We start from the raw sequence: 225,173 nt of genomic DNA, 5'->3' as shown, positions 1-225,173 counted from the left end.
TCATCATCGCGGTGATCGTCATCGGCCCCAAGGACCTGCCGCGCGCGCTTTACAAGGTGGGGCAGATCGTCGGGAAGGCGCAGGGCATGGCACGCCATTTCCGCACCGGCATCGACGCGATGGTTCGCGAAGTCGAACTGGAGGAGCTGGAAAAGAAATGGGCCGCGCAGAACAAGCGGATCATGGAAGAGCATCCACCCGAAACCGCCGGGGAGCCGGAGGCGCTGCCTGCGCCAGGCGCTGAAACGGCCGCTGGGGACGTGCCGCCTTTCGTGGCCGAATCGGCGCCGGTCAGCGATGTGCCGCCTTCTCCCGCGCAGGTCCAGCCTGCGGCCGACGGCCCGCCCTATGTCGCGCAGGAGCCGGCCGCAGCCCATTCACACAAGGGCGATGCCGCCGCATGAAGGATATTGACGACAGCAAGGCGCCACTGCTCGACCATCTCATCGAGTTGCGTGGACGGCTGCTCAAATGCGTCTATGCGCTGTTCATCACCGGCGCGATCTGCTTCTATTTTTCCGAGCAGTTGTTCGCGATCCTGGTCCATCCGCTGAAGGAAGCCTTTGGCGACGGGAGTGGTCGGCTGGTCTATACCAAGCTTTACGAAGCCTTTTTCGTGCAGGTGAAGATCGCGGTTTTCGGCGCTTTCTGCCTGTCCTTCCCGATCATCGCGAACCAGCTCTGGGCCTTCGTCGCGCCGGGCCTGTATGCGAAGGAAAAGAAGGCGCTGCTGCCCTTCATCATCGCCACGCCCTTCCTGTTCGCCATGGGAGCGAGCCTCGCCTATTTCGTGGTGATGCCGACCGCCTTCCATTTCTTCCTGGAATTTCAGGGAAACAGCAGCGGCTTGCAGGTGGAGGCGTTGCCGAGTGCCGACGCCTATCTGGGGCTGGTGATGCAATTCATCCTGGCTTTCGGGATCAGCTTCCTGATGCCGGTACTGCTGATGCTGCTCAATCGCGCCGGCTTTGTGAGCCGGGCGCAATTGATCGGCCTGCGCCGCTATATGATCGTTGCCGCCTTCATTCTGGCGGCGGTGCTGACCCCGCCCGATGTGGTGTCGCAGCTCATGCTCGCGATTCCGCTGCTGGCGCTGTATGAAATCACGATCATCGCCATATGGTTCACCGATCGGAAGCAGGCCAAGGAACTGGCCGCGACGGAGGCGGCCGACGCTGCGGGCTAAAGCGAAAAAAGCTCGCCGGGGAAGGCGAGCTTTTTCTTCGGGCGCAATCAGTTGGCGGCGTTTTCGACCGCCTGGCCTGCGCTTTGCACGTCCTTGCCGGCGCCTTCCACCGTGTTGCAGGCCGCCACCATCAGCGAACCGGTCAGCAACAGCGTGGCTAGAATCTTCCTGGTCATCATCGTCTCCTTTTTCAGAGCCTTTGTCTTCAACGCCTCAACCGGACTTTCGCCGGTGACCAGGGAACAACCCACCGCCCGGAAAAGCGTTCCGAAACCGAAAATATCTGTGATTTCCGTGGGATAGGCGAAAAAATTCTGAGCCCGGAACGCGTCGGGGGGGGGGAGATGCGTTCCGGGCTCATGTTTTTTTGGATAGCAAGAGCGGGGGGCAAAAGATTTGCTATCCACTGTGCAGAACTATCGGTGTGAGGATAAGGTTCCGCTGCTTCCGAAAAATGGCCGGATTTTTATATCTTTATTTTTCAGCATCTTGAATGGTAATTGCGGCGTTAACTGTAAAATATTCCGTCGATCCGCAAAAAAAAGGCGCCTTCAGATCAGCGGACGTCCGCTGTTGCGATATTCGGGCCGGATCGTCGACTGAGGAAGAGCGGTTTCCGCAGCAGGAAACGGAGAAGCGCTTGCCGCGACGGATGCGGGCGTTTCCGGGCGAAGCGAGGCGGGCAGCCCGATCGCCGGGTCGAATGGCGTGGACTTGATCGGCCAGGCCGTACGGGAGGGCCCCGATAGGGTTTCCCGCCCCGAATAGGAGATACGGAACGCGGCGGCTGTACCGGCGATACCGGGCGGGCGATAGAAGATATGCGCGCCGATCACAGCGACGGGACGCATCGCCGCAGCCCAATCCGGACGGACCGCAAGCGTGTGATAGTAGGTGGCAAGGCCGACAGGCTTGTAGACGAGGCCGGAAAGGGCCTGGGCGGCAATGTGGCGCGTGCGCGCCCAGTCCTGGGCGCTGGCCATGCGCGCCATGGAGCCGTCGCAACTGAAGGTGAATTGGCAGCGATAATCAGTACGTTCCGACCCCTGATAGACGACGCCGCACACGCTTTTCGGACAGGCGGGGTGGCGCGCGCGGTTCAGCACCACCTGCGCCACGGCGCGCTGGCCATCTTCCGGCTCGCTTCCAGCCTCATAATAGATGGCCGAGGTCAGGCAATTGAGCGCTCGATAGCTGTCCAGCGCGGTCAGGCCGTGAAATGCGGTGGCGGGGGCCGCCTGCACGGTTTCGAGGCCCAGCACATGCTCGCTGTCGAGCGAGACTGCGCCGGGAACGGAATCAAAAGCGCCCTGCGCGAAGAAGAAGGCCGATCCGGGAAAATTCTCGCCCGCTTGTTCGGCGGGATCGTCCTGGGTTTCCGACGCGGCGAGCAGGTCGAGCGGCGCAGCGGTGATCAGGCGAGGCGCGGCAAGCGCAACCAGCGCCAGCGCTGCGACCGCGCCATGCCTTGCCCATTTTCCGCCGCTCGCCAACTGACCATTTCTCCAAGAGAATCGATGCCTTGGCATTGACCATAAGGGAAAAGCTTAGCCATTTCCTCTCGCGATTCCGGCCTGTTCCGATCTGGGACGAAGGGTGGTGGAAAGGTTAAGGATATAGGAGACAAACGGGACTTTCGCGCGCGCATCATTCCCTTGCTTGGCAAGGCCGCCTTTGGTCCGCTATGCGGAAGCCATGCTGGTTCAGAAAGATAGCCTCGCCCTGATTGGCAACACGCCGATGGTGCGCCTCACCGGTCCCTCGCAAGAGACGGGCTGTGATATCTACGCGAAATGCGAATTCGCCAATCCCGGCGCCTCCGTGAAGGATCGCGCGGCGCTGTTCATCGTCAACGATGCCGAGGAAAAGGGGCAGCTCAAGCCCGGCGGCACCATTGTCGAAGGGACGGCGGGCAATACCGGCATCGGCCTGGCGCTGGTCGCCAATGCCAAGGGGTACAAGTCGATCATCGTCATGCCCGAGACGCAGAGCCGGGAGAAGATGGATACGCTTCGCGCTCTGGGTGCGGAACTGGTGACGGTGCCGGCGGCGCCCTATTCCAATCCCGGCCATTTCGTGCACACCTCGCGGCGGCTGGCGGAGGAGACAGAGGGCGCGATCTGGGCCAACCAGTTCGACAATATCGCCAACCGCAAGGCGCATATCATCGGCACCGCCGAGGAAATCTGGACCCAGATGGACGGGCAGATCGACGGTTTCACCTGCGCGGCGGGGACCGGCGGAACGATCGCCGGCGTCGGGCTGGGCCTGAAGGCGCATGACGAGAATGTCATCATTGCGCTCAGCGATCCCCATGGCGCGGCGCTTTACAATTATTATGCCCATGGCGAGTTGAAGGCGGAAGGGTCTTCGGTGGCCGAGGGCATTGGACAAGGCCGCATCACCGCCAATCTGGAGGGTGCGCCGATCGATACCCAGTTCCGCATTTCCGATGAGGAAGGGCTGCTGTGGGTCAGGCGTCTGCTGGCCGAGGAAGGGCTATGCCTGGGCCTGTCGTCGGGCATCAATGTCGCGGGCGCGGTGGCGCTGGCGAAGCAGCTTGGGCCGGGCAAGCGGATCGTCACGATTTTGTGCGATACGGGTTTCCGTTATCTTTCAACGCTCTATAATCGCGAATGGCTGGAATCGAAGGGCTTGACTGTCTTCCCCTGGCTCGCGCACACTCGGTGATCGCCGATACGGGTCTCGGCAGTAAAAGAAAAAGAGCGCTTCATGGCTGAAACACCCCGCCAACAGGAAGGGTTGCAGCGTGTCCAGATCGGCCTCACCGGGCTGGCGGGCGTGGTGTTGCTCGTGGGTCTGGCGAATATCGTGATCGACAAGGCGCGGATCGATGATCCAGCCGTGCCGCCGCCGACCGTGCCGACATTGGACGTGAATGCCGTGGCGCCCAAGGAGCCGCTGGCGGAACTGGGTGTGCAGCCCGCGCCGGAACAGGCACCGATCGTGCCGGATTTGCAACCGGACCCGAATCTCAAGAAACCCATGGATCGCGAGCTTCCGCCGGCTTCGCGCTGAACGGTCGGGACAGGCTTTGGGGGCAGCGCTTCGGACATTGGTGATGCTCTGGCTGCCGGGCGTGCTGGTGCTGCTTGGCGGACTGCCGGGGTTGCTGGCGACCGGACAGGTCGATCCGCGCGGATGGATGCTGACGGCTTTGCTGCTGGCGCCGGTTGCGGCCTGGTTGGTGGTGCGCCGGGGGGTGGGCGCGGCCTTTTGGGCGAGCGCGGGTGCGACTGGGATGATATTGTGTTGCGCCTTTCTGGCGACATGGCGAGTGCCTGCGGTCGAGCCGGTACTGTGGTTTCTGAGCGTGGCGTTACTCGCGACCCTGGCGGGGTTTGGGTTGGCCCACCGTCATATTCCGGCTTTCGCAGGAGCGCGGCGGGCCATGGGGATAGGGTGCGCCCTGCTCGCACTCGCGGCTTGGTGGTTTGCCAAGGAGCCGCCCTTGAAACCCTTCCCCGGAAAACGGCCGGAACTGGCCGTTATCACTGGTCTTCCGTTGTTCTGGCGCGAAGGCGAAAAGGGATTGGCGGCCAAGGCCGATGCTCCGATCATCACTATTCTGCGCCAGCGTTTCGAGGTGGAGCCGGTCGATAGTCCGCTGGGTTTGGGCAAAGCAAAGCGGTTGCTGCTTGCCCAACCGCGTGCCTTTTCGATGAATGAGCTGGTCGCGCTTCATGGTTGGATCAGCGGGGGCGGGACGGCATTGATCCTTGCCGATCCGCAATTGCGCTGGCCGCTCGTACTGCCTTTGGGGGATCGGCGCCGGCCTCCCTCCGTGACCCTGTTGTCCGCCATGATAGAGGTGTTGGGGGTGAAACTGCTTCCCGACGCGGACGCAGGGGAGGTGCGTCACTTTCTGGGCGATGGGCGGATGCTGACCCTCTACGCCGCTTCAGTTCTCGGGAAAGCCTCTCCCGATTGCCGCATCATAGAGGGCAGGCGGGTGGCGCGCTGTGTGGTGGGAAGGGGAAGCGCGACCATCGTCGCTGATGCCGACCTCATCGACGACCGCCTGTGGCTCGCCGATCCCAGCGCGCCGCTCGACCCCGCGCAATGGACCGCCGACACACCGCAATTCGTCGCGCAGCTGTTGGGCCAGCCGCTACCCGAAGGACGGCGCTGGGTGCGCACGGGAGATGCCCTGGTCGGAGCGGTGCGCTGGGCGGTTCTGGTCGGGTTTTTCTGGGCGGCGTTGGGAACGGTGCTGTTCGGGCCATGGAATGGGGCTCGTTTCAGCCTTGCGCGACCACGTCTGGCCCGGCAAGAACCCGAAAAGGGAGATTAAATACCAGAACAAAACAGGATTTCCCGGTTTCTCCCAAAATATCCCTTTTCTTGAACCCTGTGGCTTGGTATTCAATGGCCATAGGGGTTTGTCAGGCTTTGCTAGTCCTGTTGCCCGGGTCGCGATGGCGTATCCGGACGGCGACGGCCTGCGCCCGCGAACCAAAGGGGCAGCAGTCCAAAAGTGTCGGAAGTCATTCTCTTTACGGGCAACGCGTTCAGCGTCGCGGACGGCAAAGGCCGGTTCGTGCTGCCCCTGGAGATGCGCCGGCAGGTCAAGCTCTCCAGCGGCAATGAAACCAAGCTGTTTCTCTCGGTCCATGGCGGCAACCCCTGCGCCACGGGTTTTGGAGAATCGCACCGCCGCTATCTGTTCGAGGAGGTCGAGGAACTGGCCCGCGAAGCGCGCGCTGCTGGCCGCGACTATAATGCCGACCTGGAACTGGAACGTCGCCTCGGAACCATCGAGGAGGTGAATTTCGACGAGGGCGGCCGTTTCGCCATGCATCCCGATATCAAGGATGAATATGGCATAACCGATGCCGTCTTCTTCTACGGCGTGGGTCGCTACATCCAGATCTGGAGGCCCGAAACGCTGGTCGACTCTAAGGATCGGCCCGAACTGATCCGCAACAAGGTCCGCCGCTGGCTGGACCAGCGCGACTCGGGAGGGGGTAAGTGAGCGCCTCTTCCGATCATGATCGCCACATTCCGGTGCTCATCGACGAAGTGCTCGACGCCCTCGCCATCAACCCCGGCGAGGTCCATGTCGACGGCACGTTCGGTGCGGGCGGCTATAGCAGCGCGATGGCGGCCAAGGGCGCGAAGGTCTTTGCCTTCGACCGCGATCCCGATGCGATCCGGGAAGGGCAGGCGCTGGCCGACGCCAATGGCATCATTCTGATCGCGGGCGAATTTTCGCGAATGGAAGCCTTGCTGGCGGAGCGTGGCGTGACCTCGGTTGCGGGTGTGACGCTGGACATCGGCGTGTCCTCGATGCAGCTCGACCGGCCGGAGCGGGGCTTTTCCTTCCAGTCGGACGGCCCGCTCGACATGACGATGAGCCAGAGCGGAATGAATGCCGCCGATTTCCTCAACACTGCCGCCGAGCAGGAAATCGCCGACGTCCTCTACCTCTATGGCGAGGAGCCGCGCTCGCGCCGGGTGGCGAAGGCCATCGTCGAGGCGCGTCCGCTGGAGCGTACGGCGCAGTTGGCGAGCATCGTGCGCCGGGCGTTGGGCCACAAACCGCATGACAAGAAGGACCCGGCCACCCGGACATTCCAGGCGATCCGCATCCATGTGAACCGCGAGCTGGAGGAACTGGAGCGCGGGCTGGAGGCCGCTGAGGCCATTTTGGAGGAAGGCGGCCGTCTGGCAGTCGTGACCTTCCACAGCCTTGAGGACCGCATCGTCAAGCAGTTCCTGCGCAAGCGGAGCGGCGGGGAAGGAGGCGGCTCGCGCCATCTGCCGGAAAAGAAGGCGGGCGATGCGCCCACTTTCGAAAAGCCCGCCAAGGCGGTGCGGCCCGGAGAGGCGGAACTGTCCCGCAACCCCCGGGCCCGATCCGCCACGCTACGCAGCGCCATCCGTACTTCCGCCCCAGTTTCTCCCCGGAGTGTCCGTCCATGATCGCGGTCAAGAGATTGCAGAGCCTGATCTGGATCCTGCTCGTCGCACTGGGGGCGCTGGGGGCCTATATGGTGTCGCTGAAGGTCGCGACCGAGCGCAACGAACTGATGAAGGTGCGCGTGCAGATCGCACGGGCAAAGGCCGATATCCGCTATCTGGAGACCGAGTTCAGCGCCCGCGCCAACATGCGCCAGTTGGAGCGCTGGAATCAGGACGATTTCATGTATGCGACGCCGACCGCCCAACAATATCTGGCGGGCGAGCGCGCTCTGGCGCATCTGGACGGCGTGCAGCCCAATGGTCCGGACTATGTCGCGCCGCCGGTGATGGTGGCGATGGTGCAGACGCCCGCCGACCTGCCCTCGGCCCCCCAGGCTGTCCCGGCCAGCCCGGCCGCGACGCAGATTCGCAGCGACATCGCCGTGATCCGCGAGGCCCATGCGGCGGATAATGTCGACAAGATCGCCAAGGCCGTGCCGGTCAGGACGCCCAAGGAAAAGGCGAAGGACGACGCCGATACCTCGAAGCCCAATCCTGTCGCCCGCCGCGCGGAGCGGATGGCAATGCTGGACGCCAAGTTGCTGGATGACAGCACCATGGGCGATCTGACGGCGCAGGCGAAGCGCGAGCGCCGCAAGGGGGATCGTTGAAATGGCGACGATCATCGTCCAGCCGGGAGGAGCGAGAGCGGGCAAGCAGCGCGTCGACCTGACCGCGATCGCGCATAATCGGCTGATGTTGCTGCTGATCCTGTTCATGCTGATCACCGGCGTGGTGATCCTGCGTCTGACCTGGGTCGGGATTTTTGCGGGCGGCGGGCGTGGCGGCGACGTCATGGCGGGTCTGCCCGCGCGCGCCGATATCGTCGACCGCAACGGCGTGCCTTTGGCGCGGACCATGGACGCCTATTCCATCGCCGTGCGGCCTTCCAAGCTGATCAGCGATCCTTCCGACCTTGCCCGCAAGCTGCACGAAATCTTTCCCGATGAGCCGGAAGCGGCTTTCCTCAAGAAGCTGACCGGCAAGGGCTGGGCCTATCTGCGCCGCCGCGCGCTGCCCGAGGAAGTCGCGGCGGTGAACGCGCTGGGCGAGATCGGCATCGAATTTCCGCGCGAGAAGGAAAGGCTCTACCCGCAGCGCACCCTGGCGGCGCATATTCTGGGCTTTGCGCCCAATGCCGACGGCAAGGGCGGCATGGGGGTCGAAGCCGCGTTCAACGACCGCCTGACCAATCCGGCCCTGCGCGGACAACCCTTCGCCATGTCGATCGACAGCCGGGTGCAGGGCGCGCTGGAAAGCGAGCTTTATGCGCAGTTGGTGCAGACCAGGGCCAAGGGCGCGGGCGGCGTGATCCTGGACGTGAATAGCGGCGAAGTGATCGCCATGGCCTCGATTCCCGTCTTCGATCCCAACAAGCTGCAAAATTATGCGGGCAAGACGTGCAGCGAATCGCCGCTCTGCAACCATATGGTGCAGGCGCGCTATGAGCTCGGTTCTGCCTTCAAGCCACTGTCGATCGGCGCGGCGATGGATCGGGGGGTCGTGACCTCCATGTCCAAGACCTATGATGCGACGGCGCCGCTCGCCATTGCCGGTTTCCGGATCAAGGACGACCATCCGCTCGGCCGCTGGATCAACGTGCCGGAGATATTGGTGCACAGCTCCAACATCGGCACGGCGCGCATCGCTGACCAGATGGGCGCGGAGCCTTTGCAGCATCTTTTCCGGGAGTTGCACTTCGACCAGCGCGCGCCGATCGAACTGAACGAACGCGCCGGGACGCTCTGGCCTGCCAATTGGGGGCGCATCACCACGCTCACCGTTTCCTATGGCCATGGCATCGCCGTAACGCCTTTGCATCTCGCTTCGGCTTATGCGGCGCTCGTGAATGGCGGCCTGTGGCGACCCGCTACGCTGCGCAAATTGCGGGCCGATGAGGTGCCGGAGGGACGCCGTGTCTTCTCCGCCGCGACCAGCGCGCGGATGCGGCAACTGTTGCGCATGATCGTCGCGGCGGGTACAGGACGCAGCGCCGACGCCAAGGGATACCGGGTGGGCGGCAAGACGGGTTCGGCCGAAAAACCACAAGAGGGCCGGTATAACAAGACTTCGCTGGTGACGACTTTCGCTTCTGCCTTCCCAATGGACAATCCGCGCTATGTGGTCCTCGTCACCATGGACGAGGCGACGGGCCAATATGGCCTGCGCACGGCTGCATGGACCGCAGCGCCTGTCGTGAAACGGGTGGTGGAGCGCACCGGGCCGATGCTGGGGGTGCTGCCCGACGAGCGGCGCGATGTCGATATTTCCGACCTCATGCCGTTGCTGCACGGCGACAAGGAGAAAGAATAGGATGCGCTTCGGGTCGCTTGTCGAGGGGCTGGATGCAAAGCCCGACACGCAGGCATCGCTAGATGTGCCGGTGTCGGGCTTTGCGATCGATAACCGGAAGGTTGCGCCGGGCACCGTGTTCGGGGCCTTCCAGGGCATGCGGGTGAATGGCGAGGATTATATTCCCGCCGCCGTGCAGGCCGGGGCCGTGGCGGTCGTCGCTCGGCCGGAGGTGAGGGTCGAGGGCGCGATCCATATCGCGTCCGACAATCCGCGCCGGCTCTTTGCGCAGTTGGCGGCGCGTTATTTTGCGCCCTTCCCCGATGTGACCGTTGCCGTCACCGGGACCAACGGCAAGACATCCACGGTGGAACTGGCGCGCCAGCTTTGGCGGATGCTGGGGCATCATTCGGCCTCGATCGGTACGCTGGGCGTCACCACCTCGGTCGATCAGGTGTCGACGGGGCTGACCACGCCGGACATCGTGACCTTTCTGTCCAACATGGCGGGTCTCAAGCGCGAGGGCATCACCCATGCCGCGTTCGAGGCGTCGAGCCACGGTCTGGCGCAGTATCGCACCGAAGGCCTGCCGGTGTCGGCTGCGGCCTTCACCAACCTGTCGCGCGATCATCTCGATTATCATGGCGACATGGACAGCTATTTCGAGGCCAAGATGCGGCTGTTCGACGAGGTGGTCGCTCCGCAAGGCGCGGCGGTCGTCTGGGCCGATGACGCATGGTCGGGCAAGGTACTCCAGCGGGCTACGAAGCGGGGGCTTCGTGTGCTGAGCGTCGGGGTGCAGGGGCAGGCATTGCGCCTTGCCAACCGCACCCCGACCCAGTTGGGCCAGACGTTGGAGGTCGAGGTTGAGGGCAAGTCCTACAAGGTCAACCTGCCGCTGATCGGTGCCTATCAGGCTGCCAATGCGCTGACCGCCGCCGGCCTGGTGATCGCAGGCGGCGAGGATGTCGCCAGGGTGTTGGAACTGCTCGGCCGGGTGCAACCGGTGCGCGGGCGCCTGGAACGGGCGGTGATCACCCGCGCGGGCGCTCCGGTCTATGTCGACTATGCGCATACGCCCGATGGTCTTCGTGCCGCGATCGATGCGCTGCGGCCGCATACGCGTGGGCGCCTGATCGCGCTGTTCGGCGCGGGCGGGGATCGCGATGCGGGCAAGCGCCCGCAAATGGGCAAGGTTGCCGCCGAGCTGGCCGACCATGTGATCGTGACCGACGATAATCCGCGTTCGGAAGAGCCTTCCTCCATCCGCGCGGCCGTCATGGCGGGCGCGCCGGGGGCGGAGGAAATCGGCGGGCGTCGCGCCGCCATTGCCGCCGCCATTGCGCAGGCGGGGGCGGATGATATCGTGCTGCTCGCGGGCAAGGGGCATGAGCAGGGGCAGATCATAGGCGACCGTGTGCTGCCTTTCGACGATGTGACCGTGGCGCGGGAATGTGCCGGATGAGCGCGCTTTGGACCTCTGAGGAGATCGCGCAGGCAACAGGGGGCGTCGCATCGGCGCCCTTCGCCGTTTCTGGCGTGGCGTTCGACAGCCGGGAGGTGACGGACGGCGACTTGTTCGTCGCGATGAAGGGGGAGGCGACGGACGGCCATCGCTTCGTCGACAAGGCCTTCGGCCAGGGTGCGGCGGGCGCTATCGTCAGTGAGCCGATCGCCCAGCCCCATATATTGGTGCAGGACAGCGCGCAGGCGCTGGAGGCGATGGGTCGGGCCTCGCGGGCACGGATGCAGGGCAAGGTGGTCGGTGTCACCGGCTCTGTCGGCAAGACCGGCACCAAGGAAGCGCTGTTCCTTGCGCTGGACCGGATTTGTCCCGGCGAGGTGCATCGATCGGTCAAGAGTTACAACAATCACGTCGGTGTGCCGCTCAGTCTGTCGCGCATGCCGCGTGATGCGGCCTATGGCGTGTTCGAAATGGGCATGAACCATGCTGGCGAACTGGCCGCGCTGACCCGGCAGGTCCGGCCGCATGTCGCCATCGTCACCGCCATCGCACCCGCCCATATCGAATTCTTCGGCACCGAGGAGAAGATAGCGCAGGCCAAGGCGGAGATTTTCGAAGGCCTGGAACCCGGTGGCACGGCGATCATCCCTTATGACAGCCCGCATGTCGCGACGCTCTACACCAAGGCCGAGCAGCATGCGGCGCGTATCCTGACCTTCGGCTTCGATCCGGCTGCCGATGTCCGCGCCCGCGACATGGTTCCGGCTGAGGGTGGCGGCACGCTGGTCACGGCGACGCTACCGGGCGTGGAACTGTGCTTCACCGTCGGCGCGCCGGGCGAGCATTGGGTATCCAACGCGCTGGCGGTACTGGCGGCGGTGGAGGTGCTGGGTGGCGATCTGGCGGCGGCTGGTCTTGCATTGGCGGAGATGCCGGGGCTGCCCGGCCGTGGCGAGCGGCGCATAGTGCCGGTCCAGGGCGGTGAGGCGCTGCTGATCGATGAAAGCTATAATGCCAATCCGCTGAGCATGGCGGCCACGCTCAAGCAATTGGGCCAGGAACAGGCCAAGCGCCGCGTCGCCGTGCTGGGGGGGATGCGCGAACTGGGCGACCGCAGCCGGGAATTGCATGCCGGGCTGGTCGAGCCGCTGACGGCGGGAGCAGTGGATTATGCCATCCTCGTGGGCGATGAAATGCAGCCTCTGGCGGAAACGCTGAAAGGCGTGATGGCCTTCGACCATGTGCCGGATACGGCTAAGGCGACCCATCTCTTGCAAAGTGAAATACGCGCGGGCGACGCGATATTGGTGAAAGGCTCGAACAGTATCGGCCTGTCGCGTCTGGTCGCCGCGCTACAGGAAGCGAAGAACTGATGCTCTACTGGCTTGCCCAGACCATGGATTTCGCGGGTGTGTTCAACCTCATTCGCTATTTGAGCTTTCGCGCCGGCGCCGCGATCGCGACCGCGCTGATCATCGGCCTTGTCATAGGCCCGCGTTTCATCGGCTGGCTGCGGGTGCGGCAGGGCAAGGGGCAGCCGATCCGTGACGACGGCCCCCAGACGCACCTCGCCAAGCGCGGCACGCCGACGATGGGCGGACTGATGATCCTGACTTCGGTCATGTCGTCCGTGTTGCTGTGGATGGACCTGTCATCCATCTATGTCTGGGCCTGTCTGTTCGTGACCTTGGGCTTTGGCGCGATCGGCTTCCTGGACGATTATGACAAGGTAACGAAGGCCAGTCACAAGGGGCTTTCGGGCAAGATGCGCCTTGCCTTCGAATTCCTGATCGCGGGTTTCGCGGCGTGGTTGATCGTCAACCAGCATGGCAATACCGCGCTCTACCTGCCCTTCTACAATGGGCCCGCCATCGAACTGGGGCCGTTCTACTTCCTCTTCGCTGCCTTCGTGATCGTGGCGTTCGGCAACGCGGTGAACCTGACCGATGGGCTGGACGGCCTCGCCACCATGCCGGTCATCATCGCCTGCATGGCGTTCATGGCGATCGTCTATCTGGTCGGGCGTGCGGACTTCGCCCATTATCTGGGCATTCCGCATGTACCGGGGGCAGGCAATCTCACCATCCTGTGCGGCGCGATCATCGGCGCGGGCCTCGCGTTCCTCTGGTTCAACGCGCCGCCCGCCGCCGTGTTCATGGGCGATACCGGAAGCCTCGCATTGGGCGGCACCATCGGCGTGATCGCCGTCACTGCGCATCATGAGATCGTGCTGGGCGTGATCGGCGGGCTGTTCGTGGTCGAGGCCATGTCGGTCATCATCCAGGTCTTCTTCTACAAGCGCACCGGTAAGCGCGTATTCAAGATGGCGCCGATCCATCATCATTTCGAGCAACTGGGTTGGGCTGAGCCGACCGTGGTGATCCGTTTCTGGATCATTTCCTTCGTGCTGGCGCTGGCCGGTCTTGCCACGCTGAAGCTGCGGTGAGCGCCATGGGGATCGTTTCGGACGTCTTTGCGGGCAAGAAATATGCGGTGCTGGGGCTGGCGCGGTCGGGGCTGGCGACGGTCGATTGCCTTGCGGCGAGCGGCGCTGAGGTTGTCGCCTGGGATGGCCGCGAAGAAGCCCGCGCCGTCGTCGCGGGCAAGGCGGAACTGGCCGATCCGGCAGAAATCGACCTGCGTGGCTTCGACGGTGTGGTCGTGTCGCCCGGTGTGCCGCTCAACAAGCATCCGATTGCCATGCATGCGAAGCTGGCGGGCGTGCCGGTCATCGGCGACATAGAGCTGTTCGCGCTCGCGCGGCCGGCGCTGCCCCAGCATCGGGTGGTCGGCATCACCGGCACCAACGGCAAGTCGACCACCACCGCGCTGGTCCATCATATCATCGAGACGGCGGGTATTCCGACCCGGATGGGCGGTAATATCGGCTTGCCGATCCTTGGGCAGGACCCGCTGCCTGAAGGCGGCATCTATGTGCTGGAACTGTCCAGCTATCAGATCGACCTGACCCAGAGCCTCGATTGCGACGTGGCGGTGCTGCTCAACATCACGCCGGACCATCTCGACCGCTATAATGGCTTTGAAGGCTATGTCGCGTCCAAGGCGCGGTTGTTCGCGATGCAGTCGGCGGATCATGTCGCGGTGATCGCGACGGAGGATGATCCAAGCCGCTCCATCGCCGCACACCCCGGCGCGCGGCGGGTGGAGGTGAAGGCCGCCGACATCGATCCTGCCGCACAGGCGGGCTGGCCAGCGCTGCAAGGGCCGCATAATGCCCAGAATGCGGCCGTCGCCATCGCCGTTGCCCGCGCCCTTGGCATCGACGAGGCGGTGATCGAGAGCGCGTTGCAAAGCTATGCCAGCCTGCCGCACCGGATGCAGCGGGTGCGGGAATTGCACGGCGTCCTCTATGTCAACGACAGCAAGGCGACCAACGCTGCCTCGACCGCGCCGGCGCTTGCCGCCTATCCGCCGGTCGATGGCCGCAAGCGGCTGCACTGGATCGTCGGCGGCCTTGCCAAGACGGACAATCTGGACGAGTGCGTGCCCTGGTTCGGCAATGTCGCACAGGCCTATACCATCGGTGAAGCGGGGCCTATGTTCGCTGAACTGTTGCGTCCCTCTATGGCGGTGGATGACTCAGAGATGCTATCGGCCGCCGTTCGCCGCGCGGCGCGGGTGGCCCAGCCGGGGGACGTGGTGCTGTTGTCGCCCGCCTGTGCGAGTTTCGATCAGTTCCGTGACTTCGAGGCGAGGGGTGATGCCTTCGCCGCCGCCGTCGCTGCACTGGAATAGAGGGGCAAGCTGCATGTTCAGGGCTGGTGAACTGGTCAAGGAGTTCAGGAACCGCACCGTCCCGCGTGAGCGCACGGCGCTGGCCATCTGGTTCTGGGAAATCGACCGCGTGTTGCTGTCGCTGATCGTCGCGCTGATGGCGATCGGGTTGGTCGCCGTCGCGGCAGCCTCGCCGGTCGCGGCGATCGACCGTTCCACCAGCACGGTTTCGGTAACGCCGCTCATCTATTTCTACCGCCAACTCATGTGGGTGTTCATCGGTCTGCCGATCATGCTGGTGATCTCCATGCTGCCGCGGACCCAGGCGCGTCGGCTGGCGGTCGGGCTCTGCATCTTTTTTGCGATCGCGCTGTTGCTGGTGCCGGTGCTGGGATCGGTGGTGAACGGGGCGAAGCGCTGGATCGACCTGCCGGGCTTCCGCTTCCAGCCCTCCGAGTTCCTGAAGCCCGTCTATGTCGTCACCATGGCCTGGCTGCTTTCCCTGCGCGGCAAGGACATGACGCTGCCGGTGATCCCCTTTACCGGCGCAACCACGGCGCTGATCGCCGCGATCCTCATGAAGCAGCCGGACTTCGGCCAGACCGTGATCTTCCTCGCCTGCTGGGGTGGTCTGCTGCTGCTGTCGGGCGTGTCGATGAAGGCTATCGGCGGTCTTGCCGGCGCCGGGCTGGGTGGGTTGGTGCTGATGTACATGTTCTACGAGAATGGACGTCAGCGGATCAACGACTTCCTGGGTATCGGTGTGGCGCAGGATATGGGGCCGGACCAGACCGAACTGGCCTTCCGCACCATCACCCATGGCGGTTTCCTGGGTGTCGGGCCGGGCGGCGGGCAGGCCAAATTCCGGCTGCCCGAGGCGCATACCGACTATATTTTCTCCGTGATCGGGGAGGAGTTCGGCCTGCTTGCCTGTATCGGCATTGCTTGCGTCTATCTGGCCATCGTGGTGCGCGTGTTTCTGCGGATGCTGGATGAGGACGATAATTTCACCATCCTCGCAGCAGCAGGCCTCACCACCCAATTCGGCTTGCAGGCGATCATCAATATGGGCGTCAATGCCCAGATATTTCCTTCCAAGGGCATGACGCTGCCCTTTATCAGCTATGGCGGCTCCTCTATGCTGGCGCTTTGTATCGGCGTCGGCCTGCTGCTCGCGTTCACGCGGCGCAATCCCTTCATGGGTCGGCACACGGTCGTCAAATGGAGTGGTCGATGAGCATTTCCCGACACTTCGTCCTCGCCGCAGGCGGGACGGGTGGTCATATGATTCCAGCGCACGCCGTTGCGGAAGAGTTGATGCTGCGCGGGCACCATGTCGCGCTGGTAACGGACGAGCGCGGTGCGAAGATTCCCGGCATTTTCGATAAGGCGCCGGGAAGCCGGGCGCAGGTCCATGTCATGCCTGCCGGGCGGATGACCAAGAATCCGAAGAGTTGGCCGGGGGCGTTGCAATCGATTCTGGCCGGCCGGGCGATGGCGCGGCGCTTGAACGAGACGTTCCGTCCGACCGCCGTGGTCGGCTTTGGCGGTTATCCGGCCATGCCGGCGCTGCTTGGCGCGCTGGCCGACGGCATTCCGACCGCGATCCATGAGCAGAATGCCGTGCTGGGCCGGGTGAACCGCTATCTGGCGGGACGGGTTGATGCGATCGCGACGGCCTATCCCGACGTGCAGCGGCTCAAGGATCGCTATGCCGACAAGGTCCATCTGATCGGCAATCCGGTGCGCGACGAAGTGAAGCAGCTTCGCGAGGAGGAATTCCCCGCGCTGACCGACGAGAGCGTGTTTCGCGTGCTGGTGATCGGCGGCAGCCAGGGCGCGACCATCCTGTCGAGCGTGGTGCCCGATGGCCTCGGCATGTTGCCGCTCAGCCTGCGCCGCCGCTTGCAGGTGACGCAGCAATGCCGCGCCGAGGATATCGAGCGGGTACGCAAGCTCTATGCCGATCTTGAGATTCCGGCCGATCTGGCGACCTATTTCAACGATGTTCCGGAAAAGCTGGGCTGGTCGCATCTGGTGATTGCGCGAGCGGGGGCTTCGACGCTGGCGGAACTGACCTGCGCTGGCCGTCCGGCGATCCTGATCCCGCTGCCGAGCGCCATGGACGACCATCAGACCGCCAACGCCCGCGAGATGACCGAGGCGGGCGGAGCGCGGACGATACCGCAGGCGCGCTTCACCGCGGTCGAACTCGCCAAGCAGATGCAGAAAATGGCGCTGGAACCCGGCGCGCTTCAGAACGCTGCCAGGCGCGCCCGCGCCTGCGGCCGCCCCGACGCGGCGCGCGACATGGCCGATCTGCTGGAAAGCATCGGCTCCGCGCCGATCATGAACGATCCGCTCAAGGTCGGCCCGACGCCGACCAGCCTCAATCTCCAGGGAGTTCCCGCATGAAGGGTGTCGGCACCGACATCGGCACGATCCATTTCATCGGCATTGGCGGCATCGGCATGTCCGGCATCGCCGAAGTGATGCATAATCTGGGTTACAAGGTTCAAGGGTCCGACGTGGCGGAAGGCTATGTCGTCGAAGGGCTGCGCAAGAAGGGCATAGCGGTGATGATCGGCCACAAGGCCGAGAATCTGGGCGACGCGGCCGTGGTCGTGACCTCCACCGCGATCAAGAAGGGCAATCCGGAAGTCGATCTGGCGCTGGAAAAGCGCGTGCCCGTCATCCGCCGCGCCGAAATGCTGGCGGAACTGATGCGCCTCAAATCCACCGTCGCGGTCGCGGGCACGCATGGCAAGACCACGACCACTTCCATGGTTGCTGCGCTTCTGGACGCGGGCGGGGTCGATCCGACCGTGATCAATGGTGGTATCATCAACAGCTACGGCTCCAACGCCCGCCTCGGCAAGAGCGACTGGATGGTGGTCGAAGCCGACGAGAGCGACGGCAGCTTCCTGCGGCTGGACGGTACGCTGGCGGTCGTGACCAATATCGATCCCGAGCATCTCGACCATTATGGCAGCTTCGACAAGGTGAAGGACGCCTTTGTCGAGTTCGTCGAGAATGTGCCTTTCTACGGCGCCGCGATGCTCTGCCTCGACCATCCGGAGGTTCAGGCCATCCTGCCCCGCGTGCAGGACCGGCGTATCGTCACCTATGGTTTCTCGGCGCAAGCCGATATTCGGGGCGAGAATGTGCAACCGGTTCCCGGCGGCAACCGCTTCGACGTGCAGATCCGCGAACGTGACGGCTCCGCCCGCCGCATCGAGGGCATCGAAATGCCGATGCCGGGCCGCCACAATGTGCTGAACGCCATGGCGGCGATCGGCGTGGCGCTGCAAATGGGCATCGACGACGCGACCATCCAGACCGGCTTCGCCAAGTTCGGCGGGGTGAAGCGCCGCTTCACCAAGGTCGGGGAAATCGCCGTTGGCGGCGGCACCGCGACCGTCATCGACGACTATGGCCACCATCCGGTCGAGATCAAGGCCGTGCTTGCCGCTGCCCGCGAAGGTGCGAAAGGCCGGGTCATCGCCGTGGTCCAGCCGCACCGTTTCACGCGTCTGCGCGACCTGATGGACGAGTTCCAGCAGGCCTTCAACGATGCCGATCTCGTCTATGCGGCGCCGGTCTATCCGGCGGGCGAGCAGCCGATCGAGGGTGTGGACAGCGCCGAGCTCGTCGCCGGTCTCAAGCGTCGCGGCCATCGCCACGCTGCGACCATCGAGAGCGCGGACGATCTTGCGCGCGCGATTGCCGCCGATGTGCAGGCCGATGACATGATCATCTGCCTGGGCGCGGGCGACATCACCAAATGGGCGGCGGGGCTGGCTCCGGCGGTCGCGGCGAAAGAGGCGGTCTGATGTTTGAGTTGTTCAATGTCGGCCTCGAAATGCAGAAGCGGATGATCGACATCCAGATGCAGGGCGTCGAGGTCGCGCAGCAGATGGTCGACGCGGCCCAGCGCAATGTCGATGCCGGGCTCGCCGCCCATGATGCGGGTGAGGCTGGCATGAAGGCGATGAAGGGCTGGATGCGGCTTTGGGGGATGCGCGATTGACGCTGGCGGCGAACTCCCTCCCTCCGGTTCGCGGCTCGCTCAAGGCGGATGCGCCGCTTGGTCCCCTTGTCTGGTTCAAGGCGGGGGGCCGCGCGCAATGGCTGTTCGAGCCGAAGGATGCCGAAGACCTTTCCGATTTTCTGCGCCTGTGCGATCCGGCGATCCCGGTGATGGCGCTGGGGCTGGGGTCCAACCTGATCGTCCGCGATGGCGGCGTTCCGGGTGTAGTCGTGCGCCTTGGCAAGCCCTTCGCCAGGGTGGAGCAGGTGGACGCGACGTCGCTGCGTTGCGGGGGAGGGGCTTCGGGTATCCTCGTTTCCTCGACGGCGCGGGATGCCGGGATCGCCGGACTGGAGTTCCTGCGTTCGATCCCCGGCACGGTCGGCGGTTTCGTGCGGATGAATGGTGGCGCCTATGGACGCGAGACCTGCGATATTCTCGTGGAGTGCGAAGTGGTGCTGCGTTCGGGTGAGAGGGTAACGCTGCCGCTCGACGCGCTGGGCTACACCTATCGCCACAGCATGCTGCCCGAAGGCGCCGTGGTGGTGAGCGCGGTCTTCCGGGGCGTTCCGGGCGAACCGGCCGCGATCCAGGCGGAGATGGACCGCATCGCCGCCGCGCGCGAGGAAAGCCAGCCGCTGCGCAGCAAGACCGGAGGGTCGACCTTCAAGAATCCGGAAGGGCACAAGGCTTGGGCCCTTGTGGATCAGGCCGGATGCCGCGGCCTGCAACTGGGCGGGGCGCAGGTCTCTGAGAAGCACACCAATTTCCTCCTCAACCTCGGCGATGCGACCAGCGCGGACATTGAGGCTTTGGGCGAGGAGGTCCGCCGCCGCGTCAGGGAAAAGAGCGGCGTTGAACTGGAATGGGAAATTCAGCGTGTCGGCCTGTTTGCCGACGACGCCAATCAGGAAAATCTAGTGAGGTTGTCGAAATGAGCCGTGGTCCCTGGCATGTTGCTGTCCTGATGGGCGGCTGGTCGGCCGAGCGGCCCGTTTCGCTGTCGAGCGGCGAAGGCGTCGCCAAGGCACTGGAATCGCGCGGGCACAAGGTCACGCGGATCGACATGGACCGCGATGTCGCTGCGCGTCTTGCCGAAGCCAAGGCCGATGTCGTGTTCAACGCCCTCCATGGCGTCCCCGGCGAGGATGGCACGGTGCAGGGCATGATGGACCTTATGGGGCTCACCTACACCCATTCGGGCCTTGCCACCTCGGTCATCGCCATCGACAAGCAGCTTACCAAGCAGGCACTGGTGCCGCACGGCATCCCCATGCCCGGCGGGCATATCGTGAGCAGCGAGAGCCTGTTCGAAGCCGATCCCTTGCCGCGCCCCTATGTGGTGAAGCCGGTCAATGAGGGCAGTTCGGTCGGTGTCGCCATCGTGACACAGGACGGCAATTATGGCTCACCCATCGGCCGCGATGTCGAGGGGCCGTGGCTGCATTTCGATGAACTGCTCGCCGAACCCTATATTCGCGGCCGGGAACTGACGACGGCCGTGCTGGGCGATGAAGCGCTGCTGGTGACCGAATTGCGGCCCAAGAGCGGCTTCTATGATTTCGACGCCAAATATACCGACGGCATGACCGAGCATGTCTGTCCGGCGGAGATTCCCGAAGAGATTGGGCAGGCTTGCAAGGCGATCGCGTTGCGTGCCCATCAGTTGCTGGGCTGCAAAGGGGCCTCGCGGTCGGATTTCCGCTGGGACGACAATCAGGGGGTCGAGGGCCTGTTTCTGCTGGAGGTCAACACCCAGCCGGGCATGACGCCCTTGAGCCTTGTGCCCGAACAGGCGGCGAAGCTGGGCATTGACTATGCGGAACTGGTGGAGCGTATAGTCGAGGACGCACTGCAAGGTGCAAGGGGGGCGAAACATGGCTGAAGCACGCATCCGGCGTGGCGGAACGGCGCGGTTGACGCGCACGACCGGCGCGCGCGGTCGCAGTGGGGCAAGGGGCCGTACGGCCAAGCGGCGGAGCTGGGTGGACGGCCTGCTCGATCTGCTGCCCTTCAGCGAAGAGACGCTGCAACGTGTGGCGAGTTGGACGATCGTCGGCATCGTGCTGGCGGGCGTGGTCGGCATCGCCATGGTGATGGGCGTTCCCGCCATGGCCGGACAGAAGGCGTCGGAACTTGCCGCCAAGGCCGGTTTCGAGGTCGAAAAGGTCGAAGTGCGCGGCGTCGAGCGAATGGACGAACTGCCCATCTACAATATTGCCCTGGGTCAGGTGAGCCGCTCCATGTTGGCGCTCGATCTGCCCAAGGTACGTGGCGACATGCTGAAACTGGGCTGGGTCAAGGATGCGCGCATTTCCCGCCGCCTGCCCGACACGCTGGTGGTCGATATCGTGGAGCGCGATCCGGTGGCGGTTTGGCAGCATGACGGCCAGCTCCACCTGATCGACGTGCAGGGTGTGGTGCTGCAATCGGTGTCGGCGGGTGCGATGCCCGACCTGCCGCTGGTGGTGGGGCCGAACGCCAATCTCCAGACCGCGGGCCTCAACAAGCTTATGGAGAATGCGCCTGCGCTGAAGCCGATGCTGGCCGGCGCGACCTGGGTCGGGAACCGACGCTGGGATTTGCGCTTCCAGTCGGGCGAGACGCTGTCGCTGCCAGAGGGTGACAAGCCCTCCGCGACCGCGCTTGTCAATTTCGCGCGCATGGACGGGGTGAACCGTCTGCTCGGACGAGGCATCGTCAAATTCGACATGCGTGACCCGGACCGTTTCGTGCTGCGTCTGCCGCAAGGCCAGGCGACCGGCGCATCGGATGATAAGCCCGCTGCGAGCGCGGAAGCGCCCGCAAAGGGTGAGGAAGGTTAAGCTTCATGGCCCAGCCCAAGGTCGACAAGCTCGTCACCGCGATCGATATCGGATCGTGGAAGGTGTCGGCGCTGATCGCGGGGCGCACCGAAAATGGCGAGTTGGCGATCCTGGGCACCGGCCAGCGCGAGAGCAGGGGCGTGCGGCGCGGTTTCATCGCCGACATGGAGCGCACCGAACTCGCGGTGCGGGAAACGGTCGAGCAGGCCGAACGGGTCGCCGGCACCAATATAGAGGACGTCTGGGTCAGCTTTTCGGGCGGCAGCCTGGTCAGTGACGTCGTCACGGTCGAGCGCGACATGGGCGGCTATCGCGTCGAACAGGCGGATATCGACGATCTGCTCACCACGGGGCAGCAGGGGATCGATCCCGACGGCCGGGTGGTGCTGCATGCCCAGCCGACCTGTTTCACCATCAACGGCCGGGTGCCGGTCAAAAAGCCGCTGGGGATGCATGCCGACCTGCTGGGCGTCGACATCCATGTGGTGCTGGCCGACGGGGCTCCGCTGGCCAATCTCGACCTGTGCGTGCGGGGCGCCTATCTCAACGTCAATTCGATCGTCGCCTCGCCGATCGCAACCGGGCTCGCCTGCCTGTCGGAAGAGGAGCGGGACCTGGGCGTCGCGCTCGTCGAACTGGGTGCGGGCGTCACCAATGTCTCGCTTTATGCCGGCGGAATGCTGGTGGGCCTGCACAGCATTCCCATCGGCGCCTCGGACATTACCGACGACATCGCCTCCGCCTTCGGCATTCGCCGCAGCCAGGCGGAGCGGATCAAATGCTTTTACGGTTCCGCGATGCAGAACCGCCGCGATTTCCGCGACATGATCGAAATCGCCACGCCCCATGGCGATGTCGCCATTCCCGGGCAAAGCGCAGGGCCCAATGCCGATGGCGGCAAGATCACCCGTGCCGCGCTGGTGGCGGTGATCTGCGAACGGCTGAACCAGATCATGGTCGAGGTCAATGCGGCGCTGGCGGGCATGGGCTTCAACACGCCGACCGGACGGCAGGTCGTGCTGACCGGCGGCGGTGCGGAAATGAAGGGCATTGCGGATTATGCGCAGGGGGCCCTGGGACGTGCCGTGCGCATCGGTCGGCCGCGTGGCCTTGCCGCACTGCCCGAGGCGCACAGTGGTCCGGCCTTTGCGACACTCGCCGGTCTTGCGCTTTACGGCGCTTCGAACCCGGTTGATCTTAGAACGATAGCACCCGCTCCTCAGACGGTTCATCGTATCGGCGCGCCTGCATGGTGGCAGAGAATGGTGAAGGCGATGAAGACGAACTATTGAAATAAACGTCGATAGACGAAATTACCTGGTGAAATACGCCATCATCTGTTGCATTAACCTTCGATGACAGTTTCGCTCACGACATCGAAGCTGGAGGGAGCTAGAATTTATGAGCATTGAAATCAGCCCACCGCATGTGGACGAATTGAAGCCACGCATCGCGGTGATCGGCGTCGGCGGCGCGGGCGGCAACGCCATCGCGAACATGATCGCCGCCTCGGTCGAGGGCGTGGATTTCATCGTCGCCAATACCGATGCGCAGGCACTGAACGCCTCGCCCGCGGAACGGCGCATCCAGCTTGGCCCGCAGATCACCGAGGGTTTGGGCGCCGGTTCGCGTCCCGAAATCGGCAAGGCCGCCGCTGAGGAGACCATCGCGTCCGTCGAGCAGGCGCTGGACGGCGCGCATATGTGCTTCATCGCGGCGGGCATGGGCGGCGGCACCGGCACCGGCGCGGCGCCCGTCATCGCCAAGGCGGCGCGCGATCGGGGCATATTGACGGTCGGTGTCGTGACCAAACCCTTCACCTTCGAGGGCAATCGCCGCATGAAGTCGGCGGAGAGCGGCATCGAGGAACTGCAGAAGCATGTCGATACCCTCATCGTCATCCCGAACCAGAATCTCTTCCTGATCGCCAACCCCAACACCACCTTCAAGGAAGCCTTCCAGATGGCGGACGAGGTGTTGCAGCAGGGCGTTCGCGGCATCACCGACCTGATGGTCATGCCGGGTCTCATCAACCTCGACTTCGCCGACGTCCGCTCCGTCATGGGCGAGATGGGCAAGGCGATGATGGGCACCGGCGAAGCGGAAGGCGACGGCCGCGCATTGCAAGCCGCGGAAAAGGCGATCGCCAATCCGCTGCTCGACGGCGTGTCGATGCGCGGCGCGAAGGGCGTGATCGTCTCCATCGTCGGCGGCGACGACATGCGCCTGATGGAAGTGGACGAGGCCGCCAACCATATCCGTGAACTGGTCGATCCGGATGCGAACATCATCTGGGGTTCGGCCTTCAACGACGGTCTCAACGGCAAGATCCGCGTGTCGGTGGTCGCCACCGGCATCGACAGCGATGCGTCGGGTGCCGCGGCGCCGCTGACCCAGCCGTTCAGCTTCACCAGCCGTCCGGCGGTTGCCGTGCCCAGTGCGGCCGCGCCCAAGCCCGCACCCGTTGCCGCGCCCGCGCCTGCCCCGGTCGCTGCGCCGGAGCCGGAGCCCGAAACGCTGGAACTGGACGTGCCGGCCGCGCCTGCGCCTGCGCCGCTGACTCCACCGACCGCGGAACAGCCCAAGTCCGCGCCGCTGGCGCCGCCGCGTCCGGCCGCCGTCTTCTCGGACGAGGACCCGTCGCAGGACGAACTGCTGTTGGGTGCAGAGGAAGCCGAAGCCAAGCCTGCCCCAGCGCCTGCGCCGCAGGGCGCGCCGCGCGTTGCCACGGGGGGCACGCTGTTCGAGCGCATGGCAGGTCTGACCCGCGGTGCGGACAAGGGCGCTGCCGCCAGTGACGATGGTGCTTCGGCTCCGGACATCCCGCGTTTCCTGAATCGTCAGAGCAACCAGTAATCGGGCGCGGGTTTTTCCCGGCCCCGTCAGAACAAGCGCGCCATCGGTTGCCATGGGCAACCGGGCGCGCTTTTTCTTTAGACATATTCCCTTGTCCCGCCTCCTTCCGCTAAAGGGCTCCCTGTGAGACGTTATGACATATGGATTCTCGGCGGGCTGCTTTTAGCGGGCACCATGCCAGCGCAACCCATTCTGGCACAGCCCGCCCAGGTGCAGGCGATCCGCCCCTCCAGCGCTGAAAATCTCAACAATAATCTGGCGCGCCTGGCATCCAATCCGCGTGACGTGACGGCGTTGATCGGTGCGGGGGAAGCGGCGCTCGACATGGACGATGCGCGGGCGGCCGCAGGGTTTTTCGCCCGTGCCGACATGCTCGCGCCCAGCAATGGGAAGGTGAAGGCGGGCCTTGGCCGGGTCATGCTGAAGAACCAGAATCCGGCCGAGGCGCTGCGCCTTTTCGATCAGGCGACGCGGCTGGGCTATCCCGAGGCGACGCTGCTGTCGGATCGCGGCCTCGCCAGGGACATGACCGGCGACCAAGCGGGCGCGCAGCGGGATTATCACGCGGCGCTCCAGCGGACGCCCGATGATGTGGAACTCACCCATCGCTATGCCGCCTCGCTGGGCATATCGGGGCAGGTGGACGCCGCGGAACGGGTGCTGAAGCCGCTCCTTTACAAGAGTGATCGGGCTGCCTGGCGTTATCGTGCCTTCATCCTAGCGATGAACAACCGCCAGGCCGATGCGAAGAAGATCGCCGAGCAGACCATGCCGTCGCAGCTCGCCACCGCGATTCTGCCCTATATGCAGAAAATGCCCTATCTGACCGCCGCCCAGAAAGCGGCGGCGGTGCATTTCGGTCATTTTCCGGCCAATGTCGGCACCAGCATCGCCGCGATTACGCCGACGCCGCCCGCTTTCGCATCGGTGGCGCCGAGCGTCAGGCCACCGGTTGCCGAGACGCCGCAGCCGGTCAAGCCGGCGAAGCAGGATCGTCGTTCGCGCCGCAACGGTACGGATGGCACCACCCTTGCCCAGGCGAATGTGGTCGCTCGTCCGGTTCCGGCGCAATCTCCCGCGCCGGTTCAGATCGCTCCCCGGCCGGTCCAGCAGGCTGGAACTACCGCGCAGAATGTGCAGGGGCCGCCTGCGCCCGGTTTCGAATCCGTTCCGGCTCAACCCCCCGCAACCGCCACCCCATCGGGCAGCCAGCTCAATGCGATCACGCTGGCGCAGGCATCAGCGCCGCGCACCCCGGCGCCGCAACCGCAGGGCGTGCCACCGGCCCAGACGCCCGTTGCCACACCGTCTGCCGTCGTCGAAGCCGCGCCTGCCGCTGCGGCTCCGCAGCCACAGATCGACCCGGCCGTCACCCGATCGCTGGCCGATATCATCCATGCCATCGACGTGCCGGAATCAGAGCGCCAGTCGAGCGTTGTCGCGGTCGACCTGACCGAAATCGCGCAGATGCAGGCCGCGCGCCGGGCCGCGCGCGAAGTTGCGGCCGCGGCGGCAGCGGACAAGGCAAAGAAGGCGGCCGCCGCCAAGGCCAAGGCTGAAGCTGATGCCAAGGCGAAGCAACTGGCCGAGGAAAAGAAGAAGGCCGCCGAGGAAAAGGCGCGCCTGGCCGCCAATCCCTCGCGCAACTGGCTTCAGGTCGGTACGGGGGCGAACAAGGGCGCGTTGGCCTTCACCATGAAGGGGCTGCGCAAGAAATATGATTCGCTCGAACCCCAGGACGCCTGGGTCGCGGGCTGGGGCCGGACCAACCGTCTGCTGGTTGGGCCGTTCGCCAGCTTCACCCGGGCCAAGGCGCTGGAGGACAAGCTGAAAGCGGCGGGTGCGGATGTGTTCGCCTGGAAAAGCGATGCCGGAGAGGTGGTCGAACGGCTTCCGGCCAAGTAGGGCGACTTCCATGACGCTGCTTGCTTCCTATGCCTCGCATCCCGACCGGAGCCGGGGCCGCCTCCACGCCGAGCCGGGCGGCGAGATGCGGGGACCGCGCGACCTGTTCCAGCGTGATCGGGACCGCATCATCCATTCCATCGCTTTCCGCCGCCTGCGGCACAAGACGCAGGTGTTCGTGTCGCCCGACGGCGATCATTTCCGCGTCCGCCTGACCCACAGCCTGGAGGTGGCGCAGATCGGCCGAACGACCGCGCGGACGCTGGGGCTGAACGAAGACCTCACCGAAGCGCTCTGCCTGGCCCATGATATCGGCCATCCCCCCTTCGGCCATGCGGGGGAGGATGCGCTGGAAGCGGCGCTGGACTCCCATGGCGGCTTCGATCACAACGCGCATACGCTGCGTACGCTGATGCTGCTGGAAAGTCCCTATCCGCTGTTCCGGGGCCTGAATTTGAGTTGGGAGATGCTGGAGGGGCTGGCCAAGCATAATGGCCCCGTCACCAGGCCCGGCTGGGCGATGGGGGAGGTGGACGCGCTGTTCCCGCTCGACCTGTCCAGCCATGCTTCCCTGGAGGCGCAACTGGCCGCGATCGCCGATGACATCGCCTATGACAATCACGATATCGATGACGGGTTGCGGGCAGGGCTGTTGACCCTGGACCAGCTTCTGTCCGTGCCGCTGGTCAAGACCTGCTGGGAGCGTGTGCGTGCCCGCTATCCCGACATAGCCGAGGACCGGCTGCTGCGTGAACTGGTGCGCGAGCAGATCGGCGTCATGGCGAACGACCTGATCGCCGCTACGCGCGCCAACATCGCTGATTCCGGCGTGGAGACGGTGGAGGATGTTCGCCGGGCCGGGCGCACCCTCGTCGCCTTCTCGCCCGAACTTGCGGCGCAGGAGCGCGAACTCAAGCGTTTCATGTATGCAACGCTCTACCATCATCCCTCGCAACTCGCCGCGGCCGACCGGGCGCGGGTGATCGTAACCGACCTTTTCCGCGCCTATCAGGCCGACCCGATGCTGATGCCGGTGGAATGGCGCGCCGATTGCCTGTCGTCCGAACCGCAGCGCAGCCGCCATATCGGCGACTTCATCGCCGGGATGACGGACCGCTATGCTGAGAAATGTCATGCCGAAATCTTCGGCAGGCTGGAGATGGCCTGAAACGGCGCCGGCCCGAAGATTGCCCGATTGACGCGCGAGCGCGTTTGACGCAATGCGAGAAGGTCTCCGGCGTCGAGGATTCGACTCCGGACTTGATGCGGGAGAGCATGGGAAGCCTTTCAGGCCACCCCGTCGCCGAAGGAGCAACCGCCCCGGAATCTCTCAGGCCAAAGGACCGCATCATGGGCAGGCACTCTGGAAAGCGGACGGTTTGATCGCCGTCCCACCGAAGGGGTAAGCCATCCGGTCGATTGGCCGGTGGTCAAAGCTCTCAGGTTCCGTGACAGAGGGGGTGGCAGACGCGGCGAGTCCGATTCCGGACTCAGGCGTGTGTCGCCAGTAACCCGCACGGAAAGGCCACCCCATGTCAGGCAATGACGACATCGCCCATATCGAAGAAGAATTGCCGTTGCAGGACCTGCCGCTCGACGCCTGGCATCGGGCGAAAGGCGCGCGGATGGTCGGCTTTGCGGGCTATCATATGCCGATTCAATATGAAGGCATCATGGCCGAGCATGGCTGGACCCGTGAACATGCCGGGCTGTTCGACGTCAGCCATATGGGGCAGCTCACCTTCTCCGGCGAAGGCGTGGACGAGGCGCTGGAGCATCTGCTGCCGAGCGATATCAAGGGGCTGAAGCCTTTCCGCCAGCGCTATTCGATGCTGCTGGACGAAGAGGGCGGCATTCTCGACGACCTGATGGTCTCGCGTATTGGCGGCGATGCCTTTGACGGCGCGGACATCTACATGGTCGTCAACGGCGCGACGAAATATGACGATATCGGCTGGATGATCGAGCATCTGCCCGACGAAGTCGTGATGAATCATATGGACGAGCAAGCATTGCTTGCGCTCCAGGGGCCTGAGGCGGGCGAGGCTTTGGCGACGCTTATTCCCGAAACCGCCGCCCTTGTCTTCATGCAGTCCGGCCCGTTCGTCTGGCGCGGCGTGCCGTTGTGGATCAGCCGTTCAGGCTATACCGGCGAGGACGGCTTTGAAATCAGCGTTCCGGCTGGAGATGTGGTGTTGCTGGCGGACGCGCTCTGCGCATTGCCGCAGGTGAAGCCCATCGGCCTTGGCGCGCGGGACTCGTTGCGTCTGGAGGCAGGCCTGCCGCTTTACGGCCATGATCTGACGCCCGCCGTCAGCACCATCGGCGCCGACCTTGGCTTCGCGATCCAGAAGCGCCGCCGCGAGGAAGGCGGTTTCATCGGCCATGCCCGCGTGATGAAGGAACTGGCAGACGGGCCGGGTTCCAGGCGCGTGGGCCTGAAGATCGAAGGGCGTTTGCCGGCCCGCGAAGGCGCGGCCATCTATGCCGGCGATGTGCTGGTGGGCGAGGTCACTTCGGGCGGTTTCGCGCCGACCGTGGGCGCGCCGATCGCCATGGGCTGGGTCAGCCTGCCGCATGCCGGGCTGGATGAGGCGCTGGAGATCGAGGTACGCGGCAAACGCATCGCTGCCACCGTTGCGCCGATGCCGTTCGTGCCGCACCGTTACCGCCGCAAGGCGTAATTTTTCTTTTGTTTTTTGTTGGTCGTGATTTTCAAGCAAATCACTCCGAGGGGAGAACAACCATGAGCCGTTATTTCACCGACGAACATGAATGGATCGATGTCGAGGGCGAAATCGCCACCGTCGGCATCACCGACTATGCGCAGGAGCAGTTGGGCGACATCGTGTTCGTCGAACTGCCCGCCGAGGGCACCAGCTTCGAAAAGGGCGACGACGCCGCCGTCGTCGAGTCGGTCAAGGCCGCTTCGGACGTCTACGCGCCGATCTCGGGCGAAGTCGTCGAAACCAACAGCGCGCTGGAGGACGAACCCGCGCTGGTGAACAGCGACGCTGAGGAAGATGGCTGGTTCTTCAAGCTGCGCATCGCCGATGCGAGCGAACTGGAAGGCCTGATGAACGAAGCCGCCTACAAGAAGTTCGTGGCTTCGCTTTGATTTGATCACCGCCATCTCCGGTCGTCCGGGGATGGCGCCGCAGGAAAATATCATGCGCTACCTACCCCTTACCGACACCGACCGGCAGGAGATGCTGTCCGTCATCGGCGCGACCTCCATCGACGACCTGTTCGTGGATGTTCCCGCTGAGGCCCGGCTTTCTGACAAAATTGCTGGCCTGCCCGATCATGTCAGCGAGCTGGCGGTCGAGCGCCATATGGCGGCGCTGGCGCGGAAAAATCTGTCGGCGGGGGAGGCGCCCTTCTTCCTCGGCGCAGGCGCCTATCGGCATCATGTGCCCGCCAGCGTCGATCACCTGATCCAGCGCGGCGAGTTTCTGACCGCCTATACGCCTTATCAGCCGGAAATCGCGCAGGGCACGTTGCAGGTGCTGTTTGAATTCCAGACCCAGGTCGCGCGACTGCTGGGCTGCGACGTGGCCAACGCGTCCATGTATGACGGTTCGACCGCCTGCTGGGAAGCGATCGGCATGGCCCGCCGCATCACCAGGCGGGGCAAGGCGATCCTGTCGTCGGGCCTGCATCCCCATTATGTCTCGGTCGCCAACACCATGGCGAAATTCACCGGCGACGCACTGGTGCATCAGGCGCCGACGCTGGACGCGGCGACCGATATCGACGCGCTGATCGCGGGGATCGACCAGGATACGAGCTGTGTCGTCGTCCAATATCCCGACATTCTCGGCCGCATCGACGACCTGACGCCGCTGGCCGAGGCCGCCCATGCGGCAGGCGCGCTGCTGGTCGCCGTGGTGACGGAGCCTGTCGCCTTGGGCGCGATCAAGGCGCCGGGCCATATGGGCGCGGACATCGTTGTCGGCGAAGGCCAGTCGATCGGCGTCGGCCTCCAGTTCGGTGGCCCTTATCTCGGCCTCTTCGGCTGCAAGCAGAAATATGTCCGCCAGATGCCGGGGCGGCTTTGCGGTGAAACGGTGGACGCCGCGGGCAAGCGGGGCTTCGTCCTGACGCTCTCGACCCGCGAGCAGCATATCCGCCGCGAAAAGGCGACGTCGAACATATGCACCAATTCCGGCCTCTGCGCGCTGGCGTTCAGCATCCACATGACGTTGCTGGGTGAGAAGGGGCTGCGCGAACTGGCGGGCCTCAACCATGCGCTTGCCTGTCAGGCCGCCGACCGTCTGGCGCAGGTTCCGGGCGTGAAGTTGCTCAACGACAGCTTCTTCAACGAATTCACGCTGGTGCTGTCGAAGGACGCCCGCGACGTTGTGCGCAACCTTGCCGACAAGGGCGTGCTGGGCGGCGTATCGCTGGGCCGTCTGTTCCCGGACGCGCCGGAGATCGGCCACGGTCTGGTCGTCGCCGTCACCGAAACCGTGACGAGCGAGGACATCGAGGCCTTTGCCAAGGCGCTTGAGGAGGAACTGGCATGACCATGCTGAAGGAAGGCCGCCCCACCGCGCCGCAAGCTGTAGCTGAAGCCGGCACGGCCACCGCCACGGGCAACCGCGCGCTGATGCTGGAGGAAGCCCTGATCTTCGAGATCGGCTCGACCGCCACCACCGGCGTCGATTTCGCGGAAGCGCCGAAGGTCGCCAGCCGCCTTGGCAACCTTGTCCGCACCGATGCCATCGGCCTGCCCGGCCTGTCGGAGCAGGAGACGGTGCGCCATTATACCCGCCTCAGCCGCCAGAATTACGCCATCGACCTGGGGCTGTTTCCGCTCGGCTCCTGCACGATGAAGCATAATCCGCGCCTGAACGAGAAGGTGGCGCGGATGCCCGGCTTCGCGGACCTTCACCCGCTTGCGCCGCAATCGACGGTGCAGGGCGCGCTGGCGGTGATCCATGAACTGGCGCAATGGCTGGTGACGCTGACCGGCATGCATTCGGTCGCGATGAGCCCCAAGGCGGGCGCGCATGGCGAGCTGTGCGGCCTGCTGGCGATCCGCGCCGCGCTGGAAGCGCGCGGCGACGCCCGTAGTGTCATCCTCGTCCCGGAGAGCGCCCATGGCACCAACCCGGCCACCGCCGCCTTCTGTGGTTACAAGGTGGAGGATATTCCGGCGACCCCGGATGGCCGGGTTGACCTCGAAGCGCTCAAGGCCCGCCTTGGCGCTGATGTGGCGGCGGTGATGATCACCAACCCCAACACCTGCGGCCTGTTCGAGCGCGACATGAAGACGATCTCCGACGCGGTGCATGCCGCCGGGGCCTTCGTCTATTGCGACGGTGCGAACTTCAACGCCATCGTCGGGCGGGTCCGTCCCGGCGACCTGGGCGTCGACGCGATGCACATCAACCTGCACAAGACCTTCTCGACGCCCCATGGCGGCGGTGGTCCCGGTTCGGGGCCGGTGGTGCTGTCCGAAGCGCTCGCTCCCTTCGCGCCTCTGCCCTTCGTCGAACGCCGGGGCGACGCCTTCGTGCTGGTCGAGGAGGAAACGGCGGAGGAGCATCACGGCCAGACCTTCGGTCGCATGGTCGCCTTCCACGGTCAGATGGGAATGTTCACCCGCGCGCTGACCTATATCCTTAGCCACGGTGCGGACGGTCTGCGTCAGGTCGCGAGCGACGCGGTGCTGAACGCCAATTACATCCTGCGCAGCCTGGACGATGTGCTCGACGCGCCGTTCGGCGGCAGCGGTCCGTGCATGCATGAGGCGCTGTTCAGCGACAAGGGGCTCGCCGAGGGCTTCACCACGCTCGACATCGCCAAGGGGCTGATCGACGAAGGCTTCCACCCGATGACCATGTATTTCCCGCTGGTCGTCCATGGAGCGATGCTGGTCGAACCGACCGAAACGGAAAGCAAGGCCGCGCTCGACCAGTTCATCATGGCGCTGCGGAACCTCGCCGAACGTGCCAAGGCGGGGGATGAAGCGCTCAAGGGCGCTCCCTATTTCGCCCCACGCCGCCGCCTGGACGAGACGCTTGCCGCGCGCAAGCCGGTCCTGACCTGGACCGAACCGGCACTGGCGCAGGCCGCCGAATGACGGACCGGCCGGAACCGTGGGAACCCGGTTCCGGCCCCGTTGGCGGGAATAAGCGTTTCGCTCCCGCGACGCTGCGCAATCGTGATGCCATTCTTGCCGTGTTACGGGAGGCGCTGCCGCCCTCCGGACTCGTGCTGGAGGTAGCGAGCGGCAGCGGCGAACATGCGATCCATTTCGCTGCCGCGCTGCATGCGCTCGACTGGCAGCCGAGCGATCCCGATCCGGCGGCACTGGCCTCCATCGAGGCATGGCGTGCCGAAGCCGGCCTAGCCAATGTCCGGTCGCCGATCAGACTCGATGCGGAGGCCGATTGGCCGATGGACAGGGCCGACGCGATCCTGTGCATCAACATGGTCCACATCAGCCCCTGGACAGCGACGCTCGGCTTGTTGAGGGGCGCGGGCAGAGTGCTGCCGCCGGGCGGTTTGCTCTACCTCTACGGTCCTTATCTCCAGGCGGACGTCGAAACCGCGCGGAGTAATTTGGCCTTCGATGCTTCGCTCAGAGCTCGCGATCCGCGCTGGGGCATCCGCGCGATTGAGGATGTGATCGCGGCTGCACAGGTACAAGACCTCGCCTTCGACGGGCTGGTCGAAATGCCTGCGAATAATTTGTCACTGCTATTCCGTCGGACCTGACACGCCGAACCTGCTCAACCTAGTGCGCTGTCCTTGTGCAGTAGGGCAAGGAGGACGGGCAATGCCCGGCGCCCCGCTTCTGTCAGGCGGAAGCCCCGGCTGCCCGGCAGGGGAGCGCCGCCTTGGCTCGGTTCCATCCATCCGTGCTCGGCAAAGCAGGACCAGAGGCGATCATTGGGGCTGTCCGCGCTGGTGCTGCCGACACTGTCTTCGCGGTCCAGCATCATCGGCAGGATAGACCGATCGCCAGGTGAAGCCTGCTGATAAAGGAGTGGAATGCGGTCATCCTTAGCTAGAACGGCGGCTGTTTGATTATAGATCGTCATTGGCCGGTCTCGATATAGTGCATCACCCTGCGTAGCACCCTGGCGGGAATGTCGACTTGGTCGATATACGCGGCACGCAGCGTAGCAGGGAGTGGGGTCGTCTCCTCGGCAAAGCGGCTGAGGCCGATCTCATCGCTCTGGAACAGCGGATCGACCGGCCCAAAATGCGCGATTCGATGGCCATCTACCAGGGTCGCCGCGACATTATCACCGGCCAAATACCATTGAGCAGCGATGATAACGCCGCGTGGTCCGGCAAGTTGTGCCAGCTTGGGGAGCAACAGCACAGGATGGCTGGGAGCTGGCAGGATCGCAACCTTGTCCTGGGGCAGTGCCAGATAGCCGTCGATCTCATTGGCGATCGTAATGCCGGTGACAAAGGGGCAGGAGCGCCCATCGATCCGTTTTTCCGGCGGGCGCTGGCCCGCTCGGACAGGGCCTCGTTCGAGTACGATAGCATTTCCTTTGCGAAGGCGGCAAAACCAGGCAGACCGCGCTGTTCGAGGAAGGAGACACGACCCGCGATCATGTCCAGCGAATCCTCAGGATATCCGCGTCGGCGCGCCATGGCCGTGCAATATTGCGCCATGTCTTTCATTGAAAGGTCGATACGCTCCCGATCCGGTGGAGATAGAGGCGGAGTGCCGGGTGATTTGCGGCCGAAAATCTTTCGCATCATGGGCGTGCAGCTTATCCATCGTCTCCTAATAAGCGGCTAAGATCACGATTGGACGCGGATTTCCCGCGGAACGGAAATGGTCTAGGTCCTCCGGTCATGCCGAACCAACTCATCTCCCTCGTCACCGCCGAACTTTGCGCACCGGCCGATCCGCGCGCCGCGGCGATGGCGGGGGCGCTGGCCGCCCAATATCCCGACGCCTCGCGCGCGGTGCTGTTCTACGGCTCCTGTCTGCGGGAAAAGAATCTCGATGGCCTGATGCTGGATTTCTATCTGATCGTGTCGGACTATCGCGCCGCCTATGGCAAGCGCTGGCTGGCGGCCGCCAACCGGCTGATCCCGCCCAATGTCTTCCCCTTCGAGCATAACGGTCTGATCGCCAAATATGCGGTTCTGTCGGAGGCGGATTTTGCGCGGCTCAACGGCCCTGCTGCCGACAATGTGTCGGTCTGGGCGCGTTTCGCTCAACCGGCGCGACTGCTCTGGGCGGCGGACGACCTCGCGCGCCAGCGCGCGATCGGCGCCGTTGCCAACGCGGCGCCGACCTTGCTGTCGCTCGCCCGGCCTCTCGCGCATGCGCAGGATGCTCTGACGCTCTGGAAGACGGGTTTCACGCTGACCTACGGCGCCGAATTGCGCGCGGAAAGGAAGGGGCGTTCGCTCTCCATCGTCGAGGCCGATCCGGACCGTTATCGCCGTTTCGGACAGGCGGCGCTGGCGCAGGGCCTGCCGCCATCACCCATACCGGAGGAAGCTGCCAGCCGCTGGCGCCGCTTGCAACGGCGCGGCAAGTGGTTGTCGGTCATTCGTCTCGCCAAGGCGAGCTTCACCTATGCGGGCGGCATCGATTATCTGGCGTGGAAGATCAACCGCCACGCCGGTACGCAGATCGAGATCAGGCCCTGGCAGCGGCGCTGGCCGCTGCTCGGTGCGCTCACTCTGCTGCCGCGGCTGTTCCGGGGTGGTGCGATCCGCTGAGTGCATGGGACAGCGCATGGGAAAGGCCCATCAGCGTGTAGGGCTTGCGCAGCACCTCATGTCCCGCGAAATCAGCGCTTCCGGTGGTGTCGCCCGCATATCCGGTCACGAACAGCACCGGCACATGGGCATAGGCGGCGGGCAGCGTGCGGATCATTTCCGGCCCGGTCATGTCGGGCATCAGCACGTCGCTCATGATGAGGCCAATGTCCCTGTGGCTCGTCAGCAGCTTGGCCGCCTTTGACGGATGGTCGCAGGCGACGGGCAGATGTCCCAGTTCCGCCAGCGCCGCTATGGTCTGGTTGAGCACGCGGGGATCGTCTTCCACCACCAATATGCGCGTCGGCGGTTGTAGCACGGGCTCCCGCTCCGGCGCATGGGCACCGGCCGGTTCCTCGCCCTCCGCGCTGATATGGCGGGGCAGGTAGATGTGGACGCTGGTGCCCTTGCCGACCTCCGACTCGATCCGGATCTCGCCCTCGCACTGATGGACGAAGCCGAAAATCTGGCTGAGGCCAAGACCAGTGCCCTTGCCGACCGGCTTGGTCGTGAAGAAAGGCTCAAACACCCGTGACAGCACGTCCGGTGTCATGCCGCAGCCATTGTCGCTGACGGTGAGCGTTACATAGTCGCCCCCAACGCACTCACCGATCTCGTTCGCTGCGAGATGCGCCTGGCCGGTCCGGATTACCAGCTGGCCGCGCCCTTCCATCGCGTCGCGGGCATTGACGCAGAGGTTAAGGATCGCATTTTCCATCTGATGCTGGTCGACGAAGATGCGCCATCCCTTCGCCTGATTGTCGAAGGCCATGGTGATCTGGTCGCCGATCGATCGGTCGATCAGTTCGCTGATGCCCGACACCAGCCCATCGGGATCGACCGCGCTGGGCAGCAGCGGTTCGGAGCGGGCGAAGGCCAACAGGCGGCGGGTCAGCGCGGCGGCGCGATTGGCGCCCTCCATCGCATTGTCGAGATGACGGCTCGCCTCCTGCGGTTTCAGGCGCAGCTTGCGCTTGGCCAGTTCCAGCCCGCCGACGACGACCGCCAGCATATTGTTGAAGTCATGCGCGATGCCCCCGGTAAGTTGGCCGACAGCATCCATCTTCTGCATCTGGCGCAGATTTTCCTCGGCCGCAGCGCGCTCTGCGGTTTCCTTCTTGAGCCGTTCATAGGCGTCCGACAGTTCCACCGTCCGCGCCGCCACCGCCGCTTCCATCCTGTCGGCGCGCTCGCCCTCCGTGTCCGCCTGCCGCCGGGCGTTGCGCCGTTCCGAATAGGCGGCATTGGCCAGCCAAAGGGCGAACAGCACGCAGACCAGCAGCACCAGCCCGAACAGCTGCGACGTCTTGCCCACCCATTCGGTGCGGTCGCCGGCCAGCGAAACCGCTTGGCTGCGTTCCTGCAACCGGGCGTTTTCCGCCTCGATCACGCGGTCGAGCAGCATGGTGATCTGGCGCAGATCCTCCGATTTTCCCGCTTGGTGGAATTTGGCCAGCGCCGTCATCTTCTGGTCGTAGGTGGTGCGCAGCCCGATTTCGCTCAATGTCTTGCCGCGCTGGTCGAAGGCGACCTGCAGGGCCTGGACGTTGTGCCGCTGCCAACCCGCCTCGCGCGTGGCGTAGCTCATCGCCTTGAGCTGGCTGGCGGCGGTGCGCCACTGGTCCTGGAACAGGCGCCCGGTATCGGGGTCGAGGCTGATGACATAGCGGGCCAGCGTCACCTCGGCCCGCGCGGTCTTCGCTTCGAATGCGCGGGCGAGGGCGATGATCTCATAGCTGCGGCGCTGCTCATCCAGCGCCTGCTGGTGATCGCGCGACGCATTGCTGGCGCTGTAGAGCAACGTTCCCAGCGACCCGATCAGCAACACCACAAGCACCAGCGGCAGAAAGCGGCGCGCCGCCGCTCGCCATCCGGTAGCCTGCTCATCCATGAAAAAGCCGTCCGCCATCGATAGTTACACTAGACGAACAGCTTTACGCGAGAAATGCCATAGGTGAAAGGTTCCGATTTCGCGTGGGCTTCCGTCGCGATAATCGACCGTCTGGCCGAGCTGCTGCGCTGAAGACGCGATCAGCAGATCGCGCCTGTCGCCTTCCCCGCCGCTTCGAACATGGTGATGATCTGTTCGACCTGCTCATCGCTGTGTTCCGCGCAGAGCGAGCAGCGCAGCAGGAAGGTGCCCGCTGGCGTTGCGGGGGGGCGCGCCATGTTGACGTAGAGGCCGAGTTCCAGCAGCGCCTGCCACATCGCCACTGCCTGGGCCTGGTCGGTCAGGATGACGGCAATGATCGCGGATTGCGGCGTTTCGGTGCCCAGCTTGAAGCCGAGATCGGTGAGGCCCTTGTGCAGCCGCTGGCTGTTCTTCCATAGATGGGCGCGCTTCTCTCCCGCATGCATCAGTTTGCGGATCGAAGTCGCAGCGGTGGCGACGACGCTGGGCGGCAGCGAGGCGGTGAAGACATAAGGACGGCAGACAAGGCGCAGGACCTCGAACTTCGGGTGGTTGGACACGCAGAAGCCGCCCACCGTGCCGACCGATTTGGAGAAGGTCCCGACGATGAAATCGACCTCCTTTTCGACGCCCTGCTCTTCATAGACGCCCCGGCCATTGGGACCGAAAAAGCCCATGCCATGGGCCTCGTCGACCAGGATCATGCAATTGGGATGCTTACGCACGGCGGCCACCATATCCGGCAGCGGCGCGACATCGCCCAGCATCGAATAGACGCCCTCCAGCACCACCAGCTTCAGCGCGTCGGCGGGCAGGCGGCCAAGGCGCTTGTCCAGATCCTCCACGCTATTGTGGCGGAAGCGGACGATCTCCGCGTCGCCCAGGAAGCAGCCGTCATAGATGGAGGCGTGGCTGTCTGCATCCAGAACCACATAGTCGCCCTTGCCCGCCAAGGTGGAGATCATGCCCAGATTGGCCTGATAGCCGGTCGAGAAGACCATGGCGCTTGATGTACCGTAGAAATCCTTGAGCGCTTCCTCGACTTCCTTATGGCCCTGATAGGTGCCATTCAGCACACGGCTGCCGGTGGTGCCCGCGCCGAAATCGTCCAGTGCCTTCTTGCCTGCTGCGACCACCTCCGGATCGAAGGTCATGCCCATATAATTATAGGTGCCGAGCAGGATCGTGTCCTTGCCCTTGATGACCGCCTGGGTCGGGGACTTCACCTCATCCATCACGATCGCGAAGGGATCGCGCACACCAGTCGCCAGCAGCGCTTCGCGCTCGGCGATCAGGGAATCGAATTTGGAGAAAAGGTCGCGGTTATTGCTGGTCATATATGGTCCCAATAGCCGTTCATCCGGGCAAGGCCGGACGCTACGCGAATAGGTTGACGCTGTCGCCAGCGCCGGAGATCGGCACGGGCGGTTCAGCCCTTCAGCTTCGCCACGGCATCCACGAGCTGGCCGATCGTTTCGATCTCTGCCTGCATGTTCATGGTGATGATGATGTCGAATTCGTCCTCGATCGCCGCGACGAAATCCATCACGGTCAGGCTGTCCCACTCCAGATCGCCCGCGAAGGTGGTGGCCTCGGTCAGTTCCACGCCCTTTTTGTTGAAGGGGTCGATCTGGCTCAAAACGCTGTCGAAAATTAGCTGGCGATCCGTCATTATCCGTGGTGCTTTCCGTGAAAGAGCGGCTTTTGCCCTCAAGCGTCGTTCTTTGGCAAGGGAATAAGGCGGCAATCGGGCATGAGTGTCGCGAAAAAGGGGAGGGGAAAAGATGATGGAGGCGATCAGCGCTCCGGTGCCCAATGCGATCCACCTGCTCCGCACGGCGGTGCAGACCAATATGCAACTCAGCCAGATGGCCGATCAGAAGGCGAATATGTTGATCGGCGCGTCGATGGTGATCTTCACCCTGTGCGTCGCGCAGTTGCGGGCGGGGGCGCTGGTCTGGCCGGTGGCGGTGCTGGCGGTAGGGGTGTTCCTGGCCGCGACCTGCGCGATCCTGGCGGTTCTGCCCAGTGTCGGTCCATCCCGTGTCGGCCCGTCGCGCGGCGGCGTGGGAGAGCACGACAATCTGCTGTTCTTCGGTGTCTTTACCAACCTGAGCGAGACGGAGTTCAGCGATCGGATGATGCTGCTGGTATCGGATGACGAGGCGCTTTGCCGCGCGATGCTACGCGACATGTATCAGAATGGGCAGGTGCTCCAGCGGCGAAAATATCGCTGGCTGGGCTATGCCTACCGGCTGTTCCTGACCGGCGTGGTGACGAGCTTCGCGACGCTGGTCGTGGATGTGGCGCTGGGGTAGCGTTAGAAATCCGCCGGTTAGCGGAAATTGTCGGCGTAGGCCTGAATCTTCAGCGTCTTGGGCGCGGTTGCGATCACGCTGTACGCAATCCCCTCCCGCTCCGCATAGGCACGCGCGGCCTCCTCCGACGAGAAAGTCAGCTTGATCTGCTGCTTCATGTCGCCCGAACCCGCCCAGCCGGTCAGCGGATCGGGTCGCTTCGCTTCTGCGGGCACATATTCCAGCACCCATTTATGGGTCAGCGCCTTGCCGGATTGCAGGGCGTTCTTCTGGATCTGATAGATGCGCGCGCTCATCGCGATAGAGACTCCTGAGGGAATTTGGTGCTGCGTTGCACCAGCGGGCGCGCGGAAGTCAAGGCTTGCCCTTGGCATTCCTTGTTCGCCGGGATTTCCGAGCCGCAAAATAGTCTATTTTACTTGAAATCCCTCTCGGCGCGTTTCGTGCGCAAAGTGGCGCTGGCCGCCGCCGGATCGTCGGGCCAGGGATGCCTCGGATAGCGCCCCCGCATCTCCTTGGCCACCGCGCTCCAACTCCCCGACCAGAAGCCGGGCAGGTCGCGCGTTGTCTGGATCGGGCGGCCGGCGGGCGAGGTGAGGGAGAGGACCAGCGGAATGCGCCGGCTTCCCACCACCGGATGTTCGCTGAGGCCGAACAGCGCCTGCACACGCAGTTCGACGCGCGGCCCGCCTTCGGCGGCATAGTCGATTTCATGGCTACTGCCGGCGGGTGAACGGAAATCGGGCGGTGCGAGCCGGTCGATCTGCTGCTTGCCGTCCCAGCCGATCAGCCCTTCCAGCACCCCGGAAAGCTGTGACCGGTCGATGTCGGAGAGGCGGCGCCTGCCTTGCAGCAGCGGCGGCAGCCATTCGTCTAGCGTCTCCATCAGCGCGGCGTCGGACAGGGCCGTCACCCCGGCGAATTCCGCGCGCATCCTGAGTGATCGCGCCGCGTCCGACCAGGGGAGCAGGTCCAGTCCGCCCTGCCGTATCCCTTCGGTCAGGGCGGCCGCCACCGCATCCGGATCGGGCCGGTCGTCGGAGCCGGAGGAGAGCCTTACCGCACCCAGGCGACGTTCGCGCAGTGCCTCGATCCCGCCATTGGCGGCACGGAAGCGGACGGTTCGGTGCTCGGAGATGCGGGCGCCGAACAGGGCGACGACCTCCGCCTCGCTGATCGGCGCGGCGGACAGGATGCGGGCACCGGCGGCGGTGCCCTGGACCTCCCCGACCGCAAGCCATGTCTCCCGTGCCAGCGGGCTGAGCGGATCGAGCCGGAAACCGCGCCCGCCGACGCTGGCCCAGTCCGCACCATCGGCCGAACGGCGCTTGGACAGGCGATCGGGGAAGGCGATGGCGAGGCAAATCCCCGTCGCATGGTCGGTGGCCGTTGCAGGAGAACCCGCCTTGACCAGCCTCGACCACCGTCTGGCTAGGCCCCGCGCTGCATCGGCACGCTTCCCGCTTTCCCGTCGCCAGCGTATCCGCCGTTGCGACAGGTCGGTGTCCTGCCCGCCAATGCCGCGCTCGCCCAGCAGCATGGCGACTTCCGCCGCGGCTTGCGCCAACCCCATTTCGCCGGCCCCCACCAGCATATGGCCGATGCGCGGCTCCAGCGGCAGGCTCGCCAGCGCCCTGCCATGCGCGGTGATCCGCCCGTCCGCATCCAGCGCCTCCAGCACCGTCAGTCTTTTGCGCGCCTCCGCCACCGCAGCGGCCGGTGGCGGGTCCAGCCATCGCAGGTCTGCCGGATCATTCACCCCCCAGAGCGCGCAGTCGAGGATCAGGCTGGAAAGATCGCTCTCCAACATCTCCGGCGGGTCGAAGGGTGGCATCCCCGCCGTTGCCGCCGCGCCCCACAGGCGATAGGCGACGCCAGGCCGCTGGCGCGCAGCACGACCTGCCCGCTGCGTCGCCGCTGCCTGGCTCGCCCGCTCGGTCACCAGGCGGGTCACGCCCGCTGCCCGGTCGTAGCGTGGCCGCCGGGCCAGCCCGCTGTCGACCACGATCCGCACGCCGTCGATGGTCAGGCTGGTTTCCGCGATGGAAGTGGCAAGGATGACTTTCCGCCGTCCCTCCCGCGAAGGCCGGATTGCCGCCCGCTGCGCCGCCGGGTCGAGCGATCCGTGCAGCTTGTGCACCTCCACGGCCGCGTCCTCCAGTCGCTCGGCGGTTCGCTCGATCTCCGCCACGCCGGGTAGAAAGGCGAGCAGATCGCCCTCGGCCTCCTCGCCCAGCGCCCGGCGGATGGTCGCGGCCATCTCATCTTCGATCCGCTTTTCCGCCGCGCGCCCGACATGGCGCAGTTCCAGCGGCTGGATGCGGCCCTCGCTCTCCACGACCGGAGCGCCGTCCAACAGTGCGGCAAAGCGCGCGCCGTCCAGCGTAGCCGACATGGGTATGATGCGCAGGTCCGGCCGCAGCGCGCCTTGGGCATCAAGGGCCAGGGCCAAGCCGAAATCGCTGTCCAGGCTGCGCTCATGCACTTCGTCGAAGAGGACAGCGGACACGCCCGAAAGCTCGGGATCATCCTGAATCCGCCGGACGAAAATGCCTTCCGTCAGTACTAGCAGCCTTGTGGCCCCGGATGCCTTTGTGTCCATCCGCGTCGCATAGCCGACCGTGCCGCCGACATCCTCGCCCATCAGTTCGGCGATCCGTTCCGCCGCTGCCCGCGCCGCCAGCCGCCGGGGGGAGAGCAACAGGATCTGGCCCGTGCACCAGGGCTCGTGCAGCAGGGCAGGGGCCACGACGGTCGTTTTGCCCGCGCCCGGCGGCGCGACCAGCACCGCATTGCTCCTTTCGCGCAAGGCGGCGAGAAGGTCGGGCAGTACGGCGTGGATCGGCAGAGGGATGGGCAGAGCGGTCATTGCTGTCCCTCTCGCGCCATTCCCGGCCGAGCGCAAGGATCAGCCGAACAGCAACGCGTGAATCGGGTTTTTGGGGTCCAGCAGCATCTTGGCCGTCAGCGTCAGCGACAGGATGATCAGCAGCGGACGGATCAACCGGCTGCCGAAGCGCATCGCGAGGCGCGATCCGATCTGCCCGCCGGTGATGCTGCCCACCGCCATCGCGAGGCCGACGATCCAGATCACATGCCCGCCCGCGATCATGGTGAGCAGTCCGGCGAGGTTGCTGGCGAAATTCGCCGCCTTGGTCTGCGCCGTGGCGCGCACGAGGCCGAGGCCGCCGAGCGCGACGAAGATGGTGGTGTAGAAGGCGCCCGCGCCTGGTCCGAAAAAGCCGTCGTAAAAGCCGATGATGCCGACCAGCAGGCTGAGGACGACGATACCGACACGCTGGTGCCGGTCCATTTCACTGATCCGGGGCGAAAAGGTGAAATAGGCCGCGAGTGCGATCAGCAATGCGGGCATCAGGCCCGCCAATATCGAAGGGTCGACCCGCTGCAACAGCCAGGCGCCACCGATCGAGCCGCTGAAGGCGGCGACCACCGGCCATTTATAGGTCTTGAGGTCCATATGTCCGGCGCGCGCATAGGCGATGCAGGCGCCGAATGTCCCGAGCGCGGATTGCAGCTTGTTGGTCGCGACCGCGGGCACGGGCGGAATACCGGCGGCGAGCAGGGCAGGCAATGCGATCAAGCCGCCACCGCCCGCCATCGCATCGATACATCCCGCCATCAGCGCGGCGGCCATCAGGAAGGCGATGGTTTCAGGGGAAGGGATCATGCGGTGCAGGGCAAGTCGGATTTTGCCTTTTCAAACGATCCCGCCCGCAAAACCCTCAATAGGCCCGTGCAATGGCGAATTCGACCGCTTCTGTGAGCGCCGCTTTCGCCTTGCCATTGTCGAACATGCCCAGCGCATCGATCGCGCGCTGGCCATAGTGGCGGGCGCGGGCGAGGGTGTCGGCGATCGCACCCGTCCTGCGCAGCAGGCCTGTGGCATGGGTGAGGTCCTCGTCGCTGACCCGGTTGCCTGCGATCGCGGCCTTCCAGAAGGCACGATCCTCCTCCGAGCCCCGCGCATAGGCGAGGATCACGGGCAGCGTCACCTTGCCATCGCGGAAATCGTCGCCGGCGTCCTTGCCCATGGTCGCGCCGTCCGATTCATAGTCGATGGCGTCGTCGATGAGCTGGAAGGCGATGCCGAGGTTGCGGCCGTAGACGTCGAGCGCCTGCTCCTCCGTCTCGTTGCGGTCGGCGACCACGGCGGAAATGCGGCAGGCGGCGGCGAACAGGGCTGCCGTCTTCGCGCCGATGATGTCGAGATATTGTTCCTCGCTGGTATCGATCTTGCGCTGCGCGGTGAGCTGGTTGACCTCGCCCTCCGCGATCACGGCCGAGGCGTTGGAAAGGATCTTCAGCACCTTCAACGACTCCGCCTCGACCATCAGCTCGAAGGAGCGGGAGAAGAGGAAATCGCCCACGAGAACGCTGGCGCTGTTGCCCCAGATGATATTGGCGGTCTTGCGGCCTCGGCGCAGCCCCGATCCGTCGACCACATCGTCATGCAGCAGCGTGGCGGTGTGGATGAATTCGACCGCGGCGGCCAGCTTGTAGTGGCGCGACCCGGCATAGCCGACCAGATCGGCGCAGGCGAGGGTCAGCATCGGCCGCATCCGCTTGCCGCCGCCCGCGATCAGGTGGCCGGCCAGTTCGGGGATCAGCGGAATGCGCGACTGCATCCGGTCCAGAATGACCGCATTCACCTGGTTCATCCCCTCGGCGACCAGCGCCATCATGGGGGTGAGCGAAGGCGCGCTGCTGGCGCGGCCGATGGGGTGGACATTGCCGGTGGCGGATGCTGTCATGACAAGCGCCATGTGGCGGGCCCAAATGCTAAAGGCAAGCGGGAATAGCTTGCGCGAATGCCCGGAAATGGCAAAAAGCGCGCGAATTGACCGGAGGACCAGAGTGGACGAGACTTTGAAGCGCTATCGCGAGAGTATCGACAATATCGACGCGGCGCTCGTCTTCATGCTGGCCGAGCGGTTCAAGATCACCCAGGCCGTGGGGGAGCATAAGGCGACCCATGACCTGCCGCCCGCCGATCCGGGGCGCGAGGAGCGGCAGATCGCGCGCCTGCGTCAATTGGCCACCGACGCCAATCTGGACCCTGACTTCACCGAGAAATTCCTGCGCTTCATCATCGACGAGGTGATCCGCCATCATGAGCGTCTGCGCGAGGGCTGAGCGTCAGGCCGGTTCGGCAATTTCCTGATGGGGTGAGGGCCGGGTCGACCGCCCCAGCATCACCCCGCCCAGAGCCAGTGCGAAGCCGACAAGCTGGACCGGCCCCAGTCTCTCCCCGAACAGCAGCCAGGCTTCCGTGGCGGCGAGTGGCGGGACCAGCAGCAGCAGCATCGACATGCGCGTCGGTCCCTGGTGCCGCACCAGCCAGACCAGCAGCGATAGTCCCGCGACCGACAGCCCCAGAACGGCCCAACCGAGGCCGATCCAAAGGACGGGGTTCCCGTCCCAGCGATAATCGCCGACGATCAATGTCGCCGTCAGCGCCACCAGCGCGCCGCCCGCATTCTGCACCGCGCCGGAAATCGCGATGCCATCGCCCGCAATCGCGCCGCGCTGGATCAGCGTTCCTGCCGCCATGCCCAGCACCGCGGCAATCCCGGCCAGCGCGGGCCAGATGGTGATCGATCCGATGCCGGATCGCTCGATTGCCGGAAACAGTACGCAGCCGACGCCGATGATCGCGATCGCCAGGCCTCCCCAGGCGCGGCCCGGCAGCCGGTCGTCCAGAAAGGCGACGCTCGCCACCGCCACCATCAGCGGCTGAAGTGCGCCCAGCAGCGCCATGATCCCGGCGGGCATGCCATTGTTCACCGCCCACCAGCTCAGCGTCAGGTAGAAACCGTGCAGCATCGCGCCCGCTGCCAGATGCAGTCCCAACCGCCGCCCACGGGGCAAGGCCTGTCGTGCGTAGACTGCCGCGCCGAAGAGCAGCAGCGTCGTCAGGGTCAGCCGTATCGCCAGGATCAGCTCGGGCGCGGCATGCGGCACCAGAGCACGCGCGACGATGAAGCCGGTGGACCAGATCAGAACGAAGAGGGCGGAGGCCAGGGCGACAATCATGCCCGCGCCCATGGCCTATCGGCAACGGCCTGTCGAGTTTCGAGCAGGTCTGGCGCGGATGTGCCGCGGTGCGCCGCTTGCGGATATGCCATGCCCGTCACCCATCCCAAGCGGCGGGTGTCAGTCCTACAACCATCCCTTCGCGCGATAGGCCTCCGCCGTGGCTTTCAGCCCTTCCTCGGTCGGCACCTTGGGCACCCACAGCTTCTTGGGCGGCTGCTTGCGCTTCTTCACCACCCAGTCCGGATGGCAGAAATAGCTCACCCGATCGAGGGTCAGCTTGGCCTTCTTCCCGCGCACGATCCGGTCCAGCCGCGCGCCCATGCCCAGTGCCCAGGCCGGCGTTGCGAAGGTCCGCACCGGCCGCCCGACCGCGCGCCCGATCGCCTGCGCGAAATCGAGATGATCCCAGCCGCTCGGCGTACCGTCGTCCACCTCATAGACATGGGTCAGGCTCCTCATGTCCTTCTCGACCGCGAGCGTCAGGAACAGCCGCGCCAGATCGCTCACCTCGATCACCGAGAGCCGTCCGCCCGGCGGCATCAGCATGATGCCGCGCCTGGCCATGCGGAACAGTTCCAGCATCTCCCGGTCGCCTGGGCCGTAAATGGCGGGCGGCCGGATGATGGTCCAGTCGAGCCCGCTGGCCTTCACATGGCGTTCGGCCAGTTCCTTCGACCAGCCATAGTCCGACAGCTCCGGTTCCCGCGCCGAGAGTGAGGAGACATGGATCAGCCGTTTGACCCCACGCTGTCGCATGGCGTCGACCACGGCCATGGTGCCGCGCGCATTACCGGTCTCGAACCCCTCGCGGTCCGATGCGTTCACCACGCCCGCGATATGGATCACCACATCGGCGTCGCGCACCAGCGTGTTGAGTGCCGCCCGGTCCTCCAGCGCGCCTGGCACCCATTTGAGGTGCGCGCGCGGCGGTTGCGCCCGGCGGGTGATGGCGGAGACATGATGTCCCGCCGCCAAGGCCTGATTCAATGTCTCGGCGCCGACGAAACCCGTCGCGCCCGTCATGGCGATGCGCAGGGACATGGATCAGACCATCGCCATATGGTCGCGATGGACCAGCACGGAACGGGGGAGGTGCCCCAGCAAGGCGGCGATATCCTCGCTGCGCTTGCCCGCGATCCGCGCCGCTTCCTCGCTGTCATATTCGATCAGGCCGCGCGCGATCACCCGTCCGTCTTCCGCCAATATGTCGACCACATCGCCGCGCGCGAAAATCCCCTCGATCCGCGCCACGCCAGCAGGCAGCAGGCTGTTGCCGCGCCCCAATGCCGCCTCGGCCCCGGCATCGACGACAATGCGCCCGCGCACGGTCAGCCGCCCGGCGAGCCAGCCCTTGCGCGCGCCCTTGGCCTGCGCGGCGAGGAAGATCGAACCTTTGCCACCGTTCGCCCAGTGCGACAGCGGCGAATCCACTTTGCCGGAGATGATCGCCAGATGCGCGCCAGCCCCCGTGGCGATGCGCGCCGCCTCGATCTTGGAGGTCATGCCCCCCGATCCCATGCCGGAGGCGGAGCCGCCGTCCGCCATCCCGGCAATGCGCGCGTCGATGCGCTCGATTGTCTCTATCAGCATGGCGTCCGCATCGACATGTGGATTGGCGCTGTAAAGCCCGTCGACGTCCGACAGCAGCACAACTGCGTCAGCCCGTGCCGCCTGTCCGATACGCGCCGCCAGCCGGTCGTTGTCGCCGAAGCGGATCTCCGCCGTGGCGACGCTGTCATTCTCATTCACCACCGGCACGACGTCGAGCGCCATCAACCGCTCCAGCGTCGCGGAGGCGTTGAGATAGCGCCGCCGGTTCTCCAGATCGTCCAGCGTCACCAGCATCTGCGCGGCGGTGATGCCCTTTTCGTGCAGCAGGCTGGCCCAGCATTGCGACAGCGCGATCTGGCCCGTCGCGGCGGCGGCCTGCGCGTCCTCCAGCGAACCGCGTCCGCCCTTGGGCAGCTTCAATCGCCGTGCGCCCAGAGCGATCGCGCCGGAAGATACGATGATGATCTGCTGCCCCGCCTGTTTGCGGGCCGCGACGTCGGCCACCAGCGTGCGCAGCCAGGCCTCACGCACCTGCCCCTGCGGGTCGACCAGCAGCGCAGACCCGATCTTGATGACCAGGCGGCGGATTTGAGACGGCGGGAAACCGGAGAGGGAAGGGGTCATCGAGCTTGTCCTCCCCTCCCGTTCAGGGAGGGGTTGGGGGAGGGGGCGGGCGAAGCGGGTCTGGGGTGCCGGTTCAGAGCGGCGACCACGGCCCGCCGCCTTCCTCGCCCGCCTCATCCTCCTCATCTTCGACGGGCTGGTCGAGCAGCGGCAATACCGCGTCGAGCAAAGCCGGTACGCCCTCGCCCGTCGCGCCGGAGATGATGAACACATCCTCCACGCCAGCTTCTTCCCGAAGCTGTCCGGCAATGTCGTCCATCAGTTCCTGCCCCAGCAGGTCGCCCTTGTTGAGCGCCACGATCTGCGGTTTTTCGTCCAGCCCGCCGCCATAGGCCGCCAGCTCGTCCTGCACGATGCGGAACTGTTCGACCGGATCGTCGCCGGTCGCGTCGATCAGATGCAGCAGCACTCGGCAGCGTTCGATATGCCCCAGGAAACGGTCGCCGATCCCTGCGCCCTCGGCCGCGCCCTCGATCAGGCCCGGAATATCCGCCAACACGAATTCCCGGTCGCGATGCAGCACCACGCCAAGCTGCGGCTTGGTGGTGGTGAAAGCATAAGCGCCGACCTTCGCCTTGGTGTTCGTGACCTGGTTGATGAGGGTCGACTTGCCCGCATTGGGCATGCCGACCAAGCCGACATCGGCCAGCAGTTTCAGCCGCAGCCACACCCACATTTCCTGCCCCGGCCAGCCCGTGCCATGCTGGCGCGGGGCGCGGTTGGTGCTCGTCTTGTAGGACAGGTTGCCGCGCCCGCCGTCGCCGCCGCGCAGGAACACCATGCGCTGCCCGACCTCGGTGAAGTCGGCGAGCAGTTCCTGCTCATACTCCATGGCGCCGTCCTCATCCTCGGTCCCGTCAATGGGCGTGGGGTCGGACAGGATCTGCGTGCCCACCGGCACCTTGATGACGAGGTCCTCGCCACCTGCGCCATAGCGGTTCTTGCCCATGCCGGGCATGCCGCGCTGCGCCTTGAAATGCTGGGTGTAGCGGAAGTCGATCAGGGTGTTCAGCCCCGCCACCGCCTCGAATATGATGTCCCCGCCCTTGCCGCCATTGCCGCCGTCCGGGCCGCCATATTCGACATATTTTTCGCGCCGGAAACTGACCGCGCCGGGACCGCCCCAGCCGGACTTGATGTAAATCTTCGCTTGATCCAGAAAATGCATCGCGCGCCCATAGCGCTTTATGCGGTGGAATTAAACCGTGTGCGCCGCAAAAGCCGCTGCTTCTTCCACCAGCGCCGAAACCAGCCGCTGTGTGGCGATGTCCCGCGCCTTTTCGCGCGCCAATCCCAGCGCCGCCGCCATCGGTCCACCCACCTGCGAATCGCCCAGCGCCAGCAACACCAGCATCAGTGTATTTTCCCGGATCAGCTCGCCCAAATGAGGGGAGAGCGCGGTCGCGGCGAGCTTGTCCACCAGCCTGTGGATCGCGTCCACCACCGGATCGAGCGCATCCTCATTGCCCGATGCCAGCATCCAGCTTGCCAGTGCCCCCGCTCCGTCGCGGTCGAAGGCGTCGAAGGTCATGTCGACGATCCGGCGCGGTTCCACCTCGCCGCGCCGCGCCGCATCCACAGCGTCCCCGATCGTCGCCGTGATCGTTTCGCCCAGATGAGCGGCCAGCGCCTTCTGCAATCCCGCCGCCGACCCGAAATGGTGCAGCAGATTGGCATGGGTCCGCTCGATCCGCGCCGCCACGGCCTTCAGCGTCACCGCCTGCGGCCCCGCCTCGATCAGCAGCAGCCGCGCGGCTTCGAGCGCGACGAGGCGACTTTCATCCGGGCGGAGGCGTGTGCGCCTTATTGACATTGATGTAAGTAACTCTTTATTGACCCCGCTGTCAGTAAACGATGCAGGAAGAGCCTGCAATGACGAGTCCGAAATGACGACGCTGCGATGACGACACCGGCCGATCTTGCCATCGTTCCCCGCGACCGCCGCTTCACGCGCGGCGGGCCGGTCGCGCGCCATTGGCTGAACGGCGATCCGGTGGCGACCGCCTTCTTCAACGCGCTCTCGGTCACCTTTCCGCGTGGCGAAGCCTATTTTATCGAGAGCGTGCGAGCCTTTCGCGACGATGTGCCCGATCGGCTGGCGGGGGAGATCGCGGCCTTCATCAGGCAGGAGGTCGTTCATACCCGCGAGCATCTGGCCTTCAACCGGCATGTGACCGATCAGGGTTACGACGTGACCCTGTTGGAAGCGGACGTGATCAAGGTGCTGGACCTCGCCAGGCAGCGTACCCCGATCGTCAGCCTTGCCGCGACCATGGCGCTGGAGCATTTCACCGCCCTTCTGGCCCATGAACTGCTGAGCGATCCGCAATATCTGGCGGGTGCCGATCCCGAAGCGGCGGCGCTTTGGCGCTGGCATGCGGTCGAGGAAATCGAGCATAAGGGCGTCGCCCATGACACCTGGGTCCATGCCACGCGCGGCTGGCATCCGTTCAGGCGCTGGTGGTTGAGATCGCTCATGATGCTGATCGTCACCCGCCATTTCGTGCACCATCGGGCGCGCGGGATGATGATATTGCTGCGGCAGGACGGCATTACCGGCGTCCGCGCCTGGGGTGGGCTGCTGCGCTATGCGTTGGTCCGGCCGGGGATATTGCGGCGGGTGGTGCTGCCCTGGCTGGCTTATTTCCTGCCTGGTTTCCACCCGTGGAATGTTGACGACCGTGCGCTGATCGACCAGGCCGACAGCGATTATGCGGATGCACGACTAGCTTCGATGGCTTGACCGGCCAATAAGCGCGGGGCCATAGCTTCGCCATGGCCGATGCCCCGGTTCTTGAAACGGATCGTCTGATCCTGCGCCCGCATCGGGTGGAGGATTTTCCTGCCTGCCGCCTGCTATGGGGAGATCCCGCCGTTGTCCGTCATATCGGCGGCCAGGTGCAGGACGCACAGGCCGTCTGGTTTCGCATGCTACGCTATGCGGGCATGTGGTCGCTGCTGGGCTATGGCATGTGGGCGCTGGAGCATCGGACCACCGGCGCCTTCCTCGGTGAAGCGGGCTTGTTGAGCAGCGCCCGCGGCCTTCCCGAGTTGGAGGGAGTGCCCGAGGCCGGCTGGGTTCTCGCACCGGCGGCATGGGGCGGGGGCTTTGCGGTCGAGGCGATGCAGGCCGTGCTGCATTGGGCGGATCATCATCTCGGCAGCCCTGTTGTCCGCTGCATCATCGAACCGGACAACGCTTCGTCCGTCGCGGTGGCGGGGAAGCTAGGCTTCACATATCTGGCCGAGCGGGTGCTGGGAACGCACCCGATCCGGCTGTTCGAACGCGCCAGAGGCATTTGAGCGGGGAGGCGCCCGTACCGCCTCTCCCGCATGGATCGATCAGGCGGCCAGGGCGGGTCGCGAATCCCCGTAAAGATCCATCGAGGAGTCGGTCACCATGCGCGCGGCCTCTCCTTCTTCGAAGACCAGGCAATCCGCCACGCTGCCCCGGCCAAGGCTGAAGCGTTTTTCGGTCCGTCCGGTGTAGCGGAAGCCGATCTTGCGCAAGACATTGCCGGATGCGGGATTGTCCGCGAAATGGACGGCATGCACATGGCGCACGCCGGACGCCCGCGCCATGTGCATGACGGCCTGGGCCGCTTCCGTCGCAAAACCCAATCCCCAATAGGGACGGGCGATCCAATAGCCCAGTTCGGCCATGCCATCCTTCGCCAGATGGATGCCGCAGCCGCCCACGAGGCGGGGCGCGCCCTTGGTACGGGTGAAGGCGAGCAGGCTGGGCAGGCGCGGGTCCTGTGGCTGAGCGAGAAAGATCTCTGCATCGGTCTGGCTGTACTCGGCCGGCGCATGGGTCAGATTGCGCAGAACGGCGGCGTCGCCGATCGCTTCGGCAAGGGCAGGTGCATCTTCCATCCAGCCGGGCCGCAGCAACAGACGGGGGGTACGGGCGAACATCGACAGTCTCCTGATCTCCGGCGCGCCAATGGCCGCAAAAGGTTACGGCTTGACGACTATATTCTCTGGCTGGGCCCCGTCCGCACGACGCGTGAAACGGGTCCGGGTTCCAGCGATTTGAGGGAAATAGGGGGAAGACGCCGACGAACGGAAAAAGGGGCGCTCCCGGATGGGGCGCCCCTTGTTTCCCTCTAGCTCTGGCGGTTGACCTAAGAGTCTTTCCACCAGGAGGATCGCCCCGATTGCGAGGGACGATCCGTCATCGATCGTCCGTTATTCGGCTGCTTCGGCCATGGCGTCGACCGACACATATTTGCGGCCGAGCTTGCCGGTGTGGAATACCACGCGGCCTTCACCCAGCGCGAACAGCGTGTGGTCCTTGCCCATGCCGACATTGCGGCCCGGATAGACGCGCGTGCCGCGCTGACGAATGATGATGTTGCCGCCGATCACTTCCTGACCGCCGAACTTCTTCACGCCAAGGCGCTTCGATTCCGAATCGCGACCGTTGCGCGACGAACCGCCAGCTTTCTTATGTGCCATGACTCAAACTCCTAGAATGTGCTGCGGCTCAGGCGATCGACACGATCTTGAGGATCGTGTGATTCTGGCGATGGCCATTGCGGCGACGGTAGTTGTGCCGGCGGCGCTTCTTGAAAACGATGACCTTCTCGCCCTTCGCCTGCGCGACGATTTCAGCGGCAACGGTCAGCTTGGCTGCGTCCTTCACGTCGCTGCCTTCACCGGCGAACAGGACGTCGTCCAGGGTCACCTTGTCACCGGCCTCACCGGCCAGCTTCTCGACGACGATCTTGTCTCCGGCGGCGACGCGATACTGCTTGCCGCCCGTGCGCACGACTGCGAACATGGCTCTTCTCTTCTCGTTCAAATCTGCTTTACGCAGATCGTCGAGGGACTATGCCCTGTTGGACCCGCGCGGGAATGTGGCCCGCTACTGGAATGACTCGCTTCTGTCAACCGGCAAGAGCATTTTCAGATTGGCGGCAAAGCCGTCATTCGGTTCGAAAATGCGACCATCATCCGACCCGCTTTCAGGGCTGGTTTTTGGCCCTGATCGTTCCTATCTTCGATTGCGGAAGGGATATTATCACGCATGAGGCCGGTGCCATACAGGAATGAAGCGACGCAGGGCAGCCTGCTCTTCATCCTGTCGCTGTGGCTTTCGCTCGGCGTCGCCTTGTTGAGTGCCCTGGCGCCTTTGGGGCCTCCTTCCAGCCTATGGGCCGGCTCCGCGTTCAATCCGGCGACCACCAGTGTCGTGTTGAAGGCGCGCGCTCACGCCAATCCGACCGTCGTGGGAGCGGCGGAGCCGGATGGCGTTGGGCGGGCGCCTCTATTGGCGCCCGCCGCGATCTGGATGCTGCCGGTCATGGCGTTGCTGCCGGGGCTCGTGTCGGCGTTGCTCGCCCTTCGATTCCCTGCTCCGTTCCTGTCCTTCCCGTCTTTCCATCTGTTTTCCCGTCCGCGTGCCCGTGCGCCGCCTGCCTTTTCCTGACGCATTGCCTTCAGGCGGTCTTGTCGGGACCGTCACCAAGGAAAAAGGAATTTCCTCATGACCCGCAGAAGATCGCGACGCGGCAAGGACGGATCGTCCCGGCGCCGCCCGCCCTGGTGGTTCATGCCCGCCGTCATGGCAGGACTGGGCGCGGCCGGCGCGCTGCTGTCGGCGGCCGTGCTGGCTGTCGCTGAATGAAAATATGATAAGCTGCCGGTGGTGCACATACCCCACCGGCGGCCAGGGAAAGACACTCCATGCCCCATCACACGCCCCTGATCGGAACGATCGTCGCGGGCCTTGTCGTTGCCTTCATCATGGGCGCCATCGCCCATCGCCTGAAATTGTCACCGCTTGTCGGCTATCTGGTTGCCGGCATCATCGTCGGCCCTTTCACGCCCGGATTCGTCGCCAATGCCGGACTGGCCAATGAACTGGCGGAGATCGGCGTCATATTGCTGATGTTCGGCGTCGGCCTGCATTTCTCCTTGCGCGACCTGCTGTCCGTCAAGAATATCGCCGTGCCCGGCGCCATCGGTCAGATCGCGGTCGCGACGCTGATGGGCATGGGGCTGGCGCATTATATGGGCTGGCCACTGATGGGAGGGCTGGTCTTCGGCCTCGCACTCTCGGTCGCAAGCACGGTCGTGCTGCTGCGCGCGCTGCAAGGCGCAAACCTTGTGGAAACCCGGCGGGGAAGAATCGCGGTCGGCTGGCTGATCGTCGAGGATCTGGTGATGGTCCTTGCGCTGGTGCTGCTGCCCGCATTGGCCGGCGTGATGAACAATGCCGATGCATCGGGCGGCGCGGCGGCCTTGCTCGCGCCGTTGTTCAGCACCATGTTGAAGGTCGCGGGCTTTGTCGCACTGATGTTGGTGGTCGGGCGCCGGGTCATCCCCTGGGCGCTGCACTGGGTCGTCCATAGCGGCTCGCGCGAGCTGTTCCGCCTTGCCGTGCTGGCCATTGCGTTGGGCGTGGCCTTCGGCGCCGCGGTGGCGTTCGACGTGTCCTTCGCGTTGGGCGCCTTCTTTGCCGGGATGATCCTGGGGGAAACGCCGCTCAGCCGCCGGGCTACGGAGGAAACGCTGCCGCTGCGGGATGCCTTCGCTGTGCTCTTCTTCGTTTCCGTCGGCATGCTGTTCAATCCGTCGGTGCTGGTCGAACAGCCGCTTCCCCTGCTCGCCACGGTGGCGATCATCATCGTCGGCAAGTCGATCGCGGCCTTCGCCATCGTCCGCGCCTTTGGGCATCCCGGCGACACTGCGCTGACCATCGCCGCTAGCCTGGCACAAATCGGCGAGTTTTCCTTCATCCTTGCTTCATTGGGTACGGGACTGGGCGTCCTGCCTGCCGAGGCGCGCGACCTCATCCTGGCGGGGGCGATCGTGTCGATCCTTCTCAATCCGCTGATCTTCTCTGTTATCGTGCGTGGCAACAAGCGGGAAGAGGAAGCGGAAAAGGCGCCCGAACAGCCGCGCATGGGCCATGTCATCCTTGTCGGCTATGGTCGGGTGGGCAAGCTGATCGGCGAGCGCCTGACGGAACGCAAGGTGCATTTCGTGGTGATGGAGGCCGATTCCGACCGCGCCGAGGAAGCCGAGGAGGCGGGCCTGTCGGTTGTGCGCGGCAGCGCATTGGAGGACCGCCATTTGCTCGCCGCCGGTATTTGTGAAGCCCGCCGCATGCTGATCGCCGTGCCGGAGGGGTTCGAAGGCGGCGCCATTCATGAACATGCGCGCCATCTGAACCCCAACCTTCAGGTCATCGCCCGCGCCCATTCGGACGCGGAGGTCGTGCATCTGGAAGGGCTGGGCGTGCCCCATGTCGTCATGGGCGAACGGGAGCTGGCTGCTAAGATGCTGACCCTTTGCGGGGCGGGGTAGAGTGATTGCGAGTGGAATCGAACGTTCCACGGCTCGGAAATCACGGCAAACAAAGGAAATCAGAGCATGTACCGATTCAATCCAATCGGAACATGCTCTGCTTCGGAGGAAGGGCCGCTCCGTTGAAGAGCGGCCCTCCTGATATTATCGGGCCTTGCGCGGTCCGCCCCGCTTGGGGCCGCCCTTGAACGGGCGCGGGCTGTGCGCGGGTGGGCGGGGGCCGCGATCGCCGTTGGGTCGTCCCTTGCCGCGCGGGCCTTCGCGGCGATTTTCGCGGGCGGCTTCGCGTGGCGTGCCTTCGACCTGTTCGAAGGCGATGTCGGCGCCCTCGTCATTGGCCTCGCCGGTCCGCTTCACCGATCCGATGAAGCGCGATACGATGGCGCTGGGGATTTCGAACAAAGTCTCATTGGCGGCGATGCGGATCGCGCCGATGTCCTGCCGCGACACATGGCCGCGACGGCAGATCAGCGGGAGTATCCAGCGCGGATCGGCGTTCTGACGGCGGCCGATGTCCATGCGGAACCAGACCGTGTCCTCGAAGCCGGGACGCGGTCCATCGCGGCGTTGCGGCGCCTCACTGGCGTCCAGCAGTTCCTCGGGCGCGGGGAGGGCGGAGCGGGCGCTCTTCACCAGCATCGCGGCGATTTCCTTGGCGGACTTTGCCTCCAGTAGCTCCGCGCCCAATGCCCAGTCCTGCTCGTCCAGTTCGGCGCGCTCCATCAGTTTCTCGCGCAGGCGCGCATTGTCCTGCTGCTGGATCGCTTCCTTGCTCGGCGGGGTGCCCCATTCGACGGGAATCTTCGCCCCGCGCAGCATGGATTCGACCCGGCGGCGGCGGGGATAGGGGACGATCAGCACGGCCGTACCCTTCTTGCCCGCGCGCCCGGTACGGCCCGATCGATGTTGCATGGTTTCGGCGTCGCGCGGCAGTTCGACATGGACGACCAGGCTGAGATTGGGGAGGTCGATGCCGCGCGCGGCGACGTCGGTGGCGACACAGACCCGTGCCCGGCGGTCGCGCAGCGCTTGCAGGGCGTGGTTGCGCTCATTCTGGCTATGCTCGCCCGACAGCGCCACCGCCGCGAAGCCGCGTTCGGTGAGGCTGGCATGCAGGTGGCGGACATTGTCGCGGGTTGCGCAGAAGAGGATCGCCGTTTCCGCCTCATGATAGCGCAGCAGGTTGACCACGGCGTTTTCGATGTCGGCAGGGGCGACCGTCACCGCCTGATAGCTGATGTCGCCATGGCCGCGCTCGTCGCTGACGGTCGAGATGCGCAGCGCGTCCTTCTGATAGCGCTTGGCAAGCGACACGATGGGCTTGGGCATGGTCGCGGAGAACAGCAGGGTGCGGCGTTCTTCGGGCGCGCCATCCAGAATCTCCTCCAGATCCTCGCGGAATCCCATGTCGAGCATTTCGTCGGCTTCATCCAGCACCACGGTCCTGAGCCCGGAGAGGTCGAGCGCGCCGCGTTCCAGATGGTCGCGCAGGCGGCCGGGCGTGCCGACGACGATATGCGCGCCGTGGGAAAGCGCCCGGCGTTCCTTGGCGGCGTCCATGCCGCCGACGCAGGTGGCGATGCGGGCGCGGGCTTCGCCATAGAGCCATTCCAGTTCACGGGCGACTTGCAGCGCCAGTTCGCGGGTCGGTGCGATGGCGAGGGCGAGCGGCAGGCCGGGGGCGGGGAGGCGGTTGCCCTCGCCGAGCAATTCCTTCGCCATGGCGAGGCCGAAGGCGACGGTCTTGCCCGATCCGGTCTGGGCCGAGACGATCAGGTCGCGCCCTTCGGCGTCCGGTTGGGTGACTTCGGCCTGGACGGGGGTCAGGCTTTCATAGCCTTTTCGCGTCAGCGCGTCGGAGAGGAGGGTGGGGAGATGTTCGAAAGACATTATATTTTCCATCGGTGAAGCGACCCGCCATTCCCGACGGATACATGATGACCTGTCGCTCTCCGGAGGCGTGCCGGAGCCGGGGCGCAAGGTCACGCGCCCCGAAGTTCACACCGTTGCAGGGGTATCCCCAAGGCGACGGCGACCTTCCCCATGCGAGGGGAGATTGTTCCAAATAAGAAGGCCGCCTTCCCCCGCAAAGAGGGAAGGCGGCCCCTTTTATTGCTTGCCGCTAAGGGTCAGACCGAAGCGACTTCCGCGACGTCGACCTTCACGCCCGGGCCCATCGAGGACGACAGGGCGATCTTGCGGACATATTTGCCCTTCGAACCCGACGGCTTCGCCTTGACGATCGCGTCTACGAACGCGTCGAAATTCTTGCGCAGATCGGCGGCCGAGAAGCTCGCCTTGCCGAGACCGGCGTGGATGATGCCAGCCTTTTCGACGCGGAATTCGATCTGGCCGCCCTTGGCGGCCTTCACGGCTTCAGCGACGTTCGGGGTGACGGTGCCCAGCTTCGGGTTCGGCATCAGGCCCTTGGGACCCAGAACCTTGCCCAGACGGCCGACCAGACCCATCATGTCGGGGGTGGCGATCACGCGCTGGAAGTCGATATTGCCGGCCTGGATCGATTCCAGCAGGTCTTCAGCGCCCACCACGTCGGCGCCAGCGGCGGTCGCGGCTTCAGCCTTGTCGCCACGGGCGAACACGGCGACGCGGACGTCCTTGCCGGTGCCGGCGGGCAGGGTGACGACGCCACGGACCATCTGGTCGGCGTGACGCGGATCGACGCCCAGGTTGATCGCGATCTCGACGCTTTCGTCGAACTTGGCGGTCGCGTGGGTCTTGATCAGGCCCAGCGCCTCATCGACGCCGTGCAGCTTGTCCTTGTCAACGGCAGCGGCCAGGACCTTGGCCTTCTTCGTCAGCTTTGCCATGGTCTTAGCCCTCCACCACTTCGAGGCCCATCGCGCGAGCGGAGCCTTCGATGATCTTCGTCGCCGCGTCGATGTCGTTCGCGTTCAGGTCAACCATCTTGGCCTGGGCGATCTCGGCGAGCTGGGCGCGGGTGATCTTGCCGGCGACGACCTTGCCCGGTTCCTTGGAACCCGACTTCAGGTTGACGGCCTTCTTGATCAGGTAGGTGGCGGGCGGCTGCTTCGTGACGAAGCTGAACGAACGGTCCGCATAGACGGTGATGATGGTCGGCAGCGGGGTGCCCTTTTCCATCTTTTCCGTCGAGGCGTTGAACGCCTTGCAGAATTCCATGATGTTCACACCGCGCTGACCCAGCGCCGGACCGATCGGCGGCGAGGGGTTGGCGGCTCCAGCGGGCACCTGGAGCTTGATATAGCCCGTAATCTTCTTGGCCATTTTCACTCACTCTGTTGCTGGACGTGTCCGAAGACGCGCCCGGTTCAAGTTTAGCGGTATTGACGGCGGACTTAAAATCCGCCTCCCGCACTAGCTCCCCTGAACGTCATCCCAGCGGAAGCTGGGATTTCAGGCCGCAAGGGAACGGCCTGAGGCACGAGATCCCAGCTTCCGCTGGGATGACGTGAAAATTACTTCGACAGTTCGACCTGTTCGAAGTCCAGTTCGACCGGCGTGGCGCGGCCGAAGATCGACACGGACACCTTGACCCGGTTCTTTTCGAAATCCAGTTCCTCGACCGTGCCGTTGAAGCTGGCGAAGGGGCCGTCCAGCACCTTGACGCTGTCGCCGATCTCGTAATCGACGCTGACCTTGTGCTTGGGCGCGGCCTCGGCTTCCTTCTGGGCGCCGAAATAGCGGGCGGCGTCCGCCTCGCTGATCGCCTGCGGCTTGCCGGAGCTGCCCAGGAAACCCGTCACCTTGGGCGTGTTCTTGACCAGGTGGTAGATGTCGTCGTTCATCGCCAGCTTGGCGAGGACGTAGCCCGGCATGAACTTGCGTTCGACCTGCACCTTCTTGCCGCGCTTCACCTCGGTCACGGTCTCGGTGGGGACTTCCACCTGCTCGACCAGTTGGGAGAGGCCCATGCGCTCGGCTTCGGACAGGATCGATTCCTTGACCTTGTTCTCGAAGCCCGAATAGGCGTGGATGATGTACCAGCGCGCCATGTTACCGTCTCAAACTCCCGATCTTAGCGATTTACTTGAAAATCGCGGCAATCAATAAACCAAGCGATTTACTGGGAAATCGCGGCAATCAAAAAAACTCGGCCTGTCAGGCCTGCCCCGCCGCGATGCTCAGCAACCACTGAACGACCGCGCCGAAGAAGGTGTCGATGCCGAAGAAGAACAGGCCCAGCAGCGAGGTCATGATGACGACCATCACGCCGGTCATGATCGTTTCGCGGCCGGTGGGCCACACGATCTTCTTCGCCTCGGTCTGCACCTGATTGACGAATTCGCCCGGAGAAACCTTCGCCATCGCCTGTACCAAATCCTTCGAACAAACACCAAAGCGCGAAGCAACAGTCCGCCCTCCCGATCCCGCCCTGTCTGGCGTCCGGGGGTGCGGCCGCGCTTCGCGACCCATATTTCTTCAAGCGCACTTAGCCGCGAAACCCTGTGAATACAAGGCTTCGCGGCCAGTTCGCTTGGCAGGAGTGGAGGGACTCGAACCCCCGGCATTCGGTTTTGGAGACCGACGCTCTACCAGCTGAGCTACACTCCTGCACTGGCCGGAGCCAGCGAAGGAGGGCGCTTTAGCGTGGGCCGCCGGGTAGGGCAAGGGGGGAAATCAGAGGAGAACGCCGCCCTTCATGATCCGGCGCGCGCGGCCCTGCACCGGGACGCGATTGAACGGCGTGTTTCCGGCCTGCGCCGCCATTTTCGTCGAATCGACGATCCACGGCATGTCGGGATCGATGAAGATGAGGTCGGCCGCCGATCCCGGCGCGAAGCTGCCCCCATCGACACCGAGAATCTTCGCCGGATTGGTGCTGAGCAGGGTCATCAGGCGATTGAGGGACACATGCCCCTCCCGCACCAGATTGAGGGAGAGGGCGAGCAGCGTTTCCGCGCCGGCCATGCCGGGGGCCGCGTCGGCGAAGGGAAGGCGCTTGTCCTCCGGCCCCCGCGGGTCATGGCTGGACGTGATGACGTCGACCGTGCCGTCCGTGACTGCCGCGATCGACGCCTTGCGGTCATCCTCCGACCGCAGGGGCGGGGAGAGGCGGGCGAAGGTGCGGAAATCGGTCACCGCCTGATCGTTGAGGAAGAGATAGGCGGGGCTGATGCCGCATGTGACCCTCAACCCTTCGGCCTTGGCGGCGCGGATCAGGTCGAAGCCCGCCCCGGTCGTCACCAGCCGGACGTGGATCGCCGCGCCGGTCACGCGGGCGAGCATGATGTCGCGCGCGATCGCCATAGCCTCGGCGCAGGCGGGGGCATGCGGCAGGCCAAGGCGCGTCGCCGTTTCGCCGCTGGTCGCGACGGCCTTGCCCGCGAGGCCGCCATCCTCGGCATGGGTGATGACGGTGAGGCCGAGGCCGGAGGCGTAGGAGAGCACCCGCAGCATGACGCCCGAGTCCGCGATCCATTGGCGCCCGGTGCCGACGGCCTTGGCGCCTGCTGCCTGCATCATGCCGATTTCGGCCAGTTCGGCGCCCTTGAGGCCCCGCGTCGCGGCGGCGATGGGGTGGACCCAGAAATCCGGTTTTCCGGCGCGGGTGGCCTGGCGGATGAGGCCTGCGTCGTCCAGCGGGGAGGATTGGTCCGGCATCAGCGCGGCGCGGGTGATGCCGCCGAAGTGGAAGGCGGGCTTGTCGGTCGCGAAGACGCCGAGGTCGATGAGGCCGGGCGCGACCACCAGTCCGGCGGCGTCGATCGTTTCGGCGTCCCGGGGTATGGCGACATCGCCCGAGGCGACGATGCGATCATCCTCGATCAGGACGACGCCGGTGGCGAGGTCCTTGCCCGCCGGGTCGGCCAGCTTGCCGTTGACGATGGCGAGTCCGCTCATGCCCATCCCTCCATGCCACGCGCTCTTCTGGTCAGCACGTCCAGGCAGGCCATGCGAATGGCGACTCCCATTTCCACCTGCTCCGTGATCGCGGAGCGTTCGGGATGGTCGGCCACCACGCTTGAAATCTCGACGCCGCGGTTCATGGGGCCAGGATGCATCACCAGCGCATCGGGCTTGGCGATGGCGAGCCGTTCCGGGGTCAGCCCGTACAGCATGTGATATTCGCGCGCCGAGGGGATGAAGGCCCCATCCATCCGCTCATTCTGGAGCCGCAGCATCATCACCACGTCGGTGCCGTCCAGCCCCTCATCCATGCGATGATAGGGTGTGGCGCCCAGCATCTCCACCTCGGGCGGCATCAGCGTCGGCGGCGCCACCGCCCGCACCTGCGCGCCCAGCGCGGCGAGGCAGAGCATGTTGGAGCGCGCCACCCGGCTGTGCAGCACGTCGCCGCAGATCGCCACGATCAGCCCCTCGAACCCGCCCTTGCGCCGCCTTATGGTCAGCGCGTCCAGCAAGGCCTGCGTCGGATGCTGGTGCCAGCCATCGCCCGCGTTCAGTACTGGACAGTCGACCTTGTCCGCGATCAGTGCCACCGCGCCCGAGCTTGCATGGCGGATGACGATGACATCGGCGGCCATGGCGTTGAGCGTCATGGCGGTGTCGATCAGCGTCTCGCCCTTCTTCACGCTGGACGTGGCCGCCGCCATGTTGACCACGTCCGCGCCCAGCCGCTTGCCTGCGATCTCGAAGGATAGCAGCGTGCGCGTGCTGTTCTCGAAAAAGGCGTTGATCTGGGTCATGCCCGCCAGCCGGTCGTCATGCTTGCGCGCGCCGCCCCGGTTGCTCCTCGCCCAATGTTCCGCCTCATCGAGGAGGAAGCGGATTTCCCAGGGCTTGAGGTCGGCGATGGACAGCAGATGCCGATGCGGAAACAACGCCCGGCCGGTCAGGTCAGGCTGGGCGGATGGAACGGAGATATCGGGCATGAACCGACGCTTTAGGCGAGGGTGGGGAAGAGGGCAAGCCGGCAAGGCCAGATCGAAAGACCGGTTCAGGCGCGTCCGAGCCACCGCCCCAGCAGCGCGCCGTCCCGCATCACCTCCCGCGCGGCATTATGGCCCGGCGCGCCGGTCACGCCGCCGCCCGGATGGGTGCCCGCGCCGCACATGTAGAGGCCCTTCACCGGGCCGCGATAGGCGCCATGGCCCAGCACCGGGCGGGCCGACCAGAGCTGGTCCAGCGTCATATTGCCATGCATGATGTCGCCGCCGACCAGCCCGAACTTGCGCTCCAGGTCCAGCGGGGAGAGGATGTCGCGCGCGATCACCGACCGGGCGAAGCCGGGCGCATAGGCGTCGACCGTCGCGATGATATGGTCCGCCGCCGCCTCGCGCTCGTCATCCCAGCTTCGGCCATCGGGCAGGACCGGTGCGAACTGCTGGCAGAAGAGGCTGGCCACATGGGCGCCCGCGGGCGCCAGGCTTTCGTCCACGGTCGAGGGGATCAGCATCTCGACGATCGGCTCGCGCGACCAGCCCTCGCGCTTCGCGTCCATGAAGGCGCGGTCCATATAGGCCAGCGTCGGCGCGATGATGATCCCCGACTGATGATGTTCGCCCACGCCGGGCAGGCAGCTGAAGTCCGGCAGCGCGGAGAGCGCCACATTCATGCGGAAGGTGCCCGAAGCCGTCTTGAACCCCCGGATGCGTTTCAGGAAATCCTGCGGCAGGTCGCTCGGGCGCATCAGCCGCTCATAGAGGAGTTTGGGGCCGACATTGGCGATGACGCTTTTGGCCATCACCTCCTCGCCATTCTCCAGCCTGACGCCGACGGCCCGGGACCCGTCGACCAGCACGCTGGCGACGGCGGCTTCCAGGCTGATCTCCACGCCCAGGGCCCGCACCACCCGCGCCATGATCTGGGTGATCGTGCCCATGCCGCCGACGCTATGGCCCCAGAGGCCCTTCTTCCCGTTCACCTCGCCGAAGACATGGTGCAGCAGCACATAGGCGCTGCCCTGCGCATCGGGCGAGGCATAGTTGCCGACCACTGCATCGAAGCCGAAGGCCGCCTTCACCGCCTCGCTTTCGAACCAGCCGTCCAGGAAGGCGCGGGCCGATTTGGTGAACAGTTCCAGCACATCGCGCTGCTGTTCCAGCATCAGTATGCCGATGCGGCGACCCTGCCGGAGCGCGGCCATGACCATCGCCAGTCCGTCCCCGGCATTGGGCGGTGCCTTCAGCGTCATGTCGCGCAGCAGTTCCGCGACGATCTCCAGCGCGTCATAATAAGCGGGGAGGGCGGCGGCGTCCTTCGCGCTGAACTTCGCGAATTCCGCCTGCGTCCGTTCGATCCCGCCGCCCAGCTTCAGATAGCGCCCGTCAGGCTGGGGCAGGAAATTGCTGATCGGCCGCTCGATCACGCGATAGCCGTGATCGGCCAGCCGCATGTCGCGGATCACCTTGGGATGGAGCAGGCTGACGGTATAGCTGGCCACCGAATTGCGGAACCCGGGATGGAATTCCTCGGTCACGGCGGCGCCGCCGACGACCGCGCGCCGCTCCAGGATGCGGACCTTGTAGCCCGCCCGCGCCAGATAAAAGGCGCAGACCAGGCCGTTATGACCGCCACCGATGATGACCGCGTCATAGCGTTTGGTCATGCGGCGCGGCTCCATCCCGCCGCCGGTTGCCCGCGCAGCCGGGCCTGTCGGGATGTGCGTCGATGGAGGGAGCGCGCGTCCTTCATCTTCCGCCGCCTTTCAGCGATCGCATAGGGGACCTCACGCGCCGGCGGTTGCGCGGGGGGAGCGGCGATCGCGTGAATGCCGCCTGGGAGGAGATATATGTCGAAGCGGTATAGGGGCACAGCTTCGGATAGGTCCAAAGCCGCTGCGGCTCATCCCCCAAATGCGGTATGGGCGGCGGGAAATGCACGGACCGGACGGATCGATGGGTGCTTGTTTCCACAAGCCCGCCGCCGCCGTCCGTCTGCGGTCCCATCCCAGGATCATGCCGTTGCCCGTCTTCGCCCATTATCGCGCGCCCCGCCCACGCAGAAAATTTGTACGACCGTATAACAAAGGCCCGTGCGCGACAATCCCGCGCGCGACAATAAGGATGGCACGCAGATTTTCCGCCGTGTGCCGCATGCCGAACCGATTACCGTGTCCGTCCGGGTACATGGCTCCAGTCGGCCAGGATGCTTTCCCGCCTGGCCACCGCCTCCCAGGGGAAGACGTACCAGTCCTTGGTCACGGTCCGGTCGATGGTTTCGGCGCGGTAGTCCACCCGTGCGTCGGAGCGGATATTGTCCATCAGCACGGCAAAACGGATCGAAACCACCCCCGCCATGGCCCGCCGCAGCAGATTGATGGTCCCTCCGCTGTCGTTGATGTCGTCGACGAACAGCAACTGCTCGCCTGCCGCTGCGCGCTCCTGGAGCCTGGCCAGCAGCGTCTCGCCAAAATCGGGCAGTTTCGCCGAGAGATCGACCGACAGCATCGGGATGTCCATCGCATGGCTGAGATAGGTTGCGGGGACGAGGCCGCCCCGTCCGATGCCGACCAGATAGTCCGCCTGCCATCCCGAAGTCCCGATCGCCCCGACCAGTGTATCGATCTGATGGAGAAAGGTCTCCATCGTCACGGGCGTCAATTTCGGCTGGTCCATGGCGTCAGCCCGCCGCCAGCCGGGGGCCGGTTTCCGCCGCCGCGCCATAATGGCGTGCCAGGACGGCGCAGGCCATGAGCTGGATCTGGTGGAACAGCATGACCGGCAGCAGGATCGGCCCGACCGCGCTGGCCGGGAACAGCACGCCGGCGATCGGCACGCCCGATGCCAGGCTCTTCTTGGAGCCGCAGAATTGCAGCACGATCGCATCCTCCCGCGCAAGGCCCATCAGGCGCCCCAGGATCAGCGTGAAGAGCAGCACCGCGCTCAGCATCGCGATGCACAGGAGCGCCAGCAGCAGCAATTCGCCCCGCGATACCTTGTGCCAAAGCCCCTCGACCACCGCCGCGCTGAAGGCGGTATAGACTACCAGCAGGATCGATCCCCGGTCGACCCGGCCGACCAGGGTCCTGTGCCGCGCGACGAAGCCGCCGATCAATGGCCGCGCCATATGCCCGACGATGAAGGGCAGCAGCAGTTGCAGCACGATATTCTCGATCGAGGAGAGGGAGATCAGGCTGGCGGTCCCGCTCCTCTCCATCAGCAGCGCCACCAGCAGCGGGGTGAGCACGATGCCCAGCAGGTTGGAAAAGGACGCGCTGACCACCGCTGCCGCGACATTGCCGCGTGCAATGGCGGTAAAGGCGATGGACGATTGCACGGTGGACGGCAGCAGGGTCAGGAACAGCAGGCCTGCGCGCATCGCGGGCGAGATCGCCGTCACCTGCTGCGTGGCCAGGCCGATCAGCGGGAAGATGGCAAAGGTCGTCGTCAGCGCCGCCAGATGGAGTTTCCACGCCCTGGCTCCGTTCCAGATCGCCTCGCGCGACAGTTTCGCGCCGTGCAGGAAGAAGAGCAGCACGATCCCCGCATCGGCGGCCGCTCCGGCAATCCGCGCGCCTTCTCCACGCGCGGGCAGGACGGAGGCCAGCGCGACGGTGCAGATCAGCAATAGCAGGAAGGGATCGAGAAGGTCGCGCAGCCGGTTCATGCCATCGCCTTTAGGCAGGATGACGGGAAAAGGATAGACGCGCCGCCGCCGATCCGCCAACAGTCCGCGCGGAGTACAGCAAGGGAGAGACCGACCGTGAGCGAAGATGTCGCGATTGTCGAGAATGCCGGTGTCATCGAAATCCATATCGACCGGCCGGACAAGAAGAACGCGCTGACCGCCGTCATGTACCGCATGATGACGGCGACGCTCGCCGATGCGTCGGCGCGTCCCGAGATCGGCGCTGTTCTCTTCGCGGGCAGGGGCGACGCCTTTTGCGCGGGCAACGACATCAAGGACTTCATGGCAGGCCCCGAAGGCGGCGCGGCGGCGTTCGACTTCATTCGTGCGCTGGCTGCCTTCGACAAGCCGATGATCGCTGCCGTTCAGGGGCTGGCCGTCGGCATCGGCACGACCATGCTGTTCCATTGCGACCTTGTCTATGCAACGCCGGATGCGCGCTTCATCATGCCCTTCGTCAATCTGGGGATCGTGCCGGAGGCGGCGTCCAGCCTGCTCGCGCCGGCGACGCTCGGCTATGCCAAGGCGGCCGCGATGCTGCTGCTGGGCGAACCTATGGACGCGCAAACCGCGGATCGCGGGGGCTTCGTCACGGCGATCGTTCCCGCCGAGAGCCTGCTCGACCATGCGCGGCAGAAGGCGGCCGTGCTGATGACCAAGCCGCCCCAGGCGCTGGCCGCCACGCGACGTCTGATGAAGGGCGATCCGGCAACGCTGAACCAGCGGATAGAGGAAGAAGGGCAACTCTTCCGGGAAGCGCTCAAGTCCGCCGAAGCGCAGGAGGCCTTTTCGGCCTTCTTCGAAAAACGTGCCCCGGTTTTCAGGCGCTCTACCAAGGTGCCGTGATGCTGACGCGTCAGCAGCTTGAAATACTCAGGCGCTGCGCGGGCTTTGCCAAGGTTCCATGGGTCATGCTTGTGGAACCTTGTTATCGGTCTTCCCGAACCGGATTTCGCTGACGATCACGGCGGCGACCACCAATATGCCGCCCAGCAGGGCGATCGCGGGAAGGCGGTCGCCCGCTATCCAGCCGATGATCCCCGCCCAGACCGGCTCGCCCGCATAGATCAGCGTGGCGCGCGTCGCGGAGACGCTTTGCTGCGCCCAGTTCATCACCAGTTGAATGAGCGCGGTCATCAGCCCCAGGCCGCAGGCCGACAGCACGACCGTCCAGGAAAAGGGCGGCACGGTTTCGCCCGCCGGTATCATGCTGGAAAAGGCCAGGATCGACGTCACCATGAGCTGGATCAACGTCACCCGCGCGACATTCACCCGGCTCGCCCACAGGCTGATGAAGATGATCTCCAGCGCGATGGCGAGCGTGCTGATCAGCGTCAACGCCTCGCCCCGGCCGAGCGACAGGCCTTCCCTGGGCGCCGCGATCAGCAGCAGGCCGATGAAGGCAAGGGCCACGCCCGCCCAGCTTGCCAGCCGGGGCGGCCGACGCAGGATCAGCCACTGGAATATCGGCACCAGCGGGACATAGGCGGCGGTAATGAAGGCGGAGGTGCTGCTGGGAATGGTCCTTAGCCCCCAGGTCTGAAGCGAATAGCCCGCGAAGATGCCGAGGCCGATCATGCCGCCCGCCAGCCATTCGCGCCGCGTCACCCCGCGCAGCACCGGCAGGGCAAGGGGCAAGGCCATCAGCGCGGCCGTCCCGAACCTGAGGCCGACGAAGAAGAAGGGGCCGCTGTGCCGCATCGCCTGATGCACGATCAGGAAGGTGCCGCCCCACAGAAAGGTGATGCCGATCAGCGCCAGTTCGGGCCGGCCGATCATCAGCCGGGAAGGGGAGGGAGTCGAAGAAGCCGCACCGTGCATGACGCAAGCTGGTGCGACCGTTGGATGCCAAGGTCAAGCGCCGCCTCTTCCGGAAAGAGGCGGCGGCGCCGGTCAGTCCTTCTTCATGTCGTTGCCCGCGCGTTCCATGGCGGCGCCCATGTCGTGTTTGGCATCGCGCGCCGTGCGTGCGGCATCACGGGATGCATTGTCCATCGTGGTGCCCATCCGGTCCGTGCCCTCGTCGATCGCATTGCCCGCATGGTCGAGGCCATTGTCGATCCGGTCGCCCGCCTGGTCGACGGCATTGCTCATGTCATTGCCGATCGCGGAGCCGGCATTCTCCAGATTTTCCGTGGCCTTTTCCGAACAGGCCGACACGCCCAGCACGGTCAGCACCGACAGGGCAGCCAGAAATGATTTGCGCATGGTTCATCCTCATCGCCGTCAACGGAGCCGTAATAACCGTTGCACAGCCGATAAGGTTGCGCCGGGGGTGTCAGCGGCCGCGTAATCCGAAGACCATCGACCGGTCCTGATCCGGGATCAGCCCTTCCAGCACCCGCCAGAAGCCGGTGACGGACCCTTGTCCCGCCTGCGCATAGGCGGCCGCCATCTTTTCCCGCAGCGCGCGGAACAGATCGGCCTCCAGCGCGATACCGGCGGGGCTCAGCCGCAGCAATTTCTGGCGCCGGTCGTTCGCGCCCTGCCGGGTCTCGATATAGCCCTGCTCGATCAGTTCGTTGAGGACCCGGCCCAGCGACTGCTTGGTGATGGACAGCAGTCGCAGCAGATCCTTGACGGTGAGGTCGGGCTGGCGCGAAATGAAATAGAGCGCGCGGTGATGGGCACGCCCCAGCCCCTGCGCGACCAGCCCTTCGTCGATCGACCGGGTGAGCGCCGAATAGCCGAAATAGAGCATCTCTATCCCCCGGCGAATTTCATCCTCGCGCAGGAAGAGCGGCGAAGCGGGCGCGATCTGCGAAGGTGAAGCGGCCGGTGGAGAGCTTTGAACGGGCATGCCGGCTTGTTCCAATATGAGTGGCGGACGGATCGGCATATTGGCGCCTAAGGAAAATAATGACTAGGCTTTCCTTTCGCGCGGGAGCCGTTATATGGCGGTCCGCGCCGGCGACGCCGGCACCTCTGCTGGGGCGTCGCCAAGCGGTAAGGCAGCGGCTTTTGATGCCGCCATTCGCAGGTTCGAATCCTGCCGCCCCAGCCAAGTTTTTCCTAACATACTGCCAAACCGGGCTTTCAGACGACGCCGGAACCGTGGCGGGGCGTTTGCTACAAAGTCCTGCTACAAAGGCGGGACTGTGTACGGATGGGAGCGATCCCGAATATGTTCGGGCGGGGGCGTCCATTGCTGCCGGCGAGCAGTTCCGGTGGAGCCACGGGGGTATGGCCAAGACGATGCGGGCGATTGCACCGACCATCGATATTGCCGCCGTTCGTCACCTCTGGTTCGAGCACGCCAGGGCGGCGAGAGGCGGACCGCGCTCTACGCCAATAGTGAGAGGTGCTTCTTGACCGATGTCGATGGTTTGAACCCTTTCGGCCCGACGCGGAATTTGTTGGTGAAAGCCCGCGTAAACGCGGAAATGTCCGCATAGCCAGCGCTGAACGCTGCCTCGGTCACGCTTACGCGGCCTGATTTGAGCAGTTCTCGCGCATGGGTGAGCCTCAAGTCGCGCCAATAGGCGTGAACACTGTCTCCATAGGTTGCCTTGAACCCCTGGGCCAACTTCGTCCTGTTCAATCCGACCCGGCGAGCGAGAGAGGCCAGCGAAAGAGGGGTCTCAAGCTCCTCCATGATAAGCGCGCGCGCGGCCGCAAGTTTGGACAAGTCCAGATCGCTCAATTTCAGCGCACAATGCGAAGCGCGTGCATCATCCAGCGCGTGTAAAACAGTGGACAGTATTTCGAGCGTTTTCGCGCGCATGAATGCCCGGCGTGCAAGACCGCGAAACTCGCACGAGAACAAGTCGCCCAACGGAGCCATCATCATCGGGCTGATGGGCAAAGTATCATAGCGGAATTCGCGGAAATCACGCTTCGCCATCCAGTTCGTCGTTTCCGGCAGCGCCGTCTCATCTATGTCCAGCAGGTCCGTGAATGCGCTGGGACAAAGGTACAGACAGGCATATTTCCACGATTCCGCCCGTGGGATTTCCCGATTGATGATCGATCCGTCGGGATAACGCGACACGATGCACGAACGCTCGGGCGTCGCCACCACCTGACCCCGGCCGACATCCTCGAACCCCGCGCCGCTGAAGCGGAATTGGATATGTAGCCAATCATCACCATCGACCACCTGGGTCTGGTTTTGGTCGTCAGTCGGCGTGGACTCGGTCAGCAGCAGATAGGCCTGATCGGAGATTCTGACGGCCTCATGAAAAAATTTGGCCTTACCCTCGACCGTGCCGGATGATCGAAACTGGACCCCGTCACCGCGGGCGTAAATACCCGCCTCCGAGTTCAGCCCTCCATAGGTTGTGGTTGGATCGACCAGCGTTCGATAGTCGGTGAGGTTCATGCGAGGATCCGTTCCGGCTCACTTGTCAGGCAAACAACGAACATGCAGCATAACATTCCCGGGAGTCATTAAGAAGCAGTGACGGCAGGAATGCCCGCAGAAAGAACCGCCTGCCCAATTTCCCGAACGAACAGCAAAGAAAATGCGCGCGATCTGGATCAACCTCAACCGGTGAAATCGATGATGTTGACAGGGCGGGAGGGGGCATGATGAGCCAGGTTGAAGGGGACGAAATCATGAATTGTGTTCCACTTGGGGCGGGATCGGCGCAGGCATTCGGATGCTTTGGGGGGGCGGGACGCATCCATCGGTTGATGGCGCTTGCTTCTTCGCTGGCGCTGATGACCGGTGTGGCGCATGCGCAAAGCGGTGCCGGACACGCGCAGGCGGCGGACGACCCATATGGCCCTCGCGAAATTGTGGTCACAGCCCAGAAGCGTTCCGAAAAGCTGACCGAGGTGCCGTTGGCGATGGCGGTCGTCTCGGCAGAAGAGCTGGCCAACCGGGGTGCCACATCGGTCGCCGATATCGCCGCTTATGTACCGGGCGTCGCAATCTCCAACGGCGGTGCGCCGGGGCAGAACGGCGTGGTCATCCGGGGGCTGGCGACGAGCTACAACAATTCGTTCAACGCGCCATTGGTGGTCACCTATATCGACGATCAGCCGACAGGTGCATCGGCCGGTGGGTTCGGTGGTGCACGGGGTGGCGCCTATACACTCGATCTGATGCCCTATGACGTGGAGAAGGTCGAGGTGCTGCGTGGCCCCCAGGGCACGCTCTATGGCGCCAATGCGATGGGCGGCATCCTCAAATACTCGCTGAAGCGGCCTGACCTGAAGGCGTTCGAGGCGCGGGCGGGCGGCGAACTGGCGCATGTGGCATCCGGCGGCGGCCTTGACTGGGGTCTGCGCGGAGCGATCAACGTGCCGCTCGTGACCGACAAGCTCGCCATTCGGATCAGCGCCTATAATCGCGAGACGGCGGGGTATCTCGACAATATCGGTATCGGCCGCGAAAACTCCAATTCGACGCGCACGACGGGCGGCCGTGTCGCCATCCTGTTCGCGCCCAGCGACCGCTTCGATATCGAGGCATCCGTGCTGGCCCAGCGCATCCGTTCCGATGACAGCAGCGCCGTCACACTGGTCGGCCAGACCGGCGAGCCTGCGTACGGCCGCTATACCCGCTCGACCAAATTTGCCGAGACCTATGCGCAGGATGCGGTGAGCTATGCGTTACGCATGAACTGGGATTTGGATTTCGCAACGCTGACCTCATCCACCAGTTATGCGCGTATGAAATACGACCAGACGCTGGATCTGTCGGGCATCCGGTACGTACCGAGCGTGCCGACGGCGCTGATCCCCTACACCTTCATCAACCGGGTCAGGAAGTTGACGCAGGAGACGCGCCTGGCGTCGCCGGACAACGGGGCGCTGACCTGGCTGATCGGTAGCTTCTACACGAGCGAACGGCCGCACGAATATAATGATTTTCGTGCCTTCTCTACCTATGACGTGCCGCTTCCCGCACCGAACGACATCTTGCTGCTTGGCACGACGCCCGGCTCACGCAACAAATATACCGAATGGGGCGCGTTCGCGAACGGCACCTATCGTTTCAGCGAGAAGTTCGATCTCGGCGCGGGTATCCGCTATGGCAAGAACCGCGCGAAGGGCTGTGACGAGGGTTTCATCGGCATCTATGGCAATGGTGGAAAATATGCCTGCCAGTCCCGTCCGTGGGACGGGGTGGCAACCTGGATGGCGAATGTGCGCTACCACTTCCAACCGGATGCAATGATCTATGGGCGGATCGCAACCGGCTATCGCCCGGGCGGCGGGTGCGACACTTGCGGCAATCCGCTGCTGGGCGTTCCGCCGACTTACGATGCCGACACGCTGACCAACTACGAACTCGGCATCAAGGGACTGTTCCTCGACCGGCGTCTGCAGTTCGAGCTTTCCGCCTTCTATATCGATTGGAAGGACATCCAGCTGCGCGTCACCAACGCTCAGGGGTTCAGCTACCCTGGTAATGGCGACACGGCGGTGAGCAAGGGCGTCGAGGTGAATGCGTCCTACAGCCTTCGCAACGGGCTGAAGCTCAGCGGTTTTGTCGCTTATACCGATGCCAAGCTGACCGCGCCCGCGCCCGGTGTCGGCGGCAAGGATGGCGACCGGCTTCCGGGATCGGCGCCCTGGGCTGGCGCGGTGATGGTCGATTACCGGGGCGAGATCGCCGGTGGACTGAACGGCGTCGCCGGCATCGCCTATCGCTACAAGGCCTCCGTCGACAGCCAGCTGGCGGGTACCGGACAGCCGTTCCGGATGGGGGCGCAAAATATCGTGGACCTCTATGGCGGCGTCAATTTCGACAAGACGTCGGTGCGGCTGTACGTGAAGAACCTCTTCAACGACCGCTCCTATACCGGACTGACGTTCCTCACCGATCGTACAAGGCCGTTGTTCACCCCTGTGCAGCCGTTCACGATCGGGCTCCAACTGGACCAGTCCTTTTGAGGCGAGCAGCGATGTCGAACCTGACCGAAGTACAGTCCCGCCTGCCGCAGACCGGCTGCGCCGCGCTCCTGATGCCCTCGTCCGACGAGTATCTGAGCGAATATGCAAGGCCGCGTGACAGGCGCTTGCCCTGGCTGACCGGCTTCACCGGCTCGATCGGGTCGGTGATCGTCGGACGCGACAAGGCGGCGATCTTTGTCGATGGCCGGTATACCGAACAAGCCGCACGGCAGGTCGACACCGACCTTGTCAGCGTGTGCGGATTTGGCAGCGTCGCGCAGGTGGCGTGGATGCGGTCCAACCTCGCCCCGGGAGAGAAGCTGGCGGTCGACAGCCGGCTCCATAGTGAGGAAGAGCTGAGCCGCCTGCTCGATCTGCTGCGGGAGGCGCGGATCGAGATCGAATTGGCGCCGCGGAATCTGGTCGATGACATCTGGCGGGAGGGCCGGCCCGAAGACAGCCGCTCCACCGTTTTCGACTATGACATTCGCTATGCGGGACTGTCGCGGCAAGAGAAGATAGCCGGTGCACGGGCCAGGCTGGCCGAACGAGGACAGGAATTGCTGGTCGTCGGCGATCCGGAGGATGTCGCCTGGCTGCTCAACATCCGGTCCAATGACAGCCGCGATACGCTCGCCAAGCGGAACTTCGTCGATCCCGTTTCGCAGTTCCGCGTGCCCGTACCGCTGTCGCGGGCGCTTGTCCCGCTCGAGGGGGCCGCCCGGTGGTTTGTTGACCGATCACGGCTCGAGCACTCGCTGATCGAAGTGCTTGACGGGACGGTCGAGATCATGGACCCGGCGGCGTTCGACGCGGAGCTTGCGCGGTTGGCCAGCGGACGCATCGTGGCCGCCAATGCCAGGCGGACCAACCATCACCTCGCCGGGATCATCCGCTCCGCCGGCAAGCTGGTGCACGACCCGAGCGTCGTTGCGGCGCGCGGTATCAAACATGAAAACGAAATCGCCGCGGCGCGCGCCGGTCACAAGGCAGATGGCGCCGCGGTCGTCCGTTTCCTCGCCTGGTTGCTGGATGCCGTCAAAGTGGGGCCGGTGACCGAGCTCGATGCCGCGGAGCGCGTCACCCAACTGCGCGCCCAGAACCCGCTGTACCTTGGCCCATCGATGAGCAATCTGAGTGCGAGCGGTCCCAATGCCGCATTGCCGCACTATGTGCCGACGCCCGCAACGAACCGGTTGCTCAACGATCATCCGGTTTACTGGCTCGATTCAGGTGGCCAGTATCTCGGCTGTTCCACGGACAATACGGTCTGTTTCGCGGTCGGCATGCCCGAGCCGAAGCATGTGACTGCGCATACGCTGGCGGTCAAAGGCTGGTTGGCCCTTGGACGGGCACGTTTCCCCGAAGGAACGCAATCCACACAGCTGGACAGTTTCGCTCGCCAGCATTTGTGGCAGCACGGCATGGATTTCGGCCATGGTACGGGTCATGGCGTGGGCAATTTCCTGAACATTCACGAGGTGCCACACATCCGCAAGGAGATCGATCATCCCGCCGTCGCGCCGATCCGGGCCGGGATGATCGTGTCGAACGAGCCTGGCTATTACGCCCAGGGTGATTTCGGTGTCCGGATCGAGAGCCATATCCTGGCGGTGCCGTCGCGGTTCGACGGGTTTCTGGAATTCGAGACCTTGTCGATGCTGCCAATCGATCCCGCGCTGATCGATGCGACGCTGCTGGATGACGCCGAGGCGCGCTGGCTGGCCGACTATCACGAAGCGCTGGTCGAAGGCTATCGTGACACCCTCGACGGAGAGGCGATGGCATGGCTGGAGAGCATCGCCGATGCCTTTCACGCCATCGCCAATGCCAGGCCGAAATGACGGTGGCCGATACAGCCGCCGACGATGCGGCGGCGCTGCTGCGGCGTTTCCAGGCGGATTTCAACGCCGGGCACAGCGACCGGATGGCCGGCTATTACACGACCGACTTTGCGGCGATCGTCAACGGCGCGGCCGTTGATCGTGCGGCCTATCTACAGTCGGTCGATCAGTTGCTGTCCGCTGGTTTCGGCGAAATCCGCTTCGAAACGCACCTGTATCGTCGTCTCGCGCCGGAGCTTGTACTTGTGCACGGCACGACGTTCATAGCCGACCCTGGCGGCGCGACCCACCGATCGGCGTTCTCGATCATCTGCGCAGGCGGCGGACCTGCCATGCGATTCGCCCAGACGCATTCATCCGTGCCGGGCGTGGCACCATGACGGCGCGCCATCATTTCGACTATGTCGTCGTGGGCGGCGGATCGGCGGGCTGCGCCGTCGCAAGCCAGCTGGTGGCCGGCAATGCGGGCCGGGTCCTGCTCATCGAGGCGGGCAAGGACGCCCGCACCCTGGCAATGCGCATACCGGCCCTGGTCCGCAAGGCCATCAGCCAGTTTGACTGGGGCTATGTTTCGGATCCGGACGACAGCCGGAACGGCAGGTCCGAGGCCTGGGTACGCGGCCGGGTGCTGGGCGGCAGCAGCGGCGTGAACGGTATGATGTTCGTGCGCGGCGCCCCGAGCGATTATGATCGTTGGGCAGCAAAGCAGATACCGGGATGGGATTGGAAGTCGGTCCAGCCGATCTTCCGCGCGCTGGAGAACAGCGACCGGCCAGGTGCGGAGCGCGGGCATGCGGGGCCGCTGCATGTGAGTACCGTGAAACGGCCGCATCCTCTGACACAGGCGTTCCTCAGCGCCGCGGAAGCGGCGGGCTATCCACTCAATGCGGACTATAATGCGGGCGATCAGCATGGGTTCGGCCTGGCGCAGCTATCCCAGCGGCGCGGTCTTCGCAACAGCGCCGCGGATGCGTTTCTGCCGGCTGTTCGGGGCATGGCGGGCTTCACACTATGGGATCAATGCGAAGTCCAGCGCATCCTCTTCAATGGAAATGTCGCGACGGGACTGACCTGTTCGCGAAAGGGCGAGGAGATCGTCGTCAGCGCGGATCGGATCATCCTGAGCAGCGGCGCCGTGGGATCGCCCAAGCTGCTGCTGCAATCGGGCGTCGGCGATCCGGAGGAACTGGCGAAGCTGGGCATACCGGTCTCGCTGGAATCCCGCGAAGTCGGCCGGAACATGCTGGAACATCCGCTCGTCCGGCTGGTCTATGAAACGTCGATAGCTTCCCGCAACCTGACGGGGGGCATCGGGCAGCCGATCAGCGAAGTGGCCGATTACTTGCTGAACCGGCAGGGGATGCTGGCCGGTTTGTTCGAAGCCACGGGTTTCGTCAGAAGCCAGGATCAACTCGACGCGCCGGACATCCAATATCACTTCCTGCCTATGGGCATTCAAGACCCCACAATCCATGCCGATCCGTTGCTGAAGCGGCCGTCGCTGACGATCTACGCCAATCTCAGCCATCCCAACGGTCGCGGCCGCCTGATGCTGTCATCGTCCGATCCCTCGGCGCCTCCACGAATCCTGCCCCAACTACTCGGCGGAGCGCGCGACACGAAGGCGCTGGCGGCTGCGATCAGAATTGCACGCCGGATCATGTCCACGCCGCCGATGCAGGAACTGGCGACGCGCGAATTGACACCGGGTCCGCACGTTGAAGGGGACGCAGCGCTGGAGGAGCATATTCGCCGCAATACGGAAATCGCCTATCACATCGCAGGCACATGCCGCATGGGAAGTGATCCCGATGCGGTCGTGGCGCCCGATCTCAAGCTGAATGGCGCGGAAAATATGTGGATTGCGGATGCCTCGATCTTTCCGGATCTGATCAGCGGGAACACCAACGCGGCTTGTATGATGATCGGCATGAAGCTCGGCCGGCAACTCGTGTCCGATCGCGTTCCGGGGGAGAAGATATGATGAGGCAGCTCTACCCGCAGATCGAGCCCCATGAGAGCGGCCATCTCGATGTCGGCGACGGGCACCATATCTATTATGAGCGGTGCGGAACGCCAGGTGCCAAGCCGGCGGTGTTCCTGCACGGGGGCCCTGGTGCCGGCATTTCGCCGTTGCACCGGCGATTGTTCGATCCCGACCGCTACGATCTCATCCTCTTCGACCAGCGTGGCTGCGGGAGATCGCGGCCGCATGCGGAGGTCGACCGCAACAGCAGCTGGCACCTCGTTTCCGATATCGAACGCCTGCGGACGAGCTTCGGCTTCGAACGGTGGCTCCTATTGGGCGGTTCGTGGGGCTCTACGCTGGCGCTCGCATATGCTCAGGCCCATCCGTCACATGTCACCGAGCTGGTCCTGCGCGGGATATTCCTGGGCGATCAGGCGAGCCTGGACTGGTTCTATTCCTTCGGCGCTTCGGAAATTTTCCCGGATCAGTGGGAGGCCTTCTGCGCGGCCATCCCGCCGGAGGAGCGCCACGACCTGGTCGCGGCCTATGACCGGCGCCTGACCACGCTCGAGGGTGCGGCGCAGCTGCGCCTCGCGCGTATCTGGAGCCAATGGGAAGCCGCGACCGTCTCGCTGCTGCCGGACCCAGCGCGCGAACGAAGCGCGCAGGACCCCGACCATGCGATCGCCGTGGCGAAGATCGAGGCGCATTTCTTCGCGAACAAATGTTGGCTCAGGCCCGGACAACTGCTTGAGGACGCGCATCTTCTCGCCGACATTCCCGGCACAATCGTGCACGGCCGGTACGATATCTGCTGTTCGGCGCGCAACGCCTGGGAACTGCACAGGCGCTGGGCACGATCGAGGCTCCATCTGGTCGAAGGCGCGGGACATGTGTTCTCCGAACCCGGAATCACCGATCGGCTGATCGAGGCGACGGACCAATATGCCGCGTCATGGGCAGGCAATCGCGAACTGATGGCCAAAACGAACTGACGCGCTGCCGAACGTGCCGACACGGCTTTTGATAAGCCTGTGCCGGAACCGACGAACCAAGGACGAACTACCAATGGCTCAGCAGATGACAGCCACTCCTACCGCTCCGCGCCGACTCATGGCCGAAGACCTCGAGCGCGTCGCGCCCCTGATCGACGGGAAAGTGTTGCCATCGGCCTCAGCCGACCAGCTGGAAACCTACGATCCTTCCAACGGCGCAAGGCTGGCGGCGATTCCACGCGGCGCCGCCGAAGACGCCGACCGAGCGGTTCGGGCGGCCCGGGCGAGCTTCGACAGGCGCAACTGGAGCAAGGCTCCGCCGGGCGAGCGAAAGGCGGTCCTGCTGCGATGGGCGGAACTGATCGCGCAGAATGCAGTCCGCCTCGATGCGCTCGATGCGCTGGAAATGGGCAAGCCGGTCAGTCTTCAGGTCTACAACGCCATGGTCGCGGCGGGCCTCGTCCGGTTCAATGCCGAGGCGATCGACAAGGTTTCTGGCGATGTGCTGAGCAGTGACAGCCTCTCCACCGTGATCCAGACTCGAGGCCCGCGCGGAGTTGTTGCGGCGATCATTCCCTGGAATTTTCCAACCTACAATAGCGTCCTCAAAATTGCGCCGGCGCTAGCCGCCGGCAACAGCGTCGTGCTCAAGCCTTCCGAGTTCGCCTCGCAATCGGCAATGATGCTCGGGCGGCTTGCGCATGAAGCCGGATTGCCGCCCGGCGTGCTGAATATCGTGCCGGGCAGCGGCGGGACCGTCGGCCGTGCGCTGGCCGAGCATATGAACGTCGACATGGTGACGTTCACTGGATCCTCTGACGTCGGCAAACTGATCATGCAATATGCCGGCGCGTCCAATATGAAGGTCGTCGGCGCGGAATGCGGCGGCAAGTCGCCCCAGATCGTGTTCGACGACGGAATCGATCCCGACGTGATCGCCGGCTATATCGCGCGCTCGATCGCTACCAATCAAGGGCAGGTGTGCAGCTTCGGATCGCGCCTCGTGGTCCAAGACAGCTTGTGCGATATTCTGGTCGAACGGATATCAGCACGTCTTGCGGATATCGTCGCGGGCGATCCGCAGCTCAGTTCCACGACCTACGGTCCGCTCGTCTCGTCGCGGCAGATGCAGCGGGTCGAGAAGTTCTTGTCGCAAGCACGGACCCAGGGCGCGGAAGTTGTCTATGGCGGGAGGCGTATCCTGAAGGAGACCGGCGGCTTCTTCATCGAGCCGACGATCGTCACCAATGCCGGGGCCGATAGCCAGATTGCGCGGGAAGAAATATTCGGGCCGGTGGTGGCCGTGCTTCCGTTCAGCGATGCCGAGGATGCGATCCGCCTGGCGAACAAAACCAGCTATGGCCTCGCCGCTTATATATGGTCGACCCATGCAGCAACCGGGTTCAGGGTCGCCAACGCATTGCAGACCGCGGTGACGGTCGTGAATGCGGATGCGGTGGCGAGCGCCGGACCAGGCTTCGCATTCTCCGGCGAGCCGGCTGGCCTCTCGGGCATCGGGTTGGAAGGCGGCGTTGCCGGGCTTGAAACATACCAGCGCCGGCAGACCATGTGGTTCAACCATGGCTAATATCGTCATCCGGCCGTTGCTCGGGACGATGGGCGGGGAGTCGTGACGGCCTTCTCCGGCCCTGTGCGATTGAGCCGTTTTGGCAACAGCTACGTCCTCGCGCTATTGGTCGCGATCAATATCGTGAATTATGCCGATCGGACGCTGATATCCGTGTTGGCGCCGGCTATCCAGCAGGAACTCGATCTCAGCAACACCCAGGTCGGCGCAATCACGGGCATCGCCTTTGCGCTGACCTACGGCCTCTCGGGATTGGTCCTGGCTCGCTGGGCGGATCGCCATGGCCATGCCCGAATATTGGTCGCCGCCGTCGCGACCTGGAGCGTGATGTGCGTCCTCACCGCCTATGCCCGGTCGTTTACGCAGCTGTTCTTCGTCCGCCTGGGCTTGGGGATCGGGGAATCCGGAGCATCGCCTGCGTCGTTCGCGCTGATCCACACCGCCTTTTCAGATCGCGCCCGGCCGATCGCCTATGCGATCTTTTCCGCGGGAGCGACGGTGGGTATCGGAACGGGTGTCGCCGTGGGCGGATGGCTCGGGTCCGAATATGGCTGGCGCCTTACCATGATGATCATGGCGGTGCCGGGGCTGCTGCTCGCGTTCGTCTTTGCGCTGACCGTGAAGCGACCCGCCAAGTCCGCCGGTGGACCTCGAATGCAGATGCCTTCGGCCTTGACGACGGCGAAGGCCATCGGCGCCGATCCGCTGCGCCGTTCGTTGGTCGGGGCCTATGCGATGGCCAGTTTCGCCTATACCGGCTTTGCCCAATGGGCGCCGACCTTCTACATGCGCACGCATGGGATGAGCATGAAGGAGGTCGGCGCCACCTACTCGATCAGTTCTTCGGGAGGCGCGCTCCTGGGGATCATCATCGGTGGAATCGTCGTCGGCAGAATGCTCGTAAGGAGCGCGCCTCTGGCGCTCCATCTGTGCGGCCTGCTGGCGGTCTGTGCGGCGGCGGCCAGCGCCGCTGCATTCCTGGTGGCGGATCGAACGCTGTCTTTGACGCTGTTCGCGATCTTCGGGCTTGCCGCCGGTGCCACCTATGCGCCGACCATCGCGCTGTTCCAGGAACGAAGCCCCGGGGAAAGCCGGGCGTTCGCCGGCGCGACAATGCTGTTGATCGCGATCATCGTCGGCCAGGGGGGCGGCCCCTTCATCGTCGGCCTTGCAAGCGATCTGCTTGAAGCGCGGGGGGTGCAGGCGCCCCTTGCCACGGCCCTGGTCATTGCCAGCACTTCGCTCCTGCTTTCTGCATATTTTCAGTTTGCCGCCGCCCTCAGCACAGGCCGCGGCGAGACGTCTCTCGCCCCGCTCGCGGACGGCGCAGGAGATGAAGTTTCCGTATGAGGCGTATCGAGATGGAAGGCGATCGCTTCGCGCCGTCGGGCCGCATCAGCCCCTTGGGCCGGCGATAGGCTTCCGGCCGTCGCTGGATGCGACGTGCGGGCAGGGCATCCTTTTGGCCGTAGCTCAGAAAGGCCATCCGACGTCCGTCATGGCACGGGATGGCATATATGCAACAGGCAAAAGATAAAATCGCGTCTTTCCAAATACTAGGCTTTACTTCACCCGAGCAGTTTTCCAGCGTCGCCGTCCGGAAGCGCGATCGTGGGGTCTTTATCGTCGCGAATTTCCATCCTTAATGCCAGATCAGGGGACTGGATCGCATGAGCGAAAATGGAAAATTCCTGCCTTGGCGTGCCGGCGCGGCGCCGGTCGCCTTGATTGTCGCGCTGGCGGGCGGAAGCGCCCTCGCACAGGCGCAGGACGATGCCTCCCAGCCCGTAGACAATGTCATCATCGTCACCGGATCGCACATTGCCCGGCCCGAACTGGACGTCGCCAATCCCATCGTCGCGGTGACGGCGGCGCAGATCGAGCAGACCGGCCGCACGAACATCGTCGATATATTGCTGCGCAATCCGGCCCTGACCGCCTCCACCGGCAGTTCGCTCGCCGGCGGCGCGGACGCGGCTTTCGGCGAAACCGGCGTCAATCTGCTCAACCTGCGCAATCTCGGCACGCAGCGGACGCTGGTGCTGGTCAACGGCAAGCGGCATGTCGCTGGTATCGCCAACAGCGCGGCGGTCGATATCAATTCGATCCCGCAGGATCTGATCGAGCGTGTCGACGTGTTGACCGGCGGCGCTTCGGCCATTTACGGCGCGGACGGCGTTTCGGGCGTGGTCAACTTCGTCCTGAAGCGGAATTTCGAGGGGCTTGCCGCGCGCGCCCAGTCGGGCATCTCGTCGAAGGGCGACGCCGCCAACCGCTATTTCAGCATCACCGCCGGCCGGAATTTCGCGGACGGACGCGGCAATTTCGCCGTCTCCTACGAATATAACAAGGCCGACCGCCTGAGTTCCTTCGCTCGCGATTTCACCGGCAATCCGGCCAGATATCGACAGATCCTGCAAAATCAGGATGATCTGAACGACGATCCCAACGTTCCCGATCGCATCCCCTATGCCAATCTGACCTGGGCCGACAGTTCGCCGGATGGGGCGGTCGACGTCGACTTCGACGAAATTCCCGATTTCACCGGCAGCGGCCTGCCCTACGACCGGGGGCTGGTGCTGGAGGGGAGCAACGGACGTGCGGTGGGCGGTTCCAACACGCCGGTCGCGGGCTATTATGGCGATCTTCAGCCGTCCACACGCCGCCATGTGGTCAATGCGCTCACCAGCTATGAATTCTCGCCTGCCCTGCGTTTCTATGCCGAGGGCAAATATGCGGCCACGCGCGCCTATTCGGTGTCCCAGCCCAGTTTCGACTTCTTCACCTATCTTCAGCCCGACAATGCCTATCTGATCGATCGCTTCGGCGCGGGGACGGCGCCCTATGGCGCGCTGGTCACGCGGGACAATTTCGACTTCGGCATCCGTGGCGAAACCGTCAAGCGTGAAACCAAACGCATCGTGCTGGGGTTCGACGGGGAGATAAGCGACCATCTGCGTTATGATATTTCCTACGTCTATGGCGAGACGAAGGTTCGCTATCGCCAGACCGCCAATCTGATCGGCGACCGCTATTTTGCCGCGCTCGATGCCGTGCGCGATCCTGCCACCGGTAACATCGTCTGCCGGTCGACACTGGAATATGACGGCGTCATCGATCCGATCAATTTCGACGGGCCGGCGACGACCTTCACGCCGGGCACAGGCAGCGCATGCCGCCCCCTCAACATATTGGGTAATGGCGTGGCGGACCCCGCTGCCCTTGCATTCGTCCTGGCCGACAATCTCAGCCGCTCGAAAATCTCGCAGGAAGTGGTGTCCGGTTCCGTCTCGGGCGATCTGGACAGCGCCTTCACCTTTCCCGGCGGCGGCTCCTTCGGATTTGCCCTGGGCGGCGAATATCGCCGGGAAAAAAGCCGGGATACCCCCGATCTCCTGATCCAGAACGGCGATTTCCGCGATTTCGAAGCCATAGCGCCCAGCAGCGGCCGCTTCAGCGTGAAGGAGTTCTTCGCGGAAGTGAACGCGCCGATCCTCTCGCACATGCGCCTTGCCGAACTGCTTTCGCTATCCGGTGCCGTCCGCTTTTCCGACTATACCACGATCGGCAAGACGACGACGTGGAAGCTCGACGGCATCTACGCGCCCATTCCGGACATCCGGTTCCGCGGCTCCTATTCGCAGGCGGTGCGCGCGCCGAACATCGGCGAACTGTTCCAGCCGGTCTCGGGAACCTTCAGTTTCGTCGACGATCCCTGCGATGTCCGCCGGCTGAATGAAGGAACCCAATATCGGCAGGCCAATTGCACGACGATCCTGTCCGGCCTGGGCCTGTCACCCAGCCAGATCGCCGGTTTCAGCCCGGCGGGCATCACCAACCTGCGCGGTCTGGCGAGCGGCAATCCGAACCTGACCGAAGAAACGGCCAAGACCTGGACGGCCGGCGTCGTCCTGCAACCGCGCTTCATCCGGGGCCTGACGCTGAGTTTCGACTGGTACGACATCAAGATCAAAAATGCCGTCCGAACCCCCTCCGTCACGGAACTGGCCGGGCTGTGCGTCGACCAGCCCACGATCGACAATGTCTTCTGCCAGAATATCTTCCGCGGTTCGGATGGCGAGGTGTTGGGAAGCAATGTCGGCGAGGTCGGCTTCAGGGTCCAGCCGGCCAATGTCGCGGCCATACGTACGGCAGGTGCGGACTTCACCATCACCTACAATTTCACGCCGGGCGATTTCGGATCGTTCAACATCGCCCTGGTGGGCGGCTATCTGGCCAAGAAGACCGAGATCGCAACACCCGGCGCCGACCTGGACAACGACATATTGGAAGGCCCCGGCCTGGGCGACGGCTTCAATCCGCGCTGGCGCGGTACGCTGGACCTGACGTGGAAGCTCAAAGGGCTTACCGCCAACTATTCGTTCAACTATTTCAGCAAGACCCGCCGCTACACGACGGAACAACTGGCGGCTAATCCCGATCTCGTCGATCCGCAATATGTCTGGTACAAATCGCTCAAGCAACATGATGCACGCCTGGCCTATGATGTGGGTGACAAGTTCCAATTCTATGTCGGGGTCAACAATTTCACCGACCAGAAGCCGGACCTTGGGGAGTTGAGCTATCCCATTTCGGGTGTCGGCCGCTTCTGGTATGCCGGGGTCAAGCTGAACAGCGGCAAATTATTCTGATGGTCCAGCCTGGGGAGACGGGATGTCCCGCCCCTCCGGCAAGAAAAAGGGGAGCGGGACTGAGAATAGCTCCCTTGTCTTCTTCAAGATCAACATGGTCGCCAAATAGCATCGGCACAGACCCGGCGGCTATTCCCTGCTCGCCGCCACCAGCATCAGATATTGGGTCATCCGCGTCCGATATTCGGCCGTCAGCCTGACATGGATGCGTCGGCCGTCGGCCGCATCCTGCAACCGTACCAGCGCGCCCTTGTCGCACAGCAGATTGAGATAGCGCAACGCCGTCGTGTGCGGCGCGCCCGAAGCGATGCACGCGCTGCTGACGGAAATCTGCTTGTCCTCAGCCTCGGCAGCATAGAGGTCCAGCAGCATCAGCCATGCGGGGTCGACCGTGACGTCGAACGGGAGCACCGCCTGACGCGCTTCGCTCTCGCGCAAAAGCCGTCTCGCCAGCATGCCAAGCATCTTTTCTTCGGAGGTCCCGGCGGGCGACGACAAGCCTGCCTCCGTGGGGACCAGGCTGATCTGGGACGCAATCGTCAGCGTTCGAACGGCTTCGCTCAGCCGAAGCAGGTCATTTTCGATCGCTTCAAGATCAGCCGTCCGCAGCAGCGCCGCCCGCTGGCCGAACATCGCAGTCATGTGATGACTCCCTATGTGCAATTGTTCGTGCAGCTCGTTGGTCCATGGCCACGCCCACAGCCATGACGACCAGGATGGGAACGCCCCAGGCCGTCGTCATGTTGTAATAGACATCCGCAACCAGCTTTGGCGCGACCCAGGCGACCAGATGGGAGCAGACTCCGTTAAATTGGAGCGCGGCTGCCCAGATCGGCCACCATCGGCGTGACGCCAGCGCCAGATAGAGGAAACCTGCAAACAGCAGCAGGTCGCCCCCGAACACCGCCAGATTGAGTCCCCCGAAGGGATGGGGGAGGCCCATGCCGACATAGGTGGCCACCGTCGCGGCGATCACCAGAACGGCACCGGCCTTGCCCACCCATCCGCCTTGCAGCCAGACATAAATGGTGATGCAGATCAGGGCTGCGTTGAAGGCATCGGACAGGTCCATTACGAGCCTGCACTAGAGCATCGCATGAACGATGCGAAAACAAAAAACCGAAGAACGCGGTCCGCGCCTGATTGGACGCAGCGCGCACCAGCGCGACCGGCGATCAGGCGACAGCGCGGCTTGATATTTCCCTCAGGATCGGAGCGCTGCTGACCTTGCCGGTCGGCTTGTCGCGCGGACAACCGAAGAAATCTTCGTCGGCGACGATCGAACGCTTGCGGATGCGATGGGCCTTCGCATGAGCCTCGACCAAGCTCTGGCGGCTTTCCAGCATGGCATTGGTGCAGCGTGTGAGGTCCGAATAGATTTTCTGGCCGCTCAGAGGGTCCAGCCCCATGGTCCGGCCGACCTCGATCATGTTGGCGCTGGCCCGCAAGGTATGGGCGAGCACGTCGTCGAGTTTGGCATAGGCCATGTTCAGGTCCACGACCACGGCCTGCGCGGTGTCCCTGTTGAGGGGCATACGATGATCTGCTTTGGGCATAGGATCTCCTTTGGCGACGGACGTCACCTAAAAAAGTCGGATTGTTCGAAATTCATGCCCCTTCGGAAAAGAAGGACATGACCCATAGGCCTGCCGCTACAACGGCGGCGATCGTTCCTCCGATCATGAGCGCCAGGCTCAGGATCAGCTTGATGCGTTGAACCGCGTCTAGATCATTGTCCCGACCTCCCAGTGGCGGGAAGCGCGGCGTCTTGCCATGCGGTGGCATGGGGTCGGCGGCCGATGCTTCCTGCCCACCAGAAATCGCCATTTCCGGGGCCGGGGCAAGACCGTCCGTTTGATATATCAAAGGCTGATATGTCTGGCGGCCCTCCGCCTCGGCCAGAATGCGCGCCGCTTCGAAGCGATCTGCAACGCCCAGCGCCCGCAATGCCTGGCGGATGCGCTGGTCGACCGCGTGATCGGACTTGCCGATCCTGCGGGCGATCTGCTTGGTGTTCAAATTCTGAGCGACGAGCCGGAGGCATTCTTTCTGCTTGTCGGTAAGGCGCGATACATCGGGCACGCTCATCGACTCATCTCCGGCACCCCGGAACATGATCGCCCGGATCAGCCGCGGCGCGGCCGTCTCCTTCCCAATATCTCCCCTCGTCGAGCAATTGCAGATCCCCCTCAATCATTGCACCGCACGCAAATGATTCGGGCGCAAATTAGAGGCTCTTGCGATGCATGAACAGATTGGTGCGAGCGGCTTATGCTATGTCCTGGGCGCCCAGCCATCCCTGAACCGGACGATGCGACCATGCCGGTGCCTGCGCCGGGCCATGAGCGGAGTCGAATTGCGCATCGCAAGCTGTTAGGTCACCCCGCATCCTTGAACGCTTCGCGGTTGCGATGAGGGGTAAGGCGTAGAAAAATGTGCGGGTCGCTTGAACATGAAGATGGGACCGGAGCGGCCATCGCATTGACTCATGCTCAAACGGATATGGAATGAAGATGGCTTATTTCGAACGCGTTGATGACAGGAATTTTCAACCCAGCGATCATGTCGGCGGCGCGTGGAATGTTGCGGAGCAGCACGTCGCTCCGGCACTCGGGCTTATGGCGCATATGCTCGAGACGGATCATCTGGCCCGTCGCGGCGGCGATCCCCTGCGCCTTGGTCGCCTGTCCTACGACATTATGGGCACGCTTCCGATCGATCTGATCCGCATCGACGTGGAGGTGATCCGGGCCGGCCGCACGATCGAACTGGTGGAGGCACGTCTCAGTCACGCCGGCCGGACGGCGATCCTGTTGCGTGGCTGGTTCGTTCAGGCCTATGCGACCGACGCCATTGCAGCGACGGCGCTGCCGTCGATCGCGCCGCCTGACGAGATGGCCCCATTCGACATCACGGCATCATGGCCGGGTGGCTTCCTGAAAAGCCTGGAGGCCCGGCGTCAGGCCATAGGACCCGGGCGGGCGAATGGATGGCTGCGCGCCGGCCTGCCTCTTGTCGCGGGGGAGGATGTTTCCGCAACCGCGCGCGTCATGGGACTGGTGGACGTCGCCAATGGCATGGCTCCGCTCGTGTCGCCCCTGGACGTGGCCTTTCCCAATCTCGATCTGACCGCCTGTTTCTTCCGGGAGCCGGCAGGCCCATGGCTTGGCCTGCAAAGTGCGGTTTCGATCGGGCCGGCGGGAATGGGGCTGACCCAGACGATCATCCATGATCTGGAGGGGCCGATCGGCGCGGTGTCGCAATTCCTGACCGTGCGGCCGTGACATGGCGCGTCGACAGGCGCAGGGACAATCGCTCGCTTTGGCCCTATCTCGCGCTCCTGGGTGCGATGGCGTCCTTCGCCACCGGCAGTTCCTTCGCCAAGCATCTCTTCCCCGTCATGGGAGCGACGGGGACGACGGTGTATCGCGTCGGCTTCAGCGCGATGCTGCTGATGGCGATGTGGCGGCCCTGGCGCAGGTCATGGTCCCGCACCGAATTCATGCTGGTGGCCCGCTATGGCATCGTGCTGGGGCTCATGAATCTGAGTTTCTACATGGCACTGCGGACCATTCCGCTGGGGCTGGCGATCGCCATCGAATTGCTGGGGCCGTTGACCGTCGCCCTGATGAACTCGCACCGGGCGATCCATTTTCTATGGGTGGGCGTCGCTGTGGCCGGCCTGGCGCTGCTGTTGCCCGTTGCCGACGTCAAGGGCACGCTCGATCCCATCGGCATCCTGTTCGCACTGGGCGCGGCGTTTTTCTGGGCGCTCTATATCGTCTTCGGCAAGAAGGCGTCGCATCTCCCGCCGGGCGCTGCCGTGGCCGTGGGGCTGGCCTTCGCCACCCTGGCGGTCCTGCCGGTCGGCCTGGCCGTCAATGGGCTGGGGCTGCTGAACCCCCATGCGATGCTGCTCGGGCTGGTTGTCGCGGTCCTGTCCAGCGCCTTGCCCTATTCGCTGGAGATGGTGGCGCTCCGGCATATTCCCGAACGGAGCTTCGGCGTCGTGCTCAGCGCCGACCCGGCGATCGGCGCCTTGGCGGCCTATCTGGTGCTGGGAGAGACGTTGACCGGGCGACAGGGCATGGCGCTTGCCTGCGTCATCGCTGCCGCCATCGGCGCCGTAATGACGCAGGACAAGAAGGTGCAGGGATAGGCGTCCTTATCCCTCCCGCGCGATCTGGAATCCGGCGAAGGATTGGGTGACCGGCATCAACTCGATCCGGTTGACATTCAAATGCGGGGGCTGGCTCGCCACCCAGAACAGCGTCTCGGCGATATCCTGTGCCGTCATCGGATTGGCGTTGCCATAGAGCGCGTCGGACGCGGCCTGGCTGCCGGTACGGATCAGGGTGAACTCCGTTTCGACCATGCCCGGCTCGACCGAGGTGACGCGGACGCCTGTACCGTGCAGGTCCGACCGCAAGCCGAGCGAGAATTGGGTGACGAAGGCCTTGGTCCCGCCATAGGTGTTGCCCCCGGTATAAGGATAGGTCGCCGCGGTCGAACTCAGGTTGATGATCGCGCCCTTGCGCGCGATCAGGCGGGGCAGCAGCTTGTGGGTGATCGTCACCAGCCCGGTGATGTTGGTGTCGATCATCTGCCGCCACTGGTCGAGGTCCGCCTGCTGCGCCGGGGCGGTGCCCAGCGCCAGCCCGGCATTGTTGATCAGCAGGTCGATGTCGGCGAAATCGGCCGGCAAACCCGCCAGTGCCGTGTCGATCGCCGACTCGTCGCGCATGTCGAAGCTGATCGCATGCACCTTGTCCGCGCCCAGTTCGGCGATCAGCGCCTCCAGCCGGTCGGCACGGCGTCCGGTGACGATCACCTTCCATCCCGCCGCGACGAAACGCCGCGCCGACGCCGCGCCGATGCCTGCGGTTGCTCCGGTGATCAGTGCGGTTCCTGCCATGTTCCATCCTCGTGCGCGACAGTTGATATTGTCCCGCGATTTAAGGCCATTTCCACTGATGCCAAGCGCCATTTGCCCGGCACTTGCCCTTTCATGTCCGGATTTCTCCCGGAAAACGACCCTGTTCGGCTGGTCGCCGGAAAGAGGCCGCCGGCATCATTTCTGGCGCGGCTGACTTGGGACTGCAATAGTCCCCTTCTAGGAAGGGAGCATCGAAAAGCAGGCTGGCCGGTCTGAAGAGGGGCGGACATGGCCTTGGAATATGGAGAGTGGAGTTGACGATCCTCACGATCGATTTCGAGGCGTCGTGCCTGCCCCGGCACGGCCTGTCCTACCCGATCGAAGTCGGCATCGCATGCGATGGGAAAGCGCGAAGCTGGTTGATCCGCCCGCATGACGACTGGGCCGGCTGGTATTGGTCGGATGAAGCGGAGACGCTGCATGGCCTCAGTCTCGACCAGGTGAATCGCGAAGGGCTGCCCGCAGAAACCGTGCTGGCGGAACTGGCCGCCGCCTGCGACGGGCGGCGCATGGTGGCCGACAGCATGATCGACCAATATTGGCTGGATACGCTGGCCGATGCGGCGGGACAGCCGACACCCTTTCTGATCGATCATGTCTCGTTCCTGCTGGACGAACATCGCGCCGACGAGCAGCGGATCGGCGCCGCCGTCGCCTATGCCGATGCGCGTCATGCCGAACGCCACCGGGCCGCGAGCGACGCGCTCTGGCTGTCGGCGTTGCTGGATCATATATCCGCCCGGCCGGTGGTGGAGCATCGGGCGTTGATGCGTCTCACCTGAATTCTATTTCGCGCCAGCAATATTTTGTAACGCTCGGCAAATTACGGAGACATTCAGGGGGCCTAAATCCCGCTCGACCATTTCCGGTCGGTAGGGAGAAGGCCCATGTTCCTCATGCTTGCGTCCAGCGCGGCGGCCCTGGCCGTTGCGACGCCGATCCACAGCACCGAAATCGCGCACGCGTCCAACGCCTACACGGCCAGTTACAAGACGCAATCCACCGTCCGCTTCCATGAGGTCGAAGCCCGTTTCGCCAACCGCATGTCAGTCCCGGTCTGCCGCTGGCAGGCCGACATGGCCGTGAACCGGGATGTGGTCGCACAGGGGCGGCCCGTCGCTGCCTTTGCCAAGCCGATCCATCGCTTCGCGCCCATTTCCGGCAGCCATGCAGGCGGCTGCACCGCCGCGCGCGGTCTGATCGCGGTGGAAATCGCTCGTCACGACAGCGCCCGCTCGGCCGCGGCCGTCTTCGTTGCGCGGCAGGACCGCGCCGTGCTGGTCAATGAACTGGACGGCATTCACGCCCTGTCCGTGAAAGGGGCCGTGACAGGCGGATGAGTCCCCCGCTGATATTGATCGCGGAGGCCCGGCAGGACGTGCGACAGGAAGTGCGCCAGTCGCTGGAGCAAAGCGGGTTTCGTGCCCTATCCGCCGCCAACGCGAACGACATCTGGACCGCGATGGACAGCATGGCCGTCGGCGCGGTCGTGCTGGACGCCGCCCTGCGCGGTCCGGACGGCATGGACCTGTGCCGGGATGTGCGCGAGCGCAGCGACGTGCCGATCATCCTGGTCGGCGCGGACAGCAGCGAGGTCGATCGGGTGGTCGGGCTGGAACTGGGCGCCGACGATTATATGGCGAAGCCCTATTCGGTCCGCGAACTGGCCGCCCGGCTGCGTGCGGTGCTTCGCCGTGGGCGCAATGACCGGGCGCTGGGCACGCGCCGTCCGATCGAGGCGCGCTTCGACGGCTGGGTGGTCGATTCCTCCCGGCGCGAGGTGGTCGATCCCGGCGGTGGGCTGGTGGAACTGACCGCTGCCGAATTTTCCCTGCTGCTCGTCCTGCTCGATCATCCGCAGGTCGTGATCGCCCGCCCGCGTCTGATGGAATTGGCGGGCGTGCGCGATACGCCTTCGTCCGACCGCAGCGTCGATGTGCTGGTCAGCCGGCTGCGGCGCAAGCTCAGTCATGGCGGCCGGTCTGCGCCGATCGTCACGGTGCGGGGCGGCGGATATATGTTCAGCGCCGTGGTCGATCGGCGCTGAATCCCGTTCGCGCAGCCGGCTGTCCGCTATCCATTGCCTTGATCCGGCTGGGAAATACGGCGGTTCCCCGTACGTCCCGCGCTTTCCATCGCTCAGACATATTATTTAACAAAGCCGCTGCGCCGCAGCAAAACCGCATCCTTATCCTTCATTCTCAAGGCTGGTCTGCCCCCTGACCGGCCACCTCATAGAAGGATGCAGTGACATGAACGAGCTTATCGGTCGCGTCTTCAGCTTCGAAAGCCAGGTCTTTCCGAACCAGAGCGCGCTTTACAACCGCCTCGCCAGCGACGGTCAGAGCCCGAAGGCGCTGATGATCTCCTGCGCGGATTCGCGGATCGTACCGGAACATATCATGCAGGCCGATCCGGGCGACCTTTTCGTTTGCCGCAATGCGGGTAACATCGTGCCTCCCCATGCCACGCAGAATGGCGGCGTCACCTCCACCGTCGAATATGCGGTGATGGTGCTGGGCGTGCGCGACATCATCGTATGCGGTCACAGCGACTGCGGCGCGATGAAGGCGCTGTCGACCAATGCCGACCTTACTTCCATGCCCAACGTCGCCGCCTGGCTGCGCCACAGCCATGCCGCGCAGAAGGTCTGTCGCGAAAGCTATCCCGACGATCTGAGCGACGCTGCGAAACTGCGCAACATGGCGCTGGAGAATATCGTGGTGCAGCTTGCCCATCTGCGCACCCATCCGTCGGTCGCGTCGGGCATCGCCCGCGGCGAGATCGCGCTGCACGGCTGGTATGTCGACATCCATGCCGGCCAGGTCCTGGGCATGGACGGGGAAACCGGCCGCTTCCTGCCGCTGCGCGAAGGCCAGCCGCTGCCGGTCGCGCTGCCCCATGCCAAGCGTCTCGCCGCCGACATGGTCTATGCCGAGGCGGCGGAGTAAGCCGATGATCAAGGCGCTTTCCGGCGGCACTTTCAGCCGCGACTTCACGGCCTCCATCGTCGTCTTCCTGGTGGCGATGCCGCTGTGCATGGGCATTGCCATCGCGTCCGGCGTGCCGCCGGAAAAGGGCCTGATCACCGGCATGATTGGCGGCCTGATCGTCGGCGTGCTGGCGGGTTCGCCCTTGCAGGTCAGCGGTCCGGCGGCGGGCCTGGCAGTCATCGTCTTCGAAATCGTCCAGAAACAGGGGCTTTCCGCCCTGGGTCCGATCCTGATCCTGGCCGGCGCCATCCAGGTGGTGGCGGGGCTGTTGCGGGTCGGCGGCTGGTTCCGCGCGATCTCGCCCGCGGTGGTGCATGGGATGCTGGCGGGCATCGGCGTGCTGATCGTCGTGGGCCAGTTCCATGTGCTGTTCGACGACAAGCCGCTGTCGAGCGGCCTTGCCAATCTGGTGGCGATGCCGGGCCAGCTTTTCGGTCTCAGCAATCAGGATGCGGCAACGGCCTTCGCCGTCGGCCTCGTCACCATCGGCGGCATGCTGGGCTGGGAGAAATTCCGTCCCGCTTCGCTGAAGCTGGTGCCCGGCGCGCTGGTGGGCGTGGTGCTGGCGACGCTGGTGGCCTTTGCCCTCAGCCTTCCCGTGGCTCGCGTCGTCGTACCGGAATCGATCGTCTCCGCCATTTCGCTGCCGGAACAGGGGCTGCTTGCGCAGCTGTTGAACCCTACGGTCATCACCACCGCCATTGCCATCGCCTTCATCGCCAGCGCGGAGACGCTGCTGTCGGCGGCGGCGGTCGACCGCATGCATGACGGTGTGCGCACCAACTACAACCGGGAACTGAGCGCGCAGGGCGTGGGCAACCTGCTCTGCGGCGTCGCGGGCGCTCTGCCCATGACCGGCGTGATCGTGCGCAGTTCGGCCAATGTGCAGGCCGGCGCGAAGACGCGTCTGTCGACGATCCTGCACGGCGTCTGGATATTGGGCTTCGTCGCCCTGCTGCCCTGGTTGCTGCGCGAAATCCCGATGGCGGCGCTGGCGGGCATCCTGGTCGTCACCGGCATCCGCCTCGTCAGCGTCGACCATGTGAAGCATCTTCTCCACCGCTATGGTCCGCTGCCGGCGGTGGTGTGGGCGGCGACGCTGGTCTGTGTCGTGGCGACCGACCTCCTGACCGGCGTGCTGGTCGGCATCGGCCTGTCCTTGCTCGAAATGCTGCCCCATGCCCGCCGCCTGCGACTGGGCCTGGAGGAGGAGAGCCGGGACGATGCGCATGAAGTGGCGCTGCACGGCACCGCCACCTTCCTCAACTTGCCGAAGCTTTCGGCCAGGCTGGAATCGGTGCCGGCCGGTCGGCTGGTCATCCTCAACGTCGAGCGTCTCGGCCATATCGACCACACCTGCGCGGAAATGGTCCGCGAATGGGTCGACCGCCGCCGGGGTACGGGCGGAGAGGTCGAACTGTTCGGCGCCACCGGCCGCATGCGTCACCTCGTCGCCTGATACCATCCCCCTCGTCGGGCGATAAAGGAACCGCCGCATCATCTCCCAGTGATGCGGCGGTTTTGCGTTCAGTTTCCGAATAGAAACAGATTGGAAACATTTGGAACGACGCAAGACAATAATCGTGTTGCCTACAACACAGTGCGCTCATTTCCTTTCGCATCTGCGAAAAAGCCGTTTCCCCAATCCACGGCGTGACCATAATCTGCTTTCGATCCGCCGGTATCGAAGACGAAGAGAAAAAAGATCTTCGGACGGAGCGGACGCAGGACGGAACATTCTTACGTAAAAGGGGAATGTTCATGAAGTATCAGATTGCCTGTGCCGCGCTTGCGCTGCTCTCCAGCGCTCCGGCCTTTGCCCAGGAAGAGCCCGCAGGCCCCGTCACCGTTTCCGGCAGCGTTGCGTTGGTGTCCGACTACCGTTTCCGCGGCGTGTCGCAGTCCGACAAGGGCATGGCCGTGCAGGGCGGCGTCACCCTTACCCACGAAAGCGGCCTTTATGCCGGCACCTGGGGTTCCAACCTCGCCGGCTGGGGAACGTTCGGTGGGTCGAACATGGAACTGGACCTGTTCGCCGGTTATGCGGTTCCGCTGGGCAGCGCGACGCTGGACGTGGGCCTGACCTGGTACATGTATCCGTCGGGCGCCAACAAGACCGACTTTGCTGAACCCTATGTGAAGCTGTCGAGCGAACTGGGACCGGTCAAGGGCCTGATCGGCGTCGCCTATGCGCCCAAGCAGCAGGCGCTGGGGAAATGGTGCAGCGATGCGGCATGCACGGTCTTCAATCCGGGCGACAAGGAAGACAATTTCTACGTCTGGGGCGACATCAGCGGTGCCGTGCCGAACACCCCGGTCACGCTGAAGGCGCATCTGGGCTGGTCGAACGGCAATAGCGGCCTTGGCCCGAACGGCACGTCGCTCGCGCCGACCGGGAAATATCTCGACTGGCTGGTGGGCGCGGACGTCGCTATCCCCGGCACGCCGCTGACCCTGGGCGTGGCCTATGTCGACACCGACATCGCGCGGGTCGAGGAAAACTATATCCGTCCGAACTTCTCGGACCTGGGCAATGGTTCGTCGATCGCGCGGAGCCGGGTGGTCTTCTCTCTTTCGGCCGCCTTCTGACGCGATGCATGCCGGGCCGCGGGGCCCGGCATGACAAAAATTGCTGTGCCGGGACGGGCGCTTGTCCCGGACGTGACAAATTGTTGCTGGGCTTCCCGCGCCCTGTTGCTGCGGCAACGCCCGGTTGACCCTCCGCCCGGCGGGACCTATCTCGCTCCCCATGTGCAAAATTCTGTGCCTTTCGGCATGACCGCCCCGACGATCATCCTGGTGGAGGACGACCCGCCGCTGCGCACGTTGACCGCGCGGGCGTTGCAGGAACATGGCTATCAGGTCAGACCGGCTTCCTCCGGCCCGGAAATGTGGGTGGCTTTCGATGCCGGGCCGGTCGACCTCGTCGTTCTCGACGTGATGCTGCCCGGCACCAACGGTATCGACCTTTGCCGCCAGATCCGACGGAAGAGCGACGTTCCCATCATCTTCATCAGCGCCAAGGGCAGCGAGACGGACCGCATCGTCGGGCTGGAACTGGGCGCAGACGATTACCTCCCCAAACCCTTCGGCACGCGCGAGTTGATCGCCCGCATCCGCGCCATATTGCGCCGCGTCGGCGTGGAGCGCGGGCCGGACGAACATCGTGAGAATGAAGCCCGCTTCGATGGCTGGATCGTCAATTTCCCCCGCCGGGAACTGCGTTCGCCGACCGGCGCGATCGTCGACCTGACCGGCGCGGAGTTCGACCTGCTGGTCAGCTTCCTCAGCCACCCGCAGCGCGTCATCGCTCGCGAACGGTTGATCGAACTGTCCCGCACGCGCATGGGCGACAGTTCCGACCGCAGCATCGACGTGCTGGTCAGCCGCCTGCGCCGCAAGCTATCGACGGAAAAGGGCGCGGCGCCGATCACGACCGTCCGCGGCGTCGGCTATATGTTCAATGCGGAGGTCAGCCGCGCTTGAGACGGCATGTCAGCCTGGTCGGGCAGATATTCGCGATCCTGCTGCTGACCCTGACGCTGGAATTCGCGGTCGGCATCTTCCTCAACGAGCGGGCCAACCATCTTTCGTTACAGGATGACGAGGCGCGCCGCCTGGCCGAGCATCTGGTCATCGCCCGGAAGCTGCTGACCGAACAACCGGCGGACGATCGGCACGCATTGGCGTTGCAACTGACCACCGATCGCTACGATGTCCATTGGACGCCGTCCTCGCCGCCGCCGCCGCCGCTGGCGCCGGGGCTGGAACGCATGCGGCGCCAGATCATCAACTGGGAACCGACGCTGGAACAGTCGGGCCTCTGGCTGCGCCTCGCCTCGCCGGGGCGCGTGTCGGAAATCAATGGCGGCCTGAGGCTGGCGGACGGAAGCTGGCTCTATTTCGGCATGCGGCATAGCGGGGGCAAATGGACCTTCACCATCGGTCGCATGGGATTGGCGATGATCCCGGTGCTGGCGCTGCTGATCGTCGGCGGCCTGATGATTCGGCGCACGCTGGCGCCGTTGCGCGATCTGACGCGGGCGACCGAGCGCATCGGCCTGTCCGACGAGGTCATGGTGGAGGAGGGTGGCTCCAACGACGTGCGCAATCTCATCCGTGCGTTCAATGCCATGCAGACGCGGATCCATGGCCTGATCACCGAACGGACCGAGATGCTGGCCGCCGTCGGCCACGACCTGCGCACTCCGCTGGCCCGGTTGCGGCTGCGGCTGGACAATCTTCCCGAGAATGAGGGACGGGAGGCGATGGAGGGCGACCTCACCGAAATGGGGGAGATGATCGATTCCCTGCTCGCCTTCCTGGGGGGGGAGAAAAATGGCGAGCCGCCGGTGCGCACCGATCTGGCGGTGCTGGTGGCGACGGTGGTCGACGCCTTTCAGGATCACGGCAAGGATGTCGACTATGCCGGGCCGGATCATCTGGAAATGGCGGTCCGGTCGCTTTCGCTGCGGCGGGCCGTCGTCAATCTCATAGAGAACGCCCTGCATTATGGCGGCCGCGCGCGGGTCACGCTGGAGCGGACCGCGCGTGAAGTGCTGATCCGGGTCGACGATGAGGGGCCGGGCATCCCGCGCGACAAGCTGGAGGAGGTGCTGAAGCCCTTCGTCCGGCTGGACGGTGCGCGGCAGCGCAATACGCGCGGCCTTGGCCTGGGTCTTGCCATCGTGGCGCGCGCGGTCGAACTGGAGGGTGGGCAACTGATCCTCGCCAACCGACCCGAAGGCGGGCTGCGCGCGGAAATCTGCCTGCATCTGCCGGGGCATGCGCCGAACCGCTGACAAAAGGAATCTGCCTGCCCCCAAGCAAAACTCATTTACCGCGCGGCGTCATGCCGCGCTATGCGGGGAGCCTATATTAAAAGAGGCACATATGACGGCAGAAGGCGAAAGGGAAATCGCCCAGGGTTATTGGGATATCGATCGGCTGGCGGCCGAACTGGGCGCCGTGCGGCGGCGCTGGCGGCAGGCGCAGGATCATCATGCCGAATATGGGGCGGAGGGCTTCCCCTCCCGCGCCACCCTGACCAAGATCATGGCCGCGCTGTGCGGCGCGCTGTTTCCGCTGCGCCTCGGTCCCAGTTTCGTGCGTGTGCATAATGAGGACGCCTATGTCGCCCAGACATTGCAGACGGTGCTCAGCCGCCTGTACGGGCAGATCAGGCTCGAACTCATCTATGCGATGAAGGACGATGCGATCGAAGCCGTGGACAGGGAGGCGACGCGTATCATCGGCGCCTTCGCGCAGAGCCTGCCGGGCTTGCGCGAACTGCTGGACAGCGATGTGGATGCGGCCTTCCTGGGCGATCCGGCCGCGCGCAGCGTGGACGAGGTGCTGATCTGCTATCCTTCGATGATGGCGATCACCCATCATCGCCTGGCGCATCGGCTCCATCAGCTCGGCGCACCGCTGGTGGCGCGGATCATCTCCGAAATCGCGCATGGCATCACGGGGATCGACATCCATCCGGGCGCGAAGATCGGCCACAGCTTCTTCATCGACCATGGCACCGGCGTCGTGATCGGGGAGACGGCGATCGTCGGCGACCGCGTGCGCATCTATCAGGGTGTGACATTGGGCGCGCGCAGCTTTCCGGCGGATGAGAAAGGCCGGCTGGAAAAGGCGTTGGCGCGCCATCCGATCATCGAGGACGATGTGGTGATCTATGCCGGCGCGACGATATTGGGCCGCATCATCATCGGCAGCCGGTCGGTGATCGGCGGCAATGTCTGGCTGACCGACAGCGTGCCCGCCGACAGCAATGTCCGCCAGGCCAAGGCGCATTATGAAGTGACGAGCCGGGTCGAAGTCTCCGCGCCCCATCGCGTCCATGCGCTGCTGGACGAAGGACGCGACGGGATCGCGGAGAATATCTGACGCAGTTGGTCGGGTTTCTCAGTTGGCGCAGCTATCCCCGTCACCTGCGATCAGGTCGAGGCAGCGTCCGTCGATCTGATCCTTCGGCACCGGCAATTTGATCAGCGCCGCCAGCGTCGGCATGATGTCGACCGTTTCGATGCCCAGCGGCTGTTCGAAATGGGTGAGGCCCTTGCGCCAGAACAGGATCGGCACGCGGCGGTCGGTGTCCCAGGGGCTGCCATGGGTGGCGACATTGCCCATCACCGCGCTTTCCGGGATCGACATGACGCGCGGTTTCAGCAGCAGCAGGAGATCGCCCGATCGTTGCGGATCGAAGCTGGCGCGAGCCTCCTGGATCAGCGACCAGCTTTCCGGCGGGCCGGAAGGGGATGGGGTGGCGGCGATCTCCGCCTTGGTGAAGACGGTCTGCACCTGGGGATGGGCGCGCAGCAGGGCGAGCGTCGCCGCTTCCACCTTGGCCCGTTCGGCCGCCGTCAGGCCACGGTCGAAATAAAGGTCGCCCGCGGGGCCGTCGCCCCAGATCAGCGTCTTGCCCGCGATGCCGGTCTTCTCCGCAATGACGGCCGACAGGGCTTTGGGCGTGAGCGCCCTGTCGACGCGCTGCTCCATCGGCATGGCGTTCAGGCGGTGCCGTTCGGGCAGGTCATGGCCGCCATGGTCGGCGGTCAGTAGGACGACATAGTCGGTCCCGTCCTTGTCCAGCCGGTCGAAGAAGGCGCCCAGTTCGCGGTCGAGCCGGTCGACCTGGATGCAGCTTTCCGTTCCCTCCGTGCCATAAGTATGACCGATATAGTCGGTGGCGGAGAGGCCGATGGAGATGATGTCGGTCTGCGCCTGTTTGCCCAGCGCCATGGCCTCGATCGCGGCGGCGGCGAAGGCCAGCGTCATCGCATCCTGTTCGGGCGAGATGCGGAAGCCCTTGTAATCGCCCCCCTCACGCGCGAAGCGGCCGGTGCCGACGGTCTTGTCTCCGGCCTTCACGGGAAAATCCTTCGCCGCGCATTGCGGTGGCAGTTCGAAGCCGGGATTGGCTTCCGCCAGCCGCCGCGCCATCGCCTCGTTCACCTTCGCCACCAGCGGCGGCACCGCCACGCCCTTGTAGCTGACATAGCCCTTCGGCCCGCCGAGCCACCAGACCTGATCGGCGGTCGGCCCGCCCATCATGATGGCGGCGCGGTCCTTGCCCGCGATCGACACGACGCGGGTGGCGGGATTGGCGATCTTCATGCGCCCGCCCAATGTCGGCACCTTCAGATGTATCGGGGAGGCGACATAATTGTCGCTGCTGGAGCCCGGCTGGGTCTCGTCCTCCGCGCAATAGACCGACTTGTCGGCGCGGGCGGCGCCAAGGTCGAACCAGTTGTTCGCGATGATGCCGGTGCGTGATGGGCGGCTGCCGGTCAGGATCGTGCTGTGGCCGGGGCAGGTTTCGGTCGCGGCATGGCTCTGATAGCCGCGCGGGAAGACCACGCCCTGTTCGGTCAGCCGCTTGAGGCCGCCCGTATAATATTGCCGATATTCGCTGAACAGGTCGGCGGAGAACTGGTCGACGGAGATGGCGACGATCAGTCTGGGCGCCGTTGGCAAAGCCGGCGCTCCCGCCGGAACTGTTGTCGGGCTCTGGGCCAGTGCGGGGACCGAACCGGCGAGGAGGAGGGCGGCAGCGACTTTTTTCAACATGGGGTGAAGATACCTTCTGATGCCTTGACGGCAGATGCAACGGGACCTAGCCCCCTTGCATCCACCGGAACAGAGGCCCGATGCGGTTTTTTCATGTCCTTCTGATGACAGTCTTTTTGTTGCTCGCGCCGAATGCGGTACGGGCGCAGCAGGGCGCCTTCGGCCGGGGCGTGCCCCATATCGCGGCGGAACTGATCGGGGAAAGCGCGACGCCGCAGCCAGGGCAGGGCACGACCATCGCCTTTTCCATGACGCCCGAGCCGGGCTGGCACGGCTATTGGGAAAATCCGGGCGATGCGGGCCTGGGTATGACGGTCAAATGGATGCTGCCCAGGGGCGTGAGCGTCGGTGCGCTGCGCTATCCGGTGCCGGAAACGCTGCTGATTTCCGGCCTCATGAACCATGTCTATGAAGGTCCCTATGGGATATTGGCGAAGCTGACCGTCGCGCCGGATGTCCCGGCGGGCACGCCGCTGCCGATCAGGGTGCGCGCCGACTGGCTGGCCTGCACCGACAAGGTCTGCGTGCCCGAAGGCGCGGAACTGACGCTGGACCTGACGGCGGGAGATGGCGCGATCCTGCCTTCGCGGCGGGCGCAGTTCGACGGCTGGCGCGGCCATCTGCCCCGGCCGCTGGGCAGCGAGGCGCGCTACGCCCTTGTCGATGGGCGGCTGCGCCTCGCCATTCCCTTTCCGGCGGGGGCCGATGCCCGTGACGTGCATCTGTTTCCGCTGGCCGATGGCCTTGCCCGCTATGCCGCGCCGCAGAGCGTGTCCCGCGAAGGCGACCATCTGCTGATAGAGACCGAGGCGGGTCAGGGCCTGAAACCCGGTCCGGTGCAGGCGGTGCTGCGGACCGGCGATCATGTCGGCTTCCTGCTCACGGCCAGGCCCGGCGACGTTCCGGCGGCCCGATCGGGCACGCTTCGCACCGTGCTGATAGCTTTGGGCGGCGCGGTGCTGGGCGGCCTGCTGCTCAACATCATGCCCTGCGTCTTCCCGATCCTGGGCCTCAAGGCGATGAAACTCGCCAAGGCGGGCGGGGACGAGCATGTCGTTCGCCGCGAAGCGCTGGCCTACAGCCTGGGTATCATCCTGACCTGCCTTGCGCTGGGCGGCCTGCTGCTGGGTTTACGCGCGGCGGGGGCGGCGGTCGGCTGGGCATTCCAGTTGCAGGACCCGCGCATCATCCTTGGCCTGTTGCTGCTGGTGACGGCGATCGCCTTCAACCTCGCCGGACTGTTCGAACTTGGCGCCTATGGCGGGGGCGGGAAGCTGGCGGGGAAGGGCGGCCTTGCGGGCGCCTTCTGGACCGGCGTGCTGGTGGCGTTCGTTGCCACGCCCTGCACCGGGCCGTTCATGGGTGCGGCCATGGGCGCGGCGCTGGTGTTGCCGCTGGCCGCGGCGCTGGCGGTTTTCGCGGGCCTTGGCCTTGGCCTGGCGCTGCCCTTCCTGGCTCTGGCCTTCGTGCCCGCGCTCAGGACGGGCCTGCCCGACCGGGCGCATGGATGGGCCGGGTGCAGAAGATCCTGTCGGTGCCGATGTTCCTGACTGCGCTGGGCCTTGCCTGGCTGCTGGGCCAGCAGCGGGGCGTGTCCGCCATGACGCTGGGGCTCGGCGCGTCGCTCCTCCTTGCGCTGCTGCTCTGGTGGCTCGGCAGTCGACAGCATCGGGGCAAGCGCGGCGGCATGATCGTTGCCGTCATGGCGCTTGCCTTGCTGGGGGCGACGGCCGCGCTTTTGCCCGCCCATGCGCCTGCCGCCGCGTCCGGAACCGACGGCACCATCCCCTTCGACGAAGCCCGCCTGACCAGCCTGCGCGCCGCCAACAAGCCGGTATTCCTTTATTTCACCGCCGACTGGTGCCTGACTTGCAAGGCCAATGAAGCCGCGGCCATCGACCGCAGCGAAACCCGTGCCGCGTTCGACAAGGCAGGCGTCACGGTGATGGTCGGCGACTGGACCAATGCGGACCCGGCCATCACCCGCTTCCTCGAAGGGCAGGGGCGGTCGGGCGTGCCGCTGTATCTTTGGTACGCTCCCGGCAAGGGTCCGCAGATATTGCCCCAGATACTGACCCCCGCCACACTGACGGCTCTCCTGTCCTGATGGCCAAGGTCCGCGCCGATCAACTGCTTGTCGACAACGGCCTTGCCGAGAGCCGTGCCCGCGCGCAGGCGCTGATCCTCGCTGGCCTCGTCTTCCTGGGCGATAGGAAGATCGACAAGGCCGGCCAGCAGGTCGCCGCCGATGCCGAACTGGAAGTCAAGGGTCGCGACCATCCTTGGGTGTCGCGCGGCGGCATCAAGCTCGCCCATGCGCTGGAGACATTCCAGATCGACGTGACCGGCGTGGTGGCGATCGATGTCGGGAGTTCGACCGGCGGCTTTACCGACGTGCTGCTGACGAACGGCGCGGCGCGGGTCTATGCGGTCGACAGCGGCACCAACCAACTTGCCTGGAAGCTGCGGTCCGATTCCCGCGTCATCGTCCATGAACAGACCAGTGCCCGCATCCTGACCGCCGATCACATTCCGGAGCCTGTGGATGTCATCGTGTGCGACGCCAGCTTCATCTCGCTGGCCAAGGTGCTGGACCGTCCCTTGAGCTTCGCCCGTCCCGGCGCGCGTCTGATCGCGCTGATCAAGCCCCAGTTCGAGGCCGGGCGCGAGGAAGTGGGGAAGGGCGGCGTCGTGCGCGATCCCGCCATCCATGAGCGGGTGTGCAACGAAGCGCGCGACTGGGCGGTTTCGAAGGGCTGGCGGGTGGAGGGCATCATCCCCAGTCCGATCACGGGGCCGCAGGGCAATGTGGAGTTTCTCCTGTTCGCAATATTTGGCGGATAATGCCGCGGCGTTCGTTTCGCCCCAATAGTGACAATTTGCGACAAATGCCCATTTGAGTCGCTTGCCAAGGCCCGTTAGCCCTTTCCCATGCGCACCTCCCTCATCCTGATCCTGATCGCGTCCACCCTCTCCGCCTGCGGAGGCGGCAAGGAAAAGAAGGCCCGCCCAGCAGCGCTGGTCGAGGCCGCGCCGATCGCGCCGGAAACCTTCACTGACAATCTGGACGCGGTGGGCACCGCCTTCGCCAACGAGCAGGTGATACTCTCTGCCCCGGTGACGGAGCGCATCACCACCCTCAATTTCAGCGACGGCGGCTATGTCAGCCGGGGACAGGTGATCGCGACGCTCGCGGCAGGGCAGGAAAAGGCCGAACTCGCTGCCGCGCAGGCGCAGGCGTTGCAGGCGCAGCAACAGCTGGAGCGCATCCAGGCGTTGAAGGCGCGCGGCTTTGCCACCGCCGCCAGTCTCGACAGCCAGGTTGCGCTGGCTCATTCCGCGCGGGCCAGCGCGCAGCAGGCCCGCGCCTCGATCGGCGACCGGGTGATCCGCGCGCCCTTTGCCGGCTGGCTCAGCTTGCGCACCGTATCGCCCGGCGCGATCGTGACGGCGGGGACGCCGATTGCCACGGTCAGCGACATTTCGCGGATCAAGCTGGACTTCACCGTCCCTGAAACCCGCCTGTCGATGATCCGCGAAGGGCAGCCGATCCGGGCGGTTTCCGCCGCCTGGCCGGAAAGGCCCTTCACCGGCACGATCGCGACCATCGATCCGGTGATCGATCCCGCCACCCGCGCGGTCCGGGTGCGGGCGATCCTGCCTAATCCCGACCGCGCGCTGAAACCGGGCATGTTGTTGACCGTCAATGTGATCGCCAGGGAGCGCCAGTCGCTCGCCGTTCCTGAACTCGCCGTGGTGGGCGACGGCGAAGAACGCTTCGTCTTCGTGGTCGAGGAAGGCAAGGCCAAAAGGACGAAGGTCGATACCGGCATTCGCCAGAACGGATTGGTCGAGATACGGGGCGGGGTGAAGCCCGGCCAGACCGTCGTCACCGAAGGCGTCGTCAAGCTGACCGACGGCGTGCCCGTCCGCCTGCCCGGCGACAAGCCCGAGGCGAAGAGCGCCAGCGCCGACCGGGCCGCCGGCTAGGACGCGGGCGATGCAACTGTCCGACCTTTCCGTCCGCCGTCCGGTCTTCGCGGCGGTCGTCGCCGTGCTGCTCTGCATCATCGGCATCGTCGGCTATATGAGCCTGTCGGTGCGCGAATATCCCGACACCGATCCGCCGATCGTGTCGGTCGAGACCAGCTATACCGGCGCGGCGGCGTCAGTGGTGGAAACCCGCATCACCCAGATCATCGAGGATGGCGTCGCGGGGGTCCAGGGCATCCAGAACATCACCTCCACTTCGCGCGACGGCGTTTCGTCGATCAGCATCGAGTTCGATCCGTCGCGCGACATCGATTCCGCCGCCAATGATGTGCGCGACCGGGTGGGCGCGGTGGTGGAGGATCTGCCGGAGGATGCGCTCGCCCCGGAAATCCGCAAGGTCGATGCCGATGCGCGGGCGATCCTGTTCATCGTCTTCACCAAGCCCGGCTGGACCCCGACGCAGATCGCGGATTATCTCGACCGCAACGTGCTCGACCGCTTCTCCGCGATCGACGGCGTCGCCCGCGTCACCGGCGGCGGCGACGAGCGGCCCTCGACCCGTATCTGGCTGAACGCGGAAAAGCTCGCCGCCTTCGGCATCACGCCGGGCGACATCGAAAGCGCCCTGCGCGCGCAGAATGTGGAACTGCCCGCCGGACGCTTCGAATCGAAGGATCAGAACCAGACGTTGCGCGTCGAGCGGGCCTTCTCGACGCCTGAACAATTTGCCGGGCTCGTCGTCGGGCGCGGCGCGGACGGCTATCAGGTGAAGCTGGGCGATGTCGCACGGATCGAGGAGGGGGCCGAAAATCCCTACACCACCTTCCGGTCCAACGCGGTGACGGGCGTCGGCGTCGGCATCATCCGTCAGTCCGGCGCCAACACGCTGGATGTCGCGGAAAAGGCCAAGGCGCTGATCGCGGAACTGCGTCAGACCCTGCCCGAGGGGATGAAGGTCAATATCGGCTCCGACGAATCCCTGTTCATCAGCCGCGCCATCGACAATGTCTACGACACGCTAGCCGAGGCCGCCGTGCTGGTGGTGCTGGTGATCTTCCTGTTCCTGGGGTCGATGCGGGCGACGATCATCCCCTCGATCACCGTGCCGATCTGCCTGCTGGCGACCTGCGCGGTGATGTGGCTGCTGGGCCTGTCGATCAATCTGCTGACGCTTCTGGCCTTCGTGCTGGCGATCGGGCTGGTGGTGGACGACGCCATCGTCGTGCTGGAAAATGTCTATCACCGCATCGAACAGGGGGAGGACCCGCTGCTCGCCGCCTATCTCGGCACGCGGCAGGTGGGCTTTGCGATCATCTCGACCACGCTGGTGGTCTGCGCGGTGTTCGTGCCGGTCATGTTCCTCGCCGGGCAGACGGGGCTGCTGTTCCGCGAACTCGCCATATCGATGATCGCCGCCATCGCCTTTTCCGGCTTCATTTCGTTGAGCCTTGCGCCGATGCTCTGTTCGAAGCTGCTGCGCCATTCGGAACGCTCGCGCCTGTCGCGCTGGATCGACGATCGGTTCCAGCGGCTGGAAGCGTCCTATTCGCGCCTGCTCGACCGGGCGCTGAAAGGGCCTGCACTCGCTCTTGCCGTCGTCGCCCTGTTCCTTGCAGGGGCGGGCGCCCTGTTCATGACGCTGCCGACCGAACTTGCCCCGGCGGAAGACACCGGCGTGATCGACGGCCAGGTGTCGGCCCCCGAAGGCACCGGCTTCGACCGGATGAAGGTCTATATGCAGAAGATCGAGGCCGATCTTCAGCCGCTGCGCGACAAGGGTACGCTCCAGGTGCTGAACGTCCGCGCGCCCGCCGGTTTCGGGGGAGGCGACGATTTCAACGGCGGCAACATCATCGCCTTCCTGCGCCCATGGGAAGACCGCTCGATCACCACGGCGCAGGTGGCCGACACGATCAACAAGGTGATCGCCAACCAGCCTGGCGTGCGCGGCAATGTCGCGCCGCGCTCGGGACTGGGCCGGGGACGGGGCCTGCCGGTCAACCTGGTGCTGGCCGGGTCGACCTATGAAGGGCTGGTGGCTGCCCGCGATCGAATCATGGCGGCCGCCGCGGCCAATCCCGGCCTCATCAACCTCGATTCCGACTATAAGGAAACCAAGCCGCAGATGCGGGTCGAGGTGGACCAGCAGCGCGCGGGCGACCTTGGCGTGTCCGCCAGCGACATCAGCCAGGCCTTGCAGACGCTGCTCGGTTCCCGCCGCGTCACCACCTATGTCGACCGGGGCGAGGAGTATCGCGTGCTGGTGCAGGCGGAGAAGGAGGGGCGCCAGACGCAGGCGGACCTGGAGCGCATCAACGTGCGCAGCCGCACCGGCGCGCTGGTGCCGCTGTCCGCCGTCGTCACCGTGCGCGAAGTGGCTGGGCCGCGCCAGCTCAACCGTTACAACAAACTGCGCGCGATCACGCTGACGGCGGCCCTCGCGCCGGGCTATTCGCTGGGTGAAGCGCTCAATTTCCTGGAGGATCAGGCCCGCCAGTCGCCCGAAATTCTGGCCGTCGGCTATCGCGGCGAAAGCCAGTCGCTGCGGGAAACCGGCGGATCGATCTGGCTGGTCTTCGGCCTCACCATCCTGATCGTCTATCTGCTGCTGGCGGCGCAGTTCGAAAGCTTCATCCATCCCGGCGTCATCATCGCCACGGTTCCGCTGGCGGTGGCGGGGGGCGTGATCGGGCTGGCGCTGACGGGCGGGTCGATCAATCTCTACAGCCAGATCGGCATCGTCATGCTGGTCGGCCTGGCCGCCAAGAACGGCATATTGATCGTCGAATTCGCCAACCAGCTCCGCGACGAGGGGCTGGAGATCGGGCAGGCGATCCGTCAGGCCGCCACCCGCCGCCTGCGCCCGATCCTGATGACGTCGATCGCCACGGTGATCGGCGCCGTGCCGCTGGTCATCCGCGGCGGGGCGGGGCCGCGTCGCGCCATTCGATCGGCGTGGTGGTGGTATTCGGCGTCAGCCTGGCGACCCTTATCACGCTGTTCTTGATCCCGATCTTCTATTCACGGGTTGCGGGACGAACCGTTTCACCGCAAACCGTCAGTCGGCGGCTTGACTCGGCCTTGAAGGATTCGCCCGAAGCCGCCGAGTAAATCGTGGAGCTTCGTTGCCGATGAACGAGATTGCGTCTCCGGGTCAATTACGTCTCGCCTATGCGCGCTGGGCGCTGGTTACTGTGCCAGCGATTGTTTTCCTTGGCTTTCTTTCCGGCAAGCTAGCCAATAGTGGCTATGGCAATCGCTGGTTCGCGGCGCTGGCCAAGCCGGACATCATCCCGCCTGGCTGGGCCTTCGGGCTGGCCTGGACGATCCTCTATATCCTCATGGCGCTGGCGCTGGCGATCGTCCTGCATGCCCGTGGGGCGACGGGTCGGGGGATCGCCATCGGCGTCTTTCTTGTGCAGTTGGTGCTGAACCTGCTCTGGTCGCCGCTTTTCTTCCGCGCGCATCAGGTGGACCAGGCGCTGGTGCTGATCCTGATCCTGTTCGCGCTGGTGGCGGTCACGATCGCGCTGTTCTGGCGTGTCCGGCGCATCGCGGGCCTTTTGTTGCTGCCTTATCTGTGCTGGCTGGCCTTTGCATCCTACCTCAACTATGAGATCGGCCGCCTTAATCCGGACGCGGAAAGCCTTGGCAAACCCGCATTCCAGACCCAGATATGATTTTTGTGCGTCCCTGCCGGGGCGCCGCACGGAAGGACGAAGCATCATGCAGAGCGAAAACCGCTTTTTCGACGACCTGGCCAAGCTGGTGAACGGCGCGGCCGGAACGGTCGCGGGCATGAGCCGCGAGTTTGAAACCAATGCCCGCGAAAAGGCCAAGCAGTGGATCGGCGGCATGGATTTCGTCAGCCGCGACGAATTCGATGCGGTCAAGGCTCTGGCCGCCGCCGCCCGCGAAGAGGTGGAAGCGCTGAAGGCCCGCCTCGACGCGCTGGAGGGCAAGGCGCCCCAACCCGTCACGAAGACGGTCCGCGCCAAGGGCAAGGACGCGGAATAGGCGTCCGGTCCGACGCTCCAAGCGAAGTTGTCCACGCATTTTCCGTGGCGCCCGGTTTCCCACGCCGTCGAAAATGCTCTAAGGCCCGCAAATGATGGACAGCGACGAATTTGAAAATGGCGGTCAGGAAGCCGCGCCGATCGACATGCTGGCCGCCTATTTCGAGGCGCATGGCTGGAGCTTCGATCAGGTGGGCGAGGACGAAATCGTCGCCAGCACCCAGGGGTCCTGGGCACAATATGAACTGCGCGGTATCTGGCGCGACGAGGATCAGGTCCTCCAGCTGCTTGCCCTGCCCGACATCAGGGTGAACGAGGACAAGCGCCCGGCGATCTACGAAACGCTGGGGCTGATCAACGAGCAACTCTGGCTCGGCCATTTCGAACTCTGGTCGTCGAGCGGCATCATCCTCTTCCGTCATGGCGCGTTGCTGGGCGCCGGCGGCACGCTGACGCTCGACCAGGCGCAGATCCTGATCGAAACCGCGATCGACGAGTGCGAGCGCTTCTACCCGGTGTTCCAGTTCGTGCTGTGGGGTGGCAAGTCCCCGACCGAAGCCATTTCCGCCAGCTTGATCGAAACCCGCGGCGAAGCCTGAGTACCCGTTCATGACCCCAATCTGGCCCGATCATCTCTTCCTTGTCGGCTGTGGCAATATGGCGGGGCAGATGCTGGCCCGCTGGCTCGCCTGCGGGCTTGATCCCGCCCGCGTCACGGTGCTGCGCCCCAGTGGCAAGCCGGTGGCCGAGGGGGTGCAGGTGGTCACGGACTATCCTTCCGCCTTGCCCGCAAGGACGACCGTGCTGCTTGGCATGAAGCCTTATCAGCTCGGCGATGTGGCCGCATCGCTCGCGCCGCTTTGCGGGGGCGATACGCGCATCGTCTCGATCCTCGCGGGGACGCGGCTTGCCGAATTGCGCGCTCGTTTCGCGCAAGCGGGCGAGATCGTCCGCGCCATGCCCAACCTGCCCGTGGGCATAGGGGAGGGCGTCACCGCGCTCCACGCCGACGCCGCGCTTCCCGCTGCCTCGCGCGGGGCCGTGGAGGCCTTCATCGCGCCTTTGGGCCTGGCCGAATGGATCGCTGACGAAGGGCAGTTCAACGAGGTCACGGCGCTGTCGGGCTGCGGGCCGGCCTTCCTGTTCCGCTTCATCGACGCCTTCGCCCGTGCGGGCGAGGCGCTGGGACTGCCCGCCGACCAGTCGGCGCGCATGGCGCTTGCCACGGTGCGCGGATCGGCCAGCATGGCGGCCCGTGCCAGCGAAAGTCCCGCCATCCTCGCGGACCGGGTGGCCAGTCCCGGCGGCATGACGCGGCAGGGGCTGAACGTGCTGGATGCCGACGAACGGCTGCTGAAGCTGCTGACCGACACGCTCGCCGCCGCTCGCGACCGGGGCGAGGAAATGGCCAGGGGCGGATAAGCCTCGCCGGTTCACGCCGAGAGGGAAATCCTCTAAAGGGACGGCTGATCCCTCTTGGAGCCTCCCCATGCTGCCCCCTGAAACGCCCATCCTCCTGCTCACCACCGGCGGGACCATCGACAAGATCTATTTCGACGCGCTGTCGGACTATCAGGTCGGTGAGACGGTGATGGCGAAGCTGCTGGACATCGCCCGGGTCAAGCGGCCTTTCCGCATCGAGGAAGTCGTGCGCAAGGACAGTCTGGAACTGGACGATGCCGACCGGGCGCTGATCCGCGACCGTGTGATCGCCGCGCCGGAAAGCCATGTCATCATCACCCATGGCACCGACACGATGACGGAAACGGCAAAGCTGCTCGCCACCATAGCGGGCAAGAGGATCGTGCTGGTCGGGGCCCTGGCCCCTGCGCGCTTTGGCGAGAGCGACGCCAGCTTCAACCTCGGCATGGCCTTCGCCACGGTCCAGCTGGCGGAACCGGGGGTCTATATCACAATGAGCGGCTCGGTCTTTCGGGCCGACAAGGTGGTGAAGGACAGGGCGAAGGGGGCGTTCGTTCCGGTGGAGGAGTGATTATTTCCGCTGGAGCGCGCGAGCAGGAGGCTTAGCCGACTTTCTTGAACAGCCAGCCGATGGTGGAGCCGCCGGGCAGGGCTTCGGTGGTGACGGCCAGTTGGCGCGTGCCGTGGGGGCGGCCTTCGGCGTCCACCCACAGGCTTTCCTCGATGGCGAGCTTCCCCGTGTTGGCGCGAAATTGCCAGGTCGCGCCCGTGTCGATGCGCAGCAGCGCGCCCATGCCGTCCGCCGTCGGCGTCGGTTCGACCCCGGGGGCGAGGTGGAAGCGGAGCTGAACCGGGAGCTTGACCGGCTTTCGGCGGCGTGCGGCGGGGGTCAGCATGTCCTCCCCCCGGATTTCCTTGCCGTCGCTGCTCATCAGCAGCAGGCGGCGGTGGACATAGCCCATGCGGCGGACATAGCCGTCATGGCTCAAATCGAGGCGGCTGCCGCTTTCGCTTTCCTGCCGGTCGATCTCGACTTCGGTCACGCCCTTGCCCAGCGTGCCGTCGGGCAGCAGCGCGGTGGAATTGCTGTCGTCGAGTACCAGTGTGCTGTGCGCGGCGGTGGTGCGCAGGCCCTGCGCCAGGTCGCGGTTAATCCAGGCGCCTTCCAGCGCGGCGCCGCCGCAATTGATGACGAGCCGTTGCGGGCCGTCGCTGATCTCGATCGCGCCGGTCGATGCGCAGCCCGCATCGGCCAGTTGGGCGACCGGCGGCGGAGCGGCGTCGATTTGGACCACCGTGCCGCTGGCCGCAAGCCGCTGATAGCCCCAGCCATTGGCCTGCCGTAGCGGGCGGGCGCGCACCCGGCTGGCGCGGATCACGGCTTCGATGGTCGCGGGATCGATCGCACCCGCGCCCTGCCAGTTGCCAAGGCCGCCGTCGCCATGGACGAGGCCCAGCAGCGCGGGAACCGCCTTGCCGAGCGCGTCCTTGAGGAAAGGCGGCACCTGTTCACGACGCACTTCGTAGACCGCAGCGATCATGGTCAGCAGCATGATCGTGTCCAACTGGTCCAGCGGCGAGCGGGAGATGATGCCGCCATCGGCATGGAGGCCGCCGTCGAGCGCGCGTTTCAGGCCCGCTTCGCCGAACAGCTTGCGCGCCGCGCCACCGGGCAGCAGCATGGAGGCCGCGACGATGCCGCCCCAGGCGACAAGCCGGGGCAGGCCGATATGCGCCTTGTCCGCGCCGCGATCGAGATGGCGGGCGGTGCGCGCGATGCAGTTCAGCACCAGCGATCGGTAGACGAGATCGCTGGACGACAGGATCAGCGGCGCGTGGGCCGACCAGAAGAGCAGTCGCCAGCCGGCATTGTCGGCGCGCCAGGCGGGTTCGCTGGGTGTGTCGGCATGGGCGTCGAGCCATTTGCGCATCACTCCTTCGGCCAGCGGGGCGGCCTGTTCGCGGGTGGCGACGGTGGCAAGGTCGCGCAGCCAGTGGAAGCCGTGCAGATAGTCGGTGAAGGCGGGGGTCAGGCCGAGATTGGCGAAATCCAGCTTGCCGAGCGGTTGCTTCAGTCCGCGGAACAGGAAATAACCGGCACGGATCGCCTGGCCCGCATGGGCATTGCCGGGAATTTCATCGTCGGGGACGGCAAGCAGCTTGAGCGGATATTTGCCCTTGAGGCGGCGGCCGTGGATCGGCGTTTTCCAGCTCAGCAGGTAGAAGCGATTGGCGATGCGCTGGGCCAGCGAAAGCCCCTTGTCATCCGCGACGCGGATGAGCCGCTTGCCCTGTTCGATCCCGTCATCCGGCTGGTCGGCCTCGTTCCCGAAAGAATCGGGCGGGACGGATTGGGGGGAAAGGCGGCGACGCTCGCTCACCCGCCGCGCAGCGTCCGGATATTGTCGGCATAGGCGGACGGGCCGCCGCGGAAGGTCGCGGTGCCCGCCACCAGCACGTCCGCGCCCGCCTCGATCGCGAGCGGTGCGGTCTTGAAATCGATGCCGCCGTCGACTTGCAAGCGAATGTCACGGCCCGACTTGTCGATCATCTTCCGGATCGCCTCGATCTTGCGGAGCTGGTTGGTGATGAAGCTCTGGCCGCCGAAACCGGGGTTGACGCTCATCACCAGGATCAGGTCGACGTCGTCGATGAGGTAATCCAGCATCTTCGCCGGAGTGCCGGGGTTCAGCACCACGCCTGCCTGCACGTTCAGCGACTTGATATGCTGGATGGAGCGGTGGATATGGGGACCGGCCTCCGGATGGACGGTGATGATGTCGGCGCCCGCCTCCGCAAAGGCATTCAGATAGAGGTCCACCGGGGAGATCATCAAGTGGACGTCGAACGGTTTCTTCGTGTGGGGGCGCAGTGCCTTCACCACGCCGGGGCCGATGGTGATGTTGGGCACGAAATGGCCGTCCATCACGTCGATGTGGATCCAGTCGGCGCCCGCTTCGTCGATGGCGCGGACCTCCTCGCCCAAGCGGGCGAAATCGGCGGACAGGATGGAGGGCGAGATAAGGATCGGGCTGGTCATTTGACCTTCGGCCTTAGCCTTGGCCGTGGTTAAGGGCAACGCCCGATTCTCGCTATCCACAGGCTTTTGGCCACAAGCCTTGGCGGTTGTGGAAAACTGTTTCAGGACAGGATGAACAGTGTGGGATCGAGTCCCTTGGAAGGCCCCGCACCCCTGGGCAGGAACTGCTTGACGCCATGCAGCGCAATGACCTGATTTTCCTCCATTATAGGGGCGGCGATCAGGCGCATGGTGCATTCGCCGCCCTCCGCGGGGCGGATATCGACGTCCAGCGTGAAGCCGCGCCGATGGCGGATGGCATAGGCCCGTAACTGCTCCATCGCGGCACAACTGTCAGGCGCATAGAGCGAGACGGCGAGGGGACGGGGCACGACCATGCCCCGCTCCAGCCCGAAAATATCGTAAACGCCGTCGGTCCAGCTGAGGGTGTCGTCGGCCAGATTGCAGTGCCACAGGCCCAGGCCCCGTTCCGCCAGCGCTTCATCGTCGCGGGCCAGCCGATCGTCCAGCATGACCGGCGCCAGATGCTCGCGCAGCGCGTAGAGCGGCCAGCTATGGTTCAGGGGCAAGGGCTCGGTCGGGCGCAAAGCGGGTCTTTCCTAGAGCAGCTCGGATGATGAAGAACGGCCGGATCGCAGCATAAGACGCGGTGGTTAAGCCTTAGTGGATCGCCTGAGCCGCGCAACGAAAAAGCCGTCCGTGCCGCCCTGTTCCTTCAGCGTATCGGGCAAGGTGCGCACCCAGCCCTGCGCCGTCGGCGCAATCCCTTCGGGCAATTCCGCGGGGTCGGCCGGATGGGGCGTGAAATCGGTGTGGCTGCTCAGAAACTGCGCGATCTGTTCCTCGCCCTCGGCGCGTTCGAGCGAGCAGGTGGCGTAGATCAGAACGCCGCCCGGTTTCAGCCACTGGACGGCGCGGGCGAGGAGTTCGGCCTGGAGTTCGGCCAGCTCCGCGATCTGGCGCGGGCCGATGCGGTGGAGCACGTCGGGATGGCGGCGGTAGATGCCGGTGGCGGTGCAGGGGGCGTCGAGCAGGATGGCGTCGGCCGGGGCCTCCGGCGTCCAGGTGCGCAGGTCGGCCTGCACGACCTCGGCGGAGAGCCCCGTGCGGGCGAGGTTCTCGCTCAGCCGTTCAAGGCGTTTTTTCGATTGGTCGACGGCGGTGACGTGCCAGTCCGAAGCGGCCAGCTGCATCGTCTTGCCGCCGGGGGCGGCGCAGAGGTCAAGAACGGTGCGGCCTTCGCCCTGGCCCAGCAGGCGTGCGGGCACCGAGGCGGCAAGATCCTGCACCCACCAGGCGCCTTCCGCAAAGCCGGGCAGGTCGGGGATGGCGGCGCCTTCGGGCAGGCGAACATGGCCGGGCGCGAAGCTGCGGCCGTTCAGCGCTTCGGTCCAGCGGGTAGTTTCGCCGGCATCGCGCAGGGTGACGTCGACGGGCGGACGCAGGGCATAGGCCGTAGCGGCGGCCTGCGTCATGGCCTCCCCCCATTGACCGGCCCAGCGGGCCGCGACTTCGGGCGGCAGGGCCGGGGGGGAAGGGAGTATTGGATCGGCTCGGGTCAGGGTGCCGAACACGCCATGGACCAGCTTGCGCGGGCCGCCGTCGACCAGCGGCAGGGCGGTGGCGATGGCGGCATGGGGGGCCGTGCCGAGCGCGAGGACCTGGATGAGGGCGATGCGCAGCACCATGCGCGCCTTGGCATCATGGGGCAGCGGCTGGCGGGTGGCGCCGTCGATCAGCGCGTCGAGATCGGGCAGGTGACGGAGTGTTTCGGCGGCGATGGCGTGGACCAGGGCGCGGTCGGCCGGGGGCAGGCCCTGGGCGGCGCCGTGCAGCGCGAGTTCCAGCGGATCGCCCCGGCGCAGTACGGCATCGAGCAGGCGCAGGGCCGCGCGGCGGGCAGGGAGGCCGGGGGCGTCTTCGGGGCGGGATGGGCGAGGCATGGGCGGCGATTAGGGCAAAACGGGATGGAAGGTAAGGTTTGTTTGCAAAGGCTGTTGCCATGAGCGGACGTCAGCGACATCCGCCCTCCCGGCGAAAGCTGGGATTCCGTGACGACAGGTCGCGTCCTCTCGCCCGAAATCCCGGCTTTCGCTGGAATGACAGGCCAGAGGCACGCTAATCGCGGCGGAGGGGATTGAGGGCGCTCGACTTGCGCGGCGCCGGCTTTGCGGGACTAAGGGCCGAGGCACGCCGTTCGATTGGTGCAATCACCGGAGCCCCCATATCCTGCGCCAGTTCCTCCAGCGCGGCGATGCGTTTTTCGGTGGCCGGATGGGTGGAGAAGAGTTCGCTCACATGCACCGGCACGATATAGAGCTGCGCGGCAGCGGGATTGCGTTCCGCTACCGGGTTGGGGATCATTTCCGCCCGGCCGGAAATCTTGGCGAGCGCAGAGGCGAGCGCGCGGGGGTTGCCGCTGATCTCGGCGCCGGCCGCGTCAGCGCCATATTCGCGGGTGCGGCTGATCGCCATCTGCACGATCATCGCGGCGAAGGGGGCGACGATCACCGCCAGCAGGGTCGCGACCATGTTGCTGTTGCCATTTTCGTTGTGACCGCCGCGGAAGAACAGGCCGAAATTGGCGAGCATCGAGATCGCGCCCGCAATGGTCGCGACCATTGTCATGATCAGCGTGTCGCGATTGCGCACATGGCCCAGTTCATGTGCCATGACCCCGGCCACCTCATCCCGGCTCAGCATGGAGAGCAGCCCGGTGGTGGCGGCGACGGCGGCATGTCGCGGGTCGCGCCCGGTGGCGAAGGCGTTGGGATGCGGCTCGTCGATCAGATAGACGCGGGGCATGGGGAGCTTGGCGCGCTGGGCCAGTTCCGCGACGAGGCCATAATATTCCGGCGCGCTCGTCGCGTCGACTTCCCGCGCATGGTGCATGGACAGCACGATCCTGTCGGCGTTCCAGAAGGTGAAGAGGTTCATGCCGGCCGCCACCAGCAGCGCGATCACGGCGCCGCCGCTGCCACCCAGCGTATAGCCCAATGCCATGAACAGCGCGGTCAGCGCCGACAACAGCATCACGGTCCGAACACCACTCACTTGCGTAAACCTCCTTTGCGGCCCAGATAGCGGGTCGCCCATGAATATGGGGTGATGATGACGTCCCCGCAATCGAAAGGATGGATCGATGGGAACCTTCAACGGCAAGCGCCCCGCGCATGTGAAGCCGCCCGCGCATCTTTCGAAGAGTCCCCCGGTGCCGCAGCCCGACCCGCTCGACCGGCCTTCCCCTCATGACGAGGAATTGAGCCCGGTTCGCTATGGCGACTGGGAACGCAAGGGAATCGCTATCGATTTTTGATAGCCGCGCCCCGATCGGGTGAAAGACGGTTAACGGTTCATCGCTGTTTGGGCACAGTTGGCGATGGCCTGTGCCGCTGGTGCGAGCGGCAAGGCTCCGCCCCCCTAGCCTTTCGCGTTGCAAAACGGGCAGGTTTGACCCGAGCGGAAAAGCAAGAACATATCGGGGCGTGGGTTAAGTGAACGTGGTTGCTGAGATCAATATAAGGTCGATGTCGGATTATGCGCCGGAGGATGCGGCGCTTCTGTGCGGTGTGGGGCGTCTGGTCTGTGCCTGGACGATGCTGGAGCAGAGCCTGGAGGCGAAGATCGCGATGATGCGGGAAGCCATGGGAGATGTGCGGACCGTAGGTGCCCGGACCCGGCCGGGCATGACGAAGCTGATGACCGAACTGCGAACCATGGTGTCGATGCGGGACCGGCGCAATGCCGGCGCATTGACGGAAATATCGGATATCGAGCGCGACATGCAGAGGATCGACCGGTTCCGGTCGCTTATCATCGGCGGCTTTCAGCAGCCCGCGCCCGGCGGCTTCACATGCCGCGATGCGCGGAACAACCAGACGCATGTTTCGCTTGAACAACTCGATGTGGAGATCGGCTCCCTCGAAAGGGTGGCGCAGCGTCTGCTGGCCGTCTGAAACGGGGTAAGCCATCTTCCACGCTTGATCTTTATCGCGCGGAGGCCGAAGCCTGTCCGCGCGACCAGCGAGAATGGAGACTTGATGTCCTACAAACCGATTCGCAAAGCCGTTTTCCCTGTCGCGGGGCTCGGCACGCGCTTCCTTCCGGCGACCAAGTCGGTGCCCAAGGAATTGCTGCCGGTCGTCGACCGTCCGCTGATCCAATATGCGGTGGACGAGGCGCGGGAAGCGGGGATCGAGCAGATGATCTTCGTCACCGGCCGCGGCAAGGGCGCGATCGAGGATTATTTCGACATGGCGTTCGAGGCCGAGGCCACCCAGCGCGAGCGGGGCAAGGATCTTTCGGCGTTGGACGGCACGCGGCTGCTGCCCGGCAATGCGGTGTTCCTGCGTCAGCAGGAGCCGCTGGGCCTGGGCCATGCCATCTGGTGCGCGCGCGATATTGTGGGCGATGAACCCTTCGCCATCCTGCTGCCCGACGAATTCATGAAGGGTGCGCCGGGGCGGGGATGCCTCAAGCAGATGGTCGAGGCTTATGACAGGGTCGGCGGCAATCTGGTCTGCGCCCTCGAAGTGCCGATGGCCGAGACGCCGAGCTATGGCGTGATCGATCCCGGCAAGCGCGACGGAGCGTTGACCGAGGTCAAGGGGCTGGTGGAAAAGCCCGCTCCAGGGACGGCGCCGTCCAACCTGATCCTGCCGGGCCGCTACATCCTCCAGCCGGAGGTCATGAAGATATTGGAAACGCAGGAAAAGGGCGCGGGCGGGGAGATCCAGCTGACCGACGCCATGGCGTCGATGATCGGCACCCAGCCCTTTCATGGCGTGACCTTCGACGGACGGCGTTTCGATTGCGGCTCCAAGGCGGGCTATATCGAGGCCAATCTGGCGCTGGCGCTGGATCGCGAGGATATGGGCGAACATATCCGCCAGTTCGCCCTGGCGGAGCTCGGCGTCAGCGGGATTGCCGCCGCGGCCTGAACTGGCGGCGGCGCCGATTGACGGCCTTCTGGGCGCGGAGGACGGTTCGATCGTTCACCGTTCCTGTTTGCCGGGTTCATGGGCCGCCTTGGCGACCTCCAAGGCCTTATCTCGACATGGCGCGGCGACTTGCCAGGCCCATCATGGCAAAGCCGATGATGGAGGCGACGACATTCGCCGCCGCCGCGCCGATGGTGCCGTAGAGCGGCAGCAGCGCCGCCTGCATCCCCAGCAGCATCGCGGTCGACACCAACGTGATGCGCAGTGACAGGGTGGCCCGGTCGGTCGCCATCAGCAGCGGGCGATAGCTCACGCCGATCAGATCGATGCAAGCCGAAATTCCCAGCAGCACCAGCAGCGGATAGCCCGGCAGAAACGCCTTTCCGGCGATCAGCCCCAGCAAGGGATGGCCGATGGTCAGGATCAGGACGATGATCACCGCGCCCGCGATCAGAGCGAGCCGGTTGGTACGGCGGAACAGCATCCCCAGTGCCTCATGGCCGTGGCTGCCATGCGTGCGGCTCAGTTCGACGAAGATGCTGCGCGAAAGCAGACTGGAAATCTTGGTCAATGAGTTGGCGAGCTGGTTGGCGAGGCGGTACAGGCCCGCGCCCGCCGGTCCGACGAACAGGCCCACCACCAGGACGGCTACCTGCTGCCCCACGGACGACAGGGTGGTCTGCAAATTGGTCGCGGTCAGGAAACCGACGATGCCCGGATTTTCCGTCCGCGCGTCCATGGCCTTGCCGGCCCGCCAGCCTCCCAAGCTATCGCCGCCGACCCGGATGGCCAGCCACCAATAGCTCACCGCGCACAGCAGTTCGGCCACGCTCCAGGCGATCAGGAAACCAGTGACATTGGGCATCAGCACCCAGGCGAGCAATGCGCCGATCATGCGGCCGACCGGGATCATCGTCTCGGCAAAGGCGCCTGAATCGAATCTGTCGAACAGCCGCAGCACGCCGGTCGGGCTGGAGCGGATGGTGATCATCATCACCATGCAGAATATCCACGCCTGCCATCCCATGCCGGCCGACAAGTCCATCAGCGATCCGAAGGCGAGGATGATGAAGGCCGCGATCAGTCCGCCCGCCACGGCGGAGCCCAGGTCGATCAGGATGCAGAAGCGCAGCACCCGATTGAGCGCATCGCCATTGCCCGATGCCAGGTGCGGCTGGCCATAGCGCACCACGATCTGCCAGCTGTCGAAGCTCACCAGTGTCTTGATGACGTTGGCGGCGCTCAGCACCAGCGCGAACCGGCCGAAATCCGCGACGCCCAGGGTCCGCGTCACGATGGCGAGGTAGGCGAGGCTCAGCACCGCGCCCACGCCCTTGCCGCCTAGCAGCCATCCGGTATTCGCCAGAATACGAGCGAAGCCTTCCTGAGCGCCACCCGATCCGCGCTTGCTGTCCACTGACGTTCCGGCCTTTCCCTGGCGCCGACCGACCGGCGAGCGCCTATCTAGGATCGGTCAGGGGGCGATGCAACACACGCTGTCCCTCCCGCTTCATTTGCTCTAAGGCGGCACCCCATGACCATTTCGAAAGCCATCATCCTTTCCGCAGGCCAGGGGGCGCGCCTTCTTCCGCTCACCCGCGACGTGCCCAAATGCATGATCGACTTCAACGGCCGCAGCCTCATCAGCTGGCAGGTCGCGGCGCTGGTGGCCAATGGCGTGACCGACATCGTCGTCGTCACCGGTTTCCGGACCGAACGGGTGGAGGATCATGCGCTGCAACTTTACCGCGAGACCGGCGCGCGCATCCGGACCGTGTTCAATCCCTTTTTCCAGGTGGCGGACAATCTGGGAACCTGCTGGATCGTCCGGGAGGAGATGGACCGCGACTTCATCATCCTGAACGGCGACACGATCGTTTCGGACGAGATCGTGGGCAAGCTGATTGCCGGGGCGCAGGATGCGATCACGGTGACGGTCGACATCAAGCCGGGCGACTATGACGATGACGACATGAAGGTGAACCGGGACGGGACGGGGCGTCTGCTGGACATCGGCAAAAGGCTGCTGCCGCACGATACCAACGCCGAATCCATCGGCATGCTGGCGTTCCGGGGCGAGGGGCCGGCGATCTTCCGCAACCAGATCGACCAGATGATGCGCACCCCAGAGGGCGTCGAGCGCTGGTATCTGCGCGCCATCGACATCATCGCCAAGGGGAACCGCGTCGGCACCGTGTCGATCGAAGGGCTGGACTGGCAGGAAGTCGACTTCCCCCAGGATGTGGAGGCGGCGAAGACGCTCACCGCCCGTTGGCTGGCCGAGGGCCGCTACGCGAAATAGGGTTTCAGCCAGCCGGTCAGTGCGGCGATCTGCTCAGGGTCGAGCTTCACCGCGCTGCCAAGGTCGGGCTGGCCGGGCCAACCGGCGTCCGCAATCTCCAGGCCCGCATGGTCGCGGCTGCCCTCATAACGGGGCAGCACATGGAAATGGACATGCGGGTCCACCATCATCAGCATGAGATAGTTGATCCTGGCATAGCCCACCGCTTGGCCGAGCGCCTTTTCGATCGCCCTGGTCACGGTTGCCAGTTCGGCATGGGCCTCCGCAGGCAGGTCGCCAAAGGCGGTGGCGTCCGATTTTGCGGCCAGAACCAGGGATCCCAGCGTCGGCTGGGCAGGGCGCAGCAACGCCACCCAATGCGCGAACTCAGCGATCAGAGTCGCGGGAAATCCGAATTTCTCGATGGTCGCGTTCATGCCACTGCCTCCATCCAGCTGACGATGGGCCGTCCCGAGCGCTGCACGCCATAGGCCTGCATCAGCCGCACGGCATGCACGACGAGCGAGATCACCGTCCACCAGGCCAGCGCGATCAGGCCCATGTCGGGGCGTCCGGCCAGGAGCGCCACGAACAGGATCACCATGTTTGGATTGCGCCGCGCGGTGATCAGGCGGAACCAGCTGTCGAACCGGCCCCACACATGGATGTCCATGCCGAAATCCTTGATGAACATCCCTTCGATCACCCGCTGGAGCACATAGCCGATGATCACCGCGGCCATCACGAGGGCGAAGGTCTCTGTCGAGAGCGCCTGTCCCCAGGCCGAAAGCCCCACGCCCCAGAAATACCACCAGAAGGGCGGATGGATGAGGTCGACGCCATGGTCCGCCACATTGCCCCATTTGGAAGAGGTGATGGTGCAGCGGGCCAGCTTCCCATCCACCGTATCGAGTATCATGAAGATGAACCCGGCGAGCATGCCCGTCCAATAGAGACCCTGCGCGAAGAACCAGGTCGCCACCACGCAAAGGGTCGCGCCGATCGCCGTCACCATATTGGGCGTCATGCCGATGGACGCCGCCAGCCGCGTCAGCCACAGAGCGAGCTCGGGCCAGAGATATTTGGTCAGCAGATCGGTGACGCCCTTATAGGCGCCGAAATAGCTTTGCCGCTCGATGCCGCGGCGGGTGGCCGGGGTCAGTTGCTTGACGAAGGGTTGTTCCAGCTTGCGCAACTGCCGGTTGTAGAGCTTTCGCCCGTCAGAGAGGTCGATCACTTGCGCCGCGTTCAGCGGATCGCTGCCCGCCGTCACCTGCCCGACGATCGGCGTGCTGCCCCAGGCGAAGACCGTTCCGGGTTCCTCCAGCACCAGCCGCAGCAACATCGGATCGAAGGCGTAGGCCAAGTTGAACAGCAGTTCATGACCGTCCGCCAGCGCGTTGCCATTCTTCGCCGCACTCTCGGCCATGCGGCGGCAGCGCTCGGCATTGGACATGCCCCAGATGCGGGTCGCATTGTCGCCCAACAGCCGCACCGGTCCCAGTGCGGTCGTGATCGTCTGCGTCATGCGGCGGCGGTCCTTTCGGATTTCCGGGCAAAATCGAGAATGAGGTCGGCCTGCCGTTCGGAGGCGGGCGTAGGCGATCGGTCGATGGAGTCGGACATGGCCGCTTCCTGAGCATCAACGAACCCGGCTTGCAAGTCCGCAGCGCGATCCAGTGCCTGTGGCAAGGCGGCCATATCCTCGATCACCTGCCCCAGGCGCCAATGGGAGAAGGCGTCGTTGCCGCGCCAGTCGCGCCGGTCCAGATTGAGGAAGATGCAGGGACGGGGACGGAGCAGATATTCGTAGATCTGGCTCGATACGTCACCCAGATAGACGTCCGCGCTCATCGTATAGCTCATGTCGATCGAATGCCGGCTACCCATGTCCACACGGATATGAGGCGCGTTCGTACAGATCGGCGCGGTGCGGCCGGCGAGCTTGGTATGGGGGGCGATGATGACGTTCCAGCCCTTCAGCGCTTCCAGCGCCCCCAGCACCTGCGGTCCATGGCGGGGCCATGACGACAATGCGGCATCGAAATGCGGATTATAGAGCAGGACCGGCCGGTCATTGTCGAAAAAACGTTGCGGCGCGGCCTTCAACTCGAACTTCGCATAGCCGCCGACCGCACAATCGTCCGTCGTGCACAGCCCACGGTCGATCAGCCGCCGCCGATCCTTCTCGCCCGCGACGAGCGTCAGGTCGAAGGCGGAATGGCGCGCCTTGTAGCCGCCCTCCCGATCGCCCGCGCCATGTTTGATCTGTATCATTCGCCCGGAAAAGCCGGGCACGCTGCGCAGCCAGCCGCTGGAGATTTCCGTCGTCACCAGCACGGGAAAGCGGCGGATCGTCGCATAGTTCAGCATCAGCGTCAGGAAACGCGAGGGCTGGCGGAACAGCGAGTCGGGCTGTGAGGGCGGCCTGCGCAGCCGGACGAGGTTCATGTCGCCTTCGGGATCATAGCTGGCGACGAGGTCGAGGATCAGGGGGGAGGGCGACAGGACATGGACCCTCACCCCCGCGCGGCGGGACAGGGCGAGGGCGGCTGGCAGCCAATGATAGGCTTGATGGGCTTCGGCGATGGCCAGAAAGGCGATGTCGGTCGGCAACGGGGGCTCCCCAGTGTATGTCCCGCCGTAGCGATCCCGCCCGCTACAAATCAAGCAACCCTTATTTGTTCTGCTCTCTGTGCTGGACCTTTGCAGATTTTTTGTTATGCGCAACGCCGAACAGTTGAGACATATCCGAAGAGGCTTGACGAGCAATGGCCGAATTTGCGTTGCCCAAGAACAGCAAGATCAGCGCCAAGGGCGTAACCCACAAGGCGCCTGACGGGGCCACGAACGTCAAGAGCTTCAAGGTCTATCGCTACGACCCCGACTCCGGTCAGAACCCGCGCTATGACACGTTCGAGATCGATCTCGACAATTGCGGTCCGATGGTCCTGGACGCGCTGCTGAAGATCAAGAATGAATATGATCCGACGCTGACCTTCCGCCGTTCCTGCCGCGAGGGTATTTGCGGTTCCTGTTCGATGAACATGAACGGCCGCAATGGCCTGGCCTGCACCACCTCGATCGAGGAATGCTCGGGCAAGGAAGTGCGTGTCACGCCGCTGCCGCACATGGACGTGATCAAGGACCTCGTGCCCGACTTCACGCATTTCTATGCGCAGTACAATTCGATCAAGCCCTGGCTGCAAACCGTCAGCCCCGCGCCCAGCGGCAAGGAACGGCTCCAGTCGCCCGCCGACCGCGAGAAGCTGGACGGCCTCTATGAGTGCATCCTGTGCGCCTGCTGTTCGACTTCCTGCCCCAGCTACTGGTGGAACAGCGACAAGTTCCTGGGTCCGGCGATCCTGCTCCAGGCCTATCGCTGGCTGGCCGACAGCCGCGACGAATATACCGGCGAGCGCCTGGACGAGCTGGAAGATCCCTTCCGCCTCTATCGCTGCCACACCATCATGAACTGCGCGAATGTCTGCCCCAAGGGCCTCAGCCCCGCCAAGGCGATCGCGGAAACCAAGAAGATGATGGTCGAACGGCAGCTCTGATCGAGGTGGGAGACCGGGTTGGTCCTCTAAGCCGCGTGCCGGATGGCCCGTGGATGGACTGGATGTCCTGGGCCGATCCAGTGCCCGGCACCTTTCTCGACTCGGCCATAGGCATCAGCTATTCGCGTGGCGATGCCGAATGTCAGGCGACGGTCATGCTGGAAACGCGACCGTCGCATGCCAATCGCCTTGGTGCGCTGCATGGCGGTTTTCTGGCCGCCTTCGCCGATCATGCGCTGTTCGCGGGACTGGCCGCGATGGGACGGCCGGAACAGGCGGCGGCCGTGACCGTTGATCTGACCATGCAATATTGTGGTTCAGGCAAGGTGGGTCCGCATCTGCGCGCGGAGGTCGAATTGCTGCGCGAGACGGGACGGATGATGTTTTTGCGGCTGACGCTCCATCAGGACGAGGAACTGATCGCGGCGTCCACCGCAACCGTGCGCAAGGCTCCTGTCGCAACGTGACCGGCGTGATCGCCCGATATGACGCGCTTGTCGCGGCCGGCGAATTGCGGGCCGATCCCGATCAGCGGGCGGCAGCCGGACGGCTGGATCATCTGCAAAGGGAATTGGAAGCGGCGCCGCCGCGCGGGTCGACCCTGTGGAAGCTGCTCCGCAAGGCGCCTGAGCCGCCACGAGGCCTTTATATGTGGGGCGGCGTCGGGCGCGGCAAATCGATGCTGATGGACCTGTTCTTCGACACGGTGCATGTCCAGCGCAAGAAGCGCGCGCATTTCCACGAATTCATGCTGGACGTGCATGCCCGCCTGGCCGAGGCGCGTAAATCCGAGACCGGCGATCCGATCCCACCGGTGGTCGAGTCGCTGGCTGAAGAGGCGCGGCTGCTCTGTTTCGACGAGATGGTCGTCAATAATATGGCCGACGCCGCGATCATGTCGCGACTGTTCACGGGGCTGCTGGAAAAGCGGGTGACGATCGTCACCACCTCCAATCGCGAACCGGACGAACTCTACAAGAACGGGCTCAATCGCCAGCTTTTCCTGCCTTTCATCGACCTGATCAAGGCGAAGCTGGATGTCATGACGCTGAACGGGCCGACCGATTACCGGCTTGATCGGCTGGGTGATGCGCAGCTTTGGCACGCGCCCAATGGACCGGAGGCGACCAGGGCCTTGTCCGAAGCCTTTTTCCGCCTGACCGACTATCCGGTGGAGGATCGCGCCAGGGTTCCGGCCGAAGACATCAAGGTACAGGGCGGCCGGACGCTGCATGTGCCCAAGAGCCTGAAGGGCGTGGCCGTCTTCTCCTTCAAGCGCCTCTGCGCCGAAGCGCGCGGCGCGCCGGATTATCTGGCGATCGCTCGTAAATATCACACGGTCATCCTTGTCGGCATCCCGGTGCTGGGGCCGGAAAAGCGCAATGAAGCGGCGCGCTTCGTGACGCTGATCGACGCGCTCTACGAATATAAGGTGAAACTGCTCGCCTCCGCCGATGCTGAGCCGGCGGTCCTCTATCCGGAAGGGGACGGCGCCTTCGAGTTCGAGAGGACCGTGTCGCGCCTCATGGAAATGCAGTCGGACGATTATCTGGCCCTGGGCCACGGTGAGAAATAGCCTCGACGAGAGATAATCTCGCCCTGTCGGTCATCCGTTCATCCCGTAACAATCCGCTATTAGGCAAAAAGGGCCCGCACGCCTCCCTCAACGGGAAGCGTGCGGCAGTGGCCGCTGCGGGGAAGGGCCGTGCGCCAGGGTAGGAGCGCTTGGGCAACAGAGGCAAAATCGCCTTTAATGAAATTGCGAATGAATTGCAAAGATAATTTGTCGCTAAGGCTTCTGCGCGGTTGAAACCTAGGCCAGATAGGCCTAAGCGCTCCCTTGTTTGAGGATTTCTTGGCAATTCCGGTTTTCCACGGCTTGGAGGATTACATATGGCCCGTAAGAAGATCGCGCTTATCGGCGCTGGCAATATCGGTGGCACCCTCGCGCATCTTGCGGCTCTCAAGGGGCTGGGCGACATTGTCCTGTTCGACGTCGTCGAAGGCGTGCCGCAGGGCAAGGCGCTGGACCTGTCGCAGTGCGCTTCGGTCGAGGGCTTCGATGCCAAGATCACCGGATCGAACGACTATGCCGATATCGCAGGCGCCGATGTGATCATCGTCACCGCCGGTGTCGCCCGCAAGCCGGGCATGAGCCGCGACGATCTGCTGGGCATCAACCTCAAGGTCATGAAGGCCGTGGGCGAGGGGATCGCCGCCAATGCGCCGAACGCCTTCGTCATCTGCATCACCAACCCCCTGGATGCCATGGTGTGGGCGCTGCGCGAATTTTCCGGCCTGCCGCACAACAAGGTCGTCGGCATGGCGGGCGTGCTCGACTCGTCGCGCTTCAACCATTTCCTGGCGGAAGAATTCAACGTGTCGGCCAAGGACGTCACCAGCTTCGTGCTCGGTGGCCATGGCGACACGATGGTCCCGGTCATCGAATATTCGACCGTCGCGGGCATCCCCGTTCCCGACCTCATCAAGCAGGGCCGCTCGACCAAGGAGCGCATCGACGCCATCGTCCAGCGCACCCGTTCGGGCGGCGGCGAGATCGTCGCGCTGCTCAAGACCGGCTCGGCCTTCTATGCGCCCGCCACCAGCGCGATCGCCATGGCTGAAGCCTATCTGGGCGACAAGAAGCGCCTGCTGCCCTGCGCCGCCAACCTGACCGGCCAGTACGGCGTCGACAATCTCTATGTCGGCGTGCCCGTGATCATCGGCAAGGACGGCGTCGAGCAGGTCATCGAGATCGCGCTGGACGACGAGGCCAAGGCGAACCTTCAGGTGTCGGTCGACGCCGTCAAGGAACTGCTGGAAGCCTGCAAGGGCATCGACCCTTCGCTCGCCTGATCCTTTCCAAGAGCTGCACCAGTCCGTCCCAGGTGAGTGCGCACCCTGGGGCGGCCTGCCTTTAGACCCAAAGTGCCACGTCCACAGAAGATAAAGGGACTGACATGTCCATTCTGGTGAACAAGAACACCAAGGTCATCACCCAGGGTATGACTGGTGCCACCGGTACCTTCCACACTGAAACCGCATTGGCCTATGGCACGCAGATGGTTGGCGGCGTCACCCCCGGCAAGGGCGGCACGACCCATATCGGCCTGCCCATGTTCGACACGGTTGCCGAAGCCAAGTCGAAGACCGGCGCCGACGCGTCGGTCATCTACGTTCCGCCGCCGTTCGCGGCCGACTCGATCCTGGAAGCGATCGACGCCGAAATCCCGCTGATCGTCTGCATCACCGAGGGCATTCCGGTGCTGGACATGGTGAAGGTGAAGCGCTCCCTGTCGGGCAGCAAGTCGCGCCTGATCGGCCCGAACTGCCCCGGCCTGCTGACGCCCGGCGAGTGCAAGATCGGCATCATGCCCGGCAACATCTTCTCCAAGGGCAGCGTCGGCGTCGTGTCGCGTTCGGGCACGCTCACCTATGAAGCCGTGTTCCAGACCACCAATGCGGGCCTGGGCCAGACCACGGCCGTCGGCATCGGCGGCGACCCGGTCAACGGCACCAACTTCATCGACGTGCTGGAACTGTTCCTGGCCGACGACGCCACCGAATCGATCATCATGATCGGTGAAATCGGCGGCGACGCGGAAGAGCAGGCTGCCCAGTTCCTGATCGACGAAGCCAAGAAGGGCCGCAAGAAGCCGATGGCCGGCTTCATCGCGGGCCGCACGGCGCCTCCGGGCCGTCGCATGGGCCATGCCGGCGCGATCGTGTCGGGCGGCAAGGGCGATGCCGAGAGCAAGATCGCGGCGATGGAAGCGGCTGGCATCAAGGTCGCTGCCAGCCCCTCGGAACTTGGCACGACCCTGCTGGAAGTGCTGAAGGGCTGAGCCAAAAAGCTGACAAGGCGGCCGGGCTGCACCCCGGCCGCTTGTTACCCCCGCCGCGACTGCACGCGGTTGGCATGGGACGTGAGACATGGGTTACGAGAATCAGGAAGTTTTTGAGGGGCTCGGGGAAATCGAGCGCGGGCCGAGCTGGGCGCGCACCAACTGGCCGCCGATCGATACCGACGACCTGACCGGGGCGCTGGACCCCACGCAGATGCAGGTGGCCGTGAAGGCCGCCGCCAAGGCCGTCGGCAAGGCGGTTTCGGATGCTGATGCCGTAAGTGCGGCCGATGATGCAATCCGTGCCCAGATGCTGATCCGCACATATCGCGTACGTGGTCATCTGGCGGCCAATCTCGATCCGCTGGGGCTCACCCAGCGCGACCTGCCGGCCGACCTGACGCCGGAATATCACGGCCTGACCGACCTCGACAAAAAAGTCTATCTGGGCGGCACGCTGGGGCTGCAATATGCGACCGTTCGCGAGATCGTGGCGATCCTGCGCGCCAATTATTGCGGCAATGTCGGCCTGGAATATATGCACATCGCGGACGTGGAGGAGCGCCGTTTCCTCCAGGAGCGGTTGGAAGGCAAGGACAAGGAAATCCACTTCACGCCGGAAGGCAAGAAGGCGATCCTGGCCAAGGTGATCCACGCCGAACAATATGAGAAGTTCCTGGGCCGCAAATATGTCGGCACCAAGCGCTTCGGCCTGGACGGCGGCGAATCGATGATCCCGGCGCTCGAAGCCATCATCAAATATGGCGGCGCGCAGGGCGTGCGCGAGATCGTCTACGGCATGGCCCATCGCGGCCGCCTGAACGTACTCGCCAATGTGATGGCCAAGGGTTTCCGCGTCATCTTCCACGAATTTTCGGGCGGCACCGCCAATCCCGAAGATGTCGGCGGTTCGGGCGACGTGAAGTACCATCTCGGCACCTCCACTGACCGCGAGTTCGACGGCATCAAGGTGCATATGTCGCTCGTCCCCAATCCCTCGCATCTGGAAACCGTCGATCCGGTGGTGTTGGGCAAGGTCCGCGCGCAGCAGACTTTCCGTGACGACCTTGCCAAGCATGAGCAGGTCCTGCCCGTGCTGATCCATGGCGACGCGGCCTTTGCGGGCCAGGGCATCGTCTGGGAATGCCTCGGCTTCTCGGGCGTGTCGGGTTACAATACCGGCGGCTGCATCCACTTCATCGTCAACAACCAGATCGGCTTCACCACCAGCCCGCAATTCTCGCGCGGCTCGCCCTATCCGAGCGACGTGGCGAAGGGCGTTCAGGCGCCGATCCTGCACATCAACGGCGACGATCCCGAAGCGGTCACCTTCGCATGCAAGCTGGCGATGGAATATCGCCAGACCTTCCATCGCGACATCGTGATCGACATGTGGTGCTATCGCCGCTTCGGCCATAATGAAGGCGACGAGCCGTCATTCACCCAGCCGCAGATGTACGCGAAGATTCGCCAGCATCCGCCGGTCAGCGACGTCTATTCCGCGCGGTTGAAGGCCGAAGGCGTGGTCGACGACGATTTCGTCGCCCAGGTGACGGGCGATTTCGTCAACCATCTGGAGGAAGAGTTCGAGGCGGCGAAGAGCTACAAGCCCAACAAGGCCGACTGGTTCGCCGGTCGCTGGTCGGGCCTGCACAAGCCCGCCGACGCCGAAACCACCCGCCAGAGCGTCGAGTCCGCGGTCAGCCAGAAGCTGTTCGACAGCCTGGGCAAGACGCTGACGACGATTCCGGAAGGCCATAACGTCCACAAGACGCTGAAGCGCGTGATCGACGCCAAGGCGGAGATGTTCAAGTCCGGCGAGAATTTCGACTGGGCGACCGGCGAGGCCCTGGCCTTCGGTTCGCTGCTGTCGGAAGGCTATGGCGTGCGCCTGTCGGGCCAGGACTCCGGGCGCGGCACGTTCAGCCAGCGTCACGCCGTCTGGACCGACCAGGATACGGAGAGCAAGTACATCCCGCTCTCGACCGTGCCGCACGGCCGGTTCGAAGTGCTGGATTCACCGCTCTCCGAATATGGCGTGCTGGGCTTCGAATATGGCTTCGCGCTGGCGGACCCGAAGAGCCTCGTGCTTTGGGAGGCCCAGTTCGGCGACTTCGCCAATGGCGCGCAGATCATCTTCGACCAGTATATCGCTTCGTCGGAGACCAAGTGGCTGCGGTCCAACGGCCTCGTCTGCCTGCTGCCGCATGGCTATGAAGGGCAGGGTCCGGAGCATAGCTCGGCCCGTCTGGAGCGTTATCTCCAGCTTTGCGCGGAAGGGAATATCCAGGTCGCGAATATCACGACCCCGGCGAACTATTTCCACGTCCTGCGCCGTCAGATGCTGCGGCCCTTCCGCAAGCCGCTGATCATCATGGCGCCCAAGTCGCTGCTGCGTCACAAGTTGGCGGTCAGCAAGGCGGAGGATTTCCTGGGTGCAACGCATTTCAAGCGCATCCTGTCGGACCCCAATGGGGCGCCTGACAAGGATACGAAGCGCCTGGTGCTGTGCTCCGGCAAGGTCTTTTACGACCTGATGGAAGCCCGCGACCAGCATGGCGACACGGATGTGCAGATCGTTCGCATCGAACAGATCTACCCGTTCGCGACCGAGGCCCTCGCAACGCGCATCGCGCGCATGACGAACCTTCAGGAAGTCGTCTGGTGTCAGGAAGAACCGCGCAACAACGGCGCCTGGTTCTTCGTGGAGCCCTATATCGAGGAAGCGCTGGCGCAGGCCGGCAAGGCGCCGATGCGCGCCCGCTATGCCGGTCGCAAGGCGTCGGCGTCGCCCGCAACGGGCCTCGCCAAGCGCCATGTCGCCGAGCAGGGCGCTCTCGTCGCCGATGCGCTGGGTCACAGCGTTCGTGAAGAAATCCGTCGCCAGAAGAAAGGCTGAACAAGCTCATGGCTACCGAAGTCAAAGTGCCCACCCTGGGCGAATCCGTTACCGAAGCAACCGTTGGCCAGTGGCTGAAGAAGCCCGGCGATGCCGTGAAGGCCGACGAGCCCATCGTCTCCCTTGAAACCGACAAGGTCGCGGTCGACGTGCCAGCGCCCGTCGCCGGCGTGCTGGGTGATATCGTCGCCAAGGAAGGCGATACGGTCGAGGTCGGCGCTCTGCTGGCCTATGTGAACGAGGGCGCGGCCGCTGCGGCTGCTCCCGCCGCTGCCGCGCCCGCTGCCAAGGCGGAAGCGGCGGCCCCGGCGCCTGCCGCTTCGGCTCCCGCCGCCGCGGACGATGAAGAGGGCGGCAATCTGACCCTGTCGCCCGCGGTTCGCCGCCTGGTGCTGGAACATGGCCTTGACCCGAGCAAGATCAAGGGCACAGGCAAGGATGGCCGTCTGACCAAGGACGATGTCGTGGCTGCGGCCGCTGCCGGCACCGCCAAGGCCGCCGCTTCGGCCGCTGCCGCCGCGCCTGCCGCCGCTGCCCCGGCTGCCGGTCCGAGCCGCGCGCAGGAACGGGTCAAGATGACCCGTCTGCGCCAGACCGTCGCCAAGCGCCTCAAGGAAGCGCAGAATAACGCGGCGCTGCTGACCACCTACAACGACGTCGACATGACCAACGTCATCGAGGCGCGTGCCAAGTATAAGGATCTGTTCGAGAAGAAGCATGGCGTCCGTCTGGGCTTCATGGGCTTCTTCACCAAGGCGGTCTGCATGGCGCTGCGCGACATTCCGGGCGTCAACGCGCAGATCGAGGGCGACGAGATCGTCTATAACGACTTCGCCGACATCTCGGTCGCCGTGTCGGCGCCGAATGGCCTGGTCGTCCCGGTCATCCGCAACGCGGAATCGCTGAGCGTGGCCGAGATCGAGAAGACGATCGGCAGCTTCGGCAAGAAGGCCAAGGAAGGCACGCTGACCATGGAGGACATGAAGGGCGGCACCTTCACCATCTCCAACGGCGGCGTCTTCGGTTCGCTGTTGTCGAGCCCGATCATCAACCCGCCGCAGTCGGCGGTGCTGGGCCTCCACCGCATCGAGGACCGTCCGGTCGTCCGCGACGGCCAGATCGTCATCCGCCCGATGATGTATCTCGCGCTCAGCTATGACCATCGCCTGATCGACGGTCGCGAAGCGGTGACCTTCCTCGTCGCGGTCAAGAACGCGATCGAGGACCCGACCCGCCTGTTGATCGACCTGTAAGGTTCGTCCATTCATCCCGTTCGGGCTGCGCCTGTCGAAGCCCCGTCCTTTTTATGGGACGAAAGAAGTAATGCCCTTTGACAGGTTGGACCGAGGCAAGTGACTCGGTCCAAGGGCGAACGGAGATTGTTATGGCAGACTTCGATTATGACGTTCTGGTAATCGGTGCAGGACCCGGTGGCTATGTCGGCGCGATCCGCGCGGCGCAGCTTGGTCTCAAGACCGCCTGCGCCGAAAGCCGCGAGACGCTGGGCGGCACCTGCCTCAATGTCGGCTGCATCCCGTCCAAGGCGCTGCTGCACGCTTCGGAGCTTTATGAAGAGGCTGCGAACGGCGCGCTCGCCAAGCTGGGCGTGAAGATCGACAAGATGAGCCTGGACCTCGACACCATGCAGGGCCAGCGCAAGGATGCGGTGAAGGGCCTGACCGGCGGCATCGAGTTTCTGTTCAAGAAGAACAAGGTCGACTGGCTGAAGGGCCAGGCGACCTTTACCGGTGCCAACACCGTCGAAGTGGCGGGCAAGAAGGTGACGGCGAAGAATATCGTCATCGCTACCGGCTCGTCGGTCACGCCGCTTCCCGGCGTTCAGGTCGACAATGCGGGCGGCAGGATCGTCGATTCCACTGGCGCACTGGAACTGGACAAGGTGCCGGGCCATCTGGTCGTCGTCGGCGGCGGCGTCATCGGCCTGGAACTGGGTTCGGTGTGGCGTCGTGTCGGGGCCAAGGTCACGGTCGTCGAGTTTCTCGACCAGATCCTGCCCGGCATGGACGGCGAAGTCCGCAAGGAAGCGAACAAGATCTTCAAGAAGCAGGGCTTCGAGTACAAGCTCGGTACCAAGGTCACGGGCGCGGAAGTCGGCAAGAAGGGCGTGACCCTGACCGTCGAACCCGCTGCTGGCGGCGCGGCCGAGAAGATCGAGGCCGATGTCGTACTGGTGTCGATCGGCCGTCGTCCGAATACCGAAGGTCTAGGCCTCGACAAGATCGGCCTGGAATTGAATGCGCGCGGCCAGATCGAAACCGATCATGACTTCGCCACCAAGGTTCCGGGCGTATGGGCGATCGGCGACGTCATCCCCGGCCCGATGCTCGCGCACAAGGCCGAGGACGAAGGCATTGCCGTCGCGGAGAATATCGCGGGCCTGACCGGCATCGTGAACCATGACGTGATCCCGTCCGTGGTCTACACCAAGCCGGAAATCGCGGGCGTGGGCCTGACCGAAGAGGCCGCCAAGGAAAAGGGCGCCGTCAAGGTTGGCAAGTTTCCGATGATGGCGAACAGCCGCGCCAAGACCAACCATGAGCCGGACGGTTTCGTGAAGGTGATTGCGGACGCCGAAACCGACAAGGTGCTGGGCGTGTGGATCATCGCTTCGGTCGCAGGCACGATGATCGCGCAGGCGGCGCAGGCGATGGAATTCGGTGCATCGAGTGAGGATATCGCCTACACCTGTCACGCGCATCCGACGCATAGCGAGGCGATCAAGGAAGCGGCCATGGCCGTGACCGGCAAGCCGATTCATATGTGATCGTTTCCTGCCGCATGCTGGGATGACGAGGCCGCCCTTCGGGGCGGCCTTTTTCATTCGGTATCTTCTACGCGTTGCAAATCTGCCATGACGGACTGGCGGAAGGCGTGGCTTGCGCTGAAAGGGAGCGCCGCACGCAAACCCGATTGCGGCCGCCTGCCTTCGCTTCGTAAAGTGCTGCGTCGGCCCGCGCGATCGCATCATGGACCGAGGCATCGCCATGCTGGACAGTCGAAAGACCGAAGCTGGCCGTCAGTGGCCGCCGCAGACCCAGTTCGTTCGCGACCTCCCGCGCCAGGCTTTCCCGGATGTCGTTGGCGATCGCCGCCGCGCGCGCCGCATCGGTTTCTGGCAGGAGCAGCACGAATTCCTCGCCGCCGAAGCGAGCGGTGACGGCATCTGGAGGAGCGGATCGGGCCAATATCTTCGCCAGGGTCTCGATCACGCGGTCGCCCAGGGCATGGCCATATTCATCATTGATCGCCTTGAAATGATCGATGTCGCAGACAATCAGGCTACCTGCGACGGGCATCTTGTGCGTCCACCCGGCGATCGCATCGTCGAAGCCGCGCCGGTTGAGCAGGCCGGACAGCGGATCGTGCAGCGCATCGCGCCGATAGCGGGCGAGCTGGTCGAGCATGGTCGCTGCCAGCGCCGCGAGCGCAAGGAAAAGCCCGAAGACACAGGCCATTGCCTGCATCAAAAAGGCATATTCGCTATTGTGGAAACCGCCTGCCGACAAGGTAAGCGGTACGGTACTGCCCCGGAACAGATTGTCGAGCGCGACCAGCAGGGCGGCGGCGAACAGAGTGCGATCGGACCAATCGTCCAGATGATCCTTCCCCGCGATCAACGGCAGGGCGATGAGCAGGAAGCAGCCGAAATCCGACGCCACCAGCGAGAGGGGCAGATTGTCCAGGACGAGGGCGACGGCGCACAGCAATAGGGACAGGCCCCATATCGCGATCCGCGCGGGCAACAGCCAGGAGGGACGCCAACGCTCCAGCAACGCCTGGCTGAACAGGAGGAAGCCGCTGGCGAACATCATATCGGCGACGAGACCCCAGGTCGTGCTGGGAAGGGCGGCAAAGGCGACAGGTACGGCGAAGCCCCCCGCAACGCAGAAAAAGGCCCCGCTCCAAAAACCCGCGGCTCGCACCCGCCATCGCCAGACGATCCCGAACAGGACGCCGAAACCGGCCATCATGATCGGCAGGAAGAAGGCGAAATTTTCTCCCATGCTGGCCGCCCGTTCCTTTGATGTATCGAAATCGTGCGGGGCCGGTGCCTATCCGCGCCCGACAGCGGGTATCGGTTGATCCTTAACAAATATTTCCGAATCGGATGAGTTGTTGATCCGATATGGATGAATCGAAGGGGCCTTCAGAAGCGCGGACGCCTCTTTTCGCGAAAGGCCTGCACGCCTTCCTTGAAATCGGGCAGGGTGAAGGCATCGCGGAACAGGTCGAGCGTGGTCGCGTCGTCATCGTCCTGGCCGTCCAGGATACGACGGATGATCGCCTTGGACGAACGGATCGAATGCTGCGCATTGGCGGCCATGACATCCGCCATGGCCTTTGCAGCGTCGAGGGGATCAGGCGCGATCTCGTCGATCAGGCCGATGGCAAGCGCTTCATGCGCGTCATTTAACGCGCCGGTGAACAATATACGCTTGGCACGTGCCGGGCCGACCAGATCGACCAGCAGCTTGGTATCGAACAATCCATAGACGATGCCGAGCCTGGCCGGAGTGATGCCCAACCGCGCCCTTGGCGATGCGATCCGCAGGTCGCAGGCGATGGCAAGGCCGCACCCGCCGCCGACCGCATCGCCGTCGATAGCGGCGATGACCGGCTTTTCGGCGTGGGCGAGGGCATATTGGGTGGAGCGGATCGCGGCCTGATTGGCGATGCGCCAGTTCTCCTCGCCTGAATGGCTGGCGAATTCGTGGATGTCGGCACCCGCGCAGAACAGCCCCGACGTGCCCGATGTCAGGATGAGGACGCGTACCGCCTCATCGGTCATGGCCTGCCCGACAAATTGGGGCAGCGATTCCCACATGGCCTGGTTCATGGCATTATGCCGGTCGGGCCGGTCGATCAGCAGCGTGGCGATGGCGCCGTCGCGTTCCAGCCGCAGCGTCATGCGGGCCAGCCTTTCAGCAGGGGCACCAGTTCGTCGAAATGGTGGATGATGGCGTCCGCTTCCAGCTCCTCGACCGGGCCGTCGAGGAAGCCGAAGCTGACCGCGATGCTGGGGATGCCCGCATTGCGCGCGCCGGCAATGTCGTTGATAGTGTCGCCCAGGAAGATCGTCCGCCCGCCGCCCGCGCGCTCGATCATGGCGTGGATCGGCGCTGGGTCGGGCTTCGCGATGCCGACCGTGTCGCCACCGACGACGCTGGCGAAGCGTTCCGACAGGCCGATCTGATGCAGCAGGGGAATGGTGAAGCGCTCCGCCTTGTTGGTGCAGATGGCAAGCTTCACGCCCGCCGCTTCCAACGCGTCCATCGCGGCGATCAGGCCGGGATAGGGCAGGGAGTGGATAGCGAGATTCTGTTCATAATAATCGAGCAGGATCGGCAGCATCCTCGCCAGCATCGCCTCGTCATAGCCGCCCGAGGCGTCGAGCGCCCGTTCAAGCATCACCTTGGCACCCTTGCCGACGAAGGGATGGATCGCCTCGACCGGGAAGGGGGGCCTGCCATCGGTGGCGATGGCATAGTTGACCGCGGCGGCCAGATCGCCGCTGGTGTCGAGCAGGGTGCCGTCGAGGTCGAAGCCGACGATATCGAAGGGAATGCCGGAGGGAAAGGATGCCATGGCCCGGCTCATGCCGCCGGGTGGGTGGCAAAGGCAAGTCAAACATGGCAGAGAGCGCTCAGATTCTTGGCCTCTTTGCCATAAAGGATGCCCCCCTCGTGACTGCCACCCGCCCGCCCCGTCGCCCCTTGGCCGTGATCATCCTTGCCGCCGGGCAGGGCACACGCATGAAATCCGCCAGGCACAAGGTACTTCATCCGATTGCCGGGCGGCCGATGCTGTTGCATCTGCTGGCCAGCGTCGCGGAGCTGAAGCCGGAGCGGCAGGTCGTGGTGGTGGGGGCTGGCCGCGAGCAGGTGGAAAAGGCGGTCGAGGGCAGCGGCGCGGTGATCGCCGTGCAGGAACAGCAGCATGGCACCGGTCATGCCGTGGCGCAGGCACATGACGCGCTGGCGGGCTTTGCGGGCGACATATTGATCCTGTACGGCGACGTGCCGCTGGTACGGACCGAAACCCTGCGGTCCATGCTGGAGCGCCTCAATTGGGGCGACGAGCCCCGCGCGGTGGTATTGGGCTTCCGGCCGGAGGACGCAGCCGCCTATGGCCGGATCATCGCCCGCGATCAGGGCGTCATCGAGAAGATGGTCGAATATAAGGATGCGAATGCCGAGGAACGGGCGGTGACGCTCTGCAATTCGGGATTGATGGCGGTGCGATCGACCGACCTGTTCGTGCTGCTCGACCGGATCGGCAACGACAATGCGGCGGGTGAATATTATCTGCCCGATATCGTCATGCTGCCCGGTGCGCAGAGCGCGGTGATCGAGGCCGAGGCCTGGGAGGTGGCGGGCGTCAACAGCCGCGCGGAACTGGCCGGTGTGGAGGCCGTATGGCAGGATCGCCGCCGCGCCGAGGCGATGCGGGAGGGGGTCACGCTGATTGCGCCCGATACGGTGTTCTTCGCCCATGACACGGCGCTGGGGCGCGATGTGGTGATAGAGCCCAACGTCGTCTTCGGGCCGGGCGTGATCGTGGCGGACGATGTGACGATTCACGCCTTTTCCCACCTGGAGGGCGCGACGATCGGCAAGGGCGCCGAAATCGGGCCCTATGCCCGCCTGCGTCCCGGCGCGAAGATAGGGGGCAGGGCCAAGGTCGGCAATTTCGTCGAGGTGAAGAAGGCCGAACTGGGTGAAGGGGCCAAGGCCAATCATCTTTCCTATATCGGCGACGCCAGCGTGGGGGCGGGCGCGAATATCGGCGCGGGCACCATCACCTGCAACTATGACGGCTTCTTCAAATATAGGACGGAGATCGGCGCGGGTGCCTTCATCGGCTCCAACAGCGCCCTGGTCGCGCCGGTGAAGATCGGCGATGGCGCGATCGTCGGAGCCGGCAGCGTCGTCACGCAATCGGTGGATGCCGATGCGCTCTGCCTCGTGCGGCCGGCGCAGGATGCGAAGCCGGGTTGGGCGGCGCGCTTCCGGGCGAAGATGCAGGCGCGCAAAGCCGGCAAGTGACCGTCCCTTCATGATGCGCTTTTTCCGCAGGCGGCGCTGGCTGACGGCGCTGCTGATCATCCTTCTGGCCTTGTCGGGCGGGATCGCCTGGCTGGTGGCCAATGCGCGGGCGATGCCGGTCGTGCGACGGTGGGATGTCAGCTTGCCCTTCCCGGCCGATGCGCCGCGGCGACCGGTCACCATAGCGCTGATGACCGACAGCCATTTGTCGGGACCGGACAACAGCCCGGAGCGGATGGCGCGGATCGTTGCCCAGGTGAACGGGCTCCAGCCCGATCTGATCGTGCTGGGCGGCGACTATATCGGGGATGACAAGGGCGGCGCGACTTACGGTCCGGTGGAGAGCATCGCCCCGTTCGCCGCCTTGCGCGCACCGTTGGGCGTGGTGGCGGTACTCGGCAATCACGATGCCCGCAAACATGCGCTGATCGGTCGCAAGCAATGGCATCAGTTGTTCGCGCGCATCGGCATCACCTTGCTCGACAACCAGGCGGTGCGGCGGGGACCGCTGGCGGTGGGCGGGTTGCGCGACATCTATACCGGCCGGCCCGACATTCCGAAGACGCTGGACGCGATGCGGGCGATGGGCGGCGCGCCGCTGATGCTGGCGCACGGGCCGGATGTGTTTCCGTTGTTGCCGGACGAGGCGATGCTGACGCTGGTGGGGCATACCCATTGCGGGCAGGTGGCGTTGCCCTTTGCGGGCATCGTCTATGTGCCGTCCCGCTACGGGACGCGCTATGCCTGCGGCCTCTATCGCGACGGCGCGAAAAGGATGATCGTATCCGCCGGGCTTGGCACCAGCGGCCTGCCGATCCGTTTGCTCGCGCCGCCGGATGTCTGGCTGATTACAATTCATCCACGATAGGGCTTGCCCCTGTCGCGGGCGCCGCGAACATGGCATAGGCATGTTCATTATTGATTTTCATGGCTTTGAGGCTCGACATCCATGTGCGGTATCATCGGAATCATCGGCAAGAACGACGTGGCGGACCGGCTCGTCGATGGGCTGAAGCGTCTGGAATATCGCGGTTATGACAGCGCGGGCGTCGCGACCGTGCATGAAGGCGCAATCGACCGCCGCCGGGCCGAGGGGAAGCTGGTCAATCTGGTGAAGGAACTGGCGGAGGCGCCGCTGCCCGGCACGACCGGCATCGCCCATACCCGCTGGGCCACCCATGGAGCGCCGACCACCAGCAATGCGCATCCCCATGCCACCAAGGAAGTCGCCCTCGTCCACAACGGCATCATCGAGAATTTCAAGCCGCTGCGCGAGGAACTGATGGCGCGGGGCCGGGTGTTCGACAGCCAGACCGATACCGAGGTCGTCGCCCATCTGGTGAGCGAACTGGTCGAGCAGGGGGCGAGCCCGAAGGAGGCGGTCCAGCAAGTCCTGCCACGCCTGCACGGCGCCTTCGCGCTGGCGATCCTGTTCCGCAGCCATCCCGAGCTGCTGATCGGCGCGCGGTTGGGTTCGCCGCTGGTCGTCGGCTATGGCGAGGGTGAGACTTATTTGGGCTCGGATGCCCTGGCTTTGGCGCCACTGACCCAGCGCATCGCCTATCTGGAGGAAGGCGACTGGGTCGTCATCACCAAGGATGGGGCGGAGATCTTCGACAAGGACAACAACCCGGTCGAGCGGCCCGTCACCATTTCGGGCGTGACGGGCGAGCTGATCTCCAAGGGCAATCACCGCCATTATATGCTCAAGGAGATTTACGAGCAGCCGGTGGTGGTGGCGCAGACGCTGAAATCCTATCTTCAGCGGATGGAGGACCGGGTGTCGTTGCCGATCCCCGATTTCGACCTGGGCGCGATCCGCCGCGTGACGATCGTGGCCTGCGGCACCAGCTATTATGCCGGCATGGTCGCCAAATATTGGTTCGAGCAATTCGCCCGCGTGCCCGTCGACATCGATGTGGCGAGCGAGTTCCGTTACCGCGACCCGGTGATGGAGGAAGGCGGCCTGATGATCGTCATCAGCCAGTCGGGCGAAACCGCCGATACGCTGGCCGCGCTGCGCCATGCCCGGGCCGAGGGACAGAAGATCGCCGCCGTCGTCAATGTGCCGACCAGCACCATGGCGCGGGAGGCGGACCTGCTGCTGCCGACGCTGGCCGGGCCGGAAATCGGCGTGGCGTCGACCAAGGCCTTCACCTGCCAGTTGGCGGTGCTGGCCGCGTTCGCGGCCAATCTGGCGCGGGCCAAGGGGCGGCTGGATGCGAAAGCCGAGAAGGAACTGGTGCGCCATCTCGCCGAAGCCCCCGCGGCACTCAATGGCGCGCTGGCCTATGATGAATCGATCGAGGTGATGGCGCATCTGATCGCGGGAGCGCGGGACGTGCTCTATCTGGGGCGCGGGCCGGACTATCCGTTGGCGCTGGAAGGCGCGCTCAAGCTCAAGGAAATCAGCTATATCCATGCCGAAGGCTATGCCGCGGGCGAGATGAAGCATGGGCCGATCGCGCTGATCGACGACAAGGTGCCGGTGATCGTGCTGGCGCCCAGCGGGCCGCTGTTCGAAAAGACCGTCAGCAACATGCAGGAAGTGCAGGCGCGCGGCGGCAAGGTGGTGCTGATCTCCGACTATGACGGGGTGCAGGCGGCGGGCGAGGGCTGCATGGCGACCATCACCATGCCAAAGGTGCATCCGCTGATCGCGCCGATGGTCTATGCCGTGCCGGTGCAGTTGCTCGCCTATCATGTCGCTGTCGCCAAGGGCACCGACGTCGACCAGCCGAGGAACCTCGCCAAGTCGGTGACGGTGGAGTGAAGGGTTACTTGCGAGGCATGGTCACTGGCGGATGAAGCGATAGCGGTCGCGGATCAGGCGGTTGAAATAGCCGCCTTTCGATGCGGCCTGCTTCATGCCCTGCACGATCGCGGCAGGCACGTCGAAATAGCTGTACCGCTTGCCGCTGACGAACTGCACGTCCAGCCGCCGGTGGATGGGATCATAGTCGAACTGGCGAATGGCGGTCGAGGGCATGCCCGCTACAATGATCGGCGGCAGGCGGTGTTTCCTGGGGCGGGCAGAAATAGAGGGCCAGGATGACGGACCTGGTGGGTCTTGCACGGACAGTGGCGTCACTTTGAAGCGAGCTTGACCCGGCGTCCCATCCTTGGCGTCCCACCCTTCCTGTGACCTGTCCTGTGACCTGACGCCTGACTCAGGGCTGTGGGACCCTGGGATCAGGCTGAGGTAACGACAAGCCGAACGAACTGAATCCACCCCAGCCGCAGCTGCGTCACTTTCAAGCCGCCGCCGCGCGATCCTCGTCCAGAAAGGCAGCGACATCGTCCAGCACGACATCCTTCGAGAGGAAGGTCCGGCCGATCCCCCGCGCCAGCAGGAAGGGCAGGGTGCCCGCCGCCATCTTCTTGTCGTGCAGCATATGCGCGACCAACGTCGCGCCATCGGCCGTCACATGCGCGCTCGCCAGGTCGTGGGGGAGGCCCATGGCCTTCAGATGCGCCGTCACCCGATCCGCATCCTCGCCCGTGCACAGCCCCAGCCGCGCGGAATAGCGGAAGGCCAGCGCCATGCCCGCCGCTACGCCCTCGCCATGGAGCAGCGTGTCGGAAAAGCCCGTATCCGCCTCCAGTGCATGGCCGAAAGTATGGCCCAGGTTCAGCAGCGCCCGGCGACCGGAGGTTTCCCGCTCGTCCTCGCCCACGATCTTCGCCTTTGCGGCGACGCTGCGCTCGATCGCATATTCACGTGCTCCGGCATCGCCCGCGAGCAGCTTGTGCCCTTCCTCCTCGCACCAGGCGAAGAAATCGGGATCGTCGATCAGGCCATATTTCACGACCTCGGCATAGCCCGCCCGCGTCTCGCGTACCGGCAGCGTGTCGAGGGTCGAGGGGTCGATCAGCACCAGGGCGGGCTGGTAGAAGCTGCCGATCAGATTCTTGCCGGCCCGCGCGTTGATCGCCGTCTTGCCCCCGACCGAACTGTCGACCTGCGCCAGCAAGGTCGTCGGCACCTGGATGAAATGGCAGCCGCGTTTCAGGATCGAGGCGGCAAAGCCCACAAGATCGCCGATCACGCCGCCGCCGAGCGCGACCACATGGTCGCCGCGCTCGATCTCCAGCGCCAGCAGCGCGTCGAGCAACTCCTCCAGATGGCGCCAGCTCTTGGTCTGCTCGCCCGGCGGCAGGATGACGGGTTCGACAGCGACATTGGCGGCGCGCAGGCTCGCCTCCAGCCGGGGAAGCTGCGCCTTGGCCACATGCGCGTCGGTCACGACCACCAGCCTGCCCTTGCGCGCATAGCCCGCCAGATAGGTGCCGGCGCGGGTCAGCGCCCCCTGTTCGATCACGATGTCATAACTGCGCGTATCGAGCGCGACGCGGACTACGGCCATTGGGAAAGCTGCTCCATGATGCTGTCGACTGCCACATCATGCGGCGCGGCGGCGCTCCGCACATGAATGGGACAGAGGGCGTAAACCGGATTGCGGACGGCGGCCAGTTCGGTCAGCACGACGCGCGGGTCCTTGCCATTGAGCAGCGGTCGTCCCTCCCGGCGGGACACACGGTCGACCAGCGTGTCGATATCGGCGTTCAGCCAGATCGCCAGCGCATGGTCCAGGATCAGCGTCCGCGTCTCCTCCTGCATGAAGGCGCCGCCGCCGGTCGCGATCACCTTGGGCTCACCGTCCATCAGCCGGGCGATCACCCGCCGCTCGCCGTCGCGGAAATAGGCCTCGCCATAGCGTTCGAACATTTCGGTGATCGTCATGCCGGCCGCCTTTTCGATCTCCTCGTCCGCATCGACGAAACCGACGCCAAGCCGTGCGGCCAGCCGCCGGCCGACGGTCGATTTGCCGACGCCCATCATGCCCACCAGGACGATGGGGCCGCGCTTCGCACGCGCTTCGGCGGATTTGCTGTTTCGCTGCATGGCGAGCGGGGCTATACAACCCCGCGTCGACAAGGCAAATCGCAACTTTCCCCAAGCCAGGCCGAGCCAGAACAGGACTCATGAAGCGCAATCGTTCCTACAGCAGTTTTGAAGGCAGCTCGCGTCGCCGCGGACGGTCTCTGCCGATCATTCCCGTCATTGCGGTCGTCGTGCTGGTGGCGATCATCGCCCTGCTCTGGTCGCGCGGTGGTGAAAAGCCGCAGGCCCGCGTGGAAAAGGTCATCCCCGCCGAAAAGCTGGGCCACTAAGCGGCATGGTCCAAAGGCGGGTGAATGTGAAATGGGCGTTGGGCAGCTTTGCGCTCGCCCTGACGCTGCCGGTCGTTGCGCAACAGGCGCCGGAATCGCTGTTGCCGCCAGGCTTCGGCGACACGCCCGCGACACCCACGCCCGCGCCGTCGCAACCTGCCCGTCCGGCGCAGGGGCCTGCTGCTCCAGCCGCGCCCGCGCCCGCCATGGCAGTCCAGCCGCCAAGCTTCCCCGTAACGGACGAGGCCGCCGACAACGCCGCCGAAGCGCAGTTGTCGGAAGAGGAAATGGCCGCGCAAAAGGCCAAATATGACCTGCCCGAAAATGCGCATCGGTCGCTCGACCGGGTGGGACCGCTGACGCCCGAGCGGCTGGGGTTGGCGCCCAACGCCTTCGGCGCGCAATCGGGGCAGTTCCTGGCCGCGCTGATGAAGGAAACCCGGGCGCCGATCACGTCGCGCTGGGCCTCGATCCTGCTGCGGCGGACATTGCTGTCGGCGGTCGATACGCCCAGGGACATCAATGGCGCCGACTGGGTGGCGGAGCGCGCCTGGCTGCTGCTGCGCATGGGGGAGGCGGACAGCGCGCGCCTGCTGGTGCAGAGCGTCGATTCGGACCAGTTCACCCCGCGCCTTTATGCCATCGCCATGCAGACCTATCTGGCGACGGCCGACCCGGCGGGGCTGTGCCCACTGTCGGCCGGCGCGCTGCGGTTCAGCAAGGAACCGGGCTGGGACATGACGCGGGCGATCTGTCCGGCGCTGTCGGGTGATCAGGGCTCGGCCAGCGGTGCGCTCAACCAGGCGCAGCGGCGCGGGCAGGTGCGCGGCATCGACTATCGGCTGGCGGAAAAGGTGGTCGGCACCGGCTTCAATGCGCGTCGTTCGGTCAAGATCGAATGGGACGCGGTGGACCGGCTGACGGCGTGGCGATTCGGCCTGGCGACGGCGCTGAATGTCGAGATTCCCGACAATCTTTACGCCACGGTCGGGCCGCATGTCCGCGCCTGGGAAGCCCGGGCACCCGCGTTGACGGCGGCACGCCGCCTGCCCGGTGTGGAGATGGCGGCGCGGCTGGGCGTCTTTTCCAATGAGGCGCTGGTCGGTTTCTACAGCCAGCTTGGCGTGGATGGCGACGCGCCCGCCGCCGCCGATCGGATCGACGCATTGCGCGCCGCTTATTCCGGATCGAGCGCCGACGACCGGCTACAGGCGATGCGGACGATCTGGCAGAATGAGGCGCGCCCCGATTTCGTCGGTCTGATCGCGACGGCGCGGGCGGCGGCTGCGCTGCCCGTTGCGCAGTTGGGCGCGCGGGACGCGGCCAATCTGGTCGCGGCCATGTTCACGGCGGGCTATGACCGCAGCGCCGTTGCGTGGGCGCGCCTTGCCGCGCAGGCGGACGGCGACGGTGCTGGCGACCTCTGGGCCTTGCTGGCCGTCGGAGCGCCCGCCCCGGTCGTCGACATCAGCGGCGGGCGGGTGTCGTCCTTCGCCAAGGCGGCCGATGCCCACAAGACGCAGATGCTGATCGCGGCACTGGCGGGGCTGTCCCGTCTCAATGCCCAGGATGGCGCGTCGCTGGCACAGGATAATGGTTTCAACCTCGGCGTCACCAGCCGCTGGTCGCGCGCCATCGACGCGGCCGCGGGGCGGGGCGAAAAGGCCAGCGTCGCGCTGCTGGCGGCGGTGGGCATGCAGACGGCGGACTGGAACCGGCTGCCGCCTGTCCATCTCTATCATATCGTCGCCGCGCTGCATCGCGTCGGGTTGGACCCCGAAGCGCGGATGATCGCCGCGGAGGCGATGACGCGGCTCTGATGGGTGACGACGCCTCGCTTATCGACCGCTTTCTGGAAATGATGGCGGCCGAAAGGGGCGCCTCGCGCAACACGCTGCTCGCCTATCGCGCCGACCTGATGGGCGCGGCGAAGATTGTCGGCGGGCTTTCCGGCGCGACCAAGGACGACATTGGCGGATTGGCGGACGCCTGGGCCGGACTGGCGGCCTCCTCCGTGGCACGCAAGGCCTCCGCCTTGCGCGCCTTTTACGCGTTTCTGGAGGAAGAGGGGCTGCGTGCCGACAATCCCTCTACGGCTCTGCCGCGCCCGGCGACGCGCCGTCCCCTGCCGAAGATATTGTCGACCGCCGAAGTCGATTCGCTCTTCGCGCTGATTGCCGGGAGGCTGGCTGCGGAACATCCTGCGCCGCTCGACCTGCGGCTGTCCGCGCTGATCGAGTTGCTCTATGGGTCCGGCCTGCGCGCGACCGAGCTGGTGTCGCTACCCCGCCGTGCGCTGGCGTCGGACCGGCCGTTCCTGATCCTCAAGGGCAAGGGTGCCCGCGAACGGCTCGTCCCCATTTCCGATCGCGCCCGCGCCGCCGTCGCCGCCTGGCTGCCGAACGTGCCCGCCGACAGCCCATGGCTCTTCCCCTCGGGCAAGAGCCATGTCAGCCGCATCCGCCTCTACCAGATGGTGAAGGCGCTGGCCGCCGCCGCCGGGATCGCGCCCGAACGGGTCAGCCCCCATGTCCTGCGCCATGCCTTTGCTACCCATTTGCTGGAGGGCGGGGCGGATCTGCGCGCTTTGCAATCCATGCTGGGGCATGCCGATATCGGCACCACGCAAATCTACACCCATGTCGACAGCCGTCGCCTGGTCGAACTGGTGAACAGCCGCCATCCGCTGGCCAGCATGACGCATCGGCGCGTTGACGGCGAAGCGTCAGCGCCCTAACGCCTTGCGCCATGGTTAGCTTTCTTGAATTCGAAAAGCCTATTGCGGAGCTGGAAGCGCGCATCATCGAACTGCGCGCCACCGCCAATGTGGGCGATATCGACATAAGCGGTGAGATCGACAAGCTCGAACAGCGCGCGGCGAAGATGCTGGTGGACAGCTATGCGAAGCTGTCGCCCTGGCAGAAGACGCAGGTTGCGCGCCATCCCGACCGTCCGCATTTCAAGGACTATGTCGCGGGCATGTTCGACAATTTCATGCCGTTGGCGGGCGACCGCGCCTTTTCCGATGATCAGGCGATCATCGGCGGCTTCGCGACGCTGGGTGACCGCCGTTTGGTGGTGATCGGTCATGAAAAGGGCGACGATACGGCAAGCCGCGTCCGCCACAATTTCGGCATGGCGAAGCCCGAGGGCTATCGCAAGGCGATCCGCCTGATGCAGCTTGCCGACCGTTTCGGCCTGCCCGTGGTGACGCTGGTCGATACGTCGGGCGCGTTCCCCGGCGTGCAGGCCGAAGAACGCGGTCAGGCGGAGGCGATCGCGCGCTCGACCGAGCAATGTCTCGCCCTGGGCGTGCCGATGGTCGCGGCCGTGGTGGGCGAGGGCGGCTCTGGCGGCGCTGTGGCGCTGGCGGCGGCCAATCGCGTGCTGATGTTCGAACATGCGGTCTATTCGGTGATCTCGCCCGAAGGCTGCGCTTCCATCCTCTGGCGCACGGCCGACAAGGCGAGCGATGCCGCCACCGCCATGCAGGTGACGGCCCAGCATCTGAAGGCGCTGGGTGTCATCGACCGCATCGTGCCGGAGCCGACCGGCGGCGCCCATCGCGAGCCCGTGCAGGCCATCGCCCATCTGGGCGCGGCGATCGGCGAGGAGTTGGACGCGCTGTCGGGCATGAGCGCCGAGGCCCTGCGGACCGATCGCGCCGACAAGTTCCTCGCCATCGGCGTTTGACCGTTCACCCCCTGTCTTGGGGAACCTCTGCCTGCTATGCCTCGTTACGCCATGGTAACAGGGGATCAGGAGGCGCCGTGACACGATTATCCTATTGGGCTTATGCGGGGCTGGGCCTGATCGCCTTTGCCGCCGCGCCTTCGGTGCAGGGCCAGCAACGGGCGATTCGCACGGTTTCCTCGATCAGCCCGCAGGACAAGGAATCCGGCGCCAAGCAGCATCCGCAGCTTCTCAACGAATTTGGCGGGGCTTATGCCGGGCCGCAGGCCAAATATGTCGAGGGTGTGGGCCGTCGCATCGCCGTCCAGTCGGGTCTCTCCAACGCGCAGGGCGATTTCACCGTCACCCTGCTCAATTCGCCGGTGAACAACGCCTTCGCCATTCCCGGCGGCTATGTCTATGTCACACGCCAGCTGATGGCGCTGATGAACGATGAGGCCGAACTGGCCGGGGTGCTGGGCCATGAAATCGGCCATGTCGCGGCCCAGCATGGCCAGCGGCGCCAGCAGGCGGCCCAGCGCAACGCGATCGGCGGCACGCTGCTTCAGGTACTTACCGGCGCGCTGCTGGGCGATTCGGCGATTGGCGGCCTGTTGCAAAAGGGGATCGGTCAGGGCAGCCAGTTGTTGACGCTCAAATTCTCCCGCACCCAGGAATATGAGGCGGACGATCTGGGCATCCGGTATCTGGCGTCCGGTGGTTATGATCCCAAGGCGCTTTCGACCATGCTCGCTTCGCTCGCTGCGCAGAGCAGTCTGGATGCCCGTGTGACCGGTAATGCGCGATCCGTGCCGGAATGGGCGAGTACCCATCCCGATCCCGCCTCCCGCGTCGGTCGTGCGGCGCGCAATGCCGCCGCCACCGGATCGACCAGCACGGTACGCAACCGGGACGCGTTCCTCAATGCGCTGGACGGCGTGCTCTATGGCGACGATCCCAAACAGGGGGTGATCGAGGGCAGCCGTTTCCGTCATCCCGACCTGCGGCTGGGCTTCACCGCGCCGCAGGGCTTCGGCATGGAAAATGGCGCGGATGCCGTCACCGTCGCGGGATCGGGCGGCCAGGCGCAGTTCGGTGCGGCGCCCTTTTCCGGCGATCTGCCTGCCTATATCGATTCGGTGTTCGCGAAACTGGGCGGCGGGGGCACTGTTCCATCCGGCGATGTACGCCGTACCACGGTCAACGGCCTCCCGGCGGCGTGGCGCACGATCCGGGCCAGCACACAGTCGAGCCAGGTTGACGCCACGGTCTTCGCTTATGATTTCGGCGGCGACAAGGCCTATCATTTCCTGCTGCTGACGGCGGCGGGGCAGGGTATCGGTCCGTTCTCGACCATGGTGCAATCGGTCCAGCGTCTCTCGACCCAGGAGGCGGCCGCCATCAAGCCGCGTCGCATCAGCGTCCTTACCGTCAAATCCGGCGACAGCGTCCAGTCGCTGGCCAAGCGCATGGCCTATGGCGACTATGCGGTCGAGCGCTTCCTGACGATCAACGCGTTGAACGCCAACAGCGTTTTGCGGCCTGGGCAGCGGGTGAAGATCGTCACCTGGTGAGCCGGCATCGACGCGAGGTTGGAGCGGCGATCCGATTGAATCGGATCGCCGCTCCAGGCCTTTTGTTCGCCGCGATTTCTTGACCAGCGAGGTTCCGGTCGCTTGGGAACCGCCCTAAATAAAAGGGGCGGCGGGATTGCTCCCGCCGCCCCTTTTCTTCAATGGCTTCGAGCTTACTTCAGGTTGCCCGAGACATTGTTGAAGGTGTTGCCGAGCTTGCCGCCCAGGCTGGTCATGGCGCCGATGGCGGCGACAGCGATCAGAGCTGCGATCAGGCCATATTCAATGGCGGTGGCGCCCTTTTCGTTCTTCAGCATCTTGCGGATGAACTGCATTGGAAGTCTCCTTGCCTCAAATTCAACGTTTAACTACCCGGCCGCCCCCCGCTTGAATTGAAGGTCAGCATTGGCAGGTTTAGACGGGGTGGGTTGATAAAGATTTAATGCGATCGGCAGGTTGTCAGATATTGATGGTTAATGCGCGAGAACTTCTGTCGCGACATTGTTCCACATGCCGATGGTCTTGTTGGCGACGTTGGACATGGCGCCGACGATGGCGAGGCAGATGAGGGCGAGGATCAATCCATATTCCACCGCCGTCGCGCCGCGCTGGCAGTAGATCAGCTTCCAGAAGCTGAAATTTTTGAACAACGCGCGCATGCCATACCCCATTTACACACAGCCCAGAATGCCCTTGTAAAAGCGACAGAGTTAACAAACCCCTCAAGCTGGACCGTTATGACGATAAATTCTCCCCTGTTGGTGGTTGCCGCTGCTCTGGTCGATGCGGATGGCCGCATATTGTTGCAGCAGCGTCCGCCGGGAAAGCCGATGGCGCATCTGTGGGAATTCCCCGGTGGCAAGGTGGAGCCGGGCGAAGCGCCCGAAATCGCGCTGGTCCGCGAGTTGGAGGAGGAGTTGGGGATTCGCACCCATGCGAGCTGTCTCGCGCCCGCTGCCTTCGCCAGCGAGCCGTTGGGCGAGCGGCATCTGTTGCTGCTGCTCTATGTCTGCCGCAAATGGCAGGGCATTCCCGAAGCGCGGCACGCGACCGCGTTGCAATGGGCCAGGCCCGCGCAAATGTATGCGCTGGACATGCCACCGGCGGACCTGCCGCTGATCGGCCTGCTCGATTCGCTGATTTAGAGCATCGTGCGCAAAAGTGGGAACCGGTTTTGCGCTTAAAGCGATGCGACAACAAAAGCTTAGAGCGTGCGGCTCGCGTACGATTTAGCGCAGCGCGCTCTAGAGGGGTTTTCGATCTGATTGCATCAGATCGCTATCCTAAGCCTTTCGTTTCCGCGATTTTTGACCAGCGACCGATTTCGATCGCGTGGAAATCGCTCCAGGCAAAGGGGCGGGGCGCCGGATGGACCTGCCCCGCCCAAAGCTTCATTCCTCGGCTGCTTTGCTCTGGAGTTGGATGTAGTTCTGGATGCCCATGCGTTCGATCATCTCGAACTGGGTTTCGAGCGTGTCGACATGCTCTTCCTCGCTTTCGAGGATGTGCTGGAACAGGTCGCGGCTCACAAAGTCGCGAATCGATTCGCAATAGGCGATGGCGTCCTTCAGGACCGGCAGGGCTTCATATTCCAGCTCCAGGTCGGCCTTCAGTATCTCTTCCACCGTCTCGCCGATCTTCAGGCGGCCGAGCAACTGGAAATTGGGCAGGCCGTCGAGGAACAAGACGCGCTCCGCCAGCTTGTCGGCGTGCTTCATCTCGTCGATCGATTCCTCATATTCGAACTTGGCCAGCTTCTCGATGCCCCAATGGTTCAGCATCCGATAGTGGAGGAAATATTGGTTGATCGCGGTCAGCTCATTCTTGAGCACCTCGTTCAGATATTCGATGACCTTGGGATCGCCCTTCATCGGGTTTGTCTCCGGCTTTTTGGGAAAGTGCCGGGAGTATAAGCATTCCGGTTCCGTTTGTTAATCCGGAAAGCCGCGGGAATCCGCCATTTTTCGCTATGCTATTGCGTGGAGTTCGCGGCGGTCAGATGCGCCTGATTCGCAATGGCTTCAGATCGAGGCGCGCTCGGCGGCGATGATGGTCCGGGCGAAGGGGACGCACTGGCCACATTTGGGGCGGCGACCAAGGCGCGCATAGGCGCTGCACGGAGTGGCGCAGCCTTCCCGGGCCACTTCCTTCAGGTCTTTCTCGCGAATGGCATTGCAGACACAGACAACCATGCAAATCTCCTGCAGTGGGAGATAGCGTAAGTGATAATAGGTCGCAATAGTGATTCAATCGCTGTTGCGAATCTTTTGCGTCTGGCCGCCGACCAGGGTGCGCCACAGCCATTCCATCGGTCCGAGCGCGAATCGCCTTTGCCAGAGTGGCGACCAGAGCAGCATGACCACCCAGGCGGCGATCACGAGCAGCGGCAGAAGGCTGTAGCGCACCTGGCCGAACAGCCCGAGGCCCCAGCCATAGAAAGTCGCGCTCATGACGATGCTGGTGCCGAGATAATTGCTGAGCGCCAGCCGTCCGACGGCAGCGATTCGGTGCGTCAGGCGCCGGTCGCGATAGCGGGTGAACAGCCACAGGATCAGCGCCGCCCAGCCCACGGCCAGCGGAATGCGGAAGGGGAAGGACCAGGCCAGCACCGTTCCCAGCGCCGGCAATGTGGCGAACCCGCTTGCGATCACCCACCAGGCGAGACCCGCCATGGGCAAGAGGCCGATCAGGAAACAATGGCGCGCGGTGCGCCAATATTGCTCTGCCTGCCAGCGTCCGGTCAGGAAACCGCCCTTCAGCATCGCCATGCCCAACAGCATGAAGCCCAGCGTATCGAGCGTCACGAAGGGCAGGGTGGTGAGCCACTGACTGCCGAACAGGGCGACGTGATGCATGAAGATGCCGGCATAGTTCCCCCTATAGATTTCGAATTCGCTGCGGATCGCGGGGTGGGCGGGATCGGAAAAAGAACCGATGAAGTCAGCGAAACCGGCAGGGATATGGGACGCTGCATCGGGCGCCGCGGCGGCGTGGCTCCAGGCGTGGAGCGTGGTGATGAAGAAAGCGCAGACGAGGAAATGCGCCAGGAAGAAGAGAAAGGCCCATTTGACCAGCGCCAGCGGCTCCTTCCGGACGAACAGCAGGGCCGCGAGGCCGACCAGCGCATAGATCATCAATATGTCGCCCGACCACAGCAGCAGATAATGAGCGAGGCCGAAGACGAACAGCCAGGCGGCGCGGATCATCTGTGTCCGCTGACCGTCGTGCCCGGCCATTTCCTCCCGGTCGATCAGCAACAGCATCGACGCGCCGAACAGCATGGAGAAGAGCGCCCGCATCTTGCCATCGACAGCCAGGAAACTGACCGTCCAGAAGAGGATGTCGCCCGTGGAGAGCGGTCCCGCCGCCGCCGGGCTGAAATAGGCCTGCGCGGGCAGGGCGAAGACCGCGATGTTCATCCACAAGATTCCCATCACCGCGCATCCGCGCAGGACGTCCATGGCGGGAATCCGGGAAGAAGGGGTGGTCATCGGTTCTGGCTGTCCTTGAAGAGGCTGGAAAAGAACATGCGGCTCTGTCAATGCGACTAGCCATGAACGGCCATCGCAAGCAACGAATAAGCGACGCTTTCGGCGCGGCGGCGGGGCGTTATGACGATCATGCCGGGCCACAGCGGCTGGCGGCCGCGCTGGTCGCCGATCTTGCCCAGCGGCAGAAGCCCGAGGGTGTCGGGCGGATATTGGAGATCGGCTGCGGCACGGGCTTTCTGACGCGGGACATCCAGGCGCGCTGGCCGGGCGCGGAACTGGTGGTAACGGACTTGTCGCCCGATATGCTGGCGCGGGCCGCGAGGGATGGACTGATCGCGGGCACATTCCTGACGATGGACGGCGAGGCGCCGATCTTCGAAGGGGAATGGTTCGACCTGATCCTCTCCAGCCTGGCCTTCCAGTGGTTCGATGATCTGGAGCGCGCCATAGCCCGTCTGGTCGGATTGCTGCGGCCGGGGGGGAGCCTCATCTTCTCCACAATGGGGCAGGGCAGCTTCGCCCGCTGGCGCGGCGCGCATGACGCTGGCGGGGTAACAGCCGGCATTCCGGATTATCCCGCGCTTGAGACTTTGCGGTCGATGCTGGGGCGTTTCGGGGACGCCTTCGCCTTTGACGAGCATTATGTCCTGGCCTGTGGCGGCGCGAAGGGGCTGATCGCCCATCTCAAGGGTATCGGCGCGGTGGTGCCGAACGAGGGGCGCAAGCCGCTGGCACCCAGGGATTTGCGCCGGGTCATGGCGGCTTTCGAGGAAAGCGGCGGGAATGATGTCTATCAGGTCCTGTTCGGCCGGGTGACGCGCGTGGTTTAGGGTTTTGGATGGGGCCGCCACGTTATGAGCGGACGTCAACAACATCCGTCATCCAGGCTGGGATCCCGTGAGGCTGACTTGTGCCCTCGCCTGAAATCCCGGCTTTCGCTGGGATGACAGGCCAGAGGCAAGAAGCCACCCCTATTCGCCGTAGACGATCCTGACCTTGCCCGCAGCGTCCGCCGCAACGGCACGCGCCGCATCGGCATCCTCCGCCCGTGCCAGGGCGACTCCCATGCGGCGATAGGGACGGGTCGCCGGCTTGCCGAAGAGGCGCAGGTCGACTTCGCCGCCGGGCGTGGAGAGCGCATCGGCCAATCCTTCGAACCGGAAATCGTTCGATTCCCGGTCCGCCAATATGACCGCCGAAGCGGCGGGTCCCCGCAGCGTCACTTCCGGCACCGGCAAGCCCAGGATCGCGCGGGCGTGCAGGTCGAATTCGCTCATATTCTGTGAGATCAGCGTCACCATGCCGGTATCATGCGGCCGGGGCGAGAGTTCGGAGAAGATGACATCCTCTCCCTTCACGAAGAATTCCACGCCGAAAATGCCGTAGCCGCCCAGATTGTCGACCACCTTGCGGGCCATGTCCTGCGCGGCGGCCAGCGCGGCATTCGACATGGGCGTGGGCTGCCAGCTTTCCTGATAGTCGCCGCGTTCCTGCCGGTGGCCGATGGGGGGGCAGAAGCTGACGCCCTCCCGGCTGCGCACCGTCAGCAGCGTGATTTCATAGTCGAAGGCGATGAATTCTTCCACGATCACCCGGCTGCGGTCGCCGCGCATGTTGGCGACGGCGTAGTCCCACGCGGTCTCCAGTTCGTCGGCGCTGCGCACCGTGCTCTGCCCCTTGCCGGACGAGGACATGACCGGCTTGATCACGCAGGGCAGGCCCGTATGTTCGGCCCCGGCCAGCACTTCCGCCAGCGTTTCGGCATAGCGGTAGCGGGACGTGCGCAGACCCAGTTCGACCGCCGCCACCTCGCGGATGCGATCGCGGTTCATCGTCATGATGGTGGCGCGGGCGGAGGGCACCACGGTCACGCCCCTGGCCTCGACCTGCGCCAGCACCTCGGTACGGATCGCCTCGATCTCCGGCACCACGAAGTCGGGCCGGTGCTTCTCGATCGCCTTCGCCAGCAGATCGGCGTCGAGCATCGAAAACACCTCATGCCCGTCCGCCACCTGCATGGCGGGCGCCCCGGCATAGCTGTCGCAGGCGATGACCTGTGCGCCGAGGCGCTTGGCGGAGATCACGAATTCCCGGCCCAGTTCGCCCGAACCCAGAAGGAGGATTTTCGCGGTAAAGGCCATGGCAGGCTCCGTCCTGTCAGCTGATGGAAACGACCGTTCCGATCCGTTAGAGTTCGCTGTCCATCAGCGCGGGGAAGAAGCCCTCATGCGCGCTGCGCAGGTCGGCGAGCGCCACGCCCGCGACCGTGTCGCCGCCGGTTGTGCCGATGCGGATCGCGCCCGGAATCTCGACGCCCGGCGCGGCGGCGACGACATAGCGGCCCTGATCCTCGCCAAAGGCGCTCGCGGTGGTGAGCGGGATGTCCAGCTGCGCGCCGATCTTCCCGGCCAGCGCCATTTCGGTCACCGTCACCAGCAGGCCGCCATCGGAAATGTCATGCACGGCATTGACCTTGCCCGCCGCGATCAGCTCGCGAACGGTCTCGGCGCGGGCGCGTTCGGCGGCCAGGTCGACGTTCGGTGCGTCACCCGCTTCGCGACCGGCGATTTCGCGCAGCCAGATGGATTGGCCCAGATGCGTGCCTTCCTCGCCGATCAGCCAGATGGCGTCGCCCTCATTCTTGAACGCGACGGTCGCCATCACGTCGACATTCTTCAGCAGGCCGATGCCGCCGATGGCGGGCGTCGGCAGGATGGCGGAACCGCCGCCTGTCGCCTTCGATTCATTGTAGAGTGAGACGTTGCCCGACACGATCGGGAAGTCGAGCGCGCGGCAGGCCTCGCCCATGCCCTCCAGACAGCCGGTGAACTGCGCCATGATTTCCGGCCGCTGCGGATTGGCGAAATTCAGGCAGTTGGTGACGGCCAGCGGCGTCGCGCCGACCGCGCTGATGTTGCGATAGCATTCGGCAATCGCCTGCTTGCCGCCTTCATAAGGGTCGGCATAGCAATAGCGCGGCGTGCAGTCGGTGCTGATCGCAATGCCCTTCTGCGTACCGTGGACGCGCACGACTGCTGCGTCGCCACCCGGGCGCTGCACCGTGTCGGCGCCGACCATATGGTCATATTGCTCCCAGATCCAGCGGCGCGATGCGATGTCGGGCGAACCCATCAGCTTGACGAGGTCGGCGCCGATGTCCGAAGCCGGAATATCGCCCAGCGGCTGGACGCCCGACCAAGCCTTATACTCGTCCTTCGGCATGGCGGGACGGTCATAAAGCGGCGCATCGTCGGCCAGCGGAGCCAGCGGAATGTCGCACACCGTCTCGCCCTTGTGCACCAGAACCATGCGGCCCGTATCGGTCACATGGCCGATGACGGCGAAGTCCAGTTCCCACTTGCGGAAGATCGCCTCGGCGAACGCTTCCTTGCCCGGCTGGAGCACCATGAGCATGCGTTCCTGCGATTCCGACAGCATCATTTCATAGGCTGTCATGCCGGTTTCGCGCTGGGGCACCATGTCCATATTCAGTTCGATGCCGACGCCGCCCTTGGACGCCATTTCCACCGAGGAGGAGGTGAGGCCCGCTGCGCCCATATCCTGGATCGCGACGATGGCGTCCGACGCCATCAGCTCAAGACAGGCCTCGATCAGCAGCTTTTCGGTGAAGGGGTCGCCGACCTGCACGGTCGGGCGCTTTTCTTCCGAATCCTCGCCGAAATCGGCCGAGGCCATGGTCGCGCCGTGAATGCCGTCGCGACCGGTCTTCGACCCCACATAGACGATCGGATTGCCGACGCCCGAAGCTGCGCTGTAGAAAATCTTGTCGGTATCCGCGACGCCCACGGTCATGGCGTTGACCAGGATGTTGCCGTCATAGGCGGGGTGGAAATTCACCTCGCCGCCCACGGTCGGCACGCCCACGCAATTGCCGTAGCCGCCGATGCCGTGCACCACGCCGCTGATCAGATGCTTCATCTTCGGATGGTCGGGCCGCCCGAAACGCAGCGCGTTCATGTTCGCGACCGGACGCGCGCCCATGGTGAACACGTCGCGCAGGATGCCACCCACGCCCGTCGCCGCGCCCTGATAGGGCTCGATATAGCTCGGGTGGTTGTGGCTCTCCATCTTGAAGATCGCGGCCTGTCCGTCGCCAATGTCGACGACGCCCGCATTCTCGCCGGGGCCGCAAATGACCTGCGGGCCTTCCGTGGGCAGCTTCTTCAGGTGGATGCGCGAGCTTTTATAGGAGCAATGCTCCGACCACATCACCGAGAAGATGCCGAGTTCGGTGAGATTCGGTTCCCGGCCAAGCGCGTTCAGGACGCGATCATATTCTTCCGGGGAAAGCCCATGTTCGGCGACGACCTGGGGCGTGATCTGGGATGCGGTGCTGGACATGTGCGCGCCTTTAGCGAGGGAGCGTGCGATAGACAATGCTGACGCTCACTTGCGCCCGAAAACATGATAGCCTGTCTGCCTCGGAAGGCCAAAAAGGAGGTCTGCATGGAATGGATGCTGTTGCCGCTACGCCGCTACGCCCGATTTTCGGGCCGGGCGCGGCCGAAGGAATATTGGATGTTCGTCCTGTTCCTGCTCCTCGGCTTCTTCATCCTGTCGCTGGTCGAAACCATGCTTGGTCTCACCACGACCGATCGCTGGTTCCAGCGCGGCCCCTGGTGGGCCAGCGCGGGTTACAGCACGCGCGGCGGGCCGCTGACCGGGCTGTTCGCGCTGGCGATGCTGATTCCCCAACTGGCAGTGTCTGTCCGGCGGCTGCATGATACGGATCGGACCGGCTGGTGGCTGCTGATCGTCGTCTTTCCCTTCATCGGCAGCATCGTCCTGCTCATCTTCCTGATCATGAGCGGTACGCGGGGAGCCAATCGCTTCGGTCCCGATCCGGTCGAGGTCGGGGAACCGGAATTGCGTTAGAGCATCGTGCGCGAAAGTGGGAACCGGTTTGGCGCGAAACGATGCGACAACACAAATTTGGAGCGCGCGGCCTGCGTCATATTGAACGCGGCGCGCTCTCAGGCAAGAAAAAGGGCCGGCCTCCGCTCAGGAGGGCCGGCCCGAACTTGCAGGAAAATGAAAGGGATCAGCCCTTGCAGCTGACCGCGCTCTTGCCCGGCAGGGTGGCGGTGATCTGCTTGCCCGAACCCTCGACCTTGTAGCCTTCGGCTTCATAGGGCTTGCCGGCCTCGGCGGCGGTCAGCTTGGTCGGCGCGCCGTTCTTCTCGGTGCGCAGTTGCACGGTCTTGTCGTCGCTCATGAAGTCGACGAAGATCAGGCTGTTGTCCTTGCAGCGATACTGATGGCTTTCCTTCACCATCGGCGGCAGCTCGACCGGCGCGGCATTGGCCAGCTTTTCAGCCATGGGATCGGCGGGGCCGCCCACGACTTCGGGTTCGTCATTCTTGTTGCAGGCCGACAGCAGGCTGAGCGCCGCTACGGAGATGAGGGGGAGATGATATTTCATAGCGGTCCTTCTATGTGCATTAGCCATGCCAAGCGTCAACGCAAAACTGCCATAAGTCCGCTAGCCACTGGCCTGACGTCATGACATTTTCATGACCGCGCCCCGGAATCGGCCGCAACCGCCCCGGCGAACTTGCCAGTGAGCTTGACTGCGGGCTTGACCGGGCGGGCGGGGGCCGCCAATGCAGGGACATGGCGCAAGACAGCATGATGCAGCAGGGCGATCCGTCGCAAATGTCGTTCGAGGATGCGCTGCGCGCGCTCGAATCGATCGTCCGGCGGCTGGAAAGCGGCGACGTGCCGCTCGACGAATCCATTTCGCTTTATGCGCAGGGCGAAGAGTTGCGGAAGCGCTGCATGGAACGGCTCCAGGCGGCCGAAGCGCGCATCGCCAAGCTGACCGTCGATGCCAGTGGCGCGGTGACGGGCGCTCAACCCTTCGGTACGGACTGAAAGCCGCCGGCATGAGCGGAGCTGCCTCCGCCTCGTCCCTGGTCGCCAGCCGCGCCGCTGCCGTCGCGGTCGAGGTCGACCGTTTGTTCGACTCCTTGCTGGCCGTCCCCGACGATCCGCGCAGACGCCTTTACGAGGCGATGCGCCATGCGGCCATGGATGGTGGCAAGCGGCTGCGCCCGCTGCTGGTCCAGGCGGCGAGCGACCTCTTCAATATTTCGCGGGATTCGGCGCTCCGCGTCGGTATCGCGGTGGAATGCATCCATGTCTATTCGCTGGTGCATGACGATCTGCCGGCGATGGACGATGATGACTTGCGCAGGGGCAAGCCGACCGTTCACAAGGCGTTCGACGAGGCGACGGCGATCCTGGCGGGCGACTGCCTGCACGATCTGGCCTTCGAAGTGCTGGCGGACGAGGAAACCCATCCCGATCCCTTCGTCCGCGTCGAACTGGTGAAGGCGCTCGCCATCGCCAGCGGCACCAGCGGCATGGCGGGCGGTCAGATGATGGACCTGGAAGCGGAGAAGGCGAGCTTCGACCTGCCTACCGTCACCCGGCTCCAGCAAATGAAGACCGGCGCGCTCATCGCCTTCTGCGTCGATGCCGCCGCGATCATGGCGCGCATCCCGCCGGAGGCGCGTACCCGCCTGCACGGCTATGCACGCGACATCGGCCTTGCCTTCCAGATCGCCGACGACCTGCTCGATGTGGTGGGGGACGCCGGTCTTGCCGGCAAGGCGTTGGGCAAGGACGCGGCGGCGGGCAAGGAAACCTTCGTCTCGCTCCTCGGGGTGGAGCGTGCGCGGGAACAGGGACGCCTGCTCGTCGAGCAGGCCAAGGCGCATCTGCATGGGCACGGTCCGGAGGCCGATCTGCTGCGCGCCATCGCGGATTATATCGTGGAAAGGGATCGCTAGGGGCATGAGCAAGCAGAGGGTGGGGGTTTATCCCGGCACGTTCGATCCGATCACCCTGGGTCATATGGACATCATCCGGCGGGGTGCGAAGCTGGTCGATAAGCTGGTGATCGGCGTCACGACCAATATTTCCAAGTCGCCGATGTTCTCCGACGAGGAGCGGCTGGACATGGTGCGTCGCGAATGCGCGGGGATCGATGCGGAAATCGTCGTCACCGGCTTCAATTCGCTGCTGATGGACTTTGCCGAATCGCAGGGGGCAAGCGTCATCATCCGGGGCCTGCGCGCCGTCGCGGACTTCGAATATGAATATCAGATGGCGGGGATGAACCAGCAGATCAACGGCCGGGTCGAGACGGTCTTCCTGATGGCGGACGTCTCGCTCCAACCCATCGCTTCCCGCCTGGTCAAGGAAATCGCGCTTTACGGCGGGCCGATCCACAAATTCGTCAGCCCTGCGGTCCGCGACGAGGTGGAGGCACGGGTGGCGAACCTGGGTCGCAAGGGCCAGTAAAGGCTCGACTCAGCCTTCGTTCAGTTGCCAATCGCCAAGAGGACGCTATCAGGGGCACATTCGCACCTGGGCAAATATAGGAAAGCTTCATTCATGCGGTTCACGTCGGCGCTCAAGACCGTGGCGATCGGTTTCGCCCTCTATGCATCGAACGGCGCGGCCCTGGCCCAGGGCGGACGCAATGCCGAGGAAGCGAAGAAGGAGGAGGCTGCCGTCCGCGCGGAGCAGACGGCCAAGCAGCTCGGCCTCGACCCTGGCTCCAAGCTGCCGCCCGCGACCGTGCCGGCGGACCCCCAGAATATCTGGGATCTCGACCTGTCGAGCGGCGGCCGCGTACGCATCCAGTTGCGGCCCGACATCGCGCCCACCCATGTCGAGCGGATCAAGGAACTGACGCGCCAGGGCTTCTACAACGGCCTCAAATTCCATCGCGTCATCCCTGGCTTCATGGCGCAGGGCGGCGATCCCAAGGGCGATGGCACTGGCGGTTCGACGCTTCCCGACCTGAAGGCGGAGTTCAATCCGATGCCGCATCTGCGCGGCACCGTGTCCATGGCGCGTGCCCAGAGCGAGGACAGCGCGAACAGCCAGTTCTTCATCGTCCTGCTGCCGCGTATGCAGCTCGACAAGAAATATACCGTCTTCGGCCGGGTGATCGATGGCATCCAATATGTCGACGCGATCCACCAGGGCGAGCCGCCCGCCGACCCGACGCTGATCCTTCAGGCGTCGATCGAAAGCGACGGCAAGCCGCCCGTGACCGCGCTGCCGACGCCGCCCGCGCCAGCGCCTTCGATCATCGCGCCGCTGCCCGCGAAGAAGCCCGTGCCCGCGAAGAAGCCGGTCGCGACCAAGAAGAAATAAGGCGCCCCAGCGGGGGCAGAAGCCATGCGCGTAGACCTGTTCGATTTCAATCTGCCGCCTGAGAGCATCGCGCTCCGGCCCGCTTCGCCGCGCGATTCGGCGCGTTTGCTGCTGGTGGCTGGCGAAGCGCCCTTCGGGGACCGTATCGTGCGGGACCTGCCGGGCCTGCTGCGCGCCGGCGATGTGCTGGTGTTCAACGATACCAGGGTGATCCCGGCCCAGTTGGAGGGCATGCGCGGTCAGGCGAAGATCGGCGCGACGCTGCACAAGCGGCTGGGCCTGCGCCAGTGGCAGGCCTTCCTGCGCAACGCCAAGCGGGTTCGCGATGGCGACCGGATCGATTTCGGCGCGGGCGTCGCCGCCCTTGCCGGCCCGCGCGACGAGGATGGCGGCGTCACGCTGAGCTTCGAGGGCGAGGAGCCGGTCGAAGTGCTGCTGGAGCGGGCGGGCCGCATGCCGTTGCCGCCCTATATCGCCAGCAAGCGCCCCACGGACGAGCGCGACCGCAGCGATTATCAGACCATGTTTGCGCGGGAGGACGGTGCGGTCGCGGCGCCCACCGCGGCGCTGCATTTCACGCCCGAGCTGATGGTGGCACTGGAGGCGGCGGGGGTGAAGACGGAAACCCTGACCCTGCATGTGGGGGCGGGCACGTTCCTGCCGGTCAAGGCCGATGACACCGACGACCACCGGATGCATGCCGAATGGGGCCGGATCGACCAGGCGACGGCGGATCGCCTCAACGCGGCGCGAAAGGCGGGAGGGCGGCTGATCGCCGTCGGCACCACCAGCCTGCGCCTGCTGGAAAGCGCCGTGGGGGAAGACGGCATCGTCAGGCCCTTCGCCGACGAGACACGGATTTTCATCACGCCAGGCTATCGGTTCCGGGCGGTGGATGGCCTGATGACCAATTTCCACCTGCCGAGGTCGACCCTGTTCATGCTGGTCAGTGCCCTGATGGGGTGGGAGCGGATGCAGGCGGTCTATGCCCATGCGATCGCGGAAGGCTATCGCTTCTACAGCTATGGGGATTCCTCACTGCTGTTGCCCTGACCGGTTTCAGCTGCGCCCGACGAACAGGAAACCCACCGCCGCCATGATGCACAAGAAGGCGGCGAGGTGGCGCCAGTGCAGCGGTTCGCCCAGCACCGTCACCATGAAGCCGCCGAAGATCAGCAGCGCGATCGCCTCCTGCGCGATCTTGAGCTGACCCGCGCTCCAGCCGCTGGCGAAACCGATGCGATTGGCGGGCACGGCGAAGCAATATTCGACGAAGGCGATCCCCCAGCTGATCAGGATGACCGCGAACAGTGGTTTGTTCATCCCGCCCTTCAGATGCCAGTACCAAGCGGTGGTCATGAACAGATTGGAAATGGTGAGGAGCAGGATGGTCGGCATGAACGGCCTCTGGATGCGTGGACAGGGGGCTGTTGCATTGCCGCGCCGGCGAGCGCAAGGGAGCCGGACGAAATCGTCGCTCAAAGAGAGGTCCTGCATGAAGCTCCGTTCGCTGCTGTTCGTCCCCGCCGATCGTCCGGAGCGCTTTGCCAAGGCGGCTGCCAGCGGCGCCGATGCCATCATCCTGGATCTGGAGGATTCGGTCGCGCCGGAGCGCAAGCCCTTCGGGCGGGACGCGATCGCGGAATGGCTGACCGGCCCGCGCGATTGTGCGACCTTCGTCCGGGTCAATCCGCTGGACGGCGATCAGGCCCGCGCCGACCTGGCCGCCGCGCTTCCGGCCGAGCCTGACGGCATCATGCTGCCCAAGGCGGAAGGTGCGGCCAGCATCCAGGCGCTGATCGGGCTGGCCGATGGGGTCCATGTGCCGCCGATCCTGCCGATCGCGACCGAAACGCCGTCCGCGATTTTCGAGCTGGGGAGTTTCAGGCAGGTCGGGGACAGGTTGGTCGGCCTGACCTGGGGGGCAGAGGACCTCCCCGCGGCGATCGGCGCTTCGACATCGCGCGAAGAGGATGGCCGCTATACCGCGCCCTTCGAAATGGCGCGCAGCCTGACGCTGTTCGCCGCCCACGCCGCAGGCGTCCCGGCGATCGATACGGTCTTCCCCCGGATCGAGGCGATGGATGATCTCAAGGCCTATGTCGGGCGGGCACGGCGCGACGGTTTCACCGGCATGATGGCGATCCATCCGGTGCAGGTTGCCGCGATCAACGAGGGCTTCACCCCCAGCGAGGCGGAAGTGGAGCGGGCAAGGGCGGTGATCGATGCGTTCGCGGCCAATCCTGGCGCGGGGGTGCTGAAGCTGGACGGAAAGATGATCGACCGGCCGCATCTTGTCCAGGCGCAGCGGGTACTGGCGGCCGCCGGATAAGGAAAAAGCCCGGCCTTGCGGCCAGGCCTTTCGCCTGAATCAGGGGGAGGCTTAGCGATAGCGGCCCTTTTCCGAAGCGGTGCTGCGATAGCGATCGGCATAATCGCCCTCGTCGCGCGACCCGAACAGGGCCTGTTGCTCGTGTTCGGTGCGCCAGGCGGCCTGGGTTTCCTCGGCGGTCTTTTCCAGCGTCACTTTCTGGGCGTCGACCGACCGGATCCAGGATGACGGGACCGAATGATGGATGCCGCCGGCATCCTGGTCGCCTTTGGTCAGGATGATACGGTCCCCGCGCAGCTTGTCGACCGTGCCGACATGCTCACCGTCGCTGCCGACCACTTCCATGTGCTCGCGCACGGTCTGGACCGCCGACCGCTGCTCGTTGCGGCGGCTGCGCCAGGTGCCGAACTCATTGTTGAAACGTTGACGGTTCTCGTTCTGATATTCCGCATAATCGCGGTCCAGTTCGTTGATCCGCTGCTGGCGCCACGCATGATAGTTGGCGTCGTGATGCTCGCCATAATCATGATCGGGGCCGAAGGCGCGGACGCGATAGCCATGATCCTCGCTGCCATAGCCGCTGCGTTCGCCGCTATAGGGCGAATAGCCGCGATTGGGGAGGTAGCGGCTGCTGTTGGAGGCCGACGCATAGCCGATCCTGCTGCTCTGGTCGCGCGGATCGCCATAGGGCCGGTTATAATATTCGTCATATTCGCGCCGCCGCTCGGCTTCCTCATCACCGAACCAGCTCCGCACTTCATCGCCCGCGCGGTCGAAGAAGCCGCGCTCATCCGGATCATAATCCTCGGGCGGCTGCCGGTAGCCCGGACCGCCGAACTGGCCACGCGTACCATAGCGGTAGCGGTCCGAATCGCGGTTCCGGCCGGCCCAGCCTCGATCCCAATTACGGTCGCTGTCACCATAGCGACGTCCGCCTTGGTAACCCATTTTCCATCTCCTTATCTGCTGTCCTACGGCATCCCATCATGGCGCCGTCACCGCACCAATGAGTGTTGGAGGGCATCGTTCCGGGCGTTACGCAGGGGAAACGTCCCGCCTTTGCCCCGGCAGGGCGATGGAACCGGGCAGGCTCTTGATCCAGATCAGAAAGGCGGCGCGTCTTTTGCGTAAAAAGACCGTTGCATGGGCGCAATCGCTCGCTTATAGGCAGCGCTCCTTTGGGGCCGTAGCTCAGCTGGGAGAGCGCGTCGTTCGCAATGACGAGGTCAGGGGTTCGATCCCCCTCGGCTCCACCATTTCCATTTGAAATCATTAGATAATTTTCCCCTTCTGGGGGCGGGCCTAAGTTGGGGCCTAATTTGAGCTTTCTGAAACTCACCCGAGCATTTGCGATACCTGCGGAACGTTTCGCACATCGCAATGTGAGCCGCACAGCGTGGGCAGTATCCTTGATCTGAGGAGTTATGGGCGTCCGAATCGGGAATGTGCCAAGCGCGGTCTCCGGTGTCCTTCTCTGGCCTCAAAAAATTTTTGGAAGGGGGCGCATTGAACGCTCCTCAGGTGTCAGCATTTTGGGAATCTAAGTGTCCGATCCGAAACTAAGTTGAGTGGTATCAGCAGGTTAGCTTGACGGCTGGGCCTGTCGCTGATTCAGGGGTTTTTGCGAAACTACCAAGGATCAACGATGTGGACCGATACCACTCGCGCGCTACATGCGCGAAGCGGGCTGTCTTTGCCAACAGATTTAACCGACGCCGAGTGGGCGCTGTTCGAGCCTCTTCTCCCTCCTCGCGCGCCGACCGGGCGGCCACGCAAGTGGAAGATGCGCCGGATTGTTGAAGCGATTTTCTATTTGCTACGCGGCGGTTTGCCGTGGCGGATGTTGCCGCCGTGTTTCCCCCCGGTCTCGACAGTGCGGCGGTGGTTCTACCTCTGGCGCGACAATGGGCTCTGGCAGGCAATCAACCATGGATTGCTTATGCTGGTCCGAGAGGCTCAAGGTCGTGAAGCTTCGCCCAGTGCTGGGGTGGTCGACAGCCAGAGCGTGAAAACCACAGAAGCGGGCGGTCCCAGTGGTTATGATGCAGGCAAGAAGATCAAGGGACGAAAGCGCCATATCCTGACCGATACCGAAGGCAATCTGGTCCATGCCGTCATTCACACTGCTGATATCCAGGACCGAGACGGCGCGCCAATGGTTCTCGGCGGGGTCATCAAGCGCTTCCCCTGGCTACGACATGTCTTCGCCGACGGCGGCTATGCGGGCCAGAAACTCAAAGACGCATTGCAGCCGCTCGGCAAATGGACAATCGCGATCATCAAGCGATCGGACGCCGCCAAGGGCTTTGAAGTCTTACCGCGTCGATGGGTGGTTGAACGCACCATTGCCTGGCTCAACCGTAATCGCCGACTGGCCAAAGACTTTGAGCAGACCATCGCCTCCGCTACTGCCTGGCTCTTCGCAGCGTCAGTGCAAGCATTCATCCGCCGTGCCGCAAGGGCTTGTCAGACCGCCAAATAGTTTCGAATCCGACTCTTAGAGAAAACTGCCATTCCGGAGCGATATTTCGAGCGGCAGCTACAGTCAGGAGCCGACGTTTCTCGGTTGGAAGCGTAATTGCGTTGATCGTTGCGGTAGGGTCAGATCGACAAAGTCGACGTGAGTTTCCTGGAACGCTTCGCGGCATGACGGAGCAGGCGATCGCAAGAGTTGATTGGTCAATTCCGAGTGCACAGCAAAAACGCATCGCTGTCGATCTACGAACGCTGAGGTTTGGCGAAATTACTGGCCTCATGGCTAGTCTCAAGATGCTTGCTGATGGCAGGGCGCCATCCTAAGGTCACTGACAACGAGGCATCACGGATCCGGCTGAATGGCAATCACTTTCATTCCTACTATCGGCCAGCAGAATGGCGGCAAATCCAACGATATCGTGAAATCTCTGCGCAGCGGCAATGTATATCCAGCCAGTGCCAACGTGATCCTATATACGGGGTGGCCCCAAGTCCGCGATTATGATGGACGCACACACAGCTCGGACTTGACCGCATTCGGCGACGATTATGGCATAAAGCTTGTCAAAATATCGCTTTCGACCAATGCGGGCGAAGTGAGGCGGGACGCGCAGAGCATCCTACAGGCGGCTGCCACTACCGAAGCGCTGATGAGCAAAAGCCTTCTGCTCAAACGCCGTCGCAAGCTCATCTTCGAAGTGATCCCGATCGTGTACGCACCAAATCTCGACGGGCCCCGGATCGATGATGGGGAGGTCGAGTTTGCGGACAGCGAGTCCGAACTCTTCCGATTGCTCAAGACGTCGGATCAGAGTCTTGATCCGGCTCAGCGCGACGAGGTCCAGGCGATCATCGAAGGGGCGAAGGCCTTAGGCCAACTGGCCGACGCCGATGATGATGACGAGCTTCATCCGATCGCGCGCGCGTATCGCGACCTGGAGGCAATCATCTACAATTTCGACGCCAGCCAGCGGTCAGTCGCGCTGACCGGCATTCAGGGGCCACAGCGTATCCGCGGCCTTGCTGGAACCGGCAAGACGGTCATTCTCGCTATGAAGGCCGCCTTGGCCCACATCGAGAACCCAAACGCCAAGATCCTGATCACCTATTATACGCGCAGCCTGCGCGATATCATAGAACGGCTGATCACGCGCTTCCACCGGCATTTCGCCGAAGTCGATCCCAATTGGGAGAATGTTCACGTCCGCCATAGCTGGGGACGCTCAAACGTGCCCGGCGTCTATCGGGATACGTGCATCCGCGAAGGCATCGCCTTCCGGAATTTCGGGGACGTGAAAACCAAGCGCGATCCCTTCGGCAGCGTGTGCCGCGAACTGGTCGAGGCGCACCCGCCAGCACCGTTCTACGATGTCATTCTCGTCGACGAAGGACAGGATTTCCCGGACAGCTTCTATCAGATGTGCTTCTTCCTCGCGAAGGGGCCGCGCGACCAGAAGCAGATCATTTGGGCCTATGACGAGCTCCAGAACGTGTTCGACGTCAAGGTCCGCGAACCCGAACAACTTTTCGGCGACGACAGGGATGGCGCGCCGCGGATATCGCTCGCCAGAAGCCTGCCGCCGGGAACCGATACGAATGACTTCGTCCTGCAACGCGCTTATCGGAATCAGCGCGAGATCCTGGTCCTCGCCCATGCCATGGGATTCGGCGTCTATAAGGCCCCGGTGCAGATGCTAGAAAATGCGAAGCATTGGGAGGACGTCGGTTATGACGTGATCGCGGGCCCGTTCACGACAGGCAGCGTGAACGTGGTTGAGCGTCCGCTCGTCAACAGCCCCAGTACGCTGGCGACACCAGCGGACGTCGGTCTCATCGACATTCGCGCGGCGGACGATTTCGGCAGCGAGGTCGAAATGGCAGCACATGAGATCCAGCGGTTTATCGATGGCGGCCTTCACCCCCACGAGATCCTGGTGGTGTCGCTCGACGACAAGGCCGCCCGCAGCTATTTCTCAGCGCTGTCTAAGACGCTCGCGGCCTGTGACATTCCCTGCAACAATATCATCAATGATCCCTATAGCGAGCCGCCGTTTCGGCTGGACGGCAAGGTCACACTCAGCACGGTCTACCGCGCGAAGGGAAATGAGGCGGCGGTCGTGATCGTGCTCGGAGCCGACGCCGCAGTCCTCGAGACAAGGACCGGGCGCAACAAGCTGTTCGTGGCGTTCACCCGCACCAAGGGATGGCTGCGAATTTTCGGCGTGCGCAGCCGGACATTCGCCGCACTCGAGGCGGAAGTCGCCAAAGCCCGGGCGAAATCACCGCGGATCGAGTTCACAATGCCAGACATGACCAATCTTAACACAATTCAGCGAGGTCTCGAGGAGAAGCATGCCCGAATCATAGAAGCTAGGCGCCGCATGGACCGTATGAAGGACGAACTCAGCCTGTCCGACGATGATATCGCAAGCCTCTTCACGGAGGAGTGAATGAAGCTGAACGACTTCAACGCCGGCATCCGGAACGCCATCGCCTTCTTCACGAGCTCCGACCTCTGGGTCTCGACCATCTACGAAACGAGCCTGCCCCGTTCGGAACAATTCAACAAGATCAGCCTGACGTCGGATGATTATGTTGAAATCTACGAGGCGGGCCTGTCGCTTTCCCATTACAATGTGCTGCTGCGCGATTTCGCCTATTTCCAGTTTTCTTATGCGGGCGAAACCGAATTTGCACTGGCTTATTATCCCAATCCAAGGCTGAGCGGTTCGGCGTCGGCTCAAGCGCAATTTCGCGAACTCGAGCGTGAGCGCGACAATGGCGAACTGAGCGCGGACGAGTTTGATGAGCTGGCTGCTTGCATGCCGGTCCGCACTTTCATACCGCGCATCCGGTTCGAGTATAGCGAGCGCCAGTACCGTCAGGTCCGGCATCCCGGCGCGCATTTCCACATCGGCATGTCGGGCGAGGATCGTTGGTGTTCCGGCCGACAGATGTCGCCACTCAGCTTTGCGATGCTAATGACGAAATTTTATTATCCCGACGTCTGGTGGCCGGGATCGCGCTTCTCTCAGCCGAAGCCGGAGCAGGACATGGAGGCGGCTATCGCCGCCTGCCTCGACGAGCGGCTGATCGCATCGATCAGGGGAGACGGCGTCTCGAACTTCTTCGGCGACAGTGAACGCCTCACATTTCATTTCACCGCGCTGGCGAGCCAGCAAGTCGGCGCACGCTGACGCTTCCTCATCCCGCACAATTCGCCGGTGTCGCGCGAATGCGCGACCCTGATAACGCGTGACCGTAATATTGCGGCACATTGCTGCCAAGCGGCTTCGTGCTGAGGGCATAGCAGGCTCTGGCTGGACCTGCCGTTCATGACCAAGCCAAATGACGCATTTTGCTCGACACCTGCCGGGATAACAGACCGTCTGCACCTGGGAGCGCATAATTGGCTGTTGAACGACCGGAGAGGGGCGCTGCTACTCGTGCAGCATGGAGCTGAGGGAGGTTACCGTCTGGTGGGCGAGAGAGCCACATTCTCGGATACGGTAAACAAGCAATGGATGTTCGATTGACCACAGACACCCTGTAACGTCGCGCGGGTAGCAAATAATTTTACTCGACGTACACTCTCTGAAACGCTTGAACAAATCATGATTGGAGGACAAACTTACCCGCAGGGGGAATTGATTCAATGCGTTGCGCCAAAAGATGCCTATGATGTTTATGGCCTTGCGGCGCTATCGCGACTTTCGTGGGCGCGCCAGCCTGGGAGAATTCTGGTCATTTGCCGGTCTCTCCGCCATCATCTTTCTGGTTCTCACCACTCTCTTGATCGCGGGTTCCAAACCACAGGTGGGGAATGGTGCTCCCTCGGCGCCGCCGGGCTGGGTATTTGCCTATATCATTTGGTGGTTCGCCAGCGCGACACCGTGGTTTGCCGTTCAGGTTCGTCGGCTGCACGATCAGGGCCGCAGTGGACGGTGGGTTCTCATCAATGTGGCGGCCTATGCGATGATGGGGTTTGGCAACAGTTTCGCACTGCTTCTCTACGCATTTTCCATGCTTCTTATGCTGCTGCCGGGCGAGAAGGGTGAGAACCGCTACGGGCTTGTGCCGTCGAGCGATGACAAGAAGCATGACAGGAAGCGGCCGGTATCCGTGACCGATTCAGCCGCTACGGAGGGAGCGGGAGATTCCGGCAAGAATGATGTGCAGCACGTTGCCATTTCGTCGGCGTTTCCAAATGATGGCCACGATCTTTCTCTTCGAAAGGGCCCGGATATGGCCGATCTGGCTGGTGATATGCAGGGCCTTATTGAGAACAGGCCGGATGGCCGTTTTGCCTGCTTTGGCTATTCCTTCTCGACATTCGATCAGGCGGTCCGTTTTGCCGAGCGAAAGGTTCGAGGATCGGCCGGTAGCCCCAGCAACGCCCGCACTGAACCGTTACGTGTCATCGCTCCGCCCATGCCCGATCTTGAGCGCTTCGATTTGCAGAAGCCGTCTCTTTCGCCGCTTACCGCACGCCCGCGATCACCGGAAAACCCGACGGCAGCTGTTAGCCCTGATGAAAACGGAATAGTCGTAAATGCCAACGGGCGTTTTGTATTCGGCGGTTATGCCTTTTCGAACTACGATCAGGCCTTAAAATATAGGGACAGGTTGACCGGCAAAGCGCGTGACCGGACCGATCTGAAACCACCAGAAAGCATGTCCCGAACCAGCGATATTCCTGCCAGGATTGCCTCTGTCGTTCCTGAATCATCAGGCGCCTCTGGGTCATCCGATGAGGAAGAACCAGTCAGGCTGGCGCGTCTTGAAGACGAAAATGGTATCATTGCGCAGGCCGATGGCCGCTTCAAATATGGCGGTTATTCCTTCACGACCCATGATCAGGCGCTTCGCTATCGGGCCCGGCTGAACGGGACGCTGGAACATACCAAGAGGCCTGCCGCGATCATTTCCTCGCTGGCTGGACGCTTTAACCCGCGATCCAGTAGTGACCAAAGTCAGGCCTCTGGGTTCTCTGGAGAAGTACGAGGCGAGAGAAAGGCGACTCCGTCTGCGCGATGGATCGCCGATGCGACAGATATCACGGTCGGTGATATATCCCTTCGCGTAGAAATGCTCTATTTCGGCGCAGCCACGCGCTCGGAGGGGCATCGCGCCCTCGTTAATCCGGCGATGGCCATAGGGCGTCAGGCGGACAGTCTTGGGGCTTCGCTTTCCTATTGGCCAAGCTACGACGACATTTCTCCTGAGGCGCGGCGCGCCTATCTCGAGTGGCTGGCAAGCGGCAGGCGCAATCCGGCAACGCCGATCGGTTATATCTTCCTCTATTTCTATGGGCTCGAACGACGCCTCATCGATGAGCGGTCCGTCGACGATGCGCCGGCAATCATGGCAGAAGTCGACGCCCTCTTGACCGTCTATGGGTCAAACGGGAGCTTTCAGAACTATGCCCGCGCGTTGATCGAAACTGCTGAAATCCTGTTCGATCGCCCGGCGCCGCCGCTCAAGGCCAGCCTGTCAACGCGCTATAGTTGGGAAATCCCGATTGGGCTGCGTGTCCATCTCGGCAAGAAGGTTCGGGATGGGACGCCTATTGATGCAGAGGATGCGCTTTGCTGGGCGCTTGCTCACCCCAATCTTTCAACCCGTACGGCCATCACGCGCTGCTTTGAGCCGTTCCGAACGCTGTGGCATGCGCGTTACGCCAACGCCTATCCCAAAGGCATCAAGGTCCGTTCGTCAAAGTCACGGCTTCATCACAGCTATCGGTCCGCCAGTGCGGAGTTCAATGCGAACGTCCAACTCGATGATCTTCCGGATATCGGCGCAATCAACGGTCCCATTTCCAAATTGCAGAGCCTGCTGGATGAGTGCACGCAGGCGCTTGACCCGCTGAGCAGGTTGCTCGGAAGGTCACCGGAAGAAGAAGGGGGCCTATTGGCTGCTGCCTTGCATCCGGAAGACGCGCGGGGGGAAGCCGAACGGGGCACGTTTGAGGAAGCGCGAGTTCGACTGCTGTCCGGTGCAAGCGGCGCAGGTTTCGCGTCGATCAAATACGATGATCTGCTCTCGATCTTACTCGCCGACGGACAGGTGTCGTCGGAGCGACGAAGCCTCTATGCGCGGCGTTTGCCAGACATACTTGACGCAATGGAAGTCGGGTATGAGCCTGACCGACGATTTGGACCAGCCGTTACCTTTGCCCCAGACACGACGATATGCCTGTTCGCGCGCACGGTCGCCACGCAGCCTGTCGAGGGGCGTCAGGCCTATAAATCCGCCCGGATCATGGTCGAGATTGCGGTCCTCGCGGCCATGGCGGACTCTGTCGTGGTCGACGCCGAGCAGCAATCGATCGTCACCGACCTTGCAGCGATCGCCGGACTGGATGATCAGGACCGCCAGCGCCTTGCTGCCCACAGTATCGCGCTGATTGCCAATCCGCCAAAGCTGCGCGCATCGACGAAGCGTCTCCTAGATCTGCCGGAAGAAGAGAAGGATCTCGCGCTTGCGTCAGCGGTTCACGCTATCCTTGCCGATCAGAGGGTGACGCCGATGGAGGTCCGCTTTCTGGAGAGTCTCTACAAGGCGCTTGGACGTCCGCAGGACGACGTATACACACGGCTGCATGCTGGCGGTACTCAGACCCAGCCAGAGCGTAAGTCTCCAAGTCGAAGCGCGGGCAGCAGCGTTGATGTCGAGCGGCTTGCGCGATTGCAGGAAGAGACCGCATCCGTTTCAGCCATGCTTGCCGGTATATTCCGTGAAGAGGAGCCCGAAGTCGCGCCTGCCTCGTCCATCGTTGCCGTCATCGGCGAAGCTCCGCTATTCGACGGTCTGGATGCCGCCCATGGCCGGGTGCTTCACGGACTGGCGCAAGAGCCGCTTGAGGCGGATGCCTTCGAGGCACTGTGCCGCAACAATCTGCTGCTCCCGGGTGGAGCGATCGAAACGATCAATGATTGGGCCTTCGACATCTTCGATGACCTTGCTATCGAGGATGACGACCTTGTCTCGATCCAGCCGCATCTCGTTCAAACCATTCAGTCAATGAGTCAAGCCGCATGACCCAACTTCCGCCGATCAAGCCCCGTGAGCGCGACACGATCGTCCAGGCATTAGCGGCCGGCGTCGTTCCGCGCATCGGACTTCAACATATCCAGGTTGGGCGCGCGCGCGAAGTAGGAGCGCTGGTCAAGGACATCGATCGGATCGTGGAAGGCGGCTCATCCTGCCGCTTCATCATCGGCGAATATGGCGCGGGCAAGACATTCTTCCTGAGCCTCATACGCCTGATTGCATTGGAACGTCGCTGCGTCACAATCCATGCCGACCTCGCGCCTGATCGCCGTGTTCATGCCACAGGCGGGCAGGCGAGAGGCCTCTACGCCGAGGCTATTCGCAACATGGCCACCCGGACCAAGGCGGATGGCGGTGCATTGCCGAGCGTCGTCGAGCGTTTCATCAGTGAATGCGTCAAGCAGGCGCATGCCGAGAGCCTTCCTGTGGAGGGCGTCATCGACAAGCGGCTCGCGATGATCCAGGAACTTGTCGGCGGCCATGACTTTGCTCATGTCCTTAAAGCCTATTGGCGGGGAAGCGAGGAGGGAAATGAACCTCTCAAGGCCGCTGCCCTGCGTTGGCTGCGGGCGGAATATACGACCAAGACGGAAGCTCGCCAGGCGCTCGGCGTCCGCTCGATCATCGATGATGCGGATGTTTATGACAGCCTGAAGCTTCTGGCAATTTTCGTGCGGCTTGCAGGCTATACCGGGCTCGTCGTCGTGTTCGATGAGATGGTGAACATCTACAAGCTTCAGAGCGCCCAAGCCCGCAATCAGAATTTCGAACAGATCCTGCGAATGGTCAACGACATGCTGCAGGGCAATAGCGAAGGGCTTGGCTTCATTTTCGGCGGCACGCCCGAATTTCTGATGGACAGTCGGAGAGGTCTATACAGTTACGAGGCCTTACAATCGCGCCTCGCAGAGAACCAGTTTGCGGCTCAGGGCCTTGTCGATATGTCCGGGCCGGTCATTCGGTTGCAGAACCTCTCGCCCGAGGATTTCCTGATTCTGCTGGGCAACATCCGCGCCGTTTTTGCGCTTCGCGATCCTGAGCGCTACCTCGTTCCTGACGAGGCGCTGAGTGGATTCATGGATCATTGCAGTCGCAGGATTGGGGAAGCTTATTTCCGCACGCCGCGCAACACGATCAAGGCGTTCGTTCAGTTTCTCGCCATTCTCGAGCAAAATCCATCTCTCGACTGGCGAAACCTCATTGGAGGTCTCTCCCTTGATGATGATCTGAATGAGGAGGACCTGGCAGAGGCCGGCGACGATGACGAACTCTCTGCCTTCTCGCTCTGAGCCCCAGAACGCCTACGATCGGTTCCATCCTGAGATCAGGCGTTGGATCAGAGGACAGGGATGGGCCCGCCTTCGGGAAGTGCAACAGAAGGCGGCCCGCGCGCTCTTCGACAGCCGAGCGGATTTGCTTATTTCCGCATCGACCGCTGCGGGAAAGACCGAAGCGGCATTCCTCCCGCTGCTAAGCCAGGCGGCGGGCCGGCAAGAGGCTGGCGTTGCAATACTCTACGTGGCGCCCTTGAAGGCGCTCATAAACGATCAATATGCCCGCCTTTCAGAACTGGGCGAAAGGCTGGAGATGCCGATCGTGCGCTGGCACGGCGACGCTCCGGCAGGGCCCAAAACCGCGATCCTTCGCAATCCCAAGGGCGTTGTGCTCATAACGCCTGAGTCGATTGAGGCGATGCTGGTGAGGCGGCCTGGCGTGGTTGAAAGCCTCTTCGGCCGGCTTGACGCCATTATCATCGACGAACTTCATGCGTTTCTTCAGGGCGCGCGCGGTCTTCACCTGTGGAGCCTGCTTAACCGGATGGAAGCTCTGAGTGAGACAAGGGTGCGCAGGGTTGGCCTGTCTGCAACTCTGGGCGATCTGGCAGAGGCGGCTGAGTGGTTGAGCGGGACAGCCCGGCAGCCGCCAAATGTTGTCGCTGTCGAAGGGAGCTCTGCGCCGATCAAGCTTCAGGTTCGAGCCTATGTAGATCCGCCAGAGTCGGATGATCGGTCAGCTGCAGAGTTTCCGGCAGAGCGTTCCGCGCTCAGCCATATCGCTGCACATGCGTTCGATGCCCTGCGCGGTCAGAATAATCTCTTCTTCGCCGGTTCGCGGGGCAACGTCGAAGAATTGGCCGATCGTCTGCGTACGCTGTCAGATGAGCGCTCGGTTCCAAACGAGTTTTTCCCTCATCATGGCAGCCTTTCGAAGGAACTCAGAGAGGAGCTTGAGGCGCGGCTGAAGCTTGGCCGCCTGCCCACAACGGCGGTTGCCACAACGACACTCGAATTGGGTATCGACATCGGATCCGTGCACGCTGTCGGCCAGCTTGGGGCGCCGCGCTCGCTTGCCTCACTTCGCCAGCGCCTTGGCCGGTCAGGTCGGCGCGAGGGGGCATCCGCCATATTCAGAAACTATGTCCGCGAGCCTTTCCTGGCAGCGGACGCGGATCCTCTCGATAGACTGCATCTGCCTGTCGTTCAGGCCGTCGCTGCGATGAATCTGCTTCGAGCACGGTTTGTCGAGCCTCCGCGTCCAAATGGCGCGCTTCTTTCTGTGCTGCTGCACCAGCTATTATCCCATATCACCCAAGCGGGCGGCTGCAGCGCGGCGCGCCTTTATACCGCTCTTTGTGGCGCGGGGCCGTTTTCAGCAGTCAACAAGCGAGACTTCGCCAGCTTGCTACATGGGATGGGGCAAGGGGAGGAGCCGCTGCTTGAACAGGCGCAGGACCGCACCTTGCTGCTGGGGCCGATGGGCGAACGGATCGTCGCAGCCCGCGACTTTTACGCAAATTTCAAATCTCCCGAAGAATGGCGCCTTGTCCATCAGGGACGAACGCTCGGTACGCTGCCAATCATAAATCTGCTGGCCATAGGTAGTATCGTTGGTTTTGCCGGAAGGCGCTGGCGCGTGATTGCTGTCGACGACCCGGCCAAGGTGGTCGAGGTGGCCTCACATCGGGCGGGCAAGATACCGAAATTCGATCGTGTGGGTAGTGAGGCTATTCACGACCGGCTCGCCTATGAAATGCGTCTGGTGCTGAGAGATAGCGCCGTGCCTGAATATCTCGACCCGGTCGCGCGAGGGCTGCTGCTTGAGGGCAGGCAATACTATGCCGATCTGGTCATGGCTCGTTTCCTCGATGCCGGATCGGCAACCCATGTCATGACGTGGCGCGGGTCGGACGTGAACGGCCTGTTTGCCGTGTTGCTCACCTCGATAGGGTTCGAATGCGAGACATTCGACGTCGGAGTCACATTGACCAATGCTTCCATCAATCAGGCGCGAGACGTGGTTTCGGTGCTGGAAAAATGCCCGCCGGTTGCAGAGCTAGCACAATTCGTCACCAACCTCACTGTCGAAAAATATGACGAACTGATTCCAGAGGCTTTGCGTCGCGATTTTTGGGCTCGCTGCCATGAGCATCTTTCGGCGGAGGTATCGTCTTTGCTTCAAGAGTTACAGTAAGCGGATTGAATACTGCGCTGAATTATCTCGCTGTATCGAAGGGCTTATGGTTGACCAACAGGGCTGCGATTGATGGCGAGGAGTTCTTGCCTTCACCGTTTGGTCGCTCATCGAAAAGGCTTTAAGCTTTCCGAATGGCGCTTTTGCGAGTACCGCACCCGTCGGCTCCCCTGCGTTTAATAGCTGACGGTCAGGACCTGGATAGCGAAGATCAGCCTCTCAGCGGCCGGTTTGGTTTAGGGTTTCGGGCGCTTGCGTACGAAAGCCTCCCATGCAGGAACCCGCGATTCCAGCAGGTTGCCCTATGGGGATTTATGCTTTCGGTTGGTTCGGCTGGGCCGGAGATGCGCGCTGATGGACGCGCGAGGGCGGCGGAACGGCAGGGTTTGGGATGCGCCAAAGGCGTGTTCGCTGCTATGGCCGTGATGATGCCAAGAGCCGACACCGGCCCAGCCATCGCCGGGCGCATGTCGTTTGGTTGACCACCGCGCGACATGCGGGGCCTTAGCGACAGGCTGATCATGCCGGGTCATGAGACGGGCTCCCGGATCGGCAGGGTTGGCCTTGGCGGCGCCCGTGGCTGACCCCAGCGGGCGAAGGTTTCGATGACGATCATCCGCCCGCCACAGCACGGGCATGGTGGGCAGGTGTCGAGCGGGGTTTCAGGCATTGGCGCCTCTGGCTCTGACGGGACGGCCAGCAGCCTTCGGGCGAGCGCGAGATTGTCCCTGCGCGATGCACTAGCGAGCAGGCCGTAATGCCGGATGCGGTGGAAGCCGCGCGGCAGGACGTGGAGCAGGAAGCGACGGATGAACTCGTCGGCGATGAGGGTCATGATGCGGTGGCGTTCCGCGCCGTCGCGGCGATAGTCCTTGTAGCGCAAGGTGACGCCGTTTTCGTCGAACGCGACCAGGCGCCGGTTCGAGATGGCGACGCGGTGGGTGTAGCGCGACAGATAGGCGAGCACCGCCTCGGGCCCGGCAAAGGGCGGCTTGGCATAGACGACCCAGCGTTTTTTCCGCACCGGCGCCAGGTGCCGCAGGAAGGTTCGACGGTCGGCCAGGCCGGTCATGGTCCCGAAGAAGGCGAGCCGCCCTGCGTCATGGAGGGCGTTCAGCCGGGTGAAGAAGAGGCGGCGGAACAGTTTCCCGAGCACGCGCACCGGCAGGAGGAAGGCCGGACGCGACGAGATCCAGCGGCTTCCATCGGGCGCGATGCCGCCACCCGGCACGATCATGTGGACATGGGGATGGTGGGTCATCGCCGATCCCCATGTGTGCAGCACAGCGGTGATGCCGATCCGGGCGCCCAGATGCCTGGGGTCGGCGGCGATGGTCAGCATCGTCTCCGAAGCCGCTTTGAACAGCAGGTCGTAGAGCAGCGCCTTGTTCTGCCAGGCGATGTCGGCGATCTCGGCCGGCAGCGTGAACACGACATGGAAGTAACCGACCGGCAGCAGGTCGGCTTCGCGCTCGGCCAGCCAGGTGCGCGCGGCGGCGCCCTGACATTTGGGGCAATGCCGGTTTCGGCAGCTGTTAAACGCGATCCGCCAGTGCCCACAGTCCTCGCAGGCTTCGACATGACCGCCCAGGGCCGCGGTGCGACAGTTTTCGATCGCAGACATCACCTTGAGCTGGTGCAGGCTGAGGTGCCCTGCATGCGCGGCCCGGTACGTCGGCCCGGCAGACCGGAAGATGTCGGCGACCTCAAGGTCGGGGCGCACCGGCTCAGCCGGCGGGCGTCTTGCCCTCCATCAGCGCCATGAGTTGGTCGAGCGGCCCTGACACGGCGTGGATCGTCCGGGTGGAGACCTTGGTGTAGAGCGCGGTGGTCTCGAGCTTGCTGTGGCCCAACAGGACCTGGATCACGCGGATATCGACATCCTGTTCGAGCAGGTGCGTGGCGAACGAGTGCCGCAGGGTATGGGGGCTGACGCGTTTGCGGATGCCGGCCACCTCGGCCGCCTCCTGAACCGCGCGGTGCAACTGCCGGGTCGAGATCGGGTCAGTGACAGTCTGGCCCGGGAACAGCCAGCCATGCGGGATCAGCACCCCACGCTTCCTGCCTTCGCGCCACCACATCCGCAGCAGTTCGAGCAACTGCGGGGAGAGCATGGCATTGCGGTCCTTGCCGCCCTTGCCCTGTTCGACGCGGATCAGCATGCGCGTGCTGTCGATATCGTCGACCTTGAGGTGGGCGACCTCCGACACGCGCAGGCCCGCGCCATAGGCCACGCCCAGCGCCGCCTTGTACTTCATGCCCGGTGCGGCCTGGAGCAACCGCGCGGCCTCCTCGACGCTCAGCACTTCCGGCAGCCGGGGCACGATGCGCGTGATTACCAGCGACCGTGACAGATCCCGCCGCTTGAGCGTGACGGTGTACAGGAAGCGGAGCGCCGACACCGTGCTGTTGATCGTACTCGGCCTGACGCCACTCTCGTGCTGCATGAGCTGGAATCGGCGCAGGTCTTCTTCCGTCGCGGTGTCGGGAGGGCGGCCGAGGAAGGCGGCCAGGCGCTTCACATGCCGGACATAATCCTTCTGAGTGTGGGGACCGAGACCCCGCATCATCATGTCGTGCTGCATCCGCTGGCGCAGCGGGCTGATCGGGGCGGTGTTGATCGAGACAGTCATGGTAAGTTCCTCTTCGCTGAAGGAACTTCCAACCTCAGAGGGCAACCTCGCCCCGCTAAAGGCCCATATTTACCGCACTACCGCGCCCCAAGCGACCCTCCCGCGGAGCGGGTTCGTGCAAGGGTCGATGAGGGCCACCGCCATTTAGTCAATTGCGGTTCATGCTTAAGCTGAAGGAAGCCATGGCGGTTTTTGTACATAGGTCCGCGATGCGATCATGTTCATCGCCTCCAGCCCTGGCAGGTCAAGCATGAAGTCTCTGCCGGTACGTCGAAGCAGCGAACGGCCTTCAAGCTCGTGGAGCATGCGGTTGACGTGGACAGCGGTCAGCCCTAATAGATCGGCAATTTCCTCTTGGATCGCCTCGGCAGCGCAGTGTCCGTTCCCTGCTCATTTTTTTTGGCGAAACATCTTGAAAGCCGCGCGACTGAAATTAGCTCAATGATACCGGACGCCAAACCGGGTCCGGTTGGACATCGAGAGCGCCGGCTCTTGGTTACCGGCGCATCTCATGCCCAAATTGCTTCGTTTGGAGGATTTGGAGATGAGACCGAACTTTGACTTTACCCCCTATCGCCGATCGACGGTCGGTTTCGACCGGCTGTTCAACCTGCTCGAGGCGGGCGCGCGCGAGGACGATGGCTATCCGCCTTTCGACATCCAGCGGCTCGACGACGACAATTTTCGCATCACCGTCGCGGTCGCCGGCTTCAAGCCGGAGGATATCGAGATCGTCGCGCATCAGAACCTGCTCTCGGTGACCGGCAAGCGAGCCGATGACGCCGACAAGGGCGAATACCTGCATCGCGGTATCGCGGCCCGGGCCTTCGAGCGGCGCTTCCAGCTCGCCGATTTCATCGAGGTCGGCAACGCGAACTTCGAGCACGGCCTCCTGTCGATCGAACTGACGCGCGTCGTGCCGGAGGCGATGAAGCCGCGTCGGATCGAGATCGGCGGCAATGCGTCCGACAGCAAGCGACTGGGCGAGGTGAAGGAAAGAGCGAGCGAGCCTGCCTGAGCCGCGTCCACTGGCCTGCCGGCGCCGCCTCCCGACACACCCCCGCGCGCGGCGGCCGGCAGGTTCAGCCTTTCATCCAGCCAGAAAAGGAGATGTCATCATGGCAATTCGTGATCTCATTCCCTGGAGCCGGCAGGAAAACCGGCTGCCCGTTCCGGTGAGCGCCGAACGGGAAAGGGACACCCATCCACTGCAGTCGCTCCACCGCGACGTGAACCGTCTCTTCGACGATGTCTTCCGCAACTTCGGCATGCCCGCCTTTGCCGGTTTCGACCGCTTGTCGGGATGGCCCCACCTCGAGCTCGGCGAGACCGACGAGGAAATTCGTGTGACGGCGGAACTACCGGGTATGGACGAGCAGGACGTGGAGATTTTCGTCGAAGACGGCGCCTTGACCCTGCGCGGCGAAAAGAAGTCCGAAGTCGACGACAAGGATCGCGGCTACTCGGAGCGCAGCTATGGCCGCTTCGAGCGCCGCATCGGCCTGCCCAGAGGCATCGACCGCGACAAGGTTGCGGCCACCTTCAAGAACGGCGTCCTCACGGTGACGTTGCCCAGAACGGAGGCGGCGGAACAGAACATCCGCCGGATTCCCGTCAATGGCGGCGCCCGCTGAGGGCCGGGCCCGGACTTTCGAGTCCGGGCCTTCGGCCACCGACAACCATGCAGTTGCCGTCGCGGGTGCGACCTCGTTCCCGCACGGCGCCAATGCGATCATCGAGCCGCTGGCCTTGACGACAAACGGCGGCCGACGCCGCCAAATCGATGGCGGGTCAGGTTCGCGCCGCGCTGGGGCCCGGTCGCCGACCCGCTGATTGGTTGGACCGGCGGAGGGGATCCCCTCGCGACGATCGAGCTACGCTTTCCCGACCGCGCCTCGGCCGAGCGATATTGTCAGAGGCAGGGTCTCATCTTCGAATGCCGGACGGCACGATCGCCAGGCCAAATCCGTCCCGCTATCCCCGATGCCCTGGGTCCCGAGCTTTCCTGCTGGCCCACGGGCCCGCATGCTTTGTGCTGCGGCAATTTCCCTTGTGCCAGCGCGGCCGCCAATGAGGACGATGATCGCAGGTCTGCATAACCTGGGGCGCGCTTCATGTGGGCGAGGACTGCTTGCCAGAGCTTGCAGCGTGCGATGGATGCTCGTGTCGATGCCATGCCTGGTCGAGGGCGGTGAACACGCGGTCGATAACGGCCGTGTTGCTCGCCGCCTTGGGCAGTTCGCGCACCGCGAAATGCTGCAAGCGGGCAAGGTCTTTCTTGGGCAAGCGCAGTTCGATCTGCTTGGTGGCCAGTTTGTTCGGCGGCTCGGCCACAAGCCAGCATGTGATGGAGCAGCCTTTTGCGTTGGGCAAAGGTCCACCCCAGCGCTCGCAGTTCGCGAGGGGTGATCGACAGAAGCGCGATCGCGAACTCCATGATGTTGCTAAACGGCAGACGTACCGGCACGTCGTCCGGCTTCGGCTTGCGCCACCGCTTGAGCAGACTGCGCGTCACCGGATATCGATCACGCCATCGACCGCGCGCCACTTGGTGGGGCGGATCATCCCCTCGTGCGATATGCACACCGAGTGCAGCGCGGCCTCGATCTCGCGCCGCCAATGCTCGAGAAACTCGAACAGCACTGGAAAATCGGGCGCGAGATCGTACTCCTGCCAGACGAACAGTTGCAGCAGCGAAGGCGCATCGGGACGGTAGTAGTGGATCTGAGCCGTCGTCAGCCGACGGCCCTCTAGCTGCACGATAAAATCCCGGCGGCTCATGGCGAAGGGCGGTGACCTTCCAAGGGCCTGTCGATCGAATGCATGGCGGCAAGGATGTCATCGATCGGCACCGCGCGCCTGGCGCCGGGCGGCTTGCGCAGGCCGGGATGGTCGCGCACCGCGGCGCGGTCGGACGCCCAGGATGCCAGAATGGCGCGCTTCACTTCCGGCTCGAGGCTCGGGTTGTGCGCAACGTCGAAGGGATGAAGATAACGCGAAAATGGCTGCGACATGGCTGTGCCTCCTTCCTTTGTGTCGCTCCTTTTTCATCTGCGGGCGCAGCGGGCCCACGCTGCGAATTTTGGAACGCCGGCGAGTCGAGTCAAGAGGGGAAATTGGTCCAACAGCAAGCCGATAACGCTGGCATTGGCACTCAGCGCTTACGAGTGCCAAATTTTTTCGCGCACCATCTTGACGCAAAAAATGACCTTTCCTAATTCCGCGTCACCTGTCGTTCGAAGGATCGGCAGGTCTATCACATCTCAGTTTTGCATCTGGAGGTTATGCATGCATTTCCGCCCCTTGCACGACCGTGTGGTCGTCCGCCGCATCGAAGCCGAGGAGAAGACCTCGGGCGGCATCATCATCCCCGACACCGCCAAGGAAAAGCCGCAGGAAGGGGAAGTGGTCGCCGTCGGCGCGGGCCTGCGCGACGATAGCGGCAAGCTCGTTGAACTCGCCGTCAAGGCGGGCGACCGCGTGCTTTTCGGCAAATGGTCGGGAACCGAGGTCAAAGTCGACGGCGAGGATTTGCTCATCATGAAGGAGAGCGACATCCTCGGCGTAATCGAGGCCGCGGCCCAGCTTAAGCAGGCCGCCTGACAGCGACCTGCATCCTCTGACACGTGGAAGGAAATCGACGAAAGGAGACGAGGCAATGGCTGCCAAGGAAGTGAAGTTTGCGTCCGACGCGCGTGATCGCATGCTGCGCGGCGTGGATACGCTGGCCAACGCAGTGAAGGTGACCCTGGGGCCCAAGGGCCGCAACGTGGTCATCGAGAAATCGTTCGGCGCGCCGCGCATCACCAAGGACGGCGTAACCGTCGCCAAGGAAATCGAACTCAAGGACAAGTTCGAGAACATGGGCGCGCAAATGCTGCGCGAGGTCGCGTCGAAGCAGAACGACAAGGCCGGCGACGGCACCACCACCGCGACCGTGCTCGCCCAGGCGATCGTGCGCGAAGGCACAAAGGCCGTCTCGGCAGGCATGAACCCGATGGACCTGAAACGCGGCATCGACCTCGCCGTCGGCGCCGTGGTCAAGGACCTCGAAGCCCATGCGCGGAAGGTCAGCGCCAACAGCGAGATCGCGCAGGTCGCGACCATCTCGGCGAACGGCGACGAGGAAGTCGGCCGCATTCTCGCCGAGGCGATGGAGAAGGTCGGCAACGAGGGCGTCATCACGGTCGAAGAGGCGAAGAGCCTCGCGACAGAGCTTGAAACCGTCGAGGGTATGCAGTTCGATCGCGGCTATCTGTCGCCTTACTTCGTGACCAACGCGGAGAAGCTCAAGGTCGAGCTCGACGATCCCTACATTCTCATCCACGAGAAGAAGCTGTCGAACCTGCAGGCGATGATCCCGCTGCTCGAGCAGGTAGTGCAGTCGGGCCGGCCGCTCCTTATCATCGCCGAGGACGTGGAGGGCGAGGCGCTGGCGACGCTGGTCGTCAACAAGCTGCGCGGCGGCCTCAAGGTTGCAGCGGTCAAAGCGCCGGGCTTCGGCGATCGCCGCAAAGCCATGCTGGAAGACATCGCGATCCTAACTGCCGGCAACGTCGTCAGCGAGGAACTCGGCACCAAGCTCGAGAACGTCACGATCGGGATGCTCGGCCGAGCCAAGAAGGTCATCATCGACAAGGACAATACGACCGTCGTCGATGGTGCCGGAGCCCGCTCAGACATCGATGCCCGCGTCGCCCAGATCCGCGCACAGATCGACACCACGACGAGCGACTACGATCGCGAGAAGCTGCAGGAACGCGTGGCCAAGCTCGCGGGCGGTGTCGCGGTGATCCGCGTCGGCGGAGCGACCGAGGTCGAGGTGAAGGAGAAGAAGGATCGCGTCGATGACGCACTCCACGCCACCCGCGCCGCGGTCGAGGAAGGCATTCTGCCGGGAGGCGGTATTTCGCTGCTGCGCGCTCTCAAGGCGCTTGGCGGCCTCAAGGCGGCGAACGACGACCAGCAGTCAGGCATCGATATTGTCCGCCGCGCACTTCGCGCGCCGGCACGGCAGATCGCTGACAACGCCGGTGAGGATGGCGCCTTCATCGTCGGCAAGCTCCTGGAGAGCGAGGACTACAATTGGGGCTTCAACGCCGCCACCGGCCAATATGAAGATCTGGTCGGCTCCGGGGTGATCGATCCCGCCAAGGTGGTCCGCACCGCGCTTCAGGATGCCGCTTCGGTGGCCTCGCTGCTGATCACGACCGAGGCGCTCGTCGCCGAAGCGCCCAAGGATGACAAGGGCGCAAAGGCCGCGATGCCGGAGCTGGAGTACTGACACACCAAGGGCCCGGCTGCAGCCGGGTCCCATCATCGAACATGAGGAACTCGACGATGAATGACCACTATCTGCGCTACCTCGAGCGCGAACATGCGCGTCTCGAAGCCGAAATTCGCGAGGAGGAGAAGCGTCCCCTTCCGCGCCATTTCCTGATCGGCCGGCTCAAGAAGCTGAAGCTCGCGGTCAAGGACCAGATGGCGGCCTGCTCGGGGCACGAGGCCGAGCGCGAAGCCGCCTGAGCGAGAGTTCGGTGCGGACGATTTGCGTATTTGCCCGTAACTTTTCGGCAACGAGCGTTTGCCGGAAACCTGAGGGCGCCCATCTGCGTTGCATGATCGTCCGCCTCGTTCGGGGAAGCTCGCGAGGATGGAAAGGGGAGCCCCGAGCCAGCCGCCGGGGCTCCTTTCTCTTTCAGCAGCATGGAAAAGCGAGAGGGAGCCTATCCCGGCCCTGAGCTGTACGAGCGCTTCGGCCTCGTGCGTCTGGCGGACTTGGCCGCAGCCCGCCGTGGGTGAAGGCGTGATGTCTTGTCCGAGAGCCGGATGCGGGAGATCTGCACGTCCGGTTCGATGAGCAGGGAGTGGAAACGGACCGTCTGGCAAGCCCCACAGGCGCGCCGCACGACACCGCGCCACTTCCTGACTCTACCGAGCACGTCGGCGTTGTAGAACCGCGATCCCGCCCGTTAGACCTTAGTTCAGTTCGCAGCGGTAGCGAAATCGACCATGATCTCTCCCGATATGCCTTCGAGTGCCTCGCATACTATGTCGGTGGAGAGATTCTCCGGAACCAACAGCTTCATTTTCCCCTTAAACAGCGGGGCGCCGGACCATGCGCTGCCTTCAATGGCAGTAGCAAAATCCTCGATATTGATTTCCAGCCCGGCGAGTACGGTGGTCACTTCACGAACGATCCCGGGGCGATCCTGCCCGACGATTTCGATTGTCAGCGATTGTCCTGTTCGCTCGTCCGTTTTGGCAGACCCGATGATGTCGACTTTGATCCCGAACGCATCGATCTCGCAGGCGGCCTTCTCAAGTTCATCCAGACGCTCTTCAGGCAGTTCGACCAACACCGAGCCGACATATTTTCCGCCGAGCCGCGAAAGATGGCTCTCCAGCCAGTTGCCGCCTGCCGCATATACCGCATCGGCTATCGCGCGAGTGAGGCCGGGTCGGTCGCTGCCGACCACCGTCAGGATTACCGTTCGATCCATGATTCACCTCTAAGTTCGGCACTCTCCAGCAACCACTGATAGGATGTTTGGCTTCTTTTGGAGAGGCCAAATGTCATCCCGCCTCCAAAAAATAGACGACGATGAACGTCGGCTTGGCGGAACAGGATTTCCATCTCTGAGTGGTCGGCCATGCTTGGGGGCTACTATTTCAATGGGCCAGCCACAGCGATAGCATGAGCGTCGGACGCGGCAAGGGGGATCGCAGGTATAGTGGCGCTTGCGGCTCGAAATTGTCGAGCGGGGGGAGGGGATTGGTAGCCTTCGACCTGGGCGCCGAGAACCACTGGCAAGGGTGCCACATGCCTTGATTTCCTCGCTCCTTGCGGCGCGATCCGCGCCGTTTCCTGGTCTTGGATAGGGAACGAGAACGCCGTCCTCTCTCCCCCGCAACGACAATCGGCCGGGCCGTGGCTCGGCGGCGCCTGCGCCCGCACCACCCCGGCAGATTGTCGTTGCCCCCCCTCTCTCCTGCTGGTCGCCGCGAGGCAGGGGCCAGGCGCCGATGACGGTGCCTGACCCAGCATCAGGAGCTTTGAGATGGAAAAGACACCGCATGAGAAGGCGCCATCAACCGATTCTCAGGCCAAGAGGTGGCCCATTCCCCGCAACCGTATTGCTCATGGCAACTGTATCGAAAAATTGAGAGCGCTGCCCAATGGCGCGGTCGATCTTGTCCTGACCGATCCGCCCTATATCTGCCGATGCCGTTCGCGTGACGGGCGCACGGTCGCCAATGACGATCATTCCGATTGGCTTCGTCCAGCCTTTGCCGAGATCGCGCGCGTGATGAGGCCAGGCAGCTTTGCCATCAGTTTCTACGGCTGGAGTGCGGTCGAAAAATTTGTGCTGGCCTGGCGTTCGGTCGGGCTTGTCCCGGTCGGTCATATCGTCTTCCGCAAACATTACGCCTCATCGACGCGCTTCCTGCGCTACGAGCATGAGCAGGCTTTCCTGCTGGCGAAGGGGCGGCCGGCGCAGCCGGCGCATGCTTTGCCTGACGTGATCGACTGGCCGCGTTATACCGGCAACAGGCGCCATCCCACCGAGAAGCCGGTGGAAATTTTGCGGCCATTGGTCGAGACATTCAGCGCGCCTGGCGACATTGTGCTTGATCCCTTTTGCGGCTCGGGATCGACGCTGGAAGCGGCTCGGACATGTGGGCGTGCTTTTCTTGGCGTCGAACTGGACGGCGAGCATTTCCGCACAGCGAGCAGTCGCATGGGGCTCTTGTCCTGATTTATGAAATGGGGCGCTTCCGTCATGGAAGCACCCCATTCGGAACCTCGGGGGAATGCCGATCGCCAGATGGAGAATCAGGGAATGACGACCGGCATCGTGTTCAGCGCCTTGGCACGCTTGGCCAATTTGCGGTCGAAGGTCAGAAATTCCGTGCAATGGTCCGATCGCGCCAAATGAAGGGCGTCGGCGAAATCCATGCCGCCTTCCATCCACTCCAGCGCCAGCGCCAGTTGAGTCGGTTCCTCCATGGTCATACCCGGCAGGCCGGCGAGCCCGCGCAAGGCGCCGGCAATCTGGGCGGGTTTAAAATCATAACCCGCGCGCAAAACCCACTCCGCCTCCAGCAGCACCGTCACGCCGAGAAAAATCTCCTGGCCTTCAATAGCACGTCGGGCGGCTTGCGCCTGTTCCGCATCGTCAGCGGTCAGCAGCCGTACAACGATATTGGTATCAATCCCGCGCACGTCGCTTCGCTTCCCTGGCGATGACCGCGTTCATGGCATCGATGGATAATGGAGGCTTGGTCGACCGCAGCGAACCGAAAACGGCATCAATGTCGGTTGGTGCGAAGATCGGCATAGGTTTCAGAAGGACGCCTTCCGGCGTTTCTTCGACGATCAGCTTCGTACCGGCCGGCCAATGCCGCTGTTCCCGGATCGCCTTGGGCAAGATGACCTGTCCCTTGGTCGACACCGTGGTCGTAATCCGTTCCTGCACGCCCATGGCGCCCTCCAAAGTAAGACGAAGGTAAGATAGGGCAGGCTGTGCTTCAAGGCAAGCGTCCCGGAATTTCAATCTTCGGCTCCCAAGCCGATTTCGGCTCGGGGCCGAGCCTTTCGCACTGGCCCGCCGGCTATGGGCCAGGACAGGCGGCCAGTCCAGGTGGACCGGGAGGTTCGGGGTACCGTTGGCACCTTTCACAGCAGGGGAGAGCCGCCGCGGCATGTCGGTGTTCGCTCTGACCATGGCGCTGAGCGACCGCCGTTGAGACCGCCGGGCCTCCCGCTGACCTGACAGGCTGTTCCTTGGGTCGTCGTTCACGGTAACGGTGGCCGGATAGCGACACCATTGCCTCCCAGGCTTGACGAAGCGGCGCATGACTTTTCTGGAATGCAATGAGTTCCAGGCCGCTTGTGCCGGCCTTGAATGATCAGTGGAAAATGGAAGGAGGGCGCATCGTCGCCATGGCCCGGGCGTAACGCCGAATGAGAAATTCTCTTTGGACGGTGATCAGTTCAGACCGTTCGTCTGGAACTATCGCATCCCGTGTCTCGTGCGGCGGCTGGGACAACAAGTCGGCGTCATTGGACGTTCTCATGACGACCTCTTCTGCGAGTCGTGGGGCGAGGACCATATGCCCGCCCGGACGCCGGGGGAAGGCACATATATCTTGTCGTGACGGCGGCAAGCAGGCGTCCGGCCTTATGCCGTCCGTCATAGTCCATAATAGCCAGTGCAGGGACGACCCGGGCTGAGCATAATGGCCGCCTCTGAACCGGCCCCGCCTCTTCCCTTGGGAGGCGGGGCTTTTGTCATTCGGGTTCGGCGGCTTCGTTTTGGGCGGGCGGAATGACGCCGCTGATGGTCCTCGAATCGGCCGTCCTTCACCCAATTTCCTATCCGTCAGGGGGTCTGTCGAGAGCTGCCGATCAACAATCGGCCCGGATCATGCTACATCGCCATGCCACGCCGGGAGAAGCCTTATGGCCCTGTTCGAACAGCGCGATCTCCATCTCGTCAAGAAGGCGCTCTGCTTGAGCGTGCTCGTCATGGGGGAGCAACCCGAAGGACCGTTCCGGCCCGATTCGGACCTGGCCGACATGAAGGATCTGTTGGACCGGCTGCTGCGCAGTGACAAGGAGTTGGGCCTCTACATGCGTTCGGCCCATCTCATCCTGAAAGGTTCGCCCGGCTGAAACGGCAACGGTCCGTCGGTCTCATGGCATGGTGGCGGAGATGTGAGTTCCTCGGACCTGGTCCTTCTCCTCCTGGTCTTCGGCATCTGTTGCTCTGATACCCGTCATGCAGAGAGGGAGAGCAGGGCGTCTCCCCTGCGGGGGCGGGCCTGATCCGCGTGCCGCTCCGTCGAGCCGGATTTGCCGTCTCGACCATTCGGCGACGATTCCTGACGCGGGCGCGGATATTGCGATCGAGGGCGATGGCGGTTTGGTATTGGCTGGCCGATATGCCAAGGGGGCCGCATTGATCCTGTTTGGAGTGCTTGATGACGGACGAATTGCTGGCAGCGCAGAATAACCTGATCACCCTGACAGCGGACATTGTGTCGGCGCATCTGTCGAACAATATGGTGCCGGTGCCCGAGGTGGCGGGGCTTATCGCCCAGGTGCATGGCGCGCTTTCCGGTCTCGGCACGCCCGCCGCCCCGGCGCAGGAAGAACTGAAGCCCGCCGTGCCGGTCCGCTCATCGGTTAAGCCCGACCACATAATCTGTCTGGAGGACGGTAAGAAGCTCAAGATGCTCAAGCGCCACCTGATGACCCACTATCAGATGACGCCGGACGATTATCGCCGGAAGTGGAACCTGCCCGCCGATTATCCGATGGTCGCGCCAAGCTATGCTGCCACGCGGCGCGATCTCGCCTTGACGATCGGCCTCGGTCAGAAGCGGAAGGGGCAGGGATCCAAGGGACGGAAGGCGTCGCCCAAGAAGGATTGATGGGCTTGCGCGGAACCTCAGATACCGGGGTTCCGCGTCATGCCGTCCCGTTTCGCTGGATCGGGTTTTCTGCACACATGATGCGACCACAAAGAATGAGCGCGCGCGTCCCGCGCCCGATCTTCCGCTGCGCGTTCAGTTCAGGCGCAAGGCACGGTCATGGTCCTGGCCGGGACCAATGATGCGATGAACGAACAGGCGATCGGGTTGCACCGAATATAAGATGCCATAGCCCTTGTAGGAGCGACGACGGATGCCATGCCGCTCATAGCGCGGAATCAGCGGGAAAGCGTGCGGCATTGTTCCGATACGGGCAATCACATCGCGCAGTTCCTGGATGAAAGTCACCGCTCGTCCCAGATTGTCTGGCGCGATCCACTCTCTGATGGCTTGCAGATCCCGGATGGCCTGCGTTGATAACCGAACCTGCATTAATGCTGCTGGCTGTCGGCGGATGCCCGAATATCGGCAATGATTTCGTCGCAAACCTCATCGAGGTCGCGCCCGCCTCCGGCTGCCATCTCTGTCAGGCTTTCCTCGATAGAGGCATCAAGGTCCTTCAGCCATCGTTCTTCGTCCGCGACAATGGTCTGGTCGCGGCGGATCAGATCTCGCACATAGTCGCTGACGCTGGCATATTGGCCGCTGTCGATACGGCTCTGCACATAATCCCGGAGGGGATCGGGCAGGGAAACATTCATGGTCGCCATCGGCATTTCCTCCAGCGCCCGTTATGGCAAAAATTGCCATGAGGTTCAATCGTAACTCTCTTCCGCCCGATCCAGCGGTCTTGCAGAGCCGGCGTGGGGCCGAGGAAAAGGTTGGAGTGAGGATGTCGGACCGCCAACAACGGCGATCAAAGATCGCACCCATTGGCATAATCTGCCATAAGATGTTATGATCTCACTGCCGGAGGAGATACCGTAAATGCCGACTCGCAATGTGGTGCTGACCGACCATCAGGCTGAACTCGTGGATTCGCTGGTTCGCTCTGGACGCTACCAGAACGCGAGCGAAGTCCTGCGTGAGGGCCTCCGCCTGGTCGAGCGAAACGCTGCCGAAGACGCCGCAAGGCTCGGTGCCTTGCAAAAGGCGGCGCAAACCGGGTGGGATGACCTCGATGCAGGCCGCTTTGTCGATGTTGAAGAGCATCAACTCGGCCAATTCATTGCCGGCTTGGGTCGGCAAGCGAAGAAGCGGGCGCGCGTGGCGCAATAAATGGCGCGCTATCGGCTGTCCGCCTCGGCGCAAGCCGACATCATCGACATATTGGAATGGACGCAGGCCCGCTTCGGCGACGCAGCGCGCGAGCGTTATGAGGTGCTGCTCGCCACCGCTATCCGGGATATCGCGGCCGAGCCTGATCGGCCCGGTGCGGTTGACCGCCCCGAATTGGGGAAAGATGCTCGCACCTGGCATCTGCGCCTTAGTCGTGAGCGGGCACGGACCGACGTCGGGGCCGTCCGTCGTCCGCGCCATTTCATCCTCTTTCGAGCTACCAATCCCGATGTCCTGGAGATTGGACGCGTCCTTTACGACGCAATGGAACTGGCGCGCTATCGCTTGCGCGAAGAGGACTGGAACTGACCGCCGCCATAGTGAATCGCGGCGGTCCAGGGTCAGCGAGGTCGCTATCGCGCGCCAACGAGGGAATTTGATCCCAGATTCCCTCCTTGCTTCTGGTTCTGGCCCTTGCAGTCTCTCTATCCCAAACCCGGCGGCAATGGCGTCCGCCCTGTCCTCGACAACATAATGGACGAGCAGCAGCGATATCGCGTCTCCGACCGTGAGGTCCGTGCCGATTTCGCCGGCGCAGCAGCTTTCCTTCATCCTATCGCGATTGGAGGGAGGGGGAAGAGGGGGATCGAACGTTTTTTCGGGTCACGGATTTTCCGTCCTGCTGTTGCGGAGCTTTCTGGTCGCCCGTTCGGCGGCCTCCCTGGCGTATTAGCAGCCGTCGCAGTCACGCGCCCGAAAGCCGACCGGGCTCAAAACCACCCTTCGCGCTCGGTGGGTCGGTCATGAATTTCCGAGATCGAAAATCTTGCCCCAGTCCTCGGCGAGAGCCTCAAGCTCGATGGCGCGATGCGCCGCATGGTCGGAAAGACAGCTGTCCAGGGCGAAGCGGTGATATGTGCCCCCCTCGCTGAACGCCGCCTGCATTTCACAATCGGGGCGATTCCAGGCGTCCCAATGGTTCTCGCTCTCAATGAGCCGGGCAATGTGCCGATCAGGAGATTGGGTGGCTGTGGCCTGTTTCGCGGATGTAAGCCGCTTCGTGGCTGCCATCCTTCTGCCTTCCCACGCCAGGCGTGAGAAGGTGGCGCAATCGTTCATCGCCCGCTGGTAGGTCCCGTGTTCATTCTCACAGGCGTCCACGACGCGGGGCACGCAAAGCCTGGGATTGGAAAGCTGGCGATCGGCTTCCCCGAGGCATTCTTCTATGACGGCCTTGGCGCGGGCAGGTCCGTTTTCTCCTGTCCACAGGTCCGTTGGCGTTGCCAAAGCCGCGACGAGCAATCCAATGGCCACGCTCATGAGTTCCCTCCGCCGATCGCGATCTGATGCCATGCATCATGGGACACAGAGGGTAGGCGGATCAATATCCGTCCTATCCATCTTGCTTCTTGCCCTGGGGTATATGTGGTGGGTTCCCCAGGACGAAGGAAGGGCGGGCGTCTCCCCTGTGGGGCCGGGCTCTGCTCCGCGTGCCGCTCCGTCGAGCCGGCCTTGCCGTCTCGCCCCTTCGGGCATCGATCCCTGACGCGGATGCGGTCATCGCGCTGGCGCGCGATGGCGTTGAATTCGGCCGCGGCAAAAACGCGGTGGACGGCGCTGCCCTTTAGTCCCGCCGCGGCGGGCTGCAAGCCGGCATGCCGGCTCCTCCATTGCATTGCGGTCCTTGCGGATGCCGCCCGCCTCTGACGGCGGGCCTGCCGGTTCGCTCTTGCCGCCCACCCCGTTTTCGCCGGGCCGGTGGTGTTTTAGCCAAGGAGTGAATACCCATGGAACTCAAGCATATCGATATCGCCAATCTGGCTGTCTCCACCGTCAATATGCGGGGCGTGAAAAAGGCACCTGACCTCACCAATATCCTCCCGTCCATCCGGGCGCGCGGGGTATTGGTTCCGCTCATCGTCCGTCAGAACGGGTCGCCCGAAACCTATGAGATCGTCGCGGGCAAGCGGCGCTATCATGCCGCGCTCGTCGTGGCGGAAGAAACCGGGGCCAGCGATCCGTTGCCCTGCGCGGTCATGGCGGCAGGCGATGATGCCGCCGCGCTCGAAGCCTCGCTCATCGAGAATATCGCGCGGCTCGATCCCGATGAAGTGACGCGCTGGGAAACCTTCACCCGGCTCGTCAAGGAAGGACGCACCCCGGAGGATATCTCCAACACCTTCGGGCTGACGGCCTTGCAGGTCAAGCGCACTCTCGCGCTCGGCAACCTGCTCCCCCGCATCCGCAGCCTCTATCGGGCCGAGCAGATCGATGCGACCACCGTTCGCCATCTAACGCTCGCCTCCAAGGCCCGGCAGAAGGAATGGCTTGCGCTGCTCGACGATGAGGGTTCCCATGCGCCGACCGGCTTCCGGCTTAAGGAATGGCTGTTCGGAGGGTCGTCGATCTCGACCAGCGCGGCCCTGTTTGATCTTGCAGGTTATGCGGGTGAGATCATTTCCGATCTGTTCGGCGAGGACAGCTATTTCGCCAATGTCGATCAGTTCTGGGAAGCCCAGCGCGCCGCCATCAAGGCGAAATCCGAGAGTTACCGCGAAGAGGGCTGGAGCGATGTCGTCACGCTCGAACCGGGCGAGCATTTCCACAGCTGGGAGCATGAACGTGCGCCCAAGAGAAAGGGCGGCAGGGTCTATATCGCCATCGACAATCGTGGCGGGGTCAGCTTCCATGAAGGCTATCTGACGATGAAGGAGGCGCGGCGGATCGAGAAGGGCGAGCCGATTGGACGTCCCGCCCGTCCCGAATTGTCGGCGCCACTGGTCGACTATGTGAACCTCCATCGCCATGCCGCCGTTGCGGCGAAGGTGGCGGAAACGCCGTCCGTCGCCCTGCGGATGATGGTCGCCCATGCCATTTGCGGGTCCACCCTGTGGCGGGTCGAGCGGCAGAGCCAGGCCAGCCGCACCGATGCCATCACCGAAAGCGTCGAGAGCAGTCCGTCGGAAGGTTCGACCGACTTCTTTCGTCGGGAGGCGCTGGCGATGCTCGGCATGGACGAGGAGGAGCCGACCGTTGTCGGCGGTGGGGATCACATCGTCCCCCTCTTCGTGAAGCTGCTTGCCCTCAGCGACAAGGAGGTGCTGGCGATCCTTGCCGTGGCCATGGCCGAGACGCTGCAATCGGCCACCACCCTGATCGAGCTTCTGGGCAGCTATCTGGAGGTCGATATGGCCCAATGCTGGGAAGCTGACGAAGCCCTGCTCGATCTTATCCGCGACAAGGAAGTCCTTGGGGCGGTCCTTGCCGATGTGGCCGGTGCTGATGTGGCGGCGGCCAACGCCAAGGAAACCGGCAAGGTCCAGCGCGGGATCATCTTCAACTGCCTGAACGGCGCGATGGGATGGGAGAAGCGGACCGGATGGGTGCCGCGCTGGATGCAGTTCCCGCCGAGCGCCTACACCGGGCGCGGCGGCGTCGCCACGGTCGATTTATGGACCAAATTGCAGGGCCTGCTGGAACCCGAGCAGCCCGACGATCCGCAGACGCCCGGTGAAGCCGAGGTGCACGCCGTCGTGATCGAAGGCGAAGCGTCCGAACCCCGGCAGGATGAGGAAGGGGACGGTCTGCCGCTCGCAGCCTGATCGTCTTGTCCGGCAGGCGGCGGGGCTTCCCGTCGCCTGCCTCATCCTTGAAAGGAGTCAGTCCATGCCTGCCCGCAGACCCGAAGGCGCCATGGCCGACCGCTACCGCATCGGCCTTGCCACCCTCAATTATCTCCCCCGCATCGTCTATTATCTCCATGTCCGGGATGACTTCACCTTCCCCGAAATCGCGTTCCGGCTGGGAACCTCCGTCTGGGAGGTCGAGGACCATTTCGCCGCTGCACTCGCGCATCTCGACAGGGCCGTTCATCGCGAAGGCGAGGGGTGAGGTGGGCACTTCGCGCCGGGCGGCATCGTCATAGGGTTGGCTTCCACCATGGAAATGCGGAGCGCTGCAAAGTGCAGCGCGAAATGTCGACCAGCGTCCACCGCGCGGGGCGCGGTGACGTTTTTCGGTTTTTTACCGGCCTGCGGCGCGGCGGGGGTGGGCGTCGCTGCCCTATAGGCCCACCGCGGCGAGCCGCAAGTCGGGGCTGTGCCCCAACTCCTCCACTTCGTTGCGGCCCTTCGGGTGCTGCTCGCCTCATGCCGTGGGCCTGCCGGTCTGCTCCTGCCGCCCACCCCCGCCACTCCGGCGGCCGGTGCGCGAAGGGAGTAAGGAAAATGGGATATCATGACAAAGCTCATCAGACCGGTTCCACCCTTTACAGCGAGGTGACGGACCGGATCATCGCAGAACTGGAGGCGGGAACCCTGCCTTGGGTCAAGCCTTGGGATGACGGCAGGGCGCCGCTCGGCCTTCCCCGCAACGCCGGAACCGGACGGCGCTACTCAGGCATAAATGTTCTCATATTGTGGCACACCCTTTTCGAGCGCGGCTATCAGTCACAGCGCTGGCTGACCTATCGGCAGGCCGTCGCGCTGGGCGGCCATGTCCGCAAGGGCGAGCAGGGCACGACCGTCTGCTATGCCGACAAGTTCACACCGAAAAATGGCGATGATGCCCGCGAGCCGGATGGAGATAACCCCCGGCAGATTGCTTTCCTCAAGCGCTTCACTGTCTTCAATCTCGACCAGTGCGAAGGGCTACCCGACGATCCGACAGACAGGATCATCACCCATAATGAGGCAGTCCTGATCCCCCGCGCCGAGGCCCTGATCGCCGCGACCGGCGCGGATATCAGGATTGGCGGCAGCGATGCCTATTACGCTCCGGCAACGGATCATATCTGTGTTCCACCGCCGGAAGTCTATTTTGAGCCGATAAACTGGTACCGGACGGTGCTGCACGAACTCGGCCATTTTTCGGGACACCCCAAGCGACTCGACCGCCTGCCGAAGACCGGATTTGGCTCGCCAGACTATGCGAGGGAAGAGCTATGTGCCGAATTAATAAGCGCTTTTTTATGCGCCGAGTTGGGGATTGTCCCGACCGTGAGGCACAGCGATTACCTTGGGGCGTGGCTGGGGGTCCTCAGAGAAGATTCCCGTGCCATCTTCCGCGCCGCCAGTCAGGCCAGCAAGGCCGCCGACTATCTGCTGGGCTTCCTTCCGGCACCCGATGAGGGGGAGGATGGGATAGCTACCGAAGGGAGGATCGTGGCATGATCCTCCTTGAACCCCAGCATATCGCAGCCCTTGAAGCGAACACCGCCGCGCGGCGCGCGGCGCAGGCAGAGGGCAGGCGGGAGCCGGACCCGGCCCCGCTGGTCAAATTCTTCAATCCTATGGGCGCGGCCACTTGGCTCGTGACTGAGCTTTGCGAGGATGGCGACTCGCTGTTCGGCCTTGCGGACCTTGGCTTTGGTTGTCCTGAACTGGGCTATTTCAGCCTGATGGAGATCGCGGCCATTCGGCTTCCTTTCGGTCTCAGGATCGAGCGGGACCTTGCGTTCAACAGCCTGACGTCGATTTCCATCTGGTCCGAGTGGTCGCGGCGAACCGGTTCGATCATCACGGCGCAGGCGAAACTGGCCCAAGCACCCCATCCGCTTCCCCCGGACTTTGATCCTGACATGATCGGCAATGGTGGATCGCCGCGATGATCTGAAACCCCATCGACGAAAGGTTGGGTTCGCATCCGCGATCCCGACCTCTCCCCCATAAATCCCAGCATGGGAAAATGGCACGACCCAAAACCCCCATTGGAGCGCCCCTGTCCGCCTCGCTCGCGTGCCGCGCGGCCCGGTCGGACCGCGCGGCGCTACGCCTCGACCGGTCCCGGCCAACATCCAAACTCTCTCACAGATTTCCCATTGTGCCAGACCGCCTTCACCTGCCTCAAGGATCGGTGGTCCCCCCAATTTAGCCGCCGCCGCCGCCACGCTTCGCGCGGCAACGGCGGCAACTAAATCGGTTCCCCCACCGCCCGCTGCGCGGTCGCCGGCTGCGCCGGCGCTCCTTGACCCAGGCTCGCCGGCCCGACGCGGGACCTCCCGTCTTTTCGACATGAAGGAGGCTCCCATGCAGACGAACGCCGCTTACAACCACAGCGCCTTTCTTGCGGTACTCCGCTCCGCCGAGCGCCGCGCCGCTTGCAGCTATTTCGACCAGCATGTCCTGGAGGATGGCGAGCAGGGCTATGTCACCATCGACGAGGGGGATTATTCGGAGCTGCCCCAGATGTTTATTGAGCGAATCGTCCATACTGTGCCGGGCGCGCTCATCGACGAACTCTGATCCAAGGGGAGGGCCAGAGCGGCCCTCCGACTTTTCCCTGTTCACGGCACGGCCATAGGGGCGTCGAACCCCCATGATCGTCATGGCGAGGGGCATGTCCCGACCTCAGGATGGTCGAGGCTGCAGCGCTTTGAGGGCCTGAAGCGAAGCCGTGGACCCAGCCTTGATCGCGAGGCTGATGATTTCCCGAAGCTCCCGCTCGGTCAACGATTCCACCTCCAGATCAGAGATGATGGCTGCATATTTGCCGCGCAGCGCGACGCGGGTCTGCTCTATCTCCTCGCTGATCTTGCGCTTGCGCTGCTCAAGCTCAGCCAGGCGTTCGCGGTCCGTCAATTTGGGCATGGTGACACCTTCTACACAGGAAGGATGGTTCGCCGCTCATGACGATAGCATGGACCTCGCCTGCGACAAGAAGGATCGCGGCCAGAATGGCGGTTGCTGCCGATAGGGCGAGGAAGAGGGAGGCGGAAGGATGAGACTTGCCCTCACGAAGGGACCCGCGCCTTCCGACACGAGGTCAGCGCAGCGGACAAGCGCGCTGCGACGAGGGGACGCACGCCCTTGGGCGTTTGTAATGCACCGTACGCACGGGTGCTGCGGGCCTGAAACTCCAGCTTTTCTGCGGCTTTTCGTTGGCACAAGATGGCAGCCGTTTTGGCACAGGTCGGCAGCCGGCGGCAGCCATCTTGAGGAGGGAGAAAGGCTAAGTCGCTGATCTGGCTTGGCACTTCGCGGCTGCCATTGGCAGTTTTCATAAACTATTGAGTTTGAAGCATAATTAGGCTAATAAGGCTGTGCTTCATCACGGTTTCGCGTGTCGGATAAGGAGTTCCGGCACGTGGCACGTATTACAATACGAATAGATGACGACCTGTACGCGCGCCTTGTCAGTCAGGCACGCGGCGCTGGCGTGGGTACGGCGAGTTATTGTCGCGACATATTGGACAGGTTCGATGGCGCGGACCCAACGGGCTACCATGGGCGCTTTGACGAACTCCATGCGACGGTCATCCAGGCCTTCGCCATTCTCGCGACATCGGTCGGTGAGCGGTCGCCCGAACTCCTCCAGAAAGGGTTGATCGAAGCCCGCCGTCTCCTCCGTGAAAGGGGATTGCTCGAAGCCGGGGAGGAGCGGCCATGAGCATCTTCCGGCATGATACGCTCGGTTCCTGGACCAGGGGCGGGCAGGCCATCGTTCACAATGTGCGGATGACGACGCAGGTCTTCTACCAGACTTTCCTGGCAGGGTTCGTCATCTGGATTGGCGGCATCATCTGGTATGCCTGCGAGGCATCTACTGATTATGAGCGCTTTGTCCTCCTGAAGATCGGGCAGGCGACGTTCATGGGTGATGCTGTCCCTGGGAATGTCGCGCCGATTCTCTTCAGGGCACCTGATGGCCGGGAATATTGGACCGACCCCAAGGCACTTCTCGAATCGGGCGTGGCCCATAAGACGCTTGGGGCCTTCGAGACCTATCTGGTCCATGGCGCGCTTATTTCCGGCGCCTTCGCCCTCCTTATGCTGTTCTGGGCCTGGTTCTATTTCACCCGGACGGGGAGGGGGCTGGGCTCCAACCAGTTCCTGCGCGGTGCGCGCTTCGGTACCGTCCGCCAGGTCCGCCGGGCACTCTGGAAGCATGCCAAGGGCAGCTTTGATATCGGTGGCGTGAACGTGCCCGATGCCTTCGAGCCGGAGCATATTCTCATCTGCGGTGCCCCCGGAACGGGCAAGACAAACCTCATCGTCAAGATGCTCGACGGCATCCGGCAGCGGAAGCGACGGGCCATCGTCTATGACACGGCGGGAACCTTCGTGGAGAAATTCTACCGGCCCGGGATCGATGTTCTGCTCAATCCGCTCGATGCCCGTTCGGACTGCTGGTCGCCCTGGGTCGATGTTCCGCGCGACTATCATTATGACCAGATCGCGGAGTCCACGATCCCCGACAAGGCGGGCGATCCCTTCTGGGCCAAGGCCGCGCGAGGCACGCTGGTCGCGGTGCTGCGCAAACTTGCCCGGCAAGAGCGGCCGCTCATTTCCGTTCTCCTGGACATCCTGCTGCGTTCGAAGCTGAAGGACCTCGCCACCTTCGTCGACGGGACGGAAGCCGCTGCCTTCATCAGCCCGGAAGGGGAACGTACCTCAGCCGGTGTTCAGGCGGAACTCGCCTCGGTGATGCGCAGCTTCTCCTATCTCGACGATACCGCCGACGGGCTTTCTATCCGTGACTGGGTCGCTCACGAGAAGGACGATAGCTGGCTTTTTATCACCGTGAAGTCCGATCAGTTGCCGTCGCTGCGGCCCCTCATCACCGTCTGGCTGGACATCGCGATCAGCGCGATCATGAGTATGACGCCCGACCGCAACCGCCGTCTCTATTGCGTTGTCGATGAGCTTCCGACGCTCCAGAAACTGCCCTCGCTCTCGGATTTCCTCGCCCGCGCCCGGAAATATGGCGGCTGCGGTGTCCTCGGGTTCCAGAGCTATCCGCAGCTCGAGGCGACCTACGGAATCCAGGATGCCGCCGCGATCACAGGCTATTGTTCGACCTGGGTCGCGCTCCGAGCCAACGATACGCCGACAGCGAAGCATGTCAGCGAGAATCTTGGTCAAGTCGAACAGGTCGAGGCCAATGAGGGCATGTCCTACGGCGTCAATGACATGCGCGACGGGGTGAACCTCTCGCGCATGCAGGTGACCCGTCCGCTGGTGATGCACACGGAGGTGACGAACCTCCCCAATCTGGCCGGCTATCTACGATTCGGGAGGAGTCTCCCGGTCGTGCGATTCGAGGATCGGTTCAACAAGGTTGCCTCCATCGCCACCGCCTTCGAGGAACGAATTGCTCCACCCGTGAGGCTGGTCGAGGACGCGCCGGAGCCCGTCAGTGTCCCGCCCGTGCCACCACGATCTCCCCGCCCGGCTCCGCCGAAAGCGAAATCGCGCAAGCCACGGGCCGCGTCTGAGGAAGCGAAACTGCCCCTCAAGCCGCATCCAGAAGCGGATTCCGGGAAGGATAACGATCAGGCTGGGCCGCCGGCAAATGCCGGTGGTGCCGGGCCGGACGAATCGCCCGCAGTCCCCCAGCTTGAACTTTTCGGCAAACCGGTCGGCTTCCGTCTCCGGCAGCATGGTCGGCGCAATGGCTCCCGTAACTCAGCGAGGCCGGCATGATCCATCCCCGCCGCCTCAAAGGCACACCCGCCAATATCGCCCGCTACTATACGGTGGGCGACTATTATACGAAGGGCGCCGACGAACATAGCGAGTGGGGTGGGGCCATCGCGCGTGACCTCGGGCTCGAAGGGAAGGTGGATGGCGCCATCTTCGCGGCCCTGCTGGAAGGAAAGGTCGCGGGGCAGCAACTCGGCCGACATCGAGCCAATGGGGACATCCAGCATCATCCCGGATGGGACTTTGCCGTGAACGCCCCCAAGTCGGTGTCGATCATGGCGCTCGTTGCCGGTGACCGGCGCATCATCGACGCTCATGAGCAGGCGGTGGGAACTGCCCTTTCCTGGATGGAAGAGCATGCCGCGACGAGGGCGCGCGTTAACGGCGAGATCACCGAGCGAACGACCGGACGCCTTCTCTTCGCGCGCTTCACCGAACATGCCTCGCGCGAACTCGACCCCCATCTCCATACCCATGTCGTGGTGATGAACCTCACCAATGATGGGGTAGGGCAGCGATTCACCAGCCTTGAAACCAGGGCTATGTACGCCGAGCAGATGGTGGCCGGGCAGATCTATCGCAACGAATTGGCGCACCTTCTGCGCGAGCGCGGCTATGAGGTGGAGTTTGATCCGCGCAAGGGGCTGTTCGAGATCAGGGGTGTGCCGCGAGACCTGATGGCGGACATGTCGCAACGCGCCCAGCAGATCGACGCCCATGCCAAGGAGCACGGCCTCACCGGACAGGCGGCTCGCCGCATGTCCTTCTACGCTACCCGGGGGCCGAAGGAGAAAGTCTCGCTCGAGACGCTTCATGACCAGTGGCACGTCCGCCTCGGCAAACATGAGCAGGCGGTCGAAGAGACGCGACTGGCGGCGGAGAAGATCGGTGACCGGACGCTTGATGTTCCTACCCAGCTGGCGGCGCGCTCCATGCTGTTCGGTCTGCGGCAGTCAGAGGGAAGGGAGGCGGTCAATAATCTGGGTCGGCTGCTCCGGGTTGCCCTGGCGTCCCATGTCGGGGAGGTCCGCCTGCGCGACATTCGTCCCTTGGCACAGGAGCATGAAGCGCGGCGAAAGCTCCTGGCGACCCGGCACCAGACAGGAGATGAAATTCACACCCAAGGCCGCACGACTCGCCGAACCGCGCGGCTGGAGCTTGCCTTCTCGGATCACCTTGCCCTGGCCATTGGTGACGCCAAGCCGCTCGCGACACAGGCGCGACTCGTCGAGCAGGCAAAGGCGCATGACCTCAATGCTGGGCAGCGCGCGGGCCTCCTGCATCTGGGGACCAGCGAGGATCGGGTGATCGGCGTGCATGGGGTCGCGGGATCGGGTAAGTCGACGCTGATTGCCTCCTTGAAGCACGCCGCCGGCCCGGACGTGATTCTGGTCGCCCTCGCTCCGACATCTTCAGCGGCGGCCGAACTGGGGAAGAAGGCCAAGATCGAATCGCGAACCGTCGCGAGTCTGATCGCCGGGGGTGGTCGTGGCCTTGATGACCAACACACGCTCGTGGTCGACGAGGCAGGGCAGTTGGGTAACCGGCAGGCGATCCGCCTGTTGGAAATCAGTCGGCTCACTGGTGCCCGCATCATTATGCTCGGTGACAATCGCCAGACCGGCGCCATCCAGCAGGGTAAGCCCTTTTGGCTGATGCAGCGTCTGGGACTTCCAACGGTGGAACTCACCGAGCCGGTCCGCCAGCGGAATGACGCCATGCTGGCCGCGGTAGCGCAGGCCCGTCTTGGCAATTACGCAGATTCGATCGGACATCTCGATAAGGTCGTGAGCGGCGCATCAAGCGACGTGCTTGCGGCGGGGCTGGTGGAGGAATGGGCGCGGCTGAGTTCTCGCAGCAAGGACCGCACGAACATCCTTGTCCTGGAAAATGCCACCCGGCTGATCGTCAACTCCAAGGTCCGTGAGGCGCTCAAGACGGAAGGGGCGATCGCCGCCGAAGATGCGCGGCTCTCGATCCTGGCCCCCTCCGGCATGACCGATCAGGAGAAAAATTTTGCCCGCTTCTATGCTCGCGGGCAGGTGGTGACCTTCGCCCGTGACAATGCCGGCCTGGGGATTGCCCGCGATGCCCCATATAAGATCGTGGGCCTGTCTCGCGACTCGCGCGGTCGGCAGAGAGTCAGCCTCTCCGACGAGAATGGAAGGACGATCCAGTGGGATCCGCGACTCGGGCGAGCGTCGCAGATCAACGTGTTCAGGGAGGAAGACCGCGTTCTCGCAGCTGGCGACCGGATTCAGTGGCGGCTGGTGAACCACGAACTTGGTCTGAAGAATGCCGAACGGGGAACGGTCGAGCGCCTTGATGGGCCGATCGCTTCAATTCGTTGGGACCGCGACGGCAAGGTGCAGGAGGTCGACCTGTCCCAGCACCGGACCTGGGACCACGGCTATGCCGAGACCATTTATGCGGCTCAGTCGAAGACCTATGATCGGGTCTATGTCCTGGCGCCGGTCAATTCCCCGCTGGTCACCGGTCAGAATTATTACACCGCCATCACCCGCGCCCAATTTGGTGTGAAGCTCTGGACCGAGGACCCAGAGCGGCTCGCCGAGAAACTCACCCAGAAGTCTGGGGAAAAGACCTCCTCTCTGGAGGGGCTCGGGCGCCTTGACCGGAGTTCCATCAAGGGACGAGCAGGGCACCATGGCGAGCGGTTGGAGAGGTTGCGCGAACAGCAGCTTGGAGATCGCGAAGCCCGTAGGGTCCGGCTCGAAGCCGAGCGCGCGGAACGGACGGCCAGGGAACCGGACGGTATCGCAGCGGACTTGGCGGGCAGGGCGCAATCGGCTGCACGGTTTCTGGATCAGTGGCTCGTTGCGCTTCTCGATCGCAACAGAAGCGATGAAAGACAAGCGAATTCACCCCATCAGTCAGCACCGGAAATCCCAGCAAATCTACCGAGTCGGAACGAAGAACTCGAACGCGGAGGTGGGCATGACCGTTGATCGGCTTTACTCCGGCAGCGCCATCGTGCTGCTGCTGTGCTTGTCCCAGCCTGTTCATGCGAACCCGGTCCTTCCAGTGGAACATGAGAGACGTGTAGGTCGTTGCATTCGACAGGCTTCCGAAGGTCGGCTTTGGTTGGAGCGGACCCTTTGGGGCTTGCGTGACCAGGAGGCAGGCTGGGTCGGAGCTGAAATCCTCAACCGGAACGGCTCTCATGATCTGGGGCCGCTTCAGGTAAACAGTTTCTGGGTGCCCAAGCTTTCCGCCATGATCGACCGCCCGCCGACTCAGGTCCGCGTCTGGCTCACCCACGATCCCTGCTTCAACGTCCAAGCCGCGCGATGGATATTCCTGTCTGCGCTATCGGCGACGCACGACTATTGGAAAGCCGTTGGCGTCTATCATAGCCCCACCCACAGGCGGCAACGACATTACGCAGGCCTCGTCGCGGCTAAGCTGGTCAGACGATTTGGTCCTTCCATCTTCCTGAAGGGCGATCATCGTGTCAGATACTGATGGTGGCACCCCGCGCCGCGATGAGGACCGCGCGCTCAACATGCTGTTGCGCCGCGTGCCGCGGACCAGGACGCTGCCGCAGAAGCTGCCGCCACTCGCTGTTCCGATCGAGGTGGCGCCGTTCGAGGGGAAAACCGTAATGCAACCGCTTTGCGTTCGCATTACGGTTGCTGCGCAGATGCTCGGCATCGGTCGCACCAAGCTATATGCCCTGATAAAGCGGGGAGAGCTAAAAACTATCAAACTGGACGGCTCGGTACTCATCACGATGACCAGCCTTGAGGCATTCGTTCAAAGATGCGCTGAAGCAGGTTCGTCAGGTCGGAAGTAAAATCAACATGTTCAATCACGTGCCTTTCGAGAGCCTACGCGGGGTCCGATGGCGTTCGATTTTAGAAATGCCTCCAACTCGTTGAGGTGCCGTCGGCCGAATCGAAAGAGGCGCAAGATATGAGAAGGCCGGTCGGGTGCAGCGATCGCCAGATATTGGCCGACCGTAAGGCTCGGCTCTTGGGCCAGGATGTCGCGAGTCCGCCAGTCCAGGGGAAGCTGGAAAAGGGGCGTTTCCGATGTAACTTGGACGACAGGCGGCATTCTTTCGAGAGCCTCGACCGCCGCGGCGTGGAGTTGAGAGGCCCGGCTCGGGGAGATCCCGAGCTCTTGGCCGATTTTCGCAAAGCTTGCACCAGACTTCCGCCGAGTCAGAACGAACGCGTGCCGAGCTTGGACATCTACCATGTCAACCTCCAAGAGGCGGTTAACATAGCTAAAACGTTAGAAAATTTCCAGACTGGGTCGGCCGTGTTGTCCGGCCACATCAGGCTACCTCTTCCAGGTTTGCCGCGCGAGTCTGTTGTCCGGCTGCTGCGAAATTTGGCGATCTTCTCTGAAGATAGTCGGCCCAGTCGGTCATGACCGTCTTTCGTTTCTCAAACGCATCCTTTCTCCGGTACGCACGGGTGACCGAGCTTCCAACCTGATGGGCCAATGCATGCTCGATAACGGTCTCGGCGTGATCGGTTTCATCGCCCATGTAATCGCGAAAGCTGCTGCGCATTCCATGGACTGTGAACTGACCGAGGTTCATCCTTCGCATCAGCAATGGCATCGCCATCTGCGACAACGGGCTATAAGGCTTCTGACCCGGAAAAATATAGTCGTCGGGCTTGCAGGATTTTCCTCCGGCAACCGCCCTGAGCACGGCGACTGCTGCGTGTGACAAGGGTATCCGATGCTCGATTCGCATCTTCATCCGTTCGGCCGGGATGGTCCATATGCGCCGATCGAGATCCACCTCGCGCCAGCGGGCGAGCAAGGTTTCGCTGGTCCGGGTAGCGCAAAGGACTGTCAGTTCGAGGGCGCGGGCTGCCGGGGCTTCTCTCTTTTGCAGAGCTTCGAAGAACTCTGGCATGTCCTCATAGGGGATCGCGGCATGATGTCCGGTGACGAGCCGCTTCCGCTTTGGCAGGAGAAATTGGAGGTTACCCTTCCATTTTGCCGGATTTTCCCAAGGGCTCTGAATGTGCCCTTCGGCCTTGGCAGCGTCGAGAACGTTTTCTATCCGTCCCCTGACCCGAGCGGCAGTTTCAGCGAACGTCGTCCAGCTGGGTTTCAGTGCGTCCGCGACATCTTGCGGAGTAATCTTGTCAACGGAAATCTCGAGAATCCCCTTTGCGTGCTTCTCCAGCGAGTTGGTCCACTGCCAGATATGCTTCGCGTTGGACCAACCGCCCTCGTGGGCGGCAATGTATTTCTTGGCGTAAGCGAGAAAGGTTGGGGTTCTGATAGATGGCCGTGCCTCTTGCTCCTCTCTTATGCGCTCGACTCGCTCCTCTTCTTGTTCCGTCTGCCGCAACTCGATGGGATCATGTCCCTCCTTCAGCAGATTTCTGGCTGCCGCCGCCATCTCCCTGGCGTCGTCGAGGGTGTAGGCATCGTACGAACCAAGTCCCATCTCACGCCGGACCTTGTCGCGAATCCAAATGAACTTCCAGCTTTTGGAGCCCGATGGCCTGATCCGGAGCCAGAGGCCACCTCCGTCGCCATACCAACCTGGCGTATTGAGTGTTTCCAGCCGCCGCGCCTTCAGTTTGTGAATCGTCCTGCTCATTCCTTGTCCACCTCACACACCCAAGGCCTAATTACGGGCCAAATTATGGAGTCCATCCGGACCTAATTTGGGGCCAAATTTCAGCGCGTATCTGTGCGAACAGATTTGAACGGAATTGAACGTGCCTGAACGCATGGCCTTGATTTTATATAGCAAAAACAAGGCCTTTCGGCAAGTTTTCTGGTTCTATTTCAACGAGTTAAAAGGTCTAATTACGGCGACCTCGGCTCCACCATTTTCCCCTAGAAGCTGTTATGGACCAGCGCCGACAGCGGTGGCTTGCTTCATCATGATGCAAGCGAAGGCGACGACGTGCAGGCCCGCGAGGGGCTGTGCGTATCGTTCGTAGTCCTTGACGAGGCGACGGAAGCGGGTTGCCCACGCGAAGGATCGCTCGACGCCCATCGCCGTGGCAGGAGAACGAAGCCTCGCTTTGCCTCGGACAGCTTGATGACCTCCAGCGTGATGCCATGGGCGGCTGCGGCGTTGGCGGCCCGCGCGCCTGTGTAGCCCTGGTCAACATAGGCGATATCGACCGTGTTGCCGGTGACGGCCTGCACGGTGCGCGCGAGCCGTTCGACCTCGCCGCGGTCCTCGGCGCTGGCCGGCGTCACATGACGCGCGAGCAAATGGCCCAGCGTGTCGACCGCCATGTGGAGTTTCGATCCCTTCTTGCGCTTGCCGCCATCATAGCCGGCACGCTCACCGCTCTCGGGGGTGGAGCGCAACGTCCGACTGTCGATGACAGCGGCGCTGGGTTCGGCGGCGCGCCCCGCCGCCAGGCGCAGGACGGCGCGCAGATCATCCACCAGTGCTTCGAAGCAGCCCGCCGCCAACCAGCGCTGCGTCTGTTGATACACCGCCGCCCAAGGCGGCAGGTCGTTCGGCATCCGGCGCCAAGGCCCCCCGTCTTCACGATATAGCGCAGACCATTGAATACTTCGCGCAGGCCGTGCTCACGCTGCCCCGCATCCTCCCGTTGGAGCGTCAGATACGGCACGATCAGCGACCACTCTTCATCGGACACGTCAGACGGATAGGGCTTGCGATGGAAATCCATGCAAACCTTTCAATCTATTCAGACTCATAAGTCCGTAACAGCCTCTAGCGTTTCCAGGGCGTTTTTCTTCTCTATCTCATATTTCAGCCGCTCGACCTCGTCCTTGAGTTGCTGGAGGGCGGCGGCGGCAGCCGCGTTGGTCGGGTCCTGCTTCGTCTGGATGGCCGTGATCTGTTGCTGGGTTTGCAAGGCTTCCAGATCGCGCTTCAAAGCTGCATTGGGTTCATCAAGGGCTGCCTTGGCCTTGGTCGCGGCAGCCTCCGTCTCGGCTTTTTTCTGGGCGCGGCGATCGTTTGCAAAGCCGATCCCTTGCTCGATGCCGCTATTCACGGTCTTCGCGACTTCCAGCGCCACCGCGCGCTTGCTGTCGAAAGTCACTTTGGTCGGCGATCCCATCAGGTCGAATTCGGCCTTCAGAATATTATTCTCGCCAAGGCCATTATGGAAACGCAGCACCACATAGGGCGCCAGCTGCGGCACGCTCACGACGCTCTCGGCCAGGACAGGGGCGGCGCCGTGTCCGCAGCCGGGTTCCGTGCCTGCGCAGAAGCGGGCATTGGCCTTCATCGGAAGGCGGGCGACGACGCCCGCGATCGCCTTGGCGCTTTTCGGGGTGGGCGCGCCCGTGGTGATGCCAAGCCGTTTGCGCGTGTTCGCCGGATCGACCGTGCCGCCGTCGATCTGAAGATGGGCGGTCAGCGCCAGCGCCTTTTCAAGATCGGCTTTGAAGCCAAGGTCGCTTGCAATGTCGCTGGCCGGGACGCCGAACAATCCCTCCAGCCAAGCGCTGCGCGCTGCGCCGAGCGCGCCTGAGCCTGCCGGCGGCACGACCGCGAATGACTGTGTCCATAATATCTCGCCATTGATCACCGTTGCGGGATCGGGGCGCCAAGTCGTCGTTTCGGCCAGAGCCAGGATCTTGTCCGTCTCGGCAAGGTTCTTGTCCTGTGCTTCCATGTCTTTGACAAGCTTGTCGGCGGCTTCGATAAGGTCCTGGAGGTCCTTCTTGTCCTTCTTGCCAAGAGGACCCGCAGCACCGCGAAGATTGAGGACTGCTATCCGCGCGCGCATCTTCTCCAGATTTCCCGAATCCGTTTTCTTCTGCTTCAATGCCGCATTGCGTTGATCGATGAGGGACGTGGGGCAGGTCGCGACCCGGCCGAATGCGGCGCCGGCGAGATCGAGTCCGGTCGCCAGCCGTGCTATGCCAAATCCCGCCTTGACGACCTGGCCGGCGATTTCGACCGATTTGTCATCGACCTCCACATTGACCGACTTGATGACCTTGCTGTCGTAGAGTTCGTAGGAAAAGCTGCTCGTCCGGGTCGGTCCGGCAAGGCTGCTATAGTCCATCGTGAACCATTCGGCGGCCGGATAATCATCCTTGATCTTGAGTTCGAACGCGAATTTGGGATTGAGGGTCGTGACGCCGCCTTGCGAGACGGATTTGCAGTCGATGAGCCTGCGCGTCGTCGTGAGCGTCATTTCGAGGCGCGGCAGGGCATAAGGTGCGCCGTCGATCCGGTCGACGGCGGTCGATACGGGAACGGTGTGGAGCGTAGTGGAGCAACCCGTCACGGCAACGCCAGCGACAATGATCGCGATCTTCTTCATGTCGTCCACCCCCATTATGATTTGATCCGCATAACTTCATTTTCTTGACAATACTATTGGGAAAAGTGAACCATGCTTCATGATCAGGATCGATATATTCATTTTGGTTCTATTTGGTGTGGTGATGGTCACGCCTTCATCACTTGCAGCGCAAGCTACACCGGGTGATGATGATTTCGCATTCATCGAAATACCGCTCAAGTCGACCGAAATCGAAAGTCTGGAAATCGCCTTGGCGCAAGACCTTGGCACGATCGAGCAAAGCAACGGTCCAGCGTCCGCCGACAAGATGCGGGCATCCCTCTACGGTCTGTTCTCCAGGCCTTATGTCTGGACGAAAAATACCATTTCGGTGTGTTTCGATTCGGTCGACACGGCGATGATGGGCAGGGTCGCCGGAATTGCCTCCGAATGGAATGATGCCGGCGCGCCGGTCACGCTCGATTTCGGTGACAAGGCGAGTCCCCGTCGCTGCGGGGCCCCCGGCGTGCCAGGCGATATCAGTGTGGCCTTTTCCCTTCCCGGCATGCCGGCAAAGGGCGGGACCTCCCGGATCGGTCGGGGAAGCAGCCGGGCCTATCCCAGCATGGTGCTTTCAGGCCTTGCCGCGGCGAAGGATGATCCGGCGAAATTCCGTTTCCTCGTCCTCCACGAGTTCGGCCATGCGCTTGGGCTGCTTCATGAACTCAAAAATGCGGACGGCAAATGCTGGGACGAGATCAAGGAACCGACCCTTGTGCAATATTACACCGACGAGTTCGGCATCAGCGATTTGGATGCGATCCGCGAGCAGATCCGCACCTTCGATGCGCGGGACATGCAGGGGATCGGTTCGACCGGCTTCGACCGCACCTCCATCATGATGTATGCGCTACCCGCCCGCGTCTTCAAGGCCGGCACGAACTCCCCCTGTTTCGCGCCGCTCGCGTCCGACATTTCACCGCGCGACAAGCAGACGCTGCGCGCCGCTTACAGTTCCTCGTTGATGCCGATATCGGAACTGTCGCGCTTGTCGAGCGGGCTGTCGCCGGAACGGCGCAAGATCTATGACGCCTATATCGTCTATGTGACTTCCGATGGCACGGCGCAGGCGAAAATCCGGTCGGCCCTGAAAGACCGGCCGGCGCTCGCGGCCCCGGCGATGGCCGATCGGATATTGTCCACCGCGCAGGCGATCTCGATCGAACGTTATGGCCGGAAATAAGCGGGATGCCCGGTGGCTTGCCGATCACAAAATGGCGATCAGCAATGCGACGAGGAGCGCGCCCAACAACGCCAGCTTGAGTGCCGTGAAGCCCATGGCGCATGATATTTGCGGGCCGGAGGCATGGCCATATACCTCAAGGCATATGCCTTGGCATTGGCAAGCCCTTGCAAAGCCAACCCTTGCGAGAATGCTCTTTCAACGCCGGACAATGATAAGCGGTGGTTGATCTCGATCAGCACGATTTCGTGGAACGTTTGGAGCCCTCCGCCGCTTCATCCTCTGTGCCGATCGGCACGATATAAGAGGATGTGAAAATGGCAGAGCAGAATCAAGGCAACCAGATGGGTGGCCAGCAAGGCGGTCAGCAGAATCAGAATCCGGGTCAGCAGAACCAGCAGGATAACGACCGTTCCCAGCAGGGCGGCCGGAGCGATTATGACAGCGATGAACGCAATCCCGGTCAGCAGAACCAGCAGGACGATCAGAATCGCCAGCAGGGCGGTGGCCAGCAGGAACGGCGTGAAGATCAGGGTCAGCAGCAGCGTTAAACCAGACGCCGAATGATCACGGAGGAAGGGTCGCCATCGCTATGGCGACCCTTTTTGGCGCGGTCGTCGCCATGCATTTTTTTCGAAGTTTTGCGTGCGGCAGATATTGTCCCATATTTGGGATAGTGATTTGCGAAAATGGCTTATTAACATCCGATATTGTGGCCTTTAAACGCTGCTCCATAAGAATTGATGGAGCATCGCATGAAGACCCGCGCCGCTGTTGCCTTTGAAGCGAAGAAACCGCTGGAGATCGTCGAACTGGACCTGGAAGGTCCCAAGGCGGGTGAAGTGCTGGTGGAGATCATGGCGACGGGCATCTGCCATACCGACGCCTACACGCTCGACGGGCTGGACAGCGAGGGTATCTTTCCCTCCATCCTCGGCCATGAGGGCGCGGGCATCGTGCGGGAAATCGGCGCAGGCGTCACCAGCGTGAAGCCGGGCGACCATGTCATACCGCTCTACACGCCGGAATGCCGTCAATGTAAGTCATGCCTGAGCGGCAAGACCAACTTGTGCACCGCCATCCGCGCGACCCAAGGCAAGGGCGTGATGCCCGACGGCACGAGCCGCTTCAGCTACAAGGGGCAGAGCATCTATCACTATATGGGATGCTCGACCTTTTCCAACTTCACCGTGTTGCCCGAAATCGCCGTCGCCAAGATCCGCGAGGATGCGCCGTTCCAGACCAGTTGCTATGTGGGCTGTGGTGTGACCACCGGAGTCGGCGCGGTGGTCAATACCGCCAAGGTGGCCCCTGGCGACAATGTGATCATCTTCGGCCTGGGCGGCATCGGTCTGAACGTGCTCCAGGGCGCGAAGATGGCTGGCGCGAACATGATCGTCGGCGTCGACATCAATCCCGACCGGGAGGAATGGGGCCGCAAGTTCGGCATGACCCATTTCGTCAACCCGAAGGATGTCGACGGCGACATCGTCGCTTATCTGGTGGCGTTGACCGACGGGGGCGCCGACTACACGTTCGACTGCACCGGCAATACGACCGTGATGCGCCAGGCTCTGGAAGCCTGTCATCGCGGTTGGGGCACGAGCATCATCATCGGCGTCGCGGAGGCAGGCAAGGAAATTTCCACCCGCCCGTTCCAGCTCGTCACCGGCCGCAACTGGCGGGGCACCGCCTTTGGCGGCGCGAAAGGCCGGACCGATGTGCCTAAGATCGTCGACTGGTACATGAACGGCAAGATTCAGATCGACCCGATGATCACGCATGTCCTGACGCTGGAAGAGATCAACAAGGGGTTCGACCTGATGCATGCCGGCGAGAGCATCCGTTCCGTCGTCGTCTACTGATCCGTTTCGGGACCCGTTCTACTGCGATTTCCTTTCTCCGGGCGACCGCGCCTGGCCGGAAATCCCTCCGATACACAAGAAGGAGTAATCTCATGGCCGTAATTTCCGGTGATGGCGTGTTTTCCCACATGATGATCGGCGCCAGCGACATGCCTACATCGGTCGCCTTCTACGATGCGGCTCTGGGCGCCCTGGGCGTCAAGAATCTCGGGCCGTTTGGCGACTGGATCCTCTACGGCGAGGACAAGCCGGCGTTCATCGTCGCGCGTCCCGGCAATGGCGAGGCGCCGTCGAGCAATGGCGTGACGATCGGCTTTGCCGCCGCAACCACGGCCGAAGTCGACGCCTTCCACGCGGCGGGCGTGGCGGCGGGCGGGACCGATGAAGGTGCGGCGGGTCCGCGCGGCCATCTGCCGGGAGCCTATGCGGCCTATCTGCGCGATCCTGCCGGCAACAAGATCTGCGCTTACACTTTCATCGAGGCGTAAGGAACGTCATGGCTCTCGAAACCGTCTCGACGAGCCGCAGCTTCGGGGGCGTGCAGGGCGTGTATAGACACGCATCTGCCGCGACCGGCACGGACATGGTCTTCTCCGTCTATGTGCCGGAACATGCTGCGGGTGTGAAGTTGCCGGTGGTCTGGTATCTTTCGGGACTCACCTGCACGCATGCCAATGTGACCGAGAAAGGCGAGTTCCGTCGGTTGTGCGCGGAACTGGGGCTGATATTCGTCGCGCCCGACACGTCCCCGCGGGGCGAGGGCGTCGCGGACGACCCGGAAGGCGCCTATGATTTCGGCCTGGGCGCCGGCTTCTACGTCGATGCGACACAGGAGCCTTTTGCGGCCCATTATCGCATGTGGACCTATATCACGCAGGAATTGCCGGCAATCGTTGCGGAGCAATTTCCGGCGGACATGGATCGTCAGTCGATCATGGGACACAGTATGGGCGGTCATGGCGCGCTGACCATCGGCCTGACCTTTCCCGATCGGTTCAAGGCGGTGTCCGCCTTCGCGCCGATCGTCGCGCCATCTCAGGTGCCCTGGGGGCGGAAGGCGTTGCCCGCTTATCTCGGCAATGCCGAAAGCGCGTGGCGCAAGCATGATGCAGTCGCGCTGATCGAGGATGGTGCGCGGGTTTCCGATCTGCTCGTCGACCAGGGCAAGGACGATCCGTTTCTGGCCGAACAGTTGAAACCCGAACTGCTGGAGGAGGCATGCGCGGCGGCATCCATACCCCTGACGCTGCGTTTCCAGCCGGGTTATGATCACAGCTATTATTTCATCTCCACCTTCATGGCCGATCATCTGCGCTGGCATGCGGAACGGCTGGCGGGAAAATCCGATTCATGGTTCAGAAAAGCGTCACGGGTCGGCAAGGAACGGAACGATCCATAGAAGCGGAGTGGGGCGGGGGGCCTGCCGGACCTCGGTGAGGATGAAAAGGATCTGCTCGACAGTAGTGATCATCACAATGAACGATCGCGCTTGTCCTGCCAGATTGTCCTGGCCGGCAAGCTCCACGGCCTGAGGGTCACGATCGTACCCGAAGATTGAGGAATATCGATGAGCGTTGAACTGTTGGGTCTTTATTATGCGGCCTTCAACCGTGGCGACAGCGCCGCGATGCTTGACCTTCTGACCGACGATGTCGTCCATGAGCCCTCGCAGGGCGCGGTGCGCGAGGGGAAGGCGGCTTTTGCCCAGTTCCTCGATCACATGAATCACTGCTACAGCGAAGAGGTGATCGCGCCGGTATTCCTGACCTCGGCCGATGGTGCCCATGGCGCTGCGGAATTCATGCTGAATGGCACTTATTTGCGGCGCGATGGTGATCTACCGCCTGCGACGGGGCAAAAATACCGGCTGCGCGTCGGCGCCTTTTTCGCCATCCGCGAAGGAAAGATCGCTCGCGTCAGCAATCATTATAATCTTGCCGACTGGTTGGCGCATATCGGCTGATCCGGCTTTTTGGCCGTCGGCCCTCGGTTCGGAGGCAGCGGATGGCCTGTGTGCCTTGGAAGCCCGCCAGAACCGATGTCGTCCGTCACGCGTGGCGGGGGCGGGGACTGACCTGTCCGGTAAGAGTGCATTTCGCCGCCAGGAGGCCGCTGTCGGTCCGGCTCAGAATCGGCTGCCGCATGAAGAGCGCCGGTCATTTCATCGCTGCGATGCTTCCGTGAAGCATGTACGAACCATGCGTCAAATCAATGCCTTGCGAGGACAAAAGTTGAATTGCGAAATAGGGCTCCGTGAAATGAACCTGCATCGTCCCAGGCAAATAATTGTAAAATAGGCAATATCCACCAAATATTGGATTATGCCGGCTATGGCTGATCTCTTGGTCCGGTACGATCAGCCTCAACTCATCGTAATATAAACTCCAATTATCCAGCCAACCATTGGGGTGATCCGGCCCGTTCATGTATCAGAAAGGTTGAGTTGAACAGCAGGACATTCATGGCGCCCGTTCGTGGCGTCATGGCGTGTGTTTCACGAGGGTAAATGGAGAGGGTTCTGACAGCTGAATACGCCGTCACGTGCAGCGGTCGGACGAGAAGCTGCGTTCTGCGGGCCCGACTGGCCGAATTTTGAAGGAGTAGCGTGATGAGTGTCATTTCCAGGGGTTCAAAATGCCTCTTGTTGCTTGCCCTGCTGTCCGGGGTGTCGTCGGGCAGCCTGGCCGCGCAAACGCAAGATCCGCCCGCGGCCGACGTTTCGGCCACGGCCTATTTGCCGCCGGCTGAAAAGACCGTCGGGCCAGAGATCAAGGGTATCATTTCCGCGCGCAGCGGCGACAAGATGCAGATCACGGCCGCCGACGGCACCAAATCCGTCGTCGTCATCAACGACGCCACCAAGATCAGCGCCAGCAAGGGCTTTTTAGGCCTTAACCGCAGCAAGCTCGCGGCGACGTCGCTGCTCAACGGCCTGCCGGTCACGGTCAAGACATTGCAAGCGGGGGATGGCCTGGTCGCGAGTCAGGTCAATCTGCAGAACAAGGATCTCAAGACCGCGTCCATGATCCACAACGGCACCGAGCAGGGATTTGCCGAGCAGACAGCGGCGACGGAAGCTCTACGTGGCCGCATGGGCGAGATCGACCAGTATAATGTCAAGAGCACGACCAACGTGAATTTCGATACGGGCAAGGCAGTGCTGTCCGCTCAGGCCAAAAACGACCTTTGCGCCGCGGCGACCACCGCTGAAGGGATGAGCAACGCGCTGCTTCTTGTCGTGGGCTACACCGATTCCACCGGAAATGAAGAGTTCAATCAGGAACTTAGCGAAAAGCGGGCCGGTCGCGTCGTCAATTACCTTCAGCAGGCTTGCGGCTGGAAACCCTATCGCATGCTTACCCCGACCGGAATGGCCGAAGCGGACCCTCTGGCAAGCAATGACACCGCCGAGGGCAAGGCGCAGAACCGCCGCGTCGCGGTGAATATTCTGGTCAGCAAAGGCCTTGACGGCCTGTGAGGCGCTTGGGGGTGGGCTCTTGCCCACCCCTCATTCCATCATGATCCGGGCTTCGTCTTGCTGGCGGCGATCGCGAACTTCTTGATGTCGCGCAACTTCTGCCTTTCGTTCGCGGTCGAAATCCGCCTGAATCCGATGGCGCTAGGAATAAGCGGTTTCGGGAAACCCACGGCGCAGAATGAGGAAAGGCCTGTCCGTCCTGATCCCGGCCTCGTAATAAGCGATCCGGTTCGAGCCGATCGGGGCAAACTGTGCAGCAGGCAGGGCTCCCATTCCACATCATTCCTGTTTGTGGCGTCGACGCGCATGACGGCAGTATGTCTGGTCGTGACACGATGCAGGCAGTCGGTCAGGTTGAGACCCCGGCTTCCTCGTTGAAGCGGGCGCGCAGTACCTTCTTGTCAATCTTTCCGACGCTGGTGCGAGGTAGGGCATCGAGGATTACGAACCTGTCAAGCCGGGCAAACCGGGTGATTGCGCCATCGGCGATCGCTTTCTCGACGGGCACATTGATGCTGACCAGCGTGGGCGTCATACCGGGGAGCGGCACCACCACCGCAAGCGGCCGTTCGCCCCATTTGGCGTCGGGCACGGCAATCACGGTGGCTTCCGCAACGCCTTCGGAGGTCGAAACAAGCTCCTCGAGCTGGATCGAGTCGACCCATTCGCCACCGGTCTTAACCACATCCTTGAGCCGGTCGCGGATCTGCACTCGGCCTTGCGGATCGATCGTCGCGATATCCTGCGTATGCATCCAGCCGCCGCGCCAGAGTTCCGCGGATGCCTTGGCGTCGCCCACATAGCAGCTTGTCAACCACGGGGTCCGAACGACCAGTTCGCCCCACGTCACGCCGTCATGCGGCAACGCGTTCATCGCATCGTCCACGATGCGCACGTCGACAAGGGGCACGGTAATCCCCGCGACCGTGAAGGTCGAGAGCATCGCTTCCTCGGTTGCAACGTCCTCAGGAGTCCGGCCCGCGGCCTTTACTATGACCGGGCAGGTTTCGGACATGCCGTAGCCGGCGCCGATCAACATTCCCCGCTGGCGCCCTTCAGCACACAGCGCCTTGGCGAGCGCCGAGCCGCCGATCGTCATCTTCCATCCGGTCAGGTCTGCACCACTCTGGTCGGCCGCCTTCAAAACCATTTCCAGAACGGTTGGCACGCAATGCGAATAAGTTACGCCGTGCCGACTACGCAGGTCGCAGATCATCGCGGGCTCATACCTGCCGGGATAGACCTGTTTCACACCCAGCATCGTCGCGATATATGGCAACCCCCAAGCATGGACGTGGAACATGGGCGTCAATGGCATGTAGACATCGTCGATCCCCAGGCTCGGCGAAGCGGAGGACGCGCCGAACGGTCCACAGGACGCCAGGGTGTGGAGAACCAACTGGCGGTGGGTGAAGCAGACGCCCTTCGGATTGCCAGTCGTGCCAGTCGTATAGAAAGTCGTCGCGACCGCATTTTCGTCGAAATCCACGAACGAATAGTCCGGCGACGCGACTGCCGACAGTGTCTCATATTCCCCCGCTACCCAGGTCGGCAGCGCTTCATCTGCGCCATCCATGATCGCGATCACGGTCTTCACTTCGGGCAGCGTGTGGCGGATCGCCTCAATGATCGGAAAAAAGTCGCGGTGGACGAGAATAATCTCTGCCTTCGCATGCTGAAGTGTGTAGGCGATCTGCGAGGAGGGCAGTCGGACGTTCACCGTCTGCAGCACCGCGCCCATCATCGGAACGGCAAAGTAGCTTTCCAGATAGCGATGGCTGTCCCAGTCCATCATTGCCACGGTCATGCCCTGTTCGGTGCCGAGGGCTTCGAGCAGCGAAGCCAGGCGGCCGATGCGGCCCATCAGCTCGCGATAGCTATAACTCGCCTGATTGCGGTAGATGAGGCGCTGATCGCCTGCCTTGGTCAGCACACCGTCGAGAAGGTGTCTGATCGTGAGCGGGAAGGGATGGGCTTCAGCGGCCGGCTCCACAAAACGCAGGGGCATGATCTCTCCTTTTCTGAATGGGTGATTAGCGATCGAGTGTGCGGCCTTCGGCTGCGCAAGGGGCGAACAGAGGCGGCGCATGGAACAGGTTCATGCGATTGCTCTCCTATTTCCGGTCTATTGGGGACAGCGACGAGGCGCCTGTTCCCAAGCAGTCGCGCAGTGGGCTGACCCGCTCGACCGGCCCGGGCGCTTGCTCGCTTCACGCGTTGCCGTTGGTAAGGCGTTCCTCGCTGCCCTGCACGATCCCGGCGGGGCGGAAGAGGTGGTAGATGAAATACCGGCGCAGATAGGGCAGGCCTTCGCGACGGGTTGCTGCCCGCCCAGCCGGTCGGATCGTCGAAGCTCGCCCGCACGGGAGAAATCAGGCCATCAAAATCTTGTCGAGCGCAAGGCGGAACTTCTGCATGTCTTCAGCCGAACCGACGCTGATGCGCGACATCGTGGGATAGACCTCCCATGAACGGCCGATCTGCACGTTCTGGGCAAGGAAGGCCTCCATCATCTCCTTGGGCGACTTGTCCTTCCATTCGACCATGAACATGTTGGCCTGGCTGCCGGGGACGATCTTCAACCCGCGCTTGGCGATATGCGTCAGCGTTTCCTCGCGCACCGCGATCATCTGCGCACGACGGGCCTTGATCTGATCGGCCAGGGTGAGCGAGGCGATGCCGCAGGCGACCGCAGTCATCGGCAGGTTTTCGGTGACCTGCTTTCCATCGTAGCGCGTCATCCTGGCGAGCAGTTCCGGCGCACCGATTGTCAGGCCCAGGCGCATCCCCGCCATGCCGAACAGCTTGGAGAAGGTACGCAGTACGATCACGTCGTCGCGCCTCGCTGCGAGCGAGATCGCTGATGGCGTGGCGGCGAAGTGGATATAGGCCTCGTCGATCAGGAGGATCGCGTCCTTGGGTTTGTTCTCTGCCAGCCATTTGATGTCCTCCACTGGAGTGATTGTGCCGGTGGGGTTGTTGGGCGAGCAGATATAATAGAGTCCTGCATCGGGATCGGCGGCGAGCATGGCCTTGACGTCGTGCCTGTAGTCCGCGGTGAGCGGCACCCGCGTGACCTTGGCGCCGAGCCAGGCGCCGGTGCGCCAGATCGTCTCGTAGGTCGGGTTGCCAGTGACGATGCCACGCTTTGGGGAAGCGAAAGCGACCGTGGTACGGTTGAGCGGATCGCTCGATCCCGGCCAAGCGGTTATGCGCTCGACGGGCACGCCCTCGACCGCAGCGACCGCGGCGTAGAGCTTGGCATGATCGTTATCAGGTTCGTAACGGTTGCCTTGGTCCACGATCGCGCGCGCCGCCTCTGCTCCCGCGGGGAGCGGGCCCGTCCAGCATTCGTTTGCGCCGATCCGTACCGCGCCGACCACCGCCTTTGCCGCCTGCTGGGCGAAGGCCGCCTCGTGCTGTGCCAGCATCGCCGCTCCGCCCAGAAAGGCTGCGATGCGGCCGACGTCGCGGCGCGACCAGCCGCGCTCAATCAGGTCCTCGCATACTTCCGGATTTGCGAAGATGCTGGTGTCTGCAATCTGCATTTCAATTCTCCTTTTTCGGCGGCTGAATGAGGGGATGAAGGCTGCCTCAGCCCTTCAGGGAAGAGTGGAACATGACCATGGAAATGATCACGAGGTAGATACCGAAGACCCGCTGCAGCAGTCCCGCAGGCATCGAATGCGCCGCCGCCACGCCCAGCGGTGCGGTGAGAATTGACATTGAGGCGATCGCCAGGGTCGCGGGCAGGTTGACGTAGCCCAGCGAGCCCCAGGGCAGTCCCGGCGTCTGGAGCCCGATGATCGCAAAGCCGATCGCACTGGGCACCGCGATCAGCGTGCCCACCCCTGAGGCAGTGCCGACTGCGCGGTGGATCGATCGCCCGCACAGGGTCATTACCATGATCGCGATAGTCCCTCCGCCAATCCCGAGCAGCGAGGAGAATATCCCCAGTCCCCCGGCGATACCGACGCGCAGCATGCCCGTAGGCATGTCTTGAGTGAGCACCTTGCCGCCGATCCGGGGCAACAGGAAATTGAGTGACATCAGTAGGACGCCGCTGGCGAAGATCGTCGTCAGCACCTTGCCGTTGACATGGCTGGCAAGCAGCACGCCAAAACCATCGCCGAGCACGATCCACGGCGCCCAGCCCGCAAACGGCCGACTGATTTCTACGTGATTTTGCCGGTTGCCATACGTCACTTTGGACCGTGATTTTATAATCACTTTGCAATCACCGTAGCGAAAGCGATAGCGCATGATAACGTAGGTAAATGCCTATAACAATCTGATAAAGATACGAAAAATCTACGCTATCTTATCCTTATTTACGCCGATATTTCATGTACCACACTTCGTGGCCGATGCGGCGGGCCTTGGCCTCATAGCGTGTTTCGGGCCAGCCGCCGGGCCGGGTCTGGAAATCGGTGGGGGAGCTCGCCAGCCATTCGAAGTCGGGGTGGCCGTTCATCACCATCAGCGCCCAGCGCAGATAGACCGGGTGATCCGTGCCGAAGCGGAATTCGCCGCCGGGCTTGAGCTTCCTCGCGATCATGGCCACCGGGCCCGGGTTCATCATGCGGCGCTTGGCGTGGCGGGCCTTGGGCCAGGGATCGGGGTGGAGGAGGTAGACGAAGCTCAGCGCGCCGTCGGGAATGCGGTCCAGCACCTGAAGCGCGTCGCCCATGTGAAGGCGGATATTGCCCAGCGCCTGGTCGCGGACGTGGCCCAGCGCCTGGACGACGCCGTTCAGGAAGGGTTCGCAGCCGATGAAGCCATGATCGGGCAGCAGGTCGGCGCGATAGGCAAGATGCTCGCCGCCGCCAAAGCCGATCTCGAAATGTAGCGGGCGATCGTAACCGAACAGATTGGCGGCGGTCACTTCGCCTTTTTCGGGGACGGAAAGGGCAGGGAGCAGCGTGTCGACCAGTTCCTGTTGACCCTTGCGGAGCCTGGGTCCGGACTGACGGCCGTAAAGGCGGTTGAGCGTGGTGGGATCGCCGGATTTATGCGCTGTCATGCGCGCGCCGATAGCGGGCGGAGGCCATGGGGGCAAGCCGGAAGAAGGCAGGACGAAAGGGGCGCCTCCTGTCCCCGGTGTTGAGGAGATTGATCGGGGACAGGAGGCGGGGAACCCGCATCGCCGGGGCTGGCGGCGATGGGGGCTGTTCCGGAACATGGCGTTCCGGAAGGGGGGACGGCTGCGCCGCGCCTGGTTTGTCAGGCCAGGGGAGCGGGCCTTTCGAACCGGACTGGCGTCAGCTCATTTGCACTTGATGAACTTGCCCTTGGCGTCCCGGCACGGCCCCTTTTTGGGGGCGGGCTTGGCCGGTTTGGGCGGACATTTGATGAATTTGCCCTTGGCGTCCTTGCAGGGTGCGGCGAGCGCGGGAGCGGCGCTGCCTGCTACGAGGACCAGGCCGAGGAAGGCGGAGGCCAGAGTCCTGGTGAAAGGCGTCCCGGTGAAGGATTTTCCGATCATCGCATGTCCCTTTCCTGAGAGGGAGTTGCCGGGCCCGACAGGGGTGCGGGCCCGACACGCCGCTTATGAGCGGATTTACGGTCTGGGCCTAATGAACTTTTCTTCATTTAGCCGTCATGGTGATGGGGCAGCGGCAGAGGTCTAGCGGCAGGGCTTTCCTTCATAGGCGCGATGGTGGAAGGCGTAGCTGCGACCGTTCCAGCGCAGGACGGGAAAGCAGAAACCGGGGCCGCCGACCGACAGGTCGGGCCAGCCGCCGGGGCCTTTGGCGGCGAGGAATTCGGGGATGCCGGTTTCGTGCGCCATCAGTTTCCAATTGCCGTCGGCCTGCTGACTGAGCAGCCAGAAGGCTTGCCCGGTATTGCCGTAGCAATAGCTGCTGGATTCGGAGATGACGGCTTCCGGGCGCCCGTCGCCATTGAGATCGCGGCGTTCGTCGATGGTGGCGGGGGAAGGCGGTTGGCCGGAATCGTCGCAGCCGCTGGTCCAGCCGCGGCCATCATTCTTGAGACCCGCGGCGCGGAAGAGCGCGGCGTCGCCGGGCTTGGCAGGCGCCGCGAAAATGGGGGACGGGACGGAAGCGGTGAGCGCCGCTCCCATGGCCAGAGTGGCGATGGATTGGCGGTGCTTCCGTCCCATGATTCCCCCGATCATTGCATCAGGCGATGGCCGCCTTGAGCTTGTCTACCAGATCGGTGCGTTCCCAGGGGAAGAAATCGCCCTCCGGCTTGCGCCCGAAATGGCCGTAGGCGGCCGACGGCTGGTAGATTGGCTTGTTGAGGCCGAGATGGGTGCGGATGCCGCGCGGGGTGAGGCCGCCCAGTTCCTTGATGCCCTTGATCGCGTCCTCGATCCGGTCGTCGCCGACCGTGCCGGTGCCGTGGGTGTCGACATAGAGCGACAGCGGCTCCGATACGCCGATGGCGTAGGCGAGCTGGATCGTGCAGCGCTTGGCGAGACCGGCGGCGACGATGTTCTTTGCTAGATAGCGGGTGATATACGCCGCCGAGCGGTCGACCTTGGTCGGGTCCTTGCCGCTGAAGGCGCCGCCGCCATGGGGCGAGGCGCCGCCATAGGTGTCGACGATGATCTTGCGGCCGGTGAGGCCGGCGTCGCCGTCCGGGCCGCCGATCTCGAAGCTGCCGGTCGGGTTGATGTGATAGACGGTCTCGTCCGAGAGCAGTTCGCCCGGCAGGATTTCCGCGACGACGCCCTTCACATAGGCTTTGAGTTCCGCGTCCTTCGCACCCTCGTCATAGCCCGGCGCGTGCTGGGTCGAGACGACGATGGCGGTGGCGGCGGCGGGCTTGCCGTTTTCGAAGCGCAGTGTGACCTGGCTCTTGGCGTCGGGCTCCAGGAAGGGGGCACGGCCAGAGTGACGGTCGGCGGCCATCTTCGCCAGGATCTTGTGGCTGTAGTCCAGCGTGGCGGGCATGAGGTCGGGGGTTTCGTCGCAGGCGAAGCCGAACATGATGCCCTGGTCGCCCGCGCCTTCATCCTTGTTACCCGCGGCGTCGACGCCCTGCGCGATGTGCGCGGATTGGCCGTGGAGGTTGTTTTCGAAGCGGAAAGTTTCCCAGTGGAAGCCGTCCTGCTCATAGCCGATGCGCTTGACAGTCTCACGGACGGTGCGCTCGATCTCTTCCTGCGCGCCCGGCGCCCAGGCGCCGTTTTCATAAACGCCCTTGCAGCGGATCTCGCCCGCCAGCACCACGAGCTGGGTCGTGGTCAGCGTTTCGCAGGCGATGCGGGCTTCGGGGTCCTTCGACAGGAACAGGTCGACGATCGCGTCGGAAATCTGGTCGGCGACCTTGTCGGGATGGCCTTCGGAGACGGATTCCGAGGTGAAGAGATAGTTGTTGCGCATGGGACTCCCGTTAGCACGCTGTGCGGACAAGCGACATAAAGAAAAGTTTATGTGGCTATTAGCGGGTCGTTCTGCGGGTGGCAATGGCCAGTGCGATGAGGGCCAGCATGAAGGCGAAGGGCGCCCAGTTGCCAAGGCGGGCGAAGAGCGTCGGCGGCAGGGCGGGAGGGAGTGCGGTGTCGAGGAAACCGGCGCGATGATGGCCGATGTGGCTGAGGATATGGCCGCGGGCATCCACCACCGCCGAGACGCCGGTGGGAGTCGAGCGGATGATGGGTATGCCTTCCTCCAGCGCGCGGAGGCGGGCTTGGGCGAGGTGCTGGACCGGGCCCCAACTGCCGAACCAGGCGTCGTTCGAGGGGTTGAAGAGGAAGTCGGGGCGGTTGGCTTCGTCCACCACCTGGCCGGAGAAGATGATCTCGTAGCAGATTTGCACGCCCATCTTGAGCTGCGGACGGCCGAGGGTGGCGGGCAGGAGCAGGCTTTGCGGGCCGGGGCCGGGCCAGAAATCGACGGCGCCGGGGACGAGTCGGGACAGGCCGAGCGGCTGGAGAAGCTCGCGCATGGGGAGATATTCGCCATAGGGGACGAGGTGCGACTTGTCGTAGCGACCGAGCAGGCGCGCGCCGGGGTCGACGATGAACAGGCTGTTGTTGGCGCCGGCGAGGGTGTTTTCGAGGACGCCGTTCTTCTCGATGGGCCTGAAATAGACCTTGGTCGCGCCGGTCATCAGCAGGTCGCCGGGACCGAGCAGTGCCGCGAGGCGCGCGCGCCATTCCGGTTCCAGATCGAGATAGGCTGGAATGGCGGCTTCGGGCCAGAAGATCAGGCGCGGGGCCGGGCGAGGCGTGCCGGAAAGGGTGGCGAGGGTCTGGAAATGCGCCTGTTCGAGTTCGGGGGAATATTTCTCGTCCTGGCCGATATTGGGCTGCACCACGCGGATGCGGGGCGTGCCCGGCGGGGTGGTCGGAGCAGGGGAAAGAAGGCTCCAGAGAGCAAGGGCGCAGAGTGGCGCGGCTATGGCGGCGGCGGGTTTGAATTGGCGACGGATTGTGAGGAGGAGCGCGCCGGAGGCCAATATGACGAGCGCGCCGACGCCATAGGTACCGATCAGGGTCGAGGCTATGGCGATGCCGGTGGGCAGCAGCGTGACGCCCAACGGGTTCCACGCGAAGCCGGTGAAGGCGGTGGCGCGGAGATATTCGGCGGCGAGCCATGTCGCGGCGAAGAGGAGGATGAGGGGCAGTTTGCCGTACTCCTGCGTCGGCAGGAGTCCAGTGCTGACGGCGGGACTGGGTTCCTGCCTGCGCAGGAACACGTGGTTTCCTAACCACCAGGTCATGAGAGTCGCCAGGCCCGGATAGACCGCGAGGTAGAGGGACAGCAGGAGGACCGCGCCATAGCCGAACCAGTGCGGCATGGAATCCTGGAAGGTGAAGGCGTGGGCGATCCAGTTGAGGCCCAGGGTGAAATGGCCGACGCCGAACAGCCAGCCGCGTGAGAAGGCGCTGCGGCGACTGGGGGCCTGTTCGATCAGCACGATCAGCAGCGCGAAGCAGGCGAGGGTGACGGGCCAGAGCTTGAGCGGCTCGAAACCCGTAGCCGCGAGGAATCCGGCGAGCAGCGCGGTGAGCTTCGGGAAGCGGGCCGGGATATGCTTCATGGGCTGCGGGTCAGCGCAGGGTGGCCATGGTGGCGTGGCTGCACTTGTCGTTCTTGTCGCCGCTGCCGCCCGTCAGGGCCGAAGCCGCGATGAAGCCGCCGACCACCAGGACCAGGAAAGCGGCGGAGAGCAGGCCGAGATATTTCTCGATGAATGCCTTGATCGGACGGCCGAATTTCCAGAACAGGAAGCCCACGAGCATGAACTGGAAGGCGCGGGAGAGGATGCTGGCCCAGAGGAAGGTGAAGAGCGACAGGCCGATGAAGCCCGCGGTGATGGTGATCAGCTTGAAGGGGATGGGCGTTGCGCCCTTGATCAGGATGATCTCCGCCCCGTAATCGCGCAGATAGCAGGCGGCGACGGGGAATTTGGCGGCGAGGCCGAGCGCGTGCAGGATTTGCTGGCCGACCGCCTCATAGACGAAATGGCCGATGGCATAGCCGAACAGGCCGCCCAGCACCGATGCGATGGTGCAGATAAGGCCGAAGCGGATCGCGCGTTCCGGGCGGGCGAGGCACATCAGGCCCAGCAGCGGGTGCGGCGGGATCGGGAAGAAGCTGGATTCCATGAAACTGATGGCGAAAAGCCAGCGTTCGGCGTGGGCGTGGGCGGCTTTCGCCAGCGTCCATTGGTACAGCTTCGTAAGCATCGGCCAGACCCCTAGACGAAGAGGTTTCAGGCCGCCAGCGCTTTTGCCAGCACGAGCATTTCATAAGGCGGGTCGAGCGGCACCGGGTAGGGGCGGCGTTCGCCGGTCGGTTCGTAGCCGCGGCGCTGATAATAGGCGATCAGGCGGTCATGGGTGGTGATGACGGTCATTTCCATCTGGTGGGTTTCGAAGGCCGAAACCGCGAGCCGTTCGGCGGCGGCAAGCAGTTCGTGGCCGAGTCCCCCCGACTGGAGGCCGGGATCGATGCAGAGCAGGCCGAGATAGGCGCGGCCCTGGCCGAGGTCGGAAATCTGGACGCAGCCGATCGGCGTGCCGTCCTCTTCCAGTGCGACCAGCAGGCGTTCGGCGGGGTCGGACAGGATCGCCTCCAGCGCGGGGATGCTGGTGCGGGGGCTGGTGGGCGGGGGGGATTCGACGGCCCAGCTTTCGCTGGCGGCCTCACCGCGATAGGCGCGCTCGATCACGCGATGGAGGCGGGGGAGGTCGGCGGCGGTGGCAAGGCGGATGTCCATGGCGCGGCTGTTTAGCGCGGCTGTGATCGTTGCGACAGCCCGCTTGATCAGCGGGAGCGGCGGCGGCTAGGCTCCGGGTAAAGGAGAAAATGATGCTTGGCATGGGTGAGGGCGGTTGCCCCTTCGAATTCAACACCGATCCCGCGACGTTCAAGGTCGGCGATTCGGTGAGCTACAGGGTGACGGGTAGCCTGGAGGGCATGCCCTTTGCCGGGGTGCTGCTGGAGGTGCATGAGGATCATGTCGTGCTGACGTCCGATCCGCAGGACAAGGCCAGCCGGATGCGGGCGACGCGGGAAAGTCGACCAGTCGTGCGGGAAGAGGATATCTGCTGAGGAGGACGGCGTTGACGGAACGGCGCCGTCTGGGCATGACCCCTCAGGCAGATACCCCCGGCGCCATCGAGTGAAACTGACCTTTTCATCCCCTTCCAAATGGCGTGAGCGCGGTGGCGGCTTGCTGTTCGCGCTGCTGTTCAACGGCCTATTGCTGCTGGCTTTGCTGACGCTGGCGCCCAAGCCCGTGGTGAAGCTGCCCGACTTCCGCAATCCGGTGACCTTCGAGATGGCGCCCGCGCAAAAGGCGGAGAAGGCGCAGTCGAAGGCCGAGAAAAGCGAGAAGAAGCGGCAGGAGAAATCAGCGCAGCGGCAGGTGCAGCCCGTGGTGAAGCGGGACCGGCCGGTGGTGAAGCCGACGGAGCAGCAGCCTTCGCCCTTGCCCTTCCTGGTGATCGACAGCCAGCAGATGGCGTCGGCGGATATCGGGAAGATGCCGAAGAAGGGCGCGGAGGACGGGTCGTCGGGTCAGGGGAACAGTGCGGCGGTGGCCGGGCCGGGCGAAGGGCCGGGCGGGGTGCAATTGTACGAGGCCGAATGGTATCGGCGGCCCACCCATGTGGAACTGGCAAGCTATCTGCCGGGCAATGCGCCGCCCCGGGGCTGGGGACTGGTCGCGTGCAAGACGGTCGACCATTATCATGTCGAAAACTGCCAGGCGCTGGGGGAATCGCCCATGGGGTCGGGCTTTGCGCGGGCGGTGCGGCTGGCCGCGTGGCAGTTCCTGGTGCTGCCGCCGCGCGTCAACGGCAAGGTGATGGTCGGAAGCTGGGTGCGTATCCGGATCGACTATACGCAGGCGGTGGCCGGGTCGGGCGACAGCGGGCGATGATTTCCTTTGCCTTTTGACAGCGGGGGGGCATGATCGGCCCTCATCATCAGGAGCGGTAGCATCATGATCCTTTATGGAGCGCGTCCTTCGCCTTTCGTGCGCAAGGTGCTTGTGTTCGCGGCGGAAAAGGGCCTCGAGCTGGATTTGCGGCCGGGCGGCTTCGGGCAGGGCGGGGACGCCTTTGCGCGGGCGTCGCCCTTCGGCAAGATGCCGGCGTTCGAGGATGGGGATTTCCGGATCAGCGACTCGACCGCGATCATAACCTATCTGGATACGCTGCATCCGGAGCCGAACCTGATCCCGACCGAGGCGAAGGCGCGGGCGCGGACGATCTGGTATGAGGAGTTTGCCGATACCATCGTCCAGGCAACGGGGATGCCGATATTCTTCAACCGGATGGTCGCGCCCCTGCTGGGAGTGGTGCAGGATCTGGCGGCGGCCGATGCGGCGGAGGTGAAGACCCTGCCGGGGCTTTACGATTATCTGGAAAATATCCTGCCGCAGAGCGGCTTTCTGGTCGAGGATCGCTTTACGCTGGCGGATATTGCCGTGGCCTGTCCGTTGATCAACATCTGTTATTGTAGCGCGGTGTTGAAGGAGGGGGCTGGCCCCGGACCAGGGCTTGGTTGCAGCAGATGCGGGAGCGGCCGAGCTTTGCCGTGGTGCTGGCGGCCGAAGCCAAGGCGATCGAGCGCATGGCTGCCGCATGAATTAACCCATATGGAACATTTATCTTGACATCGTCACGCTGTTCTGGCAGATGGGACGACATTGGGAAAATGTGAGTCGCCGACGAGGCGTTGCGAAGGGGCTGGTCCGGTTGGGCCGGCCCCTTTGGCTTGGGCGCGGGGGATGGGCATGGTGGATGAGGTGAAGGAAGGGCGCGGGAAGCGGCGCTTCGGCGGGCGGGCGAAGGCGCCCGACCGGGTGCTGGTGTTGGCGAACAGCCAGTTGGGCGGCGAGGGGAGCGGGCCGCAGGTACGGGCGATGCGCAGCAATGGCTGGACACCGGAATTGCGGGCGAAGTTTCTGGAGACGCTGGCGTTGACCTGCAATGTCAGCGAGGCGGCGCGGGCCGTGGGGCGGAACCTGTCGACCGTCTATTATCTGAAGCGGCGCGATCCGGGCTTTGCGATGGCGTGGAAGCAGGCGCTGAGCATCGGGCATGAGGAATTGACGGCGCTGATGCTGCGGCAGGCGCTGTTCGGCACGGAGCAGGAGGAGATCGTGCTGGACGGCGAGGGCGCGGTGAAGAGCCGGAAGATCCGGCGCGGGCATCCGCATATGATCCAGGCGCTCCTGTTCAGGGCGCATCGGCAGGAGGTGGCGGAGGCGCAGCGAGAGGAAGGCGTCGAGCGGCCGGATGGCGAGGATGCCGTGGCGCGGTTGCGGCTGGCGCTGGAGCGGGTGCGCAAGCGGAGTAAGGCGTAGGTAGGTCGGATTTCGGGCTCTTGAACAGGGAAGGGGTGGATGGTGGGCATCCTCCTTTCCCGGTGGGAGGGGAGGGCGAGTGATAACGGGCCGTTTCACCCTCACCCTTCCCCTCACCCTTCCGCCGCGCCGCGCGCGGCTGGCCCCCTCTCCCGTGGGAGAGGGGATTTAGCGACGTCGTTGGGCAAGAGCGGTCAGGGGGCGTAGCGGAGGTGGATGAGGGGATAGGGGCGGCCTTGGCCGTCCCGGTCCGAGCGGCCGGTGCGGGCGAAGTTCATCGCTTCGTAGAAGGCCATCGCCCGCCGGTTCTGTTCGTTGACGTCGGTGGTGAGCGTGGGATGCAGGGACAGGGCATGTTCGACGAGCCGCCGGCCCACACCCTGGCCATGCCAGTCGGGATCGATGAACAGCGCATCCATATGCGTGCCGTCGATCAGCATGAAGCCGATGGCGCGATCGTCCGGGTCGGTGGCGAGCCATGCGGGGGCCTGGGGCAGGAAGGCCGCGACTTCCGCATCGATCGCGCTGCGGTCGGCGGGGGCCAGGAAATCATGGGTGGCGTCGACGGCCTTGCGCCAGATGTCGAGCAGGCGGGCGCCGTCG

The 225,173-nt window shown here is 63.9% G+C and carries 222 protein-coding genes, 3 tRNA genes, 3 pseudogenes and 1 riboswitch (2 of these 229 running past the window's edge); of the genes and pseudogenes, 135 read left to right on the top strand and 93 right to left on the bottom strand.

The window, feature by feature from the left end; genetic code table 11:
* Both tatB and tatC read left to right on the top strand, forming a co-directional pair.
* Positions 1-404 carry the 3' portion of a Sec-independent protein translocase protein TatB gene (gene tatB, locus YP76_RS16825; protein ID WP_046764744.1) on the top strand. The gene continues 37 nt to the left of window position 1, outside the view, so only the last 404 of its 441 coding nucleotides appear in the window; the start codon falls outside the window, past its left edge; its stop codon occupies positions 402-404.
* The gene (gene tatC, locus YP76_RS16820) at positions 401-1,186 is read left to right on the top strand and encodes a twin-arginine translocase subunit TatC (RefSeq protein ID WP_046764743.1); all 786 of its coding nucleotides are present in this window, start codon (positions 401-403) and stop codon (positions 1,184-1,186) included. Before tatB ends, tatC begins: the two co-directional genes overlap by 4 nt.
* Positions 1,187-1,233: 47 nt before the next feature.
* Here the strand turns inward: tatC and YP76_RS16815 are convergent, their stop codons facing one another.
* Together YP76_RS16815 and YP76_RS16810 are read right to left on the bottom strand one after the other, a co-directional pair.
* Complete coding sequence (locus tag YP76_RS16815; RefSeq protein WP_046764927.1) at positions 1,234-1,362, bottom strand: entericidin A/B family lipoprotein; 129 nt, start codon at positions 1,360-1,362, stop codon at positions 1,234-1,236.
* 375 nt (positions 1,363-1,737) lie between these two features.
* Complete coding sequence (locus tag YP76_RS16810; RefSeq protein WP_046764742.1) at positions 1,738-2,679, bottom strand: cell wall hydrolase; 942 nt, start codon at positions 2,677-2,679, stop codon at positions 1,738-1,740.
* Positions 2,680-2,881: 202 nt separating this feature from the next.
* Between YP76_RS16810 and YP76_RS16805 the strand changes: the two genes are divergently transcribed.
* From YP76_RS16805 to YP76_RS16675, 27 genes are all read left to right on the top strand, one after another.
* Positions 2,882-3,877: a cysteine synthase A gene (locus tag YP76_RS16805; protein WP_046764926.1), complete on the top strand. Its 996-nt coding sequence runs from the start codon at positions 2,882-2,884 to the stop codon at positions 3,875-3,877.
* Between the two features lie 42 nt (positions 3,878-3,919).
* Entirely contained in the window at positions 3,920-4,225 is a 306-nt protein-coding gene (locus tag YP76_RS16800; protein ID WP_046764741.1) for a hypothetical protein, read from the top strand.
* 43 nt (positions 4,226-4,268) lie between these two features.
* A complete protein-coding gene (locus YP76_RS16795) occupies positions 4,269-5,501 on the top strand; it encodes a motility-associated ABC transporter substrate-binding family protein (protein WP_046764740.1) in 1,233 nt (410 codons plus the stop codon).
* Between the two features lie 183 nt (positions 5,502-5,684).
* Complete coding sequence (locus YP76_RS16790) at positions 5,685-6,182, top strand: division/cell wall cluster transcriptional repressor MraZ (protein WP_046764739.1); 498 nt, start codon at positions 5,685-5,687, stop codon at positions 6,180-6,182.
* A complete protein-coding gene (gene rsmH / locus YP76_RS16785; RefSeq protein ID WP_046764738.1) occupies positions 6,179-7,132 on the top strand; it encodes a 16S rRNA (cytosine(1402)-N(4))-methyltransferase RsmH in 954 nt (317 codons plus the stop codon). The genes YP76_RS16790 and rsmH overlap by 4 nt, the downstream gene beginning before the upstream one ends.
* Positions 7,129-7,782, top strand: a complete 654-nt coding sequence (locus tag YP76_RS16780) for a colicin transporter (RefSeq protein ID WP_046764737.1) — start codon at positions 7,129-7,131, stop codon at positions 7,780-7,782. Before rsmH ends, YP76_RS16780 begins: the two co-directional genes overlap by 4 nt.
* Position 7,783: 1 nt before the next feature.
* Positions 7,784-9,484 carry a peptidoglycan D,D-transpeptidase FtsI family protein gene (locus YP76_RS16775; protein WP_046764736.1) on the top strand — a complete coding sequence of 567 codons (1,701 nt, stop codon included), beginning with the start codon at positions 7,784-7,786 and terminating at the stop codon, positions 9,482-9,484.
* Between the two features lies 1 nt (position 9,485).
* A complete protein-coding gene (locus YP76_RS16770; protein ID WP_046764735.1) occupies positions 9,486-10,928 on the top strand; it encodes a UDP-N-acetylmuramoyl-L-alanyl-D-glutamate--2,6-diaminopimelate ligase in 1,443 nt (480 codons plus the stop codon).
* Positions 10,925-12,301: a UDP-N-acetylmuramoyl-tripeptide--D-alanyl-D-alanine ligase gene (locus YP76_RS16765; RefSeq protein WP_046764734.1), complete on the top strand. Its 1,377-nt coding sequence runs from the start codon at positions 10,925-10,927 to the stop codon at positions 12,299-12,301. Before YP76_RS16770 ends, YP76_RS16765 begins: the two co-directional genes overlap by 4 nt.
* Positions 12,301-13,374, top strand: coding sequence for a phospho-N-acetylmuramoyl-pentapeptide-transferase (mraY, locus tag YP76_RS16760; RefSeq protein WP_046764733.1), 1,074 nt, complete (start codon positions 12,301-12,303; stop codon positions 13,372-13,374). Before YP76_RS16765 ends, mraY begins: the two co-directional genes overlap by 1 nt.
* A 5-nt stretch (positions 13,375-13,379) precedes the next feature.
* On the top strand, positions 13,380-14,684 hold the full coding sequence (gene murD / locus YP76_RS16755; RefSeq protein WP_046764732.1) for a UDP-N-acetylmuramoyl-L-alanine--D-glutamate ligase: 1,305 nt from the start codon (positions 13,380-13,382) through the stop codon (positions 14,682-14,684).
* A gap of 13 nt (positions 14,685-14,697) precedes the next feature.
* Entirely contained in the window at positions 14,698-15,900 is a 1,203-nt protein-coding gene (locus YP76_RS16750) for an FtsW/RodA/SpoVE family cell cycle protein (RefSeq protein WP_046764731.1), read from the top strand.
* Positions 15,897-17,078: an undecaprenyldiphospho-muramoylpentapeptide beta-N-acetylglucosaminyltransferase gene (gene murG, locus YP76_RS16745; protein ID WP_046764730.1), complete on the top strand. Its 1,182-nt coding sequence runs from the start codon at positions 15,897-15,899 to the stop codon at positions 17,076-17,078. The genes YP76_RS16750 and murG overlap by 4 nt, the downstream gene beginning before the upstream one ends.
* Positions 17,075-18,496, top strand: coding sequence for a UDP-N-acetylmuramate--L-alanine ligase (gene murC / locus YP76_RS16740; protein ID WP_046764729.1), 1,422 nt, complete (start codon positions 17,075-17,077; stop codon positions 18,494-18,496). Before murG ends, murC begins: the two co-directional genes overlap by 4 nt.
* A complete protein-coding gene (locus tag YP76_RS16735) occupies positions 18,496-18,693 on the top strand; it encodes a hypothetical protein (RefSeq protein WP_046764728.1) in 198 nt (65 codons plus the stop codon). Before murC ends, YP76_RS16735 begins: the two co-directional genes overlap by 1 nt.
* Positions 18,690-19,631: a UDP-N-acetylmuramate dehydrogenase gene (gene murB / locus YP76_RS16730; RefSeq protein WP_084733218.1), complete on the top strand. Its 942-nt coding sequence runs from the start codon at positions 18,690-18,692 to the stop codon at positions 19,629-19,631. Before YP76_RS16735 ends, murB begins: the two co-directional genes overlap by 4 nt.
* Positions 19,628-20,578 (top strand): D-alanine--D-alanine ligase, encoded by a 951-nt coding sequence (locus tag YP76_RS16725; RefSeq protein ID WP_046764726.1) that lies wholly within the window; start codon positions 19,628-19,630, stop codon positions 20,576-20,578. Before murB ends, YP76_RS16725 begins: the two co-directional genes overlap by 4 nt.
* Positions 20,571-21,518, top strand: coding sequence for a cell division protein FtsQ/DivIB (locus YP76_RS16720; RefSeq protein WP_046764725.1), 948 nt, complete (start codon positions 20,571-20,573; stop codon positions 21,516-21,518). The genes YP76_RS16725 and YP76_RS16720 overlap by 8 nt, the downstream gene beginning before the upstream one ends.
* Before the next feature lie 5 nt (positions 21,519-21,523).
* Positions 21,524-22,810 (top strand): cell division protein FtsA, encoded by a 1,287-nt coding sequence (gene ftsA, locus YP76_RS16715; RefSeq protein WP_046764724.1) that lies wholly within the window; start codon positions 21,524-21,526, stop codon positions 22,808-22,810.
* A 109-nt stretch (positions 22,811-22,919) separates the two neighbouring features.
* A complete protein-coding gene (gene ftsZ, locus YP76_RS16710; protein ID WP_046764723.1) occupies positions 22,920-24,374 on the top strand; it encodes a cell division protein FtsZ in 1,455 nt (484 codons plus the stop codon).
* A gap of 174 nt (positions 24,375-24,548) precedes the next feature.
* Positions 24,549-26,279, top strand: coding sequence for an SPOR domain-containing protein (locus tag YP76_RS16705; protein WP_232307591.1), 1,731 nt, complete (start codon positions 24,549-24,551; stop codon positions 26,277-26,279).
* Between the two features lie 10 nt (positions 26,280-26,289).
* Positions 26,290-27,447 (top strand): deoxyguanosinetriphosphate triphosphohydrolase, encoded by a 1,158-nt coding sequence (locus YP76_RS16700; RefSeq protein ID WP_046764721.1) that lies wholly within the window; start codon positions 26,290-26,292, stop codon positions 27,445-27,447.
* Positions 27,448-27,535: 88 nt separating this feature from the next.
* Positions 27,536-27,635: riboswitch (glycine riboswitch) on the top strand.
* A 176-nt stretch (positions 27,636-27,811) separates the two neighbouring features.
* Positions 27,812-28,963: a glycine cleavage system aminomethyltransferase GcvT gene (gcvT, locus tag YP76_RS16695; RefSeq protein WP_046764720.1), complete on the top strand. Its 1,152-nt coding sequence runs from the start codon at positions 27,812-27,814 to the stop codon at positions 28,961-28,963.
* A 62-nt stretch (positions 28,964-29,025) separates the two neighbouring features.
* Complete coding sequence (gene gcvH, locus YP76_RS16690; protein ID WP_046764719.1) at positions 29,026-29,397, top strand: glycine cleavage system protein GcvH; 372 nt, start codon at positions 29,026-29,028, stop codon at positions 29,395-29,397.
* Positions 29,398-29,449: 52 nt separating this feature from the next.
* On the top strand, positions 29,450-30,808 hold the full coding sequence (gene gcvPA, locus YP76_RS16685; RefSeq protein ID WP_046764925.1) for an aminomethyl-transferring glycine dehydrogenase subunit GcvPA: 1,359 nt from the start codon (positions 29,450-29,452) through the stop codon (positions 30,806-30,808).
* Positions 30,805-32,370, top strand: coding sequence for an aminomethyl-transferring glycine dehydrogenase subunit GcvPB (gene gcvPB, locus YP76_RS16680; protein ID WP_046764718.1), 1,566 nt, complete (start codon positions 30,805-30,807; stop codon positions 32,368-32,370). The genes gcvPA and gcvPB overlap by 4 nt, the downstream gene beginning before the upstream one ends.
* A complete protein-coding gene (locus YP76_RS16675; protein WP_046764717.1) occupies positions 32,367-33,008 on the top strand; it encodes a DUF938 domain-containing protein in 642 nt (213 codons plus the stop codon). The genes gcvPB and YP76_RS16675 overlap by 4 nt, the downstream gene beginning before the upstream one ends.
* Positions 33,009-33,022: 14 nt before the next feature.
* Here YP76_RS16675 and YP76_RS16670 read toward each other — a convergent pair whose 3' ends face one another.
* Positions 33,023-33,334, bottom strand: a complete 312-nt coding sequence (locus YP76_RS16670) for a hypothetical protein (protein ID WP_046764716.1) — start codon at positions 33,332-33,334, stop codon at positions 33,023-33,025.
* Positions 33,331-33,621 carry a hypothetical protein gene (locus YP76_RS27860; protein WP_198147518.1) on the bottom strand — a complete coding sequence of 97 codons (291 nt, stop codon included), beginning with the start codon at positions 33,619-33,621 and terminating at the stop codon, positions 33,331-33,333. Before YP76_RS27860 ends, YP76_RS16670 begins: the two co-directional genes overlap by 4 nt.
* A 488-nt stretch (positions 33,622-34,109) precedes the next feature.
* Between YP76_RS27860 and YP76_RS16660 the strand changes: the two genes are divergently transcribed.
* On the top strand, positions 34,110-34,991 hold the full coding sequence (locus YP76_RS16660) for a hypothetical protein (RefSeq protein WP_046764714.1): 882 nt from the start codon (positions 34,110-34,112) through the stop codon (positions 34,989-34,991).
* On the opposite strand, the gene YP76_RS16655 is transcribed toward YP76_RS16660, so the two are convergent.
* From YP76_RS16655 to YP76_RS16645, 3 genes are all read right to left on the bottom strand, one after another.
* Positions 34,948-36,939, bottom strand: a complete 1,992-nt coding sequence (locus tag YP76_RS16655; protein WP_046764713.1) for an ATP-binding protein — start codon at positions 36,937-36,939, stop codon at positions 34,948-34,950. The genes YP76_RS16660 and YP76_RS16655 overlap by 44 nt on opposite strands.
* Before the next feature lie 122 nt (positions 36,940-37,061).
* Positions 37,062-38,279: a serine palmitoyltransferase gene (spt, locus tag YP76_RS16650; protein ID WP_046764712.1), complete on the bottom strand. Its 1,218-nt coding sequence runs from the start codon at positions 38,277-38,279 to the stop codon at positions 37,062-37,064.
* Positions 38,280-38,371: 92 nt separating this feature from the next.
* On the bottom strand, positions 38,372-38,614 hold the full coding sequence (locus YP76_RS16645; protein WP_046764711.1) for an acyl carrier protein: 243 nt from the start codon (positions 38,612-38,614) through the stop codon (positions 38,372-38,374).
* Between the two features lie 112 nt (positions 38,615-38,726).
* Between YP76_RS16645 and YP76_RS16640 the strand changes: the two genes are divergently transcribed.
* A complete protein-coding gene (locus YP76_RS16640) occupies positions 38,727-39,260 on the top strand; it encodes a Pycsar system effector family protein (protein WP_046764710.1) in 534 nt (177 codons plus the stop codon).
* 17 nt (positions 39,261-39,277) lie between these two features.
* On the opposite strand, the gene YP76_RS16635 is transcribed toward YP76_RS16640, so the two are convergent.
* From YP76_RS16635 to YP76_RS16620, 4 genes are all read right to left on the bottom strand, one after another.
* Positions 39,278-39,556, bottom strand: coding sequence for an ETC complex I subunit (locus YP76_RS16635; protein WP_046764709.1), 279 nt, complete (start codon positions 39,554-39,556; stop codon positions 39,278-39,280).
* A 119-nt stretch (positions 39,557-39,675) separates the two neighbouring features.
* A complete protein-coding gene (hrpB, locus tag YP76_RS16630) occupies positions 39,676-42,129 on the bottom strand; it encodes an ATP-dependent helicase HrpB (protein ID WP_046764708.1) in 2,454 nt (817 codons plus the stop codon).
* Between the two features lie 39 nt (positions 42,130-42,168).
* Positions 42,169-42,948, bottom strand: a complete 780-nt coding sequence (locus tag YP76_RS16625; RefSeq protein WP_046764707.1) for a TSUP family transporter — start codon at positions 42,946-42,948, stop codon at positions 42,169-42,171.
* 55 nt (positions 42,949-43,003) lie between these two features.
* Entirely contained in the window at positions 43,004-44,032 is a 1,029-nt protein-coding gene (locus YP76_RS16620) for a polyprenyl synthetase family protein (protein WP_046764924.1), read from the bottom strand.
* A gap of 103 nt (positions 44,033-44,135) precedes the next feature.
* Here YP76_RS16620 and YP76_RS16615 point away from each other — a divergent pair, with 103 nt between their 5' ends.
* Positions 44,136-44,414: a chorismate mutase gene (locus tag YP76_RS16615; RefSeq protein ID WP_046764706.1), complete on the top strand. Its 279-nt coding sequence runs from the start codon at positions 44,136-44,138 to the stop codon at positions 44,412-44,414.
* A 3-nt stretch (positions 44,415-44,417) separates the two neighbouring features.
* Here YP76_RS16615 and YP76_RS16610 read toward each other — a convergent pair whose 3' ends face one another.
* From YP76_RS16610 to YP76_RS16590, 5 genes are all read right to left on the bottom strand, one after another.
* Entirely contained in the window at positions 44,418-45,314 is an 897-nt protein-coding gene (locus tag YP76_RS16610; protein WP_100238684.1) for a DMT family transporter, read from the bottom strand.
* Positions 45,315-45,440: 126 nt separating this feature from the next.
* Entirely contained in the window at positions 45,441-46,358 is a 918-nt protein-coding gene (locus YP76_RS16605; RefSeq protein WP_046764704.1) for an NAD-dependent epimerase/dehydratase family protein, read from the bottom strand.
* A 3-nt stretch (positions 46,359-46,361) separates the two neighbouring features.
* Positions 46,362-47,492 carry a glutamate 5-kinase gene (gene proB / locus YP76_RS16600; RefSeq protein ID WP_046764703.1) on the bottom strand — a complete coding sequence of 377 codons (1,131 nt, stop codon included), beginning with the start codon at positions 47,490-47,492 and terminating at the stop codon, positions 46,362-46,364.
* 73 nt (positions 47,493-47,565) lie between these two features.
* On the bottom strand, positions 47,566-48,660 hold the full coding sequence (obgE, locus tag YP76_RS16595; protein ID WP_046764702.1) for a GTPase ObgE: 1,095 nt from the start codon (positions 48,658-48,660) through the stop codon (positions 47,566-47,568).
* Between the two features lie 30 nt (positions 48,661-48,690).
* Complete coding sequence (locus YP76_RS16590) at positions 48,691-49,305, bottom strand: TetR/AcrR family transcriptional regulator (protein ID WP_046764701.1); 615 nt, start codon at positions 49,303-49,305, stop codon at positions 48,691-48,693.
* Between the two features lie 87 nt (positions 49,306-49,392).
* Between YP76_RS16590 and YP76_RS16585 the strand changes: the two genes are divergently transcribed.
* Positions 49,393-50,235, top strand: coding sequence for a metal-dependent hydrolase (locus YP76_RS16585; protein WP_046764700.1), 843 nt, complete (start codon positions 49,393-49,395; stop codon positions 50,233-50,235).
* 32 nt (positions 50,236-50,267) lie between these two features.
* Entirely contained in the window at positions 50,268-50,795 is a 528-nt protein-coding gene (locus YP76_RS16580; protein WP_046764699.1) for a GNAT family N-acetyltransferase, read from the top strand.
* A 39-nt stretch (positions 50,796-50,834) separates the two neighbouring features.
* Here YP76_RS16580 and YP76_RS16575 read toward each other — a convergent pair whose 3' ends face one another.
* The 3 genes from YP76_RS16575 to rplU form a co-directional block, all read right to left on the bottom strand.
* Complete coding sequence (locus YP76_RS16575) at positions 50,835-51,410, bottom strand: GNAT family N-acetyltransferase (protein ID WP_046764698.1); 576 nt, start codon at positions 51,408-51,410, stop codon at positions 50,835-50,837.
* 273 nt (positions 51,411-51,683) lie between these two features.
* A complete protein-coding gene (gene rpmA, locus YP76_RS16570) occupies positions 51,684-51,953 on the bottom strand; it encodes a 50S ribosomal protein L27 (protein ID WP_007683600.1) in 270 nt (89 codons plus the stop codon).
* Positions 51,954-51,981: 28 nt separating this feature from the next.
* A complete protein-coding gene (gene rplU, locus YP76_RS16565) occupies positions 51,982-52,278 on the bottom strand; it encodes a 50S ribosomal protein L21 (protein ID WP_007683601.1) in 297 nt (98 codons plus the stop codon).
* A gap of 255 nt (positions 52,279-52,533) precedes the next feature.
* Here rplU and YP76_RS16560 point away from each other — a divergent pair, with 255 nt between their 5' ends.
* Genes YP76_RS16560 through ybaL form a run of 3 tightly spaced genes read left to right on the top strand, consistent with a single transcriptional unit; the run spans position 52,534 to position 54,809 of the window.
* Positions 52,534-52,926: a hypothetical protein gene (locus YP76_RS16560; RefSeq protein WP_408640447.1), complete on the top strand. Its 393-nt coding sequence runs from the start codon at positions 52,534-52,536 to the stop codon at positions 52,924-52,926.
* Between the two features lie 57 nt (positions 52,927-52,983).
* Positions 52,984-53,124: a hypothetical protein gene (locus tag YP76_RS28315; RefSeq protein WP_197707360.1), complete on the top strand. Its 141-nt coding sequence runs from the start codon at positions 52,984-52,986 to the stop codon at positions 53,122-53,124.
* Between the two features lie 59 nt (positions 53,125-53,183).
* The gene (gene ybaL, locus YP76_RS16555; RefSeq protein ID WP_046764696.1) at positions 53,184-54,809 is read left to right on the top strand and encodes a YbaL family putative K(+) efflux transporter; all 1,626 of its coding nucleotides are present in this window, start codon (positions 53,184-53,186) and stop codon (positions 54,807-54,809) included.
* A 144-nt stretch (positions 54,810-54,953) separates the two neighbouring features.
* Here ybaL and YP76_RS16550 read toward each other — a convergent pair whose 3' ends face one another.
* From YP76_RS16550 to YP76_RS16500, 11 genes are all read right to left on the bottom strand, one after another.
* Positions 54,954-56,699 (bottom strand): DEAD/DEAH box helicase, encoded by a 1,746-nt coding sequence (locus tag YP76_RS16550; protein WP_046764695.1) that lies wholly within the window; start codon positions 56,697-56,699, stop codon positions 54,954-54,956.
* 239 nt (positions 56,700-56,938) lie between these two features.
* Positions 56,939-57,637: a 50S ribosomal protein L1 gene (rplA, locus tag YP76_RS16545; RefSeq protein ID WP_046764694.1), complete on the bottom strand. Its 699-nt coding sequence runs from the start codon at positions 57,635-57,637 to the stop codon at positions 56,939-56,941.
* A gap of 4 nt (positions 57,638-57,641) precedes the next feature.
* Positions 57,642-58,073 (bottom strand): 50S ribosomal protein L11, encoded by a 432-nt coding sequence (gene rplK / locus YP76_RS16540; protein ID WP_007709087.1) that lies wholly within the window; start codon positions 58,071-58,073, stop codon positions 57,642-57,644.
* 191 nt (positions 58,074-58,264) lie between these two features.
* The gene (gene nusG, locus YP76_RS16535; RefSeq protein WP_037451561.1) at positions 58,265-58,801 is read right to left on the bottom strand and encodes a transcription termination/antitermination protein NusG; all 537 of its coding nucleotides are present in this window, start codon (positions 58,799-58,801) and stop codon (positions 58,265-58,267) included.
* A 106-nt stretch (positions 58,802-58,907) separates the two neighbouring features.
* Positions 58,908-59,114, bottom strand: a complete 207-nt coding sequence (gene secE, locus YP76_RS16530) for a preprotein translocase subunit SecE (protein WP_046764693.1) — start codon at positions 59,112-59,114, stop codon at positions 58,908-58,910.
* Between the two features lie 170 nt (positions 59,115-59,284).
* A tRNA-Trp gene (locus YP76_RS16525) sits at positions 59,285-59,360 on the bottom strand.
* A gap of 66 nt (positions 59,361-59,426) precedes the next feature.
* The gene (locus tag YP76_RS16520; RefSeq protein ID WP_046764692.1) at positions 59,427-60,650 is read right to left on the bottom strand and encodes a dihydroorotase; all 1,224 of its coding nucleotides are present in this window, start codon (positions 60,648-60,650) and stop codon (positions 59,427-59,429) included.
* On the bottom strand, positions 60,647-61,642 hold the full coding sequence (locus tag YP76_RS16515) for an aspartate carbamoyltransferase catalytic subunit (protein WP_046764691.1): 996 nt from the start codon (positions 61,640-61,642) through the stop codon (positions 60,647-60,649). The genes YP76_RS16520 and YP76_RS16515 overlap by 4 nt, the downstream gene beginning before the upstream one ends.
* Before the next feature lie 65 nt (positions 61,643-61,707).
* Positions 61,708-63,318: a phytoene desaturase family protein gene (locus YP76_RS16510; protein ID WP_046764923.1), complete on the bottom strand. Its 1,611-nt coding sequence runs from the start codon at positions 63,316-63,318 to the stop codon at positions 61,708-61,710.
* A 499-nt stretch (positions 63,319-63,817) separates the two neighbouring features.
* Complete coding sequence (locus YP76_RS16505; RefSeq protein WP_046764922.1) at positions 63,818-64,327, bottom strand: phosphoribosyltransferase; 510 nt, start codon at positions 64,325-64,327, stop codon at positions 63,818-63,820.
* 4 nt (positions 64,328-64,331) lie between these two features.
* Positions 64,332-65,318 carry a bile acid:sodium symporter family protein gene (locus tag YP76_RS16500; protein ID WP_046764690.1) on the bottom strand — a complete coding sequence of 329 codons (987 nt, stop codon included), beginning with the start codon at positions 65,316-65,318 and terminating at the stop codon, positions 64,332-64,334.
* Between the two features lie 96 nt (positions 65,319-65,414).
* Between YP76_RS16500 and YP76_RS16495 the strand changes: the two genes are divergently transcribed.
* Positions 65,415-66,185 (top strand): enoyl-CoA hydratase, encoded by a 771-nt coding sequence (locus YP76_RS16495; RefSeq protein WP_046764689.1) that lies wholly within the window; start codon positions 65,415-65,417, stop codon positions 66,183-66,185.
* A gap of 63 nt (positions 66,186-66,248) precedes the next feature.
* Here the strand turns inward: YP76_RS16495 and YP76_RS16490 are convergent, their stop codons facing one another.
* From YP76_RS16490 to YP76_RS16480, 3 genes are all read right to left on the bottom strand, one after another.
* Entirely contained in the window at positions 66,249-67,118 is an 870-nt protein-coding gene (locus YP76_RS16490) for a DMT family transporter (protein ID WP_232307590.1), read from the bottom strand.
* Positions 67,119-67,232: 114 nt separating this feature from the next.
* Positions 67,233-67,547: a hypothetical protein gene (locus YP76_RS16485; protein WP_046764687.1), complete on the bottom strand. Its 315-nt coding sequence runs from the start codon at positions 67,545-67,547 to the stop codon at positions 67,233-67,235.
* Between the two features lie 70 nt (positions 67,548-67,617).
* The gene (locus YP76_RS16480; RefSeq protein ID WP_046764921.1) at positions 67,618-68,139 is read right to left on the bottom strand and encodes a MarR family winged helix-turn-helix transcriptional regulator; all 522 of its coding nucleotides are present in this window, start codon (positions 68,137-68,139) and stop codon (positions 67,618-67,620) included.
* Between the two features lie 129 nt (positions 68,140-68,268).
* Between YP76_RS16480 and YP76_RS16475 the strand changes: the two genes are divergently transcribed.
* Positions 68,269-68,343: transfer RNA gene (locus YP76_RS16475), tRNA-Gln, on the top strand.
* A 279-nt stretch (positions 68,344-68,622) separates the two neighbouring features.
* Here YP76_RS16475 and YP76_RS26715 read toward each other — a convergent pair.
* Positions 68,623-69,660 (bottom strand): helix-turn-helix domain-containing protein, encoded by a 1,038-nt coding sequence (locus YP76_RS26715; protein WP_052757467.1) that lies wholly within the window; start codon positions 69,658-69,660, stop codon positions 68,623-68,625.
* Between the two features lie 206 nt (positions 69,661-69,866).
* Here YP76_RS26715 and YP76_RS16465 point away from each other — a divergent pair, with 206 nt between their 5' ends.
* The 8 genes from YP76_RS16465 to YP76_RS16430 all read left to right on the top strand — a co-directional run bounded on the left by YP76_RS16465 (position 69,867) and on the right by YP76_RS16430 (position 83,233).
* Positions 69,867-72,185 carry a TonB-dependent receptor gene (locus YP76_RS16465; protein ID WP_046764686.1) on the top strand — a complete coding sequence of 773 codons (2,319 nt, stop codon included), beginning with the start codon at positions 69,867-69,869 and terminating at the stop codon, positions 72,183-72,185.
* Between the two features lie 11 nt (positions 72,186-72,196).
* A complete protein-coding gene (locus YP76_RS16460) occupies positions 72,197-74,029 on the top strand; it encodes an aminopeptidase P family protein (protein WP_052757466.1) in 1,833 nt (610 codons plus the stop codon).
* Entirely contained in the window at positions 74,026-74,409 is a 384-nt protein-coding gene (locus YP76_RS16455) for a Cif family virulence factor (RefSeq protein ID WP_046764685.1), read from the top strand. Before YP76_RS16460 ends, YP76_RS16455 begins: the two co-directional genes overlap by 4 nt.
* On the top strand, positions 74,406-76,013 hold the full coding sequence (locus YP76_RS16450) for a GMC family oxidoreductase (protein ID WP_046764684.1): 1,608 nt from the start codon (positions 74,406-74,408) through the stop codon (positions 76,011-76,013). The genes YP76_RS16455 and YP76_RS16450 overlap by 4 nt, the downstream gene beginning before the upstream one ends.
* A complete protein-coding gene (gene pip / locus YP76_RS16445) occupies positions 76,013-76,993 on the top strand; it encodes a prolyl aminopeptidase (RefSeq protein ID WP_046764683.1) in 981 nt (326 codons plus the stop codon). Before YP76_RS16450 ends, pip begins: the two co-directional genes overlap by 1 nt.
* 118 nt (positions 76,994-77,111) lie before the next feature.
* Positions 77,112-78,581 carry an aldehyde dehydrogenase family protein gene (locus YP76_RS16440; RefSeq protein WP_046764682.1) on the top strand — a complete coding sequence of 490 codons (1,470 nt, stop codon included), beginning with the start codon at positions 77,112-77,114 and terminating at the stop codon, positions 78,579-78,581.
* Positions 78,582-78,623: 42 nt separating this feature from the next.
* Complete coding sequence (locus YP76_RS16435) at positions 78,624-79,931, top strand: MFS transporter (protein WP_084733216.1); 1,308 nt, start codon at positions 78,624-78,626, stop codon at positions 79,929-79,931.
* Positions 79,932-80,251: 320 nt separating this feature from the next.
* Entirely contained in the window at positions 80,252-83,233 is a 2,982-nt protein-coding gene (locus YP76_RS16430) for a TonB-dependent receptor plug domain-containing protein (RefSeq protein ID WP_046764680.1), read from the top strand.
* A gap of 129 nt (positions 83,234-83,362) precedes the next feature.
* Here the strand turns inward: YP76_RS16430 and YP76_RS16425 are convergent, their stop codons facing one another.
* The 4 genes from YP76_RS16425 to YP76_RS16410 all read right to left on the bottom strand — a co-directional run bounded on the left by YP76_RS16425 (position 83,363) and on the right by YP76_RS16410 (position 85,321).
* Complete coding sequence (locus YP76_RS16425; RefSeq protein WP_157035805.1) at positions 83,363-83,875, bottom strand: helix-turn-helix domain-containing protein; 513 nt, start codon at positions 83,873-83,875, stop codon at positions 83,363-83,365.
* Entirely contained in the window at positions 83,829-84,305 is a 477-nt protein-coding gene (locus YP76_RS26710; RefSeq protein WP_052757464.1) for a hypothetical protein, read from the bottom strand. Before YP76_RS26710 ends, YP76_RS16425 begins: the two co-directional genes overlap by 47 nt.
* Positions 84,306-84,408: 103 nt before the next feature.
* Positions 84,409-84,789, bottom strand: coding sequence for a hypothetical protein (locus tag YP76_RS16415; protein ID WP_157035804.1), 381 nt, complete (start codon positions 84,787-84,789; stop codon positions 84,409-84,411).
* Between the two features lie 52 nt (positions 84,790-84,841).
* Positions 84,842-85,321, bottom strand: coding sequence for a response regulator transcription factor (locus YP76_RS16410; RefSeq protein WP_046764678.1), 480 nt, complete (start codon positions 85,319-85,321; stop codon positions 84,842-84,844).
* A gap of 425 nt (positions 85,322-85,746) precedes the next feature.
* Here YP76_RS16410 and YP76_RS16405 point away from each other — a divergent pair, with 425 nt between their 5' ends.
* Together YP76_RS16405 and YP76_RS16400 are read left to right on the top strand one after the other, a co-directional pair.
* Positions 85,747-86,517: a thioesterase family protein gene (locus YP76_RS16405; RefSeq protein WP_046764916.1), complete on the top strand. Its 771-nt coding sequence runs from the start codon at positions 85,747-85,749 to the stop codon at positions 86,515-86,517.
* Entirely contained in the window at positions 86,514-87,392 is an 879-nt protein-coding gene (locus YP76_RS16400) for an EamA family transporter (protein ID WP_046764677.1), read from the top strand. The genes YP76_RS16405 and YP76_RS16400 overlap by 4 nt, the downstream gene beginning before the upstream one ends.
* Before the next feature lie 6 nt (positions 87,393-87,398).
* On the opposite strand, the gene YP76_RS16395 is transcribed toward YP76_RS16400, so the two are convergent.
* Positions 87,399-88,148 (bottom strand): SDR family NAD(P)-dependent oxidoreductase, encoded by a 750-nt coding sequence (locus YP76_RS16395; protein ID WP_046764915.1) that lies wholly within the window; start codon positions 88,146-88,148, stop codon positions 87,399-87,401.
* A 275-nt stretch (positions 88,149-88,423) separates the two neighbouring features.
* On the opposite strand from YP76_RS16395, the gene YP76_RS16390 reads away from it, so the two are divergent.
* From YP76_RS16390 to epsC, 9 genes are all read left to right on the top strand, one after another.
* The gene (locus tag YP76_RS16390; protein ID WP_046764676.1) at positions 88,424-88,951 is read left to right on the top strand and encodes a 3'-5' exonuclease; all 528 of its coding nucleotides are present in this window, start codon (positions 88,424-88,426) and stop codon (positions 88,949-88,951) included.
* 105 nt (positions 88,952-89,056) lie between these two features.
* Positions 89,057-89,509, top strand: coding sequence for a hypothetical protein (locus tag YP76_RS16385; RefSeq protein WP_046764675.1), 453 nt, complete (start codon positions 89,057-89,059; stop codon positions 89,507-89,509).
* Positions 89,506-90,216 carry a response regulator transcription factor gene (locus tag YP76_RS16380; RefSeq protein ID WP_046764674.1) on the top strand — a complete coding sequence of 237 codons (711 nt, stop codon included), beginning with the start codon at positions 89,506-89,508 and terminating at the stop codon, positions 90,214-90,216. The genes YP76_RS16385 and YP76_RS16380 overlap by 4 nt, the downstream gene beginning before the upstream one ends.
* 205 nt (positions 90,217-90,421) lie before the next feature.
* Positions 90,422-91,120: a carbonic anhydrase gene (locus tag YP76_RS16375; RefSeq protein WP_046764673.1), complete on the top strand. Its 699-nt coding sequence runs from the start codon at positions 90,422-90,424 to the stop codon at positions 91,118-91,120.
* A gap of 4 nt (positions 91,121-91,124) precedes the next feature.
* On the top strand, positions 91,125-92,621 hold the full coding sequence (locus YP76_RS16370; protein ID WP_046764672.1) for a SulP family inorganic anion transporter: 1,497 nt from the start codon (positions 91,125-91,127) through the stop codon (positions 92,619-92,621).
* Positions 92,622-92,917: 296 nt separating this feature from the next.
* On the top strand, positions 92,918-93,751 hold the full coding sequence (locus YP76_RS16365) for a TorF family putative porin (RefSeq protein ID WP_046764671.1): 834 nt from the start codon (positions 92,918-92,920) through the stop codon (positions 93,749-93,751).
* A 186-nt stretch (positions 93,752-93,937) separates the two neighbouring features.
* Entirely contained in the window at positions 93,938-94,648 is a 711-nt protein-coding gene (locus YP76_RS16360; RefSeq protein WP_046764914.1) for a response regulator, read from the top strand.
* Positions 94,645-95,964 carry an ATP-binding protein gene (locus tag YP76_RS16355; protein ID WP_046764670.1) on the top strand — a complete coding sequence of 440 codons (1,320 nt, stop codon included), beginning with the start codon at positions 94,645-94,647 and terminating at the stop codon, positions 95,962-95,964. The genes YP76_RS16360 and YP76_RS16355 overlap by 4 nt, the downstream gene beginning before the upstream one ends.
* Positions 95,965-96,055: 91 nt before the next feature.
* Positions 96,056-97,060 carry a serine O-acetyltransferase EpsC gene (epsC, locus tag YP76_RS16350; protein WP_046764669.1) on the top strand — a complete coding sequence of 335 codons (1,005 nt, stop codon included), beginning with the start codon at positions 96,056-96,058 and terminating at the stop codon, positions 97,058-97,060.
* A gap of 18 nt (positions 97,061-97,078) precedes the next feature.
* Here epsC and YP76_RS16345 read toward each other — a convergent pair whose 3' ends face one another.
* Complete coding sequence (locus YP76_RS16345; protein ID WP_046764668.1) at positions 97,079-98,743, bottom strand: alkaline phosphatase family protein; 1,665 nt, start codon at positions 98,741-98,743, stop codon at positions 97,079-97,081.
* An 80-nt stretch (positions 98,744-98,823) separates the two neighbouring features.
* Between YP76_RS16345 and YP76_RS16340 the strand changes: the two are divergent.
* From YP76_RS16340 to YP76_RS16300, 9 genes and pseudogenes are all read left to right on the top strand, one after another.
* Positions 98,824-100,850: pseudogene (locus tag YP76_RS16340) on the top strand (protein-disulfide reductase DsbD family protein).
* Complete coding sequence (locus YP76_RS16335; RefSeq protein WP_046764667.1) at positions 100,850-101,587, top strand: TlyA family RNA methyltransferase; 738 nt, start codon at positions 100,850-100,852, stop codon at positions 101,585-101,587. The pseudogene YP76_RS16340 and the gene YP76_RS16335 overlap by 1 nt, the downstream one beginning before the upstream one ends.
* A gap of 87 nt (positions 101,588-101,674) precedes the next feature.
* Positions 101,675-102,733, top strand: a complete 1,059-nt coding sequence (locus YP76_RS16330) for an efflux RND transporter periplasmic adaptor subunit (protein WP_046764666.1) — start codon at positions 101,675-101,677, stop codon at positions 102,731-102,733.
* Between the two features lie 10 nt (positions 102,734-102,743).
* A pseudogene (locus YP76_RS16325) lies at positions 102,744-105,847 on the top strand (efflux RND transporter permease subunit).
* A 20-nt stretch (positions 105,848-105,867) separates the two neighbouring features.
* Positions 105,868-106,416 (top strand): TspO/MBR family protein, encoded by a 549-nt coding sequence (locus YP76_RS16320; protein WP_046764665.1) that lies wholly within the window; start codon positions 105,868-105,870, stop codon positions 106,414-106,416.
* A gap of 46 nt (positions 106,417-106,462) precedes the next feature.
* Positions 106,463-106,753: an accessory factor UbiK family protein gene (locus YP76_RS16315; protein ID WP_046764664.1), complete on the top strand. Its 291-nt coding sequence runs from the start codon at positions 106,463-106,465 to the stop codon at positions 106,751-106,753.
* A 91-nt stretch (positions 106,754-106,844) separates the two neighbouring features.
* Entirely contained in the window at positions 106,845-107,351 is a 507-nt protein-coding gene (locus YP76_RS16310; protein WP_046764663.1) for a type III secretion system chaperone family protein, read from the top strand.
* A 10-nt stretch (positions 107,352-107,361) separates the two neighbouring features.
* The gene (locus tag YP76_RS16305) at positions 107,362-108,174 is read left to right on the top strand and encodes a pyrroline-5-carboxylate reductase family protein (protein WP_046764662.1); all 813 of its coding nucleotides are present in this window, start codon (positions 107,362-107,364) and stop codon (positions 108,172-108,174) included.
* Positions 108,175-108,241: 67 nt separating this feature from the next.
* On the top strand, positions 108,242-108,745 hold the full coding sequence (locus YP76_RS16300; protein WP_046764661.1) for an asparaginase domain-containing protein: 504 nt from the start codon (positions 108,242-108,244) through the stop codon (positions 108,743-108,745).
* A 31-nt stretch (positions 108,746-108,776) separates the two neighbouring features.
* Here YP76_RS16300 and YP76_RS16295 read toward each other — a convergent pair whose 3' ends face one another.
* From YP76_RS16295 to htpX, 5 genes are all read right to left on the bottom strand, one after another.
* The gene (locus YP76_RS16295) at positions 108,777-110,555 is read right to left on the bottom strand and encodes a heparinase II/III family protein (RefSeq protein ID WP_046764660.1); all 1,779 of its coding nucleotides are present in this window, start codon (positions 110,553-110,555) and stop codon (positions 108,777-108,779) included.
* Positions 110,552-111,214, bottom strand: a complete 663-nt coding sequence (rpe, locus tag YP76_RS16290) for a ribulose-phosphate 3-epimerase (RefSeq protein WP_046764659.1) — start codon at positions 111,212-111,214, stop codon at positions 110,552-110,554. Before rpe ends, YP76_RS16295 begins: the two co-directional genes overlap by 4 nt.
* Positions 111,215-111,315: 101 nt before the next feature.
* Positions 111,316-111,801: a hypothetical protein gene (locus YP76_RS16285; protein ID WP_046764658.1), complete on the bottom strand. Its 486-nt coding sequence runs from the start codon at positions 111,799-111,801 to the stop codon at positions 111,316-111,318.
* A 66-nt stretch (positions 111,802-111,867) separates the two neighbouring features.
* Positions 111,868-113,157, bottom strand: a complete 1,290-nt coding sequence (locus YP76_RS16280) for an RsmB/NOP family class I SAM-dependent RNA methyltransferase (RefSeq protein WP_046764657.1) — start codon at positions 113,155-113,157, stop codon at positions 111,868-111,870.
* Between the two features lie 175 nt (positions 113,158-113,332).
* Positions 113,333-114,310: a zinc metalloprotease HtpX gene (htpX, locus tag YP76_RS16275; protein ID WP_084733214.1), complete on the bottom strand. Its 978-nt coding sequence runs from the start codon at positions 114,308-114,310 to the stop codon at positions 113,333-113,335.
* Between the two features lie 46 nt (positions 114,311-114,356).
* Between htpX and YP76_RS27065 the strand changes: the two genes are divergently transcribed.
* The 3 genes from YP76_RS27065 to YP76_RS16265 all read left to right on the top strand — a co-directional run bounded on the left by YP76_RS27065 (position 114,357) and on the right by YP76_RS16265 (position 116,154).
* A complete protein-coding gene (locus YP76_RS27065; protein ID WP_084733213.1) occupies positions 114,357-114,530 on the top strand; it encodes a DUF1674 domain-containing protein in 174 nt (57 codons plus the stop codon).
* Between the two features lie 211 nt (positions 114,531-114,741).
* Positions 114,742-115,170 carry a hypothetical protein gene (locus YP76_RS16270; RefSeq protein WP_046764913.1) on the top strand — a complete coding sequence of 143 codons (429 nt, stop codon included), beginning with the start codon at positions 114,742-114,744 and terminating at the stop codon, positions 115,168-115,170.
* Between the two features lie 84 nt (positions 115,171-115,254).
* Entirely contained in the window at positions 115,255-116,154 is a 900-nt protein-coding gene (locus tag YP76_RS16265; RefSeq protein ID WP_046764655.1) for a UTP--glucose-1-phosphate uridylyltransferase, read from the top strand.
* A gap of 106 nt (positions 116,155-116,260) precedes the next feature.
* Here the strand turns inward: YP76_RS16265 and YP76_RS16260 are convergent, their stop codons facing one another.
* On the bottom strand, positions 116,261-117,571 hold the full coding sequence (locus tag YP76_RS16260; RefSeq protein ID WP_046764654.1) for a lipopolysaccharide biosynthesis protein: 1,311 nt from the start codon (positions 117,569-117,571) through the stop codon (positions 116,261-116,263).
* Between the two features lie 117 nt (positions 117,572-117,688).
* On the opposite strand from YP76_RS16260, the gene YP76_RS16255 reads away from it, so the two are divergent.
* Entirely contained in the window at positions 117,689-118,456 is a 768-nt protein-coding gene (locus YP76_RS16255) for a phosphocholine cytidylyltransferase family protein (RefSeq protein ID WP_046764653.1), read from the top strand.
* On the opposite strand, the gene YP76_RS16250 is transcribed toward YP76_RS16255, so the two are convergent.
* Genes YP76_RS16250 through YP76_RS16240 form a run of 3 tightly spaced genes read right to left on the bottom strand, consistent with a single transcriptional unit; the run spans position 118,444 to position 121,051 of the window.
* Positions 118,444-118,872 carry an HIT family protein gene (locus YP76_RS16250; protein ID WP_046764652.1) on the bottom strand — a complete coding sequence of 143 codons (429 nt, stop codon included), beginning with the start codon at positions 118,870-118,872 and terminating at the stop codon, positions 118,444-118,446. The two genes, YP76_RS16255 and YP76_RS16250, sit on opposite strands and share 13 nt — an antisense overlap.
* Positions 118,869-119,963 carry a CDP-alcohol phosphatidyltransferase family protein gene (locus YP76_RS16245; RefSeq protein ID WP_046764651.1) on the bottom strand — a complete coding sequence of 365 codons (1,095 nt, stop codon included), beginning with the start codon at positions 119,961-119,963 and terminating at the stop codon, positions 118,869-118,871. The genes YP76_RS16250 and YP76_RS16245 overlap by 4 nt, the downstream gene beginning before the upstream one ends.
* Positions 119,960-121,051 (bottom strand): glycosyl transferase, encoded by a 1,092-nt coding sequence (locus tag YP76_RS16240; RefSeq protein WP_046764650.1) that lies wholly within the window; start codon positions 121,049-121,051, stop codon positions 119,960-119,962. The genes YP76_RS16245 and YP76_RS16240 overlap by 4 nt, the downstream gene beginning before the upstream one ends.
* A 155-nt stretch (positions 121,052-121,206) precedes the next feature.
* Between YP76_RS16240 and YP76_RS16235 the strand changes: the two genes are divergently transcribed.
* From YP76_RS16235 to lpdA, 8 genes are all read left to right on the top strand, one after another.
* Positions 121,207-121,995: a succinate dehydrogenase iron-sulfur subunit gene (locus YP76_RS16235; RefSeq protein WP_046764649.1), complete on the top strand. Its 789-nt coding sequence runs from the start codon at positions 121,207-121,209 to the stop codon at positions 121,993-121,995.
* Positions 121,996-122,030: 35 nt separating this feature from the next.
* Entirely contained in the window at positions 122,031-122,462 is a 432-nt protein-coding gene (locus tag YP76_RS16230; RefSeq protein ID WP_084733212.1) for a PaaI family thioesterase, read from the top strand.
* Positions 122,459-123,571 (top strand): cell division protein ZapE, encoded by a 1,113-nt coding sequence (gene zapE, locus YP76_RS16225; RefSeq protein ID WP_046764647.1) that lies wholly within the window; start codon positions 122,459-122,461, stop codon positions 123,569-123,571. The genes YP76_RS16230 and zapE overlap by 4 nt, the downstream gene beginning before the upstream one ends.
* A gap of 317 nt (positions 123,572-123,888) precedes the next feature.
* Positions 123,889-124,851: a malate dehydrogenase gene (gene mdh / locus YP76_RS16220; protein WP_046764646.1), complete on the top strand. Its 963-nt coding sequence runs from the start codon at positions 123,889-123,891 to the stop codon at positions 124,849-124,851.
* A gap of 104 nt (positions 124,852-124,955) precedes the next feature.
* Entirely contained in the window at positions 124,956-125,840 is an 885-nt protein-coding gene (gene sucD, locus YP76_RS16215) for a succinate--CoA ligase subunit alpha (RefSeq protein WP_046764645.1), read from the top strand.
* An 88-nt stretch (positions 125,841-125,928) separates the two neighbouring features.
* Positions 125,929-128,739: a 2-oxoglutarate dehydrogenase E1 component gene (locus YP76_RS16210; RefSeq protein WP_046764644.1), complete on the top strand. Its 2,811-nt coding sequence runs from the start codon at positions 125,929-125,931 to the stop codon at positions 128,737-128,739.
* 8 nt (positions 128,740-128,747) lie between these two features.
* The gene (gene odhB, locus YP76_RS16205) at positions 128,748-129,992 is read left to right on the top strand and encodes a 2-oxoglutarate dehydrogenase complex dihydrolipoyllysine-residue succinyltransferase (protein WP_046764643.1); all 1,245 of its coding nucleotides are present in this window, start codon (positions 128,748-128,750) and stop codon (positions 129,990-129,992) included.
* A gap of 131 nt (positions 129,993-130,123) precedes the next feature.
* Positions 130,124-131,524, top strand: a complete 1,401-nt coding sequence (gene lpdA, locus YP76_RS16200; RefSeq protein ID WP_046764642.1) for a dihydrolipoyl dehydrogenase — start codon at positions 130,124-130,126, stop codon at positions 131,522-131,524.
* 67 nt (positions 131,525-131,591) lie between these two features.
* Here the strand turns inward: lpdA and YP76_RS16195 are convergent, their stop codons facing one another.
* The 3 genes from YP76_RS16195 to gph all read right to left on the bottom strand — a co-directional run bounded on the left by YP76_RS16195 (position 131,592) and on the right by gph (position 134,346).
* Positions 131,592-132,764: a GGDEF domain-containing protein gene (locus YP76_RS16195; protein WP_046764641.1), complete on the bottom strand. Its 1,173-nt coding sequence runs from the start codon at positions 132,762-132,764 to the stop codon at positions 131,592-131,594.
* A 143-nt stretch (positions 132,765-132,907) separates the two neighbouring features.
* Positions 132,908-133,669, bottom strand: a complete 762-nt coding sequence (locus YP76_RS16190) for an enoyl-CoA hydratase/isomerase family protein (protein WP_046764640.1) — start codon at positions 133,667-133,669, stop codon at positions 132,908-132,910.
* Entirely contained in the window at positions 133,666-134,346 is a 681-nt protein-coding gene (gene gph, locus YP76_RS16185) for a phosphoglycolate phosphatase (RefSeq protein WP_046764639.1), read from the bottom strand. Before gph ends, YP76_RS16190 begins: the two co-directional genes overlap by 4 nt.
* A 167-nt stretch (positions 134,347-134,513) precedes the next feature.
* On the opposite strand from gph, the gene glmU reads away from it, so the two are divergent.
* The 3 genes from glmU (at position 134,514) to glmS (ending at position 138,579) form a co-directional block, all read left to right on the top strand.
* The gene (gene glmU / locus YP76_RS16180; protein WP_408640451.1) at positions 134,514-135,806 is read left to right on the top strand and encodes a bifunctional UDP-N-acetylglucosamine diphosphorylase/glucosamine-1-phosphate N-acetyltransferase GlmU; all 1,293 of its coding nucleotides are present in this window, start codon (positions 134,514-134,516) and stop codon (positions 135,804-135,806) included.
* A 13-nt stretch (positions 135,807-135,819) separates the two neighbouring features.
* The gene (locus YP76_RS16175) at positions 135,820-136,674 is read left to right on the top strand and encodes a metallophosphoesterase (RefSeq protein ID WP_046764912.1); all 855 of its coding nucleotides are present in this window, start codon (positions 135,820-135,822) and stop codon (positions 136,672-136,674) included.
* An 81-nt stretch (positions 136,675-136,755) separates the two neighbouring features.
* Positions 136,756-138,579, top strand: a complete 1,824-nt coding sequence (gene glmS / locus YP76_RS16170) for a glutamine--fructose-6-phosphate transaminase (isomerizing) (protein WP_046764637.1) — start codon at positions 136,756-136,758, stop codon at positions 138,577-138,579.
* A gap of 21 nt (positions 138,580-138,600) precedes the next feature.
* On the opposite strand, the gene YP76_RS16165 is transcribed toward glmS, so the two are convergent.
* The 3 genes from YP76_RS16165 to YP76_RS16155 form a co-directional block, all read right to left on the bottom strand.
* Positions 138,601-138,795: a KTSC domain-containing protein gene (locus tag YP76_RS16165; protein ID WP_046764636.1), complete on the bottom strand. Its 195-nt coding sequence runs from the start codon at positions 138,793-138,795 to the stop codon at positions 138,601-138,603.
* A gap of 265 nt (positions 138,796-139,060) precedes the next feature.
* A complete protein-coding gene (gene aroB / locus YP76_RS16160; RefSeq protein WP_046764635.1) occupies positions 139,061-140,173 on the bottom strand; it encodes a 3-dehydroquinate synthase in 1,113 nt (370 codons plus the stop codon).
* Positions 140,164-140,712: a shikimate kinase gene (locus YP76_RS16155; RefSeq protein WP_046764911.1), complete on the bottom strand. Its 549-nt coding sequence runs from the start codon at positions 140,710-140,712 to the stop codon at positions 140,164-140,166. Before YP76_RS16155 ends, aroB begins: the two co-directional genes overlap by 10 nt.
* Positions 140,713-140,792: 80 nt before the next feature.
* Here YP76_RS16155 and YP76_RS16150 point away from each other — a divergent pair, with 80 nt between their 5' ends.
* From YP76_RS16150 to YP76_RS16130, 5 genes are all read left to right on the top strand, one after another.
* A complete protein-coding gene (locus YP76_RS16150; RefSeq protein WP_046764634.1) occupies positions 140,793-140,981 on the top strand; it encodes a hypothetical protein in 189 nt (62 codons plus the stop codon).
* A 5-nt stretch (positions 140,982-140,986) separates the two neighbouring features.
* A complete protein-coding gene (locus tag YP76_RS16145; RefSeq protein WP_046764633.1) occupies positions 140,987-142,801 on the top strand; it encodes a hypothetical protein in 1,815 nt (604 codons plus the stop codon).
* Entirely contained in the window at positions 142,801-143,718 is a 918-nt protein-coding gene (locus YP76_RS16140) for a tyrosine recombinase (protein ID WP_046764632.1), read from the top strand. The genes YP76_RS16145 and YP76_RS16140 overlap by 1 nt, the downstream gene beginning before the upstream one ends.
* An 11-nt stretch (positions 143,719-143,729) precedes the next feature.
* Positions 143,730-144,674 carry an acetyl-CoA carboxylase carboxyltransferase subunit alpha gene (locus YP76_RS16135; RefSeq protein WP_046764631.1) on the top strand — a complete coding sequence of 315 codons (945 nt, stop codon included), beginning with the start codon at positions 143,730-143,732 and terminating at the stop codon, positions 144,672-144,674.
* 77 nt (positions 144,675-144,751) lie between these two features.
* On the top strand, positions 144,752-146,227 hold the full coding sequence (locus tag YP76_RS16130) for a M48 family metalloprotease (protein ID WP_046764630.1): 1,476 nt from the start codon (positions 144,752-144,754) through the stop codon (positions 146,225-146,227).
* A gap of 173 nt (positions 146,228-146,400) precedes the next feature.
* On the opposite strand, the gene YP76_RS16125 is transcribed toward YP76_RS16130, so the two are convergent.
* Positions 146,401-146,562, bottom strand: a complete 162-nt coding sequence (locus YP76_RS16125) for a Flp family type IVb pilin (RefSeq protein ID WP_046764629.1) — start codon at positions 146,560-146,562, stop codon at positions 146,401-146,403.
* 138 nt (positions 146,563-146,700) lie between these two features.
* Positions 146,701-146,886, bottom strand: a complete 186-nt coding sequence (locus YP76_RS16120) for a Flp family type IVb pilin (RefSeq protein WP_046764628.1) — start codon at positions 146,884-146,886, stop codon at positions 146,701-146,703.
* Positions 146,887-146,964: 78 nt separating this feature from the next.
* Here YP76_RS16120 and YP76_RS16115 point away from each other — a divergent pair, with 78 nt between their 5' ends.
* Positions 146,965-147,372: a (deoxy)nucleoside triphosphate pyrophosphohydrolase gene (locus YP76_RS16115; protein WP_046764627.1), complete on the top strand. Its 408-nt coding sequence runs from the start codon at positions 146,965-146,967 to the stop codon at positions 147,370-147,372.
* 246 nt (positions 147,373-147,618) lie between these two features.
* On the opposite strand, the gene bfr is transcribed toward YP76_RS16115, so the two are convergent.
* The 3 genes from bfr to YP76_RS16100 form a co-directional block, all read right to left on the bottom strand.
* Positions 147,619-148,098 (bottom strand): bacterioferritin, encoded by a 480-nt coding sequence (bfr, locus tag YP76_RS16110; RefSeq protein WP_046764626.1) that lies wholly within the window; start codon positions 148,096-148,098, stop codon positions 147,619-147,621.
* A 150-nt stretch (positions 148,099-148,248) separates the two neighbouring features.
* Positions 148,249-148,419 (bottom strand): (2Fe-2S)-binding protein, encoded by a 171-nt coding sequence (locus YP76_RS16105; protein WP_025547882.1) that lies wholly within the window; start codon positions 148,417-148,419, stop codon positions 148,249-148,251.
* 54 nt (positions 148,420-148,473) lie between these two features.
* Positions 148,474-149,718, bottom strand: a complete 1,245-nt coding sequence (locus tag YP76_RS16100) for a DUF418 domain-containing protein (protein ID WP_046764625.1) — start codon at positions 149,716-149,718, stop codon at positions 148,474-148,476.
* Positions 149,719-149,780: 62 nt separating this feature from the next.
* Here YP76_RS16100 and YP76_RS16095 point away from each other — a divergent pair, with 62 nt between their 5' ends.
* Positions 149,781-150,548, top strand: a complete 768-nt coding sequence (locus YP76_RS16095; RefSeq protein ID WP_046764624.1) for a methyltransferase domain-containing protein — start codon at positions 149,781-149,783, stop codon at positions 150,546-150,548.
* A 141-nt stretch (positions 150,549-150,689) separates the two neighbouring features.
* On the opposite strand, the gene purT is transcribed toward YP76_RS16095, so the two are convergent.
* Together purT and purL are read right to left on the bottom strand one after the other, a co-directional pair.
* On the bottom strand, positions 150,690-151,859 hold the full coding sequence (gene purT, locus YP76_RS16090; RefSeq protein ID WP_046764623.1) for a formate-dependent phosphoribosylglycinamide formyltransferase: 1,170 nt from the start codon (positions 151,857-151,859) through the stop codon (positions 150,690-150,692).
* A 46-nt stretch (positions 151,860-151,905) separates the two neighbouring features.
* Positions 151,906-154,080, bottom strand: coding sequence for a phosphoribosylformylglycinamidine synthase subunit PurL (gene purL, locus YP76_RS16085; protein ID WP_046764622.1), 2,175 nt, complete (start codon positions 154,078-154,080; stop codon positions 151,906-151,908).
* Between the two features lie 105 nt (positions 154,081-154,185).
* On the opposite strand from purL, the gene YP76_RS16080 reads away from it, so the two are divergent.
* Positions 154,186-154,614 carry a DUF805 domain-containing protein gene (locus YP76_RS16080; protein ID WP_046764621.1) on the top strand — a complete coding sequence of 143 codons (429 nt, stop codon included), beginning with the start codon at positions 154,186-154,188 and terminating at the stop codon, positions 154,612-154,614.
* Between the two features lie 166 nt (positions 154,615-154,780).
* Here YP76_RS16080 and YP76_RS16075 read toward each other — a convergent pair whose 3' ends face one another.
* Complete coding sequence (locus YP76_RS16075; RefSeq protein ID WP_046764620.1) at positions 154,781-155,161, bottom strand: hypothetical protein; 381 nt, start codon at positions 155,159-155,161, stop codon at positions 154,781-154,783.
* Positions 155,162-155,352: 191 nt separating this feature from the next.
* Between YP76_RS16075 and YP76_RS16070 the strand changes: the two genes are divergently transcribed.
* The 5 genes from YP76_RS16070 (at position 155,353) to queA (ending at position 158,964) form a co-directional block, all read left to right on the top strand.
* Positions 155,353-155,613, top strand: a complete 261-nt coding sequence (locus tag YP76_RS16070) for an exodeoxyribonuclease VII small subunit (protein ID WP_046764619.1) — start codon at positions 155,353-155,355, stop codon at positions 155,611-155,613.
* An 11-nt stretch (positions 155,614-155,624) separates the two neighbouring features.
* On the top strand, positions 155,625-156,533 hold the full coding sequence (locus YP76_RS16065; protein ID WP_046764618.1) for a polyprenyl synthetase family protein: 909 nt from the start codon (positions 155,625-155,627) through the stop codon (positions 156,531-156,533).
* A gap of 4 nt (positions 156,534-156,537) precedes the next feature.
* Positions 156,538-157,047 carry a pantetheine-phosphate adenylyltransferase gene (gene coaD, locus YP76_RS16060; RefSeq protein WP_046764617.1) on the top strand — a complete coding sequence of 170 codons (510 nt, stop codon included), beginning with the start codon at positions 156,538-156,540 and terminating at the stop codon, positions 157,045-157,047.
* Positions 157,048-157,140: 93 nt separating this feature from the next.
* Positions 157,141-157,911, top strand: coding sequence for a peptidylprolyl isomerase (locus YP76_RS16055; RefSeq protein ID WP_046764616.1), 771 nt, complete (start codon positions 157,141-157,143; stop codon positions 157,909-157,911).
* A 24-nt stretch (positions 157,912-157,935) separates the two neighbouring features.
* Positions 157,936-158,964, top strand: coding sequence for a tRNA preQ1(34) S-adenosylmethionine ribosyltransferase-isomerase QueA (gene queA, locus YP76_RS16050; RefSeq protein ID WP_046764615.1), 1,029 nt, complete (start codon positions 157,936-157,938; stop codon positions 158,962-158,964).
* A 6-nt stretch (positions 158,965-158,970) separates the two neighbouring features.
* On the opposite strand, the gene YP76_RS16045 is transcribed toward queA, so the two are convergent.
* Positions 158,971-159,309 carry a DMT family protein gene (locus YP76_RS16045; RefSeq protein ID WP_046764614.1) on the bottom strand — a complete coding sequence of 113 codons (339 nt, stop codon included), beginning with the start codon at positions 159,307-159,309 and terminating at the stop codon, positions 158,971-158,973.
* Between the two features lie 97 nt (positions 159,310-159,406).
* On the opposite strand from YP76_RS16045, the gene YP76_RS16040 reads away from it, so the two are divergent.
* Positions 159,407-160,243, top strand: coding sequence for an HpcH/HpaI aldolase/citrate lyase family protein (locus YP76_RS16040; protein ID WP_046764613.1), 837 nt, complete (start codon positions 159,407-159,409; stop codon positions 160,241-160,243).
* Positions 160,244-160,294: 51 nt separating this feature from the next.
* On the opposite strand, the gene YP76_RS16035 is transcribed toward YP76_RS16040, so the two are convergent.
* Positions 160,295-161,191 carry a DUF2171 domain-containing protein gene (locus YP76_RS16035; RefSeq protein ID WP_046764612.1) on the bottom strand — a complete coding sequence of 299 codons (897 nt, stop codon included), beginning with the start codon at positions 161,189-161,191 and terminating at the stop codon, positions 160,295-160,297.
* Positions 161,192-161,423: 232 nt separating this feature from the next.
* Here YP76_RS16035 and YP76_RS16030 point away from each other — a divergent pair.
* From YP76_RS16030 to YP76_RS16000, 7 genes are all read left to right on the top strand, one after another.
* Positions 161,424-161,499 (top strand) — tRNA-Ala (locus YP76_RS16030).
* Between the two features lie 389 nt (positions 161,500-161,888).
* On the top strand, positions 161,889-162,725 hold the full coding sequence (locus YP76_RS16025; protein WP_046764611.1) for an IS5 family transposase: 837 nt from the start codon (positions 161,889-161,891) through the stop codon (positions 162,723-162,725).
* Positions 162,726-163,245: 520 nt separating this feature from the next.
* On the top strand, positions 163,246-165,168 hold the full coding sequence (locus YP76_RS16020; RefSeq protein ID WP_232307589.1) for a DEAD/DEAH box helicase: 1,923 nt from the start codon (positions 163,246-163,248) through the stop codon (positions 165,166-165,168).
* Positions 165,169-165,915: a DUF2290 domain-containing protein gene (locus tag YP76_RS16015; protein WP_052757462.1), complete on the top strand. Its 747-nt coding sequence runs from the start codon at positions 165,169-165,171 to the stop codon at positions 165,913-165,915. It abuts the gene before it with no gap.
* 490 nt (positions 165,916-166,405) lie between these two features.
* Entirely contained in the window at positions 166,406-169,762 is a 3,357-nt protein-coding gene (locus YP76_RS16010) for a TerB N-terminal domain-containing protein (RefSeq protein WP_232307588.1), read from the top strand.
* On the top strand, positions 169,759-171,063 hold the full coding sequence (locus YP76_RS16005) for an ATP-binding protein (protein WP_046764609.1): 1,305 nt from the start codon (positions 169,759-169,761) through the stop codon (positions 171,061-171,063). The genes YP76_RS16010 and YP76_RS16005 overlap by 4 nt, the downstream gene beginning before the upstream one ends.
* A 79-nt stretch (positions 171,064-171,142) precedes the next feature.
* Positions 171,143-173,245, top strand: coding sequence for a DEAD/DEAH box helicase (locus tag YP76_RS16000; protein WP_232307587.1), 2,103 nt, complete (start codon positions 171,143-171,145; stop codon positions 173,243-173,245).
* A 529-nt stretch (positions 173,246-173,774) separates the two neighbouring features.
* Here the strand turns inward: YP76_RS16000 and YP76_RS15990 are convergent.
* The 3 genes from YP76_RS15990 to YP76_RS27060 form a co-directional block, all read right to left on the bottom strand.
* Positions 173,775-174,968 (bottom strand): IS91 family transposase, encoded by a 1,194-nt coding sequence (locus tag YP76_RS15990; protein ID WP_046764606.1) that lies wholly within the window; start codon positions 174,966-174,968, stop codon positions 173,775-173,777.
* A gap of 4 nt (positions 174,969-174,972) precedes the next feature.
* A complete protein-coding gene (locus tag YP76_RS15985) occupies positions 174,973-175,878 on the bottom strand; it encodes a tyrosine-type recombinase/integrase (RefSeq protein WP_046764605.1) in 906 nt (301 codons plus the stop codon).
* Positions 175,879-176,043: 165 nt separating this feature from the next.
* Positions 176,044-176,226 carry a helix-turn-helix domain-containing protein gene (locus YP76_RS27060; RefSeq protein WP_254911664.1) on the bottom strand — a complete coding sequence of 61 codons (183 nt, stop codon included), beginning with the start codon at positions 176,224-176,226 and terminating at the stop codon, positions 176,044-176,046.
* 196 nt (positions 176,227-176,422) lie between these two features.
* Between YP76_RS27060 and YP76_RS15980 the strand changes: the two genes are divergently transcribed.
* The 3 genes from YP76_RS15980 to YP76_RS28735 all read left to right on the top strand — a co-directional run bounded on the left by YP76_RS15980 (position 176,423) and on the right by YP76_RS28735 (position 177,977).
* Positions 176,423-176,896 carry an Hsp20 family protein gene (locus YP76_RS15980; protein WP_046764908.1) on the top strand — a complete coding sequence of 158 codons (474 nt, stop codon included), beginning with the start codon at positions 176,423-176,425 and terminating at the stop codon, positions 176,894-176,896.
* 100 nt (positions 176,897-176,996) lie between these two features.
* A complete protein-coding gene (locus tag YP76_RS15975; protein WP_046764604.1) occupies positions 176,997-177,512 on the top strand; it encodes an Hsp20/alpha crystallin family protein in 516 nt (171 codons plus the stop codon).
* A 195-nt stretch (positions 177,513-177,707) separates the two neighbouring features.
* Complete coding sequence (locus YP76_RS28735) at positions 177,708-177,977, top strand: ETC complex I subunit (protein WP_332307421.1); 270 nt, start codon at positions 177,708-177,710, stop codon at positions 177,975-177,977.
* A 13-nt stretch (positions 177,978-177,990) separates the two neighbouring features.
* On the opposite strand, the gene YP76_RS28730 is transcribed toward YP76_RS28735, so the two are convergent.
* The 3 genes from YP76_RS28730 to YP76_RS15955 all read right to left on the bottom strand — a co-directional run bounded on the left by YP76_RS28730 (position 177,991) and on the right by YP76_RS15955 (position 178,892).
* Entirely contained in the window at positions 177,991-178,212 is a 222-nt protein-coding gene (locus tag YP76_RS28730) for a hypothetical protein (RefSeq protein WP_232307586.1), read from the bottom strand.
* Positions 178,213-178,389: 177 nt separating this feature from the next.
* Complete coding sequence (locus YP76_RS15960; RefSeq protein ID WP_046764602.1) at positions 178,390-178,659, bottom strand: usg protein; 270 nt, start codon at positions 178,657-178,659, stop codon at positions 178,390-178,392.
* On the bottom strand, positions 178,656-178,892 hold the full coding sequence (locus YP76_RS15955) for a hypothetical protein (RefSeq protein WP_046764601.1): 237 nt from the start codon (positions 178,890-178,892) through the stop codon (positions 178,656-178,658). The genes YP76_RS15960 and YP76_RS15955 overlap by 4 nt, the downstream gene beginning before the upstream one ends.
* Positions 178,893-179,166: 274 nt before the next feature.
* Here YP76_RS15955 and groES point away from each other — a divergent pair, with 274 nt between their 5' ends.
* The 3 genes from groES to YP76_RS15940 are packed head-to-tail and all read left to right on the top strand — an operon-like array spanning position 179,167 to position 181,404.
* On the top strand, positions 179,167-179,481 hold the full coding sequence (gene groES, locus YP76_RS15950) for a co-chaperone GroES (protein ID WP_046764600.1): 315 nt from the start codon (positions 179,167-179,169) through the stop codon (positions 179,479-179,481).
* 55 nt (positions 179,482-179,536) lie between these two features.
* Entirely contained in the window at positions 179,537-181,162 is a 1,626-nt protein-coding gene (gene groL, locus YP76_RS15945) for a chaperonin GroEL (RefSeq protein WP_046764599.1), read from the top strand.
* Positions 181,163-181,218: 56 nt separating this feature from the next.
* Positions 181,219-181,404 (top strand): YdcH family protein, encoded by a 186-nt coding sequence (locus tag YP76_RS15940; protein WP_046764598.1) that lies wholly within the window; start codon positions 181,219-181,221, stop codon positions 181,402-181,404.
* A gap of 458 nt (positions 181,405-181,862) precedes the next feature.
* Here the strand turns inward: YP76_RS15940 and YP76_RS15935 are convergent, their stop codons facing one another.
* Entirely contained in the window at positions 181,863-182,381 is a 519-nt protein-coding gene (locus YP76_RS15935) for a glycine cleavage system protein R (protein ID WP_046764597.1), read from the bottom strand.
* Between the two features lie 558 nt (positions 182,382-182,939).
* Between YP76_RS15935 and YP76_RS15930 the strand changes: the two genes are divergently transcribed.
* Positions 182,940-183,638, top strand: a complete 699-nt coding sequence (locus YP76_RS15930; RefSeq protein WP_084733209.1) for a DNA methyltransferase — start codon at positions 182,940-182,942, stop codon at positions 183,636-183,638.
* Between the two features lie 77 nt (positions 183,639-183,715).
* Here YP76_RS15930 and YP76_RS15925 read toward each other — a convergent pair whose 3' ends face one another.
* Positions 183,716-184,105, bottom strand: coding sequence for a type II toxin-antitoxin system VapC family toxin (locus YP76_RS15925; protein WP_046764596.1), 390 nt, complete (start codon positions 184,103-184,105; stop codon positions 183,716-183,718).
* Positions 184,092-184,364: an AbrB/MazE/SpoVT family DNA-binding domain-containing protein gene (locus tag YP76_RS15920; RefSeq protein WP_046764595.1), complete on the bottom strand. Its 273-nt coding sequence runs from the start codon at positions 184,362-184,364 to the stop codon at positions 184,092-184,094. Before YP76_RS15920 ends, YP76_RS15925 begins: the two co-directional genes overlap by 14 nt.
* Positions 184,365-185,344: 980 nt before the next feature.
* On the opposite strand from YP76_RS15920, the gene YP76_RS15910 reads away from it, so the two are divergent.
* Both YP76_RS15910 and YP76_RS15905 read left to right on the top strand, forming a co-directional pair.
* Positions 185,345-185,557 carry a hypothetical protein gene (locus tag YP76_RS15910; RefSeq protein WP_046764593.1) on the top strand — a complete coding sequence of 71 codons (213 nt, stop codon included), beginning with the start codon at positions 185,345-185,347 and terminating at the stop codon, positions 185,555-185,557.
* A gap of 308 nt (positions 185,558-185,865) precedes the next feature.
* Positions 185,866-186,318, top strand: coding sequence for a MucR family transcriptional regulator (locus YP76_RS15905; protein WP_046764592.1), 453 nt, complete (start codon positions 185,866-185,868; stop codon positions 186,316-186,318).
* Between the two features lie 135 nt (positions 186,319-186,453).
* On the opposite strand, the gene YP76_RS15900 is transcribed toward YP76_RS15905, so the two are convergent.
* On the bottom strand, positions 186,454-186,750 hold the full coding sequence (locus tag YP76_RS15900) for a type II toxin-antitoxin system RelE/ParE family toxin (protein WP_046764591.1): 297 nt from the start codon (positions 186,748-186,750) through the stop codon (positions 186,454-186,456).
* On the bottom strand, positions 186,750-187,028 hold the full coding sequence (locus tag YP76_RS15895; RefSeq protein WP_046764590.1) for a type II toxin-antitoxin system ParD family antitoxin: 279 nt from the start codon (positions 187,026-187,028) through the stop codon (positions 186,750-186,752). The genes YP76_RS15900 and YP76_RS15895 overlap by 1 nt, the downstream gene beginning before the upstream one ends.
* Before the next feature lie 217 nt (positions 187,029-187,245).
* Here YP76_RS15895 and YP76_RS15890 point away from each other — a divergent pair, with 217 nt between their 5' ends.
* Positions 187,246-187,536, top strand: a complete 291-nt coding sequence (locus YP76_RS15890) for a type II toxin-antitoxin system ParD family antitoxin (protein WP_046764589.1) — start codon at positions 187,246-187,248, stop codon at positions 187,534-187,536.
* Positions 187,537-187,905 (top strand): type II toxin-antitoxin system RelE/ParE family toxin, encoded by a 369-nt coding sequence (locus YP76_RS15885; RefSeq protein WP_046764588.1) that lies wholly within the window; start codon positions 187,537-187,539, stop codon positions 187,903-187,905. It begins immediately after the preceding gene.
* Positions 187,906-188,337: 432 nt separating this feature from the next.
* Here YP76_RS15885 and YP76_RS15880 read toward each other — a convergent pair whose 3' ends face one another.
* Positions 188,338-188,838 (bottom strand): lysozyme inhibitor LprI family protein, encoded by a 501-nt coding sequence (locus YP76_RS15880; RefSeq protein ID WP_198147516.1) that lies wholly within the window; start codon positions 188,836-188,838, stop codon positions 188,338-188,340.
* Between the two features lie 485 nt (positions 188,839-189,323).
* On the opposite strand from YP76_RS15880, the gene YP76_RS15875 reads away from it, so the two are divergent.
* The 5 genes from YP76_RS15875 to YP76_RS15855 all read left to right on the top strand — a co-directional run bounded on the left by YP76_RS15875 (position 189,324) and on the right by YP76_RS15855 (position 193,778).
* Positions 189,324-191,138, top strand: coding sequence for a ParB/RepB/Spo0J family partition protein (locus YP76_RS15875; RefSeq protein ID WP_084733207.1), 1,815 nt, complete (start codon positions 189,324-189,326; stop codon positions 191,136-191,138).
* A 64-nt stretch (positions 191,139-191,202) separates the two neighbouring features.
* Positions 191,203-191,427, top strand: coding sequence for an RNA polymerase sigma factor (locus YP76_RS15870; RefSeq protein ID WP_046764586.1), 225 nt, complete (start codon positions 191,203-191,205; stop codon positions 191,425-191,427).
* Positions 191,428-191,762: 335 nt separating this feature from the next.
* Positions 191,763-192,707, top strand: a complete 945-nt coding sequence (locus YP76_RS15865; protein WP_046764585.1) for an ArdC family protein — start codon at positions 191,763-191,765, stop codon at positions 192,705-192,707.
* Positions 192,704-193,144 carry a DUF2958 domain-containing protein gene (locus tag YP76_RS15860; protein WP_046764584.1) on the top strand — a complete coding sequence of 147 codons (441 nt, stop codon included), beginning with the start codon at positions 192,704-192,706 and terminating at the stop codon, positions 193,142-193,144. The genes YP76_RS15865 and YP76_RS15860 overlap by 4 nt, the downstream gene beginning before the upstream one ends.
* 418 nt (positions 193,145-193,562) lie before the next feature.
* Entirely contained in the window at positions 193,563-193,778 is a 216-nt protein-coding gene (locus YP76_RS15855; RefSeq protein ID WP_046764905.1) for a hypothetical protein, read from the top strand.
* Between the two features lie 105 nt (positions 193,779-193,883).
* On the opposite strand, the gene YP76_RS15850 is transcribed toward YP76_RS15855, so the two are convergent.
* A complete protein-coding gene (locus YP76_RS15850) occupies positions 193,884-194,123 on the bottom strand; it encodes a hypothetical protein (protein WP_046764583.1) in 240 nt (79 codons plus the stop codon).
* A gap of 496 nt (positions 194,124-194,619) precedes the next feature.
* On the opposite strand from YP76_RS15850, the gene YP76_RS15845 reads away from it, so the two are divergent.
* The 5 genes from YP76_RS15845 to YP76_RS28725 are packed head-to-tail and all read left to right on the top strand — an operon-like array spanning position 194,620 to position 200,775.
* Entirely contained in the window at positions 194,620-194,922 is a 303-nt protein-coding gene (locus tag YP76_RS15845; protein WP_046764904.1) for a hypothetical protein, read from the top strand.
* On the top strand, positions 194,919-196,958 hold the full coding sequence (locus YP76_RS15840; RefSeq protein ID WP_046764582.1) for a type IV secretion system DNA-binding domain-containing protein: 2,040 nt from the start codon (positions 194,919-194,921) through the stop codon (positions 196,956-196,958). The genes YP76_RS15845 and YP76_RS15840 overlap by 4 nt, the downstream gene beginning before the upstream one ends.
* A complete protein-coding gene (gene mobF, locus YP76_RS15835; RefSeq protein ID WP_046764581.1) occupies positions 196,955-199,927 on the top strand; it encodes a MobF family relaxase in 2,973 nt (990 codons plus the stop codon). The genes YP76_RS15840 and mobF overlap by 4 nt, the downstream gene beginning before the upstream one ends.
* A complete protein-coding gene (locus YP76_RS15830) occupies positions 199,917-200,444 on the top strand; it encodes a lytic transglycosylase domain-containing protein (RefSeq protein WP_232307585.1) in 528 nt (175 codons plus the stop codon). Before mobF ends, YP76_RS15830 begins: the two co-directional genes overlap by 11 nt.
* The gene (locus tag YP76_RS28725) at positions 200,431-200,775 is read left to right on the top strand and encodes a helix-turn-helix domain-containing protein (protein WP_232307584.1); all 345 of its coding nucleotides are present in this window, start codon (positions 200,431-200,433) and stop codon (positions 200,773-200,775) included. The genes YP76_RS15830 and YP76_RS28725 overlap by 14 nt, the downstream gene beginning before the upstream one ends.
* Positions 200,776-201,261: 486 nt before the next feature.
* Here the strand turns inward: YP76_RS28725 and YP76_RS15815 are convergent, their stop codons facing one another.
* The 3 genes and pseudogenes from YP76_RS15815 to YP76_RS15805 all read right to left on the bottom strand — a co-directional run bounded on the left by YP76_RS15815 (position 201,262) and on the right by YP76_RS15805 (position 205,228).
* Entirely contained in the window at positions 201,262-202,554 is a 1,293-nt protein-coding gene (locus tag YP76_RS15815) for a tyrosine-type recombinase/integrase (RefSeq protein WP_046764579.1), read from the bottom strand.
* Between the two features lie 252 nt (positions 202,555-202,806).
* Positions 202,807-203,614, bottom strand: a pseudogene (locus YP76_RS15810) (IS5 family transposase).
* A gap of 24 nt (positions 203,615-203,638) precedes the next feature.
* Positions 203,639-205,228 carry a hypothetical protein gene (locus YP76_RS15805; protein ID WP_157035802.1) on the bottom strand — a complete coding sequence of 530 codons (1,590 nt, stop codon included), beginning with the start codon at positions 205,226-205,228 and terminating at the stop codon, positions 203,639-203,641.
* Between the two features lie 79 nt (positions 205,229-205,307).
* Here YP76_RS15805 and YP76_RS15800 point away from each other — a divergent pair, with 79 nt between their 5' ends.
* The 6 genes from YP76_RS15800 to YP76_RS15775 all read left to right on the top strand — a co-directional run bounded on the left by YP76_RS15800 (position 205,308) and on the right by YP76_RS15775 (position 210,260).
* A complete protein-coding gene (locus tag YP76_RS15800; RefSeq protein ID WP_046764577.1) occupies positions 205,308-206,432 on the top strand; it encodes a zinc metalloprotease in 1,125 nt (374 codons plus the stop codon).
* A gap of 317 nt (positions 206,433-206,749) precedes the next feature.
* Positions 206,750-206,983: a hypothetical protein gene (locus YP76_RS15795; protein WP_046764576.1), complete on the top strand. Its 234-nt coding sequence runs from the start codon at positions 206,750-206,752 to the stop codon at positions 206,981-206,983.
* A 204-nt stretch (positions 206,984-207,187) separates the two neighbouring features.
* Positions 207,188-208,297, top strand: a complete 1,110-nt coding sequence (locus YP76_RS15790; RefSeq protein ID WP_046764575.1) for an S-(hydroxymethyl)glutathione dehydrogenase/class III alcohol dehydrogenase — start codon at positions 207,188-207,190, stop codon at positions 208,295-208,297.
* A 92-nt stretch (positions 208,298-208,389) separates the two neighbouring features.
* Entirely contained in the window at positions 208,390-208,785 is a 396-nt protein-coding gene (locus YP76_RS15785) for a VOC family protein (RefSeq protein WP_046764574.1), read from the top strand.
* An 8-nt stretch (positions 208,786-208,793) separates the two neighbouring features.
* Positions 208,794-209,696: an S-formylglutathione hydrolase gene (gene fghA, locus YP76_RS15780; RefSeq protein WP_046764573.1), complete on the top strand. Its 903-nt coding sequence runs from the start codon at positions 208,794-208,796 to the stop codon at positions 209,694-209,696.
* A gap of 168 nt (positions 209,697-209,864) precedes the next feature.
* Positions 209,865-210,260: a ketosteroid isomerase-related protein gene (locus YP76_RS15775; RefSeq protein WP_046764572.1), complete on the top strand. Its 396-nt coding sequence runs from the start codon at positions 209,865-209,867 to the stop codon at positions 210,258-210,260.
* A 193-nt stretch (positions 210,261-210,453) separates the two neighbouring features.
* Here YP76_RS15775 and YP76_RS28310 read toward each other — a convergent pair whose 3' ends face one another.
* Positions 210,454-210,723, bottom strand: coding sequence for a hypothetical protein (locus tag YP76_RS28310; RefSeq protein ID WP_198147515.1), 270 nt, complete (start codon positions 210,721-210,723; stop codon positions 210,454-210,456).
* A 182-nt stretch (positions 210,724-210,905) separates the two neighbouring features.
* On the opposite strand from YP76_RS28310, the gene YP76_RS15770 reads away from it, so the two are divergent.
* Positions 210,906-211,775: an OmpA family protein gene (locus YP76_RS15770; protein WP_046764571.1), complete on the top strand. Its 870-nt coding sequence runs from the start codon at positions 210,906-210,908 to the stop codon at positions 211,773-211,775.
* A gap of 349 nt (positions 211,776-212,124) precedes the next feature.
* Here the strand turns inward: YP76_RS15770 and YP76_RS15765 are convergent, their stop codons facing one another.
* The 10 genes from YP76_RS15765 to YP76_RS15720 all read right to left on the bottom strand — a co-directional run bounded on the left by YP76_RS15765 (position 212,125) and on the right by YP76_RS15720 (position 221,972).
* On the bottom strand, positions 212,125-213,864 hold the full coding sequence (locus YP76_RS15765) for a long-chain-fatty-acid--CoA ligase (protein ID WP_232307583.1): 1,740 nt from the start codon (positions 213,862-213,864) through the stop codon (positions 212,125-212,127).
* 283 nt (positions 213,865-214,147) lie between these two features.
* Positions 214,148-215,323 (bottom strand): pyridoxal phosphate-dependent aminotransferase, encoded by a 1,176-nt coding sequence (locus YP76_RS15760; RefSeq protein WP_046764569.1) that lies wholly within the window; start codon positions 215,321-215,323, stop codon positions 214,148-214,150.
* Between the two features lie 46 nt (positions 215,324-215,369).
* Positions 215,370-216,038, bottom strand: a complete 669-nt coding sequence (locus YP76_RS15755; RefSeq protein ID WP_084733205.1) for a sulfite exporter TauE/SafE family protein — start codon at positions 216,036-216,038, stop codon at positions 215,370-215,372.
* 64 nt (positions 216,039-216,102) lie between these two features.
* Positions 216,103-216,798, bottom strand: coding sequence for a tRNA (guanosine(46)-N7)-methyltransferase TrmB (gene trmB, locus YP76_RS15750; protein WP_046764568.1), 696 nt, complete (start codon positions 216,796-216,798; stop codon positions 216,103-216,105).
* A gap of 243 nt (positions 216,799-217,041) precedes the next feature.
* Complete coding sequence (locus YP76_RS15745; RefSeq protein WP_046764567.1) at positions 217,042-217,260, bottom strand: hypothetical protein; 219 nt, start codon at positions 217,258-217,260, stop codon at positions 217,042-217,044.
* Between the two features lie 141 nt (positions 217,261-217,401).
* Positions 217,402-217,899, bottom strand: a complete 498-nt coding sequence (locus YP76_RS15740) for a hypothetical protein (RefSeq protein WP_046764900.1) — start codon at positions 217,897-217,899, stop codon at positions 217,402-217,404.
* A gap of 19 nt (positions 217,900-217,918) precedes the next feature.
* A complete protein-coding gene (gene metK, locus YP76_RS15735) occupies positions 217,919-219,127 on the bottom strand; it encodes a methionine adenosyltransferase (protein WP_046764566.1) in 1,209 nt (402 codons plus the stop codon).
* 58 nt (positions 219,128-219,185) lie between these two features.
* Positions 219,186-220,790, bottom strand: a complete 1,605-nt coding sequence (gene lnt / locus YP76_RS15730; RefSeq protein WP_046764565.1) for an apolipoprotein N-acyltransferase — start codon at positions 220,788-220,790, stop codon at positions 219,186-219,188.
* Between the two features lie 10 nt (positions 220,791-220,800).
* Positions 220,801-221,439 carry a YqaA family protein gene (locus tag YP76_RS15725; protein ID WP_046764564.1) on the bottom strand — a complete coding sequence of 213 codons (639 nt, stop codon included), beginning with the start codon at positions 221,437-221,439 and terminating at the stop codon, positions 220,801-220,803.
* Between the two features lie 26 nt (positions 221,440-221,465).
* The gene (locus tag YP76_RS15720; protein WP_046764563.1) at positions 221,466-221,972 is read right to left on the bottom strand and encodes a GNAT family N-acetyltransferase; all 507 of its coding nucleotides are present in this window, start codon (positions 221,970-221,972) and stop codon (positions 221,466-221,468) included.
* Between the two features lie 92 nt (positions 221,973-222,064).
* Between YP76_RS15720 and YP76_RS15715 the strand changes: the two genes are divergently transcribed.
* The 4 genes from YP76_RS15715 to YP76_RS15700 all read left to right on the top strand — a co-directional run bounded on the left by YP76_RS15715 (position 222,065) and on the right by YP76_RS15700 (position 224,570).
* Positions 222,065-222,307, top strand: a complete 243-nt coding sequence (locus YP76_RS15715; RefSeq protein WP_046764562.1) for a hypothetical protein — start codon at positions 222,065-222,067, stop codon at positions 222,305-222,307.
* 70 nt (positions 222,308-222,377) lie between these two features.
* Entirely contained in the window at positions 222,378-223,139 is a 762-nt protein-coding gene (locus YP76_RS15710; protein WP_197707410.1) for a hypothetical protein, read from the top strand.
* Positions 223,140-223,202: 63 nt separating this feature from the next.
* Entirely contained in the window at positions 223,203-223,877 is a 675-nt protein-coding gene (locus YP76_RS15705) for a glutathione S-transferase family protein (RefSeq protein WP_232307582.1), read from the top strand.
* A 120-nt stretch (positions 223,878-223,997) separates the two neighbouring features.
* Complete coding sequence (locus YP76_RS15700; protein WP_232307581.1) at positions 223,998-224,570, top strand: hypothetical protein; 573 nt, start codon at positions 223,998-224,000, stop codon at positions 224,568-224,570.
* Between the two features lie 194 nt (positions 224,571-224,764).
* Here the strand turns inward: YP76_RS15700 and YP76_RS15695 are convergent, their stop codons facing one another.
* Positions 224,765-225,173: the 3' portion of an acetyltransferase gene (locus YP76_RS15695; protein ID WP_046764560.1), read on the bottom strand. Its footprint extends 38 nt past the window's final position; the window shows 409 of its 447 coding nt (coding positions 39-447); its start codon lies off the right edge, out of view; it ends in the stop codon at positions 224,765-224,767.

The organism is Sphingobium chungbukense, from assembly GCF_001005725.1.
Lineage (GTDB): Bacteria > Pseudomonadota > Alphaproteobacteria > Sphingomonadales > Sphingomonadaceae > Sphingobium > Sphingobium chungbukense.
The sequence above is the reverse complement of the archived record's forward strand: the minus strand, read 5'-3'. Positions and strand labels throughout refer to the sequence as shown.

Excerpts from the sequence above, each read along its gene's own strand:
- tatC (WP_046764743.1), top strand. The coding sequence starts at position 401 with ATGAAGGATATTGACGACAGCAAGGCGCCACTGCTCGACCATCTCATC.
- YP76_RS16815 (WP_046764927.1), bottom strand. The coding sequence starts at position 1,362 with ATGACCAGGAAGATTCTAGCCACGCTGTTGCTGACCGGTTCGCTGATG.
- YP76_RS16805 (WP_046764926.1), top strand. The coding sequence starts at position 2,882 with ATGCTGGTTCAGAAAGATAGCCTCGCCCTGATTGGCAACACGCCGATG.
- YP76_RS16800 (WP_046764741.1), top strand. The coding sequence starts at position 3,920 with ATGGCTGAAACACCCCGCCAACAGGAAGGGTTGCAGCGTGTCCAGATC.
- YP76_RS16795 (WP_046764740.1), top strand. The coding sequence starts at position 4,269 with ATGCTCTGGCTGCCGGGCGTGCTGGTGCTGCTTGGCGGACTGCCGGGG.
- YP76_RS16780 (WP_046764737.1), top strand. The coding sequence starts at position 7,129 with ATGATCGCGGTCAAGAGATTGCAGAGCCTGATCTGGATCCTGCTCGTC.
- YP76_RS16775 (WP_046764736.1), top strand. The coding sequence starts at position 7,784 with ATGGCGACGATCATCGTCCAGCCGGGAGGAGCGAGAGCGGGCAAGCAG.
- YP76_RS16770 (WP_046764735.1), top strand. The coding sequence starts at position 9,486 with ATGCGCTTCGGGTCGCTTGTCGAGGGGCTGGATGCAAAGCCCGACACG.
- YP76_RS16765 (WP_046764734.1), top strand. The coding sequence starts at position 10,925 with ATGAGCGCGCTTTGGACCTCTGAGGAGATCGCGCAGGCAACAGGGGGC.
- mraY (WP_046764733.1), top strand. The coding sequence starts at position 12,301 with ATGCTCTACTGGCTTGCCCAGACCATGGATTTCGCGGGTGTGTTCAAC.
- murD (WP_046764732.1), top strand. The coding sequence starts at position 13,380 with ATGGGGATCGTTTCGGACGTCTTTGCGGGCAAGAAATATGCGGTGCTG.
- YP76_RS16750 (WP_046764731.1), top strand. The coding sequence starts at position 14,698 with ATGTTCAGGGCTGGTGAACTGGTCAAGGAGTTCAGGAACCGCACCGTC.
- murG (WP_046764730.1), top strand. The coding sequence starts at position 15,897 with ATGAGCATTTCCCGACACTTCGTCCTCGCCGCAGGCGGGACGGGTGGT.
- murC (WP_046764729.1), top strand. The coding sequence starts at position 17,075 with ATGAAGGGTGTCGGCACCGACATCGGCACGATCCATTTCATCGGCATT.
- YP76_RS16735 (WP_046764728.1), top strand. The coding sequence starts at position 18,496 with ATGTTTGAGTTGTTCAATGTCGGCCTCGAAATGCAGAAGCGGATGATC.
- YP76_RS16725 (WP_046764726.1), top strand. The coding sequence starts at position 19,628 with ATGAGCCGTGGTCCCTGGCATGTTGCTGTCCTGATGGGCGGCTGGTCG.
- YP76_RS16720 (WP_046764725.1), top strand. The coding sequence starts at position 20,571 with ATGGCTGAAGCACGCATCCGGCGTGGCGGAACGGCGCGGTTGACGCGC.
- ftsA (WP_046764724.1), top strand. The coding sequence starts at position 21,524 with ATGGCCCAGCCCAAGGTCGACAAGCTCGTCACCGCGATCGATATCGGA.
- ftsZ (WP_046764723.1), top strand. The coding sequence starts at position 22,920 with ATGAGCATTGAAATCAGCCCACCGCATGTGGACGAATTGAAGCCACGC.
- YP76_RS16705 (WP_232307591.1), top strand. The coding sequence starts at position 24,549 with ATGCCAGCGCAACCCATTCTGGCACAGCCCGCCCAGGTGCAGGCGATC.
- YP76_RS16700 (WP_046764721.1), top strand. The coding sequence starts at position 26,290 with ATGACGCTGCTTGCTTCCTATGCCTCGCATCCCGACCGGAGCCGGGGC.
- gcvT (WP_046764720.1), top strand. The coding sequence starts at position 27,812 with ATGTCAGGCAATGACGACATCGCCCATATCGAAGAAGAATTGCCGTTG.
- gcvH (WP_046764719.1), top strand. The coding sequence starts at position 29,026 with ATGAGCCGTTATTTCACCGACGAACATGAATGGATCGATGTCGAGGGC.
- gcvPA (WP_046764925.1), top strand. The coding sequence starts at position 29,450 with ATGCGCTACCTACCCCTTACCGACACCGACCGGCAGGAGATGCTGTCC.
- gcvPB (WP_046764718.1), top strand. The coding sequence starts at position 30,805 with ATGACCATGCTGAAGGAAGGCCGCCCCACCGCGCCGCAAGCTGTAGCT.
- YP76_RS16675 (WP_046764717.1), top strand. The coding sequence starts at position 32,367 with ATGACGGACCGGCCGGAACCGTGGGAACCCGGTTCCGGCCCCGTTGGC.
- YP76_RS16670 (WP_046764716.1), bottom strand. The coding sequence starts at position 33,334 with ATGACGATCTATAATCAAACAGCCGCCGTTCTAGCTAAGGATGACCGC.
- YP76_RS16660 (WP_046764714.1), top strand. The coding sequence starts at position 34,110 with ATGCCGAACCAACTCATCTCCCTCGTCACCGCCGAACTTTGCGCACCG.
- YP76_RS16655 (WP_046764713.1), bottom strand. The coding sequence starts at position 36,939 with ATGGCGGACGGCTTTTTCATGGATGAGCAGGCTACCGGATGGCGAGCG.
- spt (WP_046764712.1), bottom strand. The coding sequence starts at position 38,279 with ATGACCAGCAATAACCGCGACCTTTTCTCCAAATTCGATTCCCTGATC.
- YP76_RS16645 (WP_046764711.1), bottom strand. The coding sequence starts at position 38,614 with ATGACGGATCGCCAGCTAATTTTCGACAGCGTTTTGAGCCAGATCGAC.
- YP76_RS16640 (WP_046764710.1), top strand. The coding sequence starts at position 38,727 with ATGATGGAGGCGATCAGCGCTCCGGTGCCCAATGCGATCCACCTGCTC.
- YP76_RS16635 (WP_046764709.1), bottom strand. The coding sequence starts at position 39,556 with ATGAGCGCGCGCATCTATCAGATCCAGAAGAACGCCCTGCAATCCGGC.
- hrpB (WP_046764708.1), bottom strand. The coding sequence starts at position 42,129 with ATGACCGCTCTGCCCATCCCTCTGCCGATCCACGCCGTACTGCCCGAC.
- YP76_RS16625 (WP_046764707.1), bottom strand. The coding sequence starts at position 42,948 with ATGATCCCTTCCCCTGAAACCATCGCCTTCCTGATGGCCGCCGCGCTG.
- YP76_RS16620 (WP_046764924.1), bottom strand. The coding sequence starts at position 44,032 with ATGACAGCATCCGCCACCGGCAATGTCCACCCCATCGGCCGCGCCAGC.
- YP76_RS16610 (WP_100238684.1), bottom strand. The coding sequence starts at position 45,314 with ATGATTGTCGCCCTGGCCTCCGCCCTCTTCGTTCTGATCTGGTCCACC.
- YP76_RS16605 (WP_046764704.1), bottom strand. The coding sequence starts at position 46,358 with ATGTCCCTGCGCATCGCCATGACGGGCGCGACGGGTTTCGTCGGCGCC.
- proB (WP_046764703.1), bottom strand. The coding sequence starts at position 47,492 with ATGACCCCTTCCCTCTCCGGTTTCCCGCCGTCTCAAATCCGCCGCCTG.
- obgE (WP_046764702.1), bottom strand. The coding sequence starts at position 48,660 with ATGCATTTTCTGGATCAAGCGAAGATTTACATCAAGTCCGGCTGGGGC.
- YP76_RS16590 (WP_046764701.1), bottom strand. The coding sequence starts at position 49,305 with ATGTCAATAAGGCGCACACGCCTCCGCCCGGATGAAAGTCGCCTCGTC.
- YP76_RS16585 (WP_046764700.1), top strand. The coding sequence starts at position 49,393 with ATGACGACACCGGCCGATCTTGCCATCGTTCCCCGCGACCGCCGCTTC.
- YP76_RS16580 (WP_046764699.1), top strand. The coding sequence starts at position 50,268 with ATGGCCGATGCCCCGGTTCTTGAAACGGATCGTCTGATCCTGCGCCCG.
- YP76_RS16575 (WP_046764698.1), bottom strand. The coding sequence starts at position 51,410 with ATGTTCGCCCGTACCCCCCGTCTGTTGCTGCGGCCCGGCTGGATGGAA.
- rpmA (WP_007683600.1), bottom strand. The coding sequence starts at position 51,953 with ATGGCACATAAGAAAGCTGGCGGTTCGTCGCGCAACGGTCGCGATTCG.
- rplU (WP_007683601.1), bottom strand. The coding sequence starts at position 52,278 with ATGTTCGCAGTCGTGCGCACGGGCGGCAAGCAGTATCGCGTCGCCGCC.
- YP76_RS28315 (WP_197707360.1), top strand. The coding sequence starts at position 52,984 with ATGACCCGCAGAAGATCGCGACGCGGCAAGGACGGATCGTCCCGGCGC.
- ybaL (WP_046764696.1), top strand. The coding sequence starts at position 53,184 with ATGCCCCATCACACGCCCCTGATCGGAACGATCGTCGCGGGCCTTGTC.
- YP76_RS16550 (WP_046764695.1), bottom strand. The coding sequence starts at position 56,699 with ATGTCTTTCGAACATCTCCCCACCCTCCTCTCCGACGCGCTGACGCGA.
- rplA (WP_046764694.1), bottom strand. The coding sequence starts at position 57,637 with ATGGCAAAGCTGACGAAGAAGGCCAAGGTCCTGGCCGCTGCCGTTGAC.
- rplK (WP_007709087.1), bottom strand. The coding sequence starts at position 58,073 with ATGGCCAAGAAGATTACGGGCTATATCAAGCTCCAGGTGCCCGCTGGA.
- nusG (WP_037451561.1), bottom strand. The coding sequence starts at position 58,801 with ATGGCGCGCTGGTACATCATCCACGCCTATTCGGGCTTCGAGAACAAG.
- secE (WP_046764693.1), bottom strand. The coding sequence starts at position 59,114 with ATGGCGAAGGTTTCTCCGGGCGAATTCGTCAATCAGGTGCAGACCGAG.
- YP76_RS16520 (WP_046764692.1), bottom strand. The coding sequence starts at position 60,650 with ATGAGCGGACTCGCCATCGTCAACGGCAAGCTGGCCGACCCGGCGGGC.
- YP76_RS16515 (WP_046764691.1), bottom strand. The coding sequence starts at position 61,642 with ATGCCCGATATCTCCGTTCCATCCGCCCAGCCTGACCTGACCGGCCGG.
- YP76_RS16510 (WP_046764923.1), bottom strand. The coding sequence starts at position 63,318 with ATGACCAAACGCTATGACGCGGTCATCATCGGTGGCGGTCATAACGGC.
- YP76_RS16505 (WP_046764922.1), bottom strand. The coding sequence starts at position 64,327 with ATGGACCAGCCGAAATTGACGCCCGTGACGATGGAGACCTTTCTCCAT.
- YP76_RS16500 (WP_046764690.1), bottom strand. The coding sequence starts at position 65,318 with ATGAACCGGCTGCGCGACCTTCTCGATCCCTTCCTGCTATTGCTGATC.
- YP76_RS16490 (WP_232307590.1), bottom strand. The coding sequence starts at position 67,118 with ATGATCGGCCGGCCCGAACTGGCGCTGATCGGCATCACCTTTCTGTGG.
- YP76_RS16485 (WP_046764687.1), bottom strand. The coding sequence starts at position 67,547 with ATGCGCAAATCATTTCTGGCTGCCCTGTCGGTGCTGACCGTGCTGGGC.
- YP76_RS16480 (WP_046764921.1), bottom strand. The coding sequence starts at position 68,139 with ATGCCCGTTCAAAGCTCTCCACCGGCCGCTTCACCTTCGCAGATCGCG.
- YP76_RS26715 (WP_052757467.1), bottom strand. The coding sequence starts at position 69,660 with ATGAACCTCACCGACTATCGAACGCTGGTCGATCCAACCACAACCTAT.
- YP76_RS16465 (WP_046764686.1), top strand. The coding sequence starts at position 69,867 with ATGATGAGCCAGGTTGAAGGGGACGAAATCATGAATTGTGTTCCACTT.
- YP76_RS16460 (WP_052757466.1), top strand. The coding sequence starts at position 72,197 with ATGTCGAACCTGACCGAAGTACAGTCCCGCCTGCCGCAGACCGGCTGC.
- YP76_RS16455 (WP_046764685.1), top strand. The coding sequence starts at position 74,026 with ATGACGGTGGCCGATACAGCCGCCGACGATGCGGCGGCGCTGCTGCGG.
- YP76_RS16450 (WP_046764684.1), top strand. The coding sequence starts at position 74,406 with ATGACGGCGCGCCATCATTTCGACTATGTCGTCGTGGGCGGCGGATCG.
- pip (WP_046764683.1), top strand. The coding sequence starts at position 76,013 with ATGAGGCAGCTCTACCCGCAGATCGAGCCCCATGAGAGCGGCCATCTC.
- YP76_RS16440 (WP_046764682.1), top strand. The coding sequence starts at position 77,112 with ATGGCCGAAGACCTCGAGCGCGTCGCGCCCCTGATCGACGGGAAAGTG.
- YP76_RS16430 (WP_046764680.1), top strand. The coding sequence starts at position 80,252 with ATGAGCGAAAATGGAAAATTCCTGCCTTGGCGTGCCGGCGCGGCGCCG.
- YP76_RS16425 (WP_157035805.1), bottom strand. The coding sequence starts at position 83,875 with ATGACTGCGATGTTCGGCCAGCGGGCGGCGCTGCTGCGGACGGCTGAT.
- YP76_RS26710 (WP_052757464.1), bottom strand. The coding sequence starts at position 84,305 with ATGGACCTGTCCGATGCCTTCAACGCAGCCCTGATCTGCATCACCATT.
- YP76_RS16415 (WP_157035804.1), bottom strand. The coding sequence starts at position 84,789 with ATGCCCAAAGCAGATCATCGTATGCCCCTCAACAGGGACACCGCGCAG.
- YP76_RS16410 (WP_046764678.1), bottom strand. The coding sequence starts at position 85,321 with ATGAGCGTGCCCGATGTATCGCGCCTTACCGACAAGCAGAAAGAATGC.
- YP76_RS16405 (WP_046764916.1), top strand. The coding sequence starts at position 85,747 with ATGGCTTATTTCGAACGCGTTGATGACAGGAATTTTCAACCCAGCGAT.
- YP76_RS16395 (WP_046764915.1), bottom strand. The coding sequence starts at position 88,148 with ATGGCAGGAACCGCACTGATCACCGGAGCAACCGCAGGCATCGGCGCG.
- YP76_RS16385 (WP_046764675.1), top strand. The coding sequence starts at position 89,057 with ATGTTCCTCATGCTTGCGTCCAGCGCGGCGGCCCTGGCCGTTGCGACG.
- YP76_RS16380 (WP_046764674.1), top strand. The coding sequence starts at position 89,506 with ATGAGTCCCCCGCTGATATTGATCGCGGAGGCCCGGCAGGACGTGCGA.
- YP76_RS16375 (WP_046764673.1), top strand. The coding sequence starts at position 90,422 with ATGAACGAGCTTATCGGTCGCGTCTTCAGCTTCGAAAGCCAGGTCTTT.
- YP76_RS16370 (WP_046764672.1), top strand. The coding sequence starts at position 91,125 with ATGATCAAGGCGCTTTCCGGCGGCACTTTCAGCCGCGACTTCACGGCC.
- YP76_RS16365 (WP_046764671.1), top strand. The coding sequence starts at position 92,918 with ATGTTCATGAAGTATCAGATTGCCTGTGCCGCGCTTGCGCTGCTCTCC.
- YP76_RS16360 (WP_046764914.1), top strand. The coding sequence starts at position 93,938 with ATGACCGCCCCGACGATCATCCTGGTGGAGGACGACCCGCCGCTGCGC.
- epsC (WP_046764669.1), top strand. The coding sequence starts at position 96,056 with ATGACGGCAGAAGGCGAAAGGGAAATCGCCCAGGGTTATTGGGATATC.
- YP76_RS16345 (WP_046764668.1), bottom strand. The coding sequence starts at position 98,743 with ATGTTGAAAAAAGTCGCTGCCGCCCTCCTCCTCGCCGGTTCGGTCCCC.
- YP76_RS16335 (WP_046764667.1), top strand. The coding sequence starts at position 100,850 with ATGGCCAAGGTCCGCGCCGATCAACTGCTTGTCGACAACGGCCTTGCC.
- YP76_RS16330 (WP_046764666.1), top strand. The coding sequence starts at position 101,675 with ATGCGCACCTCCCTCATCCTGATCCTGATCGCGTCCACCCTCTCCGCC.
- YP76_RS16320 (WP_046764665.1), top strand. The coding sequence starts at position 105,868 with ATGAACGAGATTGCGTCTCCGGGTCAATTACGTCTCGCCTATGCGCGC.
- YP76_RS16315 (WP_046764664.1), top strand. The coding sequence starts at position 106,463 with ATGCAGAGCGAAAACCGCTTTTTCGACGACCTGGCCAAGCTGGTGAAC.
- YP76_RS16310 (WP_046764663.1), top strand. The coding sequence starts at position 106,845 with ATGATGGACAGCGACGAATTTGAAAATGGCGGTCAGGAAGCCGCGCCG.
- YP76_RS16305 (WP_046764662.1), top strand. The coding sequence starts at position 107,362 with ATGACCCCAATCTGGCCCGATCATCTCTTCCTTGTCGGCTGTGGCAAT.
- YP76_RS16300 (WP_046764661.1), top strand. The coding sequence starts at position 108,242 with ATGCTGCCCCCTGAAACGCCCATCCTCCTGCTCACCACCGGCGGGACC.
- rpe (WP_046764659.1), bottom strand. The coding sequence starts at position 111,214 with ATGACCAGCCCGATCCTTATCTCGCCCTCCATCCTGTCCGCCGATTTC.
- YP76_RS16280 (WP_046764657.1), bottom strand. The coding sequence starts at position 113,157 with ATGCCTCGCCCATCCCGCCCCGAAGACGCCCCCGGCCTCCCTGCCCGC.
- htpX (WP_084733214.1), bottom strand. The coding sequence starts at position 114,310 with ATGGGCGACCCGCTATCTGGGCCGCAAAGGAGGTTTACGCAAGTGAGT.
- YP76_RS27065 (WP_084733213.1), top strand. The coding sequence starts at position 114,357 with ATGGGAACCTTCAACGGCAAGCGCCCCGCGCATGTGAAGCCGCCCGCG.
- YP76_RS16270 (WP_046764913.1), top strand. The coding sequence starts at position 114,742 with ATGTCGGATTATGCGCCGGAGGATGCGGCGCTTCTGTGCGGTGTGGGG.
- YP76_RS16265 (WP_046764655.1), top strand. The coding sequence starts at position 115,255 with ATGTCCTACAAACCGATTCGCAAAGCCGTTTTCCCTGTCGCGGGGCTC.
- YP76_RS16255 (WP_046764653.1), top strand. The coding sequence starts at position 117,689 with ATGACCATTTCGAAAGCCATCATCCTTTCCGCAGGCCAGGGGGCGCGC.
- YP76_RS16250 (WP_046764652.1), bottom strand. The coding sequence starts at position 118,872 with ATGAACGCGACCATCGAGAAATTCGGATTTCCCGCGACTCTGATCGCT.
- YP76_RS16245 (WP_046764651.1), bottom strand. The coding sequence starts at position 119,963 with ATGACGCAGACGATCACGACCGCACTGGGACCGGTGCGGCTGTTGGGC.
- YP76_RS16235 (WP_046764649.1), top strand. The coding sequence starts at position 121,207 with ATGGCCGAATTTGCGTTGCCCAAGAACAGCAAGATCAGCGCCAAGGGC.
- mdh (WP_046764646.1), top strand. The coding sequence starts at position 123,889 with ATGGCCCGTAAGAAGATCGCGCTTATCGGCGCTGGCAATATCGGTGGC.
- sucD (WP_046764645.1), top strand. The coding sequence starts at position 124,956 with ATGTCCATTCTGGTGAACAAGAACACCAAGGTCATCACCCAGGGTATG.
- YP76_RS16210 (WP_046764644.1), top strand. The coding sequence starts at position 125,929 with ATGGGTTACGAGAATCAGGAAGTTTTTGAGGGGCTCGGGGAAATCGAG.
- odhB (WP_046764643.1), top strand. The coding sequence starts at position 128,748 with ATGGCTACCGAAGTCAAAGTGCCCACCCTGGGCGAATCCGTTACCGAA.
- lpdA (WP_046764642.1), top strand. The coding sequence starts at position 130,124 with ATGGCAGACTTCGATTATGACGTTCTGGTAATCGGTGCAGGACCCGGT.
- YP76_RS16195 (WP_046764641.1), bottom strand. The coding sequence starts at position 132,764 with ATGGGAGAAAATTTCGCCTTCTTCCTGCCGATCATGATGGCCGGTTTC.
- YP76_RS16190 (WP_046764640.1), bottom strand. The coding sequence starts at position 133,669 with ATGACGCTGCGGCTGGAACGCGACGGCGCCATCGCCACGCTGCTGATC.
- gph (WP_046764639.1), bottom strand. The coding sequence starts at position 134,346 with ATGGCATCCTTTCCCTCCGGCATTCCCTTCGATATCGTCGGCTTCGAC.
- glmU (WP_408640451.1), top strand. The coding sequence starts at position 134,514 with ATGAAATCCGCCAGGCACAAGGTACTTCATCCGATTGCCGGGCGGCCG.
- YP76_RS16175 (WP_046764912.1), top strand. The coding sequence starts at position 135,820 with ATGCGCTTTTTCCGCAGGCGGCGCTGGCTGACGGCGCTGCTGATCATC.
- glmS (WP_046764637.1), top strand. The coding sequence starts at position 136,756 with ATGTGCGGTATCATCGGAATCATCGGCAAGAACGACGTGGCGGACCGG.
- YP76_RS16165 (WP_046764636.1), bottom strand. The coding sequence starts at position 138,795 with ATGCCCTCGACCGCCATTCGCCAGTTCGACTATGATCCCATCCACCGG.
- aroB (WP_046764635.1), bottom strand. The coding sequence starts at position 140,173 with ATGGCCGTAGTCCGCGTCGCGCTCGATACGCGCAGTTATGACATCGTG.
- YP76_RS16155 (WP_046764911.1), bottom strand. The coding sequence starts at position 140,712 with ATGCAGCGAAACAGCAAATCCGCCGAAGCGCGTGCGAAGCGCGGCCCC.
- YP76_RS16150 (WP_046764634.1), top strand. The coding sequence starts at position 140,793 with ATGAAGCGCAATCGTTCCTACAGCAGTTTTGAAGGCAGCTCGCGTCGC.
- YP76_RS16145 (WP_046764633.1), top strand. The coding sequence starts at position 140,987 with ATGGTCCAAAGGCGGGTGAATGTGAAATGGGCGTTGGGCAGCTTTGCG.
- YP76_RS16140 (WP_046764632.1), top strand. The coding sequence starts at position 142,801 with ATGGGTGACGACGCCTCGCTTATCGACCGCTTTCTGGAAATGATGGCG.
- YP76_RS16135 (WP_046764631.1), top strand. The coding sequence starts at position 143,730 with ATGGTTAGCTTTCTTGAATTCGAAAAGCCTATTGCGGAGCTGGAAGCG.
- YP76_RS16125 (WP_046764629.1), bottom strand. The coding sequence starts at position 146,562 with ATGCAGTTCATCCGCAAGATGCTGAAGAACGAAAAGGGCGCCACCGCC.
- YP76_RS16120 (WP_046764628.1), bottom strand. The coding sequence starts at position 146,886 with ATGCGCGCGTTGTTCAAAAATTTCAGCTTCTGGAAGCTGATCTACTGC.
- YP76_RS16115 (WP_046764627.1), top strand. The coding sequence starts at position 146,965 with ATGACGATAAATTCTCCCCTGTTGGTGGTTGCCGCTGCTCTGGTCGAT.
- bfr (WP_046764626.1), bottom strand. The coding sequence starts at position 148,098 with ATGAAGGGCGATCCCAAGGTCATCGAATATCTGAACGAGGTGCTCAAG.
- YP76_RS16105 (WP_025547882.1), bottom strand. The coding sequence starts at position 148,419 with ATGGTTGTCTGTGTCTGCAATGCCATTCGCGAGAAAGACCTGAAGGAA.
- YP76_RS16100 (WP_046764625.1), bottom strand. The coding sequence starts at position 149,718 with ATGACCACCCCTTCTTCCCGGATTCCCGCCATGGACGTCCTGCGCGGA.
- YP76_RS16095 (WP_046764624.1), top strand. The coding sequence starts at position 149,781 with ATGAACGGCCATCGCAAGCAACGAATAAGCGACGCTTTCGGCGCGGCG.
- purT (WP_046764623.1), bottom strand. The coding sequence starts at position 151,859 with ATGGCCTTTACCGCGAAAATCCTCCTTCTGGGTTCGGGCGAACTGGGC.
- purL (WP_046764622.1), bottom strand. The coding sequence starts at position 154,080 with ATGTCCAGCACCGCATCCCAGATCACGCCCCAGGTCGTCGCCGAACAT.
- YP76_RS16080 (WP_046764621.1), top strand. The coding sequence starts at position 154,186 with ATGGAATGGATGCTGTTGCCGCTACGCCGCTACGCCCGATTTTCGGGC.
- YP76_RS16075 (WP_046764620.1), bottom strand. The coding sequence starts at position 155,161 with ATGAAATATCATCTCCCCCTCATCTCCGTAGCGGCGCTCAGCCTGCTG.
- YP76_RS16070 (WP_046764619.1), top strand. The coding sequence starts at position 155,353 with ATGGCGCAAGACAGCATGATGCAGCAGGGCGATCCGTCGCAAATGTCG.
- YP76_RS16065 (WP_046764618.1), top strand. The coding sequence starts at position 155,625 with ATGAGCGGAGCTGCCTCCGCCTCGTCCCTGGTCGCCAGCCGCGCCGCT.
- coaD (WP_046764617.1), top strand. The coding sequence starts at position 156,538 with ATGAGCAAGCAGAGGGTGGGGGTTTATCCCGGCACGTTCGATCCGATC.
- YP76_RS16055 (WP_046764616.1), top strand. The coding sequence starts at position 157,141 with ATGCGGTTCACGTCGGCGCTCAAGACCGTGGCGATCGGTTTCGCCCTC.
- queA (WP_046764615.1), top strand. The coding sequence starts at position 157,936 with ATGCGCGTAGACCTGTTCGATTTCAATCTGCCGCCTGAGAGCATCGCG.
- YP76_RS16045 (WP_046764614.1), bottom strand. The coding sequence starts at position 159,309 with ATGCCGACCATCCTGCTCCTCACCATTTCCAATCTGTTCATGACCACC.
- YP76_RS16040 (WP_046764613.1), top strand. The coding sequence starts at position 159,407 with ATGAAGCTCCGTTCGCTGCTGTTCGTCCCCGCCGATCGTCCGGAGCGC.
- YP76_RS16035 (WP_046764612.1), bottom strand. The coding sequence starts at position 161,191 with ATGGGTTACCAAGGCGGACGTCGCTATGGTGACAGCGACCGTAATTGG.
- YP76_RS16025 (WP_046764611.1), top strand. The coding sequence starts at position 161,889 with ATGTGGACCGATACCACTCGCGCGCTACATGCGCGAAGCGGGCTGTCT.
- YP76_RS16015 (WP_052757462.1), top strand. The coding sequence starts at position 165,169 with ATGAAGCTGAACGACTTCAACGCCGGCATCCGGAACGCCATCGCCTTC.
- YP76_RS16010 (WP_232307588.1), top strand. The coding sequence starts at position 166,406 with ATGGCCTTGCGGCGCTATCGCGACTTTCGTGGGCGCGCCAGCCTGGGA.
- YP76_RS16005 (WP_046764609.1), top strand. The coding sequence starts at position 169,759 with ATGACCCAACTTCCGCCGATCAAGCCCCGTGAGCGCGACACGATCGTC.
- YP76_RS15985 (WP_046764605.1), bottom strand. The coding sequence starts at position 175,878 with ATGACTGTCTCGATCAACACCGCCCCGATCAGCCCGCTGCGCCAGCGG.
- YP76_RS15980 (WP_046764908.1), top strand. The coding sequence starts at position 176,423 with ATGAGACCGAACTTTGACTTTACCCCCTATCGCCGATCGACGGTCGGT.
- YP76_RS15975 (WP_046764604.1), top strand. The coding sequence starts at position 176,997 with ATGGCAATTCGTGATCTCATTCCCTGGAGCCGGCAGGAAAACCGGCTG.
- YP76_RS15960 (WP_046764602.1), bottom strand. The coding sequence starts at position 178,659 with ATGAGCCGCCGGGATTTTATCGTGCAGCTAGAGGGCCGTCGGCTGACG.
- YP76_RS15955 (WP_046764601.1), bottom strand. The coding sequence starts at position 178,892 with ATGTCGCAGCCATTTTCGCGTTATCTTCATCCCTTCGACGTTGCGCAC.
- groES (WP_046764600.1), top strand. The coding sequence starts at position 179,167 with ATGCATTTCCGCCCCTTGCACGACCGTGTGGTCGTCCGCCGCATCGAA.
- groL (WP_046764599.1), top strand. The coding sequence starts at position 179,537 with ATGGCTGCCAAGGAAGTGAAGTTTGCGTCCGACGCGCGTGATCGCATG.
- YP76_RS15940 (WP_046764598.1), top strand. The coding sequence starts at position 181,219 with ATGAATGACCACTATCTGCGCTACCTCGAGCGCGAACATGCGCGTCTC.
- YP76_RS15935 (WP_046764597.1), bottom strand. The coding sequence starts at position 182,381 with ATGGATCGAACGGTAATCCTGACGGTGGTCGGCAGCGACCGACCCGGC.
- YP76_RS15930 (WP_084733209.1), top strand. The coding sequence starts at position 182,940 with ATGGAAAAGACACCGCATGAGAAGGCGCCATCAACCGATTCTCAGGCC.
- YP76_RS15920 (WP_046764595.1), bottom strand. The coding sequence starts at position 184,364 with ATGGGCGTGCAGGAACGGATTACGACCACGGTGTCGACCAAGGGACAG.
- YP76_RS15910 (WP_046764593.1), top strand. The coding sequence starts at position 185,345 with ATGGCCCTGTTCGAACAGCGCGATCTCCATCTCGTCAAGAAGGCGCTC.
- YP76_RS15905 (WP_046764592.1), top strand. The coding sequence starts at position 185,866 with ATGACGGACGAATTGCTGGCAGCGCAGAATAACCTGATCACCCTGACA.
- YP76_RS15900 (WP_046764591.1), bottom strand. The coding sequence starts at position 186,750 with ATGCAGGTTCGGTTATCAACGCAGGCCATCCGGGATCTGCAAGCCATC.
- YP76_RS15895 (WP_046764590.1), bottom strand. The coding sequence starts at position 187,028 with ATGGCGACCATGAATGTTTCCCTGCCCGATCCCCTCCGGGATTATGTG.
- YP76_RS15890 (WP_046764589.1), top strand. The coding sequence starts at position 187,246 with ATGCCGACTCGCAATGTGGTGCTGACCGACCATCAGGCTGAACTCGTG.
- YP76_RS15885 (WP_046764588.1), top strand. The coding sequence starts at position 187,537 with ATGGCGCGCTATCGGCTGTCCGCCTCGGCGCAAGCCGACATCATCGAC.
- YP76_RS15875 (WP_084733207.1), top strand. The coding sequence starts at position 189,324 with ATGGAACTCAAGCATATCGATATCGCCAATCTGGCTGTCTCCACCGTC.
- YP76_RS15870 (WP_046764586.1), top strand. The coding sequence starts at position 191,203 with ATGCCTGCCCGCAGACCCGAAGGCGCCATGGCCGACCGCTACCGCATC.
- YP76_RS15865 (WP_046764585.1), top strand. The coding sequence starts at position 191,763 with ATGGGATATCATGACAAAGCTCATCAGACCGGTTCCACCCTTTACAGC.
- YP76_RS15860 (WP_046764584.1), top strand. The coding sequence starts at position 192,704 with ATGATCCTCCTTGAACCCCAGCATATCGCAGCCCTTGAAGCGAACACC.
- YP76_RS15855 (WP_046764905.1), top strand. The coding sequence starts at position 193,563 with ATGCAGACGAACGCCGCTTACAACCACAGCGCCTTTCTTGCGGTACTC.
- YP76_RS15850 (WP_046764583.1), bottom strand. The coding sequence starts at position 194,123 with ATGCCCAAATTGACGGACCGCGAACGCCTGGCTGAGCTTGAGCAGCGC.
- YP76_RS15840 (WP_046764582.1), top strand. The coding sequence starts at position 194,919 with ATGAGCATCTTCCGGCATGATACGCTCGGTTCCTGGACCAGGGGCGGG.
- mobF (WP_046764581.1), top strand. The coding sequence starts at position 196,955 with ATGATCCATCCCCGCCGCCTCAAAGGCACACCCGCCAATATCGCCCGC.
- YP76_RS15830 (WP_232307585.1), top strand. The coding sequence starts at position 199,917 with ATGACCGTTGATCGGCTTTACTCCGGCAGCGCCATCGTGCTGCTGCTG.
- YP76_RS15815 (WP_046764579.1), bottom strand. The coding sequence starts at position 202,554 with ATGAGCAGGACGATTCACAAACTGAAGGCGCGGCGGCTGGAAACACTC.
- YP76_RS15805 (WP_157035802.1), bottom strand. The coding sequence starts at position 205,228 with ATGAAGAAGATCGCGATCATTGTCGCTGGCGTTGCCGTGACGGGTTGC.
- YP76_RS15800 (WP_046764577.1), top strand. The coding sequence starts at position 205,308 with ATGATCAGGATCGATATATTCATTTTGGTTCTATTTGGTGTGGTGATG.
- YP76_RS15795 (WP_046764576.1), top strand. The coding sequence starts at position 206,750 with ATGGCAGAGCAGAATCAAGGCAACCAGATGGGTGGCCAGCAAGGCGGT.
- YP76_RS15790 (WP_046764575.1), top strand. The coding sequence starts at position 207,188 with ATGAAGACCCGCGCCGCTGTTGCCTTTGAAGCGAAGAAACCGCTGGAG.
- YP76_RS15785 (WP_046764574.1), top strand. The coding sequence starts at position 208,390 with ATGGCCGTAATTTCCGGTGATGGCGTGTTTTCCCACATGATGATCGGC.
- fghA (WP_046764573.1), top strand. The coding sequence starts at position 208,794 with ATGGCTCTCGAAACCGTCTCGACGAGCCGCAGCTTCGGGGGCGTGCAG.
- YP76_RS15775 (WP_046764572.1), top strand. The coding sequence starts at position 209,865 with ATGAGCGTTGAACTGTTGGGTCTTTATTATGCGGCCTTCAACCGTGGC.
- YP76_RS28310 (WP_198147515.1), bottom strand. The coding sequence starts at position 210,723 with ATGAACGGGCCGGATCACCCCAATGGTTGGCTGGATAATTGGAGTTTA.
- YP76_RS15770 (WP_046764571.1), top strand. The coding sequence starts at position 210,906 with ATGAGTGTCATTTCCAGGGGTTCAAAATGCCTCTTGTTGCTTGCCCTG.
- YP76_RS15765 (WP_232307583.1), bottom strand. The coding sequence starts at position 213,864 with ATGCGCCGCCTCTGTTCGCCCCTTGCGCAGCCGAAGGCCGCACACTCG.
- YP76_RS15760 (WP_046764569.1), bottom strand. The coding sequence starts at position 215,323 with ATGCAGATTGCAGACACCAGCATCTTCGCAAATCCGGAAGTATGCGAG.
- YP76_RS15755 (WP_084733205.1), bottom strand. The coding sequence starts at position 216,038 with ATGCGCTATCGCTTTCGCTACGGTGATTGCAAAGTGATTATAAAATCA.
- trmB (WP_046764568.1), bottom strand. The coding sequence starts at position 216,798 with ATGACAGCGCATAAATCCGGCGATCCCACCACGCTCAACCGCCTTTAC.
- YP76_RS15745 (WP_046764567.1), bottom strand. The coding sequence starts at position 217,260 with ATGATCGGAAAATCCTTCACCGGGACGCCTTTCACCAGGACTCTGGCC.
- YP76_RS15740 (WP_046764900.1), bottom strand. The coding sequence starts at position 217,899 with ATGGGACGGAAGCACCGCCAATCCATCGCCACTCTGGCCATGGGAGCG.
- metK (WP_046764566.1), bottom strand. The coding sequence starts at position 219,127 with ATGCGCAACAACTATCTCTTCACCTCGGAATCCGTCTCCGAAGGCCAT.
- lnt (WP_046764565.1), bottom strand. The coding sequence starts at position 220,790 with ATGAAGCATATCCCGGCCCGCTTCCCGAAGCTCACCGCGCTGCTCGCC.
- YP76_RS15725 (WP_046764564.1), bottom strand. The coding sequence starts at position 221,439 with ATGCTTACGAAGCTGTACCAATGGACGCTGGCGAAAGCCGCCCACGCC.
- YP76_RS15720 (WP_046764563.1), bottom strand. The coding sequence starts at position 221,972 with ATGGACATCCGCCTTGCCACCGCCGCCGACCTCCCCCGCCTCCATCGC.
- YP76_RS15715 (WP_046764562.1), top strand. The coding sequence starts at position 222,065 with ATGCTTGGCATGGGTGAGGGCGGTTGCCCCTTCGAATTCAACACCGAT.
- YP76_RS15705 (WP_232307582.1), top strand. The coding sequence starts at position 223,203 with ATGATCCTTTATGGAGCGCGTCCTTCGCCTTTCGTGCGCAAGGTGCTT.
- YP76_RS15700 (WP_232307581.1), top strand. The coding sequence starts at position 223,998 with ATGGTGGATGAGGTGAAGGAAGGGCGCGGGAAGCGGCGCTTCGGCGGG.